Source organism: Streptomyces sp. YJ-C3, assembly GCF_053891275.1.
Map to the genome: position 1 here is coordinate 8222746 of NZ_CM132685.1, position 223804 is coordinate 8446549.

The 223804-nt window shown below is 71.8% G+C and carries 206 protein-coding genes and 3 pseudogenes (1 of these 209 cut by a window edge); 82 read left to right on the forward strand and 127 right to left on the reverse strand.

Features of this window, described 5'->3' with window-relative positions; genetic code table 11:
- Nucleotides 1-86: 86 nt before the first annotated feature.
- The 14 genes from ACVHNB_RS37210 to ACVHNB_RS37275 form a co-directional block, all read right to left on the reverse strand.
- On the reverse strand, nucleotides 87-359 hold the full coding sequence (locus tag ACVHNB_RS37210) for a GlsB/YeaQ/YmgE family stress response membrane protein (protein WP_428954194.1): 273 nt from the start codon (nucleotides 357-359) through the stop codon (nucleotides 87-89).
- A 340-nt stretch (nucleotides 360-699) separates the two neighbouring features.
- Entirely contained in the window at nucleotides 700-1092 is a 393-nt protein-coding gene (locus ACVHNB_RS37215; RefSeq protein ID WP_428954193.1) for a YccF domain-containing protein, read from the reverse strand.
- Nucleotides 1089-1952: a zinc metalloprotease HtpX gene (htpX, locus tag ACVHNB_RS37220; protein ID WP_428954192.1), complete on the reverse strand. Its 864-nt coding sequence runs from the start codon at nucleotides 1950-1952 to the stop codon at nucleotides 1089-1091. The genes ACVHNB_RS37215 and htpX overlap by 4 nt, the downstream gene beginning before the upstream one ends.
- A 195-nt stretch (nucleotides 1953-2147) precedes the next feature.
- On the reverse strand, nucleotides 2148-2606 hold the full coding sequence (gene mscL, locus ACVHNB_RS37225; RefSeq protein ID WP_428954191.1) for a large conductance mechanosensitive channel protein MscL: 459 nt from the start codon (nucleotides 2604-2606) through the stop codon (nucleotides 2148-2150).
- Nucleotides 2607-2698: 92 nt separating this feature from the next.
- Entirely contained in the window at nucleotides 2699-4237 is a 1539-nt protein-coding gene (locus ACVHNB_RS37230) for an NADH-quinone oxidoreductase subunit N (RefSeq protein WP_456226861.1), read from the reverse strand.
- A complete protein-coding gene (locus ACVHNB_RS37235) occupies nucleotides 4234-5808 on the reverse strand; it encodes a complex I subunit 4 family protein (protein WP_428954189.1) in 1575 nt (524 codons plus the stop codon). Before ACVHNB_RS37235 ends, ACVHNB_RS37230 begins: the two co-directional genes overlap by 4 nt.
- A 6-nt stretch (nucleotides 5809-5814) precedes the next feature.
- A complete protein-coding gene (locus ACVHNB_RS37240) occupies nucleotides 5815-7833 on the reverse strand; it encodes an NADH-quinone oxidoreductase subunit 5 family protein (RefSeq protein WP_456226862.1) in 2019 nt (672 codons plus the stop codon).
- Nucleotides 7830-8222 carry an NADH-quinone oxidoreductase subunit NuoK gene (nuoK, locus tag ACVHNB_RS37245; RefSeq protein WP_456226863.1) on the reverse strand — a complete coding sequence of 131 codons (393 nt, stop codon included), beginning with the start codon at nucleotides 8220-8222 and terminating at the stop codon, nucleotides 7830-7832. The genes ACVHNB_RS37240 and nuoK (ACVHNB_RS37245) overlap by 4 nt, the downstream gene beginning before the upstream one ends.
- Nucleotides 8222-8854, reverse strand: a complete 633-nt coding sequence (locus tag ACVHNB_RS37250; protein WP_456226864.1) for an NADH-quinone oxidoreductase subunit J family protein — start codon at nucleotides 8852-8854, stop codon at nucleotides 8222-8224. Before ACVHNB_RS37250 ends, nuoK (ACVHNB_RS37245) begins: the two co-directional genes overlap by 1 nt.
- Complete coding sequence (locus ACVHNB_RS37255) at nucleotides 8851-9510, reverse strand: NuoI/complex I 23 kDa subunit family protein (RefSeq protein ID WP_456226865.1); 660 nt, start codon at nucleotides 9508-9510, stop codon at nucleotides 8851-8853. Before ACVHNB_RS37255 ends, ACVHNB_RS37250 begins: the two co-directional genes overlap by 4 nt.
- Nucleotides 9510-10478 carry a complex I subunit 1/NuoH family protein gene (locus tag ACVHNB_RS37260; RefSeq protein WP_456226866.1) on the reverse strand — a complete coding sequence of 323 codons (969 nt, stop codon included), beginning with the start codon at nucleotides 10476-10478 and terminating at the stop codon, nucleotides 9510-9512. The genes ACVHNB_RS37255 and ACVHNB_RS37260 overlap by 1 nt, the downstream gene beginning before the upstream one ends.
- Nucleotides 10475-11704 carry an NADH-quinone oxidoreductase subunit C gene (locus ACVHNB_RS37265; protein ID WP_456226867.1) on the reverse strand — a complete coding sequence of 410 codons (1230 nt, stop codon included), beginning with the start codon at nucleotides 11702-11704 and terminating at the stop codon, nucleotides 10475-10477. Before ACVHNB_RS37265 ends, ACVHNB_RS37260 begins: the two co-directional genes overlap by 4 nt.
- Nucleotides 11701-12318, reverse strand: coding sequence for an NADH-quinone oxidoreductase subunit B (locus ACVHNB_RS37270; RefSeq protein ID WP_428954182.1), 618 nt, complete (start codon nucleotides 12316-12318; stop codon nucleotides 11701-11703). Before ACVHNB_RS37270 ends, ACVHNB_RS37265 begins: the two co-directional genes overlap by 4 nt.
- Nucleotides 12309-12731: an NADH-quinone oxidoreductase subunit A gene (locus ACVHNB_RS37275; protein WP_428954181.1), complete on the reverse strand. Its 423-nt coding sequence runs from the start codon at nucleotides 12729-12731 to the stop codon at nucleotides 12309-12311. The genes ACVHNB_RS37270 and ACVHNB_RS37275 overlap by 10 nt, the downstream gene beginning before the upstream one ends.
- A gap of 194 nt (nucleotides 12732-12925) precedes the next feature.
- Between ACVHNB_RS37275 and ACVHNB_RS37280 the strand changes: the two genes are divergently transcribed.
- The 6 genes from ACVHNB_RS37280 (at nucleotide 12926) to ACVHNB_RS37305 (ending at nucleotide 20298) form a co-directional block, all read left to right on the forward strand.
- Nucleotides 12926-14113, forward strand: coding sequence for a sensor histidine kinase (locus ACVHNB_RS37280; RefSeq protein ID WP_428954180.1), 1188 nt, complete (start codon nucleotides 12926-12928; stop codon nucleotides 14111-14113).
- A 138-nt stretch (nucleotides 14114-14251) separates the two neighbouring features.
- Nucleotides 14252-15607, forward strand: coding sequence for a sensor histidine kinase (locus tag ACVHNB_RS37285; RefSeq protein ID WP_456226868.1), 1356 nt, complete (start codon nucleotides 14252-14254; stop codon nucleotides 15605-15607).
- A 174-nt stretch (nucleotides 15608-15781) separates the two neighbouring features.
- Nucleotides 15782-16453, forward strand: a complete 672-nt coding sequence (locus ACVHNB_RS37290) for a LuxR C-terminal-related transcriptional regulator (protein ID WP_428954178.1) — start codon at nucleotides 15782-15784, stop codon at nucleotides 16451-16453.
- Nucleotides 16454-16717: 264 nt separating this feature from the next.
- Nucleotides 16718-18664, forward strand: a complete 1947-nt coding sequence (locus tag ACVHNB_RS37295; RefSeq protein ID WP_456226869.1) for a 2-oxoacid:acceptor oxidoreductase subunit alpha — start codon at nucleotides 16718-16720, stop codon at nucleotides 18662-18664.
- Nucleotides 18657-19745, forward strand: coding sequence for a 2-oxoacid:ferredoxin oxidoreductase subunit beta (locus ACVHNB_RS37300; protein WP_428954176.1), 1089 nt, complete (start codon nucleotides 18657-18659; stop codon nucleotides 19743-19745). Before ACVHNB_RS37295 ends, ACVHNB_RS37300 begins: the two co-directional genes overlap by 8 nt.
- Before the next feature lie 316 nt (nucleotides 19746-20061).
- Nucleotides 20062-20298, forward strand: a complete 237-nt coding sequence (locus ACVHNB_RS37305; protein ID WP_428954175.1) for a hypothetical protein — start codon at nucleotides 20062-20064, stop codon at nucleotides 20296-20298.
- Nucleotides 20299-20325: 27 nt separating this feature from the next.
- Here ACVHNB_RS37305 and ACVHNB_RS37310 read toward each other — a convergent pair whose 3' ends face one another.
- Both ACVHNB_RS37310 and ACVHNB_RS37315 read right to left on the reverse strand, forming a co-directional pair.
- Nucleotides 20326-20835: a DUF6082 family protein gene (locus tag ACVHNB_RS37310; RefSeq protein WP_456226870.1), complete on the reverse strand. Its 510-nt coding sequence runs from the start codon at nucleotides 20833-20835 to the stop codon at nucleotides 20326-20328.
- Nucleotides 20836-21055: 220 nt separating this feature from the next.
- Nucleotides 21056-21448 (reverse strand): winged helix-turn-helix transcriptional regulator, encoded by a 393-nt coding sequence (locus ACVHNB_RS37315; protein ID WP_428954173.1) that lies wholly within the window; start codon nucleotides 21446-21448, stop codon nucleotides 21056-21058.
- Between the two features lie 102 nt (nucleotides 21449-21550).
- On the opposite strand from ACVHNB_RS37315, the gene ACVHNB_RS37320 reads away from it, so the two are divergent.
- The 3 genes from ACVHNB_RS37320 to ACVHNB_RS37330 all read left to right on the forward strand — a co-directional run bounded on the left by ACVHNB_RS37320 (nucleotide 21551) and on the right by ACVHNB_RS37330 (nucleotide 24055).
- Nucleotides 21551-22408: an SDR family oxidoreductase gene (locus ACVHNB_RS37320; protein WP_428954172.1), complete on the forward strand. Its 858-nt coding sequence runs from the start codon at nucleotides 21551-21553 to the stop codon at nucleotides 22406-22408.
- A 192-nt stretch (nucleotides 22409-22600) separates the two neighbouring features.
- Nucleotides 22601-23512, forward strand: a complete 912-nt coding sequence (rarD, locus tag ACVHNB_RS37325; RefSeq protein WP_428957641.1) for an EamA family transporter RarD — start codon at nucleotides 22601-22603, stop codon at nucleotides 23510-23512.
- A gap of 93 nt (nucleotides 23513-23605) precedes the next feature.
- Nucleotides 23606-24055: a VOC family protein gene (locus tag ACVHNB_RS37330; protein ID WP_428954171.1), complete on the forward strand. Its 450-nt coding sequence runs from the start codon at nucleotides 23606-23608 to the stop codon at nucleotides 24053-24055.
- Between the two features lie 70 nt (nucleotides 24056-24125).
- On the opposite strand, the gene ACVHNB_RS37335 is transcribed toward ACVHNB_RS37330, so the two are convergent.
- Nucleotides 24126-24971 carry an oxidoreductase gene (locus ACVHNB_RS37335; RefSeq protein ID WP_428954170.1) on the reverse strand — a complete coding sequence of 282 codons (846 nt, stop codon included), beginning with the start codon at nucleotides 24969-24971 and terminating at the stop codon, nucleotides 24126-24128.
- 156 nt (nucleotides 24972-25127) lie between these two features.
- Here ACVHNB_RS37335 and ACVHNB_RS37340 point away from each other — a divergent pair, with 156 nt between their 5' ends.
- The 3 genes from ACVHNB_RS37340 to ACVHNB_RS37350 all read left to right on the forward strand — a co-directional run bounded on the left by ACVHNB_RS37340 (nucleotide 25128) and on the right by ACVHNB_RS37350 (nucleotide 28145).
- A complete protein-coding gene (locus tag ACVHNB_RS37340) occupies nucleotides 25128-26045 on the forward strand; it encodes a LysR family transcriptional regulator (protein ID WP_428954169.1) in 918 nt (305 codons plus the stop codon).
- A 472-nt stretch (nucleotides 26046-26517) separates the two neighbouring features.
- Nucleotides 26518-27459, forward strand: coding sequence for a M28 family metallopeptidase (locus tag ACVHNB_RS37345; RefSeq protein ID WP_428954168.1), 942 nt, complete (start codon nucleotides 26518-26520; stop codon nucleotides 27457-27459).
- 98 nt (nucleotides 27460-27557) lie between these two features.
- The gene (locus ACVHNB_RS37350) at nucleotides 27558-28145 is read left to right on the forward strand and encodes a flavodoxin family protein (protein WP_428954167.1); all 588 of its coding nucleotides are present in this window, start codon (nucleotides 27558-27560) and stop codon (nucleotides 28143-28145) included.
- Here the strand turns inward: ACVHNB_RS37350 and ACVHNB_RS37355 are convergent, their stop codons facing one another.
- The 4 genes from ACVHNB_RS37355 to ACVHNB_RS37370 all read right to left on the reverse strand — a co-directional run bounded on the left by ACVHNB_RS37355 (nucleotide 28146) and on the right by ACVHNB_RS37370 (nucleotide 32611).
- Complete coding sequence (locus ACVHNB_RS37355; RefSeq protein ID WP_428954166.1) at nucleotides 28146-29033, reverse strand: ABC transporter permease; 888 nt, start codon at nucleotides 29031-29033, stop codon at nucleotides 28146-28148.
- Nucleotides 29020-29967: an ABC transporter ATP-binding protein gene (locus ACVHNB_RS37360; protein ID WP_456226871.1), complete on the reverse strand. Its 948-nt coding sequence runs from the start codon at nucleotides 29965-29967 to the stop codon at nucleotides 29020-29022. Before ACVHNB_RS37360 ends, ACVHNB_RS37355 begins: the two co-directional genes overlap by 14 nt.
- Nucleotides 29968-30047: 80 nt before the next feature.
- The gene (locus ACVHNB_RS37365; protein ID WP_456226872.1) at nucleotides 30048-31247 is read right to left on the reverse strand and encodes a LolA family protein; all 1200 of its coding nucleotides are present in this window, start codon (nucleotides 31245-31247) and stop codon (nucleotides 30048-30050) included.
- Between the two features lie 353 nt (nucleotides 31248-31600).
- Nucleotides 31601-32611: a polyprenyl synthetase family protein gene (locus tag ACVHNB_RS37370; RefSeq protein WP_428954163.1), complete on the reverse strand. Its 1011-nt coding sequence runs from the start codon at nucleotides 32609-32611 to the stop codon at nucleotides 31601-31603.
- Between the two features lie 224 nt (nucleotides 32612-32835).
- On the opposite strand from ACVHNB_RS37370, the gene ACVHNB_RS37375 reads away from it, so the two are divergent.
- Both ACVHNB_RS37375 and ACVHNB_RS37380 read left to right on the forward strand, forming a co-directional pair.
- Nucleotides 32836-34338 carry a peptide MFS transporter gene (locus ACVHNB_RS37375; protein WP_428954162.1) on the forward strand — a complete coding sequence of 501 codons (1503 nt, stop codon included), beginning with the start codon at nucleotides 32836-32838 and terminating at the stop codon, nucleotides 34336-34338.
- A gap of 27 nt (nucleotides 34339-34365) precedes the next feature.
- The gene (locus ACVHNB_RS37380; protein ID WP_428954161.1) at nucleotides 34366-36369 is read left to right on the forward strand and encodes a CocE/NonD family hydrolase; all 2004 of its coding nucleotides are present in this window, start codon (nucleotides 34366-34368) and stop codon (nucleotides 36367-36369) included.
- Nucleotides 36370-36406: 37 nt separating this feature from the next.
- Here the strand turns inward: ACVHNB_RS37380 and ACVHNB_RS37385 are convergent, their stop codons facing one another.
- From ACVHNB_RS37385 to ACVHNB_RS37395, 3 genes are all read right to left on the reverse strand, one after another.
- A complete protein-coding gene (locus tag ACVHNB_RS37385) occupies nucleotides 36407-37216 on the reverse strand; it encodes an HAD family hydrolase (protein WP_428954160.1) in 810 nt (269 codons plus the stop codon).
- Nucleotides 37217-37493: 277 nt separating this feature from the next.
- Nucleotides 37494-38696 (reverse strand): FAD-dependent oxidoreductase, encoded by a 1203-nt coding sequence (locus ACVHNB_RS37390; RefSeq protein ID WP_428954159.1) that lies wholly within the window; start codon nucleotides 38694-38696, stop codon nucleotides 37494-37496.
- A 55-nt stretch (nucleotides 38697-38751) separates the two neighbouring features.
- Nucleotides 38752-40002 carry a carboxylate--amine ligase gene (locus ACVHNB_RS37395; RefSeq protein ID WP_428954158.1) on the reverse strand — a complete coding sequence of 417 codons (1251 nt, stop codon included), beginning with the start codon at nucleotides 40000-40002 and terminating at the stop codon, nucleotides 38752-38754.
- A 236-nt stretch (nucleotides 40003-40238) separates the two neighbouring features.
- On the opposite strand from ACVHNB_RS37395, the gene fahA reads away from it, so the two are divergent.
- On the forward strand, nucleotides 40239-41477 hold the full coding sequence (gene fahA, locus ACVHNB_RS37400; protein ID WP_456226873.1) for a fumarylacetoacetase: 1239 nt from the start codon (nucleotides 40239-40241) through the stop codon (nucleotides 41475-41477).
- Nucleotides 41478-41638: 161 nt separating this feature from the next.
- On the opposite strand, the gene recQ is transcribed toward fahA, so the two are convergent.
- Nucleotides 41639-43618, reverse strand: coding sequence for a DNA helicase RecQ (gene recQ / locus ACVHNB_RS37405; protein WP_456226874.1), 1980 nt, complete (start codon nucleotides 43616-43618; stop codon nucleotides 41639-41641).
- A gap of 197 nt (nucleotides 43619-43815) precedes the next feature.
- Between recQ and ACVHNB_RS37410 the strand changes: the two are divergent.
- Nucleotides 43816-44173: pseudogene (locus tag ACVHNB_RS37410) on the forward strand (hypothetical protein).
- 65 nt (nucleotides 44174-44238) lie between these two features.
- On the opposite strand, the gene nuoN reads toward ACVHNB_RS37410, so the two are convergent.
- The 14 genes from nuoN to ACVHNB_RS37480 are packed head-to-tail and all read right to left on the reverse strand — an operon-like array spanning nucleotide 44239 to nucleotide 60227.
- Nucleotides 44239-45888: an NADH-quinone oxidoreductase subunit NuoN gene (gene nuoN, locus ACVHNB_RS37415; RefSeq protein ID WP_456226875.1), complete on the reverse strand. Its 1650-nt coding sequence runs from the start codon at nucleotides 45886-45888 to the stop codon at nucleotides 44239-44241.
- Nucleotides 45889-45908: 20 nt separating this feature from the next.
- Nucleotides 45909-47483: an NADH-quinone oxidoreductase subunit M gene (locus ACVHNB_RS37420; RefSeq protein WP_456226876.1), complete on the reverse strand. Its 1575-nt coding sequence runs from the start codon at nucleotides 47481-47483 to the stop codon at nucleotides 45909-45911.
- A 5-nt stretch (nucleotides 47484-47488) separates the two neighbouring features.
- On the reverse strand, nucleotides 47489-49390 hold the full coding sequence (nuoL, locus tag ACVHNB_RS37425; RefSeq protein WP_428954153.1) for an NADH-quinone oxidoreductase subunit L: 1902 nt from the start codon (nucleotides 49388-49390) through the stop codon (nucleotides 47489-47491).
- A 16-nt stretch (nucleotides 49391-49406) separates the two neighbouring features.
- Nucleotides 49407-49706 (reverse strand): NADH-quinone oxidoreductase subunit NuoK, encoded by a 300-nt coding sequence (gene nuoK, locus ACVHNB_RS37430; RefSeq protein WP_003974374.1) that lies wholly within the window; start codon nucleotides 49704-49706, stop codon nucleotides 49407-49409.
- Nucleotides 49703-50539, reverse strand: coding sequence for an NADH-quinone oxidoreductase subunit J (locus ACVHNB_RS37435; protein ID WP_428954152.1), 837 nt, complete (start codon nucleotides 50537-50539; stop codon nucleotides 49703-49705). The genes nuoK (ACVHNB_RS37430) and ACVHNB_RS37435 overlap by 4 nt, the downstream gene beginning before the upstream one ends.
- Complete coding sequence (nuoI, locus tag ACVHNB_RS37440) at nucleotides 50536-51153, reverse strand: NADH-quinone oxidoreductase subunit NuoI (protein ID WP_428954151.1); 618 nt, start codon at nucleotides 51151-51153, stop codon at nucleotides 50536-50538. The genes ACVHNB_RS37435 and nuoI overlap by 4 nt, the downstream gene beginning before the upstream one ends.
- Nucleotides 51146-52516, reverse strand: a complete 1371-nt coding sequence (gene nuoH / locus ACVHNB_RS37445) for an NADH-quinone oxidoreductase subunit NuoH (protein WP_428957640.1) — start codon at nucleotides 52514-52516, stop codon at nucleotides 51146-51148. Before nuoH ends, nuoI begins: the two co-directional genes overlap by 8 nt.
- 11 nt (nucleotides 52517-52527) lie before the next feature.
- Nucleotides 52528-55026, reverse strand: a complete 2499-nt coding sequence (locus tag ACVHNB_RS37450; RefSeq protein WP_428954150.1) for an NADH-quinone oxidoreductase subunit G — start codon at nucleotides 55024-55026, stop codon at nucleotides 52528-52530.
- Nucleotides 55023-56381, reverse strand: a complete 1359-nt coding sequence (nuoF, locus tag ACVHNB_RS37455) for an NADH-quinone oxidoreductase subunit NuoF (protein ID WP_428954149.1) — start codon at nucleotides 56379-56381, stop codon at nucleotides 55023-55025. The genes ACVHNB_RS37450 and nuoF overlap by 4 nt, the downstream gene beginning before the upstream one ends.
- A complete protein-coding gene (gene nuoE, locus ACVHNB_RS37460; RefSeq protein ID WP_428954148.1) occupies nucleotides 56381-57241 on the reverse strand; it encodes an NADH-quinone oxidoreductase subunit NuoE in 861 nt (286 codons plus the stop codon). Before nuoE ends, nuoF begins: the two co-directional genes overlap by 1 nt.
- Nucleotides 57238-58560: an NADH-quinone oxidoreductase subunit D gene (locus tag ACVHNB_RS37465; protein ID WP_428954147.1), complete on the reverse strand. Its 1323-nt coding sequence runs from the start codon at nucleotides 58558-58560 to the stop codon at nucleotides 57238-57240. The genes nuoE and ACVHNB_RS37465 overlap by 4 nt, the downstream gene beginning before the upstream one ends.
- Nucleotides 58560-59282 carry an NADH-quinone oxidoreductase subunit C gene (locus ACVHNB_RS37470; RefSeq protein ID WP_456226877.1) on the reverse strand — a complete coding sequence of 241 codons (723 nt, stop codon included), beginning with the start codon at nucleotides 59280-59282 and terminating at the stop codon, nucleotides 58560-58562. The genes ACVHNB_RS37465 and ACVHNB_RS37470 overlap by 1 nt, the downstream gene beginning before the upstream one ends.
- Nucleotides 59279-59833: a NuoB/complex I 20 kDa subunit family protein gene (locus ACVHNB_RS37475; protein WP_006133126.1), complete on the reverse strand. Its 555-nt coding sequence runs from the start codon at nucleotides 59831-59833 to the stop codon at nucleotides 59279-59281. Before ACVHNB_RS37475 ends, ACVHNB_RS37470 begins: the two co-directional genes overlap by 4 nt.
- Before the next feature lie 34 nt (nucleotides 59834-59867).
- A complete protein-coding gene (locus ACVHNB_RS37480) occupies nucleotides 59868-60227 on the reverse strand; it encodes an NADH-quinone oxidoreductase subunit A (RefSeq protein WP_007383963.1) in 360 nt (119 codons plus the stop codon).
- A gap of 682 nt (nucleotides 60228-60909) precedes the next feature.
- On the opposite strand from ACVHNB_RS37480, the gene ACVHNB_RS37485 reads away from it, so the two are divergent.
- Entirely contained in the window at nucleotides 60910-61719 is an 810-nt protein-coding gene (locus ACVHNB_RS37485; RefSeq protein ID WP_428954145.1) for a C40 family peptidase, read from the forward strand.
- A gap of 146 nt (nucleotides 61720-61865) precedes the next feature.
- Here ACVHNB_RS37485 and ACVHNB_RS37490 read toward each other — a convergent pair whose 3' ends face one another.
- Nucleotides 61866-62192, reverse strand: a complete 327-nt coding sequence (locus tag ACVHNB_RS37490) for a putative quinol monooxygenase (protein ID WP_428954144.1) — start codon at nucleotides 62190-62192, stop codon at nucleotides 61866-61868.
- 85 nt (nucleotides 62193-62277) lie between these two features.
- On the reverse strand, nucleotides 62278-63570 hold the full coding sequence (locus ACVHNB_RS37495) for a geranylgeranyl reductase family protein (RefSeq protein ID WP_428954143.1): 1293 nt from the start codon (nucleotides 63568-63570) through the stop codon (nucleotides 62278-62280).
- A gap of 97 nt (nucleotides 63571-63667) precedes the next feature.
- On the opposite strand from ACVHNB_RS37495, the gene ACVHNB_RS37500 reads away from it, so the two are divergent.
- Nucleotides 63668-64177 (forward strand): GNAT family N-acetyltransferase, encoded by a 510-nt coding sequence (locus ACVHNB_RS37500; RefSeq protein WP_428954142.1) that lies wholly within the window; start codon nucleotides 63668-63670, stop codon nucleotides 64175-64177.
- A 108-nt stretch (nucleotides 64178-64285) separates the two neighbouring features.
- Nucleotides 64286-64630, forward strand: coding sequence for a PASTA domain-containing protein (locus tag ACVHNB_RS37505; RefSeq protein ID WP_428954141.1), 345 nt, complete (start codon nucleotides 64286-64288; stop codon nucleotides 64628-64630).
- Here ACVHNB_RS37505 and ACVHNB_RS37510 read toward each other — a convergent pair.
- The 9 genes and pseudogenes from ACVHNB_RS37510 to ACVHNB_RS37550 all read right to left on the reverse strand — a co-directional run bounded on the left by ACVHNB_RS37510 (nucleotide 64614) and on the right by ACVHNB_RS37550 (nucleotide 73779).
- A complete protein-coding gene (locus ACVHNB_RS37510) occupies nucleotides 64614-66920 on the reverse strand; it encodes a zinc ribbon domain-containing protein (protein ID WP_456229014.1) in 2307 nt (768 codons plus the stop codon). The genes ACVHNB_RS37505 and ACVHNB_RS37510 overlap by 17 nt on opposite strands.
- Nucleotides 66921-66932: 12 nt before the next feature.
- Nucleotides 66933-66977, reverse strand: a pseudogene (locus tag ACVHNB_RS37515) (hypothetical protein); the annotation flags it as partial.
- 125 nt (nucleotides 66978-67102) lie between these two features.
- Nucleotides 67103-67792 carry a demethylmenaquinone methyltransferase gene (locus ACVHNB_RS37520; RefSeq protein ID WP_428954139.1) on the reverse strand — a complete coding sequence of 230 codons (690 nt, stop codon included), beginning with the start codon at nucleotides 67790-67792 and terminating at the stop codon, nucleotides 67103-67105.
- Between the two features lie 210 nt (nucleotides 67793-68002).
- Nucleotides 68003-68596 (reverse strand): imidazolonepropionase-like domain-containing protein, encoded by a 594-nt coding sequence (locus tag ACVHNB_RS37525; RefSeq protein WP_428954138.1) that lies wholly within the window; start codon nucleotides 68594-68596, stop codon nucleotides 68003-68005.
- 7 nt (nucleotides 68597-68603) lie between these two features.
- Complete coding sequence (gene mqnC, locus ACVHNB_RS37530; RefSeq protein ID WP_428954137.1) at nucleotides 68604-69803, reverse strand: cyclic dehypoxanthinyl futalosine synthase; 1200 nt, start codon at nucleotides 69801-69803, stop codon at nucleotides 68604-68606.
- Between the two features lie 46 nt (nucleotides 69804-69849).
- Nucleotides 69850-70527, reverse strand: coding sequence for a prepilin peptidase (locus ACVHNB_RS37535; RefSeq protein WP_456226878.1), 678 nt, complete (start codon nucleotides 70525-70527; stop codon nucleotides 69850-69852).
- Between the two features lie 11 nt (nucleotides 70528-70538).
- Nucleotides 70539-70967, reverse strand: a complete 429-nt coding sequence (locus tag ACVHNB_RS37540; protein WP_428954135.1) for a hypothetical protein — start codon at nucleotides 70965-70967, stop codon at nucleotides 70539-70541.
- A gap of 106 nt (nucleotides 70968-71073) precedes the next feature.
- Nucleotides 71074-72705 (reverse strand): serine/threonine-protein kinase, encoded by a 1632-nt coding sequence (locus tag ACVHNB_RS37545; protein WP_428954134.1) that lies wholly within the window; start codon nucleotides 72703-72705, stop codon nucleotides 71074-71076.
- A 180-nt stretch (nucleotides 72706-72885) separates the two neighbouring features.
- Nucleotides 72886-73779 (reverse strand): menaquinone biosynthetic enzyme MqnA/MqnD family protein, encoded by an 894-nt coding sequence (locus tag ACVHNB_RS37550; protein WP_428954133.1) that lies wholly within the window; start codon nucleotides 73777-73779, stop codon nucleotides 72886-72888.
- A 271-nt stretch (nucleotides 73780-74050) separates the two neighbouring features.
- Here ACVHNB_RS37550 and ACVHNB_RS37555 point away from each other — a divergent pair, with 271 nt between their 5' ends.
- Nucleotides 74051-74254, forward strand: coding sequence for a cold-shock protein (locus tag ACVHNB_RS37555; protein WP_003998944.1), 204 nt, complete (start codon nucleotides 74051-74053; stop codon nucleotides 74252-74254).
- Nucleotides 74255-74393: 139 nt separating this feature from the next.
- Here ACVHNB_RS37555 and ACVHNB_RS37560 read toward each other — a convergent pair whose 3' ends face one another.
- On the reverse strand, nucleotides 74394-74966 hold the full coding sequence (locus ACVHNB_RS37560; RefSeq protein WP_456226879.1) for a helix-turn-helix domain-containing protein: 573 nt from the start codon (nucleotides 74964-74966) through the stop codon (nucleotides 74394-74396).
- A gap of 83 nt (nucleotides 74967-75049) precedes the next feature.
- Between ACVHNB_RS37560 and ACVHNB_RS37565 the strand changes: the two genes are divergently transcribed.
- The gene (locus ACVHNB_RS37565) at nucleotides 75050-75778 is read left to right on the forward strand and encodes an AzlC family ABC transporter permease (protein WP_456226880.1); all 729 of its coding nucleotides are present in this window, start codon (nucleotides 75050-75052) and stop codon (nucleotides 75776-75778) included.
- A complete protein-coding gene (locus ACVHNB_RS37570; RefSeq protein WP_428954130.1) occupies nucleotides 75775-76089 on the forward strand; it encodes an AzlD domain-containing protein in 315 nt (104 codons plus the stop codon). Before ACVHNB_RS37565 ends, ACVHNB_RS37570 begins: the two co-directional genes overlap by 4 nt.
- A 22-nt stretch (nucleotides 76090-76111) precedes the next feature.
- On the opposite strand, the gene ACVHNB_RS37575 is transcribed toward ACVHNB_RS37570, so the two are convergent.
- Nucleotides 76112-77332, reverse strand: coding sequence for an MFS transporter (locus ACVHNB_RS37575; protein WP_456226881.1), 1221 nt, complete (start codon nucleotides 77330-77332; stop codon nucleotides 76112-76114).
- A gap of 111 nt (nucleotides 77333-77443) precedes the next feature.
- Nucleotides 77444-77887, reverse strand: coding sequence for a DUF2000 family protein (locus ACVHNB_RS37580; protein WP_456226882.1), 444 nt, complete (start codon nucleotides 77885-77887; stop codon nucleotides 77444-77446).
- A gap of 49 nt (nucleotides 77888-77936) precedes the next feature.
- On the opposite strand from ACVHNB_RS37580, the gene ACVHNB_RS37585 reads away from it, so the two are divergent.
- Entirely contained in the window at nucleotides 77937-78776 is an 840-nt protein-coding gene (locus ACVHNB_RS37585) for a helix-turn-helix domain-containing protein (protein WP_428954126.1), read from the forward strand.
- A gap of 7 nt (nucleotides 78777-78783) precedes the next feature.
- Here the strand turns inward: ACVHNB_RS37585 and ACVHNB_RS37590 are convergent, their stop codons facing one another.
- The gene (locus tag ACVHNB_RS37590) at nucleotides 78784-80196 is read right to left on the reverse strand and encodes an MFS transporter (RefSeq protein ID WP_456226883.1); all 1413 of its coding nucleotides are present in this window, start codon (nucleotides 80194-80196) and stop codon (nucleotides 78784-78786) included.
- 222 nt (nucleotides 80197-80418) lie between these two features.
- On the opposite strand from ACVHNB_RS37590, the gene ACVHNB_RS37595 reads away from it, so the two are divergent.
- Complete coding sequence (locus ACVHNB_RS37595; RefSeq protein ID WP_456226884.1) at nucleotides 80419-81288, forward strand: helix-turn-helix transcriptional regulator; 870 nt, start codon at nucleotides 80419-80421, stop codon at nucleotides 81286-81288.
- A gap of 31 nt (nucleotides 81289-81319) precedes the next feature.
- Here ACVHNB_RS37595 and ACVHNB_RS37600 read toward each other — a convergent pair whose 3' ends face one another.
- The gene (locus ACVHNB_RS37600) at nucleotides 81320-82621 is read right to left on the reverse strand and encodes an acetyl-CoA C-acetyltransferase (RefSeq protein WP_428954123.1); all 1302 of its coding nucleotides are present in this window, start codon (nucleotides 82619-82621) and stop codon (nucleotides 81320-81322) included.
- Nucleotides 82622-82690: 69 nt separating this feature from the next.
- Here ACVHNB_RS37600 and ACVHNB_RS37605 point away from each other — a divergent pair, with 69 nt between their 5' ends.
- Both ACVHNB_RS37605 and ACVHNB_RS37610 read left to right on the forward strand, forming a co-directional pair.
- The gene (locus ACVHNB_RS37605) at nucleotides 82691-84034 is read left to right on the forward strand and encodes a 3-oxoacyl-ACP reductase (protein WP_456226885.1); all 1344 of its coding nucleotides are present in this window, start codon (nucleotides 82691-82693) and stop codon (nucleotides 84032-84034) included.
- Nucleotides 84035-84099: 65 nt separating this feature from the next.
- Nucleotides 84100-84984, forward strand: a complete 885-nt coding sequence (locus ACVHNB_RS37610; RefSeq protein ID WP_428954121.1) for a MaoC family dehydratase — start codon at nucleotides 84100-84102, stop codon at nucleotides 84982-84984.
- Here ACVHNB_RS37610 and ACVHNB_RS37615 read toward each other — a convergent pair.
- From ACVHNB_RS37615 to ACVHNB_RS37625, 3 genes are all read right to left on the reverse strand, one after another.
- A complete protein-coding gene (locus ACVHNB_RS37615; RefSeq protein WP_428954120.1) occupies nucleotides 84981-85595 on the reverse strand; it encodes a TetR/AcrR family transcriptional regulator in 615 nt (204 codons plus the stop codon). The genes ACVHNB_RS37610 and ACVHNB_RS37615 overlap by 4 nt on opposite strands.
- A gap of 251 nt (nucleotides 85596-85846) precedes the next feature.
- The gene (locus ACVHNB_RS37620; RefSeq protein ID WP_428954119.1) at nucleotides 85847-87181 is read right to left on the reverse strand and encodes a dicarboxylate/amino acid:cation symporter; all 1335 of its coding nucleotides are present in this window, start codon (nucleotides 87179-87181) and stop codon (nucleotides 85847-85849) included.
- Nucleotides 87182-87559: 378 nt separating this feature from the next.
- Complete coding sequence (locus tag ACVHNB_RS37625) at nucleotides 87560-87853, reverse strand: DUF4229 domain-containing protein (protein ID WP_428954118.1); 294 nt, start codon at nucleotides 87851-87853, stop codon at nucleotides 87560-87562.
- 98 nt (nucleotides 87854-87951) lie between these two features.
- Between ACVHNB_RS37625 and ACVHNB_RS37630 the strand changes: the two genes are divergently transcribed.
- Nucleotides 87952-88473 (forward strand): N-acetyltransferase family protein, encoded by a 522-nt coding sequence (locus ACVHNB_RS37630; RefSeq protein ID WP_456226886.1) that lies wholly within the window; start codon nucleotides 87952-87954, stop codon nucleotides 88471-88473.
- Between the two features lie 104 nt (nucleotides 88474-88577).
- Here ACVHNB_RS37630 and mqnE read toward each other — a convergent pair whose 3' ends face one another.
- Nucleotides 88578-89741, reverse strand: coding sequence for an aminofutalosine synthase MqnE (gene mqnE / locus ACVHNB_RS37635; RefSeq protein ID WP_428954116.1), 1164 nt, complete (start codon nucleotides 89739-89741; stop codon nucleotides 88578-88580).
- Between the two features lie 71 nt (nucleotides 89742-89812).
- On the reverse strand, nucleotides 89813-90268 hold the full coding sequence (locus tag ACVHNB_RS37640) for an Lrp/AsnC family transcriptional regulator (RefSeq protein ID WP_164301061.1): 456 nt from the start codon (nucleotides 90266-90268) through the stop codon (nucleotides 89813-89815).
- Between the two features lie 140 nt (nucleotides 90269-90408).
- Between ACVHNB_RS37640 and ACVHNB_RS37645 the strand changes: the two genes are divergently transcribed.
- Nucleotides 90409-90543, forward strand: coding sequence for a hypothetical protein (locus tag ACVHNB_RS37645; RefSeq protein ID WP_428954115.1), 135 nt, complete (start codon nucleotides 90409-90411; stop codon nucleotides 90541-90543).
- Here the strand turns inward: ACVHNB_RS37645 and ACVHNB_RS37650 are convergent.
- Complete coding sequence (locus tag ACVHNB_RS37650) at nucleotides 90540-91220, reverse strand: UbiX family flavin prenyltransferase (protein WP_428954114.1); 681 nt, start codon at nucleotides 91218-91220, stop codon at nucleotides 90540-90542. The two genes, ACVHNB_RS37645 and ACVHNB_RS37650, sit on opposite strands and share 4 nt — an antisense overlap.
- A 93-nt stretch (nucleotides 91221-91313) precedes the next feature.
- On the opposite strand from ACVHNB_RS37650, the gene ACVHNB_RS37655 reads away from it, so the two are divergent.
- Nucleotides 91314-91931, forward strand: coding sequence for a rhomboid family intramembrane serine protease (locus ACVHNB_RS37655; protein WP_428954113.1), 618 nt, complete (start codon nucleotides 91314-91316; stop codon nucleotides 91929-91931).
- Between the two features lie 60 nt (nucleotides 91932-91991).
- Nucleotides 91992-92747 carry a hypothetical protein gene (locus tag ACVHNB_RS37660; RefSeq protein WP_456226887.1) on the forward strand — a complete coding sequence of 252 codons (756 nt, stop codon included), beginning with the start codon at nucleotides 91992-91994 and terminating at the stop codon, nucleotides 92745-92747.
- A 36-nt stretch (nucleotides 92748-92783) separates the two neighbouring features.
- On the opposite strand, the gene mqnP is transcribed toward ACVHNB_RS37660, so the two are convergent.
- Together mqnP and ACVHNB_RS37670 are read right to left on the reverse strand one after the other, a co-directional pair.
- Nucleotides 92784-93689 carry a menaquinone biosynthesis prenyltransferase MqnP gene (gene mqnP, locus ACVHNB_RS37665; protein WP_428954111.1) on the reverse strand — a complete coding sequence of 302 codons (906 nt, stop codon included), beginning with the start codon at nucleotides 93687-93689 and terminating at the stop codon, nucleotides 92784-92786.
- On the reverse strand, nucleotides 93689-95140 hold the full coding sequence (locus ACVHNB_RS37670) for a menaquinone biosynthesis decarboxylase (RefSeq protein ID WP_428954110.1): 1452 nt from the start codon (nucleotides 95138-95140) through the stop codon (nucleotides 93689-93691). The genes mqnP and ACVHNB_RS37670 overlap by 1 nt, the downstream gene beginning before the upstream one ends.
- A 101-nt stretch (nucleotides 95141-95241) precedes the next feature.
- Here ACVHNB_RS37670 and ACVHNB_RS37675 point away from each other — a divergent pair, with 101 nt between their 5' ends.
- From ACVHNB_RS37675 to ACVHNB_RS37700, 6 genes are all read left to right on the forward strand, one after another.
- Nucleotides 95242-95646, forward strand: coding sequence for a PLD nuclease N-terminal domain-containing protein (locus ACVHNB_RS37675; RefSeq protein ID WP_428954109.1), 405 nt, complete (start codon nucleotides 95242-95244; stop codon nucleotides 95644-95646).
- An 88-nt stretch (nucleotides 95647-95734) separates the two neighbouring features.
- Complete coding sequence (locus ACVHNB_RS37680) at nucleotides 95735-97129, forward strand: purine-cytosine permease family protein (RefSeq protein ID WP_456226888.1); 1395 nt, start codon at nucleotides 95735-95737, stop codon at nucleotides 97127-97129.
- A gap of 15 nt (nucleotides 97130-97144) precedes the next feature.
- Nucleotides 97145-97612, forward strand: a complete 468-nt coding sequence (locus ACVHNB_RS37685; RefSeq protein WP_456226889.1) for a nucleoside deaminase — start codon at nucleotides 97145-97147, stop codon at nucleotides 97610-97612.
- 93 nt (nucleotides 97613-97705) lie between these two features.
- Entirely contained in the window at nucleotides 97706-99112 is a 1407-nt protein-coding gene (locus ACVHNB_RS37690) for a purine-cytosine permease family protein (protein WP_456226890.1), read from the forward strand.
- A 48-nt stretch (nucleotides 99113-99160) separates the two neighbouring features.
- Nucleotides 99161-100129, forward strand: a complete 969-nt coding sequence (locus tag ACVHNB_RS37695) for a quinone oxidoreductase family protein (protein WP_456226891.1) — start codon at nucleotides 99161-99163, stop codon at nucleotides 100127-100129.
- A gap of 289 nt (nucleotides 100130-100418) precedes the next feature.
- The gene (locus tag ACVHNB_RS37700; RefSeq protein WP_428954105.1) at nucleotides 100419-101012 is read left to right on the forward strand and encodes a TetR/AcrR family transcriptional regulator; all 594 of its coding nucleotides are present in this window, start codon (nucleotides 100419-100421) and stop codon (nucleotides 101010-101012) included.
- On the opposite strand, the gene ACVHNB_RS37705 is transcribed toward ACVHNB_RS37700, so the two are convergent.
- On the reverse strand, nucleotides 100961-102241 hold the full coding sequence (locus ACVHNB_RS37705; protein ID WP_428954104.1) for a PucR family transcriptional regulator: 1281 nt from the start codon (nucleotides 102239-102241) through the stop codon (nucleotides 100961-100963). The genes ACVHNB_RS37700 and ACVHNB_RS37705 overlap by 52 nt on opposite strands.
- A gap of 110 nt (nucleotides 102242-102351) precedes the next feature.
- On the opposite strand from ACVHNB_RS37705, the gene ACVHNB_RS37710 reads away from it, so the two are divergent.
- Nucleotides 102352-103329 carry an isopenicillin N synthase family dioxygenase gene (locus ACVHNB_RS37710; RefSeq protein WP_428954103.1) on the forward strand — a complete coding sequence of 326 codons (978 nt, stop codon included), beginning with the start codon at nucleotides 102352-102354 and terminating at the stop codon, nucleotides 103327-103329.
- Here the strand turns inward: ACVHNB_RS37710 and ACVHNB_RS37715 are convergent.
- The 8 genes from ACVHNB_RS37715 to hemL all read right to left on the reverse strand — a co-directional run bounded on the left by ACVHNB_RS37715 (nucleotide 103316) and on the right by hemL (nucleotide 111664).
- The gene (locus ACVHNB_RS37715; protein ID WP_428954102.1) at nucleotides 103316-103822 is read right to left on the reverse strand and encodes an SRPBCC domain-containing protein; all 507 of its coding nucleotides are present in this window, start codon (nucleotides 103820-103822) and stop codon (nucleotides 103316-103318) included. The two genes, ACVHNB_RS37710 and ACVHNB_RS37715, sit on opposite strands and share 14 nt — an antisense overlap.
- Before the next feature lie 126 nt (nucleotides 103823-103948).
- Nucleotides 103949-105040 carry a c-type cytochrome biogenesis protein CcsB gene (ccsB, locus tag ACVHNB_RS37720; protein ID WP_456226892.1) on the reverse strand — a complete coding sequence of 364 codons (1092 nt, stop codon included), beginning with the start codon at nucleotides 105038-105040 and terminating at the stop codon, nucleotides 103949-103951.
- Entirely contained in the window at nucleotides 105037-106758 is a 1722-nt protein-coding gene (resB, locus tag ACVHNB_RS37725; protein ID WP_456226893.1) for a cytochrome c biogenesis protein ResB, read from the reverse strand. The genes ccsB and resB overlap by 4 nt, the downstream gene beginning before the upstream one ends.
- A 3-nt stretch (nucleotides 106759-106761) precedes the next feature.
- Complete coding sequence (locus ACVHNB_RS37730; RefSeq protein WP_456226894.1) at nucleotides 106762-107526, reverse strand: cytochrome c biogenesis CcdA family protein; 765 nt, start codon at nucleotides 107524-107526, stop codon at nucleotides 106762-106764.
- Between the two features lie 6 nt (nucleotides 107527-107532).
- Nucleotides 107533-108153, reverse strand: coding sequence for a TlpA family protein disulfide reductase (locus tag ACVHNB_RS37735; protein WP_456226895.1), 621 nt, complete (start codon nucleotides 108151-108153; stop codon nucleotides 107533-107535).
- Between the two features lie 66 nt (nucleotides 108154-108219).
- Nucleotides 108220-109470, reverse strand: a complete 1251-nt coding sequence (locus ACVHNB_RS37740; RefSeq protein WP_456226896.1) for a hypothetical protein — start codon at nucleotides 109468-109470, stop codon at nucleotides 108220-108222.
- A 164-nt stretch (nucleotides 109471-109634) separates the two neighbouring features.
- A complete protein-coding gene (locus tag ACVHNB_RS37745) occupies nucleotides 109635-110342 on the reverse strand; it encodes a histidine phosphatase family protein (RefSeq protein WP_456226897.1) in 708 nt (235 codons plus the stop codon).
- Nucleotides 110339-111664: a glutamate-1-semialdehyde 2,1-aminomutase gene (hemL, locus tag ACVHNB_RS37750; RefSeq protein ID WP_428954095.1), complete on the reverse strand. Its 1326-nt coding sequence runs from the start codon at nucleotides 111662-111664 to the stop codon at nucleotides 110339-110341. The genes ACVHNB_RS37745 and hemL overlap by 4 nt, the downstream gene beginning before the upstream one ends.
- Nucleotides 111665-111914: 250 nt before the next feature.
- Here hemL and ACVHNB_RS37755 point away from each other — a divergent pair, with 250 nt between their 5' ends.
- Nucleotides 111915-112505 carry a hypothetical protein gene (locus tag ACVHNB_RS37755; protein WP_428954094.1) on the forward strand — a complete coding sequence of 197 codons (591 nt, stop codon included), beginning with the start codon at nucleotides 111915-111917 and terminating at the stop codon, nucleotides 112503-112505.
- A gap of 149 nt (nucleotides 112506-112654) precedes the next feature.
- Nucleotides 112655-116164, forward strand: a complete 3510-nt coding sequence (locus ACVHNB_RS37760) for a glycosyltransferase (protein ID WP_456226898.1) — start codon at nucleotides 112655-112657, stop codon at nucleotides 116162-116164.
- On the opposite strand, the gene ACVHNB_RS37765 is transcribed toward ACVHNB_RS37760, so the two are convergent.
- The 4 genes from ACVHNB_RS37765 to ACVHNB_RS37780 all read right to left on the reverse strand — a co-directional run bounded on the left by ACVHNB_RS37765 (nucleotide 116133) and on the right by ACVHNB_RS37780 (nucleotide 120096).
- Nucleotides 116133-116831, reverse strand: coding sequence for a hypothetical protein (locus tag ACVHNB_RS37765; RefSeq protein WP_428954092.1), 699 nt, complete (start codon nucleotides 116829-116831; stop codon nucleotides 116133-116135). The genes ACVHNB_RS37760 and ACVHNB_RS37765 overlap by 32 nt on opposite strands.
- Nucleotides 116832-116992: 161 nt before the next feature.
- Nucleotides 116993-117859 carry an LLM class flavin-dependent oxidoreductase gene (locus ACVHNB_RS37770; protein ID WP_428954091.1) on the reverse strand — a complete coding sequence of 289 codons (867 nt, stop codon included), beginning with the start codon at nucleotides 117857-117859 and terminating at the stop codon, nucleotides 116993-116995.
- 54 nt (nucleotides 117860-117913) lie between these two features.
- Nucleotides 117914-119371 (reverse strand): HAMP domain-containing sensor histidine kinase, encoded by a 1458-nt coding sequence (locus ACVHNB_RS37775; RefSeq protein ID WP_456226899.1) that lies wholly within the window; start codon nucleotides 119369-119371, stop codon nucleotides 117914-117916.
- Nucleotides 119368-120096, reverse strand: a complete 729-nt coding sequence (locus ACVHNB_RS37780) for a response regulator transcription factor (protein ID WP_428954089.1) — start codon at nucleotides 120094-120096, stop codon at nucleotides 119368-119370. The genes ACVHNB_RS37775 and ACVHNB_RS37780 overlap by 4 nt, the downstream gene beginning before the upstream one ends.
- Nucleotides 120097-120274: 178 nt before the next feature.
- Between ACVHNB_RS37780 and ACVHNB_RS37785 the strand changes: the two genes are divergently transcribed.
- The 3 genes from ACVHNB_RS37785 (at nucleotide 120275) to ACVHNB_RS37795 (ending at nucleotide 123973) form a co-directional block, all read left to right on the forward strand.
- Entirely contained in the window at nucleotides 120275-121582 is a 1308-nt protein-coding gene (locus ACVHNB_RS37785; protein WP_456226900.1) for a glycosyltransferase family 4 protein, read from the forward strand.
- Between the two features lie 10 nt (nucleotides 121583-121592).
- Nucleotides 121593-123086 (forward strand): hypothetical protein, encoded by a 1494-nt coding sequence (locus tag ACVHNB_RS37790; RefSeq protein ID WP_456226901.1) that lies wholly within the window; start codon nucleotides 121593-121595, stop codon nucleotides 123084-123086.
- Between the two features lie 92 nt (nucleotides 123087-123178).
- On the forward strand, nucleotides 123179-123973 hold the full coding sequence (locus ACVHNB_RS37795; RefSeq protein ID WP_456226902.1) for an SDR family oxidoreductase: 795 nt from the start codon (nucleotides 123179-123181) through the stop codon (nucleotides 123971-123973).
- 26 nt (nucleotides 123974-123999) lie between these two features.
- Here ACVHNB_RS37795 and ACVHNB_RS37800 read toward each other — a convergent pair whose 3' ends face one another.
- From ACVHNB_RS37800 to ACVHNB_RS37810, 3 genes are all read right to left on the reverse strand, one after another.
- Nucleotides 124000-124653, reverse strand: a complete 654-nt coding sequence (locus ACVHNB_RS37800; RefSeq protein ID WP_456226903.1) for a CE1759 family FMN reductase — start codon at nucleotides 124651-124653, stop codon at nucleotides 124000-124002.
- Complete coding sequence (locus ACVHNB_RS37805; RefSeq protein WP_428954084.1) at nucleotides 124650-125747, reverse strand: LLM class flavin-dependent oxidoreductase; 1098 nt, start codon at nucleotides 125745-125747, stop codon at nucleotides 124650-124652. The genes ACVHNB_RS37800 and ACVHNB_RS37805 overlap by 4 nt, the downstream gene beginning before the upstream one ends.
- Nucleotides 125748-125928: 181 nt before the next feature.
- On the reverse strand, nucleotides 125929-126525 hold the full coding sequence (locus ACVHNB_RS37810; RefSeq protein ID WP_428954083.1) for a TIGR03086 family metal-binding protein: 597 nt from the start codon (nucleotides 126523-126525) through the stop codon (nucleotides 125929-125931).
- Between the two features lie 79 nt (nucleotides 126526-126604).
- On the opposite strand from ACVHNB_RS37810, the gene ACVHNB_RS37815 reads away from it, so the two are divergent.
- Nucleotides 126605-127432 (forward strand): AraC family transcriptional regulator, encoded by an 828-nt coding sequence (locus tag ACVHNB_RS37815; protein ID WP_428954082.1) that lies wholly within the window; start codon nucleotides 126605-126607, stop codon nucleotides 127430-127432.
- On the opposite strand, the gene ACVHNB_RS37820 is transcribed toward ACVHNB_RS37815, so the two are convergent.
- From ACVHNB_RS37820 to ACVHNB_RS37835, 4 genes are read right to left on the reverse strand one after another with little or no spacing between them, the layout of a single operon-like run.
- Nucleotides 127429-127860, reverse strand: a complete 432-nt coding sequence (locus tag ACVHNB_RS37820) for a GNAT family N-acetyltransferase (RefSeq protein WP_428954081.1) — start codon at nucleotides 127858-127860, stop codon at nucleotides 127429-127431. The two genes, ACVHNB_RS37815 and ACVHNB_RS37820, sit on opposite strands and share 4 nt — an antisense overlap.
- Nucleotides 127861-127880: 20 nt before the next feature.
- Entirely contained in the window at nucleotides 127881-128054 is a 174-nt protein-coding gene (locus ACVHNB_RS37825; RefSeq protein WP_428954080.1) for a hypothetical protein, read from the reverse strand.
- The gene (locus tag ACVHNB_RS37830; RefSeq protein ID WP_428954079.1) at nucleotides 128044-128811 is read right to left on the reverse strand and encodes an SDR family NAD(P)-dependent oxidoreductase; all 768 of its coding nucleotides are present in this window, start codon (nucleotides 128809-128811) and stop codon (nucleotides 128044-128046) included. Before ACVHNB_RS37830 ends, ACVHNB_RS37825 begins: the two co-directional genes overlap by 11 nt.
- A gap of 55 nt (nucleotides 128812-128866) precedes the next feature.
- On the reverse strand, nucleotides 128867-129202 hold the full coding sequence (locus ACVHNB_RS37835) for a YnfA family protein (protein ID WP_428954078.1): 336 nt from the start codon (nucleotides 129200-129202) through the stop codon (nucleotides 128867-128869).
- 82 nt (nucleotides 129203-129284) lie between these two features.
- On the opposite strand from ACVHNB_RS37835, the gene ACVHNB_RS37840 reads away from it, so the two are divergent.
- Entirely contained in the window at nucleotides 129285-129740 is a 456-nt protein-coding gene (locus ACVHNB_RS37840; RefSeq protein ID WP_428954077.1) for a hypothetical protein, read from the forward strand.
- Between the two features lie 31 nt (nucleotides 129741-129771).
- Here ACVHNB_RS37840 and ACVHNB_RS37845 read toward each other — a convergent pair whose 3' ends face one another.
- Nucleotides 129772-130188, reverse strand: a complete 417-nt coding sequence (locus tag ACVHNB_RS37845; protein WP_428954076.1) for a winged helix-turn-helix transcriptional regulator — start codon at nucleotides 130186-130188, stop codon at nucleotides 129772-129774.
- Nucleotides 130189-130336: 148 nt separating this feature from the next.
- Between ACVHNB_RS37845 and ACVHNB_RS37850 the strand changes: the two genes are divergently transcribed.
- On the forward strand, nucleotides 130337-131230 hold the full coding sequence (locus ACVHNB_RS37850; RefSeq protein WP_456226904.1) for an NADP-dependent oxidoreductase: 894 nt from the start codon (nucleotides 130337-130339) through the stop codon (nucleotides 131228-131230).
- 633 nt (nucleotides 131231-131863) lie between these two features.
- Here the strand turns inward: ACVHNB_RS37850 and ACVHNB_RS37855 are convergent.
- Nucleotides 131864-133057: an RtcB family protein gene (locus ACVHNB_RS37855; protein WP_456226905.1), complete on the reverse strand. Its 1194-nt coding sequence runs from the start codon at nucleotides 133055-133057 to the stop codon at nucleotides 131864-131866.
- A 220-nt stretch (nucleotides 133058-133277) separates the two neighbouring features.
- Here ACVHNB_RS37855 and ACVHNB_RS37860 point away from each other — a divergent pair, with 220 nt between their 5' ends.
- From ACVHNB_RS37860 to ACVHNB_RS37870, 3 genes are all read left to right on the forward strand, one after another.
- Nucleotides 133278-134108, forward strand: coding sequence for a DUF3558 domain-containing protein (locus tag ACVHNB_RS37860; RefSeq protein WP_428954072.1), 831 nt, complete (start codon nucleotides 133278-133280; stop codon nucleotides 134106-134108).
- Between the two features lie 158 nt (nucleotides 134109-134266).
- The gene (locus tag ACVHNB_RS37865; protein ID WP_456226906.1) at nucleotides 134267-135112 is read left to right on the forward strand and encodes a DUF3558 domain-containing protein; all 846 of its coding nucleotides are present in this window, start codon (nucleotides 134267-134269) and stop codon (nucleotides 135110-135112) included.
- 132 nt (nucleotides 135113-135244) lie between these two features.
- Nucleotides 135245-136531: a DUF2637 domain-containing protein gene (locus ACVHNB_RS37870; RefSeq protein WP_456226907.1), complete on the forward strand. Its 1287-nt coding sequence runs from the start codon at nucleotides 135245-135247 to the stop codon at nucleotides 136529-136531.
- A 71-nt stretch (nucleotides 136532-136602) separates the two neighbouring features.
- Here the strand turns inward: ACVHNB_RS37870 and lysS are convergent, their stop codons facing one another.
- Entirely contained in the window at nucleotides 136603-138345 is a 1743-nt protein-coding gene (lysS, locus tag ACVHNB_RS37875; protein ID WP_456226908.1) for a lysine--tRNA ligase, read from the reverse strand.
- 152 nt (nucleotides 138346-138497) lie between these two features.
- On the opposite strand from lysS, the gene ACVHNB_RS37880 reads away from it, so the two are divergent.
- Nucleotides 138498-140807, forward strand: coding sequence for a PA14 domain-containing protein (locus ACVHNB_RS37880; protein WP_456226909.1), 2310 nt, complete (start codon nucleotides 138498-138500; stop codon nucleotides 140805-140807).
- A 112-nt stretch (nucleotides 140808-140919) separates the two neighbouring features.
- The gene (argS, locus tag ACVHNB_RS37885; protein ID WP_456226910.1) at nucleotides 140920-142680 is read left to right on the forward strand and encodes an arginine--tRNA ligase; all 1761 of its coding nucleotides are present in this window, start codon (nucleotides 140920-140922) and stop codon (nucleotides 142678-142680) included.
- Between the two features lie 57 nt (nucleotides 142681-142737).
- Here the strand turns inward: argS and ACVHNB_RS37890 are convergent, their stop codons facing one another.
- The 3 genes from ACVHNB_RS37890 to ACVHNB_RS37900 all read right to left on the reverse strand — a co-directional run bounded on the left by ACVHNB_RS37890 (nucleotide 142738) and on the right by ACVHNB_RS37900 (nucleotide 146436).
- Nucleotides 142738-143682, reverse strand: coding sequence for a hypothetical protein (locus ACVHNB_RS37890; RefSeq protein ID WP_428954066.1), 945 nt, complete (start codon nucleotides 143680-143682; stop codon nucleotides 142738-142740).
- Between the two features lie 152 nt (nucleotides 143683-143834).
- Nucleotides 143835-145031, reverse strand: a complete 1197-nt coding sequence (locus ACVHNB_RS37895) for an aminotransferase-like domain-containing protein (protein WP_428954065.1) — start codon at nucleotides 145029-145031, stop codon at nucleotides 143835-143837.
- Between the two features lie 115 nt (nucleotides 145032-145146).
- Entirely contained in the window at nucleotides 145147-146436 is a 1290-nt protein-coding gene (locus tag ACVHNB_RS37900) for a helix-turn-helix domain-containing protein (RefSeq protein WP_456226911.1), read from the reverse strand.
- Nucleotides 146437-146623: 187 nt separating this feature from the next.
- Here ACVHNB_RS37900 and ACVHNB_RS37905 point away from each other — a divergent pair, with 187 nt between their 5' ends.
- Together ACVHNB_RS37905 and ACVHNB_RS37910 are read left to right on the forward strand one after the other, a co-directional pair.
- Nucleotides 146624-147367, forward strand: coding sequence for a DUF4232 domain-containing protein (locus ACVHNB_RS37905; RefSeq protein WP_456226912.1), 744 nt, complete (start codon nucleotides 146624-146626; stop codon nucleotides 147365-147367).
- A gap of 46 nt (nucleotides 147368-147413) precedes the next feature.
- Nucleotides 147414-148082, forward strand: coding sequence for a nucleoside/nucleotide kinase family protein (locus ACVHNB_RS37910; protein ID WP_456226913.1), 669 nt, complete (start codon nucleotides 147414-147416; stop codon nucleotides 148080-148082).
- Here ACVHNB_RS37910 and ACVHNB_RS37915 read toward each other — a convergent pair.
- Nucleotides 148054-148653: a TetR/AcrR family transcriptional regulator gene (locus tag ACVHNB_RS37915; RefSeq protein ID WP_428954060.1), complete on the reverse strand. Its 600-nt coding sequence runs from the start codon at nucleotides 148651-148653 to the stop codon at nucleotides 148054-148056. The genes ACVHNB_RS37910 and ACVHNB_RS37915 overlap by 29 nt on opposite strands.
- A gap of 115 nt (nucleotides 148654-148768) precedes the next feature.
- On the opposite strand from ACVHNB_RS37915, the gene ACVHNB_RS37920 reads away from it, so the two are divergent.
- On the forward strand, nucleotides 148769-150220 hold the full coding sequence (locus ACVHNB_RS37920) for an MFS transporter (RefSeq protein WP_456226914.1): 1452 nt from the start codon (nucleotides 148769-148771) through the stop codon (nucleotides 150218-150220).
- Nucleotides 150221-150269: 49 nt separating this feature from the next.
- On the opposite strand, the gene ACVHNB_RS37925 is transcribed toward ACVHNB_RS37920, so the two are convergent.
- Nucleotides 150270-151844 (reverse strand): FadD3 family acyl-CoA ligase, encoded by a 1575-nt coding sequence (locus tag ACVHNB_RS37925; RefSeq protein ID WP_456226915.1) that lies wholly within the window; start codon nucleotides 151842-151844, stop codon nucleotides 150270-150272.
- A gap of 92 nt (nucleotides 151845-151936) precedes the next feature.
- On the opposite strand from ACVHNB_RS37925, the gene ACVHNB_RS37930 reads away from it, so the two are divergent.
- From ACVHNB_RS37930 to ACVHNB_RS37940, 3 genes are read left to right on the forward strand one after another with little or no spacing between them, the layout of a single operon-like run.
- Nucleotides 151937-153088: a lipid-transfer protein gene (locus tag ACVHNB_RS37930; protein ID WP_428954057.1), complete on the forward strand. Its 1152-nt coding sequence runs from the start codon at nucleotides 151937-151939 to the stop codon at nucleotides 153086-153088.
- Nucleotides 153089-153146: 58 nt separating this feature from the next.
- The gene (locus ACVHNB_RS37935; protein WP_428954056.1) at nucleotides 153147-153605 is read left to right on the forward strand and encodes a Zn-ribbon domain-containing OB-fold protein; all 459 of its coding nucleotides are present in this window, start codon (nucleotides 153147-153149) and stop codon (nucleotides 153603-153605) included.
- Nucleotides 153602-154375 carry an enoyl-CoA hydratase/isomerase family protein gene (locus tag ACVHNB_RS37940; protein ID WP_456226916.1) on the forward strand — a complete coding sequence of 258 codons (774 nt, stop codon included), beginning with the start codon at nucleotides 153602-153604 and terminating at the stop codon, nucleotides 154373-154375. Before ACVHNB_RS37935 ends, ACVHNB_RS37940 begins: the two co-directional genes overlap by 4 nt.
- Nucleotides 154376-154378: 3 nt before the next feature.
- Here the strand turns inward: ACVHNB_RS37940 and ACVHNB_RS37945 are convergent, their stop codons facing one another.
- From ACVHNB_RS37945 to ACVHNB_RS37955, 3 genes are all read right to left on the reverse strand, one after another.
- The gene (locus ACVHNB_RS37945; RefSeq protein WP_456228993.1) at nucleotides 154379-154966 is read right to left on the reverse strand and encodes a hypothetical protein; all 588 of its coding nucleotides are present in this window, start codon (nucleotides 154964-154966) and stop codon (nucleotides 154379-154381) included.
- Between the two features lie 92 nt (nucleotides 154967-155058).
- On the reverse strand, nucleotides 155059-157422 hold the full coding sequence (locus ACVHNB_RS37950) for an outer membrane protein assembly factor BamB family protein (protein ID WP_456226917.1): 2364 nt from the start codon (nucleotides 157420-157422) through the stop codon (nucleotides 155059-155061).
- Between the two features lie 182 nt (nucleotides 157423-157604).
- Complete coding sequence (locus tag ACVHNB_RS37955) at nucleotides 157605-158348, reverse strand: VOC family protein (protein ID WP_428954053.1); 744 nt, start codon at nucleotides 158346-158348, stop codon at nucleotides 157605-157607.
- A gap of 207 nt (nucleotides 158349-158555) precedes the next feature.
- On the opposite strand from ACVHNB_RS37955, the gene ACVHNB_RS37960 reads away from it, so the two are divergent.
- Entirely contained in the window at nucleotides 158556-159203 is a 648-nt protein-coding gene (locus ACVHNB_RS37960; protein ID WP_428954052.1) for a TetR family transcriptional regulator, read from the forward strand.
- An 81-nt stretch (nucleotides 159204-159284) separates the two neighbouring features.
- Here ACVHNB_RS37960 and ACVHNB_RS37965 read toward each other — a convergent pair whose 3' ends face one another.
- A complete protein-coding gene (locus ACVHNB_RS37965; protein ID WP_456226918.1) occupies nucleotides 159285-159764 on the reverse strand; it encodes a nitroreductase family deazaflavin-dependent oxidoreductase in 480 nt (159 codons plus the stop codon).
- On the reverse strand, nucleotides 159764-160957 hold the full coding sequence (locus ACVHNB_RS37970) for an acyl-CoA dehydrogenase family protein (RefSeq protein WP_456226919.1): 1194 nt from the start codon (nucleotides 160955-160957) through the stop codon (nucleotides 159764-159766). Before ACVHNB_RS37970 ends, ACVHNB_RS37965 begins: the two co-directional genes overlap by 1 nt.
- A 105-nt stretch (nucleotides 160958-161062) precedes the next feature.
- Here ACVHNB_RS37970 and ACVHNB_RS37975 point away from each other — a divergent pair, with 105 nt between their 5' ends.
- The 3 genes from ACVHNB_RS37975 (at nucleotide 161063) to ACVHNB_RS37985 (ending at nucleotide 163302) form a co-directional block, all read left to right on the forward strand.
- Nucleotides 161063-162232, forward strand: coding sequence for a thiolase C-terminal domain-containing protein (locus ACVHNB_RS37975; RefSeq protein ID WP_428954049.1), 1170 nt, complete (start codon nucleotides 161063-161065; stop codon nucleotides 162230-162232).
- 258 nt (nucleotides 162233-162490) lie between these two features.
- Nucleotides 162491-163147 (forward strand): pyridoxine/pyridoxamine 5'-phosphate oxidase, encoded by a 657-nt coding sequence (locus ACVHNB_RS37980; protein ID WP_456228994.1) that lies wholly within the window; start codon nucleotides 162491-162493, stop codon nucleotides 163145-163147.
- The gene (locus tag ACVHNB_RS37985) at nucleotides 163138-163302 is read left to right on the forward strand and encodes a hypothetical protein (protein WP_428954048.1); all 165 of its coding nucleotides are present in this window, start codon (nucleotides 163138-163140) and stop codon (nucleotides 163300-163302) included. Before ACVHNB_RS37980 ends, ACVHNB_RS37985 begins: the two co-directional genes overlap by 10 nt.
- A gap of 280 nt (nucleotides 163303-163582) precedes the next feature.
- Here the strand turns inward: ACVHNB_RS37985 and ACVHNB_RS37990 are convergent, their stop codons facing one another.
- Nucleotides 163583-164008: a Zn-ribbon domain-containing OB-fold protein gene (locus tag ACVHNB_RS37990; RefSeq protein ID WP_456226920.1), complete on the reverse strand. Its 426-nt coding sequence runs from the start codon at nucleotides 164006-164008 to the stop codon at nucleotides 163583-163585.
- On the reverse strand, nucleotides 164005-164457 hold the full coding sequence (locus tag ACVHNB_RS37995; protein ID WP_428954045.1) for a DoxX family protein: 453 nt from the start codon (nucleotides 164455-164457) through the stop codon (nucleotides 164005-164007). Before ACVHNB_RS37995 ends, ACVHNB_RS37990 begins: the two co-directional genes overlap by 4 nt.
- 177 nt (nucleotides 164458-164634) lie before the next feature.
- Between ACVHNB_RS37995 and ACVHNB_RS38000 the strand changes: the two genes are divergently transcribed.
- The 5 genes from ACVHNB_RS38000 to ACVHNB_RS38020 all read left to right on the forward strand — a co-directional run bounded on the left by ACVHNB_RS38000 (nucleotide 164635) and on the right by ACVHNB_RS38020 (nucleotide 171661).
- Entirely contained in the window at nucleotides 164635-165804 is a 1170-nt protein-coding gene (locus tag ACVHNB_RS38000; protein WP_456226921.1) for a flavin-containing monooxygenase, read from the forward strand.
- 314 nt (nucleotides 165805-166118) lie between these two features.
- Nucleotides 166119-167660, forward strand: coding sequence for a flavin monoamine oxidase family protein (locus tag ACVHNB_RS38005; RefSeq protein WP_456226922.1), 1542 nt, complete (start codon nucleotides 166119-166121; stop codon nucleotides 167658-167660).
- Nucleotides 167661-167874: 214 nt separating this feature from the next.
- Nucleotides 167875-170097, forward strand: a complete 2223-nt coding sequence (locus ACVHNB_RS38010; RefSeq protein ID WP_456226923.1) for an acetate--CoA ligase family protein — start codon at nucleotides 167875-167877, stop codon at nucleotides 170095-170097.
- A gap of 37 nt (nucleotides 170098-170134) precedes the next feature.
- Complete coding sequence (locus ACVHNB_RS38015; RefSeq protein WP_428954041.1) at nucleotides 170135-170968, forward strand: enoyl-CoA hydratase/isomerase family protein; 834 nt, start codon at nucleotides 170135-170137, stop codon at nucleotides 170966-170968.
- A 72-nt stretch (nucleotides 170969-171040) separates the two neighbouring features.
- Nucleotides 171041-171661, forward strand: coding sequence for a flavin reductase family protein (locus tag ACVHNB_RS38020; RefSeq protein WP_456226924.1), 621 nt, complete (start codon nucleotides 171041-171043; stop codon nucleotides 171659-171661).
- Nucleotides 171662-171668: 7 nt separating this feature from the next.
- Here the strand turns inward: ACVHNB_RS38020 and ACVHNB_RS38025 are convergent, their stop codons facing one another.
- Nucleotides 171669-172256, reverse strand: a complete 588-nt coding sequence (locus ACVHNB_RS38025; protein WP_456226925.1) for a hypothetical protein — start codon at nucleotides 172254-172256, stop codon at nucleotides 171669-171671.
- Nucleotides 172257-172301: 45 nt separating this feature from the next.
- Nucleotides 172302-173618, reverse strand: coding sequence for an MFS transporter (locus ACVHNB_RS38030; RefSeq protein WP_428954038.1), 1317 nt, complete (start codon nucleotides 173616-173618; stop codon nucleotides 172302-172304).
- A gap of 71 nt (nucleotides 173619-173689) precedes the next feature.
- On the opposite strand from ACVHNB_RS38030, the gene ACVHNB_RS38035 reads away from it, so the two are divergent.
- Nucleotides 173690-174667, forward strand: a complete 978-nt coding sequence (locus ACVHNB_RS38035) for a GlxA family transcriptional regulator (protein WP_428954037.1) — start codon at nucleotides 173690-173692, stop codon at nucleotides 174665-174667.
- A 151-nt stretch (nucleotides 174668-174818) separates the two neighbouring features.
- Here the strand turns inward: ACVHNB_RS38035 and ACVHNB_RS38040 are convergent, their stop codons facing one another.
- The 3 genes from ACVHNB_RS38040 to ACVHNB_RS38050 form a co-directional block, all read right to left on the reverse strand.
- A complete protein-coding gene (locus ACVHNB_RS38040) occupies nucleotides 174819-175868 on the reverse strand; it encodes an alcohol dehydrogenase catalytic domain-containing protein (RefSeq protein WP_456226926.1) in 1050 nt (349 codons plus the stop codon).
- Nucleotides 175869-175880: 12 nt separating this feature from the next.
- A complete protein-coding gene (locus tag ACVHNB_RS38045; protein WP_456226927.1) occupies nucleotides 175881-177071 on the reverse strand; it encodes an acyl-CoA dehydrogenase family protein in 1191 nt (396 codons plus the stop codon).
- A gap of 77 nt (nucleotides 177072-177148) precedes the next feature.
- Nucleotides 177149-178060 carry an SDR family oxidoreductase gene (locus ACVHNB_RS38050; protein ID WP_428954034.1) on the reverse strand — a complete coding sequence of 304 codons (912 nt, stop codon included), beginning with the start codon at nucleotides 178058-178060 and terminating at the stop codon, nucleotides 177149-177151.
- Nucleotides 178061-178161: 101 nt separating this feature from the next.
- Between ACVHNB_RS38050 and ACVHNB_RS38055 the strand changes: the two genes are divergently transcribed.
- On the forward strand, nucleotides 178162-179088 hold the full coding sequence (locus tag ACVHNB_RS38055) for a cyclase family protein (protein WP_428954033.1): 927 nt from the start codon (nucleotides 178162-178164) through the stop codon (nucleotides 179086-179088).
- 325 nt (nucleotides 179089-179413) lie between these two features.
- Here ACVHNB_RS38055 and ACVHNB_RS38060 read toward each other — a convergent pair whose 3' ends face one another.
- The 4 genes from ACVHNB_RS38060 to ACVHNB_RS38075 all read right to left on the reverse strand — a co-directional run bounded on the left by ACVHNB_RS38060 (nucleotide 179414) and on the right by ACVHNB_RS38075 (nucleotide 183565).
- Nucleotides 179414-179875, reverse strand: a complete 462-nt coding sequence (locus ACVHNB_RS38060; RefSeq protein ID WP_428954032.1) for an ATP-binding protein — start codon at nucleotides 179873-179875, stop codon at nucleotides 179414-179416.
- 432 nt (nucleotides 179876-180307) lie between these two features.
- Entirely contained in the window at nucleotides 180308-181168 is an 861-nt protein-coding gene (locus ACVHNB_RS38065; RefSeq protein WP_456226928.1) for an acyl-CoA dehydrogenase family protein, read from the reverse strand.
- A gap of 2 nt (nucleotides 181169-181170) precedes the next feature.
- The gene (locus tag ACVHNB_RS38070; protein WP_456226929.1) at nucleotides 181171-182352 is read right to left on the reverse strand and encodes an acyl-CoA dehydrogenase family protein; all 1182 of its coding nucleotides are present in this window, start codon (nucleotides 182350-182352) and stop codon (nucleotides 181171-181173) included.
- A gap of 10 nt (nucleotides 182353-182362) precedes the next feature.
- Nucleotides 182363-183565, reverse strand: coding sequence for an amidohydrolase family protein (locus tag ACVHNB_RS38075; RefSeq protein ID WP_428954029.1), 1203 nt, complete (start codon nucleotides 183563-183565; stop codon nucleotides 182363-182365).
- A 147-nt stretch (nucleotides 183566-183712) separates the two neighbouring features.
- On the opposite strand from ACVHNB_RS38075, the gene ACVHNB_RS38080 reads away from it, so the two are divergent.
- Nucleotides 183713-185260 carry a class I adenylate-forming enzyme family protein gene (locus tag ACVHNB_RS38080; protein WP_456226930.1) on the forward strand — a complete coding sequence of 516 codons (1548 nt, stop codon included), beginning with the start codon at nucleotides 183713-183715 and terminating at the stop codon, nucleotides 185258-185260.
- 21 nt (nucleotides 185261-185281) lie between these two features.
- Here the strand turns inward: ACVHNB_RS38080 and ACVHNB_RS38085 are convergent, their stop codons facing one another.
- Both ACVHNB_RS38085 and ACVHNB_RS38090 read right to left on the reverse strand, forming a co-directional pair.
- Complete coding sequence (locus ACVHNB_RS38085; protein WP_428954027.1) at nucleotides 185282-185779, reverse strand: EF-hand domain-containing protein; 498 nt, start codon at nucleotides 185777-185779, stop codon at nucleotides 185282-185284.
- A 175-nt stretch (nucleotides 185780-185954) separates the two neighbouring features.
- Nucleotides 185955-186329, reverse strand: a complete 375-nt coding sequence (locus tag ACVHNB_RS38090; protein ID WP_428954026.1) for an STAS domain-containing protein — start codon at nucleotides 186327-186329, stop codon at nucleotides 185955-185957.
- Between the two features lie 311 nt (nucleotides 186330-186640).
- Between ACVHNB_RS38090 and ACVHNB_RS38095 the strand changes: the two genes are divergently transcribed.
- Together ACVHNB_RS38095 and ACVHNB_RS38100 are read left to right on the forward strand one after the other, a co-directional pair.
- Nucleotides 186641-187213 carry a sigma-70 family RNA polymerase sigma factor gene (locus tag ACVHNB_RS38095; protein ID WP_428954025.1) on the forward strand — a complete coding sequence of 191 codons (573 nt, stop codon included), beginning with the start codon at nucleotides 186641-186643 and terminating at the stop codon, nucleotides 187211-187213.
- Nucleotides 187210-188493, forward strand: coding sequence for an MDMPI N domain containing protein (locus tag ACVHNB_RS38100; RefSeq protein ID WP_428954024.1), 1284 nt, complete (start codon nucleotides 187210-187212; stop codon nucleotides 188491-188493). Before ACVHNB_RS38095 ends, ACVHNB_RS38100 begins: the two co-directional genes overlap by 4 nt.
- Before the next feature lie 262 nt (nucleotides 188494-188755).
- On the opposite strand, the gene purU is transcribed toward ACVHNB_RS38100, so the two are convergent.
- Nucleotides 188756-189634, reverse strand: a complete 879-nt coding sequence (purU, locus tag ACVHNB_RS38105; protein WP_428954023.1) for a formyltetrahydrofolate deformylase — start codon at nucleotides 189632-189634, stop codon at nucleotides 188756-188758.
- Nucleotides 189635-189690: 56 nt separating this feature from the next.
- On the reverse strand, nucleotides 189691-190191 hold the full coding sequence (locus ACVHNB_RS38110) for an SCO4402 family protein (RefSeq protein WP_456226931.1): 501 nt from the start codon (nucleotides 190189-190191) through the stop codon (nucleotides 189691-189693).
- A 117-nt stretch (nucleotides 190192-190308) separates the two neighbouring features.
- Between ACVHNB_RS38110 and ACVHNB_RS38115 the strand changes: the two genes are divergently transcribed.
- The gene (locus ACVHNB_RS38115; protein ID WP_428954021.1) at nucleotides 190309-191577 is read left to right on the forward strand and encodes an ABC transporter substrate-binding protein; all 1269 of its coding nucleotides are present in this window, start codon (nucleotides 190309-190311) and stop codon (nucleotides 191575-191577) included.
- Between the two features lie 34 nt (nucleotides 191578-191611).
- On the opposite strand, the gene ACVHNB_RS38120 is transcribed toward ACVHNB_RS38115, so the two are convergent.
- Nucleotides 191612-193063, reverse strand: a complete 1452-nt coding sequence (locus ACVHNB_RS38120) for a hypothetical protein (RefSeq protein WP_456226932.1) — start codon at nucleotides 193061-193063, stop codon at nucleotides 191612-191614.
- 166 nt (nucleotides 193064-193229) lie between these two features.
- A complete protein-coding gene (locus ACVHNB_RS38125; protein ID WP_428954019.1) occupies nucleotides 193230-194618 on the reverse strand; it encodes a tetratricopeptide repeat protein in 1389 nt (462 codons plus the stop codon).
- A 279-nt stretch (nucleotides 194619-194897) separates the two neighbouring features.
- Here ACVHNB_RS38125 and ACVHNB_RS38130 point away from each other — a divergent pair, with 279 nt between their 5' ends.
- The 4 genes from ACVHNB_RS38130 (at nucleotide 194898) to ACVHNB_RS38145 (ending at nucleotide 200023) form a co-directional block, all read left to right on the forward strand.
- Nucleotides 194898-195608 (forward strand): bifunctional DNA primase/polymerase, encoded by a 711-nt coding sequence (locus ACVHNB_RS38130; RefSeq protein ID WP_456226933.1) that lies wholly within the window; start codon nucleotides 194898-194900, stop codon nucleotides 195606-195608.
- Nucleotides 195609-195688: 80 nt separating this feature from the next.
- On the forward strand, nucleotides 195689-196471 hold the full coding sequence (locus ACVHNB_RS38135; protein ID WP_428954017.1) for an ABC transporter ATP-binding protein: 783 nt from the start codon (nucleotides 195689-195691) through the stop codon (nucleotides 196469-196471).
- Complete coding sequence (locus tag ACVHNB_RS38140) at nucleotides 196468-198051, forward strand: transporter (protein WP_428954016.1); 1584 nt, start codon at nucleotides 196468-196470, stop codon at nucleotides 198049-198051. The genes ACVHNB_RS38135 and ACVHNB_RS38140 overlap by 4 nt, the downstream gene beginning before the upstream one ends.
- A 580-nt stretch (nucleotides 198052-198631) precedes the next feature.
- Nucleotides 198632-200023, forward strand: coding sequence for a PAS domain-containing protein (locus ACVHNB_RS38145; protein ID WP_428954015.1), 1392 nt, complete (start codon nucleotides 198632-198634; stop codon nucleotides 200021-200023).
- Between the two features lie 11 nt (nucleotides 200024-200034).
- On the opposite strand, the gene ACVHNB_RS38150 is transcribed toward ACVHNB_RS38145, so the two are convergent.
- On the reverse strand, nucleotides 200035-200799 hold the full coding sequence (locus ACVHNB_RS38150; RefSeq protein ID WP_428954014.1) for an SIS domain-containing protein: 765 nt from the start codon (nucleotides 200797-200799) through the stop codon (nucleotides 200035-200037).
- 213 nt (nucleotides 200800-201012) lie between these two features.
- Here ACVHNB_RS38150 and ACVHNB_RS38155 point away from each other — a divergent pair, with 213 nt between their 5' ends.
- The 3 genes from ACVHNB_RS38155 (at nucleotide 201013) to ACVHNB_RS38165 (ending at nucleotide 203311) form a co-directional block, all read left to right on the forward strand.
- A complete protein-coding gene (locus ACVHNB_RS38155; protein ID WP_428954013.1) occupies nucleotides 201013-201705 on the forward strand; it encodes a metal-dependent transcriptional regulator in 693 nt (230 codons plus the stop codon).
- A 490-nt stretch (nucleotides 201706-202195) separates the two neighbouring features.
- Nucleotides 202196-203059, forward strand: coding sequence for an alpha/beta fold hydrolase (locus tag ACVHNB_RS38160; RefSeq protein ID WP_428954012.1), 864 nt, complete (start codon nucleotides 202196-202198; stop codon nucleotides 203057-203059).
- A gap of 123 nt (nucleotides 203060-203182) precedes the next feature.
- Nucleotides 203183-203311, forward strand: a complete 129-nt coding sequence (locus ACVHNB_RS38165; RefSeq protein ID WP_428954011.1) for a hypothetical protein — start codon at nucleotides 203183-203185, stop codon at nucleotides 203309-203311.
- On the opposite strand, the gene pdxH is transcribed toward ACVHNB_RS38165, so the two are convergent.
- Nucleotides 203301-203939: a pyridoxamine 5'-phosphate oxidase gene (pdxH, locus tag ACVHNB_RS38170; protein ID WP_428957637.1), complete on the reverse strand. Its 639-nt coding sequence runs from the start codon at nucleotides 203937-203939 to the stop codon at nucleotides 203301-203303. The two genes, ACVHNB_RS38165 and pdxH, sit on opposite strands and share 11 nt — an antisense overlap.
- Nucleotides 203940-204269: 330 nt before the next feature.
- Between pdxH and ACVHNB_RS38175 the strand changes: the two genes are divergently transcribed.
- The gene (locus tag ACVHNB_RS38175) at nucleotides 204270-205382 is read left to right on the forward strand and encodes a citrate synthase 2 (RefSeq protein WP_428954010.1); all 1113 of its coding nucleotides are present in this window, start codon (nucleotides 204270-204272) and stop codon (nucleotides 205380-205382) included.
- A gap of 131 nt (nucleotides 205383-205513) precedes the next feature.
- Here ACVHNB_RS38175 and ACVHNB_RS38180 read toward each other — a convergent pair whose 3' ends face one another.
- The 10 genes and pseudogenes from ACVHNB_RS38180 to ACVHNB_RS38225 form a co-directional block, all read right to left on the reverse strand.
- A complete protein-coding gene (locus ACVHNB_RS38180) occupies nucleotides 205514-206107 on the reverse strand; it encodes a TetR/AcrR family transcriptional regulator (RefSeq protein WP_428954009.1) in 594 nt (197 codons plus the stop codon).
- Nucleotides 206095-206847 carry an enoyl-CoA hydratase family protein gene (locus tag ACVHNB_RS38185; RefSeq protein ID WP_428954008.1) on the reverse strand — a complete coding sequence of 251 codons (753 nt, stop codon included), beginning with the start codon at nucleotides 206845-206847 and terminating at the stop codon, nucleotides 206095-206097. Before ACVHNB_RS38185 ends, ACVHNB_RS38180 begins: the two co-directional genes overlap by 13 nt.
- Nucleotides 206847-208409: a 4-coumarate--CoA ligase family protein gene (locus tag ACVHNB_RS38190; RefSeq protein WP_428957636.1), complete on the reverse strand. Its 1563-nt coding sequence runs from the start codon at nucleotides 208407-208409 to the stop codon at nucleotides 206847-206849. Before ACVHNB_RS38190 ends, ACVHNB_RS38185 begins: the two co-directional genes overlap by 1 nt.
- A 36-nt stretch (nucleotides 208410-208445) precedes the next feature.
- Nucleotides 208446-209618, reverse strand: a complete 1173-nt coding sequence (locus ACVHNB_RS38195; RefSeq protein WP_428954007.1) for an acyl-CoA dehydrogenase family protein — start codon at nucleotides 209616-209618, stop codon at nucleotides 208446-208448.
- Complete coding sequence (locus ACVHNB_RS38200; protein WP_456226934.1) at nucleotides 209615-211480, reverse strand: acetyl/propionyl/methylcrotonyl-CoA carboxylase subunit alpha; 1866 nt, start codon at nucleotides 211478-211480, stop codon at nucleotides 209615-209617. Before ACVHNB_RS38200 ends, ACVHNB_RS38195 begins: the two co-directional genes overlap by 4 nt.
- 8 nt (nucleotides 211481-211488) lie before the next feature.
- Nucleotides 211489-213087 carry an acyl-CoA carboxylase subunit beta gene (locus ACVHNB_RS38205; protein WP_428954005.1) on the reverse strand — a complete coding sequence of 533 codons (1599 nt, stop codon included), beginning with the start codon at nucleotides 213085-213087 and terminating at the stop codon, nucleotides 211489-211491.
- On the reverse strand, nucleotides 213084-214733 hold the full coding sequence (locus ACVHNB_RS38210) for an acyclic terpene utilization AtuA family protein (RefSeq protein WP_456228995.1): 1650 nt from the start codon (nucleotides 214731-214733) through the stop codon (nucleotides 213084-213086). Before ACVHNB_RS38210 ends, ACVHNB_RS38205 begins: the two co-directional genes overlap by 4 nt.
- A 59-nt stretch (nucleotides 214734-214792) precedes the next feature.
- On the reverse strand, nucleotides 214793-215605 hold the full coding sequence (locus ACVHNB_RS38215) for a TIGR03084 family metal-binding protein (RefSeq protein WP_456226935.1): 813 nt from the start codon (nucleotides 215603-215605) through the stop codon (nucleotides 214793-214795).
- Between the two features lie 66 nt (nucleotides 215606-215671).
- Nucleotides 215672-215986 (reverse strand): annotated as a pseudogene (locus ACVHNB_RS38220) (MerR family DNA-binding protein); the annotation flags it as partial.
- 117 nt (nucleotides 215987-216103) lie between these two features.
- A complete protein-coding gene (locus ACVHNB_RS38225) occupies nucleotides 216104-217024 on the reverse strand; it encodes an EamA family transporter (RefSeq protein ID WP_428957634.1) in 921 nt (306 codons plus the stop codon).
- 176 nt (nucleotides 217025-217200) lie between these two features.
- On the opposite strand from ACVHNB_RS38225, the gene ACVHNB_RS38230 reads away from it, so the two are divergent.
- Nucleotides 217201-218109 carry a LysR family transcriptional regulator gene (locus ACVHNB_RS38230; protein ID WP_428954003.1) on the forward strand — a complete coding sequence of 303 codons (909 nt, stop codon included), beginning with the start codon at nucleotides 217201-217203 and terminating at the stop codon, nucleotides 218107-218109.
- Here the strand turns inward: ACVHNB_RS38230 and ACVHNB_RS38235 are convergent.
- Complete coding sequence (locus tag ACVHNB_RS38235; protein ID WP_428954002.1) at nucleotides 218099-220978, reverse strand: FAD-binding and (Fe-S)-binding domain-containing protein; 2880 nt, start codon at nucleotides 220976-220978, stop codon at nucleotides 218099-218101. The two genes, ACVHNB_RS38230 and ACVHNB_RS38235, sit on opposite strands and share 11 nt — an antisense overlap.
- A gap of 189 nt (nucleotides 220979-221167) precedes the next feature.
- On the opposite strand from ACVHNB_RS38235, the gene ACVHNB_RS38240 reads away from it, so the two are divergent.
- Nucleotides 221168-222448, forward strand: coding sequence for a cytochrome P450 family protein (locus ACVHNB_RS38240; protein WP_456226936.1), 1281 nt, complete (start codon nucleotides 221168-221170; stop codon nucleotides 222446-222448).
- An 87-nt stretch (nucleotides 222449-222535) separates the two neighbouring features.
- Nucleotides 222536-223654: a phosphoserine transaminase gene (gene serC / locus ACVHNB_RS38245; protein ID WP_428954000.1), complete on the forward strand. Its 1119-nt coding sequence runs from the start codon at nucleotides 222536-222538 to the stop codon at nucleotides 223652-223654.
- Nucleotides 223655-223781: 127 nt separating this feature from the next.
- On the opposite strand, the gene ACVHNB_RS38250 is transcribed toward serC, so the two are convergent.
- Nucleotides 223782-223804: the 3' portion of a YncE family protein gene (locus ACVHNB_RS38250; protein ID WP_428953999.1), read on the reverse strand. 982 nt of this gene lie beyond the right edge of the window; the window shows 23 of its 1005 coding nt (coding positions 983-1005); the start codon falls outside the window, past its right edge — the gene reads right to left on this strand; the stop codon is at nucleotides 223782-223784.

Consider the following 223804-nt stretch of genomic DNA (forward strand, 5'->3'; position numbering starts at 1 on the left):
GGTAGTTGCTTGGGTTTTCCCTCGCCTACGTAGACGAAGGGGCGGCACCCGGTCGGGTGCCGCCCCTTCCCGCTGCCGGCTGCGGCTCAGCGGCGACTGCGGGAGTCGCCGAAGAAGATGCGGTAGGCGATCAGGAGGACGAGAGCGCCGCCGATGGCGGAGATCCATGTGGCGCTGTCGTAGAAGTCCTTGGTGATCGGGCGGTCGAGCCAGCGGGACGATATCCATCCGCCGATGAAGGCACCCGCGACGCCGATGAGCGTGGTGCCGATCAAGCCGCCCGGGTCGCGGCCCGGTAGCAGGAACTTGGCGATGGCACCGGCGAGCAGGCCAAGGATGATCCAGCTGATGATGCCCATGCCGTGTTCTACCTCTCCATGTATTTCTCATGTGCGCAGGTGCGCAACGTTGCCTCGTAGCACTGTTGCCCAGAAGGACGACAAGTAGGCCTGGCGTGGTTGCGACGGCTCTGTGAGGTGCGGCGCGTGACACGGACAGAGGCGCCCCTCCGCAGGGTGCGGAGGGGCGCCTGATGGAGCGATGGGGCGGGGGTGCCTGCGGCCGTACCAGCGGCGTGTGCGGGCTCGGGGCGTGTCGAGGTGGGCGGCACACCTCTCGGGTCTCCGGAGGCGTCAGCGCGGCGTTCGGGCCCTCACGCTGTCGGGCTCCCCGGGCTCTGCGATGTCAGGCGGCCGCGCCTCAGCGTGCCGCGAACGGCTGGTCCGTGCTCACGATCTCGCGGCCCAGCGGCATCAACGACACAGGGATCAACTTGAAGTTGGCGATGCCGAACGGGATGCCGATGATCGTGACGCACAGGGCGATGCCGGTGAAGATGTGCGCCAGGGCGAGCCACCAGCCCGCGAGGACCAGCCACAACACGTTGCCGACGCAGGACGGCGCGCCCGCGTCCCTGCGCTCGACCGTCGTGTGCCCGAAGGGCCACAGGGCGTAGACGCCGATCCTGAACGCCGCGATGCCGAACGGGATGCCGATGATCGTGATGCAGAGCAGCACACCCGCGAGCAAGTAACCGAGGAACAGCCAGAAACCGCTCAGGACCAGCCAGATGACGTTCAGGATTGTCTTCACTGTTGGCGACCTGCCATCTGCTCGAGGCGGGCGATGCGCTCCGCCATGGGCGGGTGGGTGGAGAACATCTTCGACATCCCCTGACCGGGACGGAAGGGGTTGGCGATCATCATGTGGCTCGCCGTCTCGATACGCGGCTCGGGCGGCAGCGGGAGCTGCTTCGTACCGGCGTCGAGCTTGCGCAGCGCGCTGGCCAGGGCCAGCGGGTCCCCGGTCAGCTGGGCGCCCGAGGCATCCGCCTCGTACTCCCGGGATCGGCTGATGGCGAGCTGGATGAGGGAGGCGGCGAGCGGGCCCAGGATCATGATCAGGAGCATCCCGAAGATGCCGGGTCCGTCGTCGTCGTTCGAGCGGCCGACCGGGATCAGCCACGCGAAGTTGACCAGGAACATGATCACGGAGGCGAGGGCTCCGGCGACCGACGAGATCAGGATGTCGCGGTTGTAGACATGGCTGAGCTCGTGCCCGATGACGCCGCGCAGCTCGCGCTCGTCCAGGATGCGCAGGATTCCCTCGGTGCAGCACACCGCCGCGTTGCGCGGGTTGCGGCCCGTCGCGAACGCGTTCGGCGCCTCCGTCGGGGAGATGTACAGGCGCGGCATGGGCTGACGGGCCTGCGTGGAGAGCTCGCGCACCATGCGGTAGAGCGCGGGCGCCTCGAACTCGCTGACCGGGCGGGCACGCATCGCGCGCAGGGCCAGCTTGTCGCTGTTCCAGTACGCGTACGCGTTCGTCCCGATCGCGATGACCAGTCCGATGACGAGCCCCGTACGGCCGAAGAAGCTGCCGATGACGAGGATGAGGGCGGACAGTCCCCCAAGGAGTACGGCTGTCTTCAACCCGTTGTGCCGGCGGTGCACGGTACGTCCTCCTGATGGTGCGGCAGGGGAACCCACTGCTTGCTTTCTCGCTGCTTCCACTGGGCCCGCGGGTCGGTGCGGGTGACGGTGGTGTCTCCGTCCAGTGGACCCTCCCGTACTGGTCAACGCCAGACGAGCGGGACTAGTTCCCTTGTGCGCGCTCGGGGAGCGGGGTGCGCCGGTAGGCCGTACGGGTCAGCGCGGCTCGGGCAGCAGGCCGGCGATCTCCAGGGCCTTCTCGTCGGCCTTGACCTCGCTGGTGCAGTTCGGGCAGCGGGTGGCGATGCCGGGGATCTGGCTGAAGCAGCGGGGGCAGTCGCGCACGGCGGCCTTGATGTCGACGGGCTTGTTGCGGTCGGCGCGGGCCTGGAGCTTCACCATCGGCACGATGATCACGAAGTAGAGCACCGCGGCGGTGATCAGGAAGGCGATGCCGGCGTTGATGAGCTTGCCGTAGGGAAATTTGACGCCTTCGAGCGTGAAGTAGGCCTCTGAGTAGTTGCCGATGGAGCCGGTGGCCCAGCCGAGGAGGGGGGTGATGAACGCGGCGGTGAAGGCGGTCACAAGGGCCGTGAAGGCCGACCCTACGGCGAGGCCCACCGCCATGGAGACGATGTTGCCGCGAAGTATGAAGTCCTTGAAACCGGTCAGCACGCTGTTGCTCCTGGGAAGGGTGAGGGTGGGGGGAGTGCCTGTTTGAGGCGACCCAGAAACGTACCAAACCGGGGCTTTGGGAGTCTGCTGGGTCACGAGAACAGTCCACTGTCCACAAAGTGAAGGATCAATTGTGGAGCTCCGGAGAGGGCCGCTCCGATGACGGCCGTGAGGGCGATCGCGGCGGTCAGCGGCCAGGAGGCGCGGTACGCGGCCGGCTCGCCTTCAGGGGCGCGGAAGAGCGTCGCGGTCCACTGGAGGTAGTAGTAGAGCGCGATGACGACGTTCACGGCCATGACGACGGCGAGCCAGCCGAGGCCCGCGTCGACGGCGGCCGAGAAGACCGTGACCTTCGCGAAGAGCCCGATGATGCCCGGCGGCAGGCCCGCCAGGCACAGCAGGAAGAAGCCCAGGACGAGCGCCGCGAGCGGGCGCGAGGCGTACAGGCCGCGGTAGTCGCTGAGGCGGTTCAGCGGCTTCGTACGGGCGACGAGTCCGGCCACCGCGAAGGCGCCGAGGTTCACGGCGGCGTACATGAGGGCGTAGGCGAGGGTCGAGCCGATCGACTTCTGGGGGTCGTCGGAGTACGCGGCCGCGGCGATCGGCACCAGCAGGTAGCCGGCCTGGCCGACGGAGGACCAGGCGAGGAGTCGTACGGCGCTGTACGCGCGCGTGGCCTGCTGGCGCAGGGCCGCGACGTTGCCGATGGTCATCGTCAGCGCGGCGAGGGCGGCGAGCGCCGGGCCCCACACGTCGGCGTACGACGGGAACGCGACGACCGTGACGAGGATCAGGCCGGAGAAGCCGACCGCCTTGCCGATGACGGACAAGTAGGCGGCGATCGGCAGCGGCGCGCCTACATAGGTGTCGGGAACCCAGAAGTGGAACGGAACGGCGGCCGTCTTGAAGGCGAAGCCCACGAGGGTGAGGGCGACGCCCGCCTGGGCGAGGGTGTGGAACTGGCCGTCCACGTGGGTGAGTTCGGACGCGATCCTCGTGAGGTGCAGGCTGCCTGTGGTCGCGTAGACGAAGCTCACGCCGAGGAGTGTCACGGCGGTCGCGGTGACCGAGGACAGGAAGAACTTCAGGGCCGCGTCGGAGGACCGCCTGTCGTCACGCTTGATGCCCACGAGGGCGAAGGCGGGAAGCGAGGCGACCTCCAGGGCGACGACGAGCGTGGCGAGGTCGCGGGAGGCGGGCAGGAGGGCGGCACCGGCGGCGGAGGACAGGAGAAGGAACCAGAACTCGCCTTCGGGGAGCGGCTTGTTCGCGTTCTTCGCGTCCTTCAGGGTGCTGATCGAGAGCAGGGCGGTGAGCAGCGCGCCCGCGAGGACCAGGAACTGGACGACGAGCGTGAAGCGGTCCGCCGTGTAACTACAGGCGTCGTACGACGTGCTCGTGAGGCAGAACGTGGAGCGCTCGTCGCCGATCAGCGGGATCAGGGCGAGCGCGGCCGCGGCCAGGCCGGCGACGGAGATCCAGCCGAGCACCGGCTTGCGGCGCTCGCCCACGAACAGGTCGGCGACCAGGACGACGAGGGCGACGACCGCCGCGATCGTCGGCGGCGCGATCGCGACCCAGTCGACGGACTGGACGAGGGAGGCCACGGAGGGCGCGGCGACGGCGGTCACTGGAGGCCTCCTGCGAGGAGCTTCTGCACGGCCGGGTTCGTGAGGCCGAGCAGGGTGGCGGGCCACAGACCCGCGAGGACGGTGAGGGCGACGAGCGGGGTCCAGGCGGCGAACTCGTACCCCCGCACGTCGGCGACGGCCACGGCCTCCTCCCGGCGCGGGCCCATGCACACGCGGCGGACCACGATGAGCATGTACGCGGCGGTGAGCAGGGTGCCGAACGCGGCGATCGCCATGAACACAAGGAAAGCCGGGCGGCTGAGGGCCTCGGCGGGGCGGAACGCGCCGAACAGGGCGAGCATCTCGCCCCAGAACCCGGCGAGTCCGGGCAGTCCGAGCGAGGCGACGGCGGCGAACGCGAGCAGGCCGCCGAGGCGCGGTGCCTTGCCGTACAGGGCCATGCCGCCCTGCTCTGCGAGGGTGTCGAGGTCGCTGGTGCCGGCCCGGTCCTTGAGCGCGCCGACGAGGAAGAAGAGGAGGCCGGTGATGAGGCCGTGGGCGATGTTGGCGAACAGCGCGCCGTTCACGCCGGTCGGGCTCATCGTCGCGATGCCGAGGAGGACGAAGCCCATGTGGCCGACGGAGGAGTACGCGATGAGGCGCTTGAGGTCGCCCTTCGCACCCTGCTTGGCCAGGTTCAGGCAGGCCAGGGACCCGTAGATGATCCCGACGACGGCGAGGGCGGCGAGGTACGGCGCGAAGACCCGCATGCCGTCGGGGGCGATGGGGAGCAGGATCCGGACGAATCCGTACGTACCCATCTTCAGCAGGACGCCGGCGAGGAGGACCGAGCCGACGGTGGGGGCGGCGGTGTGCGCGTCCGGCAGCCAGCTGTGCAACGGCCACATCGGGGTCTTCACGGCGAGCCCGATCCCGATCGCCAGAACGGCGATGACCTGCACGGATGTACTCAGACCCCGGCCGTTGTCAGTGGCGAGTGCCATCATGTCGAACGTGCCCGACTTAACACCGATAAGGAGGAGTCCGAGCAGCATCACGACCGAGCCGAGCAGCGTGAAGAGGATGAACTTCCAGGCGGCCGCGGCCCGTTCGGCACCGCCCCAGCGGGCGATGAGGAAGTACATCGGGATGAGGACCATCTCGAACGCGAGGAAGAAGAGGAGGAGGTCCAGCACGGCGAAGGTCGCCAGCGTGCCCGATTCCAGGACGAGGATCAGGGCGACGAACGCCTTGGGCGAGGGGCCCGCGGGCATTTTGAAGTAGGAGTACAGCGCGCACAGGAACGTCAGCAGCGCCGTGAGCACCAGAAGGGGGAGGGAGATGCCGTCGATGCCCAGGTGGATACGTACGTCCAGCGCCGGGATCCAGCTGATGTCCGTCGTGGCCTGCATCCTCGACGGGTGGTCGTGGTCGAAGCCGAGCGCGAGGACGATCGCGGCGATGAGGATCGCGCCGGTCACGGTCACGCCGTGGCGGAGCACGGCCTGGTCGGGGGACTTCCCCTTCAGCCCGGGCGGGGCCGGGAGCAGGGCGAGGACGGCGCCGATGAGCGGGCCGACGACGATCAATGCGAGAAGGAACTGCATCACGGATTCGCTGATATCGATCACGGCTGCTCACGCTCCGGCGGTGGCGACGAGGACGACGGCGACCACCAGGACGACGGTGCCTGCGAGCAGTGCGCTGAGGTAGGTCTGCACGTTTCCGGTCTGGGCGCGGCGCACGGCCCAGCCCAGCACCTTGGGGGCTTCGGCCGCCGCGCGTACGTACGTGTCGACGACCGTGCGGTCGAGGAAGCGGACCAGTGCGGCCGCGGCCTGGACGGGACGGACGAAGAGCTTCGCGTAGACGGCGTCCAGGTGGAAGCCGACGGCGGCGTGCCGGTGCAGCGGGCCGAGCAGGAGACGGCCGGGGTCGGCCGGGTCGGGAGCCGCCGCGATGTCCCCGTAGGCGGGGGTGTGGCTGGCGATGGCCTCGGCCTCGACCAGGCCGCCGTCGCCGGACTCGGTGTCGACGGCGACCGCGCCCATCGGGATCCGGCGCGCGGCCATCGCGGTGGTGTGGCGCCAGGCCGCGTACGTGACCAGGCCGCCGACGAGCGCGAAGCCGGTGCCGAGGACGGAGGTGGTCAGCGTCGGGGTGAGGGAGCGGCCGTCGAGCCAGTCGGGCAGCACGCCCGTGGCCAGACCGAAGGCGAGGGAGGGGATCGCGAGGACCCACAGGACGGCGTTCATCACGGCCGGCTGCTTGCCGTGGTCGGGGGCCTCGGCTCCGCGGCCGTTGAAGGTGAGGAGCCACAGACGGGTCGCGTAGGCGGCGGTGAGCAGGGCTGTCACCAGGCCCGCGACGAGGACGATCCAGCCGGACGCGGCCGGGATGCCGTGCTCATGGCCTGTGGCCGTGTGCTCGGCGGAGCCCAGGACGGCCTCCTTGGAGAAGAAGCCGCTGAAGGGCGGGATCGCGGCGAGCGCGAGCAGCGCCACGGTCATCGTCCAGAAGGCGTCGGGCACGCGGTCGCGGAGGTTGCCCATGCGGGACATCGCGGCCAGGGAGTTGGTGCCGGCGGCGTGGATGATCACGCCCGCCGCGAGGAACAGCAACGCCTTGAAGGCGCCGTGCGTGAGGAGGTGGAAGACGGCGGCGTCGCGGTCGCCGACGGCCAGGGCGCCGGTCATGTAGCCGAGCTGGCCGACCGTCGAGTACGCGAGGACGCGCTTGATGTCGTCCTGCGCGAGCGCGGCGAGGGCCGAGCCGGCCATGGTCACGGCGGCCATGACGGCGAGCACGATCATCGCTGCCCGGGAGGCGGCGAAGACCGGGAGGAGACGGGCGACGAAGTAGACACCGGCGGCGACCATCGTCGCGGCGTGGATCAGCGCGGAGACGGGCGTGGGGCCCGCCATCGCGTCGGGCAGCCAGGTGTGCAGCGGGAACTGCGCCGACTTGCCCGCGACGCCGGCGAGGAGCAGCAGGGCGATCAGGGTCGGGTGGTCGAGGCCGCCCTCGCTCGTGACCTTGCCCAGGATCGTCGTGATGCGGAAGGAGCCCGCGTCCGTGGCGAGCGCGAACAGGCCGATGAGGAAGGGGACGTCACCGAGTTTCGTGACCAGGAAGGCCTTGAGGGAGGCGGCCCGCGCCTCGGAGGTCTCCCAGTAGTGGCCGACGAGGAAGTACGAGCAGATGCCCATGACCTCCCAGCCGACGAGCAGCACGATCAGGTCGCCGGTGTAGACGACGAGGAGCATCGCGGAGGTGAACAGCGAGACGAGCGCCGCGTACGAGGGGTAGCGCGGGTCGTCGCGGAGATAGCCCGTCGAGTAGAGCTGGACGCAGGTCGCGACCAGGCCGACCAGGACGGCGACGAGGGCGGCGAAGCCGTCGATGTGCAGGGCGAGTTCGATCGGCACGGAGCCGGTCGGGGTGAGCTCGGTGTGCGCGTCGAGGGCCGCGGTGCCGTTGCCCGAGCCGCCGCCCTGCTGGACGGCGACGGCGACGGCCAGCACGAGGGCGGCCAGGGTCGGCAGGACGGCCAGCGGGCGGACGAAGCCGGGGGCGGTGCGGCCGAGGAGCAGGCCCGCGGCGGCGCCGAGGAACGGCAGGAGGGGGACGAGGACGGCGAGGGTCGTGGTGGTCACGCGGTGGCCTCGGCCTTCTTGTCCGCGACGTCGGCTGCCGCCGGGGTGGCGGAGGGATCGTGCGGGTCGTCGTCCGGGGCGTGGGGCTCGGCGGCGTCACGGAGCTTGTCGATGTCCGAGGTGCCGCGGTTGCGGTAGACGGCCAGGACGATCGCCAGGCCGATGCCGATCTCGGCGGCGGCGATGGCGATGGTGAACAGGGTCAGGGCCTGCCCGGAGTGCAGGGCGTCGCGCAGCCAGACGTCGAAGGCGACGAGGTTCAGGTTGACGGCGTTGAGCATCAGCTCGACCGACATCAGGACGAGGATCGCGTTGCGGCGGGCCAGGACTCCGTAGAGGCCCGTGCAGAAGAGGAGGGAGGAGAGGACGGCGGGATAGGCGAGATGCATCAGCGGTTGCCCTCCCGGCCGGCGGCGGTGACGGCGGCCGCGGCGGTTTCGTCGGCCTCGGCCGCGTTCTCCTTGCGGGACAGGACGATCGCGCCGACCAGGGCCGCCAGCAGGAGGACCGAGAGGGCCTCGAAGGGCAGTACCCAGTGGCGGAACAGGACGGAGCCGGTCACCGCCGTGTTGCCCTGGGCGGCGCCGTCCAGATCGATCCAGGTCGTGTGGAAGGCGTCGGCGACGACCCAGACCAGGGCGGCCGCGGAGGCGACGGCCACGGCGAGGGCGGCCCAGCGGTTGGGGCTGTCCGCGTCCGGTGACCGGCCGATGGGGGCGCGGGTCAGCATCAGCCCGAACAGGAGGAGGACCACGACGGAACCGACGTAGATGAGGACCTGCACCCAGGCGATGAACTCCGCGGTGAGCAGGAGGTACTCGACGGCGAGGCCACCGAGGGCGACGACCAGCCACAGGGCGGCGTGCACCAGCTGCTTCGTGGTGACGGTGACGATCGCGGCGCCGAAGGTGACCAGTCCGACGAGGAGGAAGGCGATCTCGACGCCCGTCGGGGAGAGGAACCCGTGGCTCTCGGCGGCCGTGGTGACGGCTGCCGATGCCGTCGATGCGGCGGGGGTCATGAGGACGTCTCCTTTCCGGGGCCGTCGGATCCGGGACTGGCGGGTCCGGGGCCGTCGGATCCGGGACGGACCGGTCCGGGGCCGTCGGACGCGGCGGGTGCGGAAGCAGTCGGCTCCGCGTCCGCCGCGGCCTGGGCCGCCGCCAGTTTCTCCGCCGCCTTGCGGGCCGCCGCGAGTTCCTTGGGCTCCTCGGCCGCCGGGTCCAGGGCCGGCGGGGAGGGCACCGTCCACATCCACTCGCGGAGCTTGTCGCGCTCGTGGGTGAGGTCGCGGATGTCCGTCTCGGCGTACTCGAACTCCGGGGACCAGAACAGCGCGTCGAAGGGGCACACCTCGATGCAGATACCGCAGTACATGCAGAGGGAGAAGTCGATGGCGAAACGGTCGAGGACGTTGCGGCTGCGCTCACGGCCGCCGGGGGCGGCGGGCGGGACCGTCTCCTTGTGGGAGTCGATGTAGATGCACCAGTCGGGGCACTCGCGGGCGCACAGCATGCAGACCGTGCAGTTCTCCTCGAACAGGCCGATCACGCCGCGGGTACGGGGCGGGAGTTCGGGCTGGGCGTCGGGGTACTGCTCGGTGACGGTCTTCTTCGTCATCGTCCGCAGGGTGACGGCGAGGCCCTTGGCGAGGCCACTGCCAGGGATCGGGGGCACTAGTTGATCGCCACCTTCACGATTCCGGTGAGCGCGATCTGCGCGAGGGCGAGCGGGATGAGCGTGGTCCAGGCGAGTTTCTGGAGCTGGTCCTCGCGCAGGCGGGGGTACGAGACGCGCAGCCAGATCACGACGAAGGCGAGGACCGCGGTCTTGAGGAGGGTCCAGACCCAGCCGAGCCCGTCCGCGCCCCACGGACCGTGCCAGCCGCCCAGGAACAGGACCGTGGTCAGGCCGCACAGGACGACGATGCCCGCGTACTCGGCGAGCAGGAACAGGGCGAAGCGCAGGCCCGTGTACTCGGTGTACGCGCCGAAGATGATCTCGGAGTCGGCGACCGGCATGTCGAAGGGCGGGCGCTGGAGCTCGGCGAGGCCCGCCGCGAAGAAGACCAGGGCACCGACGATCTGCCAGGGCAGCCACCACCACTCGAACGCGTCGAGGATGCCGGGAAGCGAGACCGTGCCCGCGGCCATCGCGACCGAGGCGGCGGCGAGCAGCATCGGGAGTTCGTACGCGAGCAGCTGTGCGGCGGTGCGCAGACCGCCGAGGAGGGAGAACTTGTTGGCGCTCGCCCAGCCCGCCATCAGCGAGCCGAGCACGCCGACGCCCATCACCGCGAGCACGAAGAAGATGCCCGCGTCGACGACCTGGCCGACCGCGCCGTCGCCGGGTCCGACGGGGATCGCCAGCAGCACGAGGAGGTACGGGAGCAGGGCGACGGCGGGGGCGAGCTGGAAGACACGGCGGTCGGCGTCGGCCGGGACCACGTCCTCCTTCTGCGCGAACTTGACGCCGTCGGCGACGAGTTGGGCCCAGCCGTGGAAGCCGCCCGCGTACATGGGGCCGAGCCGGCCCTGCATGTGGGCCATGACCTTGTGCTCGGTCTGGCCGACGACCAGGGGCAGCACCAGGAAGGCGACGAAGACGACGACGAGGCGCAGGGCGACGTCGAGAGCGTCGTTCACTGCGTGCCTCCGTTGTCGGTCGTGTCGTCGGGCCGGGGTTCGGGTTCCTGCTCTGGCTGGGGTGCGGGTTCCGGCCGGGGGTCGGGTCGAGCTTCCGGTCCGGGTGACGCCTTCGGACCGGACTCGGTCTTCGGGCCGGACTCGGCCCCCGAACCAGACTCGGCCCCCGAACCAGACTCGATCGTCGACCCGGACTCGCCCTTCGGGCCGGACTCGGCCTTCGGCTCCTCGTCGAACGCCGGCTTGGCGTGGTGCCAGGGCGCGTCGCTGGACCGCCCCTTCGGCGCCGCCGCACCGGACTCCGCCGGGCCGGACGGCTTGGCCGACTCGGACGACTTGGCCGACTCGGACGGCTTGGCCGACTCGGGCGGCTCGGGCGGCTCGGGCGACCCGGCTGCCGGGCGCTGCGATGCCGACCCCTGGGACGCGCTCCGGGACCGCCGCGCCGGGCGCGCCGGTGCCGCCGGGCTCCCCGGAGCAGCCGGGGTCTCAGGGGCGGCCGGAGCAGATGCCGTCTGGCTCGCGGAGCCGTCGCTCGCCGAGCGGGTCCGTCGGGCCGGACGCTCACCCGGGGCCGCCGGTCCGGCACCCGCCGCACGCCCCGCGGCACCCGCACCGGCAGCGCGCGCACCCCGTGCCGGACGCGCCGGAGCGGGTGGCAACTGGCCCTTCAGCGGACCCCATTCGTTCGGGTCGGGCACACCGGGCGGCAGCATCTGGCGCCGCTTCGGCCCGCCGTGCTCGGACTCCCCCGGCTCCTTGGCGCCGGGCCAGGCCTTCGCGACGCGCGCCGCGAGCACGAAGTCCTTGCGCAGCGGATGCCCCTCGAAGCTGTCGGGCAGCAGCAGAGGAACCAGGTGCGGGTGGCCTTCGAAGCCGATGCCGAACATCTCGTGCGTCTCGCGCTCGTGCCAGGCCGCGCCCGCGTACACGCCGACCGCGGACGCGAGGACCGGCGCGGAGTGCGGCACGGTCGTACGGAGCAGCAGCCGCCGCACCGACCCGGGCCCCACGGCCGCGATGTGCGCGCACACGCGGAAGCCGGTGTCCGGTTCGTCGACGGCGCTCAGCCAGTCGAAGTACGTGCACCCGAGGCGCGTACGGGCCGTCTCCAGGGCGGGGATCCAGGAGGCGGCCGGGACGTCGACCGTCAGCAGGTCGTACGCCTCCTCGACCGTGGCCTCGGCGCCGAACAGGTCCTCGACGGGGTCCGGCAGCCAGCTCATCGGTCACCGCCCACGGCGGGCGGCTGGACGAGACCGCTGCTCAGCGCCGCCGCGGAGGGGCGCCCGGCGGCCGCGTCGGCGGAGGCGTAGCGCTCCCCCAGCGACTCGCGGGCGATCTTCTCCTGGAGCTTGAGGATGCCCTGGAGCAGCGCCTCCGGGCGGGGCGGGCACCCGGGCACGTACACGTCGACGGGGATGATCTGGTCGACGCCCTTGGTCACCGAGTACGAGTCCCAGTAGGGGCCGCCGCAGTTGGAGCAGGCGCCGAAGGAGATGACGTACTTCGGCTCGGGCATCTGCTCGTACAGGCGCTTCACGGCCGGGGCCATCTTGTCCGTGACCGTGCCGGAGACGACCATCAGGTCGGCCTGGCGGGGCCCCGGTGCGAACGGGATGACGCCGAGCCGGATGAAGTCGTGCCGGGCCATGGACGCGGCGATGAACTCGATGGCGCAGCAGGCGAGGCCGAAGTTGAAGACCCACAAGCTGTAGCGGCGGCCCCAGTTCAGGACCACCTTCATCGGCTCGGGGGCCAGGCGCGAGAGCACGCCAAGCCGCTTCGGCTCCGGGAGGAGAACAGGCACGGGCTCGGGGGTCACGCGGCTCACGTCCATGTAAGGACGCCCTTCTTGTATGCGTACAGCAGGCCCACGGCGAGGAAGCCGAGGAAGATGAACATCTCGACGAGCGTCGTCGCGCCATAGCCCGGCGCGGCGAAGACCGTCGCCCAGGGGAAGAGGAAGATCGAGTCGACCGCGAAGATCACGTAGAGGAAGGCGTACACGTAGTAGCGGACCTGGGTGTGTGCCCAGCCCTCGCCGACGGGGTCGACGCCGCATTCGTACGTGAGGAGTTTCTCCGGGGTGGGGACCACCGGGCGGAGCAGCCGTCCCGCGCCGAAGGCCACGGCGACGAACAGCACGCCGACGACGGCGAGCAGCCCGACCACCGAGTACGACTGGAAATAGTCGTCGGCATAGCCGTGGGAGGTGTCCGCCGCGATGACGGTCACGGTCGGTCCCGTCACGTCTGTCGCCCCTCGCGTGTTCGTGTTCGACGATCTGTACGCACGGGAGTCTAGGGCCTGTTAAAGAGACGGTAAGCCTCCCGGTCCGACCTGCGGGACGGGGAATGCGGTGTACGGGGTGGGGTTATCCCCCGTTCGTCCCGGCCGGTCCACCTCATGGCGCCGCGCGCCGCGCGCAGGGCACCCTTTCGCTTATGACCGACCCACTCCACGCTCCCGCGGTCGCCGGCGACGACCGTCCGGCGCTGCCGCCGCCGCGTTTCGCGTACGACAGACACACCTGGAAGGAGATCTCCTTCCTTCTGACCAGCTTTCCGCTCGCCGTTGTCGGGTTCGTGTACGCGCTCACGATGCTGGCGACCGGGGCCGGCCTGACCGTCACCGTGATCGGGCTGCCGCTGATCGCGGCCGGGCTGACCGGCGCGCGGCTGCTCGGCCGGGCGGAGCGGGCGCGGGCCCGGAAGCTGCTCGGGGTGCGCATCGAGGAGCCGAGCCGGCTGCCGCGCCGCGAGGGGGACGGCTTCTTCGGCTGGCTGTGGAACGGGCTGAAGGACCCGGTGGGCTGGCGCGCGGTGCTCTACGAGCTGATCCGGCTGCCGTGGGGCGTGCTGACCTTCGTCGTGACGCTGACCAGCTTGTTCGTGCTGTGGCCGGTGCTGCCGTTCATCGCGCGCGGGCTGACCAACGCGGACCGGGCGATGGTGCGCGCCCTGCTGTCGCCGTCCGACGAGCTGGAGCGGCGCATCGCGGAGCTGGAGTCGGACCGGGGTGTCGTGGTCGACACGGCGGCGGCCGACCTGCGGCGCATCGAGCGTGATCTGCACGACGGCGCGCAGGCCCGTCTGGTCAATCTGGCGATGGGGCTCGGCCTCGCCAAGGAGAAGCTGCTCGAGGATCCGGAGGCGGCGGCCGCCATGGTCGGCGAGGCGCACGGTGAAGTGAAGCTCGCGCTGCAGGAGCTGCGCGACCTGGCCCGCGGCATCCATCCGGCGGTGCTCACCGACCGCGGCCTGGACGCGGCCCTGTCCTCGGTGGCCTCGCGCTGCACGGTCCCGGTGAAGGTGACGGCCGATCTCCCGGCGCGGCCCGCCGAGGCGATCGAGGGCATCGCGTACTTCACGGTCTCCGAGCTGCTGCAGAACATCAGCAAGCACAGCCGGGCCACCCAGGCCACGGTCGACGTGTGGCGCGCGGAGGACCGGCTGCTGATCCAGGTCCGGGACGACGGGCAGGGCGGTGCCAGCCTCGACAAGGGCACCGGCATGTCGGGGCTCGCGGAGCGGCTCGGCGCGGTCGACGGCCTGTTCGTCGTGGACTCGCCGGACGGCGGCGGAACGACGGTCACGGCCGAGCTGCCCTGGCGCGACCGCCACCAGCAGTAGGCGACCGCACCCAGCAGTAGCCCCCAGGGGTAGGGAAAACCCCCGGTCGAAGACGCCGACCCGCCGCATGGCCCCGGGCCGCGCCCCCGAGGAGCCTGGACACGGAGCAGCCACCCCGAGCAGAAACGGACGACACCCATGGCCACGCAGCAGTACGGATACCGCGGCGAGTACTCGTACGACGACGGGCCCCGGCCGCGGCGGCGCGGGCTCGGCCGTCTGCCGGCCGGGCTGCGGGCGCCCGTCGAGGGCCGGGCCTGGCGGGAGTTCGGGTATCAGCTGCTGAGCCTGCCGATCGCCATCGCCGCGTTCACCTGGTCGGTGACGATGATGTCGCTCGGCGCGGGCCTGCTCGTCACGTTCATCGGGGTGCCGGTGCTCGCGGCGGCGCTGGCCGGGGCGCGCGGGTTCGGGGCCCTGGAGCGGGCGCGGGCGCGGGGCCTGCTGGGTGTGGAGGTCGGTTCGCCGGAGCCGGTGCGGCCGCGCGCGGGCGGGCCGCTGGCGTGGATGGGCGCGACGCTCAAGAGCGGTGTCTCGTGGCGTCATCTGCTCTACACGGTGCTGCATTTCCCGTGGGCGACGTTCGCGTTCTCCGTCGCCGTCACGTTCTGGGTGACGGGCTGGACGCTGCTGACGTACCCGCTGTGGCAGTGGGTCTTCCCGATGTACGCGGGCCAGGACGGTCTGCAGCTGTACGGCGACGAGTCGCACTCCGTGTACCTGAACAACCCCTTCGAGATCACACTGACCGCGCTGGTCGGCCTGCTCGTGACGCTGGCGACGCCGTGGGTGATCCGCGCGCTGACGACGGTGGACCGGCTGCTGGTCACCGGGCTGCTCGGCCCGTCGCGGCTCGCGTCGCGCGTGGTGGAGCTGGAGTCGGACCGGGGCGTCGTGGTCGACACGGCGGCGGCCGACCTGCGGCGCATCGAGCGCGACCTGCACGACGGCGCGCAGGCCCGTCTGGTCAACCTGGCCATGGACCTGGGCCTCGCCAAGGAGAAGCTGACCGAGGACCCGCAGGCGGCGGCGCGGATGGTCGGCGAGGCGCACGGCGAGGTGAAGACGGCCCTGCAGGAGCTGCGCGACCTGGCCCGCGGCATCCATCCGGCGGTGCTCACCGACCGCGGCCTGGACGCGGCCCTGTCCTCGGTGGCCTCGCGCTGCACGGTCCCGGTGGCGGTGGAGGTGGACCTGAAGGAACGCCCCGCGCCCGCCATCGAGGGCATCGCCTACTTCACGGTCTCCGAGCTGCTGCAGAACATCAGCAAGCACAGCCGGGCCACCCGGGCCACGGTCGACGTGTGGCGCACGCGCGACCGCCTGATGCTCCAGGTGTCCGACAACGGGGTCGGCGGAGCAGCCGCTTCCGCCGGTTCGGGCCTCGCGGGCCTGACCGAGCGCCTCGACGCGGTCGACGGCATCCTCCTGGTCGACTCCCCGCCGGCCGGCCCGACCCGGGTCACGGCGGAACTGCCGTGGCGGCGGGCGTGACAGCCCCCTGAAGGACCTGAAGGTGCCGCCTTCAACGATTTCCGGCCGCGCCCCGCGGGGATCCACCCCTATTCCCGCCGTGCAGGCGCACCCCGGACCGGATCCTGGAATGCTGGACCCGTCAGAACTGGCCTCCGTGCACAGGTGCGCGGAGGCACTGGGGGGCCGGAAAACATGGAGGACAGGGTGCGGGTGGTCATCGCCGAGGATTCAGTGCTGCTCAGGGAGGGCCTGACCCGGTTGCTGACCGACCGCGGGCACGAGGTGGTCGCCGGTGTCGGCGACGGGGACGCGCTGGTCAAGACGATCACCGATCTGGGGGCGCAGGACGAGCTGCCGGACGTGGTCGTCGCGGACGTCCGGATGCCGCCCACGCACACGGACGAGGGCGTGCGCGCCGCGGTGCAGCTGCGCGGACGGTTCCCCGGACTCGGGGTCCTGGTCCTTTCGCAGTACGTGGAGGAGCAGTACGCCACCGAGCTGCTGGCCGGGTCGAGCCACGGTGTGGGCTATCTGCTCAAGGACCGGGTGGCCGAGGTGCGGGAGTTCGTGGACGCGGTCGTCCGGGTCGCCGAGGGGGGCACGGCGCTCGACCCGGAAGTGGTCGCGCAGCTGCTCGGGCGCAGCCGCAAGCAGGACGTGCTCGCCAACCTCACGCCGCGCGAGCGGGAGGTCCTCGGCCTGATGGCGGAGGGGCGGACGAACTCGGCGATCGCCCGGCAGCTCGTGGTGAGCGACGGCGCGGTCGAGAAGCACGTGAGCAACATCTTCCTGAAACTGGGCCTGTCCCCGAGTGACGGGGATCACCGACGCGTTCTGGCCGTCCTGACCTATCTGAATTCCTGACCACCTGACACCCTGTCAGATACGACGGCGGATCGGACACTGGACCCAGAACCAAAGAACGAGTACAGAGCGTCTTCCAGATCGCTCGAGTACGGCTCCGGGGGGCTGGCGAATCATGGCAGAACGGGACGACATGCCGTCTCATTTTCGGGTCCATCACGCGAACGCTCAAAGGAAGGCACCCCTTACAGACGTAGGGTGGGACCGGGGAAGGCCGGCGGGACGGCCCTGCCCGAACAGCCGCCTCGAGGGAGGTCCAGTTCAGTGACCAGCCAGGTCAGTAGCCCAGCCGAGCAGGCCGACGGGGCCGACAGCGCAGTGGTCGGGGAGCAGCGCACGGCCGCGGGTGGATCGAGCAAGGACGTACGGCGTCTGGACCGGGTGATCATCCGGTTCGCGGGAGACTCCGGTGACGGTATGCAGCTGACGGGTGACCGTTTCACCTCGGAGACGGCGTCGTTCGGCAACGATCTGTCCACCCTGCCGAACTTTCCGGCCGAGATCCGGGCCCCCGCGGGCACGCTGCCGGGTGTCTCCTCGTTCCAGCTGCACTTCGCCGACCACGACATCCTCACGCCCGGCGACGCGCCGAACGTGCTGGTGGCGATGAACCCGGCGGCGCTGAAGGCGAACATCGCGGATGTGCCGCGCGGCGCGGAGATCATCGTCAACACGGACGAGTTCACCAAACGGGCGATGGCCAAGGTGGGTTACACGGTCTCGCCGCTGGAGGACGGCTCGCTGGACGGCTACCACGTGCATCCGGTGCCGCTGACGACGCTGACGGTGGAGGCGCTCAAGGAGTTCGAGCTGTCCCGCAAGGAGGCGGAACGCTCGAAGAACATGTTCGCGCTCGGACTGCTGTCGTGGATGTACCACCGGCCGACCGAGGGCACGGAGCGGTTCCTGAAGGCCAAGTTCGCCAAGAAGCCCGAGATCATGAAGGCCAACCTGGCCGCTTTCCACGCGGGTTGGAACTTCGGCGAGACCACCGAGGACTTCGCGGTCTCCTACGAGGTCGCCCCGGCCGCCACCGCGTTCCCGACCGGCACCTACCGCAACATCTCCGGGAACCTGGCCCTCTCGTACGGGCTGATCGCCGCCTCGCAGCAGGCGGATCTTCCGCTGTACCTGGGGTCGTACCCGATCACTCCGGCCTCGGACATCCTGCACGAGCTGTCCAAGCACAAGAACTTCGGCGTGCGCACCTTCCAGGCCGAGGACGAGATCGCCGGGATCGGCGCGGCGCTGGGCGCGGCGTTCGGCGGCAGCCTGGCGGTGACGACCACGTCCGGGCCGGGTGTGGCGCTGAAGTCGGAGACGATCGGTCTCGCGGTGAGTCTCGAACTGCCGCTGCTGGTGGTCGACATCCAGCGCGGCGGCCCCTCGACGGGGCTGCCGACCAAGACCGAGCAGGCCGACCTGTTGCAGGCGATGTACGGGCGCAACGGTGAGGCGCCGGTGCCGGTCGTCGCCCCGTGCACCCCGGCCGACTGCTTCGACGCCGCGCTGGAGGCGGCCCGGATCGCGGTCACCTACCGCACCCCGGTCCTGCTGCTGTCCGACGGCTACCTGGCCAACGGCTCCGAGCCGTGGCGCATCCCGGAGGTCGACGAACTCCCGGACCTGCGCACGCGGTTCGCGACGGGCCCCAACCACACGCTGGACGACGGCACCGAGGTGTTCTGGCCGTACAAGCGCGACCCGCAGACCCTCGCGCGGCCGTGGGCGATCCCGGGCACCCCGGGCCTCGAACACCGCATCGGCGGCATCGAGAAGCAGGACGGCACGGGCAACATCTCCTACGACCCGGCCAACCACGACTTCATGGTCCGCACCCGCCAGGCCAAGATCGACGGCATCCAGGTCCCCGACGTCGACGTCGACGACCCGAGCGGCAGCGCCACCACCCTGGTCCTGGGCTGGGGTTCCACCTACGGTCCGATCACCGCGGCGGTGCGCCGCCTGCGCGGTGCGGGCGAGCGGATCGCGCAGGCCCATCTGCGCCACCTCAACCCCTTCCCGCGGAATCTGGGCGAGGTCCTGGGGCGTTACGACAAGGTGGTGATCCCCGAGATGAACCTCGGTCAGCTCGCCACGCTCATCCGGGCCAGGTATCTGGTGGACGCCCACAGCTACAACCAGGTCAACGGAATGCCGTTCAAGGCCGAACAGCTCGCCACGGCTCTCAAGGAGGCCATCGATGGCTGAGACGACGACCACGGAGGAGACCGGGGGCGGCGCGGAGACGCTTCTCTCGCTCGTCCCCAAGGCCGAGGCCAAGCAGTCCATGAAGGACTTCAAGTCCGATCAGGAAGTGCGCTGGTGCCCCGGCTGCGGTGACTACGCCATCCTCGCCGCCGTGCAGGGCTTCATGCCCGAACTCGGCCTGGCGAAGGAGAACATCGTCTTCGTCTCCGGCATCGGCTGCTCCTCCCGCTTCCCGTACTACATGAACACCTACGGGATGCACTCCATCCACGGCCGTGCTCCCGCCATCGCCACCGGCCTCGCCTCCTCCCGCCGCGACCTGTCCGTCTGGGTCGTCACGGGCGACGGCGACGCGCTCTCCATCGGCGGCAACCACCTCATCCACGCCCTGCGCCGCAACGTGAACCTGAAGATCCTCCTCTTCAACAACAGGATCTACGGCCTCACCAAGGGCCAGTACTCCCCCACCTCGGAGGTCGGCAAGATCACCAAGTCGACGCCGATGGGGTCGCTGGACGCGCCCTTCAATCCGGTGTCCCTGGCGATCGGCGCCGAGGCCTCCTTCGTGGCCCGCACCGTCGACTCCGACCGCAAGCACCTCACCGAGGTCCTGCGCCAGGCCGCGGACCACCCCGGCACCGCGCTGGTGGAGATCTACCAGAACTGCAACATCTTCAACGACGGCGCCTTCGAGGTCCTCAAGGACAAGCAGCAGGCCGAGGAGGCCGTCATCCGCCTGGAGCACGGGCGGCCGATCACCTTCGGCACCGACGACTCCAAGGGCGTCGTCCGCGACCCGGCCACCGGCGATCTCACGATCGTCCCCGTCACGGACGACAACCGGGCCGACATCCTGGTCCACGACGCGCACGCCGCGTCCCCGACCACGGCCTTCGCCCTCTCCCGCCTCGCCGACCCCGACACGCTCCACCACACCCCGATCGGCGTCCTGCGCAGCGTCGAACGGCCCGTCTACGACACACAGATGGCCGACCAGCTGGACACCGCCATCGAACAGAACGGCAAGGGCGACCTGGGTGCGCTGCTCGCGGGCGGCGACACCTGGACCGTCGTCGGCTGACGCCGGCGGACACGGCGCGGGGCCCGGACACCACTCGGTGTCCGGGCCCCGCGCTGTTGCACTGAACAGTGGGCCCCGCGGACCGTTGCGGCCAATTCACCCGAAAGAGTGAATTAGCAGGGTATCCAAGAAGGCAACGACACGTAGCGCTATGGTCACGTTCTGGCATTTCGCCGCCCGGAAGGCGCCCGCGCGGCACAGGATAAGGGTCCGGTTCGCCGTGCGGCGTTCGGCCCAGCGGCCGTTTTGCCTGTACGCGATCGGTCGGGGCAAGGTCAGCACCCAAGTCGTCGTGCAGTCCGGAGGGTTCCCCGAAGTGAAGATCGTTCGTCGCATCGGCGACGCACCACGCCTCAGGGGCTGCGCTTCGGGCGAGAGCTGCCCGGACGTCTTCGAGCTGAGCGACACGAATTTCGCGGTCATCGGCACCGATGCGACCGAGTCCTTCCGGGGCCGCCTCCCGGGCGGCGTCACGCTCGGTCCCGGGGAGCGCCTCGTCGTGGTCACCCGCGCGACCCTCGTGAGCGCCAAGCGGGACCTGCCGGACGCCTAGGGCCTGTCCGGCAGGCAGCAGCCCGCGTCAGCCCTGGTCCACGGGCGCGTCCGAGCGCACGATCCACCACTCGTCGGGGTCGGTGGCGAGTTCTTCCATGATGTGGTTCAGCGCCTCCCCGACACGCGCGTCCAGCGAGTCGGGGGCCAGGCTGAGCCGGTGTTCCGCGGTGCGCTCCCAGTAGAGCTGGAAGAACCGGTTGCGGCACAGGATGCGCAGATGGCCGATGAACTCGTCCCAGCAGAACGCGTCCACCCGGTACGCCAGCAGCAGCACCGAGTACTCCCGGTTCGCCCACAGCATCAGCCGCCGCTCCCGGTCCGACAGGTCCGGCAGCGTGCTCAGCGCCGCCGCGAGATCGGGATCGTCGATCGCACGGTCCAACTGATCGAGGAACAGGGCGTGCTGGCGGAGCACGTTCGCCCGGCTGATCTCCTCGACGAGCCGCTCCAGGAGCTCGTCCCGGCGGCGACGGCGGCCGAGCCCGGCCCTCAGCCGGGACCCGACCCCTCGCAGAGGCGATGTCAGTGTGGCCATGTCGAAGAGACCCCCCGGTCGGCGCAGCGGGCGGAGCGTGCCACCTCCAGGGTGCCGAGCCGGTGCGGGCAGCGCGGGAGGCGGACAGGGGGCGCACAGATGGATGGCGGGTTTGGTGTAGACCGGCGCCCTATCGGGTGTGTGCCCCTTATGTGCCGTGGGCATGCCGGGCCGAACGGCCCTGGCCCGCTCACATCACTTGACCGCAGGGCCAGTTACGTCAGGTGGACGACCCGGATGCCCGGACCTCGTCGTACCTTTGTCGGGCCTCGGTCACGTCGGCCATGCGCCGGTCCGTCCAGTCGGCGAGCGAGCGCACCTGGGCCGCCGCCTCCCGGCCGAGCCCGGTGAGCGAGTAGTCGACGCGCGGCGGGATCACGGGCCGGGCCTCGCGGTGCACGACGCCGTCACGCTCCAGGGTCTGCAGGGTCTGGGTGAGCATCTTCTCGCTGACGCCGCCGATCGTGCGGCGCAGCTCGCTGAACCGGTAGGAGCGCTCCTCCAGGGCGAGGAGGACCAGGACGCCCCACCGGCTCGTGACGTGTTCGAGGACCAGGCGCTGCGGGCAGAGCCCCTCGCCGGCCGTCCAGTCACTGATCTTACTTACTCCCATGCCAGTACCTTACTTCAAAGTGGGTACTTACGAATCCACAGCGCGTGTCCTACGGTGAGTGAAGAACCCCGGAAGAACCCCCCACTCAAGGAGATTTCCGTCATGAGCCTCGTCATCACCGGAGCCACCGGGCACCTCGGCCGTCTCGTCGTCGAGGGGCTGCTCGCCGCGGGCGTCCCGGCCGGGGAGATCGCCGCCGTCGTCCGCGACAAGGAGAAGGCGGCCGGCCTCGCCGCCCGCGGCGTCGAGCTGCGCGTCGCCGACTACAGCGCGCCCGAGACGCTCGCCGGCGCCTTCCGCTCCGGCGACAAGGTGCTGCTGATCTCCGGCAGCGAGGTCGGGCAGCGGGTCGCCCAGCACCAGGCCGTCATCGACGCCGCGAAGGCCGCGGGCGTGGCCTCGCTCGCGTACACCGGCGTGCTCGGCGGCCCCGACGCCGACTTCGCGCTGGCCGACGAGCACAAGGTCACCGAGCAGGCGATCCTCGACTCCGGCCTGCCGTACACGTTCCTGCGCAACGGCTGGTACCACGAGAACTACACCGAGAACCTGGCCCCGGTCCTGGAGCACGGCGCCGTCCTCGCCTCCGCCGGCGAGGGCCGCGTCGCCTCCGCCTCGCGCGCCGACTACGCCGCGGCCGCCGTCGCCGTCCTGACGAGCGAGGGCCACGAGGGCACGGCGTACGAGCTCAGCGGCGATGTCGCCTGGTCGCTCGCCGAGTACGCCGCCGAGGTCGCCGAGCAGTCCGGCAAGGAGATCGTCTACCGCGCCGTGACGCCCGAGGAGAACCGCGAGGTGCTGCTCGGCGCCGGGCTGCCCGCCCCCTTCGCCGACATCCTCGTGGGCGTCGACACCGCCATCGAGCAGGGCCTGCTCGCCCGCCGCAGCGGGGACCTCGCCCGCCTCATCGGCCGCCCCACGACACCGCTCGCCGACGCCGTCGCCGCGGCGCTGAAGTAGCCGCCCCCGCCGTCAGGACCGTATGGCGATACGGGCATGACACGCACGGCCCCGCGGCGCTACCTTGCTAGGTGGCCGCCGTGGGGCTGCCGGGTGTCATGAGGAGGGTCCGTGCGGGACGGGGCGGCAGGAGAGCCGGGTCGGGGGAACGAGGGGCGCACGGGGCTCCTCAACGGTTTCGCGGCGTACGGGATGTGGGGCCTCGTGCCCCTGTTCTGGCCGCTGCTCAAGCCCGCCGGGTCGGTGGAGATCCTGGCCCACCGGATGGTGTGGTCGCTGGTGTTCGTGGGCGTCGCGCTGCTCTTCGTACGGAAGTGGGGCTGGGCGCGCGAGCTGCTGCGGCAGCCGAAGCGGCTCGGGCTCGTCGCCGTCGCCGCGGCCGTCATCACGGTCAACTGGGGCGTCTACATCTGGTCCGTGAACTCCGGGCACGTCGTCGAGGCCTCACTCGGCTACTTCATCAACCCCCTCGTCTCCATCGCGCTCGGCGTGCTGCTGCTCAAGGAGCGGCTGCGGCCCGCGCAGTGGACGGCCGTCGGGGTCGGACTGCTCGCGGTGCTCGTGCTCGCGATCGGGTACGGGCAGCCGCCCTGGATCTCGCTGGTCCTCGCGTTCAGCTTCGGCACCTACGGGCTGGTGAAGAAGAAGGTGAACCTGAGCGGCCTGGAATCACTGGCCGCCGAGACCGCCGTCCAGTTCCTGCCCGCGCTCGCCTACCTGCTGTGGCTCGCCGCGCAGGGCCGCTCCACCTTCGGCACGGAGGGCCCCGGGCACGCGGCGCTGCTCGCGTCGACCGGCGTGGTCACGGCCATCCCCCTGGTGTGCTTCGGGGCGGCCGCGATCCGGGTGCCCCTGTCGACGCTCGGACTGTTGCAGTACCTCGCGCCCGTCTTCCAGTTCGTGCTCGGGATCGTCTACTTCCACGAGGCCATGCCGGCCGAGCGGTGGGCCGGGTTCGGCCTGGTGTGGCTGGCGCTGGTGGTGCTGACCTGGGACGCGCTGCGCTCGGCGCGGGCCGGGCGGATCGCGCTGGCCCGGGCCGAGATCGCCGCCGCCGGGGTCGCGCCGGAGGCCGGTCCGGTGCAGCGGGAGTCGGCCGTCTGAGCCCGCCCGGATCCGGCTGCCGCGCGCGGCAGCCCCGCGACTCTCCCCCCGAGTAGGACGCCGTACGGCCTACTCGCGCTCTATAACTGGGCCATGACCCTTGACTGGAAGCTCGTCGTCGACGCCGCCGATCCGCATGCGCAGGCCGAGTTCTGGGCCGCCGCGCTCGGATACGAGATCGAGGACAACGCCGCACTGATCGAGCAGCTGCTCGGCCTCGGGGCGGTGACCGAGGCCGAGACCGTCGAGCGGTGGGGGCGGCGGGCCTTCCGGGACCTGGTCGCCGCCCGGCACCCGGACGACCCGGTCGACGGGCGGACCGGGACCGGGCTCGGACGGCGGATCCTGTTCCAGCGGGTGCCGGAGGCGAAGACCGTCAAGAACCGGCTGCACATCGACGTGCACGCCGGGCCGGAGCGCCGCGAGGACGAGTCCGCGCGGCTGACCGGCCTCGGCGCGAAGGTGCTGCGGTCCGTGGACACCCAGGGCGGCCAGTGGCTGGTGATGGCCGACCCGGAGGGGAACGAGTTCTGCCTCCAGTGACCCCACCCCTGATCCGGACCTGAACCGGCCCTGACCCGGCCCTGACCCGCCCCGGGCCGTCCTGCCGCCCCTACGCGTCGAAGTCCGTGCCCCGCGAGACCTTCTCCCACTCGGTGAGCTCGGCCCGCACCGCGTCCAGGTGCCCGACGAGGAAGTCCACCGCGTCGCCGCCGAGGGCGAGGCGCAGCGGGGTCCTCTCCGCGTCCAGGGCGAGGCGGATCGCCGCGGCCGCCTTCGCCGGGTCGCCGGGCTGGGTGCCGGCGCCGCCCCGGACCATCGAGCGGGTGACGCCGACCTTGTCCGCGTACGCCGGGTTCTCCGCGGAGAAGTAGGCGGCGCCCTGGGCGAACAGGTTCGTGCGGAACGCGCCGGGCTCCACGATGAGCACCTTGATGCCGAACGGGGTCACCTCGTCGGCCAGCCCCTCCGACAGCTGCTCCAGGGCCGCCTTCGTCGCGCTGTACGCGGAGAACCCGGCGAAGGACAGCTGCCCGCCGAAGCTGCTGATGTTCACGATCGAGCCGCTGCGCCGCTCGCGCATGTGCGGCAGCAGCGCCCGGGTCAGCCGGGCCGGGCCGAACACGTGCAGCTCGAACAGGTCCCGCAGTTCGGTGTCCGTGGTCTCCTCGAACGCGCCGACCTGGGTGCGGCCCGCGTTGTTCACCAGCACGTCCACCCGGCCGTAGCGGGCCAGGACGTCGGCGGCCACCGCGTCGATCCGCTCGCCGTCGGTGACGTCCAGGGCGATCGCCTCCACCTGGTCGGGGTGCGCCGCCACCAGGTCGGCGAGGCCCTCGGGGCGGCGGGCCGTGCCGATCACCGTGTCCCCGGCGGCGATCGCGGCCTCCGCGAGGGCTCGTCCGAAGCCGCTGGTAGCGCCCGTGATCAGCCAGACCTGTGCGTTGTTCCCCGTCATGTTCCCGTCTCCTTCGGTGCGCTCGGTTTGGTTCGGTTGGTTCGGTTGGTTCGGTTCGGTTCGGTCAAGTGCCTTGTCTTGCTGCCCCGTTGGCGTGTTCCATCCTTCGCCGAGCGGCCGGTCCGCGTCCAAGACCCGCTGTGATAGCCATGAGTTATGGACGTCCATGGGCGCGATCTGCGCTACTTCGCCGCGGTCGCCGAGGAGTTGAACTTCACGCGGGCCGCCGAGCGGCTGTACGTGTCGCAGCCCGCGCTGAGCAAGCAGATACGGATGCTGGAGCGGCAGCTCGGCGCGGAGCTGTTCGTCCGGGACCGGCGGGCGGTGCGGCTGACCGGGGTGGGGGCCGCGCTGCTGCCGCACGCCCGCGGGGTGCTGGCCGCCTGGGAGGCCGCTGAGGAGGCCGTGGCGCGGGCCCGGGACGCCGAGCGCGACACCCTGGTGATCGGCATGTCCACCAGCCCGGGACGCGGACTGCTGCCCGCTCTGCGGGCCCGGCTCGCCGCCCGGCACCCGGCCGCGCGGCCCGTGCTGCGGCAGGTCAACTGGGGTGATCCCACTGCGGGGCTGGCGGACGGCAGCGCGGATGTCGCCTTCGTCTGGCTGCCGCTGCCGGACGGCGAGCGGTACCGGTACGCGGTCGTGGCGAGCGAGCCGCGGCTCGTGGCGCTGCCGCGCGACCATCCGCTCGCGGTGCGGGCCGCGGCCGACCCGGAGGGGGCGGTGGACTTCGCCGATCTGCTCGGTGAGCCGTTCCTCGCGCTGCCGCCGGAAGCGGGTTCCCTGCGGGACTACTGGCTGGCGCTGGACTCGCGGGAGGGGCGTGCGCCGCTGATCGGCGGGGTGGTGGCCAGCGCGGAGGAGACCCATGAGGCGGTGGCGGCGGGGCTCGGCGTGGTCCTCCTCGCCACGGGGAACGCTCCGCTGGTGGTGCGGGACGAGGTGGTCGCCGCGCCGGTTCGGGGGGTTACGCCGTCGCGGCTGGCGGTGGCGGCGCGGGTGGATGATGAACGGCCCTTGGTGCGGGCGTACTTGGCGGCGGCCGGGCGGGTGGCTTCCGGGGCGATGGACTGAGGCAAGGCCGGGCTGGGCGGGGCTGGGTGCGCCGTCCGTTGTGGGGTGGGGTGGGGCCGCGCCGGCGTACCTCCTCGGCCGGATGGGTCTCGTCGCCTCCGTACGCCGTAGGCGCGTCATCCGGCGCTGAGTTCCCGCGGTGTCCTGCGGGGGCACCCCGACACGTCCCCTCCCGCCGGCTTGCGGCCTCCGCCCGGTGGGGCTTCCGACGCCACCGCCTTGGGCAGTCTGCCGCCTGGGGCGGCAGGGTGGGCAAGACGGCAGCCCCGCGCCGGGCCACCGTTCGAGCAGCCCGGTGTTCGTTCCGGACACATGCTCCGGTCGGCGTTCGCCTCATCGTGCGACCTCAGGGAAAAGGTGCCCGGATTACGAACAGGGCTGACCGGATTACGCTCTTGACGGTGCGTCAGCACACCAGGACCATCGGGCCACCTCAATCCCCTTACCCACCGGAGAACCAGGAGCCCCCCACATGGCCCTGCACCCCATACGCGTGCGGCTCGCCACCGCCGCCCTGCTGACCACCGCCGCCCTCGTCACCACGGGCGCCACCGCCGACGCGACCCCCTCGGTCGCCGCCGCGCCCGACATCCCCGTGGCCTCGGTCAAGGCCCACCTCACCCAGCTCCAGTCCATCGCCACGGCCAACGGCGGCAACCGCGCCCACGGCCGCCCCGGCTACAAGGCCTCCCTCGACTACGTGAAGGGCAAGCTGGACGCGGCCGGATTCACCACCTCCGTCAAGCAGTTCACGTCCGGCGGCCGCACCGGCTACAACCTGGTCGCCGACTGGCCCGGCGGCGACACGAACCAGGTCGTCATGGCCGGCGCCCACCTCGACAGCGTCACGGCGGGCCCCGGCATCAACGACAACGGCTCGGGCTCCGCCGCGGTCCTGGAGACCGCGCTCGCCGTCTCGCGCGCCCAGCTCAAGCCGACGAAGCATCTGCGGTTCGGCTGGTGGGGCGCCGAGGAGCTCGGCATGGTCGGCTCCCGGAACTACGTCAGCTCCCTGACGACCGCCGACCGTTCGAAGATCTCGGCCTACCTGAACTTCGACATGATCGGCTCGCCCAACCCCGGCTACTTCGTGTACGACGACAACGCGGCCCTGGAGAAGGTCTTCAAGGACTTCTACGCGGGCCTGGGCGTCCCCACCGAGATCGAGACCGAGGGCGACGGCCGCTCGGACCACGCCCCGTTCAAGAACGCGGGCATCCCGGTCGGCGGCCTGTTCAGCGGCGCCGACTACACGAAGACCGCGGCCCAGGCCCAGAAGTGGGGCGGCACCGCGGGCAAGCGGTTCGACGCCTGCTACCACTCGTCCTGCGACACGACGGCGAACATCAGCGACACCGCGCTCGACCGCAACAGCGACGCCATCGCCTACGCCGTGTGGCAGCTGGCCGGATAGCCCGCGCGGCACCCGCCGCGGCTCCCCCTGGTGCGACTTACTTGCGTGTGCATATACTGCATGCGCAAGTAAGTCGTGCCCGTGTCCCAGGGGGAACCATGACCACCCGCACTTTCCTGTTCGTGCTCGGCAGCAGCCGCCCGGACGGCAACACCGAGATCCTCGCGCGCACGGCAGCCGAGCAGCTGCCCCCGGACGTCGGGCAGACCTGGATCGACCTGGCCGAGCACCCGCTCCCCGACTTCGAGGACCTGCGCCACGACAGCGATCACGTCCGGCCGCAGGGGGACGACGTCGCGCTGCTGCTCGACGCCACCCTCGCCGCCACCGACATCGTCATCGCGTCGCCGCTGTACTGGTACTCGGTCTCCGCCTCCACCAAGCGCTACCTCGACTACTGGTCGGGCTGGCTGCGCACCCCCGGCATCGACTTCAAGGCCACCCTCGCCGGGCGCACCCTGTGGGGCGTCACCGCGCTCGCGCACGAGGAGGAGGTCGTCGCGGACCCGCTGGTCGGCACGCTGCACCACTCGGCCGCGTACATGGGCATGCGCTTCGGCGGCGTCCTGCTCGGCAACGGCAGCAAGCCCGGTGACGTACGGAAGGACGAGAGCGCCCTGGCCCGCGCCAAGACCTTCTTCGCGCAGGAGGCGCCGCTCGCCAGGTTCCCGTACGAGGAGCGGTAGTCACGCCGTGACGTCCTTCGCCGTGAAGCGCGCCCAGGCCGCCGAACCGAAGACCGCCGCGTACAGCGCCTGGAGTTCGAGGTTCTTCGTCAGGTCGTCCCAGTAGATCGGGTCGCGCATCAGGTCGGCGAAGGACAGCCAGTGGTGCGAGAAGAAGTACGGCTGGATCGCGTGCAGTTGGGGGATCTGGTCCAGGATCTGGATCGTGATCAGGAGCCCCACCGTGGTCGCCATCGCCGCGATGCCGCTGTTGGTGAGAGTGGAGACGAAGAGGCCGAGGGCGGCCATGCCGACGAGGGACGCCGCCACGGTGAGGGCGATGAGGAACGCCCGCCACAGGCCCTCGCCGAAGCCGATCCGCGTCCCGGAGATGGTGACGACGTCGCCGAGCGGGAAGAGGACCGCCCCGGTGATCAGCGCCGAGGCGGCGACGACCAGTGTCGCCACGAGGCAGAACGCCATGGTCGTCGCGTACTTGGTGAGCAGCAGGCGGGTGCGGCCCGCGGGGGCCACCAGGAGATAGCGCAGGGTGCCCGCGCTCGCCTCGCCGGCCACCGCGTCGCCCGCGATGACGCCGACCGCCATGGGGAGGAAGAACGGGAGGGTCGCCGCCAGGGCCGTGAAGACGAGGAACAGGCCGTTGTTGGTGATCTGCGCGATGAACGCCGGGCCGCCGCCGCCCTCGGGCCCTCCCCCGCCGAGCGACGAGCCGTCGCCCGTCTCGATCTTCACGGCGACGCCGATCAGCACCGGGACGGCCGCGAGGACCCCGAGCAGCGCGAGCGTGCGCCAGCGGCGGAACGTCGTGGTCAGCTCGCTGCGCAGCAGGCCGAGGGTCCACAGCGGCCGGGCGCGCGGGGCGGTGCGTACCGCTTCAGCCTGCGACATCGAAACCCTCTCCGGTCAGGGCGACGAACGCGTCCTCCAGGGAGGCCCGTTCCACACCGAAGCCGCGGACGCGGACGCCCGCGGTGACCAGCGCCGCGTTCAGGTCCGCCAAGTCCGTTTCGGAAGGCGGAGGTTCGGCCGTCACCCGGTCCTCGGCCGATTCGACGACCGTGATGCCGTGTTCCTTGAGCACGCGGGCCGCGTCGCCCGGGTCGGGGGTGGTGACGGTCAGCTTCCCCCGTGCGCCCGCGGCCAGTTCGGCGACCGGGCCCTGCGTGATCAGGCGGCCCTGCGCCATCACGGCGGCGTGCGTGCAGACCTGCTCGATCTCGTCGAGGAGGTGAGAGGAGAGGAAGACCGTGGTGCCGTCGGAGGCCAGCTCCCGCACCAGCGTTCTGATCTCGCGCATGCCCTGCGGGTCGAGGCCGTTCGTCGGCTCGTCGAGGACCAGCAGGCGGCGCGGCTGGAGCAGGGCCGCGGCCAGGCCGAGACGCTGCTTCATGCCGAGTGAGTACGCCTTCGCCTTCTTGGCCGCCGCGGCCGTCAGGCCCACCCGGTCCAGGGCCTGCGCGACCCGCGCCGTGCGGGTGCGCGGGTCGGCGGTGGGGTCCGCGGAGTCGTAGCGCAGCAGGTTGTCGCGGCCGTTCAGGAAGCCGTACAGCGCCGGGCCCTCGATGAGCGCGCCCACCTGCGGCAGCACGGCGCGGGCGGCGCGGGGCATCGGCCGGCCCAGCACCCGGGCGGCGCCCGCCGTCGGTTCGATCAGGCCCATCAGCATGCGGATGGTGGTGGTCTTGCCCGACCCGTTCGGCCCGAGGAAGCCGAAGACGGCGCCCTGCGGAACGGTGAGGCTGAGCCGGTCGACCGCGAGCTGGCCGCCGCGGTACCGCTTGGTGAGCTCTCGGGTCTCGATCGCCGGGTCCCTCGGCTGCATCGGCTTCCTCGCCCTCCCGCCGTCGCGGAGAGGGGGCGGTGCGCACCGCCCCCTCTCCGGAGATCACTACTGCCGCCCGGTCAGCCCGCGTCGGCCGCCTTCACCAGCGCGTCCTTGGTGACCGCCCCGGCATAGACCTTCCCGTCCTCGGTGATCAGCACGTTCACCAGGCGGGTCGAGTACACGGTGCCGGACCCGAACTTCCCCGTCACCTTGTCGCCCAGGGAGTCGAGGAACTTCTGCGCGTCGGCCGGCATGCCGCCCGGCGCGGAGCCCGACGCCAGGCCCGCGGCGCCCGAGTCGCCCGGCAGCTTCAGCTCGGCGACCGAGGTCCAGCCCTTGCCGATGACGTTCAGTCCGTCCACACCGTCGGCCTGGCCCGCGTCGGGCCTGGCACCGTGGCCCTGGCGGTCCCGCGCGGCCTGCTCGTCGGCCTCGGTGACCTTGGTGCCCTTCGACGGCTTGAAGTCGAAGGTGGAGGCGGCCGGCCGGCCGAAGTCGACCTTGGTGAAGCCCGCGTCGACGACGGCCGCGCCGCCGCTCGCCGGGGTCAGGGTGAACTTCAGCGGCGTACCGGTCTTCGCGTCCACCGCGATCGTGACCGCGCCGACCGTCGAGCCGGACTGCTTGGGCTTGATCTGCAGCCGGTACGCGTCGCGGCCCGCGATCTGCGCCGTGCCGTCGACGGTGAACGACGTGGTGTCGCCGGACGCCTCGATGATCTTGTCGGTGAGTTCCTTGGGCGTGACGGGCACCTCGCGGTCCTGCTTCTTCGCGCGGTCGCCGGCGGGCCGGGTGTCCTTGGCGTGGTACGCCTCGTCCGACGCGCTGTCGTAGGCCCACACGTCCGCGCCGTTGTGGATCAGGCTGTACTCGGACGCGTCGTCCAGGATCGACAGCTTCTGCCGGTCCTGGCCGTCCGCCGCGACGCGCAGCGTGTGCGTACCGGAGGCGAGCTCGGTCAGCTTCGCCTGCGGGTCGGCCGAGGACGAACCCTTGTCCCCGCCGGTGAGGCCCGAAGCCGCGCTGCCCAGCGACGGCAGGCCCAGATCCGTGTGGATCTTCACGGTGCCGGACAGCTGCTCGGTGTCCGACGCGGCGATCTTCTCGATGAGTTCCTGGGCGGTGATCTTCGGGAGATCCGGGTCGCCGGAGTCGGCGAGCGCCGGGACGAGCCCGATCGTCGCCGCGGCCACCCCCACCACGGCGACCGGGACCGCGTAGCGGGTCACCTTGCGGCGCACGGCGCTCTGGCTGTCTTCGGATTCGTACGGTGCCATGTCTGTTGCCCTACCTCCGTGTTCGGCGGCGGCTTACCGTCCTGTGCACTCGTCCACTCTGCGTCCACCCCAAGCCGCCATTCTCACCCGAATTGGTCAGGAGTGGTGTACTCAATCTGACCAAACCGGCCACGGGGAAGCGTCAGACCGCGGGATCAACTCCGCGTACGCCTACGGGATGACATGAGGGAGCGGTCCCGGGCCCGACCCGTAGGGGGTGGGACCGGGCCGGACACGGATCAGCGGGGAACACGCCTGGCCGGGGCGAGGAAGCCCCGGACAGCCGATATGACCTGCATCACATTTTCGGTACGGCGCCGAGAGCCCCGGCCGCGAGCGCCGGTCCGGGCAGGTCACCCGGCGCGGTGCACCACCGCGTCGCAGAGCTCCACCAGCGCCGACTTCGCCTCGCACTCCGGGAGCGGGGCGAGGGCGGCGCGGGCGTCCTCGGCGTAGCGCACGGTGTCGCGGCGGGCCTGCTCCAGGGCCGGGTGGGCGCGCAGCCGGGAGATCGCCTCGGCGAGCCGCTCGTCGTCCGCGAGGTCCGAGTCGAGGAGCTCGACCAGGGCCTGGTCCTCGGGCAGGCCGAGCAGCCGGGCGCGCTCGCGCAGTCGCAGCACCGGCAGCGTGGGGATGCCCTCGCGCAGGTCCGTGCCGGGCGTCTTGCCGGACTCGTGCGAGTCGGAGGCGATGTCGAGCACGTCGTCGGCGAGCTGGAAGGCGACGCCGAGCCGCTCCCCGTACTGGGTGAGCACGTCCACGACCGTCTCGTCGGCGCCGGACATCATGGCGCCGAAGCGGCAGGCCACGGCGATGAGGGAGCCGGTCTTGCCGCTGAGCACGTCCAGGTAGTGGTCGACGGGGTCGCGGCCGTCGGCCGGGCCCGCCGTCTCCAGGATCTGGCCGGTGACCAGGCGCTCGAACGCCTCCGCCTGGATGCGCACGGCGTCCGGGCCGAGGTCGGCCAGGATGTGCGAGGCGCGGGCGAAGAGGAAGTCGCCGGTCAGGACCGCGACGGAGTTGCCCCAGCGCTGATTGGCGCTCTCCACGCCGCGGCGCACGTCGGCCTCGTCCATCACGTCGTCGTGGTAGAGCGTCGCGAGGTGGGTGAGCTCGACGACGACGGCGGAGGGCACGATGCCCGGCGCGTACGGGTCGCCGAACTGGGCGGCGAGCGTCACGAGCAGCGGCCGGAAGCGCTTGCCCCCGGCCCGCACCAGGTGCTGGGCGGCCTCCGTGATGAAGGGGACCTCGCTCTTGGTCGCTTCGAGCAGGCCCTCCTCGACAGCCGTCAAACCAGCCTGGACATCGGCTTCGAGAGCCTGGTCCCGCACGCTAAGACCGAAAGTCCCGACGACGGTCACGAGAGGTTCTCCTGTCTGCTGACGATCACGACGCTCACATGGCGAACTCGGTCGATCATTCGGTCGATGACACGGTTTGTCGATGTGTCGCTGCCATCACTCAAGTCAGCGTATCCGGTCGCGTTTCGATCACAGGGGGCGCCTGCCCGGACAACCCAGCCCGGGCGCCTCCGAGACACCCCCGGTATGTTCTTGATCAGCCAATACGACCGGGAGTACGCACTTTGTCCCGCACAGCCACCGACGCCGACCCCGCGGCCGAGCCGCCGCCGGGCGACGACACCGCCTTCTTCGGGCAGCCCCGCGGCCTGCTGACCCTGTCGGGCCTGGAGGTCTGGGAACGCTTCTCGTTCCTCGGCATGCAGGCCATTCTCGTCCTGTTCTTCGCCGATACCGTCGCACACGGCGGCATGGGCATGGACCCTGGCACGGCGGCATCGGTCTCGGCGGCGTACGGAACCCTCGTCTACCTGGTCTCCGTCGCCGGCGGCTGGCTCGCCGACCGGATCCTCGGCTCGTACCGCGCCGTCCTGTGGGGCGGCATCCTCATCGCCTGCGGCCACTACTCGATGGCGGTGCCCACGGCGACCATGACCTGGGTCGGCCTCGGCCTGATCAGCGCCGGCACCGGCCTGCTCAAGCCGAACGTGGCCTCCATGGTCGGCAAGCTGTACCGCACCGACGACCAGCGCCGCGACGCCGGCTTCGCGCTGTACTACATGGGCATCAACATCGGCGCGTTCGCCGGCCCTCTGATCACCGGCTGGCTCGGTGACCACAAGGGCTGGCACTGGGGCTTCTCGGCGGCCGCGGTCGGCATGACCCTCGGCCTGATCCAGTACGTCGCCGGGCGGCGTCACCTGGCCGGGCGCAAGCACGCCGCCGAGTACGCGCTGCCGCCCGAGGGAATGCGCCGGGCGATCCGCACGATCGTCCTGGGCGCGGTCGTGGTGGCGGCGCTCGCGGCCCTGCTGGCCTCGGTCGGCTGGCTGACGATGGACCGCTTCGTCGACTGCCTCACGGTCATCTCGGTGGTCGCGCCGGTCGTGTACTTCACGGTGATGTTCCGCAGCCCGCGCGTCACGGCCGAGGAGCGCGGCCGGCTGCGCCCCTACCTGGTCCTGTTCGTCGCCTCCGTGGCCTTCAACTTCATCCTCTTCCAGGCCTACTCGACGATGATGCTGCTGGCCTCGACGAACGCCGAGACGACCATCTTCGGCTTCCACTTCCCGGCCAGCTGGTACGCCTCCGCGCTCGGCGCCTTCGAGGTCGCCCTGGCGCCCGTGGTGGCCGGTGTCTGGGCGCGGATGGGCCCGCGCCAGCCGCACGCCTCCAACAAGATCGCGCTCGGCGTGATCCTCGGCGGCCTGTCGTTCCTCCTGATGGTCCTGCCGACCTCGGGCCACGGCGACGACACGTACAAGATGGCCGTCTGGTGGATCGTCGGCTCCTACCTGCTGCTCGGTCTCGGCGACATCCTCGTGGAGACGTCGGGCATGTCGGCGACGACCAAGCTCGCCCCGAAGGCCTTCGCCAGCCAGACCATGTCGCTCTGGTTCCTGTCGCTCGCCCTCGCCAACGGCATCCAGGCACAGACCGTGAAGCTCTACGGCGAGGTCTCCAACCCCGCCTACTTCGGCGTCAACGGCGCGATCGCCGTCGCGGTCGGTGTCGCCGTCATCGCCCTGGCGCCGTGGCTGCGCCGCACCATGCACCCCGTTCACTGAGCCCACCGAGGCCATCGAGGTTTTCCCATGAGCACTCCGAAGATCCGGACGACATTCCCGTACGGGACCACCCGCGAGGACATCCGCGTACCCCTCTCCGACGGGACGACGCTCTTCGCGCGCGTCTGGCGCCCCGTGACCGACGAGCCGGTCCCGGTCCTCCTCGAGTACCTCCCGTACCGCCTCTCCGACTGGACGGCGCCGCGCGACTGGCAGCGCCACCCCTGGTACGCGGGCCACGGCTACGCCTCCGTGCGCGTGGACGTGCGCGGGCACGGCAACAGCGAGGGCATGCCCGGCGACGAGTACGACGCGCAGGAGCTCGCGGACGGCGTCGAGGTCGTCAACTGGCTGGCCGAACAGCCCTGGTCGTCCGGCAAGGTCGGCATGTTCGGCATCTCCTGGGGCGGCTTCAACTCCCTCCAGATCGCGGCCCTCGCGCCCGAGCCGCTCAAGGCGATCATCACGGTCTGCTCCGCCGACGACCGCTATGACAACGACGTGCACTACATGGGTGGTTCCGTCCTCGCCGTGGACATGCACGCGTGGGCGGCGACCATGCTCGCGTTCGTGTCGCGGCCGCCGGACCCGCAGTTCGTCGGCGACCGCTGGCGCGAGATGTGGGTGGACCGCCTGGAGGCCGTCGAGCCGTTCATCCACACCTGGCTGGGCCACCAGACCCGCGACGACTACTGGCGGCACGGCAGCGTCTGCGAGGACTACTCGGCCATCAAGGCGGGCGTCCTCGCGGTGGGCGGCTGGCACGACCCGTACCGCGACACCGTGCTCAGGCTGATGGAGCACCTGCCGGACGACCAGGCGCGCGGGATCATCGGCCCCTGGTCGCACCAGTACCCGGACCGCGGCCTGCCGCCGGGCCCGGCGATCGGCTTCCTCCAGGAGACGCTGCGCTGGTGGGACCACTGGCTCAAGGGCGAGGACACGGGCGTGATGGCCGAGCCCAAGCTCCGCTCCTGGATCAGCGATTCTCACCCGCCGGCGACGGTGTACGAGGAGCTGCCGGGCCGCTGGGTCGGCGACCCGTCCTGGCCCTCCCCGCATGTCTCGCCGGTCTCGTACGCGCTCCAGGGCGCGCCGGTGCTCGTCCGCTCGCCGCAGCAGACGGGGCTGGACGCGGGCCGCTTCTTCCCGTTCGGGAACGACGCGGACCTGCCGCCGGACCAGCGCGACGAGGACGCGAAGTCGGCCTGCTTCGAGTTCGAAGTACCGTCGGACGTGCGGGTGCTGGGGCGTCCGCGTGTGACGGCGCGGATCACCTGCGGCGTGCCCCGGGGCCAGGTCGTGGCCCGGCTGTGCGACATCGCGCCGGACGGCTCCTCGACGCTGGTCACCCGGGGCGTGCTCAACCTGTCGTCGCGGCACGGCCGGGCGGCGTCGGTGCCCTGGCTGCCCGGCACCACCGAGGACGTCACGTTCGAGCTGAACGGCATCGGCCACACCTTCCCCGCCGGGCACCGCATCCGGCTCGCGGTGTCCTCGGCGTACTGGCCCTGGATCTGGCCCCAGCCCGGCTCGGCGTCCGGCTTCACGCTCGACCCGGTGGGCAGCTCCCTCGAACTGCCGGTGCGCTCCGGCGACCTGGGCGGCGCCGTGTCCTTCGGCGAGCCCGAGCAGTCCGAGCCGCTGGGCGTGGTGTACCCCGCGTCACTGGACGAACAGCGCCCGGAGCGGCTGGTCGTACGGGACGTGGCCAAGGGCGAGTGGAAGCTGGAGGTCGACCCCCGGTACGGCGGTACGCGCGTCTATCCCGACGGCCTCGAATTCACCGAGGACGCGCTGGAGACCTACGTCGTCCAGGAGGACGACCCGCTCTCGGCCCGCACCCGCTCCGACTGGTCGATCCGGCTGCACCGGCCGGAACTGGCGTGGGACGCGACGGTGGAGACCCGGTCCGAGATCTCCTGCACGGAGAGCGAGTTCGTCACGTCCAGCGAGGTGGTGTGCCGGGACGGCGGCGAGGTGGTGTTCCACCGGACGTGGGAGAAGCGGATTCCGCGGACGGCGGGGTAGCGGTTCGGGGGGCGGGTACGCCCCGCCCCCCTCTCGCTCAGCCTCCGAACAGCCGCTCAAGAACGACGGCCACCCCGTCCGCCTCGTTCGACCCGGTCACCTCGTCCGCCACCGCCTTCAGCTCGGGATGCGCGTTCTCCATCGCCACCCCGCGCCCCGCCCACCCGAACATCGGCACATCGTTCGGCATGTCACCGAAGGCGACGGTGTCGTCGGGCCCGACGCCGAGCCGCTCGGCGGCGAGTCCGAGTCCGGTCGCCTTCGTCACGCCGCGCGGCTGGAGTTCGACCGTGCCGGGGCCCGACATCGTGACGGTGGCCAGCGGGCCGACCGCGGCCCGCGCCACGGCCGCCAACTCGTCGTCCGTCAGGGCCGGGTGACGCAGCAGCACCTTGCTGATGGGCCGCGCCCACAGATCGGCGCGGCGGTGCACCCGGACGGCCGGCAGCGTGGGGTGCGGCATCAGGTACTGCGGCTCGATGAGGGTCAGCCCGTCCACGCCGTCCTGGTCGACGGCCGCGTGGACCTGGCCGACCTCCGCCTCGATCTTCCCGATCGCCTGCTCGGCCAGTTCCCGGTCGAGCGTCAGCGACCACAGCAGCCGGTCGCCCACGGCGTCGTACAGCTGCGCCCCCTGCGCGCACACGGCGAGACCGGTGGCGCCGCCGAGGTCGTCGAGCAGCGGTTTGACGCGGGGCGCGGGGCGGCCCGTCGCCACGATGTGCCGGGCACCGGCCGCGGCGGCTGTCGCCAGGGCGTCCCGGGTGCGGTCGGAGACCGTGTCGTCGCCGCGCAGCAGCGTTCCGTCCAGGTCCGTGGCGATGAGGGCATATGCGGGTGCGGCCATGATCCGAAGAATACGGACCAGCGGCCCCAACGACCCGTCGAGTACCGGCCGTGTGGGGTGTGTGTGGTAATGCGTCGGCGCCGCCGCGTTCCCCGAGTGCGCGCCACGCCGACCGGGCCGTGAACGCCCCGACGTCACCGGCCGCGAGCAGGAGCGGCAGCGTCCGGGCGCGTCCCGCGACGGGATCCGAGGCCGCGCCGAACCGGCCCCGCACGCCCGAGGCGCGCGGGAACCCGGGTGCGGACCCACCCCCACGGCGGCCCGCACCCGGGACCGGTCACCCGTGGGCCGCCGCCAGATGCCGGGCCAGCCGCGGCGACGCGAACTCGGTGCCGCACACGAACCGCATCACCGGCCCGTACGACGACCCGCCGAGCATGCCCGTGAAGTAGAGCCCGGGGACCGACGACACGTACCCGGCGCCGAGGCGCGGTGTGCCCCGGCTCACGGCGATCCGGGTGCGCAGCCCGTCGCCCAGGAACGGCATCGCGGCCAGGTCCACCCGATAGCCCGTCGCCGCGATCACATGGTCCGCGGACAGCTCCTCGCGGCGGTCGCCGTGCGTGCGGACGGCGAGGACGGGCGCCCCGTCCGACACCGTCGCCCCCTCGACGGAGGCGACCTCCCGCACCGCCACCTTGCCCTCGAACCGCTCGCGCAGCCACCACGCGCCGAGCGGTCCGAGCACCCGCCGGACGAGGAAGTGCCGCGCCTGCGGTGGCAGTTGGCGGTACTGGTGCGGGTAGTACGTGAGCGCGTACAGCGACCAGGCCCGGCCGAACGGCGTCTCCGGGCGGAACCTCGGCTGGCCCCACGGCGGCGCCCCGAACCGCACCCGGCCCGTGCCGCGCGCCACCACCCGCACGCTCGCCCCGGCCTCCGCCGCGAGCACCGCCGTCTCCAGGGCGGACTGGCCCGCCCCGACGACGATCAGCTCCTGGCCGGCGAACCGCGACAGGTCGTGGTGCTGGGCGCTGTGCGAGAGCGGGCCGCTGGGCGCGGGCCCGTCGGGCGCGGCCGCGGCGAGCTCGCGCGGCAGGTGTTCCAGGCCCGACAGACCGGTGGCGACGACCACGGCACGCGCCGTGAACTGCTCCCCCGAGTCGAGCTTCAGCTCGAAGCCCGCGCCGCTGTGCCGGTCGACGGAGACGACGCGGACCCGCTCCAGGTCGGGCACCAGCTTCTCCTGGAACCACTCCCCGTAGGCGACGAACGTCTCCGCGGAGATCAGGTCCACGTCGGTGACGAGGCGCTTGATGCCGGCCGCGTCGCAGTAGTCGACCAGGTCGTGGCCGCGCTGCGGCGCGTCGATGTTCGACGCGGACGGCACGGACTTGAGGATCATGCCTTCGGGCATGTGCGAGCGCCAGCTCACCATGGGATCGCCGAAGACCCTGACGGGGATGCCGCGCGCCCGCAGATGGGCGGCGGTGGACAGGCCGTAGGGGCCCGCCCCGATGACAGCTACCGGATGGATCACGAAGTCCCTCCCCAGGACGACGCAGCGTCACTTACTTCGTGCCGGCCCCCGCGGATCAGGCGGGCGAACCGGACGTGCTGCCACGGCGGTTGGTCCGCCACAGCTGATAGAGATGCCGCGCCCCCGGCCGTACGAAGCGGGCGAGCATCGTGAGGAACGGCAGTGGATCGTCGGCCGCCCACCACGCCAGCTCCGTGCCGCTCGCGCGGGACGGGGCGTGCGGGGTCGTGTAACCACTGCGCCGGTACGCGAGCAGGGCCGGCAGGTCGATGTTCTCCACGACATACCGGTGCCCCGCCCGCTGCTCCCCCTCCGGGACGTCACGGCCGGTGAGATGGAGGTGGAGGGCGCGCACGACGTCGACGCCCGCCTCGTTCTCGAACAGGCGGAACTGGGCGCCCATCCGCGGATTGAAGTCGAGCAGCTTGTACTGTCCGTCGCGCCGGTCGAAGCGCAGGTCGAGGTCGACGATGCCGGTGAAGCCGATCTGCTTGATGAAACGCGCGGCGATGTCCGCGAGTTCCGGATTGTCGACGACGTACGCGTTCGCCGTCATGCCCGCGTGCGGCGGCCACGAGCGGACCTTGACCCCGGTGAACATCGCGCGGGGCGTGGAGTCCTGGTCGAAGTACGCGTGCACGATCCAGTCCTCGGCGTCCTCGCGCGGCAGGTACTCCTGCAGGATCACGCCGGGCCGCTCGCCCCAGTCCCGGGCGAGCGCCCGCAGGCCGTCGGGGGTGGCGATCCTCGTCGTCCCGTTCACCGCCGGGCTGCTGCGGCGGGTGAACGCCTCCCGGTTCTTCGCGACGACCGGGAAGCGCGCCTTCTTCGCGAACTCCTCGATGTCCGCGCGGCTCTTCGGGAACGCGGCCGCCGGCGACGGGATCCCGTGCTCCACGCACAGCTCGTGCAGCCCCTGCTTACTGGCCAGCCGGCGCGGCAACTCCCGCTCCACACGCGGGAAGAGATACCCCGCCCCGGCGAGCGGGTCCTGGTGCTCGGCGATGAGGACGGCCGCTTCCTCGTCCGTCGGGATCAGCACGGTGGGCCGCCCGATGCGGCGCGCGATGCGCAGCAGCCCGTCGACGAGGCGCCCCGGCTCCTCGGCCCCGGTGGTCCGCCAGGGAAAGGCCCGGCGCAGATGGCGCGAGGCGGCCGCGGGCGTGTACCGGTCCTCGGTGATCGCGTACATGGGCACACCGAGGCGGCCCAGGCTGCGGATGGCTCCCACCCCTCCGTGGTGCAGCGGATAGTCGCCGAACTTGACGATGAGGCCCGGCACGTCGCGGTCGACGACGAAAGGCACACCCCCGGCACCGCTTCGAGCACTCCCGGCACTCCTGGCCACGGGTCCCCCCACGTGTCCTGTCCCCCTTAGGACCCGGCCCCACCCCGTCCGCGCCCACCGGACATAGACGCTAAGCCGGAACCGACCACTCCATCAACGGGTCATTCGGACATTGCGAACTCTTTAGGCACTGCCCGAACCGGCTTCTCCCACGTAACGTGAGCCGCACTCGATGGAAAGTGAGGCAGGTAGGCATGGCTGGCACGCCCGAGCACACCCCGCTCGACCTCCCCGAAGGCGACCCCTTCGGCCCGCACAACCTTCCCTACGGGATCTTCTCCGAGGGCGCCGACGGCGAACGCCGGGTCGGAGTCCGTCTCGGCGACCACGTCCTCGACGCGGGCGCGGCGGCAGCGGCCCTCGGCTCCCCCTACGTCTCGCTCCTGGCCCGGCCGACCCTCAACCCCCTGCTGGCGGAGGGCCGTACGGCCTGGTCCGACGTGCGCCGCGCGCTGACCGCCTGGCTGACGGTGCCCGCCCACCGGGAGACCGTCCTGCCCCTCCTGCACCCGCTCTCCTCGGTCACCCTGCACCTCCCCTTCGAGGTCGCCGACTACGTCGACTTCTACGCCTCCGAGAACCACGCCTCGAACCTCGGCCGGCTCTTCCGCCCCGACGAGGAGCCGCTGAAGCCCAACTGGAAGCATCTGCCGGTGGGTTACCACGGCCGGTCCGGCACCGTGGTGGTCTCCGGGACCGATGTGGTGCGCCCGTCCGGCCAGCGCAAGGGCCCGGCCGACCCGGCACCGGTCTTCGGCCCCTCCGTCCGCCTCGACATCGAGACGGAGGTCGGTTACGTCGTCGGGGCTCCCTCCGCGCAGGGCACCGCCGTGCCGCTGTCCTCGTACCGCGACCACGTCTTCGGTCTCTGCCTGCTCAACGACTGGTCGGCGCGCGACATCCAGGCCTGGGAGACGGTTCCGCTCGGCCCGCACCTCGGCAAGTCCTTCGCGACCTCGATCTCGGCGTGGATCACGCCGCTGGAGGCGCTGGACGCGGCCCGCGTCCCGGCCCCGGAGCGCACGTACCCGCTGCTGCCGTACCTGGACGACTCCGACCCCGCGGACGACCCGGCGGGCTACGACCTGCGGATCACGGTCTCCCTCAACGGCCATGTCATCTCGGAGCCCCCCTTCTCCGGCATGTACTGGACCGGCGCCCAGATGCTGGCTCATATGACGGTCAACGGCGCCTCCCTGCGCACCGGCGACCTCTACGGCTCCGGCACGATCAGCGGCACCGAGGACAACGAGCGCGGCTCGCTCATCGAGATCACCTGGAACGGGCAGCACCCCCTCGAACTCCCCGACGGCAAGCGGGGCTTCCTGGAGGACGGCGACGTGGTGACCCTCTCCGCCTGGGCCCCCGGCCCGCACGGCACCAAGGTGGGCCTCGGCGACGTCACGGGCCGGATCACGGCAGCGCCCCACTAAGGGCGCGGGGAACTACGCGAGCGACGACGACGGCGCAGCACCCGCCGACGGATCAGTGACCGGCAACGGCGCCGAGGCGGGCGCCCCCGGCGCGGGCGGCACCTCTCACCGCCGCCCGCGCCACAGCGCCGCCGCTCACCGCCACACCGCCGGAGGCCCCGTCACCAGTCGATGTCGTCCGGCTCGGGCCCGAAGTCCGGCTCCGGCCCGAAGTCTCCCTCCCCCTCCTGCGCCCCCGGACCGGACCCGGCATCGGCACCCGCACCGGCACCGGCACCCGCACCCGCACCGGCACCCGCATCGCCCCCGTCCAGCGCGGCCAGCGCCGCAAGCACCCCCTCGCCCCACGTCGCCAGCTTCTTCTCGCCGACGCCGCCGATCGTGCCCAACTGCCCGAGGGACGTGGGCCGCTGGACCGCGATCTCCTTGAGCGTCGCGTCGTGGAAGATGACGTACGCCGGGACCCCGTTCTCCTTCGCCTGTGCTCCGCGCCAGGCCCGCAGCGCCTCGAAGACGGGCATCAGCTCCTCGGGCAGATCGGCCGCCGGCGACTTGGCCCTGCGCTCACGCGCGGTGGAGCGCGACGCCGCCTTCGGGGCCTCCTTGCGCAGCCGCACCTCCCGCTGCCGCCCGAGCACGGTCCCGCTCTCCTCGGTGAGCACCAGCGTCCCGTACTCGCCCTCGACCGCGATGAGGGACTGGGCGAGCAACTGCCGCACCACGCCCCGCCATTCGTTCTCGGTCAGGTCCTCGCCGATGCCGAAGACGGAGAGCTGGTCGTGGTCGAACTGGATGACCTTCGCGGTGCGCTTGCCCAGCAGGATGTCGATGATCTGGCCCGCGCCGAACTTCTGCCCCCGCTCCCGCTGCAGCCGCACCACCGTGGACAGGATCTTCTGGGCGGCGACGGTGCCGTCCCAGGTCTCGGGCGGGGTCAGGCAGGTGTCGCAGTTGCCGCAGGAGCCGGGCGCCTCCTGACCGAAGTACGTCAGGAGCTGGGCGCGGCGGCACTGCGCCGTCTCGCACAGCGCCAGCATCGAGTCGAGATGGGACGACGCCCGGCGCCGGAACGCCTCGTCGCCCTCCCCCATGTTGATCAGCTTCCGCTGCTGGACGACGTCCTGCAGCCCGTACGCCATCCAGGCCGTGGACGGCATTCCGTCGCGCCCGGCACGGCCGGTCTCCTGGTAGTACCCCTCGACGGACTTCGGCAGGTCCAGGTGGGCGACGAACCGGACGTCGGGCTTGTCGATGCCCATGCCGAACGCGATGGTCGCGCAGACGACGAGGCCCTCCTCGCGCAGGAACCGGGACTGGTGCGCCGCGCGCGTGCCCGCGTCGAGGCCCGCGTGGTACGGCACGGCGTCGATCCCGTTCCGGCAGAGGAACTCTGCGGTCGCCTCCACCGACTTGCGCGACAGGCAGTACACGATGCCCGCGTCGCCCTCGTGCTCCTGCTTGAGGAAGGAGAGCAGCTGCTTCTTCGGGTCGGCCTTGCCGACGATCCGGTACTGGATGTTGGGCCGGTCGAAGCTCGCCACGAAGTGCTTGGCGTCCGGCATGCCCAGGCGCTGGGTGATCTCCTGGTGCGTGGCGTGCGTCGCCGTCGCGGTGAGCGCGATGCGCGGCACGTCGGGCCAGCGCTGGCCGAGCACCGACAGCGCCAGATAGTCGGGGCGGAAGTCGTGGCCCCACTGCGCGACACAGTGCGCCTCGTCGATGGCGAAGACCGAGATCCTGCCGCGGGACAGCAGGTCGAGGGTGTTGTCGAGACGCAGCCGCTCCGGCGCCAGGTAGAGCAGGTCCAGCTCGCCCGCGAGGAACTCGGCCTCGACGGTGCGCCGCTCGTCGAAGTCCTGCGTCGAGTTCATGAACCCGGCGCGCACCCCGAGCGCGCGCAGCGCGTCCACCTGGTCCTGCATCAGCGCGATCAGCGGCGAGACGACCACACCGGTGCCCGGCCTGACCAGGGCCGGGATCTGGTAGCAGAGCGACTTGCCGCCACCGGTCGGCATGAGGACGACGGAGTCCCCGCCCGCGACCACGTGCTCGATGATCGCTTCCTGCTCACCCCGGAAGGCGTCGTACCCGAAGACGCGGTGGAGCGTGGTGAGTGCCTCGCTCCCGGTCACCTCGCTCATACCCAGTCCCGTCCTGCCGATCTCGACTTCCCCCGCAACGATAGGGGTCCGGACCGACAGCCCGAGACTTATCCACAACAGACCCTGTGGATAACTTCCTCACAGTCAGAGAGTCGTTCACACGTCCGTGGGAGACCAGATCATTACCGAGCGTCAGCCTGAGAGCTCCGGCGAGACTCCGTCCCGTGGGAGCACCGCTGGGCATCGAACCGAAGGCGTCCACGCCTACCTGGCCGATGCCGCCCGAGGGCGGCTACACCGCCGACGACCTGGACCGGCTTCCGAATCTCCCGCCGCACACGGAATTGATCGACGGGATCCTGGTCTTCGCGACTCCGCAGACCGTGCTTCACACGCGCACCATCGACTTCTTCGATGGGCGGTTGCAGTCCGTGGCACCGGCGCAGTTCGGCCGTCGTCCACGCCTTCGAGCTGGAGCCCACCACCGGCGCCTACGTCAGCGTCGGGATCTTCCGCGGGCGCATGAGGGTGGACGCGCCCTTCCCCGTGGAGCTGGACCTCATGGCGATCAAGGCCCGGCGCGACAGGGACTGAGACCCCGGACATGCGGAAGCCCGGCTCCCCACGAGGGGCCGGGCTTCCGTGGATCCGTATGCGGCCTACCGGACGAAGACGCTCGCCTGACCCGCCAGATCCAGGAAGTACTGCGGCGCGAGGCCGAGCACGATCGTCACCGCGACGCCCACCGCGATCGTCGTCATGGTCAGCGGCGAGGGCACGGCGACGGTCGGGCCGTCCGCCTTCGGCTCGCTGAAGAACATCAGGACGATCACGCGGATGTAGAAGAACGCGGCGATGGCCGACGACACCACACCGACCACGACGAGCGCACCCGCGCCGCCCTCGGCCGCGGCCTTGAACACCGCGAACTTCCCCGCGAACCCGGAGGTCAGCGGGATACCGGCGAAGGCGAGCAGGAAGATCGCGAAGACCGCCGCGACCAGCGGCGAGCGCCGGCCGAGCCCCGCCCACTTCGACAGGTGCGTCGCCTCGCCGCCCGCGTCGCGCACCAGCGTCACCACGGCGAAGGCGCCGATCGTGACGAAGGAGTACGCGCCCAGGTAGAAGAGGACCGACGAGACGCCGTCCGGGCTGGTGGCGATGACACCGGCCAGGATGAAGCCGGCGTGCGCGATCGACGAGTAGGCGAGGAGCCGCTTGATGTCGGTCTGTGTGATCGCGACGATCGCGCCCGCGAGCATCGTGACGATGGCGACGGCCCACATGACCGGCCGCCAGTCCCAGCGCAGCCCCGGCAGGACCACGTACAGGAGCCGGAGCAGCGCACCGAACGCCGCGACCTTCGTGGCCGCCGCCATGAAGCCGGTGACCGGCGTCGGGGCGCCCTGGTAGACGTCCGGGGTCCACATGTGGAACGGCACGGCGCCGACCTTGAACAGCAGGCCCATCACCACGAGTGCCATGCCGATGAGCAGCAGCGCGTCGTTGCCCATCGTGTCGGCGAGGGCCGGGTCGATGTTCTGCACCGAGCCGTCGGCGACGCTCGCGATGGTGGCGTACGAGACGGAGCCCGCGTAGCCGTACAGCAGCGCGATGCCGAACAGCGTGAAGGCCGAGGCGAACGCGCCGAGCAGGAAGTACTTGACCGCGGCCTCCTGCGACACGAGCCGCTTACGGCGGGCCACGGCGCACAGCAGGTACAGCGGCAGGGAGAAGACCTCCAGGGCGATGAACAGCGTCAGCAGATCGTTCGCCGCGGGGAAGACCAGCATGCCGCCGATGGCGAAGAGCGCCAGCGGGAACACCTCGGTGGTGGTGAACCCGGCCTTCACGGCGGCCTTTTCGCTGTCGCTGCCGGGGACGGACGCGGCCTGCGCGGCGAACGAGTCGACGCGGTTGCCGTGCGCCTCCGGGTCGAGCCGCCGCTCCGCGAACGTGAAGATCGACACCAACCCGGCCAGCAGGATGGCCCCTTGGAGGAAGAGCGCCGGACCGTCGACGGCGATCGCGCCCATGGCCGCGATGTGCGCCTTCGTCGTGCCGTACCCGCCGGCCGCCAGCGCCACGACCGCCGCGAAGGCGGCCGCGAGGGCGACGACGGACAGGAAGACCTGCACGTAGTAGCGGGACCGGCGCGGCACGAAGGCCTCGACCAGGATCCCCAGGACGGCGGCACCGATGACGATCAAGGTCGGGGACAATTGCCCGTACTCGATCTTCGGTGCGTCGATCTTGGAGATCGGATCGGCCGCCGTTGTCCACAGGGTGTGGACAGCTGGCGCGCTCACCAGATCACTCATGTGTGAACTCACTTGTGAGCCGCCTCCACTTCCGGCTTCGGGTCCTTCTTCTGGACGTCGGACATGGTGTGCTTGACCGCCGGGTTCACCAGCTCGGTGAGCGGCTTCGGGTACACACCGAGGAAGATCAGTACGCCGATCAGCGGGACCAGGACCGCGAGTTCACGCACGCGCAGGTCGGCGATGCCCTCGTTCGACGGCTTCACCGGGCCGGTCATGGTGCGCTGGTAGAGGACCAGCGTGTAGAGCGCGGCCAGGACGATGCCGAAGGTCGCGATGATGCCGATCACCGGGTAGCGCGTGAACGTGCCGACCAGGACCAGGAATTCACTCACGAAGGGCGCGAGGCCCGGCAGGGACAGCGTGGCGAGACCACCGATGAGGAACGTGCCGGCGAGCACCGGCGCGACCTTCTGCACACCGCCGTAGTCCGCGATGAGGCGCGAGCCGCGCCGGGAGATCAGGAATCCGGCGACCAGCATCAACGCGGCCGTCGAAATACCGTGGTTGACCATGTAGAGCGTCGCGCCGGACTGGCCCTGGCTGGTCATCGCGAAGATGCCCAGGATGATGAAGCCGAAGTGCGAGATCGACGCGTACGCCACCAGGCGCTTGATGTCGCGCTGGCCGACCGCGAGCAGTGCTCCGTACACGATGCTGATGAGCGCCAGTACGAGAATGACCGGCGTCGCCCACTTGCTCGCCTCCGGGAACAGCTGGAGGCAGAAGCGGAGCATCGCGAAGGTGCCGACCTTGTCGACAACTGCCGTGATCAGTACGGCGACCGGGGCCGTGGCCTCGCCCATCGCGTTCGGCAGCCAGGTGTGCAGCGGCCACAGCGGGGCCTTCACCGCGAAGGCGAAGAAGAACCCGAGGAAGAGCAGCCGCTCGGTGTTGGTCGCCATGTCGAGCGAGCCGTTGGCCCGCGCGGCCGCGATCTCCTGGAGCGAGAAGTTCCCCGCGACCACGTAGAGACCGATCACGGCCGCCAGCATGATGAGACCGCCGACGAGGTTGTAGAGGAGGAACTTGACCGCGGCGTACGAACGCTGGGTCGCGGCCTCCTTCTCGCCGTGCGGGCCCGCACGGTCCCCGAAGCCGCCGATGAGGAAGTACATCGGGATGAGCATGGCTTCGAAGAAGATGTAGAAGAGGAAGACGTCGGTGGCCTCGAAGGAGATGATCACCATCGCCTCGACCAGCAGGATCAGGGCGAAGAAGCCCTGGGTCGGACGCCACCGGCTGTTGCCGGTCTCCTGCGGGTCCGCGTCGTGCCAGCCGGCCAGGATCACGAACGGGATCAGCAGCGCGGTCAGCGCGACGAGCGCGACCCCGATGCCGTCCACACCCAGCTCGTACCGGACCCCGAAGTCCGCGATCCACGCGTGGGATTCCGTGAGTTGGTAGCGGGCGCCGTCCGGATCGAAGCGGACCGCCACCACGGCCGCGACCACCAGCGTCGCGAGCGAGAAGAGCAGCGCGAGCCACTTGGCCGCGGTGCGCTGCTTCGCCGGCACGGCGGCCGTGGCGATCGCGCCCACGGCCGGAAGCACCGCCGTCGCTGTCAGCAGAGGAAAGGACATCGGTATCAGACCGCCCTCATCAGCAGGGTCGCGGCGACGATGACCGCCGCACCGCCGAACATCGAGACGGCGTACGAGCGCACGTAGCCGTTCTGGAGCTTGCGCAGCCGGCCGGAGAGGCCGCCCACGGAAGCGGCCGTCCCGTTGACCACCCCGTCGACCAGGGTGTGGTCGACGTACACCAGCGAGCGCGTGAGGTGCTCGCCGCCGCGTACGAGGACGACGTGGTTGAAGTCGTCCTGGAGCAGGTCGCGCCGGGCGGCGCGGGTGAGCAGCGAGCCGCGCGGGGCGAGCACCGGCACCTCGCGGCGCCCGTACTGGAGCCAGGCGATGGCCACACCGATCACCAGGGCCACCATGGTGGCTCCGGTGACCGCGGCCGCGCTGATCGGCGGGTGACCGTGCTCGTGGCCGGTGACCGGCTCCAGCCAGTTCAGGAAGCGGTCGCCGATCGAGAAGAACCCACCGGCGAAGACCGAGCCGACGGCGAGCACGATCATCGGGATCGTCATGGACGACGGGGACTCGTGCGGGTGCGGCTCGTGGCCTTCGGCGTCGGGCTGCCAGCGCTTCTCACCGAAGAAGGTCATGATCATCACGCGGGTCATGTAGAACGCGGTGATGGCCGCGCCGAGCAGGGCGACGGAGCCGAGGATCCAGCCTTCCGTCCCGCCCTTCGCGAACGCCGCCTCGATGATCTTGTCCTTGGAGAAGAAGCCGGACAGGCCCGGGAAGCCGATGATGGCGAGGTACCCGAGGCCGAACGTCACGAAGGTGACCGGCATGTACTTCCGCAGAGCGCCGTACTTCCTCATGTCGACCTCGTCGTTCATGCCGTGCATGACCGAACCGGCGCCGAGGAAGAGCCCGGCCTTGAAGAAGCCGTGCGTCACCAGATGCATGATCGCGAAGACGTAGCCGATGGGGCCGAGGCCCGCGGCGAGCACCATGTAGCCGATCTGCGACATCGTCGAGCCCGCGAGGGCCTTCTTGATGTCGTCCTTCGCGCAACCGACGATCGCACCGAACATCAGCGTGACCGCGCCGACGATCGTGACGACGAGCTGCGCGTCGGGCGCCGCGTTGAAGATCGCGCCGGAGCGGACGATCAGGTAGACACCCGCGGTCACCATGGTCGCGGCGTGGATGAGGGCCGAGACCGGGGTCGGGCCCTCCATCGCGTCGCCGAGCCAGGACTGCAGCGGCACCTGCGCCGACTTGCCGCACGCGGCGAGCAGCAGCATCAGGCCGATCGCGGTGAGCTTGCCCTCGGAGGTGTCACCGACGCTGTCGAGCACCGGCTTGAAGGCGAACGTGCCGAACGTCGTGAACATCAGCATGATCGCGATCGACAGACCCATGTCGCCGACGCGGTTGACCAGGAACGCCTTCTTCGCGGCGGTGGCCGCGCTCGGCTTGTGCTGCCAGAAGCCGATGAGGAGGTACGAGGCGAGGCCCACGCCTTCCCAGCCGACGTACAGCAGCAGGTAGTTGTCGGCGATGACCAGCAGGAGCATCGCCGCGACGAACAGGTTCAGGTAGCCGAAGAAGCGGCGGCGCCGCTCGTCGTGCTCCATGTACCCGATCGAGTAGATGTGGATCAGCGTGCCGACACCGGAGATCAGCAGCACGAACGTCATCGACAGCTGGTCCAGCTGGAAGGCGACGTCCGCCTGGAAGCCCTCGACGGGGATCCAGCTGAACAGGTACTGGCTGAACGTGCGGTCCTCCGGGCTCTTGCCGAGCATGTCGGAGAAGAGCACGAGGGCGATCACGAAGGAGACGGCCGCGAGCAGCGTGCCGAGCAGATGCCCCACCCGGTCCAACGCCCGCCCGCCGCACAGCAGTACGGCCGCTCCGAGCAGGGGCGCCGCTACCAGCAGCGCAATCAAGTTCTCTGCATTCATGGTGGTTCGCGACCCCTTACAGCTTCATCAGGCTGGCGTCGTCGACCGAGGCCGAGTGGCGGGAACGGAACAGCGACACGATGATCGCGAGCCCGACCACGACCTCCGCGGCGGCGACGACCATCGTGAAGAACGCGATGATCTGGCCGTCGAGATTGCCGTGCATCCGGGAGAACGCGACGAACGCGAGGTTGCACGCGTTCAGCATCAGCTCGATGCACATGAACACCACGATCGCGTTCCGCCTGATGAGCACGCCGGTGGCACCGATCGTGAACAACAGGGCGGCGAGATACAGGTAGTTGACCGGGTTCACTTCGACGCCTCCTCTGCCTGCGCAGCGTGGTCGAGGTCCGTGCGCTCCAGGCGCTCGGCGGAACGCTGCTCCAGGGCCTTGAGGTCGTTCAGCGCCTCACCGGAGACGTCCCGGATCTGGCCGCGCTCGCGCAGCGTCTGCATCACCGTGAGCTCCGAGGGGGTGCCGTCGGGCAGCAGGCCGGCGATGTCCACCGCGTTGTGCCGGGCGTAGACGCCGGGGGCGGGCAGCGGCGGCAGGTGCTTGCCCTCGCGCACCCGCTGCTCGGCGAGCTCCCGCTGGGTCTTGGCCCGCTCGGTGCGCTCGCGGTGCGTGAGCACCATGGCGCCGATGGCGGCCGTGATCAGCAGGGCGCCGGTGATCTCGAAGGCGAAGACGTACTTGGTGAAGATCAGGGTCGCCAGGCCCTCGACGTTCCCGTTCGCGTTCGCCTTGCCGAGGCCGTTGAACTGCTTCAGCGACGCGTTCCCGATCCCCGCGATCAGCAGGACCCCGAAGCCGAGCCCGCACAGGGCGGCCAGCCAGCGCTGTCCCTTGATGGTCTCCTTCAGGGAGTCCGCCGCGGTGACGCCGACGAGCATGACCACGAACAGGAAGAGCATCATGATCGCGCCCGTGTAGACGACGATCTGCACGATGCCCAGGAAGTACGCCCCGTTGGCCAGGTAGAACACCGCGAGGATGATCATGGTCCCGGCCAGGCACAGGGCACTGTGCACGGCCTTCTTCATCAGGATCGTGCACAGCGCGCCGATGACGGCGACCGTGCCGAGGACCCAGAACTGGAACGCCTCACCGGTGGAGGTGGAGTAGGCGGCGAGCTGCGCGCTCATGCCTCCACCTCCTCGGCCTCGACGGCCTCCGAGGGCTTCTCGCCCTTGGAGACGGCCACTTGGCGCTCGGTGCCCGGCGCGGCCTCCGTGACAAGACCCCGGTAGTAGTCCTGCTCGTCCATGCCCGGGAAGATCGAGTGCGGGCTGTCGACCATGCCCTCGTCGAGGCCGGCGAGCAGCTGCTCCTTGGTGTAGATCAGGTTGGCGCGGCTGCTGTCGGCCAGCTCGAACTCGTTCGTCATCGTGAGCGCGCGCGTGGGGCACGCCTCGATGCACAATCCGCACAGGATGCAGCGGGCGTAGTTGATCTGGTAGACGCGGCCGTACCGCTCACCCGGGGAGTAGCGCTCCTCCTCGGTGTTGTCCGCGCCCTCCACGTAGATGGCGTCCGCCGGGCAGGCCCAGGCGCACAGCTCGCAGCCGACGCACTTCTCCAGGCCGTCCGGATGGCGGTTGAGCTGGTGCCTGCCGTGGAAGCGGGGAGCGGTGGTCTTCTGCTCCTCCGGGTACTGCTCGGTCAGCCGCTTCTTGAACATGGCCTTGAAGGTCACGCCGAAGCCGGCGACGGGGTTCATGAACCCGGGCTTGGTGTCCTTCTCGTTCTCGTCAGCCATCGGACGCCTCCTTTCCGTCACGAGATCCGCCAAGTGATTCGTCACTCGCAGTATCGGGGCCACCACTGACAATCAACTCCCGCTCATGGCGCGGGCGTCGGCGCGGCACGGGCTGCAGCGTCTGTCCGGGCAGCGGCGGCACGGGGAATCCGCCCGCCATCGGGTCGAAGGCGGCCGGTTCGTCCGCCGCGCCCTGCTTGGCCCCCCGGTCGCGGAAGATGTCCACGACGAACGACAGCAGCAGGAGCACGAGGATGGCGCCGCCGACGTACAGGGCGATGGTGGCGAAGTCGTAGTTCTCGTTGCGCAGGGTCCGCACCGTCGCCACGAGCATCAGCCACACCACGGAGACCGGGATGAGGACCTTCCAGCCGAGCTTCATCAGCTGGTCGTAGCGCACCCGCGGCAGCGTGCCGCGCAGCCAGATGAAGAAGAACAGCAGCAGCTGGACCTTGACGACGAACCAGAGCAGCGGCCACCAGCCGTGGTTCGCGCCCTCCCAGAACGTGGAGATCGGCCACGGTGCGCGCCAGCCGCCCAGGAAGAGCGTCACGGACACCGCCGAGACCGTCACCATGTTCACGTACTCGGCGAGCATGAACATCGCGAACTTGATCGACGAGTACTCGGTGTTGAAGCCGCCGACGAGGTCGCCCTCGGACTCCGGCATGTCGAACGGAGCGCGGTTCGTCTCCCCGACCATCGTCACGATGTAGATCAGGAACGAGACCGGCAGCAGCACGATGTACCAGCGGTCGTGCTGCTGGGCGACGATCTCCGACGTCGACATCGAGCCCGAGTACAGGAACACCGAGGCGAACGCGGCGCCCATCGCGATCTCGTACGAGATCATCTGCGCGCAGGACCGCAGACCGCCGAGCAGCGGGTACGTGGAGCCGGACGACCAGCCGGCCAGCACGATGCCGTAGATGCCGACGGAGGCGACCGCGAGGATGTAGAGCATCGCGATCGGCAGGTCCGTCAGCTGCATCGCCGTACGGTGGCCGAAGATCGAGATCTCGTTGCCGGACGGGCCGAACGGGATCACGGCGATCGCCATGAAGGCGGGGATCGCGGCGACGATCGGCGCAAGGATGTAGACCACCTTGTCCGCGCGCTTGACGATCACGTCTTCCTTGAGCATCAGCTTGATGCCGTCGGCGAGCGACTGGAGCATGCCCCAGGGGCCGTGCCGGTTCGGGCCGATGCGCAGCTGCATCCAGGCGACGACCTTGCGCTCCCACACGATGGAGAACAGCACGGTCACCATCAGGAAGGCGAAGCAGAACACCGCCTTGATGAGGACCAGCCACCACGGGTCGGTACCGAACATCGACAGGTCTTCGAGTGCCACTGGGCTCAGTGCCGTGGGGCTCATGACTGCACCTCCGGGGCCTCGGCGGCGGCCGGGCCGATCTTCACCAGGTCGCCGGGGACGGCACCGGTGTCCGAAGCGACGCCCCCGCCCGCGGAGTTGAGCGGCAGCCACACCACGCGGTCCGGCATCTGCGTCACCTGGAGCGGCAGCGCGATCGCGCCCGCGGGCCCGGTGACGGCCAGCACGTCGCCGTGCTTGACCCCCACCTCGGCGGCCGTGGCCGCGGACACGCGCGCGTGGGCGGTGTGCCGCGTCCCGGCGAGCGCGTCGTCGCCGTCCTGGAGACGGCCCTGGTCGAGCAGCAACCGGTGCCCGGCGAGCACGGCCTCACCGGAGGCCGGGCGCGGCAACTGCGCGCCCGTCTCCAGCGGTTCGGTCGCGTGCGGCCCGTCCCAGTTGCCCAGGCGGTCCAGCTCCCCGCGCGCGGCGCGCAGATCGGGCAGCCCCAGGTGGACGTCCATGGCGTCGGCCAGCATCTGCAGCACCCGCCCGTCGGTCGGGGCGACGCGGCGCGTCATCTGGTCGGGCTTGAGCGCGGCCTCGAACATCCGGGCCCGGCCCTCCCAGTTGAGGAACGTGCCCGCCTTCTCGGCGACCGCGGCCACCGGAAGCACGACGTCCGCGTGCTCGGTGACCTCGCTGGGCCGCTGCTCCAGGGAGACCAGGAACCCGACCTCGTGAAGCGCTTCACGCGCGCGTGCCGGGTTCGGCAGGTCGGCGACCTCGACGCCCGCGACGACGAGGGCCTGCAGCTCGCCGGTGACGGCGGACTCCACGATCTGGCCGGTGTCCCGCCCGTGACGGTGCGGCAGCGCGGCCACACCCCAGGCGGCGGCGACCTCGTCCCGCGCGCGCGGGTCGGTGGCCGGACGTCCGCCCGGCAGCAGCGACGGCAGCGCGCCGGCCTCGATCGCGCCGCGCTCACCGGCGCGGCGCGGGATCCACACCAGTTCGGCGCCGGTCGCGGACGCGGCCCGTACGGCGGCGGTGAGTCCGCCCGCGACGGCCGCGAGCCGTTCGCCGACGACGAGCACGGCGCCCTCGGTGCGCAGCGCCTCCGCCGCGACCGCTCCGCCGTCCTCCAGGCCGACGCCGGAGGCGAGCGCGTCCAGCCACTCGGGCTCGGTGCCGGGCGCGGCGGGCAGCAGCGTGCCGCCCGCCTTCTCCAGGCCGCGCGTCGCGTGCGTGGCGAGCGAGAAGACCCGCTGGCCGTGTCCCCGCCAGGCCTTGCGGAGCTTGAGGAAGACGCCGGGCGCCTCCTCCTCCGACTCGAAGCCGACCAGAAGGACCGCGGGGGCCTTCTCCAGCTTCTTGTACGTGACTCCGCTGCCGTCCAGGTCACGGCCGCGGCCCGCGACGCGCGCGGCGAGGAAGTCGGCCTCCTCACCGCTGTGCACGCGCGCGCGGAAGTCGATGTCGTTCGTGTCGAGGGCGACGCGCGTGAACTTGCTGTACGCGTAGGCGTCCTCGACGGTCAGCCGGCCTCCGGTGAGGACACCGGCCCGGCCGCGCGCCGCGCCGAGCCCGCGCGCGGCGGTCTCCAGGGCCTCGGGCCAGGACGCGGGCCGCAGTTCGCCGGAGTCGGCGTCACGGACCAGGGGCGTCGTCAGCCGGTCCGGCTTCTGCGCGTACCGGAAGCCGAACCTGCCCTTGTCGCAGATCCACTCCTCGTTGACCTCGGGGTCGTTGGCCGCGAGGCGGCGCATGACCTTGCCGCGCCGGTGGTCGGTGCGCGTCGCGCAGCCGCCGGAGCAGTGCTCGCACACCGACGGCGACGAGACGAGGTCGAAGGGGCGGGAGCGGAACCGGTACGCCGCCGAGGTGAGCGCGCCCACCGGGCAGATCTGGATGGTGTTCCCGGAGAAGTACGACTCGAAGGGGTCGCCCTCGCCCGTACCGACCTGCTGGAGCGCGCCGCGCTCGATCAGCTCGATCATCGGGTCGCCCGCGATCTGGTTCGAGAACCGGGTGCAGCGCGCGCACAGCACGCACCGCTCACGGTCGAGCAGCACCTGCGTGGAGATCGGCACCGGCTTCTCGTAGGTGCGCTTCTTGCCCTCGAAGCGCGAGTCGGCCTGTCCGTGCGACATGGCCTGGTTCTGCAGCGGACACTCGCCGCCCTTGTCGCAGACCGGGCAGTCCAGCGGGTGGTTGATGAGCAGCAGCTCCATCACGCCGCGCTGCGCCTTCTCGGCGACGGGCGAGGAGAGCTGGCTCTTGACCACCATGCCGTCGGTGCAGGTGATGGTGCAGGACGCCATCGGCTTGCGCTGGCCCTCCACCTCCACGATGCACTGGCGGCAGGCGCCGGCCGGGTCGAGGAGCGGGTGGTCGCAGAAGCGGGGGATCTCGATCCCCAGCAACTCGGCGGCCCGGATGACGAGCGTCCCCTTGGGGACGCTGATCTCGATGCCGTCGATGGTGAGGGTGACCAGGTCCTCCGGCGGAACCGCCGCCTCGCCGCCCCCGGAGGGAGCGCTGGTGGTCACAGTCATGCGTTCACCTCCGTGCGGTGCTGATCGGCCCACACCGTGGCGCGGGCCGGATCGAAGGGGCAGCCCTTGCCCGTGATGTGCTGCTCGTACTCCTCGCGGAAGTACTTGAGCGAGGAGAAGATCGGCGAGGCGGCGCCGTCGCCGAGGGCGCAGAACGACTTGCCGTTGATGTTGTCGGCGATGTCGTTCAGCTTGTCGAGGTCCTCCATGGCGCCCTTGCCGGCCTCGATGTCGCGCAGCAACTGCACGAGCCAGTACGTCCCTTCGCGGCACGGCGTGCACTTGCCGCAGGACTCATGGGCGTAGAACTCGGTCCACCGCGTGACCGCCCGCACCACGCAGGTCGTCTCGTCGAAGCACTGCAGCGCCTTGGTGCCGAGCATCGATCCGGCGGCGCCGACACCCTCGTAGTCGAGGGGCACGTCGAGGTGCTCGTCGGTGAACATCGGCGTCGAACTGCCGCCGGGCGTCCAGAACTTGAGCCGGTGGCCGGGGCGGATGCCGCCGCTCATGTCGAGCAGCTGGCGCAGCGTGATGCCGAGCGGGGCCTCGTACTGTCCGGGCGAGGCGACGTGGCCGCTGAGCGAGTACAGCGTGAAGCCCGGGGACTTCTCGCTGCCCATCGACTTGAACCAGTCCTTGCCGCGATTCAGGATCGCGGGAACCGACGCGATGGACTCGACGTTGTTCACGACAGTGGGGCACGCGTAGAGGCCCGCGACCGCCGGGAAGGGAGGACGCAGTCGCGGCTGGCCACGACGGCCCTCGAGCGAGTCCAGGAGTGCGGTCTCCTCACCACAGATGTACGCGCCTGCGCCGGCGTGCACGGTGAGTTCAAGGTTGAGACCGGACCCGAGGACGTTCTGCCCGAGGTACCCCGCGGCGTAGGCCTCGCGCACGGCCTCGTGCAAGCGCCGCAGTACGGGGACCACTTCACCGCGCAAGTAGATGAACGCGTGCTCCGAACGGATCGCGTAACACGCGATCACGATGCCCTCGATGAGGCTGTGCGGGTTCGCGAAGAGGAGCGGGATGTCCTTGCAGGTCCCCGGCTCCGATTCGTCGGCGTTGACAACAAGATAGTGAGGCTTGCCGTCTCCCTGCGGGATGAACTGCCACTTCATCCCGGTCGGGAACCCGGCACCACCACGCCCGCGGAGCCCCGCGTCCTTCACATACGCGATCAGGTCGTCCGGCGACATCGCGAGGGCCTTGCGCAGCCCCTCGTACCCCTCATGCCGGCGATACACATCCAAAGACCAGGACTTGTCCTCGTCCCAGAAGGCCGACAGGACCGGTGAGAGCAGCTTCTCCGGGCTGGTGTCGTTGTTGTCGATCTCGGCTGCCAAGGTCATCACTCCCCCTCCTCGGCGGCGGGACCGGCTGGGTGGTCCGGGTCCGAGGCCGATGTGTCCTGCGGCGCGTCGTGCGAACTGAGGTGCTCGGCGGGCGACGGGTCGTGGGGCTGTGCGCCCTCGGCCCCCGCCGCGCGCGGGTGGACCACGCGCGCGGGCGAGGTCTCGCCCTTGGCCAGGCGCAGCCCGATCAGGGAGGCCGGGCCCGCGCTGCCGCTCGCCTCGACGGCGCCCTCGCGCTCGTCGGGGAAGCCGGCCAGGATCCGCGCGGTCTCCTTGAAGGTGCACAGCGGGGCGCCGCGGGTGGGTGACACCTGCGCTCCCGCGCGCAGGTCGTCGACGAGCCGCGTGGCGGACTCGGGCGTCTGGTTGTCGAAGAACTCCCAGTTGACCATCACGACGGGGGCGAAGTCGCAGGCCGCGTTGCACTCGATGTGCTCCAGCGTGACCTTGCCGTCGTCCGTGGTGCCGTTGTTGCCGACGCCGAGGTGCTCCTGGAGCGTCTCGAAGATGGCGTCGCCGCCCATGACGGCGCACAGCGTGTTGGTGCAGACGCCGACCTGGTAGTCGCCGCTCGGCTTCCTTCGGTACATCGTGTAGAAGGTCGCGACGGCGGTGACCTCGGCCGTGGTCAGGTCGAGCATGTCCGCGCAGAACTGCATGCCGGTGCGCGTGACATGCCCCTCCTCCGCCTGCACGAGGTGCAGCATCGGCAGGAGCGCCGAGCGGGAGTCGGGGTAGCGGGCGATGATCTCGCGCGCGTCCGCCGCCAGACGGGCCCGGACATCGTCCGGGTAACCGGGCGCGGGCAGTTGGGGCATGCCCAGGCTGACGCCCTGCTCCGAAGAACTGGTGGTCACCGGTCGACGCCTCCCATCACGGGGTCGATGGACGCGACAGCGACGATGACGTCGGCGACCTGGCCGCCCTCGCACATCGCGGCCATCGCCTGCAGGTTGGTGAAGGACGGGTCACGGAAGTGGACCCGGAAGGGGCGGGTGCCGCCGTCGGACACGGCGTGCACACCGAGCTCCCCCTTGGGCGACTCCACGGCGGCGTACGCCTGTCCCGGCGGGACGCGGAAGCCCTCGGTCACCAGCTTGAAGTGGTGGATGAGGGCCTCCATGGAGGTGCCCATGATGTTCTTGATGTGGTCGAGCGAGTTGCCGAGACCGTCCGGCCCGAGGGCCAGCTGCGCGGGCCAGGCGATCTTCTTGTCGCCGACCATGACCGGGCCCGGCTCCAGCCGGTCCAGGCACTGCTCGACGATCCGCACCGACTGGCGCATCTCCTCCAGGCGGATCAGGAAGCGCCCGTAGGAGTCGCAGGTGTCGGCGGTCGGGATCTCGAAGTCGTAGTTCTCGTATCCGCAGTACGGCTGCGCCTTGCGCAGGTCGTGCGGCAGACCGGCGGAGCGCAGGATCGGCCCGGTGGCGCCGAGGGCCATGCAGCCCGCGAGGTCGAGGTAGCCGACGTCCTGCATACGGGCCTTGAAGATGGGGTTCCCGGTGGCGAGCTTGTCGTACTCGGGAAGGTTCTTCTTCATCTTCTTCACGAACTCGCGCAGCTGGTCCACCGCGCCGGGCGGCAGGTCCTGGGCGAGTCCGCCGGGCCGGATGTACGCGTGGTTCATCCGCAGGCCGGTGATCAACTCGTAGATATCGAGAATGAGTTCACGATCACGAAAGCCGTAGATCATGATCGTGGTCGCGCCGAGTTCCATGCCGCCGGTGGCGATCGCCACCAGGTGCGAGGACATCCGGTTCAGCTCCATCAGGAGGACCCGGATGATGCTGGCGCGGTCGGGGATGTCGTTCTCGATGCCGAGAAGCTTCTCGACGGCGAGGCAGTACGCCGCCTCGTTGTAGAACGGCGTCAGGTAGTCCATGCGCGTCACGAACGTGGTGCCCTGCGTCCACGTGCGGTACTCGAGGTTCTTCTCGATACCGGTGTGCAGATAACCGATTCCGCAGCGCGCCTCGGTGACCGTCTCGCCGTCGATCTCCAGGATCAGGCGCAGCACGCCGTGCGTGGACGGGTGCTGGGGCCCCATGTTGACGATGATGCGCTCGTCGTCGGACTTCACCGCGGACTGGACGACCTCGTCCCAGTCGCCACCGGTGACCGTGTACACGGTGCCTTCGGTGGTCGCGCGCGGAGTTGCGTGGGGAGTAGTCATCAGCTGTACGACCTCCGCTGGTCCGGAGCCGGGATCTGGGCGCCCTTGTACTCGACGGCGATGCCGCCGAGGGGATAGTCCTTGCGCTGCGGGAAGCCCTGCCAGTCGTCCGGCATCATGATCCGCGTCAGCGCGGGGTGGCCGTCGAAGACGATGCCGAAGAAGTCGTACGCCTCGCGCTCGTGCCAGTCGTTCGTCGGGTACACGGCGACCAGGGACGGGACGTGCGGGTCCGCGTCCGGCATCGAGACCTCCAGGCGGATCAGCCGGTTGTGGGTGATCGACCGCAGGTGGTAGACGGCGTGCAGCTCGCGGCCCTTGTCGCCGGGGTAGTTCACACCGGAGACGCCGGTGCACAGCTCGAACCGCAGGGCCGGGTCGTCGCGCAGCGTCCGGGCCACCCGGACCAGGTACTCGCGCTCGATGTGGAAGGTGATCTCGTCGCGGTCGACGACCGTCCTGTCGATGGCGTTGCCGGGGACCAGGCCCTGTTCCTCCAGGGCGCCCTCCAGCTCGTCGGTGACCTCGTCGAACCAGCCGCCGTAGGGGCGGGCGGTCTCGCCGGGCAGCCGGACCGAGCGGACGAGTCCGCCGTAGCCGGAGGTGTCGCCGCCGTTGTCGGCGCCGAACATGCCGCGCTGGACGCGGATCTCCTCGCCCGCCCCGCCCCGTTGTTCCGGCAGTCCCGCACCGCCGGACCCGTTCAACTGCTCGTCACTCACCGAAGCAGCCCCTTCATCTCGATCGTCGGGAGCGCCTTGAGCGCCGCTTCCTCCGCCTCACGGGCCGCCTCCTCGGCGTTCACGCCGAGCTTGGAGGACTGGATCTTCTGATGGAGCTTGAGAATCGCGTCCATCAGCATCTCGGGCCGGGGCGGACAGCCGGGCAGATAGATGTCGACCGGGACGACGTGGTCGACGCCCTGCACGATCGCGTAGTTGTTGAACATCCCGCCGGACGAGGCGCAGACACCCATGGAGATGACCCACTTGGGGTTGGGCATCTGGTCGTAGACCTGCCGCAGGACGGGCGCCATCTTCTGGCTCACCCGGCCCGCGACGATCATCAGGTCCGCCTGGCGGGGCGACCCGCGGAACACCTCCATGCCGAACCGCGCCAGGTCGTAGCGCCCCGCGCCCGTCGTCATCATCTCGATGGCGCAGCACGCGAGTCCGAACGTGGCCGGAAAGACGGATGACTTGCGCACCCAGCCGGCGGCCTGCTCGACGGTGGTCAGAAGGAATCCGCTCGGCAGCTTTTCTTCGAGTCCCATTGGTCTGTGGCTCCCGGTCTCCCCTATACGGGGCTCAGTCCCATTCCAGGCCGCCGCGCCGCCATACGTACGCGTACGCGACGAAGACGGTGAGCACGAAGAGCAGCATCTCCACGAGCCCGAACACCCCCAGGGCGTCGAACGTGACGGCCCAGGGGTAGAGGAAGACGATCTCGATGTCGAAGACGATGAAGAGCATCGCCGTCAGGTAGTACTTGATGGGGAAGCGCCCGCCGCCGGCCGGCGTGGGGGTCGGCTCGATGCCGCACTCGTACGCTTCGAGCTTGGCCCGGTTGTACCGCTTTGGACCGATAAGCGTGGCCATGACCACGGAGAAGATCGCAAAGCCTGCCCCGAGGGCTCCCAGTACGAGGATGGGCGCATACGCGTTCACCGCTCCTCGCTCCTCTCAGTCGGCGCTGACTGCTGGCGGTTGCACGGGCTCGCGGCCCACTCCCCCTGCAAACGGTCGAAGATCGCTTACATGTGAAGCAGGTCACAAGCCCAACTTGCCCCGCATCCTATGCCCGGTGCTCTGTGATCTGCGACACGGGGTACGCCAACTACTTTGTGATCTCCACCACCTGACGAAGGATCATGAAGTCGGATGAGCGGTGATCTTCACACGCGAAGCACCTGAGTGATCACCAGAGGTGACAACTTGCCTCGTCATCGCTGGTAGAGGGCTCGTCGCACTATCAAGAGGTGCACTTCGCAAGCAAATTGGCGCTGGACACGGGTGGCTGATAGTGGACCCTGTTCACACATCAGGGGGAGCGGTGTGGACGGATGTGGACGCGACGGCTCCCCCTAGGGGGTTGATGTGACCTGCGTCACGGGTCAAGTAACGTCCCGGAAACCGGGCTTGGCCAACGGTGTCAACGAGTGGTAGGCGTCGGGCAATTCGGGCGTATTGCGGAAACACCGTGATCACAGCCTCGATCAAGGTTGTCCGGATTGCCCCTTACGGCGTCAATAAGGGCCGCCGCGCCCGGGATTCACGCCACGACTACACAACTGTGGCGCACCACACGTTTCTTGATGGGAACCGTGAAGCCCTGATACCGGTTGTTCTCATGTCCCACACCGCTCACATACCCAGCCACCGGAAGCCCCGCCGCAGCGCCTCGAAGATGGCCCTGCGCGCCGGAGTTACCGGTGGCGTCCTCAGCACCCTCGCCGTGGCTGGTGCGTCCGGTGCGGCGAGCGCTGCCGAGCCGGTCACCCAGACCATCGAGCTCCCCACGCTCACCACCGACCTGTCCTCGCAGGTCGCCCAGTCCGCGGACGCCACCCAGCAGGCCGCGGCCAACTACCAGCTCCAGGCCGAGCGTGACGAGGCCTTCGCCAAGGCCGCCGACCAGGCCAAGAAGGACCAGGTCAAGGCGGAGAAGAAGGCGGAGGCCAAGAAGAAGGCCGAGGCCGCCGCCAAGGCGAAGGCCGAGCGCGAGGCCGCCGCGCAGGCCGCCTCCCGCTCCAGCGAGCGCACGACGCTGTCCACCGCCTCCACGACCGCGGCCGCCCCGGCCAGCGGCTCCGTCGGCGCCGTGGTCAGCTTCCTGAAGGCCCAGCTCGGCGACGCGTACGTGATGGGCGGCACGGGCCCCAGCTCCTGGGACTGCTCCGGCCTCGTCCAGGCCGCGTTCAAGCAGGCCGGCGTGGACCTGCCGCGCACCTCGCAGGCCCAGTCGACCGCCGGTACCGCGGTCTCCCTGTCCAGCGTCCAGGTCGGCGACATCCTCTACTGGGGCGGCGCGGGCTCGGCGTACCACGTCGGCGTCTACATCGGTAACGGCCAGTACCTGGACGCCGCCAACCCCTCCAAGGGCGTTGTCATCCAGGACCTGTCCGGCTACCCGGCGAGCGGCGCGGTCCGCGTCCTGTGACGTCCCCGCACGCCTGAGGGTCTCCCTCTTCTGACACACGAAGGCCGCCGCACCCCGAGGGGTGCGGCGGCCTTCGTGTGTCGTCCGCGCGGCGTCAGGCGGCCCTGCCGACGTTGCCCGCAGGCGCGTCACAGGGGCATCACAGCTCAGCCCTGCGGGGCGAGCTCCCCCATCGGGCCCCAGCCCTCGTTCGGGATGTCGGCGTTGATGATCTCGGGGGTGGTGGCGATCAGCGGCGCCATGGCGGCGAGCCCGGCCTTGAAGTGGTCGGACCCGACGTGCGCGGCGCCGGCGTCGCCGTCCCGGAACCCTTCGAGCAGCACGAACTGGTTCGGGTCCTCGACACTGCGCGACCAGTCGAAGAAGAGGTTGCCCTCCTCGGCGCGGGTCGCGGCGGTGAACGCGGCGGTCTTCTCCAGCCAGGAGTCGGCGTGCTCGGGGCGGGCGGTGAACTTCACGGCGATGAAAATCATGGCTCCACCCTGCCCGCGGCCGGGCGCCCCGGCCAAATCGGACCTGGCGGGCGGCGATACGCGCCGCCGCCCGCGCCCGCCGGGCTCACGCCTTCGGCGCGACCTTGGTCAGCCCGTTGATGATGCGGTCCATCGCGTCGCCGCCGGTCGGGTCCGTCAGGTTCGCGAGCATCTTCAGCGTGAACTTCATCAGGACCGGATGGGTCAGACCCCGCTGCGTCGCGATCTTCATGACCTTCGGGTTGCCGATCACCTTCACGAAGGCGCGGCCCAGCGTGTAGTAGCCGCCGTACGTGTCCTTCAGCACCTTCGGGTAGCGCTGCAGGGCCAGTTCGCGCTGGGCGTCGGTGGCGCGGGCGTGGGCCTGCACGATGACGTCGGCGGCGATCTGCCCGGACTCCATGGCGTACGCGATGCCCTCGCCGTTGAACGGGTTGACCAGGCCGCCCGCGTCACCGACCAGGAGCAGGCCCTTGGTGTAGTGCGGCTGGCGGTTGAAGGCCATGGGGAGGGCGGCGCCGCGGATCGGCGTCGTCATGTTCTCCGGGGTGTAGCCCCAGTCCTCCGGCATCGACGCGCACCAGGCCTTGAGTACCTCGCGCCAGTCCAGCTCGCGGAACGCCTTGGAGGAGTTGAGGATGCCGAGGCCGACGTTGGACGTGCCGTCGCCCATGCCGAAGATCCAGCCGTAACCGGGCAGCAGGCGGTCCTCGCCGGGGCCGCGCCGGTCCCACAGCTCCAGCCAGGACTCCAGGTAGTCGTCGTCGTGGCGGGGCGACTCGAAGTACGTGCGCACCGCGACGCCCATCGGCCGGTCCTCGCGCCGGTGCAGGCCCATCGCCAGCGACAGCCGCGTGGAGTTGCCGTCGGCCGCGACGACGAGCGGGGCGTGGAAGGTGACGGCGGTCTTCTCGTCGCCGAGCTTGGCGTGCACGCCGGTGATGCGGCCGGTGCGGTCGTCGACGATCGGGGCGCCCACGTTGCACTGCTCGTACAGCCGCGCGCCCGCCTTCTGGGCCTGGCGGGCGAGCTGCTCGTCGAAGTCGTCGCGCTTGCGGACCAGCCCGTAGTCCGGGTACGAGGCGAGGTCGGGCCAGTCCAGCTGGAGGCGGACGCCGCCGCCGATGATGCGCAGGCCCTTGTTGCGCAGCCAGCCCGCCTCCTCGGAGATGTCGATGCCCATGGAGACGAGCTGCTTGGTGGCGCGCGGGGTGAGGCCGTCGCCGCAGACCTTCTCACGGGGGAACGCGGTCTTCTCCAGGAGCAGGACGTCGAGCCCCGCCTTGGCGAGGTAGTAGGCGGTCGTCGAACCGGCCGGCCCGGCCCCGACGACGATCACGTCTGCGCTGTACTCGGAGAGGGTCTTGGGTTCGGTCACGGCGGGTTCTCCCCAAGGCTCGAAAAGGGTGTGCCGTGCGGCACGGACATGGGCAGTCTATTCAGCGGTACCGATCACCCAGCCGAAGGGCCAGCCCATGAGTCGAGTCCTGCCCGCCGTGGATCTGCGCGTCCCCACTCACGAGGACGCCTTCGCCTGGCACCGGGTGTTCGACGACCCGGACGTCATGGAGTTCCTCGGCGGCCGGGCCGCGGCGTCCGAGCTGTCGGTCCATCACGAGGCGACGGCCCGCCAGCGCATGCACGACGCGGAGCTCGGCTTCTGCCTGTGGTCGCTGCTCGACGAGGAGGGCGACGTCATCGGGTTCACCGGCGCGCAGCCCTGGCGGCACGCCTGGGGGCCCGTCGGCGAGATCGAGATCGGCTGGCGGCTGGGCCGCGCGTACTGGGGCAGGGGCTATGCGACGGCCGCCGCGCTCGCCACCCTGGACCGGCTGCGGGCCGCGGGGATCGGCAGCGTCGTCGCGATGGTCGACGCGCTCAACGAGCGTTCGATCGCGGTGACCCGCCGTCTGGACATGACCCGGGCGGAGACGTTCGTGACGCCCACCGGCCGTCAGGGCCACTGCTTCCGGCTGGAGTTGTAGCGGTCACCCGCAGCTGCGCCGGCCGGCCGGAGCGGTGTCGGTGTCGGTGTCGGTACGAGCCGTTTCGCGCGGCGCCCCGCGGAGCTACCCTTCCGGTACCTCCTGGGGGTGACCTCTGTGCACATACCACCCAAGAAGCCGCCGGAAGTCCGGGTGCCGAAGCTGGTCGGTCTGATGGCGGTCGACGCGCGCAGCGCGGCCGAGCAGCACGGTGTGCGGCTCGCGACTCCCGACCGGCCCGACTTCCCGCTCCCGACCGTCGACTACGTGGTGCGCCAGTATCCGCTGCCCGGCGCGGAGGTCCCCCGGGACGCCGCGGTCACCATCTGGTTCGACCTGGGTGAGGGCGAGGGCGGCGGGGGCGTGCGCGTGCCCCGCGAGCCGGGCCCGCGGGGCGGTGGCATGCGCCGTGAACTGGACGAACCGGCCGAGCCGTTCAGTCCGTGTCCGTGAGACGCCAGGAGTCGAGGCCGACCCGGTAGGTGTCCGCCAGGTCGGGCCAGACGTCCTCCTTGCCGGTCAGGAAGATCGTGTACTCGGTGCCGTCGGCGGCGATGTACGACTGGTCGATGCCGTGGATCGTCTGCCCGGCCTCGTTCTCGTACGTGTACTCCCACAGGGCGCCCTCCGCGCCCTGGAAGGTGTTCGTCTCCAGACGGATGCGCCGGTAGTCCGTCTTCTTCCCGTCCTCCTTGAGGTGCTTCTCCATGGCGAGCAGGTTGCCGTGCGAGGTGTAGCCCGCGTCCGGGATGACGCCGACGATGTACTTCTCCATGCCGGTGCTGCCCGCGTACGTGATCTGGCTGCCGTTCGCGACGCCGACGCGGTCCCACACGTCCGGGATGACGAAGGAGAAGCCCTTCTCGTCGAAGACCTGGTGGTAGCCGCTCGGCACGTCGGGCAGGTCGGTGGGCGCGGCGGTGTCCGGGCTCGCGCTCACCGCGTCGGAGGTCGCGGACGACGGCGAGGGTGCCGGTGAGGCGGCCGGCCCCTGGGACTCCTCGGTCCGGGCCGCGACCGGCTTGTCGTCCTTGCCGCCCTTCGAGCCGTCGCCGTCGTCCTGGAGCAGCAGGACACCGGCCGCGGCGCCGCCCCCGATGACGAACGCGCCGACGATGGTGCCGACCCAGACGCCGACGCGCCGCTTCGGCTCCGGTGCGCCCGGCGGCAGCGGGCCGAGGTGGACGGCGCCCGGCCCGTACGCCGCCGGGGCCTGGCCCGGCATCGTGGGCAGCGGCGCCGCGTCGAACACGGGGGCCTGACCGTACGCCGCCGGGGCCTGGCCGAACACCGGTGCCTGGCCGGGCAGGGCCGGGACCGGCGCGGGCACGATCCCCGTCCCGACCCCGAACAGCTGCATCAGGTACGGCACGAGGAACGCGGCGCCGCCGATCCACAGCAGCCCGAACAGCAGCGCGTCCGGCACGCTCAGGCCGAGTTCGATCCGGCCCGTTCCGCTGCCGAAAAAGTCGAGGTCCCCGGCGAACTCCGCGCCGGCGCCGCCGACTGCGGCGAGCAGCAGGAAGAGGCCGAAGAAGAGCCCCGCGGACAGGAGTTGCTCGCGCCGGTCGAGCGAGCGGCGGGCGGTGAGGACGCCGACGACCAGGGCGCAGACCAGCCCGAGGGCGAGGGCGTAGACGAGCGCCCCGGAGCCGAGTTCGTCGCCGAGCCGGGACAGGCCGAAGGACTCCTTCTCGTATCCGCCGCTGCCGAACGACGACGAACCGCGGCCCTCGATCTGCAGCGGCGCGCCCCAGCACAGGCCGAGCACGGCGAGGGCGAGGTTGGGCAGCAGCATCAGGATCGCGCCGAGCGCCGCCGCGGCCGAGCCGTCGAAGTCGGAGGAGTCGGCGACGTCGGACGGGCTGGTGCCGCCGTCCTCGCCGAAGACCGCGAGCCCGATCCAGCCGAGGACCGCGGCGATCAGCAGCACCCACCCCATGGCGCGCACGGCCGTGCCGAAGGCCCGCACCGTCATGCGCACGCCGGGCCGCGCGGCGGCGACCCGGTGCTTCAGATCGTCGCCGTACAGCACGCCCCCGGCGACGGCGAGCGCGAGCAGCAGCGTCCACAGCGCGGTGAGGAACGGCGCCGTGGACAGCGAGACGTCCTGGATGTCCGGCTGCCCGATCAGCCCGAGCACCAGCGTCGCGCCGGTCACCAACAGGGCGACGCGTACGGCCGCCTCCAGCCCTGCGGTGCCGGCGGCCGCGCCGTCCGCGCCGTTCTGTGCACCGGGCACGGTCCGCGCGTTCAGGCGGGTGCGCAGGATCCGTACGCCGATGACGAGCGCCACGATCCACACCACGGTCACCAGGAGCGGGATCACCGAGAGCGACGCGGTGCTGGAGGAGCCGGAGTCGTAGCCGCCGTACATCGATCCGCCGGAGCTGCCGCCGGAGATCTCCAGGCTGCCGCCGAGGCCCTGGAGCAGGGAGGCCAGCGCGATGCGCATCCGGTCCGCGAAGCCGACGACGACGCGGTCGGAGTCCTGCCCGTAGGACGGAACGGCGAAGGCGAACGCGGCGATCAGCAGCAGCCCGACCGGCCACAGCGCGGCCTGCGCCGCCCCGGCCCAGTCGCCGCGCAGAGCGCGTCCGAAGAACTGCCCGGCGGCCGAGGGCTGAGCGGGGCCCGGGGCGTAGGCGGGCGGCGGCGGTGAGGCGGGGGCGGTGGCCGGCGGGGGTGGCGCGGCGGGGACGGGCGGGGCTGCGGCCGCGGTCCGTTCACGCCCGCATCTCATGCAGAAGCGGGCCTCTTCGGGAGCCTCGGCTCCACAGTGCGGGCAGAACGACGGCATCGGGAAGCTCCGTGATGATCCGGGGACGACCGGGTGACGCACCGTCACCGGGTGTCACCACGTACTCAACGGACTCATCTTTCCCGTGGCGTGGTTCCCGTCAACTTCAATACGGGGAACGGGACTTACTTGATACCGCGGTGCAGCGCGACGATGCCGCCGGTGAGGTCGCGCCAGGCCACCTTCTGCCAGCCCGCGCCCTGGAGGCGGGTGGCCAGCTCCGGCTGGGTGGGCCAGCTGCGGATCGACTCGGCGAGGTAGACGTAGGCGTCCGGGTTCGAGGAGACGGCCCGCGCCACCGGCGGCAGCGCGCGCATCAGGTACTCGGTGTAGACCGTGCGGAACGGGGCCCACGTCGGGTGGCTGAACTCGCAGATGACGACGCGGCCGCCCGGCTTGGTGACCCGGTACAGCTCGCGCAGCGCCTGGTCGGTGTCCTGGATGTTGCGCAGCCCGAAGGAGATCGTCACGGCGTCGAACGTGTCGTCCTTGAACGGCAGCTTCGTGCCGTCGCCCGCCGTGAACGGCATCCACGGGTGGCGCTGCTTGCCGACCCGGAGCATGCCGAGGGAGAAGTCGCAGGGCACGACGTAGGCGCCGGCCTGCGCGAACGGCTGCGAGGACGTGGCCGTGCCGGCGGCGAGGTCGAGGATCTTCTGCGCCGGGCGCGCGTCGACCGCCTTGGCGACCTCCTTGCGCCACAGCCGGGCCTGTCCCAGGGACAGCACGTCGTTGGTGAGGTCGTACTTCTCCGCCACGTCGTCGAACATGGAGGCGACTTCGTGGGGCTGCTTGTCCAAGGATGCGCGGGTCACGCCTCCCATTGTGGCAGGGCGGGGCCCGGGTCCGGGTGACCGGGATACGTCTGCCGGCGGCGCTCTCGTCGCCGGGGGCGGGTTCGGTGGGGCCGGTCGTGCGGTACCCCGCGCCCGTTGAAGACCGGCTGCGTCTGCCCGGTCGCTGAATCGTCGCGAACTGACAGCCGGTGGGCCCGCTTCGCGCAGTTCCCCGCGCCCCTGGGGCGCTCAGCGTCCCCGGTACACCAGGCGTCCGCCGATCACCGTTGCCACGCAGGTGGACGCGCCGCGCCGGACCAGGTCCGCGCGGTCCTCCACGTCGAACACGGCGAACCGGGCCGGGCCGCCCTCGGCGAGAGCGGGCAGGAGCACCAGCGGCTTCGGGGACAGGGAGACGGGGCCGGGGAGACCGTCCGGGCGGGCGGCGAAGACCAGGCCCGAGCGCTGCGCCACCTCCAGGACCGGCTTGGCCCGCAGCTCCCCGGCGAGGGCCACCGTGCCGTGCGCGAACAGCCGCTGCACACCGCGCCGCGCGCTGGGCCCGAGCAGCGCGGGGTCCGCCCGGAAGATCTCCCGGGCGCGCTCCCCGCCGATCGGGGCGGAGCCGTACGTGTCGGCCTCGCGCGGATCGGGGTGGTACGTGTGCTCCAGGATCTCCGGACCGTACGGGTTGAGCAGCCCCGGCGTGAGGATGCCGGGCCAGCGCCGCACCCGCGCCTGCGGATGTGCGGCGGCCAGCTCCTCGTACGGGCCGAGCGCCTTGACCAGTTCGCCCTCGACGAGGACGGACGAGCCGTCGGCGACGGTGTGAAGTGTCAGCAACGCAGGCTCAGTTGGTGGCCACGAGCTTGAGCTCGGGGTGGGCCGTGCCGCCGTCGATCGCGGTGGACGAGATGTGCGACATGACGCGCTCGTCGACCGGGTCGTTCGCCGGGTCGTCGTGCACGACGAGGTGCTCGTACGTCGTGGCGCGCTGGGCGGGGACGCGGCCGGCCTTGCGGATCAGCTCGATGATCTCCATGCGGTTCGAGCGGTGCTTGGCACCGGCCGAGGAGACGACGTTCTCCTCCAGCATGATCGAGCCGAGGTCGTCGGCGCCGTAGTGGAGCGACAGCTGGCCGACCTCCTTGCCGGTCGTCAGCCACGAACCCTGGATGTGCTGGACGTTGTCCAGGAAGATCCGGGCGATCGCGATCATCCGCAGGTACTCGAAGAGCGTGGCCTGCGTGCGGCCCTTGAGGTGGTTGTTCTCCGGCTGGTACGTGTACGGGATGAAGGCCCGGAAGCCGCCCGTCCGGTCCTGTACGTCGCGGATCATGCGCAGGTGCTCGATGCGCTCGGCGTTCGTCTCGCCGGTGCCCATGAGCATGGTGGAGGTCGACTCGACGCCCAGGTTGTGGGCGGCCTCCATGATCTCCAGCCAGCGCTCGCCGGACTCCTTCAGCGGGGCGATGGCCTTGCGCGGACGCTCCGGGAGCAGCTCGGCACCGGCACCGGCGAAGGAGTCGAGCCCGGCGGTGTGGATCCGCTGGATCGCCTCCTCGACCGACACCTTCGAGATACGGGCCATGTGCTCGACCTCGGAGGCGCCCAGGCTGTGGATGACCAGCTCGGGGTACGCCTTCTTGATCGCGGAGAAGTGCTCCTCGTAGTACTCCACGCCGTAGTCCGGGTGGTGTCCGCCCTGGAACATGATCTGGGTGCCGCCCAGCTCGATCGTCTCCGCGCAGCGGCGCAGGATGTCGTCGAGGTCGCGGGACCAGCCCTTCTTGGTGTCCTTCGGGGCCGCGTAGAAGGCGCAGAACTTGCACGCCGTGACGCACACGTTCGTGTAGTTGATGTTCCGCTCGATGATGTACGTCGCGATGTGCTCGATCCCGGCGTACTTGCGGCGGCGGATCGCGTCGGCGGCGGCGCCGAGCGCGTGCAGCGGGGCGTCCCGGTACAGCTCGACGGCCTCTTCCGGGGTGATGCGCCCACCGGCGGCGGCACGGTCGAGGACGGACTGCAGTGCGGCCTTCTCGGTCACCGGGCGTGCCCCTTTCAGAGGTGTAGAGCTGAATTCTCAGCGTACGTCAGGCCGCCGTGGCCCCCAGCAGAACCCCCGCGAACGCCCCCACGATCATGAACGGCCCGAACGGGATCTCGGTCCTGCGCCCCGCACGCCGGGTCAGGACCAGGACGGTGGCGTACAGCCCGTTCAGCAGCACACCCGCGAACGCCCCGAGGAACAGCGCGCCCCACCCGTACCAGCCGAGCGCCGCCCCGAGCCCGAGCGCCAGCTTCACGTCCCCGAACCCCATGCCCTTCGGATGGATCAGCAGGAGCAGCAGGTATCCGCCGCCCAGGCCGGCGGCTCCGAGCAGTGAGCCACGCCACGACCCGCCCGGGTCCGGCAGCAGCGCGGCGCCGCCGAGCGCGGCCACGGCGAGCCCGGCCAGCGGGAAGGTGAGCACGTCCGGCAGCCGGTGCACGGCGAAGTCGACGGTGCCGAGCAGCACGCACAGCGGCGCGAGCAGCAGCCAGGCGCCGAGCTCGGGCCGGGTCCCGGTGGCCGCGGCGAGCAGGGCGCAGGCCCCGGCGGTGACGGCGCCGAGCACCGGGGCGGAGGGACCCGGCCGAGCCCCCAGCCAGCCCCGGGCCGCGCGCCACGGCTGCTCCGGCTCGACGGAGAGACGGTATGCGGGGCGCGGCAGCAGGGCCCCGGCGGCGGCGCCCCACAGGGCGGCGATCGCGGCCAGTGACCCGTCCATGGCGGCTGTCACTAGTAGTACGGGTTGTAGAACTTGCCGCTGTAACAGGTGGCCTGCACGCTCGATCCCAGGACGTTGTCCACCTGAACCCTGGCACTCACGATGCCGTTGGTGTGCGAGGCCGACGGCGTCCAGGTCTTCGACGAGTTGTACCCGTCGTGGTTCTCGTGCCAGGAGTAGTTGTAGCTGGCTCCCGTGCCGGTGGTGATGTTGATGCGCACACGGACCCAGGCGCCGTCCTTGTCGGCGTCCTTGACTCCGAACGTCGTGTTCATCGACGTCTTGCCGGTGAAGGAGGGGGCTGCCAATACCCCCACCGCCCCGCCGTCGGACGTCGTACACGACTTGACCGCGGTTGCGGCCCCAGCCGGTGCGACCCCCAGTCCGACCGCGCTCACCACGGCCGCCGCCCCCACGATCGCGACACGAACCGCTCTCATGACATCCCCCTCACGTCAGGTCACCTCAGACCTCTCCAGAGGCCCGACGAGGGGTGATCCTAGAGACGTTCAATCACTAGCGTGTTCGGTTGAGGGAACTTGCCGCTCAGTCCGTCCGGCTCAGCCGGGCCTTCGGGCTGCCGGCCTTGGGGTCGTCCGAAGTGAACCGGAGCGCCTTGCCGTCCGGGCGCAGATGTACGGGGTGAGGGGACTGAATGCACTGCCCCTCGTTCCCCTTCTTGCCGCGGCCGACAGCCGTGAGTTCCTTGTCGGTCACCGATTTCAGAGTGAGCACGTCGACGCAGACGCCACCGAGAGCGTCCGTCTGTGTCACCGTCCCGACGGCCTCCCCCGGCGAGGCCTGATGGATGACGATGTCGAAGGTACCTCCCGGCAGAGGCTGACCAAGGCTCTCCACCGTGCCCTGCCCCTGCCAGGAACCCACGTAGAACGTCGGCACGGCGCCGGCACCCGAGTCCGAAGCCGAAGCCGATACGGTCGGCCGCGCCCCGGCCGCATGGCCGCTCCGATCGTCGCTCCCGGAGTCCGGCAGCATGTTCACCACGATCGCCCCGCCCAGCGCGACCACCGCGAACGCTCCGGCCACGGCCAGTGCGACCGAGCAACTCACCTTGCGGCCGCGGCCGTTCTCGGTCGCCGGGGTCGACGCCGCCATCACCGACAGCGACAGCCGGCCCGGCCTGGCGTCCTCCGTGGTGGGCTCGGTGCGCGGCTGCGGTACGGCGGAGGCGTATGACGGGTCGGGCGGTCCGAAGACGCCCGGGGCGCCGCCGCCCGTGACCGCCGGGCTGCTGAAGCCGACCGGGCCGGTGGCGGGAGTGGCGCCCTCCAGGTCCAGGAGTTGCACAGCGCTGCGCGAGACCTGCTCGACCAGTGCCCCCGGCAGCCAGCCCGCCGCGACCAGGCGGGACGCGCCCTCGGGGGCCAAACGCCGGGCAACTTCCTCGGGGGCGGGTCGAGCGGACGCCTCCTTCGCCAGGCAGGCGGCGACAATGTCCCGCAACTCACCCGACAGTCCGTCCAGTTCGGGCTCCTCGTGGACGACCTTGTAGAGGAGCGCGGCCGACGAGTCGCCGGGGAAGGGGGACTCCCCCGTCGCCGCGTACGCGAGCACCGCGCCGAGCGAGAAGACGTCCGCGGCGCCCGTGACGCCCTTGCCGAGGATCTGCTCCGGCGCCATGTAGCCGGGCGAGCCGATGGAGACGCCGGTCGACGTGAGCGAGGCCGTGCCGTCGGTGGCGCGGGCGATGCCGAAATCGATGAGCCGCGGTCCGTCCACGGTCAGCAGCACGTTGGAGGGCTTCACGTCCCGGTGCACGAGCCCCAGGCCGTGCACCGCCGCCAGCGCTTCCGCGAGGCCCGCGCCCAGCACCCGTACGGAGTGCTCGGGCAGCGCCGTACCGGCACCGGCGGCCTGCGCGAGCGAGGGCCCCGCGACATACCCCGTCGCCACCCACGGCACCCGCGCCGTCGGGTCTGCGTCGAGCACCGGCGCGGTCCACGCCCCGCCGACCCGGCGGGCCGCCTCCACCTCGCGCCGGAACCGCGCCCGGAACTCCTCGTCGAGCGCGAAGTGGGGATGCACCACCTTGACGGCGACGGTCCGCCCGCCGGCGCTGCGGCCCAGGTACACCCGGCCCATGCCCCCGTGCCCGAGCCGGCCGAGCAGCCGGTAGGGACCCACCGTCGTCGGTTCGTCGGCCTCAAGCGGCTGCATCCCGTGGACCTCCCCCGAGCTCTCCCCACACCACGCACGTGCCCCAGCAGGGTAGTCCCGCGGCATGAATGTCGCGTGTTCACCTTGATTTCATGCCGGACCCACGGAATTCGGCAAGCGCGTTCATGGGAATTCCCTCGCGCACGCACAGCCGAATTCCGTGCGATTCCGGCAAAGGGATCAGCGTGCGAGGAGTTCCACGGCCACGTCGGCGGGAAATCCGGTGGTCGGACCGACCCGTCGCGCGAACTCCGTGACGCCTTCCAGCTGCGCCGAACCGAACCGGAAGTCGAGCGTCGTGAAGTACTCCTCCAGAACGTTCTCGTCGAAGACCTCCCAGCGGGCCGCCTGCTCGGCGACCTTGGTGACCTCTTCCAGCGACACGTCCCGCGACGCCAGGAACGCCTCGTGGACCTGGCGGGTGATGGCCGGCTCCCGCGCGGCGTAGTCCTTGCGCGCGGCCCACACGGCGAAGACGAACGGCAGCCCCGTCCACTCCTTCCACATGGCGCCCAGGTCGTGCACCTGCAGCCCGAGCCGCGGGGCGTCGTGCAGGTTGGCCCGCAGCGCCGCGTCGCCGATGAGCACGGCGGCCTCCGCGTCCTGCATCATCAGACCGAGGTCGGGCGGGCAGGTGTAGTAGTCCGGCTGTACGCCCACGCGCTCGGCCAGCAGCAGCTGGGCGAGCCTGACCGACGTACGCGACGTGGAACCGAGCGCCACCCGCCGCCCGTCGAGCCGGTCGAGGGGCACCTGCGACACGATCACGCAGGACATCACGGGGCCGTCGCAGCCGACGGCCAGATCGGGGAAGGCGACCAGCTGGTCGGCGGCCTTCAGGAACTCGACCAGGGTGATCGGACCGATGTCCAGGTCGCCCTGCACCAGCTGCTCACTGAGCTTCTCCGGGGTGTCCTTCGTGAGCTCGAAGTCGAGGAGCGATCCCGTCCTGGCGAGGCCCCAGTAGAGGGGCATGCAGTTCAGGAACTGGATGTGGCCTACGCGCGGCCGGGTGCGCCGCGCGGCCTGAGAGATCTCGGGAGAATTGTCCACATCGGCGAGGCTAGACCCCATGAGGTACGGTGCATGCTCCGGGTCGGCGCGGGGCGCCGGTCAACCCGTCTCAGGCCTCCGTCAAACCTCCGGGTGACGTGATCTTGCCCTCTATTGCATTCGGCTGCCTACGTGCTAGGCTCGCCGCAAGTTGCAGTTTGGTTTCCCTTGCAGTACAGAGCCTGCGGAGCATGTGACCGCGGGCTCTCGTCGTTTTCAGACTTTTGCAGTTGTTCGCAAGCGCATTTGCAGGTTCTGGAGCAGGGCGACCCTTTGGCCCATAGGAGGGCTTATGGCTACCGGAACCGTGAAGTGGTTCAACGCTGAAAAGGGCTTTGGCTTCATCGCCCAGGAAGGCGGCGGCCCGGACGTCTTCGTCCACTACTCCGCGATCAACGCTAGCGGCTTCCGCTCCCTCGAGGAGAACCAGGCCGTCAGCTTCGACGTCACGCAGGGCCCGAAGGGTCCGCAGGCGGAGAACGTCACCCCCGTCTGATCGTTCGCGATCGCACGGCACGTGCCGTGATCTGATCCGGAACCTAGAGCAGTACCCAAGGAGCCCCGCTCCCCGCCGACTTCGTCGACCGGGTGAGACGGGGCTCCTGCCTTTGCGTACGGACCCTCGAAGGCCGGGCTCAGGAGTGCTGCATCACCAGGACGCAGGTGGTGCCCGGCTCCAGGGCTTCACAGACGTGCGGCAGGTCGCCGCGGTAGGCGAGGTAGTCACCGGGGGCGAGTTCGACCGGTGTGTCGCGGGGGCCCGCGCGCAGGCGTCCGGTGCCGACGACGATGTGCTCGACGGTGCCGGGCATGTGCGGCTCGGACTCGCGTACGGAGCCCGGCTCGACGGCCACGTGGTAGATGTCGCGGCGAGCCCCGGGCGGGCTCGCGGAGAGCAGGGTGGCGGCGTAGTCGGCCCGCTCGGAGGGAACCGCCGGGCCCTGGCCGGCCCGGATCACCTGGACCGCCGGCGCGGCCGGGTCTACGAGCGCGCTGAAGGGGACGTCCAGGGCGACCCCGAGCGCCCAGAGCGTCTCCACGCTGGGCTTGCCGTTCGCCGCTTCCAGTTGGGACAGCGTGGACTTGGCGATGCCCGCCCGTTTGGCCAGCTCGGAGAGGGAGAGGCCGGCGCGGGTGCGTTCACGGCGCAGCGCGGCGGCGATCCGGTCGAGCGGCAGGCCGCCCCCTGACGCGTCCGGTTTCGGCATGACCTCTCCAGTCCTTTCGTTCGCTGTGGCGACCCTATCGTTCGACTTGACGAACGCCCAGCCGTCCGCGCATGCTCACTCTCATGCGTTCGCTACACCGAACAGTAAGCCTGACAGGCCGAACGAGCCGTGCGGGCCGGCCGGCCTGGTCGGGTGCGCTGGACCGTGGCCTGCTCCGGGACATCGCCCTCGTCTGCCTCGCCGACGCCGTCGTCGGTGTCTCGTTCGGGGCCGTCGCCGTCGCGAGCGGGCTGCCCGTGTGGCTTCCGGTGGTGATGTCGCTGCTCGTCTTCGCGGGATCGGCGCAGTTCAGTGCCGTGGGGGTGTTCGCCGCGGGGGGCGGACCCGTCGCCGCGGCCGCGACCGGCCTGCTCCTCAACACCCGTACCGCCGCCTTCAGTCTCGCCGTCGCCGACGCGCTCGGCCGCTCCTGGCCCGCGCGGCTGCTGGGCGCGCATCTCGTGACCGACGAGACGGCGGCGTTCGTCCTCGCCCAGAGCGATCCGGCGCGGCGCCGGACCGCCTTCTGGATATCGGGCGTCGGCCTGTTCGCGGCCTGGAACGCGAGCGTGCTCGTAGGGGCCCTCGCCGGTTCCGCGCTCGGGGACACCGACCGGTTCGGGCTCGACGCCGCCTTCCCCGCGGTGCTGCTCGCCCTGGTGCTGCCCGCGCTGCGGGAGGAGCGCGGGGTGCGACGGTCCGCCGCGGCCGGGGCCGTCGTCGCGGTCGCCGCCACTCCTTTCCTGCCCGCCGGTGTGCCCGTGCTGCTCGCGCTCGGCGGGCTGCTGGTCCGGCTCCGGAGGCCCGCGTGAACCCTCAGCTCATCGCCGTCCTCGCCCTCGCCGCCGGAACCTACGTCTTCCGGCTGGCCGGCCCCGCACTCCAGGGGCGGATCGAACTTCCCCCGTCCGTACGCGAGTTGCTGACCACCGGCGCCACGGTCCTGCTGGTCGCGCTGCTCGCCACCGGGGCCCTGACGGCGGGTCACGGGTTCGCCGGGTGGGCCCGTCCCGCCGGTGTGCTGGTCGGCGGGGTGCTCGCGTGGCGGCGGGCACCCTTCGCCGTGGTGGTCGTGGCCGCGGCCGCGGTGACGGGACTGCTGCGGCTGGCGGGACTGCCCTAGGACCTGCCGCGGAGCGTGTACGTCACAGGACCGGCACCGCCGCGTCCGTCCGGCCGCGCTCGGCCCACCGCGCCGCCGGGCCCATCGCCGCGCCCGCCGCCAGGAACACCGCCCCGAGCACCAGCCATCCGGGCACGCCCCACGTCACCAGGAGCGCCGTCAGGACGAGGGGGCCGACGGTGCGGGCGAGCGGGACACCCGTGCCGAAGAAGCCCTGGTACTGGCCGACCCGGCCGGCCGGGGCCAGCGCGAACGCCAGGTGCCAGGAACCGGCCGACTGCTGCATCTCGCCCACGAGTTGGAGGACCGAGGCGAGGACCAAGGCGGCCGCCGCGCCCCACGGACCCAGGCCGCCCGCGGCCGAGGCGGCGAACACCGCGCACGACGCCAGCATCACCGCTCCGGAGCGGCGCACGGCCCGGGTCGCGGAACGCACCCCGTCGGCGCCGACGCCCCGCGCCATCCGGACCTGGAACGCCGTCACACCAAGGGTGTTGAGCACGAACAGCGCCGACACCAGCCAGCCCGGGGCGGCCGTGTGCGCCACGATCCACAGCGGCACGGCGAGCGAGAGCAGCGGCATGCGCAGCAGGAGAACGGCGTTGAGCAGCGTCACGGCGGCATAGGGCCGGTCGCGCAGCACCGCGAGGCGCGGCTCGCTCGCGGCGGGCGCCGGGACCGGTGGGACGGCGGGCAGCCGGCCGAGGACCAGCGCGCAGACGGCGAACCCTGCGCCGTCGAGCGCGAACACCGCGAGATAGCCGACGGGGGTGTCGTGCTGCAGGGCCAGGCCGCCGACGCCCGCCCCGACCGCCAGGCCCGCGTTGAGCGTCGACTGCAGCCGTGCCAGGACGCCGGTGCGCTCGTCCGGCTCGACGAGGCCCGCGAGCAGCGCCTGCCGGGCCGCGGCGAGCCCGCACTGCGCGACGGCGTACGCGACGACCGCGAGCAGGAACGCCGGGTACGAGCGGATCACCAGGAAGGACAGCACCGCCGCGGCCGTGGCCAGGGCCAGCAGGACGGAGGCGCCGCGCGGGCCGCGCCGGTCCGCGAGCGCGCCGAGCGGCACTCCGGCGACGGCGCCGACCGCCCATGCCAGGGTGAGGGCGAGGCCGATCTGGGTGGCGGAGAGGCCGACGACGCGGGTGAAGTAGAGCGCGGACGTCACGTAATAGGCGCCGTCCCCGACGGAGTTGGCGAGCTGGGCGGCAGCGAGGGCTCGGACGTGCGATCTGCTGGGCATGGGTCGAAGGTAGGCCTGAATGGCCCAGTGGAAGTAGGCCATTTACCGGCTCTCCCACTGGGCCAATTCAAGGGCTGAGTCGCTGGGCCACGCCCCGGGTTCACAGCACGGTCAGCCGTGCATGCGCGCGCCCTTCAGGGCCTTGTCCACGGCGTTGCGCGGCCCGTACACGGCGATGCCGACCAGGTCCAGATCGGCGGTGGGGACGGCGCGTACGGCCGCCCGGTTGTCGGTGTCGTTGCCGGTGGCGAACAGGTCGGCGGTGAACACGGCGCGCGGCAGGCCACGCTGGAGCGCGCGGCCGTGCGCGGCGGTCAGCACCTCCTTGCCGCCCTCGAAGACCAGGACCGGCTGGCGGAACATCGGCAGGTACAGGGTGTCGTCGGCGTCGATGTACGGCTCCCCGACCACCTCGGGGAGCCGGGTGCCGAGGCCGCTCACGAGGAACGCCGTCACATTGAGCCGCTGCCAGGTCTCCAGGTCGTCCCGGAGCAGCACGGCGATCTTGGTGTCGAAACGGACGGGGCGCTGGTCGGCAGAGGTCTGTGTGCTCATGCCTTGAGACTGCCGACCGGCATGCGGTCCGGTCTTGTACGTTTTTTGCATGGCGGCCGGCGGCGCACGGACCGGGGAGTCCGAGCAGATCACCGCGTGGCGCCCCGGGGTGAAGGGCGTCACGGAGGTCTTCCATGCCCACTTCACGCGGCACGCCTATCCGATGCACGTGCACGACACCTGGACGCTGCTGATCGTCGACGAGGGCGCCGTCCGCTACGACCTGGAACGGCACGAGCACGGCACCCCGCTCGGCACCGTCTCGCTGCTGCCCCCGCAGGTCCCGCACAACGGCTCGGCGGCCACCCCGCTCGGTTTCCGCAAGCGGGTGCTGTACCTGGAGGCGGGCGGCGGACCGCTGGACGAGTCGTTCATCGGGCCCGCCGTGGACACCCCCGACCTCGCGGACCCGCTGCTGCGGCACCGCATCAGCCAGCTCCACACCGCCCTCGCGCACCCCGGTGACGAGCTGGAGGCGGCGGCCCGGCTGACGTTCGTCGGGGAGCGGCTCCGCGCACGGCTGCGGCCCCGGCTCGCCGAGGAGACGCGCCCGGGCCCCGACCGCCGGGTGGCGACCGCACTGCGCGAACTGCTCGACGCCCGCCTCGTCGAGGGCGTCGACCTGGCCGAGGCCGCGGGCCTGGTGCACGCCCACCCGGCGCATCTGGTGCGCTCGTTCGGGGCGGCGTACGGGATCGCGCCGCACCAGTACCTGATGGCCCGCCGGGTGGACCGGGCCCGCCGCCTGCTCCTCGACGGACGGTCCCCCGGCGAGGTGGCCGCGGACTGCGGCTTCTACGACCAGTCGCATCTGACCCGGCACTTCAAGCGGGTGGTGGGGGTGCCGCCGGGGCGGTACGCGCGGGGCAGGATCCCGCCGGCTCCGTAGGCGCGGGTCACACCGGTTCGGCGCCCTTGCGCGGGAGCATGACCCCGCTCAGCAGCGCGGTGGCGGCCAGCAGCGCTCCCGCCACCACCAGGCTGGCCCGCATCCCGCCCAGGGAGAAGCCGGTCTCGCCGGAGCCCGCGATCAGGGCTCCGAACAGGGCCACGGCGAGGGCGCCGCCGGTCTGGCGCAGGGCGTTGAGGAGGCCGGACGCGGTGCCGACGCGGGGGCCGGGGACCGCGTCCATCAGCATCGCGGTGACCGCGGGGATCGCGAACGCGCCGCCGAGGCCGGTCGGGACCAGGAGCACGAGGAGCAGCGGGACCGGAGTGTGCGCGGTCAGCGGCAGCAGGGCGAACATGGCGACGGCCAGGACGAGTTGGCCGAGGACGATGACCGGGCGGCGGCCGAAGCGTTCGGCCATGCGCGGCGAGACGAGGTTCGTGGCGGTGATGATCGCCGCCAGCGGCACGAACACCAGGCCCGCCGCCGTCGCGGACATCCCGCGCAACTGCTGCAGGTACAGGCCGAGCAGGAAGACGACACCGTAGAAGCCGACGTTGACGGCGAACCCGACCGCCAGGGACACCGACACCGTGCGCGTCCGCAGCATGCTCAGCGGGACCATGGGGGCGCGGTGGCGCTTCTCCGTCACGTAGAAGGCGACGGCGCTGAGGACGGCCACCGCGAGCGCGGCGAGCACCGGGGCCGACGTCCAGCCGGTGTGACCGCCCTCGATGACCGCGAAGGTGAGGCCCGCGAGCGCGAGGACGGCGGTGACCTGGCCGGGAATGTCGAGGGGTGCCGGACGGCGCGGCGACGGGGCGACCTTCGTCAGCAGGGCCAGCACGGCCGCGCCGACGGGCAGGTTGAGGAAGAAGACCGCGCGCCAGCCGACGTGTTCGGTCAGGACGCCGCCGAGCACCGGGCCCGCCGCCATCGACACCGAGCCGCCGACCGTCCACAGGGCCACGGCCCGCGCCCGGCGCCGCGCGTCGTCGTACGCCTGCCGGATCAGCGCGAGCGAGGCCGGCATCAGCAGCGCCGCCGCCCCGCCCTGCGCGACACGGGCCGCGATCAGCGCGCCGAGGCTCGGGGCCAGGGCGCAGGCCAGCGAGGCGGCCGTGAACAGGGCGGTGCCGAGGGCATAGGCGCGGCGCGCGCCCGTCCGGTCGCAGAGCGCGCCGGCCGACAGCATCAGACCGGCGAACATCAGCGTGTACGCGTCGGCCACCCACTGCAGACCGGTCATGCCGCTGTGCAGCGTGGACCGGATGGCGGGCAGGGCGATGTTCACCGCCGAGACGTCGATGGTGATGACGGCGAAGCCGAGCAGCGCGGCCAGGAGGGCGGCGGTGCCGCCGCCCCGGCGGGGCACTTCGGCGGCCGGTGCCGTGACGGGGTTACGGACGGGAGTGGTCACGCTGTCCTCCTGGAGCGGGGCGTCGAGGTGCGGGTGGGCGGAGGAGGCGGGCCGCGGCCCTGTGACATGCACTCCCTGGGCCCGGTCCCCCCGGCCACCCGCAACGGGCTCCACTGTGCGGCCGCCGCCCGGACGGTGGCAGGCCGCGTTCCACCGGGGTGCCGCGTTCCTGGCCCTGACACGGCCCCCCACCCCGCTGACCGGCCGTGGACAATGGAACGCATGGCTGAGACCACGGAACTGGGCAGGTATCTGCGGGCCCGACGAGCGCAGGTCACCCCCACCGACGTGGGCCTGCCCGCGGGCACCGGGCTGCGCCGCACCCCTGGTCTGCGCCGCGAGGAACTGGCGACGCTCGCCGGGGTGAGCGTCGACTACTACACGCGCCTGGAGCGGGGCCGCGAGACCAACCCGTCGACCGCGGTGATCGACGCCATCGGCCGCGCCCTGCGGCTGCGCGGCGACGCCCACGAGCGTCTTCACGACCTGGCCGAGCTGGCCTCGGGCCGGCTCACCGTGCCGCACCCCACGACCGACGACGCGGTCCGCGACTCGGTGCTGCAGATGCTGGAGGCGCTGCGCCCGATGCCCGCGTACGTGGTGAGCCGGTACAGCTACATGCTGGCCGCGAACCCGGCGGGCCGCCGCCTGCTGCCGGGCATGTGGGACCTGCCGCCCGAGCAGCGCAACGTGACCCGCTACCTCTTCCTGCACCCCGTGGGCCGCACGCTCTACGTGCCGTGGGAGCGGACCGTCGCCCAGTCGGTGGCGCATCTGCGCGCGGTGGGCGGCGCCGATCCGGACGACCCGAGGATGGCCGCGCTGGTCGGTGAACTCCTGCTCAAATCACCGGAGTTCGCGAGCATGTGGGACCGGTACGAGGTGCAGGAGCGGGGCGGGGGCACCAAGACGTTCGACCATCCCAAGGTCGGCGGGATGACTCTCACGTTCGAGGTGATGCAGCTGGCGCGCACGGGCGGCCAGCGCCTGGTGGCCTACCAGGCGCCGACCGGCTCCCCGGACGAAACGGCGATGCTCAAGCTGGACCCGGCCCACTCAAGCGCCGCCGGTTCAAGCCCCTCCGGCGCTTGAGGAGCGGGGTCCGGGCGGAGCCCCGTGCCCTTCAGGCCCGCTCCAGAACGGCCGTGACCCCCTGCCCACCCGCGGCACAGATCGAGATCAGCCCCCGCCCCGAACCCCCACGCTCCGCAAGCAGCTTGGCCAGCGTCGCAACGATCCGAGCCCCCGTCGCGGCGAAGGGATGCCCGGTGGCCAGCGACGACCCGGCCACATTCAGCCGCTCCCGGTCGACCGGCGCAAGCCCCTGCTTCTCCCACGCGGCCAGCGTCGCGAGAACCTGGGACGCGAACGCCTCGTGCACCTCGACGAGGTCGAAGTCCTCGATCCCGAGCCCGGCCCGCTCCAGCATCCGCGGCACGGCGTGGGCGGGCGCCATGAGCAGCCCGTCCCCGCCGCCCCCGGTGACGTCCCCGCCCACGAAGTCCACGGCAGCGGTCTCGTACGCGGTCAGGTACGCCAGCGGTTCCAGTCCGCGCGCCGCCGCCCACTCCTCGCTCGCGAGCAGCACCACGGCCGCGCCGTCGGTCAGCGGCGTCGAGTTCCCGGCCGTCATCGTCGGGTTCGGGTCCTTCACCCCGAACACCGGCTTCAGCGTGGCGAGTTTCTCGACGGTCGACCCGGGCCGCAGGTTCTGGTCCCGCTCAAGTCCCCGGTAGGGAACGACGAGTTCACCGAACAGTCCGCGGTCGTACGCCGCCGCGAGCCGCTGGTGACTGGTGGCGGCCAGCACGTCCTGCGCCTCGCGCCCGATGCCCCACTCGCGGGCCGTGACGGCGGCGTGCTCGCCCATCGACAGGCCGGTGCGCGGCTCGGCGTTGCGCGGGATGTCGGGCACGAGGTGCCCCGGCCTGATCCGGGCGAGCGCCTTCATCCGGGCCCCCGCCGACTTCGCGCGGCGCGCCGCCAGAAGGATCTTGCGCAGCTCGTCGTTCACGCCGAGCGGCGCGTCGCTCGCGGTGTCGGAGCCACCCGCGATCGCGCTCTCCGTCTGGCCGAGCGCGATCTTGTTGGCGGCGGCGATCACGGCCTGCAGCCCGGTGCCGCAGGCCTGCTGGATGTCGTACGCGGGCGTGCGCGCGTCCAGCATCGAACCGAGCACGGTCTCCCGGGCCAGGTTGAAGTCCCGGCTGTGCTTGAGCACGGCGCCGGCCACGAACTCGCCGACGGCGCCGGGCTCGTGGAGCTTGAAGCGGCCGACGACGCCGTCGAGCGCCGCGGTCAGCATCTCCTGGTTGGAGGCCGTCGCGTACGGGCCGTCGGAGCGCGCGAACGGGATGCGGCTGCCGCCGATGACGGCGACTCGGCGGGGCGGTGCCGGGGTTTTGGCGGTTTTCGCGGAGACCATCTCGACAACTCCTGACTACTGAGTAACCTTACTCTGAAGTAAATTTACGACCGAGCAGGGAGTTGGACAATGGCCGACCGCTATCTGAACTTCACCGGCACGGCCCCCGGCCGCTTCCTCACCCGGCGCCTCGGCCTGCCGCAGCCCGCGCCGCTGCGCCGCTGGAGCGCTGAACACCCCCACTTCACCGGGCAGTTGCTGCACTTCACGGCGGGCACGTCCGCGTACCGCAAGGAGCTGTCGGAGATCCTGAGCCGCACCGGGCTCGACGTCCGCGGCTCCCTCTCGGGCACGGACACGGACCGCCCCGTCGGCGTCGTCGTGGACGCGACCGCCGTCACCGGCCTGGACGCGCTCGCCGAGGTGCACGCCGCGCTGCACCCGGTCGTCCGCTCCGTCGCGGCGAACGGACGCGTGATCGTGCTCGGGGCGCCGCCGTCCGCCGACGACCACCACCAGGCCGCCGTCCAGCAGGGCCTGGAAGGATTCGTGCGCTCGCTCGGCAAGGAGATCGGCCGCGGCCGCACCGTGAACCTGGTCCGCGTCGCGGGACCGGTGACGGCCGCCGAGTCGACCCTGCGCTTCCTGCTCTCGCCCCGGTCCGCGTACATCAGCGGCCAGGTCCTCGCGGTCGGCGCCGAGGCGGCGGAGTCCACGGCGCCGGACGACTGGGAGCAGCCGCTCGCCGGGCGCACCGCCCTGATCACCGGCGCCGCACGCGGGATCGGCGAGGCCGTCGCCACGACCCTCGCCCGCGACGGGGCCCAGGTCGTCCTGCTCGACGTGCCGTCCGCCGAGGCCGACCTCGCGAAGGTCGCGGAGCGGCTCGGCGGGCGGGCGCTGCCGCTGGACATCACGGCCGACGACGCGGGTGAGCGCATCGCCGCGTTCACCGCCGACTCCGGCGGGCTCGACGTCCTCGTCCACAACGCGGGCATCACGCGTGACCGCCGCCTGGCCAACATGCCCGCCGAGCGCTGGAGTTCGGTCCTCGACGTCAACCTCGCGAGCGTCCTGGGCACGACGGACACCCTCCTGAAGGCGGGGGCCGTGCGGCGCGGCGGCAGCATCGTCGCCACCGCGTCCATCGCGGGTATCGCCGGCAACACCGGGCAGACCAACTACGCCGCGAGCAAGGCCGGCATCGTCGGCCTCGTCCGCTCGCTCGCGCCGCGGGCCCTCGCCGAGCACGGCGTCACGGTGAACGCGGTGGCCCCCGGCTTCATCGAGACGAAGATGACGGCGGCCGTCCCGCTGTTCATCCGGGAGGCCGGACGCCGGATGAACTCCCTCGGCCAGGGCGGGCTCCCGGTGGACGTCGCGGAGACCACGGCATGGTTCGCCTCGCCCGGCTCCGGGGCGGTGAACGGCCAGGTGGTCAGGGTGTGCGGGCAGAGCCTGCTGGGCGCCTGACGGCGACGGCCGGTCCCCGCCGGTCCCGCACCCCGTCACCCCCGCCCTCTCCCCCAGGACCTGACATGACCGACCCCCGCACCGTCACCCTCGCCGCCACCCCGTCCCTCCTGCCCCACATGGCCCGAGGCGCTCTCCTGTCGCCCCTGAAGCGGCCCCGCCCGGACGCCCCGCTGCCCGCCACCCGGCTCGTGCAGCCCGCGCTCCAGGTCTCACAGACCCACCTCGCCGCCTACGAACGCGTCTGCGCCTTCGCCACCGGCCGGGCCGAGCTGCCCGTCACCTATCCGCACATCCTCGGATTCCCGCTCGCCATGCGGCTGATGTCCGAGCGCGCCTTCCCGCTGCCGCTGCTCGGCCTCGTCCACACCTCGATCGACATCACCCAGCGCCGCGACCTGCGCCCCACGGACACCTACCATCTGTCCGTCCAGGTAAGGGAGTTGGCCCCGCACCGGCGCGGTACGGAGGCCACCGTCGTCACCGAGCTGCGCACGGCCGCCGACGCCGAGGCCGACCCGGTGTGGCAGTCGGCGAGCACGTACCTGGCCCGGCACAAGACGCCCGCGGACCCGAACCCGCCCGCCCCGGAACCGTCCGCCTCGCAACCGTCCGCACCGCTGCCCCCGCTCAGCGAATGGCGCCTGAGCGCCGACCTCGGCCGCCGCTACGCCGCCGCGTCCGGCGACCGCAACCCCATCCACCTGCACCCGCTCACGGCCCGCCTCTTCGGCTTCCCCCGCGCCATCGCCCACGGCATGTGGACGGTCTCCCGCTGCCTGGCCGAATTCGGCGCGAGCGGGCCCGTACAGGTCCACGCGCGGTTCAAGGCGCCGGTGCTGCTGCCGGGCACGGTGACGTACGCGGCGAAGGGCACCGCCTTCGAGCTGCGGGCCGCGCGCGGCGACCGGGTGCACGTCACCGGCGAGGTCCGGGAGGCCGCCCGCTAACGGACGGACCAGCGCCGCCCCTCCATCAGGTTCCCCAGGCCCGACCACGCGAAGTTCATCATCGTCGCGGCGGCCTCCTTCGCGGAGACGGACGGGTCGGTGTTGGCCCACCCGGCGAGCGCCTCCGCCGCCCCGACCAGGGCCTGGGCGAGCCCGGCGACCTCCCGCTCGCCCGGCGCGGGGTCCCCGTGCGCCTCCCGCGCCGCCGCCGCGATCAGGGACGTCACGAAGGCGACGATCTCCTCCCGCATCGCCCCGACCTCCGCGACGAACGGCTCCCCGCCCGACCGCGCCTGGCTGTGCAGCACCGCCCACCCGTCGGGGCGCTCGGCGGTGTGCGTGTAGAAGGCGGTGAGCCCGTCCCACAGCTGCCGGTCGGCGGCCACATCGGTGCGCACCCCGGCGCGGACGGCGGCGATCAGCGCGCCCGCCTCCCGCCGGATGCAGGCGGTGAACAGGTCCTCCTTCGAGTTCAGGTACAGGTACACCAACGGCTTCGACACACCGGCGAGTTCGGCGATCTCGTCCATCGACGCGGCCCGGTACCCGCGCTCCCCGAACACCCGCACCGCGGCGTCCAGCATCTGCCGCTCCCGCTCGGCCCGTGGCATACGTCCACGGGCCTTCGGCCTCGCCGGACCGGGCGCGGGCCCGTCCTGCCGCGCCACCCCGGACTTCACGTCGCCGCCCACCCCAGCCGCCTTTCCTCCACACGTTCTGCACCGCTCACCCTACGCAGCGCGGTGCGCCCCGCCCCAGTTCGGGAGGGTGCCCGAGTACCCGGTCCGGGCCCGGACACGGCAGTGCCCCGCCCCCGGGGTCCGGGAGCGGGGCAGCGTGCCGGCGTACGAGCCGGGGGACGTCAGGCGGCGGCGGGCACGGCCACCGACTGCGGCTCGTCCACCGGGGAGGAGGACGCGTTGTCGTAGGCCTCGTGGTCGAGGATCTTCTCGCGGGCGGAGACGATCACCGGGACGAGGGCCTGGCCCGCGACGTTCGTGGCCGTCCGCATCATGTCCAGGATCGGGTCGATCGCCAGGAGCAGGCCGACGCCCTCCATCGGGAGGCCGAGCGTGGACAGGGTCAGGGTCAGCATGACCGTGGCGCCCGTCAGACCGGCCGTGGCGGCGGAGCCGACCACCGACACGAACGCGATGAGCAGGTAGTCGCCGATGCTCAGGTCGATGTCGAAGATCTGCGCGACGAAGATCGCGGCGATCGCCGGGTAGATCGCGGCGCAGCCGTCCATCTTGGTCGTGGCGCCGAACGGCACGGAGAAGGAGGCGTACTCCTTCGGGACGCCGAGGCGCTCGGTGACCTTCTGGGTCAGCGGCATGGTGCCGACCGAGGAGCGGGAGACGAAGGCGAGCTGGATCGCGGGCCAGGCGCCCTTGAAGAACTGCAGCGGGTTCAGCTTGGCGACGGTCGCGAGGAGCAGCGGGTAGACGCCGAACATCACCAGGGCGCAGCCGATGTAGATGTCGGCGGTGAAGGTCGCGTACTTGCTGATGAGGTCCCAGCCGTACGTGGCGATCGCGTAGCCGATGAGGCCGATGGTGCCGATCGGGGCGAGCTTGATGACCCACCACAGGGCCTTCTGGAGGAGCTCGAGGATCGACTCGGAGAGCGTCAGGATCGGCTTGGCCTTCTCGCCGATCTGGAGGATGGCGATGCCGGCGACGGCGGCCATGAAGACGATCTGCAGGACGTTCAGCTCGGTGAAGGGCGTGATGACGTCGGTCGGGACGATGCCCGTGAGGAAGTCGATCCAGGAGCCCGCGTGGTCCGGCTTGGCGCCGTCCTTCGGGGTCAGGCCGGTGCCCGAGCCCGGGTTGGTGAGCAGGCCGATGGCGAGGCCGATGGCGACCGCGATCAGCGACGTGATCATGAACCAGAGGAGGGTGCGGGAGGCGAGCCGCGCCGCGTTGTTGACCTTCCGGAGGTTCGTGATCGACACGAGGATCGCGAAGAAGACGAGCGGGGCCACGGCCAGCTTCAGGAGCTGGATGAAGATGCCGCCGACCTTCTCGAGCGTGGTGACGAGCCAGGAGACGTCCTGGCTGCGGGCGAGCCAGCCGAGCAGCACACCGAGGACGAGGCCGCCCAGGATCTGCGCCCAGAACGGGATCTTCGGTATGCGGAAGCCGGACTTCGGATCAGCCGGCGTCGCGTCGGCGGGGGTGGTGTTCGCGGACACGGAGACACTCCAGTGAGGGCGCGCGGGGACAAGGCGGGGAGTACGGGACGTACTGGAGCGGCGACCGTGAGATGAGGTCAGCGGCGCCGCTGCATCGGGCCGGAGGAGAACCGGCTGTCGCGTCAGGCGCGACAGGCCGCGGACATGCAGCGGCAGAGATCGACATGCAGGCGCGCCACGAGCGGGACGCTCATGGCAGTACGGTGCGCGGCTGATGTCTTCATGTCAGGAACGTTAACACCGGTGCTTTGAGAACATCAAAGGGGTTCTTTGGGGAATCTGCGAAGCACGTATGCCCCTTAAGCCGTATTTACCTTGAAAACGCAGGCGCCCCCGGCACCTGAGCGGTGCCGGGGGCGGAGACGTCTGTGACGTAACTTACGCGCCGTGGGCGCGGGCGGCGTCGTCCGCCTCGTCCTCCATGGAGCGGTTCGCGTCCATGGTGGCCTTCGCGCGGTCCACGCGGGCGACGATCTTCTCGGAGGCCCGGTCGCGCTCGCCGCGCAGCAGCACGAAGCTGAGGGGCGCGGAGATGACCAGGGCGAGCAGTGCGATCCACAGGTAGTTGGATCCGCCCAGACCGCGCGGAACGAGGCCGGTGGCGACGAGACCCCAGACGACGAGGAAGCAGCCCACGAAGATCCCGAGGCGCATCAGCGTGTAGCGGAGCATCTCAATCCACTCTTCCGTTGCGAAATGGTCCCCCCAGTGAAGCACGGGCCCGGGGGCCCCTGTTGAGCGGTCCCGTCTGTAATGGGTACGGTCGGCTTATGCCGCTTACCTTCACCCTCGACCCGTCGATCGATCCGGCCCTGCGCGACGGCGTCCTCGCCCTGTGGGCGGACGTCTCGAACGCCGGCGGGGCCGTCGGATTCGTCCCGCCCGTCACTGCCGACGACATCCGCCCCGAGCTGGTGAAGCACCTGGCCGGGATGGCCGAGGGCCGCACCCGGCTGCTGGTCGGCCACGACGAGGACGGCGCGGTCGCGGCGACGGCGTTCCTGGTCCACAACCCGCACCGCCTCATGCGGCATCACCTGTGGCTCTACACCGTGATGGTGCATCCCAGACACCAGGGCAAGGGATACGGCCGGGCCCTCATGTCGGCCGCGGAGCGGACCGCGCGCGGTTTCGACGGCATCGAGGCGCTGCGGCTGACGTGCCGCGGCGGCACCGGGGCGGACGCCTTCTATGCGGCGTGCGGCTACAAGGAGGTCGGCCGGGTACCGGGGGCGATCCGGGTCGCCCCGGGGGACGACCGGGACGACATCCACATGATGCTGGCCATCTGAAGCCCCCCGGCGATTGAGCAGAGGGATCCGGGGGCGGAGCCCCGTGGCCTGTGCGCAAGCCCCGGTCCGCAGGAGAACCGGGGCGCGGACGCACGCGGCCGGCCTCAGACCCGCATCGGCTGCGGAGCGTCCCGGCGGGCCGGGTCCGGGCCGTCGTACTCGCGGATGATCTCGTACCGCGTGTTGCGCTCGACGGGCTTGAACCCGGCGTCGCGGATGAGGTCGAGCAGGTCCTCGCGGGTCAGCTTGTTCGGCGTGCCGTAGTTGTCCGCGTCGTGCGTGATCTTGTACTCGACGACCGAGCCGTCCATGTCGTCGGCGCCGTGCTGGAGCGCGAGCTGCGTGGTCTGCAGGCCGTGCATGACCCAGAAGCACTTCACGTGCGGCACGTTGTCGAAGAGGAGACGGGAGACCGCGAAGGTCTTCAGCGACTCGGCGCCGGTCGCCATGGTGGTGCGCGCCTGGAGGCGGTTCCTGACCTTGCCGTCCTTCATGTCGACGAAGTCGTGCTGGTAGCGCAGCGGGATGAAGACCTGGAACCCGCCGGTCTCGTCCTGCAGTTCACGCAGGCGCAGCACGTGGTCGACGCGGTGGCGCGGCTCCTCGATGTGCCCGTAGAGCATGGTGCTCGGGGTCTTGAGGCCCTTCTCGTGCGCCAGGCGGTGGATGCGCGACCAGTCCTCCCAGTGGGTCTCGTGGTCGACGATGTGCTGGCGGATCTCCCAGTCGAAGATCTCGGCGCCGCCGCCGGTCAGCGACTCCAGACCGGCCTCGATCAGCTCGTCGAGGATGTCGGACGCCGACAGGCCCGAGATCTTCTCGAAGTGGTGGATCTCGGTCGCCGTGAACGCCTTGAGCCCGACGTCCGGCAGCGCCTCCTTGAGGGCCTTCAGGGAGCGCGGGTAGTAGCGCCACGGAAGGTTCGGGTGCAGGCCGTTCACGATGTGCAGCTCGGTGAGGTGCTCCGACTCCATCGCCTTGGCGAGCTTGACGGCCTCCTCGATACGCATCGTGTACGCGTCCTTCTCGCCCGGCTTGCGCTGGAACGAGCAGTAGGCGCACGAAGCGGTGCAGACGTTGGTCATGTTGAGGTGCCTGTTCACGTTGAAGTGAACGACATCCCCGTTCTTCCTTGTCCGCACCTCATGGGCGAGGCCGCCGAGCCAGGCCAGGTCGTCCGACTCGTAGAGCGCGATGCCGTCCTCGCGGGACAGCCGCTCACCGTCCCTGACCTTCTGCTCCAGCTCGCGCTTGAGCCCTGCGTCCATGCCCGTACCTCTCCTCACCAACAAGACCCGTAAGTCCGCTCCACCGTACGCCCCCGTACCGACACCGCCGCTCACACCTCTTCGGGCAGCTCCCCGACCCGGTTCTCCCACTTGGTGGAGAGCACGATCGTGGTGCGCGTACGGGAGACGCCCTTGGTGCCGCTGAGGCGGCGGATCGTCTTCTCCAGGCCGTCGACGTCGCCGATCCGCACCTTGAGCATGTAGGAGTCGTCGCCCGCGATGAACCAGCAGTCCTCGATCTCGTGCAGGTCCTTCAGGCGGCGCGCGACGTCCTCGTGGTCGGCGGCGTCGGAGAGCGAGATGCCGATGAGGGCGGTGACGCCGAGGCCCAGCGAGGCGGAGTCGACGGTGGCGCGGTAGCCGGTGATGACACCGGCCGCTTCGAGCCGGTTGATGCGGTCCGTCACGCTCGGCCCGGACAGGCCGACGAGACGGCCCAACTCCGCATACGAGGCGCGGCCGTTCTCGCGCAGGGCCTGGATGAGCTGCCTGTCCACGGCGTCCATAGGTCCAAAGCCTTTCATTATTCAGCGTTGACGCGAGTTTACGTGTAGAATCTAAGGCATGCGGGGGCGACACCCCGCAAGATCTAAAGCTCAGTCACCGGATCAGCGAAGATCCATCGATTTTCAGGAGTGTTGTCACCGTGTTCACGATCGAGATGGCGTACGCCCGCATGCGCGAGATGCAGGCGGCGGCCGATCGTTCCCGTGTCCACCAGTCCGCCACCACCGAGCGCCGCGCGGCCAAGAAGCACGCCGCCCGCACCAAGAAGCGCTAGCGCTCACGAGAGCCTCCCCCCAGCTCTCCCTCCCATCGGCGGTACAGCGTGTGCGGCACTCCGGCCGCGTCCAGCGCCCGCCCCGCGACGAAGTCCACCAGATCCTGGATGTGCGTCGCCCCCGCGTAGAACGCCGGCGAGGCGGGCAGCACGACCGCGCCCGCCTCGTCCAGCGTGACCAGGTGCTTGAGCGTCTGCCCGTTGAGCGGCGTCTCCCGTACCGCGACCACCAGCCTGCGCCCCTCCTTGAGCGTCACGCTCGCCGCGCGCTGGAGCAGGTCCTTCGACAGGCCGAGGGCCACCCCCGCCACGCACGCCGTCGAGGCGGGCACGATGATCATCCCCTTGACCGGGTACGAGCCCGAGGACGGCCCCGCCGCGAGATCACCGGCGGGCCAGTGCCGTACGCCGCTCAGATCGACGCCGCCGAACGTGCCCGGCTTGCCGTCGGCCCCGCGCGCCAGCCACTCCCCGAGATCCTCGCGCCAGTGCGCGTCCCGGAACGCGATGCCCGTCTCGTCGAGCAGAGTGAGCCGCGAGGCCCGCGAGACGACCAGGTCCACGGCCTCGCCCGCGGCGAGCAGCGCCCGCACGACGGAGGCGGCGTACGGGGTTCCTGACGCGCCGGACACCCCGACGACCCAGGGGGTGCGGCTGCTTGAGTTGACGTGCTCCACACCACGAGCCTATCCGGCGGCCCACAATGGGAACTTGAGCAGGGGCAGTGGTCGTTGGGTCCGTGACAGGCGGGCCCAGGGGTGGGGGCTGAGATGACGGACAACGCGACACAGAGATGGTCGACGCGCGATCGGGCGCTGACCGCCGGAAAGCTGATGGCCGGCTGGGTGGCCCTGCTGTGGCTGCTGGAGGCGGTCGACACGGCCTCGGGCCATGCCCTCGACCGCTTCGGCATACAGCCGCGCGACCCGTCGGAGCTCGTCGACGTGGTCCCGGCCTCCTTCATCCACTTCGGCTTCGACCACGTCGCGGCGAACTCGATCCCGCTGCTGGTCCTCGGCTTCGTCGCGGCGCTCTCCGGCATCCGCCGCTTCCTGCTGGCCTGCGCCCTGATCGTCGTCGCCGACGGGCTCGGGGTCTGGCTGGTCGCGCCCGCCCACTCGAACACGGCGGGCGCGTCGGGCCTGATCTTCGGCCTGTTCGGCTTCGTGGTGCTCAGCGGCTTCGTGGAGCGCAGACCGCTCGGCATCGCCGTCGGCCTGCTGATCGCCGCGTACTGGGGCACGACGATCCTCGCGGGCCTGTCCCCGGCGAACCAGGGCGTCAGCTGGCAGGGCCATCTGATCGGCCTCGTCGCGGGCGTGGCGGCGGCGTTCCTGCTGCGCAGACCCCAGCCGACCCGGGAGCCCCGGCAGCCCTGGCAGGCCTGAGTACGCGTCTGAGTACACGGACTCATGCGGCGGGCACCCCCGCCGCAGCACAGTCGGCACATGAAGGCCCGATACCTGCTGATGTGCGGGGCGGCCGTCGTCGTCGCCCTCGTCCTGGTCTACGCGCTCGATGTCCCCGCCGACATCGTGCTCCTCGTCGGCATCGGAGCGCTGTGTCTGCTGTGGCTGGTGCTGCTGCTCACCGTGCCCTGGAATCTCTACTTCCGGGCCCGTGCCGTGGTGCACGAGGCCGCCGTCAGCCGTGAGAAGGGGATGACCGTCCCCGCGGACCGGGACGCGGAAGCCGCCCGGATCGCCACCGTGATGCTGCGCACGGCGATCGGCGCGCACCTGGTCACGGCGGCCGTCGCGGTGCTCGGCGCCTGGACCACCGGCCGCACGGCGGGCTACTGGTTCGCGGGCGGCTGTCTGCTCAGCACGCTGTTCCGTCCCGCCGGCGCCTACTTCGGCGCGCTGCTGCACCGCCTGCGCACGCTCTCCACGGAGGTGCGCCACCCGCGCGACGACGTGGTCGAGCTGCGGAGCACGCTCGACGCGCTGCTGCGGAGCGCGGCCGTGCAGGAACGCAAGACCGAGGAGATGTACGTCGACGTCGGACGGCTGCGCACCGCCCTCGACTCCGTCGGGCTGTCCGCGCACGAGCGCGCGGAGCGGACGGACCGCCGCGTCGAGCTGATGAGCCGGGAGTTCGAGTCGGTGGTCGACCGGATGACGGACAACCGGGAGATCATCAGCGGGCTCAAGGCGTTCCTGCGCCTGATCCGGGCCGACGGCACCACAGAACAGATCGTCTGACGGTGCCGCAGGCCCGGCGCGAATGGCGTGTCCGGCCTAGACGGTCAGGCCCCGCACCAGCAGGTCCAGCAGCGCGCACACGAACAGCGCGATCCCGATGAACCCGTTGACCTGGAAGAACGCCCGGTTGAGGCGGGACAGGTCGTGGGGCTTGACGATCGTGTGCTCGTAGAGGAAGGCGCCCGCGACGATGACCAGGCCGACCCAGAAGAACGTTCCGGCGCCGGTGGCCAGCGCGTACCAGACGAACAGGGCCGTCGTCAGGGTGTGGCAGACGCGGGCGCCCCGGATGGCGGCCGGGATGCCGAAGCGGGCCGGGACCGACATGACGCCGACCTCGCGGTCGGTCTCCACGTCCTGGCACGCGTAGATCAGGTCGAAGCCGCCGATCCAGATGCCGACGGCGAGGCCGAGGATCACCGCGTCCCACGACCAGGAGCCGGTGATCGCGATCCACGCGCCGATCGGGCCCATCGCCTGGGCGAGACCGAGGATGGCCTGCGGGAAGTTCGTGAACCGCTTGCCGTACGGGTAGACGACCATCGGGATCACCGCGATGGGGGCCAGCGCCAGACAGAGCGGGTTCAGCAGCGCGGCCGACGCCAGGAAGACGACCAGCGCGATCAGCGCGCCCGTCCAGGCCGACTTCACCGAGACCGCGCCCGTGACGAGCTCGCGGTGGGCGGTGCGCGGGTTACGGGCGTCGATCTCGCGGTCGATGATCCGGTTCGCCGCCATCGCGAAGGTGCGCAGGCCCACCATGCAGATGGTGACCAGGAGCAGCCGGCCCCAGTGGATGTTCTTGTCCGTCTCGAACATCGCGGTCAGCGCCGCGATGTAGGCGAAGGGCAGCGCGAACACCGAGTGCTCGATCATGACCAGGCGCAGGAAGGCCTTGGTCCGGCCCGGCTGCTGCGGGATCGCGGCGGATGCTGAGCTCACTAGAGTCCGTACTCCTTCCAGCGGCGGTCCACGAGGGCCGCCGTTCGGGGATCGGAGACGACCATCTCGGGCCAGCCGCCGTCCCGCGTATAGCCCTCCTCGGGCAACTTCCTCGTCGCGTCGATACCCGCCTTGCCGCCCCAGAACTGCTGGTAGGAGGCGTGGTCGAGGTGGTCGACGGGGCCCTCGGCGACGACGAGGTCGCGGGCGTAGTCCGTGTTGCCGAGGGCCCGCCACGAGACTTCATGAAGGTCGTGGACGTCGCAATCGGAGTCGACGACGACGATCAGCTTGGTCAGCGACATCATGTGCGCGCCCCAGATCGCGTGCATGACCTTCTGGGCGTGCTTCGGGTACTTCTTGTCGATCGAGACGATCGCACAGTTGTGGAAGCCGCCCGACTCCGGCAGGTGGTAGTCGACGATGTCCGGGACGATCACCTTGAGCAGCGGCAGGAAGAAGCGCTCCGTGGCGCGGCCGAGCGGGCCGTCCTCCGTCGGCGGGCGGCCGACGACGATCGACTGGAGCAGCGGGCGCTTGCGCATCGTGACGCAGTCGATCTTCAGCGCCGGGAAGGGCTCCTGCGGCGTGTAGAAGCCGGTGTGGTCGCCGAAGGGTCCCTCCGGCAGCATCTCGCCGGGCTCCAGCCAGCCCTCGATGACGACCTCGGCGTTGGCCGGGACCTGGAGCGGGACCGTCTTGCAGTCGACCATCTCGACGCGCTTGCCCTGGATGAACCCGGCCAGCATGTACTCGTCCATGTCGCCGGGCAGCGGCGCCGTCGACGCGTACGTGACGGCCGGCGGGCAGCCGAAGGCGATGGCGACGGGCAGCTTCTCGCCCTTGCGGGCGGCCACCTGGTAGTGGTTCCGGCTGTCCTTGTGGATCTGCCAGTGCATGCCGATGGTGCGCTTGTCGTGGCGCTGCAGGCGGTACAGGCCCAGGTTGCGCACGCCGGACTCGGGGTCCTTGGTGTGGGTCAGGCCCAGGTTGAAGAAGGAGCCGCCGTCCTCGGGCCAGGTGAACAGCGCGGGGAGCCGGTCGAGGTCGACGTCGTCGCCGGTGAGGACGACCTCCTGCACGGGCGCGTCCTTGACCTTGCGCGGCGGCACATGGGTCATCGCGCCGAGCTTGCCGAACGCCTCGCGGATGCCGACGAAGCCCTGCGGCAGTTCCGGCTTGAGCAGGCCGCCGATCTTCTCGCTGATGTCGTTGTACGACTTCAGGCCGAGCGCCTTGAGCAGCCGCCGGTCGGTGCCGTACACGTTCATCGCGAGGGGCATCGACGAGCCCTTCACGTTCTCGAAGAGCAGGGCCGGGCCGCCTGCCTTGTTCACCCGGTCGACGATCTCACCGACCTCCAGGTACGGGTCGACCTCGGCCTTGATGCGCTTGAGGTCGCCCTCGCGCTCCAGCGCCCGGAGCAGGGAGCGCAGATCGTCGTAAGCCATGCGATCCAGTATCCGGCACCGGCTAACCTGGCCCGGTCACCGGGGGCCTTCACCCCGCCGCTACGTCACTGTGCGCACCGCTCTTGGGGGATCGCGACACCATGCTCCGCTACCTGCCGTTCCTGCTGGTCCTGGCGCTGTGGATCTACGCGTTCATCGACTGTCTGAACACCCCCGAGGAGGAGGTGCGCGGCCTGCCGAAGGTGGTGTGGGTCATCATCATCCTGCTCTTCGGCGAGGTCCTCGTCGGCCCCGTCGCCTGGCTGGTGGCGGGCAAGAAGCGGCCCGCCCCCGCCGGCGGCGCCACCCCCGCAGAGTGGAACCGCGACCGCAGGACGCAGTTCGTCGCGCCGGACGACAACCCGGAGTTCCTCCAGTCCCTCAAGGAGGACGCCGCGCCCTCCAAGGACGGGAAGGACGAGGCGCTCCTCAAGGACTGGGAGGCGGACCTGCGCCGCCGCGAGGAGGAGCTGCGCCGCCGCGAGGGCGAGCAGGACAAGGACTGAGGACCCCGGGCCCCTCGGGGCGCGGGACGCGCGTGCCGCACACTGGATGCGGAACACCCCCCTCCGCCACCCGCACCCCGTGAAGGCCATGTCCAGACCCACGCATGCCCCGGCGCCCGACGTCGCCACCGGTCCCGAGAAGCTCATCGCCGTCGAGGAGCACGGGGCCGACCCCGTACCCGCCGACCGGCGGCACGGCAGTCCCCGTCAGCTGCTGTGGACGTGGGCCTCACCCCAGGTCGGTTTCGCGACCGTCTTCATCGGGGTGCTGTCGGTCTCCGCGTTCGGCCTGGGCTTCTGGCAGGCGGTCGCCGCCCTCGTGCTCGGCGCCGGGCTCGGCTCGCTGGCGCACGGGCTGCTCTCCACGGACGGGCCGCGGTTCGGCGTCCCGCAGATGGTGATCGGCCGGCTCTCCTTCGGCTACCGGGGCAACGCCCTGCCGTCCGGGGTCAACGCGCTGGTGTCGGGCGTCGGCTGGTTCGCCGTGAACAGCGTCGGCGGCGCCTTCGCCCTCAACTCCCTCACCGGGCTGCCGCCGCTGCCCAGCCTGCTGATCCTGGTCGTCCTGGAGATCGTCATCGGGTACGTGGGGCACGACCTGGTGCACCGCTTCGAGCGGTACGCGTTCCCGGTGCTCGCCGTGATCTTCCTGCTCGCCGGGGTGTGGATCTTCAAGGGTGCCGACGTCGCGGGCCCTGGTGCGGGCGGCGGGTTCGGCGGTTTCATGCTCGCCTTCAGCGCCGTCTTCGGCTTCACGGCGGGCTGGAACCCGTGCGCCGCCGACTACGCCCGCTATCTGCCCGCCGGCACCCCGCGCCGGGCCACCGCCTGGTACTCGGGCCTCGGCCTGTTCGTGTCGGTCGCCGTCGTCTCCGTGATCGGCGCGGCCTCGGGCACGCTCGCGGCGCCCGCCGGGGCCAGCCCCACCGACGCGTTCACCGGCCAGCTCCCGGGCTGGCTCGGCGACCTCACCCTCGTCGCGATCATCCTCGGCGCGATGGCCGCCTCCACCCTGAACGTCTACTCGGCGGCCGTCTCCATCTCCTCGCTGTCGCTGCCGCTGCCGAGCTGGCTGGGCCGCGCCTCGCTCGTCGCGCTGGTCGGCGCGATCGGCACCGCCGCCGGCTGGGCCTCGCTCGCCGACGCCGGGCACGCCTTCGAGAACTTCCTGCTGGTCATCGCGTACTGGATCGCGCCCTGGCTCGGCGTCGTCCTGATGGAGCACTGGCTGCGCGCCCTGCCGGACGAGGCGCTCGCCGCGCGCCTCCAGGACCGCTCGTTCGGCAACCCGGCGGGCCTGATCGCGCTGCTCGTCGGCGTGGCCGTGTCGGTGCCGCTGTTCTCCAACCAGACCGTGTTCGTCGGCCTGGTGCCGCACGTCTGGCCCGGCGTCGGCGATCTGACCTGCCCGGTCGGCTTCGCGCTCGGCGCGCTCCTCTTCGCGCTGCTGCGGCGGCGCGACTCCCTCACCCCGTCCGCGTAGAAAGGCTCGTACGTCATGGAACTCGATCTCGCCCGCACCTGGCTCGCCACCGCAGTCGAGGAGGCGAAGGCCTCTCTCGCCGAGGGCGGCATCCCGATCGGCGGCGCCCTGTACTCGGCCGACGGCAAGGTCCTCGGCCGCGGTCACAACCGGCGTGTGCAGGACGCGGACCCGTCGGTGCACGGCGAGACCGACGCGTTCCGCAACGCCGGACGGCAGCGCTCGTACAAGGGCACCACGATGGTGACCACGCTCAGCCCCTGCTGGTACTGCTCGGGCCTGGTGCGGCAGTTCGGCATCTCCCGCGTGATCATCGGCGAGGCCCGCACTTTCCACGGCGGGCACGACTGGCTGGCCGAGCACGGCGTCGAGATCGTGCTCCTTGACGATCCCGAGTGCGTCGGCATGATGGAGGACTTCATCGCCGCGAAGCCGGAACTGTGGCACGAAGACATCGGGGACATCGGGGACATCGGCGAGTAGCCGGCCGGCGTACAGGCTGTACGTCGTCACGCCCCCTGAAACGGACACCGCGCCCCTGGGCGGCGCCCGCCGCCGCCCGGACACTCAGGGGGCATGACGACCGCCTCCCCCAGCAGCACCAGCGCCGCTCCGCCCGCCCCCGCGTACGGCGACAAGGTCATCGCCGTCGAGGCGGCGGGGTCCGAGCCGATCCCCGAGGCCGAACGGCACGGCAGTCCACGGCAGTTGCTGTGGACCTGGGCCTCGCCCAACATCGAGTTCGCGACCGTCTACATCGGCGTGATCTCGGTCCTCTTCTTCGGTCTGAGTTTCTGGCAGGCCGCCGCGGCGCTGCTGCTCGGCACCGCGCTCGGCGCGCTGACGCAGGGGATCCTCTCGCTGGACGGGCCGCGGTTCGGCGTCCCGCAGATGGCGATCGGGCGGCTCGCCTTCGGGTACCGGGGCAACGCGCTGCCCTCGACGGTCAACGCGCTGGTGGCGGGCGTCGGCTGGTTCGCCGTGAACAGCGTCAGCGCCGCCTTCGCGCTCAACACCCTCACGGGGCTGCGCCCCCTGCCCTCCCTCCTCCTGGTCGTCGCGGCCGAGATCGCGATCGGCTTCATCGGCCACAACTTCGTGCACGCCTTCGAGAAGTACGCGTTCCCGGCCCTCGCGGTGGTGTTCCTGCTGGCGGGCGTGTGGACCTTCGGGAAGGCCGATCTCTCGGCGCCGGGCGGCGGGGGCGGCATCGGCGGTTTCCTCCTCGCGTTCAGCTCGGCGTGGGGCTACGCGGCGGGCTGGAACCCGAACGCCTCGGACTACTCGCGCTATCTGCCGCGCACGGCGAACCAGCTGCGCACGGTCGCCTACCCGGCGCTCGGCCTGTTCCTCTCGGTGTCGGCGGTGTCCTTGACCGGGGCGGCCTCCGCGACGATCGCGGCGCCCGCGAGCGCGACCCCGACGGCCGCGTTCACCGGCCATCTCCCGTCCTGGCTGGCCCACTTGGTACTGCTCGCCATCATCCTGGGCGCGGTCTCGGCGAACGCCCTCAACATCTACTCGTCCGCCATGTCGGTCACCTCGCTCGGCCTGCGGCTGCCGTCCTGGCTGGGACGCAGCACGCTCGTAGTGGTCTCGGGCACGGCGGGGACGGCGGCGGCCTGGTCGTCGCTGGCGGACGCGGGCCACGCGTACGAGGCGTTCCTGCTGGTGATCGCCTACTGGATCGGGCCGTGGCTGGGCGTCGTCCTCATGGAGCGGTGGCGCTCGGCGAGGACCCCCGACACCGAACTGGCGGGACGCCTGACGAACCCCGGTTTCGCCAACTGGCCCGGATTCACCGCCCTGTTGGTGGGCGTCGCGGTGTCCGTACCGCTCTTCTCGAACCAGGAGAAGTACGTCGGATGGGCGCCCGGGCGCTGGCCCGCGCTCGGCGACGTGACGTGCGTGGCCGGGTTCGTGGTGAGCGCCGCCGTGTACGCGATCACTTGCCGGGTGTTCGCTTCCCGTCGTACAGTCTGAGCACGGCTGTTCGTCGCCCGACGAACACTCTGACGGGAGGCGTGCGCCATGCGTGCGGTGCGGTTCGGCGAGTACGGCGGCCCCGAGGTCCTGACGACGGCGGAGGTGGACGTCCCCGAGCCGGGGCCCGGGCAGGTGACCGTCGACGTGGCGTACGCCGGGGTGAACTTCGCCGACCTCAAGGCACGTTCCGAGGGCTACCGGGTGGCGGCGCTGCCGTTCGTCCCCGGCCTGGAGATGTCGGGCCGGATCCGCGCCCTGGGCCCCGGGGTCGAGGGGCTCACCGTCGGCCAGGAGGTGGCCGCGCTCACCGAGGGCGGGACGTACGCGGAGGTGGCCGTCGCCGACGCCGTCACCGTCTTCCCGCTGCCGGCCGGGCTCTCCCTGCGCACGGCCGCGACGCTGCCGACCGTGCTGCCGACGGCGTACGCCCTGCTGCACGCGGTGGGGCGGCTGCGGGCCGGCGAGAGCGTCCTCGTGCAGGGCGCGGCGGGCGGGGTCGGCACGGTGGCCGGGCAGCTGGCGCGGGCCGCGGGCGCCGGGGCCGTGTACGGGGTGGTGTCGAGTGCGGCCAAGGCCGAGTACGCCCGTAAGCACGGGTACGACGAGGTGGTCCTGGCCGACGGGTTCGGCTCCTCCCTCAGGGAGTTGACCGGTGGCCGGGGTGTCGATCTGGCGCTCGACCCGGTCGGCGGCGACACGTTCCGCGAGACGCTCGGGGCGCTGGCGGTGTTCGGCCGGGCCGTCTCCTTCGGCAACGCCTCGTCCGCCCCGGCCTGGCAGGCGGGCCAGGCCGAGCTGTACCCGACGGCGCTGTCGGTGGGCGGCTTCTCGATCCTCACCCTGGCGAAGACGGCGCCCGCCGAGCTGCGGGCCCTCGCGGAGCGGGCCTTCGCGGTCCCCGGCGTGGAGCTCCCCGTCACCGGCGAGTTCGCCCTGTCGCAGGCCGCGGAGGCCCATCGGGTGATGGGGTCGCGGACCAGCACGGGGAAGCTGTTGCTGCGGGTGGCGGCCTGAGGACCTGGAGACGGGCGGCGCGGGTGTCCCCTCCGGCACCCGCGCCGCGCCGGAGTGACGAACTCCCCTGTTCCTTCGCCCAGTTCGGCCGCCGTCGAGCGGTCCCCTGTGCCGCTCGACGGCCTCGGCCGACATGGACCCGGAGCCCGCCCCTGTGCGGCGCGGAAGGTATCGGGTGTTCGGACACGGTGATCAGTGTGACCCGTACAGGCCAAGAACTGGAGTGATTTTCTAGAATCTGAATACAGAAACCACGAACGGAACTCGGTGTTCTACGCTGGCTGTCACCATGAGCCCCAAGCAGCAGCGCGGCGCGGAGACAGCCGACCGCCTCCTCGACTCCGCCTTGCTCCTGTACGCCGACGCGGGCGAGCAGGGCATCACGGTGAGCGCCCTGACGACGGCGAGCGGAGTCAGTCCCGGCAGCCTGTACCACCACTTCGGCAGCGTCGACGGGCTGATGAACGCGCTGCTGATGCGCTGGCTGGGCCGTCTCGTGGGCGAGTTGGGCGGCGCCGTCACCCGCGCACGCAGCGCCCGCACCGGTGTCCGCGCCCTGGCCCGGACCTATCTGGCGTTCATCAAGGAACACCCGGACGCGGCACGGCTGTTGCACTCCTCGCGCGCCGACCAGCTGGCCATGGCCGAGGCCCGGCAGCTGCGGGACGCACAGGAGGCCCGGCTGTCGCCGCTGACCGGCTGGATCCGGCGGCACGTCGCGTCGGGCGAGATCGCCCCGCTGCCCGACGCCCTGGTCGAGTCGCTGATCCTCGGCCCGGTCATCGGGGTCGCGCGCAGCTGGCTCGCCGGGGTCGGCGACATCGACCTCGATCAGGCCGCGCGGGTCCTGCCCGACAGGATCTGGCGCTCACTCACGCCCTGAGCCCCCGCCGCGCCCTGGTCCCGGGCCGTCACCACGCGCAGCGCGCAGGCCGCCGTGAGCAGCTCGCCGAGCGGCTCCGGGTCCCCGACCTCGAGCCCGAGCAGCGACTCGATGCGCTCCAGGCGCTGGTAGAGGGACTGCCGGCCGATGTGCAGCAGCGCGGCCGTGCGCGTGGGACTGCAGCCGTGCCGCAGATGCACCTCCAGGGTGCGCACCAGGTCGCCGCCGTGCGTCGCCTGCCACTTCAGGAGCGGGCGAAGGACCTGGTCGGCGAGCCGGGTCAGCCGCTCCCGGTTGGCCTCGACGCCGCCGCGTGTCAGCTCCCGCTCCAGCGCCAGGGCCCGCGCCGAGGTCACCAACGGGCCCTCGCCGTAGGCCGGTTCGGCCGCGGGCACCGTCAGGGCCAGCTCCAGCGTCGTCCGGGCCGCGCGCAGGGTGTCGCTCCAGCGCAGCCAGCCGTCGTCCGCGCCCACGGCCGGGCCGACCGCGACGGTGAGCCCGGGTCCGGCCACCGCGCGGAAGGCGGCCTGCACCGCCCGGACCGCGTCGCGGCCGGGCGGCGGCACGGCCAGCGCCAGTACGTCGCCGGGGAACGCCGCGCGCAGCGCGCCGCGGCCCGCGGCCCGCTCCACCGCCGCGAGCGCCGCGCCGTGCGGGCCGTGCACCGAGACGCCGACGAGCCGCGCGCCGGGGCCGGGCCGGAATCCGGCGAGCGCCGAACGGGCCGCCACCTCGGGCTGGTTGAGGGCCCCGCGGTCGACGAGGTCGGCGAGCAGCGCGGCCCCGTGGTCGGCGGCCCGGGGCAGCGCCGTCGCACGGGAGGCGAGACCGTGCGTGACGATGGCCCGGTTGGCGGCCTCCGCGATCCGCACGAACGGCACGACGCGCCGCAGCGCCACCAGGGGAAAGCCCAACTCCCGCGCCGAGTCCACCACTTCGCGCGGCATCCGCTCCAGCGACCGGCCCACCTCCACGGCGAGCCCGGCCGCGCCCCGGGCCGTCAGCTCCCGCACGTACCGCCGCAGCGCCCCCGCGTCGGCGCCGAGGAACGCGAACCCGTTCGTGAGGAGCAGCTCCCCGCCGTCCAGGAAGTTCGCGCCCTCGTACACCTCGCTGGAGTGCACCCAGCGCACCGGCCGGTCAAGGCCCGACTCCCCCGCGAGGAGTTCGGGCGAGGCGTCGGCGACGACGTCGAGGTCCAGGATCTCGCGGAGCGTGAGAGCGGGCACGGGGCCTCCCGGGGCGCGCGGAGCGGCGGACATTCCGTCGGGGTGAGGGCTGCCCGGAGAGTACGGTGCGCACGTTGCCCCGGTGTTTCCGCGCCGCGAGAGTGGACGGCATGACCGCTTCCCCGGGTACGCCCCGCATCCCCACCATCGATCTGCGGCCCTGGCTGTCCGGCGACCGCGAGGCCCGCGCCGAGATCGCCGCGACCGTCGACGCCGCCCTGCGCACCGCGGGGTTCCTGCTGGTCACCGGCCACGGCGTGGACCCGGCGCTGCGGACCCGGATCCGGGACGCGGCCCGCGCCTTCTTCCGGCGGCCCGCGTCCGTGAAGGAGCCGTACGCGGTGAAGGTGGGCGGCCGCGGCTGGCTGGGCCCCGGCGCCGAGGCCAACGGGTACGCGGAGGGCACCGAGACACCGCCCGACCTGAAGGAGTCCCTCTCCTTCGCCACCGCCACGGCCTTCGACGACCCGGCGGTGCACGCCGAGTGGTCCGGCGAGAACGTCTTCCCCGCCGAGTCGCCCGAGCTGCGCGACCTCGTCGAGACGTACCTGGCGGCGATGCGGACCCTCTCCGACCAGCTGCTCGAACTCCTCGCCGTCGCCCTGGACGAGCCCGCCGACTTCTTCACCCGCCACACCACGCGCCCCACCTGGGGCTTCAACATCAACTGGTACCCGGGCACGGAGGTCGTCGGCGCACCGGAGCCCGGCCAGTTCCGCATCGGCCCGCACACCGACTTCGGCACGGTCACCGTGCTCGACCGGCAGGCCGGCAAGGGCGGGCTCCAGGTCTTCACCGACGAGGGCGGCTGGGAGGACGCGCCCTACGACCCGGCGGCGTTCACCATCAACATCGGCGATCTGATGGCGCGCTGGACGGGCGACCGCTGGCGCTCCGGGCGCCACCGCGTCCTGCCGCCCCCGGCGGACGCGCCCGCCGAGGAGCTGATGTCGCTCGTCTACTTCTACGAGTGCGACCCGTGCACGACCGTCGAGCCGGTGCCCGCGCCGAAGGGGCGGGTCGCGTACGAGCCCGTCGACAGCCACGTGTACCTGCGCGGCAAGCTGGACGCGATCACGGTCGGCTGACGTACGCGTCCCGGAGCCGCTGCCAGCGGTCGGGCGTCCATGCCGCCCAGCCGTCCGGGGTCATGGGCCGCCCGTCCAGCGCGTCGCGCAGGCACAGGAAGTGGTCGTGCCAGCCGGCCAGGCAGTCCAGGCGCAGCGCGTCGTCGCCGTCGAACTCGTTCGTGAAGCGCAGCGTCGTGTCCGGCTCCAGGTGGAACCGCATCCGGCCGTGCAGCCCGTCGAGGGTGTACTCCGCGACGCGCTCCACGTCCCAGGCGGTGACCCGGCCCCGGTGCGCGCCGCCGCCGTTGAGCCAGCGCAGGGTGACGGCGCCGCCGAGCCGGGGCTCCAGCGCGTCGGCTGCCGCGAGCCATCCGGCCAGGCCGTCCGGGGTGGCGACGGCCCGCCACACCGCTTCGACGGGGTGGGGCAGGTCCAGCGTGAAATGCAGGGTGCGGGTGGTGCCTTCGGTGCGGCTGGTGCCGGGCTCGATGGTGGTGTCGTCGTCGGTCATGGCTCCAGCGTTGCGCATGCGGTGCGGCGCGGCGGGCTTTGCCGGGGGTGTCGGAGTACGGCGAAGGCCGGCTCCCCCGGCGTGGATCGGGGGGAACCGGCCTCGTGGGCGGACCGTCGCCTGCGGCTACACCCCGGCGTAGGAGTGCTTGCCGGTGACGAAGATGTTCACGCCGTAGTAGTTGAACAGCCAGCAGCCGAAGGCGATCAGCGCCAGGTAGGCGGCCTTGCGGCCCTTCCAGCCGGCGGTCGCGCGGGCGTGCAGGTAGCAGGCGTAGGCGACCCAGGTGATGAACGACCAGGTCTCCTTGGGGTCCCAGCCCCAGTAGCGGCCCCACGCGTCGCCGGCCCAGATGGCGCCCGCGATGATCGTGAACGTCCACAGCGGGAAGACCGCCGCGTTGACGCGGTAGGAGAACTTGTCGAGGGACTGCGAGGCGGGCAGCCGCTCCATGACGGACGTCGCGAACCGGCCGGGCTTGCCGCCGTTCGCGAGCTTGTTCTCGTAGGAGTCCTTGAAGAGGTACAGGATCGTGCCGACCGCGCCGACGTAGAAGACCGCGCCGCAGAAGATCGCCGTCGAGACGTGGATGTACAGCCAGTACGAGTGAAGAGCGGGAACCAACTGGTCGCTGGCGGTGTACAAGACAGTGACAGCGAGGCCGAGGTCGAGGAGGACCGTGGTGACCAGGGGCAGGCCGAGCCAGCGGACGTTCTTCTTCAGCGCGAGCAGCGCGAGGTACACGCCGACGGCGACGGTGGAGAAGGTGATGTTGAACTCGTACATGTTGCCCCACGGGGCGCGCTCCACGGAGAGCGCGCGGGTGAGGACACCGCCGAATTCGACGAGGAAGCCGAGCGCCGTGAGAGAGATGGCGATACGGCCGTAGAGGTCGCCCTGCTCGTCACCGCCGGAGGCGCCGGGCCCGTCCGGTACGTCGCGGGCGCCCGCGGCGGCCCGGGTGACGACCTGCGGGCGCTCCAGGACGGCGGTGCCCCCGTTCTTCTGCTTGACCTGGATCTTCACCGAGGAGGCGACCCCGGCCTCCTCGCCCTTGCCGGTGAGGGCGGCGGCGGTGCGGCCGACCTTGCTGCGGCTGCCGAAGATCCACTCGGCCATGTTCGCGAAGAACGCCAGCAGGTACACGGCCATGGACGAGTAGATGAGGACGTTACTGGTGTGCGCCAGGTTCTCGTTGGTTGCGGCGGCGAGAGTCACTTCTCAGCCCCTTCGGCGGCAGGAACAGCGGTGGGTGTTTCGGAGGAAGACTCGGAATGCTCAGGAGGTTCGGGGGCGCTGGGCGCCTCGGTGTGCAGCAGGCCCACCAGATCGCCCAGTTCCTCGGGGAGCTTCGCGGACTCGCTGCGGCCGAGACCGGCCATCTCGACGACGGTCACCCCGTCGGGGCCTTCGACGGCACGGACCCAGACGCGGCGGCGCTGGATGAACAGCGAGCCGGCCAGGCCGAAGATCGCGGCGACGGCACCGCCGAGCGCCCAGGTGTCACCGGGCTGGTGGGAGATCTGGAAGGTGACCCATTCCTTGATGTCCTTGTCGAAGGTGATGGAGCCCGCCCCGTTCGGGAGCTTCATCGTCTCGCCCGGCAGCAGACGCGCCTTCAGCGCCTTGCCCTTGGAGTCCTTGAACTGCTTGAGATGGGAGCTGTCCAGTTGGTACACGTTCTGCGGCAGGCCCGCGTCCACGCCGAGGTCGCCGTGCGAGGCGTTGAGCGCGAGGACGGGGAAGTCGAGCGCCGGGAACTGGGAGAACATCGTGCCCTTGCCCGCGCCCGCGAACGTCGGCACGAACCAGGCGTTGAAGCCGAGCTGTTCCTTCTCGCCCTTGGCGTTGCGGTAGCCGTCCATCACCTTGATCGCGCCCTGCGACGAGATGTTGGAGTCGAGGGGCAGCATCGGCACGGACTGCTGCGAGACGACCTTGCCCTTGCCGTCGCGGACGGTGACGCCGACGGCGTAGCCGTGACCGTTGAGGAAGATCTTGGTGCCGTCGATGTCCAGCGGGTGGTTGGACTTGATCGACGTCTTATTGGTCCTGCCGTCGGAGCCCTCGCTGTAGCTGACGTCGGCGCGGAAGGTGCGGGGGGTGCCCTTCTCCGGGCCGGTGCGCGCGTAGGTCGCGGTGAACTTGTCGAGCGTGAAGCTGAACGGCGACAGGTCGCGGTCGCTGTCGAAGAGGTTGCCGGACTTGAAGTCGTCGTACTGCGGGAGCACGTTGGAGAATCCGTCGCCCTCGACGACGAGCTTGCCGCCCTCGAACTTGAAGAGCTGGCCCCAGGCGAAGGCGATCAGCATCACGATCAGCGCCAGGTGGAAGGCCAGGTTGCCGACCTCGCGCAGATAGCCCTTCTCGGCGGCCACCGCGTCGCCCGCGAGGTGGGCGCGGTAGCGGCGCTTCTTGAGGATCGTGAGGGCGGCGGCGCGCACCTGCTCGGGGTCGGCCTCGGAGCGCCACGTCGCGTACGCGGGCAGCCGGGTCAGGCGCTTGGGGGCGCCCGGCGGCCGGCCGCGGAGCTGGCCGACGAACTGCCAGGTGCGCGGGATGATGCAGCCGATGAGCGAGACGAACAGCAGGATGTAGATCGCGGAGAACCACACCGAGCTGTAGACGTGGAAGAGGCCGAGCTTCTCGTAGATCGGCCCGAGCGTGGTGTGCGCCTTCTGGAAGTCGGTGACCTTGAGCGGGTCCGTGCCGGACTGCGGGATCAGCGAGCCGGGGATCGCGCCGAGCGACAGCAGGAACAGCAGGATCAGGGCGACCCGCATCGAGGTGAGCTGCCGCCAGAACCAGCGGACCCAGCCGATGACGCCGAGCTTGGGCAGGTTCGGGGAGCGGTCCTCCAGGGGCGCCGTGCTCAGCTGGGCCGCGGCCTCCTGCTCCGTCGGCTCCGAGCTTTCCGGGGCGTTCGTCTTGCTCATAGGTCAGATTCCCACCTGGAAGCCGGTGGACCAGGTCCGCATCTGCCCCACGAGGGCGTCCCACGCGCCCGTGAGGAGAAGGATCCCGGTCAGGATCATCATGATGCCGCCGATGCGCATCACCCACGTGTAGTGCTGCTTGACCCAGCTGAACGCGCCGAGTGCCTTGCGGAAGGCGATGGCGGCGAGCACGAAGGGCAGGCCGAGGCCCAGGCAGTAGGCGGCCATCAGTATGGCCCCGCGCCCGGCGCTCCCCTGGTTGATGGCCAGAGTGTTCACCGAGGCGAGCGTGGGGCCGATGCACGGGGTCCAGCCGATGCCGAACAGGGCGCCCAGCAGCGGGGCCCCGGCGAGACCGGTCACGGGCCGCTTGTGGAAGCGGAACTCACGCTGGGTCATCCAGGGCATCAGGCCCAGGAAGAAGATCCCCATGAGGACCATGAGGACACCGAGGACCTTGGTCAGGATGTCCTGGTAGTCGAGGAGCGTGGACCCGAAGTAGCCGAACAGGGCGCCGCCGGAGACGAACACGGCGGTGAACCCGAGGACGAACAGGCCGGCGCCGGCCGCCATCCGGCCGCGCTTCTGCTCCATGAGGTCGGTGCCGGTGATCCCGGTCACGTAGGAGAGGTAGCCGGGGACGAGCGGCAGCACGCAGGGCGAGAAGAAGGAGACGAGTCCGCCGATGAGCGCGATCGGGACGGCGAGGAGGAGCGCGCCGTCCGTGACGGTGTCACCGGCGGCGAGAGTGACGAGGGAGGAGCTCACCGTCGCTCACTTCTCCACGACGACCGGGTCGACCAGCTCGCGCAGGCTGGACTCGCTGAGCGGCTTCAGCGAGCGTGCGGCGATCTTCCCGTCCCGGTCGACGACGATCGTGGACGGGATGGCCTGCGGGTTGAGCGTGCCCTTCTCGAACTTCAGGAGCAGCTTGCCGGTCGGGTCGTAGAAGCTCGGGTAGGTGACCTTGAAGCTCTTCTCGAACTCCTTGGCCGGGCTGGTGCTGGTGTCCCGGGTGTTGATGCCGATGAACTGGACGCCCTTGTCCTCGGTGGCCTTGGCGACCTTCACGAAGTTCGGCGCCTCGGCGCGGCAGGGCGGGCACCAGGAGCCCCAGACGTTCAGCACGACGACCTTGCCCTTGTAGTCGGCGAGGTCGATGCGCTTGCCCTCCAGGTCCTCGCCGGTCAGGTCGGGGGCGTTGTGCCGCTCGCCCTTCTTGACCGTGGCGACGCCTGCGGAGCTGGTCACGAAGTTGGTGTTGCCGCCGCCGCCGGAGGTGCCACCGGAGCCGCACGCCGTCAGCGCGAGGGCCAGGATGGCGGCTCCTACGGTCAGCTGGGCGGCGCGGCGCGTGGTCGCGGAGTTGCGCGGGGCGCGGCAGGCGGCACTCATGTGAAAAGTTTCGCATGTCTGTTTAGGGGATCTTCCGCACCCCCCTCAAGGAGGGAAAATCCCATTTCAGGAGGGGTTTGCCGACCTCTTCGCGAGGAAGTTCCGCCAGCCTTCGGCGGGGCGCTGGCCGACGTCGAGCGTCCGGAGCTTCGCGAGCACCTGCGGGTCCTGCGCGTCCATCCAGTCGACGTACTGCCGGAAGGAGACGAGGCGGACGTCGCTGTGCTTCTCGGCGGTCGCGGCGATGTGCTTGAGCGCTTCCTCGACGGCGTCCATGTAGATGCCGCCGTTCCACTGCTCGAAGTGGTTGCCGATGAAGAACGGCGCCCGGTTCGTCTCGTACGCCCGCTTGAAGCCGGAGATGTACGCCTCGGTGGACTGCTTGCGCCAGCCCGGATAGTTGTACGAGGGCGCGTTCGTGGAGTTCAGGGACTGGTTGGCCAGCATGTTGTAGTCCATCGACAGGACCTCGAAGCTGCGCCCCGGGAACGGGATGGCCTGCAGCGGCAGGTCCCACACCCCCTGCTTCTTGTCCGGCCAGCGCTGCCGGCCGCCGGGCGAGGACGCGTCGTAGCGCCAGCCGAGCTCGCGGGCGGTGGGCAGCAGGCTGCTCTGGCCGAGCAGACAGGGCGTGCGGCCGCCGACGAGTTCCTTGTCGTAGTCGAAGGGCAGCGAGGGCAGGTCGTGCCAGCCCGTGTTCGTCCGCCACTGCTTCACGAAGGACTTGGCCTGGTCGATCTCGCTGCGCCACTGCGCGGACGTCCAGTTGGCGACGGTGCCGGTGCCGGCACAGAAGTGCCCGTTGAAGTGCGTGCCGATCTCGTGCCCGTCGAGCCAGGCCCGGCGCGTGTACTTGAGCGTCTCCTTGATGTGGTCATCGGTGAGGTAGCCGATGTCGGAGGCGCCGACCGCGTTGTTCGGCCCGTGGTAGAGCCGCTTCTTCGACTCGGGCAGCAGATACAGGCCCGACAGGAAGAAGGTCATGTGCGCGCCGTGGTCCTCGGCGAGCTTGAGGAAGCGCGGGAAGAGGCCGTTGCCGACTTCGCCCGCGCCGTCCCAGGAGAAGATCACGAACTGCGGCGGCTTCTGCCCCGGTTCGAGCCGCTCGGGCGCGGCGGGCTGGTGCGGCTGCTTGCCGGTGTACGAGGTCGAGCCGTCCCCGATGGGCTGGTCGGCCGGCCGCTTCGGCGCGCCCGGGTGGCCCTGCTTGCCGGGCGAGACAGTCGGAGCGTGGCCCGATCCGCACCCGGCGAGCGCCACAGCGGCCGCTGCCCCGGCTCCCAGGCCGATAAGTCCCCTACGACTGACATCCCGCATTCCGTCCCCATTCCTCGCACCGTGCACCCATTCACGATGGGCACCCGGTTAGAGGGCGCGACGAACACGCGGGTTCCGATGAGTCGTGGGTATTTGCGGTGGTTTGGTGGGGGAGAAGTGAAGGCCGCCGGTTGACGGCGGCCTCCACCCCGGGCCCGTGGGGCTCAGGCGCCGAACGCCTTGCCGCCGCCCTGACCGCTCTTCACCGGCTTGGCCCCCGCGAGGAGATGGGCCGGGACGAGATCGCGCGCGGGCTCGGTGTAGCCGACCGAGACGATCTTGTCGCCCCGGTACGTGAACGTGGTCAGCGAGGCGAGCGTGCACTGCCGCTTGCGCGGGTCGTGCCACAGCCGCCGCTTCTCGACGAAGCTGCGCACGATCCAGATCGGCAGCTGGTGGCTGACGCACACCGCCTCGTGGCCGCGCGCCGCGTCCTTGGCGGCGTCCAGCGCGCCCATCATCCGTACGACCTGCTCAACGTAGGGCTCGCCCCACGACGGCTTGAACGGGTTGACGAGGTGCTTCCAGTTCTCCGGGTTCTTCAGCGCGCCGTCGCCGACGCCGAAGGTCTTGCCCTGGAAGACGTTGCCCGCCTCGATCAGCCGCTCGTCGCTGCCCAGGTCCAGGCCGTGCGCCTTGGCGATCGGCGTCGCCGTCTCCTGCGCCCGCTCCAGCGGGGAGGCGACGACATGCGTGACGTCGCGGGAGGACAGGTGCTCGGCGACCCGGTCGGCCATCTGCCGCCCCAGCTCGGAGAGGTGGTAGTCGGGCAGCCGCCCGTACAGGATCCCCTCCGGGTTGTGCACCTCACCGTGACGCATGAGGTGGACGACGGTGATGTCGCTGTCGGACTTGGGGGACGTGGTGCTCATGCCGTGGCCTCCGCAGCCGCGCGCGCGGCAGCCGGGAGCGCGGCGGCGATGCGCTCGACCGCCCGCTCGTCGTGGGCGGTCGAGACGAACCAGGATTCGAAGGCCGACGGCGGGAGGTACACGCCCTGCGCCAGCATCGAGTGGAAGAAGCCGGTGAAGCGGAAGGACTCCTGCGCCTTGGCGTCGTCGTAGTTCCGTACCTCGTCCTCGGTGAAGAAGACGGAGAACATGTTGGAGGCGTTCTGCACGCGGTGCGCGACGCCCTCCTTGGTGAGCGCCTCGGTGACGAGGGCGCGCAGCTGCTCGCTGACCGCGTCGACGACTCCGTACGCGGCGTCGTCGAGCAGGCGCAGCTGGGCGAGACCGGCCGCGGTGGCGATCGGGTTCCCGGACAGGGTGCCCGCCTGGTAGACCGGGCCGGCCGGGGCGAGGTATGCCATGACGTCGGCACGCCCGCCGAACGCGGCGGCCGGGAAGCCGCCGCCCATGACCTTGCCGAAGGTCATCAGGTCGGGCACCACACCGTCGACACCGAACCAGCCGGCCTTCGACGTACGGAAGCCGGTCATCACCTCGTCGGAGATGTACAGCGCGCCGTTCTCCTGGCACACCGCCTTCAGCCCGGCGTTGAAGCCGTCGCGCGGCGGCACGACGCCCATGTTGCCGGGCGAGGCCTCGGTGATGACACAGGCGATCTCGCCGGGATGCGCGGCGAACGCGGCACGCACGGCCTCGATGTCGTTGTACGGCAGGACGATCGTGTCGCCGGCCTGGGCGCCGGTGACACCCGGGGTGTCCGGCAGGCCGAAGGTGGCGACGCCGGAGCCGGCGGCGGCGAGCAGAGCGTCGACGTGCCCGTGGTAGCAGCCGGCGAACTTGATCACCTTGGCGCGGCCGGTGAAGCCGCGGGCGAGCCGGATCGCGGACATGGTCGCCTCGGTGCCGGAGGACACCAGGCGCACCTGCTCGACCGGGGCGATCCGGTCGACGATCTCCTCGGCGAGCGCGACCTCGCCCTCACCCGGCGTACCGAAGGAGGTGCCGCGGGCGACGGCCTCCTGCACGGCCGCGATGACCTCGGGGTGGGAATGGCCGAGGATCATCGGCCCCCACGAGCACACGAGGTCGACGTACTCGCGTCCGTCGGCGTCCGTCAGATACGGACCGGTACCGGACACCATGAAACGGGGCGTACCGCCCACGGCTCGGAACGCGCGCACCGGAGAGTTCACGCCACCGGGCGTGACCACGGCCGCACGGTCGAAGAGCCCCTGCGAAACGGGTGCCTCATAGGGATAGGGGGTGTAGTTCGCCTCTGCCATGCCTCTCAGCGTACGGCCCGCTTCCCGAGGCCCCCTCGCGCGGACCCCGGGCGCCCTAGACTCGGGCTGTCAGGAAGCTGTACTGCATCTGTACGGCGCCGGGGGCCGACCACTCGCGCAGTTGTTTCACTCGGACGTTTCGGCGGGTGACCGTGGGGGAGGTCACTGACACGATGATCGGGTTGCGCGTCGGCGGTCGCGCGGCCTAGAAAAGGGCCTGGCGCCCTGAGAACAGCAGTCGGGTGGAGATATGCATCGCGGTGGCGGCGGACTGGGTGAGGGGACCGACGACCTGGGCCCCCGGCGTGCCCGGCGGGGGAAGCACCGGCGCGAGAGTCACGACGACACGGCGGCACGGGTCCAGAGAGCGACAGGCGGCGGGGACAGCGGGAATGGTGGCCGGGTGGGGGTGACGTACAAGTACTTCGGCGCGCCCGACGGCGCGACGGCGGCCCGCGTCCCGATCTCCATGCGTCCCGAGGAGCTCGGCGGCGACGAGCTGGGCATGGGCGGCATGTTCACCAAGATCAAGCCGGAGACGATGGCCGCGATGGTCCTCACCGGCATCGAGGGCATACCCCTGCACAAGGTCCCCCCGCTGGAGCTCGTCGTCCTGCACCCCGACTACGCGGTCGTGAAGCTGCCGATGACGGTCGTCGACCCGCTGCGCGGGGTCGGCGAGGAGTCCGTCGGCGCCGCGGCGTTCATCTGGTCCACGGTCCCCGACCGCGGCGGCCCGCGCGACGCGTTCAACGTGTACCAGCTCCTGCACGAGTGGCAGGACTTCTCGCACCGGCTGCACGAGGCGGGGCACCAGCCCTACTGCCTGGTCTGGCCGTGACCGCGAGGGCCACAGCGCGGAACCCGTGATGCCCCCGCGGAAGTCGAGCGCGTCCGGGTCACCCACCCCTCTCCGGCACTGACGGGAACCGAAACACTCCCGTCGGGCACTGTGCAGATCGTACGATCGACACGAGGCGAGGGGGGCCCGTGGACATTTCCCAGGTGCGCAATCCATACAACTACCGGCACCCCGTGCGTGACGCCGCCACCTTCGCCGGGCGCTCCGAAGAAGCGGCCGCCATCGAAGAGGAGCTGAGTCAGGCCCAAGTCGGCATGCCGTCGATCTGTGTCGTCCTGCACGGCCGGCGGGCAGCAGGCAAGACGAGTCTTCTCTATGCCGCCGAGCGGATGGCCACCACACGCGGGCTGACCACAGCGCGGGTGGAACTGATCGAGGGCGATGGCGAGCCGATCGCCTTCTTCCGCAAAATCTACGAGGAACTGGTGCTGGCCGTCCTGGCGGAGGCCGACCGTGCGGGCAATCCCGTCGACTTCGACGTAGCAGCGGTGCGCCGTGTCATGGCAGGCGTGGCGGACGCCTCGACCGTGCCCCCGCTGCAATTCCCGGAGGCGATCGCGCTCGCCGGCGCCGAGGGCCGTGTGCCGGACACAGCGCTCCGCGACGATCTCTCCTTCTTCATCGATCTCCTCGGCCACCCGATCGCGCTGCTCGTGGACGAGGCACAACTGATCGCCGACGACAGCCGATCCCTGTCCGTCCTGCGCTTCCTCACCACGCGGGTCGACGGACTGGTCCTCGTGCTCGCAGGTACGTCCGGGCTGATCGAGCGCATCAAAGAGGTGCACTCGCAGATTCTCCGGCAGTTCAGGGAGATCGAGGTCAAAGGCTTCGTCGAGGAGACGGACGTCGAGGAGTGTGTGGCGCGTCCGCTGCGGAACGCCGGACTCTACGGCGGCCTGCTCTCCGCCAACCTGGTGTCTTCACTGAGACGACTCACCGATGGCAACCCCTACGCGATTCAGTTGTACTGCCACGAGATGTTCGCCCGAATGCAGCGCGGCCTCACGCAGTACATGGAGCTCAGCCCCGAAGTCCTCGCAGGGATCAAATTCCGTATGGAGCGGGGTGATCGCGACGTCCTCGACCGTCCGCTGATCCGCGCGGTACGAGCAATGAGCCGGAACGAGCTCATCGCCTTCAACGTGCTCACATCGGCCCTGGGACACGCGACGCCCGACGAGGCCTGGTTCGCTTACGGCATGGTCGGGCGGCCGGAGATCACATACGAGGAATTCACTCAGTGCAGGCAGTCCCTCGTCGATCAGGGCATCCTCAAGGATGAGGACACCGTCACGCTGGCCGACGACTCGGAGTTGTTCGACGAGGTCTACTGCCGACTCTGGTCGGCCGAAACTCTCGGGACCCCTCGGCACTCGCAGGCCATCAGCCAGGCCAGCGTGCGGGCCATGCTGCTCAACAGGCTCCTCGGCCTGCTCCACGACATCGTGGACATCCATCCTGCGCGCATCTTCCCGACGTGCTGCTACCAGTTCAGCGCCAAGCATCTGGAAGCGAGCCTGAACGCTCTGGAGAAACTGCCCGACGCCGGGCCGGACTCCATCCCGGAGATCGATTTCCTCCACTACTCGATCCTCAACGCGGGTGAGCCTCAGGCTCTCGACATCACCACGGTGACCTGCACCTACCAGAACCACACCGTGGAGCGATGGCTCTGCACCCCGGACACCGACGGCTTCTCACTGTCCGAGACGGACTTTTTCCGGGCAGCAGTCGACCAGGTGGCGGCACTCGGTGGCACGCTCACTGCCGAGCCCGTACGCGTACCGCTGCGGACGTGGCCGGCGGAGAACTGGTTCCTGAAGGCGACAGGGCGGCTTCGGTCCGAGCTGGCGATCAACCACCGCACGGCCGCGATGAACGCCTATCGAGCGGGCGATGTGGCCCGTGCGCGGGCCCGCTTCCAGTCCTCGTTCGACCTGGAGCCGGACTGGGACGCCGCCAACTGCCTGATGTACCTGAGTGTGGCCACGGGGCACGAGGACGCGCTCGCTTGGTCCCGCAGAGCGCTGAGTCTCGCCGACGACGCGTACGCCCGTGCGCTGTGTCACTACAACGCCGCCATGGCCCACCTCACCGGCGGCGACCGGGACGAAGCGGCCGCGGAACTCTCGCGAGCCGCAGCGGAGTTGGCCCCCATATCGCTACGCAACCACCTCCTCGGCTTCCTGCTCCTGCCCTCCGCCGACGGCGGCACGACCTTGCACGAGGAGACGGACGTCGACCTGGTCGAGGCGGTGCAGCGGGCCAGCGCCATCATCGGCGTCACGTCCACGCCATCGCCGGATCCGGATCACAGCCAGAACAGTGAGCACGGATCACGGATGCCACCAGCAGAGGCACCTGCTCAGCGGTCGGCCGAGGAGGAGCGCGCCACGACGACACGTCCGGGCCAGGGCCCTGTGGTGCTCTCCGTCGCCACCGAGTGGGCCTCCGCCAACGGCGGACTGAGCACGTTCAACCGCGATCTGTGTCGGGCACTGTCCGCCGCCGGAGCCCGGGTCTTCTGTGTCGTGCTTCACGCGACCGCTGCGGAGCACGACGCGGCCGAGGAGGCCAACGTCACGCTGCTTCCCAGGCCCGTCAGGCCGGGGGAATCCGAGGACGTACGCCTCAGCAGCCGTCCGAATCTGCCCGACGGGGTGTCGCCCGACCTCATTCTCGGCCACGGCCGGATCACCGGACCCGCCGCGCAGAAGCTGGCCGAGGACTTCTATCCCACCGCCCGCCGTCTGCATTTCCTGCACATGGCCCCGGACACCATCGAGTGGTACAAGCCCGACCGCACCAATGACGCGGCCCTGCGTGCCGAGGACCGCACCCGCATCGAAAGGCGGTTGGGCAGAAGCGCGCACCGCGTCTTCGCTGTCGGTCCCAGACTGCACCAGGAGTTCCTCGCCGAGTTCAGAACCTCGGTCGGCAAGCCTCCCCAGAGAATAGATCCGGGGTTCGACTCACCGGAACCGGATGTCGACAGGGCTCCACCCCCGGGAAGCCCCTCACGTGTACTGCTCCTGGGCCGCGTCGACGACGCACAGCTCAAGGGCCTCGACCTCGCCGCAGCAGCCTGCGCCCAGGCCGACGACTGGCTGCGTGCGGAAGGTGTCCGGCGCGGCATACGACTCCTCGTACGTGGCGCTCCTGTCACAGATGCGGACCGAGCCCGGACACAGATGCGTCGGGTACACCCTCAGCTGGACACTGTGATCCGGGTCTACACCGCGGAGCAGGACCGTATCGACGACGACCTGGACAGCGCCTCCTTGGTCCTCATGCCGTCCCGGCAGGAGGGCTTCGGGCTCGTCGGCCTCGAGGCCATCACACGGGGAATCCCGGTCCTGGTCAGCTCGGAGAGCGGGCTGGCGGATCTCCTGCATGAGACTCTCGGACCTGAGCACGCCGGACAGTTCGTGGTCGAGGTGTCGGGCGACGAAGCCAAGGACACGCAGGCGTGGGCTCGCGCCGTCTGGCGCAGCCTGACGAACCGTGCCGCCGCCTTCGACCAGGCTGCGCACCTGCGCACCCTCCTCGCCGAGCGAATACGGTGGGCCCAGGCAGCTGAAGTGGTCCTCATGGAAGCGCCGCTCAGCCGAACTGAGCTCTCGTCACAGCCCTGAAGGCGGCGTCGGACACCTCCCGCTCCAGTTCTGCCCGGTGGTGCTCGTAGGTTCCGATGCCTGAGACCCGGACAAGGAGACAGAAGCGCTCCACCGATCTCAGCCGCTTCGCCACCTGCGCATACTCACGACGCAGGAAGTGGATCGCGGCGAGGTTCGCCACGGAACTCTGTCCGGACACGAGGAACACGGGCCCGGTGGACTCGGCAGGAGTGAACTTCGCGACGAGCGCGTACTCCTGATTGCCTCGGTCGAACAGGAACTTCTCCCCGCCGACTTCGATGGCCACGGAGTCGGGCCGCGTGTCGTCGTAAGGATGAACGGTCACCCCGGGCAGATGCGTGGCCAGGTGTCCCCCCGTACGGGGATTGGAGTCGCCGGACGGGCCACCGACGCAGAACTCCGTCCGATTGCCGTTGCCTCCGCGGAAGGTACCGGGCTCCAGCTCGACATGGCATCCCAACTCACTGGCGAGAAGGGCCAGTTCCATTGCGGCTCGGACATCCCGGTAATGCGCGCTGCCGGGCGAGTTGTACTTGCTGCCCAGCACCATCAGGCAGGTCTGCCCGGGTCGTACGCCGAAGAAGGCCGCCTGCCGGTTCACGACCCGCAGTCGTTTCGCCCGTGCCCGGAGCCAGACGAACGCAGCGCCGAGCAGACTGGTCACCAGCCCCAAGGCTATGTTCGCGAGTGCCGACTGAATCGTGTCCCCCTTCAGCAGAATCTTCGCGGAGCCATTCTCACAGGCAGCCCAGCTCATCACCAGACCGGCAAGCGCCCGCCCTTGCACGGTGCAGACACCCGGTCCACGACATCGCCGCCATGGGGTCACAGCCGCGGCGGCCCCGCCTCGACGCGTCGCAGCACGGCCTCGTACGAGTCGACGGTGCCGCCGGTCTGCAGTTGCCGCTCGTCCCACCAGGTGGCGCCCGCGTCGGCGAGCGGGCCGATGAGGTCGAGGGCCCCGGCCTTGCCGGACGGGCTGACGCCGCCGACGACGATCTCGAAGGGGGCGTCGGGGGCCTCCCGGTGCTCCGTCACGTACGCGACGGCCTCCGCCAGTTCGTCAGGGCGCGGCGGGACACCGTGCAGGGCGGTGGTGAACAGCGGGACGGCGCCGTCCCAGCGGGCCGCGCGGCGCATGGGGCGGCGGTGCGGCCAGAAGCCGCCGATCCACACCGGCGGGCGCGGCCGCTGGACGGTGGCGGGCAGCAGGGCCGTCTCGTGCACGCGGTAGTGGGCGCCGTCGTGGTCGACGCGCTCGCCGGTCCAGTACCGGGTGAGCAACTCCAGTGATTCGTCGAGCCGTTCGGCGTGCACGACCCGGTCGACGGTGTCGCCGAAGCTGCCGTACTCGTCGTCGGCGGGCCCGCCCAGCCCCGCGCCGAGGATCACCCGGCCGCCGCTGAGCGCGTCCAACGTGGCGACCTGGCGGGCGAGTTGCTCGGGCCGGTAGCGGGGCACGGCTGCCACGAGCGGGCCCACCTTCAGCCGCGACGTGGCGAGCGCGGCCGCGGTGAGCAGCATCCACGGGTCGCCGAACGGCTTGCCGCGCTGCTCCCGCTTGTCGTGCACGACGTGGTCCCACACGAACAGGCCGTCCCAGCCCGCCTGTTCGGCGGCGACGGCCGTGCGGGCGACGGTGCGGGCGTCGGCGAAGTCACCGAAGTTCGGGATGTTGATCGAGAAGCGCATGGACGGCATGCTGCCGGGCCCGGGCGGGGGCGGCCAGTGAATTGACGGCGCGGGTCAGTCACCGCACCCGGCGGGCCGGCCGGCCCCCTTCACCGTGAACCCGATCACCGCTCCCCCGCCCGCCCGTCGCGCCGCGAACGGCACCCCGTCGTGCCCGGCCGCGACCTCCCGCACGATCGACAGGCCGAGGCCCGAGCCGGGCAGGCTGCGGGCCGCGGGGGCCCGGTAGAAGCGGTCGAAGACGCGGTCCATGTCGCCCTCGTCGAGGCCGGGGCCGCGGTCCAGGACCTCCACGCGGACGCCGCCGGAGGTCCGGGTGACGGCGATCTCGATGGGGGCGGTGCCTGCCGCGTCGAACTTGGCGGCGTTCTCCACGAGGTTGGTCAGGGCCCGCTGGAGCTGGGCGGGGCGGCCCGCGATGGCCGTGTCGCCCTCGGCGCGGACGGTGACGGTGCGCCCGGTGCGGCGGCGGGCCAGTGCCGCGACGTCCTCGGCGGTCTCCGCCAGGGCCACCTCCACGACCGGTTCGTCGTCCTCCTTGCCGGCCGCGAGGTCCACCAGCTCATTGACCAGGTCGGTCAGTTCGCGGGACTCCTCGGCCAGGTCGGCGACGAGTTCCTCGCGGGCCGCGGGCGGCAGTTCCTCGATGCGGCGCAGCAGCGAGATGTTCGTCCTCAGCGAGGTCAGCGGCGTACGGAGTTCGTGGCCCGCGTCCTGGACGAGGCGCCGCTGGTCCTCCACGGAGCGGGCCAGGCGGCCCAGCATCCGGTCGAAGGAGCGGCCCAGGCTGCCCACCTCGTCGCCGCCCGCCACCGGCACCGCGACATCGAGCCGGCCGGTGGACGCGACGACCTCGGCGGTCTCCGCGAGACGTACGAGGCGGGAGGTGACGCGACGCGCCAGCCACCAGCCGAACAGGCCCGCGGCGACCACGACCGCCCCGGCGAACAGCACCGTCCGCTTCTGCAGCTCCCGCAGCAGGTCCTCGGTGTCGCTGAACTCCTGCGCGACCTGCACCGCCCCGCGCCCGCCGCCGAGCGCGACGGTGGCCATGCGGTACGCGTCGTCGTGGATCTCCACGTCGTCGTCCTCGACGACCGTGCCGGCGGCCGTCGCGTCCGCGGTGCGGCGGGCCGCTGTGTCGACCGGGAGGGCCGGGTTGCCCCGGTCCAGGACCGCGCCGCGCGGACCGAGGACCTGGACGACGGTCCCGGCCGGGCGGGTCAGGTCGTCGCGCGGGCCGTCGTGGTCCGGGTCGCCCGAGGTGAAGTCGCCGGGGGCGAGCCGCTGCCGGCCCACCTGCTGGCGCAGATCGTGGACGACCTCGCCGAAGACGGCCTGCTGGTCGACGCGGACGAGCCGCGCCGCCGCGTCGTAGGACAGGAATCCGACCAGGGCGGTCACGCCCGCGGCGACCGCCGCGAAGGAGACGGCCAGTTTGGCGCGCAGGCTCTGGGGGGTGCGCCGGTGCCGTGCGGGTGCGGATGCGTGCCCGGCGGCGCTCGGGCTCACCCTTCCCTCAGGACGTAGCCCACGCCCCGCACCGTGTGGATCAGCGGCACCCCGTCCGGTTCGTCGACCTTCCTGCGCAGGTAGCCGACGTAGACGGCCAGGTTCTTCGAGCCGGGCCCGAAGTCGTAGCCCCAGATGCGGTCGTAGATCGTGGCGTGGTCGAGGACGATGCCGCAGTTGCGGGCGAGCAGTTCCAGCAGGTCGAACTCGGTGCGGGTCAGCTCCAGCTCGCGCGGGCCGCGCCAGGCGCGCCGGGCACCCGGGTCGATCCGCAGATCGGCGGCGGTGACCTGGCCGCCGTCGGCGGGTCCGGCCGCGGGTTCGGCCGGGGCCGCGCGGCGCAGCAGGGCCCGCAGCCGCGCGAAGACCTCCTCCACGTCGAACGGCTTCACCACGTAGTCGTCGGCGCCCGCGTCCAGGCCCGCGATCCGGTCCGGCGTCTCCACCAGCGCGGTCAGCATCAGGATCGGCGTGCGGTCGCCCTCGGCGCGCAGCACCCGGCAGACCTGCAGGCCGTCGATGCCCGGCATCATCACGTCGAGCACGAGGACGTCGGGCGTCGCCCGGTGCGCGGCGGCGATCGCCTCGACGCCGTCGGCGACGGCCGTGACGACGTAGCCCTCCAGGGTCAGGGCGCGCGCCAGGGCGTTGCGGATCGCGCGGTCGTCCTCGGCGAGCAGCACGGTGGGAGCGGGCGGCGAAGAGGCGGGGGCAGATTGCGGCACGCTGCCCAGTGTGCCCCCGCCACCTGGGCGCATCGCCCGATCGGGCGTCGGCCAAAGGGCTTCTTACCCGCCTCTCACCCGGCGCGGAACAGCGGCTTACCTGCTCCCAGCACGCTGTGCCGGTACATCCAGGGATGTGCGGGCCCGCACCGGTCGCCCGCCGGGGAAGGCACTACGTATGAAGATCGTGTTCCTGCTGCACAACGTGTACGCCGTCGGCGGCACGGTGCGCACCACGCTCAACCTCGCCGCCGCGCTCGTGGAGCACGGCGGCCACGAGGTGGAGATCGTGTCGATGTCGCGGCACCGCGAGAACCCCCGGTTCGCGGTGGACCCGCGGATCACGCTCGTCCCGCTCGTGGACACGCGGGCGGGCTGCGACGACACCCGGCGGCCCGAGTACGGGGAGCCGTCAAGGGACTTCCCGGCCGCCGAGAAGCGGTACAAGCAGTACACGCTCCTGCACGATCTGCGGGTCCGCGCCTACCTGGAGGAACGCTGCGCCGCGGACGTCGTCGTCGGCACCCGGCCCGGCATCAACGTCTACCTCGCACTGTGGGGGCCGCGGCGGGCGCTGCGCATCGGGCAGGAGCACCTGCGGCACGACGCGCACGGCAAGAAGCTGCGCACGGTCCTCGGCCGGCACTACCGGGCCCTGGACGCGGTCGTGACGGTGACCGAGGCGGACGCGGCGGTGTACCGGGCGCGGATGCCGCTGCCGGGGGTGCGGGTGGAAGCCGTGCCGAACATCGTGCCGCCGGCCCGTGTCCCGCCCTCCGACGGCACCTCGAAGATCATCGCGGCGGCGGGGCGGCTCGTCCCCGGCAAGCGCTACGACCTGCTCCTGGAGGCGTTCGCGGCGGTGGCCGCGCAGGAGCCGGACTGGGAGCTGCGGATCTACGGCGGCGGCGCGCAGGAACCGCATCTGAGGGCCCTGGTCGGCGGCCTCGGGCTGACCGGCCGGGCCCGGCTCATGGGCACGGTGTCGCCGATCGAGCCGGAGTTCGCCAGGGCGTCGCTCGTGGTGAGCGCGTCGGACGCCGAGTCGTTCGGGATGACGCTGGTCGAGGCGATGCGCTGCGGGGTGCCGGTGATCTCCACGGACGCGCCGCTGGGGCCCGCCGAGATCGTCACGGACGGCGTCGACGGACGCCTGGTCCCGGTCGGTGACGCGCGGGCCCTCGCCGAGGCGATGGCCGGGCTGATCGAGGACGAGGCGGGCCGCAAGGAGATGGGCGCGGCAGCGCTCGCCTCGGCCGGACGCTTCGACCCGGCGCCCATTGTGGCGCGATATGACCGCCTTTTCACGGAACTTCGGGCGTCACGCCGTCGTCGTGCATGGCAACGGTTCCGCGCCCGGGCCGCCAACCGGGCCCACAGAATGGTCCGTTCGGTACGCCGTGCGCGGCCGGGCGGTCCAGGGGGGACACCGCATGACCGCCGACGCCGTCGTGCCCATGGCACCGCACAGCCCACAAACCCCTAGGACGCGCGCGATGCCGACCAAGCCGACCGCGCCACCGGGGTCCTCGACGGCCCCCGGGCTCCGGTGGCGGCCCGTCTCCCGCTCCGGCCCCGGCGGCGACGCCTGGCTCGGCATCGTCGCCGCCCTCTACTGCATCACCCAACTCGCCCTTGTCGTGACCCAGTTGGGGCACGGTCTCGGCTGGGACGAGTCGGTGTACGTGTCGCAGTACGACCCCCGCAACCCGGCCGTCTTCTTCAGCGCGCCGCGCTCGCGCGGCACGAGTCTGCTGACGGCGCCGCTCGTCGCGGTGACCGGCTCGACGGTCGTGCTCCGCATCGCCCTGGCCGTGCTGTCGTCGGCCGCGCTGTACGCCGCGTTCCGGGTGTGGCGGCCCCTGGTCGGGGCCCGTACGACGGCGTTCGCCGCGCTGCTGTTCGCCGGGCTGTGGATCTCGGTGCTGTCCGGCGCGATGGCCATGCCCAACCTGTGGGTGGCGTTCGGCGCGGTCGGCGCCGTGGGCTGGTTCCTGCGGGACAAGGACCGCGGCGCGGGCTGGTGGCTGGCCGGCTGCGTCGCGGCGGTGGCGCTGTTCCGGGCGTCGGACGTGGTGTGGCTGGGCGGGCCGCTGGCCGTCGCCGCCCTGCTCACCCGCGAGCGGCGGCGCACCCTGCCGTTCCTCGCGGCGGGCCTGGTGGTGGGGCTCGCCCAGTGGATCGTCGAGGCGTACCTGCGCTGGGGCGGGGTCCGCGAGCGGCTGCGCGTGTCCAGCGCCACCGAGGGCGACATGGGCCTGCACCTGAACCTGGACACCGCCTGGCGCTCCGTGAACGGCCCGCTGCTGTGCCGCCCGTGCACGGCGGGCGTCCCGGACCAGCCCGGACTCGCCCTGTGGTGGCTGGCGCTGCCGCTGCTGGCCGCGGCCGCGGTGTACGTCTCCCTCCGCGAGCGCCGCCCCGCCCCGACCGTCCTGCCGGTGATCTGCGCCGCCGCGATGGCGGTCCCGTACCTGCTGCTCATCGGCTACTCGGCGCCGCGCTTCCTGCTGCCCTCGTACGCGCTGCTGTCCCTGCCGGTGGCGGTGCTGGTGCGCCGGCTGCGCCGTCGGCGGCCCCTCACGATCGCGGCGGCCGTGCTCGTCGCGCTCCAGCTCACCTCGCAGTACCTCGTGCTGGAGCGCGAGGTCGCCTCGACGGGGCGGACCGACGCCCGCTACGTCGCGGCGGCGCGGGGCCTGCACGCGATGGGCGTGACACCGCCCTGCCTGGTCACGGGCCCGCGCGCGCTGCCCATCGGCTACGCGGCGGGCTGCGCGTCGGCGCAGACGAAGGGCAACAACCGCTCGACGACCCGCGCCGGCCTGCTGGACCGCGCCGCCCGGGTGCCCACGGCGATCCTCACCGAGACCGGCGCACGGCCGCCGCGGTACGCCCGCGACTGGACCCCGTACGAACTGCCGCACACCGGCGGCTGGACGGCGTGGAAAGCGCCGGTGCCGTACCGGCCGCAACTGCTGGGGCCGTAGGGCCCGTCCGGCGGATCTCGCCGCGGGCACGGGGTCCGGCACGCACGCACAAATCCGTTGCCCGGGCCGCGGCCGACGGGAAGGATCGCCCGATGACCTTCACCCCGGCGCCCGGCGCCCGTCCCGGCACCCCGTCCCGCCCCGTCGCCCTGGTCACCGGTGTCGGCCGCACCGTCGGCATCGGTGCGGGCGTCGCGCGGCAGCTCGCCGCGTCCGGGTGGGACATCGCCTTCACCCACTGGACGCCCTACGACGCACGCATGGCCTGGGGCGCCGAGCCGGACGCGACCGCGACGATCACCGAGTCCCTCGCGAAGAGCGGCGCGGCGGTCGCCGCCGTCGAGGCCGACCTCGCCGATCCCGCGGCCCCCGCCCGGGTCTTCGACGAGGCGCAGACCCGTCTCGGCGGGCCGGTCACGGCGCTGGTGATGTGCCACTGCGAGTCGGTGGACTCCGGCCTGCTCGACACCACGGTCGACAGCTTCGACAGGCATGTCGCGGTGAACGCGCGCGCCTCCTGGCTGCTGATCCGCGAGTACGGCCGCCGCTTCACCGGCACCCCGGGGACGGGCCGCATCGTCGCTCTCACCAGCGACCACACGGCGGGCAACCTCCCCTACGGCGCGAGCAAGGGCGCCCTGGACCGCATCACCCAGGCTGCCGCCCGCGAGCTCGCCCACCTCGGGGTGACCGCCAATGTCGTCAACCCGGGCCCGGTGGACACCGGCTGGATGACCGGCGAACTGCGGGACCGCATCCGCGACGCGACGCCGCTCGGCCGCCTGGGCACCCCGCAGGACACCGCCCACCTGGTCGACTTCCTGTGCTCCCCGCAGGGGCAGTGGGTCAACGGCCAGCTGCTGCAGAGCAACGGCGGTCTCGCGTAGCCCCTGCTCCTCGGCGCTACCCGGCGCTACTCGGCCCGCAGCGCGGCGAGCCGCTGCTCGAACGGCACCACCTCGAAACCGTCCGCCGGGTCCACCGACGTGATCGCCCCCGTCAGCGAGCGGGGCGCGATCGCGGCGGCCGTGTCGACGTCCGGCGCGGCGTCCGCGGCGGCCGGCGCCATGAAGCGGGCCAGCTCGCCGCCCGCGCGGGCGATCCGCCGGTCGAGACCCTCGTCGCCCCAGTCCTCCGACGCCGCGTACACGGCGGTCGGCAGGACGAGCGCGCGCAGGTAGGTGAAGAGCGGGCGCAGGGCGTGCTCGGTGACCAGGGAGTGCCGGGCGGTGCCGCCGGTGGCGCCGACGAGCACCGGCTTCCCGGTCAGCGCGTCCTTGTCGATGACGTCGAAGAACGACTTGAACAGTCCGCTGTACGACGCCGCGAACACCGGCGTCACGGCGATCAGGCCGTCCGCGGCGGCCACCGCGTCGAGCGCGGCGGCCAGCCGGGCGGGCGGGAACCCGGTGACGAAGTGCTGGGCGATCTCCGTCGCCAGGTCCCGCAGTTCGATCACCTCGACCTCGGCGTCGACGTGCCCCGCCGTCGCGGCGGCGAGCCGGTCAGCGAGCAGCCGCGTGGACGAGGGCGAGCTCAGCCCTGCCGATACGACGACGAGCTTCACTTCGCACTCCCTTCAGGGACATCGGACTGGGCGGCGACGCGGGCCGCGTGGGTCGGCGCGTCCGGGACGTTCGCCGGGCGCTGGTTCGCGAACTCCTTGCGCAGCACCGGCACGACCTCCTCGCCGAGCAGGTCGAGCTGCTCCAGGACCGTCTTGAGCGGCAGGCCCGCGTGGTCCATCAGGAACAACTGGCGCTGGTAGTCGCCCACGTAGTCACGGAAGGACAGGGTCCGCTCGATGACCTCCTGCGGCGAGCCGACGGTCAGCGGCGTCTGGGAGGTGAACTCCTCCAGCGACGGGCCGTGGCCGTAGACCGGCGCGTTGTCGAAGTACGGACGGAACTCGCGCACCGCGTCCTGCGAGTTCTTCCGCATGAAGACCTGGCCGCCGAGACCGACGATGGCCTGCTCGGGGGTGCCGTGCCCGTAGTGGGCGTAGCGCTGGCGGTACAGGTTCACCATCTGCTTGGTGTGGCTGGCGGGCCAGAAGATGTTGTTGTGGAAGAAGCCGTCGCCGTAGTACGCGGCCTGCTCGGCGATCTCCGGGGAGCGGATGGAGCCGTGCCAGACGAACGGCGCGACGCCGTCCAGCGGGCGCGGGGTCGAGGTGAAGGACTGCAGCGGCGTGCGGAACTTGCCCTTCCAGGTGACGACGTCCTCGTCCCACAGGCGGCGCAGCAGCGCGTAGTTCTCGATCGCGAGGTCGATGCCGTCGCGGATGTCCTTGCCGAACCAGGGGTAGACCGGGCCGGTGTTGCCGCGGCCCATCATCACGTCGACGCGGCCCTCGGCGACGTGCTGGAGCATCGCGAAGTCCTCGGCGATCTTCACCGGGTCGTTCGTCGTGATCAGCGTCGTGGAGGTGGACAGGATCAGGTTCTCGGTGCGCGCGGCGATGTAGCCGAGCATCGTCGTGGGCGAGGAGGGGACGAACGGCGGGTTGTGGTGCTCACCGGTGGCGAAGACGTCGAGGCCGACCTCCTCGGCCTTCTGCGCGATGGCGAGCATCGCCTTGATGCGCTCGTGCTCGCTGGGCGTCCGGCCCGTCGTCGGGTCGGTCGTGACATCGCCGACGGTGAAGATCCCGAACTGCATGCTGCTCACCCTCCCGGGTTGTTGATTGTTCAACTATACCCCGGAACGGTGAGCGCGGGCCGGCTATTCCCGGTGGTCGGGAAGCGCCCGCGGCCTGACCATCGCGTCGCGGGCCGCGGGCCGGTGGGCCGCAGACGCCCCACGACAAGATCAGGCAGACGACGAGGCGAGACCCGCGCCCCTACGGGACGGCCACGTACGGGTCACGGCCCGTCGCCGCCAGGAGCCGGAAGAAGGGCGGAGCCTGCTCGCCGACCTCCACCGGGGCCCCGAACACGCCCATCTCCTTGGCCGTCGGCCCCAGCTCCGCCACCGCGTCCGCGAGCGGACCCACGACCTGCGGCGCCACCTCGTACGCCTGGCCCGTGGCCCGCGCCAGATCCCACGCGTGCACGGTCAGATCCAGCAGCGCCATCGCACCGACCAGCCGCGCCGGCATCTTCATCGCGCCGCTCACCCCGTCCTCCGCGCCCGGCGCCGACCACGCCGCCACCAGCGCCTGCGCCTCCCCCGCGAACCGCTCCCGCCAGTCCGCACCCCGCCCCACCCGGTCCGGCGTCGACGTGAAGTCGGAGTCCTCCTTCACAGCCAGCTTCTGGAACTCCACGACCACCTGGAACAGATGGTTCACCAGGCCCTTCACGTCGTACTCCGCGCACGGGGTGGGCCCGGCCAGCGCCCCGTCACCGATACCGGCCACGACCGGCACGGCCCGCGCCGCCGACAGCCCCATCAGCTCACCGATCCCGTACGCCTTCTCCTGCTCCTGTGCGTCCATGACCCGACCGTACGAGCCCGCCGCCCCGCACCTCTTGAACAAACGCGACGCTGTCGGTGCCCCGCCGTACGATCCCGGCATGGACCGGGACCCGTCCGCACCCCACCAGGACACCCGCGGGATCGTCGACCCGTCCGCACTGCTCAGCGCCGTGCGGTTCCGGCGGCACGAGCCCGCACAGGCGCTGCGCCCGTACGTGGAGAACTACTGGTTCATCGACTGGGACCTGCCCGCGCCCTACGCCTCGCACGTCGTCCCGCACCCGTCCGTGAACCTCACGTTCCAGTGGGACCAGGACGACACGGGGACAGCGCAGCCGTACGGCGAGCTCACCGGCGTCTTCGCGCCGGGGCTGTACACCCGCAAGATCGGCGGCCGCGGCCGGGTGTGCGGGGCCAAGTTCTGGCCGGGATCGTTCCGGCCGTTCGTGCCGGACGTGCCGGTCGCCGACTGGACCGGACGCGTCCTGCCGTACGAGGACGTGTTCCCGCCCACCGACGTGACCGCCGTCGTCTCCCCCGCCGAGGACCGGGACCGGGTCGCCGCCCTCGACACCTACCTGCTGTCCTTCGCCCCCGCACGCCCCGACCCGCAGGCCGAGCTCGCGCGCGGCCTCGTCGCCCGGATCCGCGCCGAGCGCGACGTGCGCCGCGTCGCCGACCTCGCACGGACCGAACGGATGTCGGTGCGCTCACTGCAACGGCTGTTCACCGCATACGTCGGCGTCAGCCCCAAATGGTGCATCCTGCGCTACCGCATCCACGAGGCCGTCGAGGCGGCCGGCACCCGCACCGGCGTCGACTGGGCCGGCCTGGCCGCCGACCTCGGCTACGCGGACCAGGCCCACCTCGTCCGCGACTTCACCGCGACGGTCGGCGTCCCGCCCACCGCGTACCCGACCGGCTAACCCAGCTTCTTGCGGAAGTGGAACGACGTGATCGCCATGCGCTCCCGCAGATAGAACCGGTGCGCGTCCGTGCGCTGCGTCCCCGAGTCCAGATCCAGCTGCGTGCAGCCCAGCCGCACGGCCCGCTCCTCCAGGTGCGCAAGGAGCGCCCGGCCCACCCCGCCCGACCGCGCCGCCCCCGACGTCACCAGGTCGTCGACGTACAGCTTGCGCAGCGCACTGGTGTTGACGAGCACGCGCCACCCGGCGACACCGACGCACGCCCCGTCATCCGCATAAGCGGCACTGAACCGCAGCCCCTGCCCGTGCCCCTCGGCGTACACCTCGCCGAACAGCTCCTCGGTCAGATGCGGGCGCAGCTCGCGCAGCACCGGCAGCACTTCGGACGCCAGGCGCGCGTCCCCGGGCTCAAGGTCGACGATCTTCATGCCGGAACTCTACGGCCGCCCTACTGGGCGTGCTTGATCGCGTAGATCATCACGAACGCCACGAGGTGGATACCGAAGAGGAAGTAGCCCAGGTACCACCACATGTACCGCTCGCCCTTCTTCTCCTGGGCGAGCCGCCGCTCGTCGTACTCCCGCTGCAACGCGTCCAGGGGATCCGGCGCGTCACCGCTCACGGTGGACCTTGGTGTTGGAGGCCTGGGCACGCGGCCGGACCACCAGCAGATCGATGTTCACATGACTGGGCCGGGTCACCGCCCAGGTGATCGTCTCCGCGACATCGTCCGCCGTCAGCGGCTCGGCGACACCCGCGTACACCTTCGCCGCCTTCTCCGCGTCCCCGCCGAACCGGGTCAGCGCGAACTCGTCCGTCTTCACCATGCCGGGCGCCACCTCGATCACCCGCACCGGCGTGCCCACGATCTCCAGACGCAGCGTCTCCGCGAGCACGTGCTCGGCGTGCTTCGCGGCCACGTACCCGCCGCCCCCCTCGTACGTACCGTGCCCCGCGGTCGAGGACAGAACGACGACCGTACCGTCGCCCGACGCGGTCAGCGCCGGCAGCAGGGCCTGGGTGACGTTCAGCGTGCCGATGACGTTCGTCTCGTACATCTGCCGCCACTGCTCCGGGTCACCGGACGCCACCGGGTCCGCACCGAGCGCCCCGCCCGCGTTGTTCACCAGCACCCCGACCGTCTTGAACGCCGTCGCGAACTCGTCCACGGCCGCCCGGTCGGTGATGTCCAGGGCGTACGCCGCGGCCTGGTGCCCGGCCGCGTTGATCTCCTCCGCCAGCGCCTCGATGCGGTCCTTGCGGCGGGCCGTCAGCACCACCCGGTACCCGGCCGCGGCCAGCTGCCGCGCGGTCGCGGCACCGATACCGCTGCTGGCACCCGTGACGACGGCGATGCGGGATGCGGCTGCGGGGGCCATGGGCTACTCCTCGTACGTACGTGTGGTCGCTTCCGGCCCAGGATAGGCCGCCGCCTCAGTCACCCCGGGGCGCGTACATGATCACAGCCATCCCGGCCAGACAGATCAGCGCGCCGACCACGTCCCAGCGGGTCGGCCGGTACCCGTCCGCGACCACGCCCCACGCGATCGAACCCGCCACGAACACCCCGCCGTACGCCGCCAGGATCCGCCCGAACTCGGCATCCGGCTGCAGCGTCGCCACGAACCCGTACAGACCGAGCGCGATCACCCCCGCCCCGATCCACACCCACCCGCGGTGCTCCCGCACCCCCTGCCACACCAGCCACGCACCGCCGATCTCGAACAGGGCAGCGAGCACGAACAACGACACGGAACGGGCGACGAGCATGGGCCACAGGGTGTCACGTACGTGTCGCGGGACCCCTCACGTGGGATAGATCGGCCGCTCGCCCCTTCGTCCGGAGGTCCCCATGCAGCTCGCGCTCGCCCCCACGGCCCTGGCCCTGGCCGCCGCCCTCGCGGCACCCGCAGACGACCCGGCCCCCGAGGCCGACCTCGCCTACCACGGCCGCGTCACCATGACCGGCGGCCACGTCACCATCGCCCTCACCCCGCAGAACCACGGCCCCTTCGACGTGCCCGACGCCACCGTGCGCCTCGCCTGGTCCAGCCCGCTGGCCGACACCCAGACCCTGCCCGACGGCTGCCTGCGCAGCGCCCCGCGCACCGTCTCCTGCCGCACCGGAGCCCTGCCCGCCGCCGCGCACGGCACCCCGCTCACCGTCCGGATCCGGCTCGCCGACACGCCCAGCGAGGTCACCGTCCGGATCGACACCACCTGGAGCGGCGGACCCGCCGACCACAACCCGGACAACGACCGGCACCAGGTCCTGGTCCTCGACACCGGCGACACCTACTACTTCTGACGCTGCTCCTGCCTCTGACGCTTCCGAACGCTCACCCGACGGCCGCCGCATCCTCGTCGTACCGCTCGCGCGCTACCGCCACCTCGTCCATGTGCGACTCCGCCCAGTCCTTCACCGCGAGCAGCAGACCGCTCAGACTCCGGCCCAGCTCCGTCAGTTCGTAATCGACCCGCACCGGCACCGACGGCGTCACACTCCGCGCCACGATGCCGTCGCGCTCCAGCGCCCGCAGCGTCTGCGTCAGCATCTTCTGGCTCACGCCCGCGATCTTCCGGCCGAGATCCGAGTACCGCATCGGCCCGTCGTGCCCGGCGAGCGCGCTGACGACCAGGCTCACCCACTTGTCGCTCAGCCGCGCCAGCAGCTGATTGGTCGGGCACTCCCGCAAGAACGCGTCGTACGCGAACCGCGCCCGCTCGCGGCGCTGCGCCGCCGTCATCGTCGCCATGACACTCCGCCCCTGCGCACTTCCCGGTGACGTACGCACCTCCAGGTACGTACTTACCAAAAGAGAGTAACACTCCCTAGGGTCATGACAACGAAATCGAAAGCACCTCACTCCCACCCCAACTCACCTGAAAAACAATGGAGTTGTCATGCGAGCAGCAGTAGTGACGTCGTTCGGCGGCCCGGAAGCGGTCGAGATCGCGGACGTCGAGCGACCCGAACCGGCCGCCGGCCAGATCCGGATCAAGGTCGCCGCCGCCGCCCTCAACCCGGTCGACGCGGGCGTGCGCGCCGGAGCCTTCGGCGGCGCCGGCCAGCAGCTCGGTCTCGGCTGGGACGTCGCCGGCACCGTCGACGCGGCGGACGCGGCCACCGGCCGGCACCCCGGCGACCAAGTCGTCGCCCTCCTCCACGGCATCGCCAAGCCCCTTGGCACACACGCCGATTACGTGGTCGTCGACGCCTCGGCGACGGCCCCGGCCCCGACCTCCGTGGACCTGCCGCACGCCGCCACGCTCCCCCTCAACACCCTCACCGCGGCCCAGGCGCTCGACCGACTCGCCCTCAAGGAAGGCCAGTCCCTCCTCGTCACCGGCGCGGCGGGCGCGCTCGGCGGCTACGCGATCCAGCTCGCCGCCCACCAGGGCATCCAGGTCACGGCCTACGCGGGCGAGGCCGACGAGGCACTGACCCGCACCCTGGGCGCGACCGGCTTCGTACCGCGCGGCCAGACACCGCCCACCCCCTTCGACGCCGTCCTCGACGCGGCCGTACTCGGCACCGAGGCCCTGGCCTGGGTCCGCGACGGCGGCGCCTACATCGGCGTCATCCCCGGAACCGCACCGGCCCCGGAACGCGGGGTGCGCACCGCCGCCGTCGAGGTGGCCGCGGACGGCAAGCGCCTCGCGGAACTCGTCCGCCTGACCGACGAGGGCGTCCTGACCCCGCGCATCGCGGAGACGTACCCCCTCACCGACGCACCAAAGGCCCACGCCAGGCTGGCCGAGGGTGGAGTGCGGGGCCGCCTGGTGCTGATCCCCTGATCGCTCGCCCCTCCTGGGCTGCTCCTTGGAAGCGCGTACCAAGCTCAACGAGCTCGGGCTGCCGTACGGACGGAAATCCAAACGGATCACGCCGCCGCGAGACGTCCCCTTCTCACGCCGCGACTATCTGCGGGGCGTGATCGACGCGGACGGCTCGGTCGGCTACACCAAACAGGGGCTGCCGTTCATCTCGCTCACGACAGCGAGCACTGCCATCGCCGCCTACTTCTGCTTCTACGCCAAGAAGATCACGGGCGCCTCACGGCATCCAAGCCGCAATCAGCGGGACGGGATCTACAACGTCATGTACTGGAAAGAGGCGTCCCAAGAACTGGCGGCGCACTTCTACTATCCAGGCTGCCTTGCTCTGGGGCGGAAGGAGGCAGCAGCGACATCCCTGCGCGACTGGGTGCGCCCGGCCGGCATGAAGTCCTCGCCGAACCGGCGTCGCTGGAAGGAGTGGGAGGACCGAGCGCTGCTCAGGCACAACAACCCCACCAGCGCCGCCGAAGAACTGGGCCGTTCCCTCCAGAGCTGCAGCTTGCGTCTCTGGCGACTGCGCACGGGGCAGGTACCGATGCCGCAACAGCCAGAAGGGCCCGAGCCGCCAACGGCTCGGGCCCTTCCATCCGTTCAGCCCTTCACACAGACGACCTGCTTCAGCTTCGCCACGACCTCCACCAGGTCCCGCTGCTGGTCGATGACCTGCTCGATCGGCTTGTACGCGCCCGGGATCTCGTCCACGACGCCGGAGTCCTTACGGCACTCCACGCCCCGCGTCTGCTCCTCCAGGTCGCGCGTCGAGAACCGCTTCTTCGCCGCGTTCCGGCTCATCTTCCGGCCCGCGCCGTGCGACGCGGAGTTGAAGGACGCCGCGTTGCCGAGACCCTTCACGATGTACGAACCCGTGCCCATGGAGCCCGGGATGATCCCGTACTCGCCCGAACCCGCGCGGATCGCTCCCTTACGGGTGACCAGCAGGTCCATGCCGTCGTAGCGCTCTTCGCTGACGTAGTTGTGGTGAGCACTTATCTCGGGCTCGAAGGTGACCTTCGCCTTCTTGAACTCTCGCCGGACAACGTCCTTCGAGAGCGCCATCATGATCGACCGGTTGTACTTGGCGTACTCCTGTGCCCAGTACAGGTCGTTGCGGTAGGCCGCCATCTGCGGCGTGTCCGCCACGAAGACCGCCAGGTCCCGGTCGACCAGACCCTGATTGTGGGGCAGGCCCTGCGCGACCCCGATGTGGTGGTCCGCAAGTTCCTTGCCGATGTTCCGGGAGCCCGAGTGCAACATGATCCATACAGAATCTGACGCATCTACACAGAGTTCCCAAAAGTGATTTCCCGACCCAAGTGTCCCCATCTGCCGCACAGCCCGCCCCTCCCGGAACTTCACGGACTCGGCAACCCCGTCGAACCGCCCCCAGAAGTCGTCCCAGCCGCCCGTGGCGAACCCGTGCAGCCGGCCCGGGTCGACGGGGTCGTCATGCATTCCCCGGCCCACCGGAATCGCCTGCTCGATCTTCGACCGCAGCCGCGACAGGTCCCCCGGCAGGTCGTTCGCCGTGAGCGACGTCTTCACCGCGCTCATCCCGCAGCCGATGTCGACCCCGACCGCCGCCGGGCACACCGCTCCCTGCATCGCGATCACCGAGCCGACCGTCGCGCCCTTGCCGTAGTGGACGTCCGGCATGACGGCGAGGCCCTTGATCCAGGGGAGGGTCGCCACGTTGCGGAGCTGCTGCATCGCGGCGTCCTCGACGGAGGCGGGGTCCGCCCACATCCGGATGGGCACCTTGGCGCCGGATACCTCTACATACGACATGAAATCCCCCGAAAATCGGCCTGGCTCAAGCAACTGGACTAGATGGATCAACTGGATTTATTGGACGTGAAGTTGGATAGCGCAAATACCGGAGCCAAGGTCGACGAAAGGGATGCCGGACCAGCGTCCACGGCGGTGCGTGCGATAGACATTGTCGTCACTGGTGGCCCTGTCGCGGCAACCGATTAACCAGGCGTAACCCGCCGAGAGGAGCCTTACGGTGCAGCGGAAGTCGTACGCGTACGTACCCGGCGTCGCCGTGCTCCTGACGGCGTTGCTCACCGGGTGCAGCGGGAGCTCCGGTTCCGACAGCGGCGTGGACGACTCCAAGCCGGGCGAGGTGAGCTCCTCGGCGTCGTCCGCGCAGCCCGGCAGGTACCGGACGCTGCCGGAGCCGTGCAGCCAGCCCGATCAGGCGATCCTGGACAAGATGCTCCCCGGTATCGCGAAGCTGCCGGACGAGCGGCAGCGGGAGAAGGCGTACGAGGGCACGGCGACGTCCACCTATGACACGGACCGGCGCGCGGGGTGCGGGTGGAAGGACGATTCGGCGCTGGGCGGCACGCACCGGCTGACGCTGGATTTCGAGCGGGTGGTGTCGTACGACGCGGCGGTCAGTGACGACTCGAGCGCTGAGGGTGTGTTCGCCGCGAAGCAGGAGCGTGCCGATCTGCCGGCTCCGTCGTCGACGGGGTCCGCGGCGGAGCCGGAGGGTTCGGACGCGGCGCAGGATTCGGGTGCTCCGAAGGACGGGCCGAGCGGGGCGGCGGTCTCGTCGTCCGCCTCGCCGTCGTCGTCGGTGTCGCCGTCGGAGCTGCAGCCGCGGACGCTGGACGGGCTCGGCGACGAGGCGTTCGTCGATGATGCGCTGTCGGGTCCTTCGGCGTCCCGGAGCCGGACGGTGACTGTGGTGTTCCGCACGTCGAACGCGTTGGTGACTGTCCAGTACATGGCGCAGCCGGGGGCGCCCGGTGAGGTGCCGGACAGCAAGGAAATGCAGGACACGGCGCTGGAACTGGCGCAGAAGCTGGTCGGGAAGTTCGGCGAGTAGGGCGGGTCGGGGGGCCGTCGCGGCTGTGGGGAAGTCGAGGCGTGCGGGTCGGCCACGGCGTACGGTGGCCCATCGGGCCCGGGTTCGTGGTGGCTGTGTGAAGAAGAGCCGCTGTGTTTCCGGGACCGTGCTTCTGTCAGCGTCCTAGTGAAGGAACCATGCACCGTCCGACCAAGCGACTCACCCGCACTCTTGTCTGCGCAGCCGCCGTGCCGGCGGTCCTCGTCGTAGCCGGCTGTTCGTCCGGCTCGGGTTCCGACTCCGGTGACGGGGCGAAGAAGGGGTCGGAGGCGAAGGCGTCCGCCTCGACCGCGAAGGACGCGGCGAAGAAGGTGGCGCCGGCGACGTACAAGGCGTTGCCGCAGGCGTGCTCGGCGATCTCGAAGAAGACGCTGGGCGATCTGGTGCCGAAGGGTGACAGCAAGGCGGGTGCGTCGGACGACGAGTCGACACGGGCGAGCTGTTCGTGGTCGAGCCTGGAGAACAATGGGGTCAAGGGGTCCCAGTTCCGTTGGCTGAATGTCTCGATGGTCCGGTTCGACTCGGATGTGAACCGGGGCAGCGGTGACAAGCTGGCGTCGGCGTACTACGCGAAGCAGGTCAAGGACGCGCAGGCGACGGAGGGCGCGAAGAGCGTGAAGACGTCGCCGGTGTCGGGTACGGGTGACGAGGCGACGCTGGTGCGCTTCGACAGCACGTACAAGGAGAAGAAGAAGGACGTCACGTCCAAGCAGCAGACGGTCGTCTCGCGCGTGGACAACGTGGTGGTGACGGTCAACTACAACGGTTCGGGGCTCGCGGGCGAGAAGACGCCGGACGCGGACGGGCTGTCGAAGGACGCGGAGAAGGCGGCGAAGGAGGCCGTGGCTTCGCTCGCGGATTCGGCGAAGGATGCGGCGCGGAGCGGTTCGCCGTCGGCGTCGCAGTCGTCCTCGGGGAAGCCGAAGGCTTCCGCGTCGGCTTCCGGGAAGGCGTCTTCGAAGGACGACGCGAAGGACAAGTAGTCGCTGTTTCCCCGTGGTTTGAGGAGCCCGGCCCCTTTTGGGTGCCGGGCTCCTGGCGTACCGGCACGCGGCCCTCCGCATGCATGTGCCAGTCTGTTGGGCGCAACATGCCGAACTGGGAGGGGAACTGGAGTGGCCGCGCCACTGAAGTTGACACGGACGCACCGGATACTCGTGGGCCTGGTCGTCGCCGGGGCAGTGATCATCGCTGGGATCGGTTTCGCCGGTTCGTACGCGGCTGTGCGTGAGCTGGCTCTCAAGAAGGGCTTCGGGAACTTCAGTTATGTCTTCCCGATCGGTATCGACGCCGGTATCTGTGTGCTGCTCGCGCTGGACCTGCTGCTGACGTGGATCCGGATCCCGTTCCCGCTGCTGCGTCAGACGGCGTGGCTGCTGACGGCGGCGACGATCGCGTTCAACGGTGCGGCGGCGTGGCCGGACCCGTTGGGCACGGGGATGCACGCCGTGATCCCGATTCTGTTCGTGGTCGCGGTGGAGGCGGCGCGGCATGCGATCGGGCGGATCGCGGATATCACGGCGGACAAGCACATGGAGGGCGTGCGCATCACGCGCTGGCTGCTGTCTCCGGTGCCGACGTTCCTGTTGTGGCGGCGGATGAAGCTGTGGGAGCTGCGGTCGTACGACGCGGTGATCAAGCTGGAGCAGGAGCGGTTGGTGTATCAGGCGCGGCTGCGGTCGCGGTTCGGGCGGGCGTGGCGGCGTAAGGCTCCGGTGGAGTCGCTGATGCCGTTGCGGCTGGCGCGGTACGGGGTGCCGTTGGCGGAGACGGCTCCGTCGGGTCTGGCGGCGGCCGGGATCGAGCCGCAGTTGCTGCCGCCGAGGCCGGTGGCCCCGGAGCTGGAGCGGTCGGCGCCGGTGGCGCCTGTTGCGCCGGTCGCGCCGACCGCTCCGGTGGAGGCGCCGGTGGAGGCGTCGGCGGAGGCTGTCGAGGAGGCTCCGAGCCAGTGGTTCGCGACGCCGCCGCAGGCGCAGCAGTATCAGGGCGGCTACGACCCGACGTACGTCCCGGAGCAGGAGCATCAGGGCTGGTACGAGGATCAGCCGCAGCAGATCCCGGTGCCGCGGCCGCGGGCTGCGGAGCCCGAGCCGGTGCCGGAGCAGGGTTTCGTGGAGCCGGAGTTCGTGGAGCCGGAGTTCCCGGTGCCGAACGGGGCCGGTGGGACGCGTCCGCTGGGTGAGGGCATCCAGGAGGTGGAGGCTGCGGCGCCGACCGAGGAGGATCTGTACCGGGTCTACCGGCAGGCCATACAGGGCGAGGGTGTGCCGTCGCCGGGGAGGTTCGCCGCGGACGTGGAGGATTCGTTCGGCCTCCGGCTCCAGCCGCGGGACGTGAACCGCTACGCCGAGCAGTTCGAGGCCCGCTACAACGCGGAGCTGATGGAGGACCACATCGCCTGAGAACCTGAGGACAGGCCCGAAGGGGCGGCACCGGGATTCCGGTGCCGCCCCTTCGGTTCTGCGTGTGCCGCTCAGGCGCCGAGCAGCTTGCGGACGCGGTCCGCGCCGACGGCGAGCAGCAGCGTGGGCAGGCGCGGGCCGGTGTCGCGGCCGACCAGCAGGTGGTAGAGCAGCGCGAAGAACGAGCGCTGGGCGGTCTTGATCTCCGGCGGCAGTTCCTTGGCGGTGGCGTCGGCGGGGAAGCCGGCCTGCACCTTGGGGACGCCGTAGACGTGGTGGGTCAGACCGTCGAGCGACCAGTGCTCGTCGAGGCCTTCGAGGAGGAGGCGGATCGATTCGCGGGACGGCTCGTCGAGGGCGGCCAGCGCTTCCGTGTCCGGTTCGGTCCGCACGATGGTGCGCGATTCGGCGGGCACGTACTTGGTGATCCAGGCCTCGGCCTTGTCGAGGCGGGGGCGGACCGTGGCGAGGTCGGTGACCGGGTTCTCCGGGTCGAGCTCGGCGAGGATGCGCAGGGTCTGCTCGGCGTCCCCGGCGGTGACGTCGGCGACGGAGGCGAGCGTGCGGTACGGCAGCGGGCGTTCGGTGCGCGGCAGTTCGCCGGCAGCGGTGCCGACGGCGCGGTGGTAGGCGGCCGCGTCCGCGGGCAGGACGCTGTCGTCGGCGACCTTGGCGGCGAGCTTGTCCCACTCGTCGTAGAGCCGCTGGATCTCCTGGTCGAAGGCGATCTTGAACGACTGGTTGGGGCGGCGGCGGGCGTAGAGCCAGCGCAGGATCTGCGGCTCCATGATCTCCAGCGCGTCGCCCGGGGTCGGGACCCCGCCCTTGGACGAGGACATCTTGGCCATGCCGCTGATGCCGACGAAGGCGTACATCGGGCCGATGGGCTGCTCGCCGCCGAAGATGCCGACGATCTGGCCGCCGACCTGGAAGGACGAGCCGGGGGACGAGTGGTCGACGCCGGACGGCTCGAAGATGACGCCTTCGTAGGCCCAGCGCATCGGCCAGTCGACCTTCCAGACCAGCTTGCCGCGGTTGAACTCGGTCAGCCGGACGGCCTCGGTGAAGCCGTCGAGGGTGCAGGTGTAGGACAGCTCGGTCGTCTCGTCGTCGTACGAGGTGACGGTGGTGAGGTCCTTGCCGCATTCGCCGCAGAACGGCTTGTACGGGTAGTAGCCGCCGGTGCCGCCGCTGCCGTCGTCCTCGGACGCGGCGCCGGAGCCCTCGGCGGCCTCCAGTTCGGCCTCGTCCTGCGGCTTCTGCTGCTTCTTGGCGGGGGCCTTCTTGGTGCGGTACTGGTCGAGGATCGCGTCGATGTCGCCGCGGTGCTTCATGGCGTGCAGGATCTGCTCGCGGTAGGTGCCCGCCGTGTACTGCGCGGTCTGGCTGATGCCGTCGAACTCGACGCCCATCGCGCCGAGCGCCTCGACCATGGCGGCCTTGAAGTGCTCGGCCCAGTTCGGGTAGGCGGAGCCGGCCGGGGCGGGGACGGAGGTGAGCGGCTTGCCGATGTGCTCGGCCCAGGACGCGTCGGTGCCGGGCACGCCGTTCGGGACCTTGCGGTAGCGGTCGAAGTCGTCCCAGGAGATCAGGTGCCTGACCTCGTGGCCGCGGCGGCGGATCTCGTCGGCGACCAGGTGCGGGGTCATGACCTCGCGCAGGTTGCCCAGGTGGATCGGGCCGGAGGGGGACAGGCCGGAGGCGACGACGACCGGTTTGCCCGGGGCGCGGCGCTCCGACTCGGCGATGACCTCGTCCGCGTATCGCGACACCCAGTCGGCGTGCTGGGCGCTCTGAGCGCTGCTGTCAGCCACGGTCGGCACGTCCTTCTTTCCTCGTTCTTCTCAGACCTGGTTCCGTCGGTGCGCCGACGGGCCCGCCGCCCATTGTCACCCGCGACGGTTCCTGCCGGAAAACGGATAGGTCCGCCGTACAACCTCAGGGGCCCCACGCGTGTCCTCACACCGTGATCACAGACAGATTCCGTGCAGGGCTGCGCCTGGGGGCCGCCGGCCTTGCGATGGCCCTGCCGTCGGCCTGCGTCCTCCTCGCGGCGCCCTCCGCCGCGGCCGCCGTGACCTGCGGCGACACCACTTTCAAGCGGACGTTCTACACGAATACCTCGTTCTCCGGCACGCCGAAGAAGACGGACTGCGACACCACCGTCGACCAGAAGTGGACCGGCGCGCCGCTCTCCGGGATGGCCACGAACAACTTCTCCGTCCGCTGGTCGCTCACCCGCGACTTCGGTTCGGGCGGCTGCTTCACCTACCGCCTCGCCGGTACGGACGGCCTGCGGCTGTACGTGGACGGCGTGCGCAAGGTGAACAAGTGGACGAACACCGGTGACGCCGGCAACAGCGTGCCGGGCACGTTCTGCATCGGCTCGGGCAGCCACACCGTCCGCGTCGACCACGTGAACTGGACGGGCCTGTCCCGGGTGAAGTTCACCTGGCCGGCCTCGTCCGACAGCAAGGCGCCGCTCGCGCCGACCGGCATCAAGGCCACGTACGACACGGCGACCGGTAAGGCGAACGCGAGCTGGACCAAGAACCGCGAGCTGGACATCGCCCACTACCGGGTCCTGGTGGAGACCGCCACGACCGGGGTGTCGCGCTGGACGACGACCGGCACCAGCACGTCGTACACGCTGCCGAAGGACGGCCAGAAGTACCGGTTCTGCGTCCAGGCCGTCGACAAGTGGACGAACTACGGCGCCACCGCCTGCGGCCCGTGGGTCACCCCGCCGGACACGACGGCCCCGGCGGTCCCGTACGTGGGTGCCTCGGACGTCTCGGTCTCCACGGTCCAGGGCGCGCCGCGCGTCAACGTCTGGCTGGGCCAGGTGCAGGCGTCCGACGGCCCCGTCTTCACGCTGTGGCGCGCCACGGCCGCGGCGGGCCCGTTCGCCAAGGTCGCCACCATGGATCTGCGCAAGACGCCGGGTGAGCAGTACCTGTACGACGAGACGCCCGCCGAGAAGCAGACGTACTACTACGCGGCGACGGCCACCGACGCGGCCGGCAACACCTCGGCGCGCACCACGCCCGTCGCGGTGACCACGCCGGACACGACGGCGCCGGGCGCGGTGACGGGCCTCGCGGCCAAGGCGGACACCGACAAGGTCGAGCTGACGTGGAGCGCGCCGTCCGACGACGCCGTGCGCTGGCAGGTGTACGGCGCCGACGGCAGCGCGAGCCCGGCCCTGCTGGGCACCGCCACGGCCGCCGAGTACCGCGACACCACGGCGAAGCCGGGCGTCACCCGTACGTACACCGTGTACGCCGTCGACGCGGCCGGGCACCGCTCCGCCGGGGTGAGGACCACCTCCCGCCGGCAGGTGGCGCCGGCCCTGCCCGTGTACCTGCGCCCGGACGCGGACGGCCGGCCGGAGCTGCGCTTCAGGGTGGCGGCGGACAACGATCACAGCGGCGGCTTCCGGGTCTACTCCGGCACCGCCGTCTCCACGGTCCGCACCACGCTGCGCGCCTGCGAGCCGAAGGAGATCCTCAGCACCTCCGCGTTCGTCGAGTACGGCTGCCTCCTCACCGACTTCGGCGGCTCGTCGGACCGGTATGTCACCGTGCTCGCGGTGGCCGCGAACGGCGTGACCTCGACCGATTTCAAGGCCGTGCGGTACGAGGACACCACCGCGCCGCCCGTGCCGGCGGGCTTCACCGCCACCTCCGAGCCGTGGGGCACGGCCCTGCGCTGGGACGCCTCCACGGCCGCCGACATCCGCTCGTACTGGCTGCGCGCGGGCCGTCCGGAGACGGTCGACGGGGTGCGGACCTGCGGGTCCGGCAACACCGAGGTCCTGAAGGGCGGTGTCACGTCCTTCCAGGACACGTCGGGCCTGCCGGACGGCGAGGAGCGCTGCTGGGAACTGCGCGCGGTCGACGGTGCGAACAACTACACCGAGGCCGTCACCGTCTACGCGACCGAGCAGGACAGCCGGCCCGCCGAGGCGACCGCGCCGGGCTCCCCGGTGGCCGGTTTCGACGCCACGGCGAACGCCGGTGACGTGGCCCTGAACTGGGACACGCTCGACGGCGCCACGGGCTACCGGGTCTACCGCTGGGACCGGGCCGCGGGCGCGTACGAGCGCATCGCCGAGGGCGCGCTGGAGAACCCGAACGCGGAGCAGTTCCGGCACTACCGTGACGAGCACGCCCCGGCCGGTACCACCGCCTACTACCGCGTGAGCGCGGTGTACGCGGACGGCACCGAGTCGGCTCCGGCGCTCGCGGCCGTGGCGCTGGCGCCCGCGCCCTGACGCAGCGGCCACCGGGGGCGGGCGGGAATCCATGCGACCGCCCGTCCGCCCCCGTGGGAGACTGGAGGAGTTTTCTCCTCCTGACTCCTACGAGCGGAACGGCATCTACTCCATGGCCTCGGTCACGTCCCTCACGTCCTCCGTCAACCAGCGTCTCGCCGACGCCCTCAGCGCCGCCCTCCCCGAGGCCGGTGCGGGCGCGGACCCGCTGCTGCGACGTAGCGACCGGGCCGACTACCAGGCCAACGGGATCCTGGCCCTCGCCAAGAAGGCGAAGGCGAACCCGCGGGAGCTGGCCACCCAGGTCGTCGAGAAGATCGTCAGCGGCGATCTGCTCGCCGACGTCGAGGTCTCCGGCCCCGGCTTCCTGAACGTCACGGTCACCGACCGGGCGATCACCGAGACGCTCGCGGCCCGCGCCGCCGACGGCGACCGGCTCGGTGTGCCGCTGAAGGAGCAGCCGGGCGTCACGGTCATCGACTACGCCCAGCCGAACGTGGCGAAGGAGATGCACGTCGGCCACCTGCGCTCGGCGGTCATCGGTGACGCGCTGCGCGGCATGCTCGACTTCACCGGCGAGCAGACGATCGGCCGGCACCACATCGGGGACTGGGGCACCCAGTTCGGCATGCTCATCCAGTACCTGATCGAGAACCCGGACGAGCTGGCCCCGGCCGACGAGGTCGACGGCGAGCAGGCCATGTCGAACCTGAACCGGATCTACAAGGCCTCCCGTGCGGTCTTCGACGCGGACGAGGAGTTCAAGGAGCGGGCCCGCAAGCGGGTCGTCGCACTGCAGTCCGGGGACAAGGAGACCCTCGACCTGTGGCAGCGGTTCGTGGACGAGTCGAAGGTCTACTTCTACTCGGTCTTCGAGAAGCTCGACATGGAGATCCGCGACGACGAGATCGTCGGCGAGTCCGCGTACAACGACATGATGGCGGAGACCGCGCGCCTCCTTGAGGAGTCGGGCGTCGCCGTCCGCTCCGAGGGCGCGCTCGTCGTCTTCTTCGACGACATCAAGGGCAAGGACGACCAGCCGGTGCCGCTGATCGTGCAGAAGAAGGACGGCGGCTTCGGCTACGCGGCGTCCGACCTCTCCGCGATCCGCAACCGCGTCGTCGACCTGCACGCCACGTCGCTGATCTACGTCGTGGACGTGCGCCAGTCGCTGCACTTCAAGATGGTCTTCGAGACGGCCCGCCGGGCGGGCTGGCTGAGCGACGACGTCACGGCCCACAACATGGGCTACGGCACGGTGCTCGGCGCGGACGGCAAGCCGTTCAAGACGCGTGAGGGCGAGACGGTGCGCCTGGAGGACCTGCTGGACGAGGCCGTGCAGCGGGCCGCCGAGGTCGTCCGGGAGAAGGCGATGGACCTCACCGAGGACGAGATCCAGGAGCGGGCCGCGCAGGTCGGCATCGGCGCGGTGAAGTACGCGGACCTGTCGACGTCGGCGAACCGGGACTACAAGTTCGATCTGGACCAGATGGTGTCGCTGAACGGCGACACGAGCGTGTACCTGCAGTACGCGTACGCCCGTATCCAGTCGATCCTGCGCAAGGCGGGCGAGACGCGTCCCGCCGCGCACCCAGAGGTCGCGCTCGCCCCGGCGGAGCGGTCCCTGGGCCTGCACCTGGACGCGTTCGGCGACCTGGTCTACGAGGCGGCGGCCGAGTACGCGCCGCACAAGCTGGCCGCGTACCTGTACCAGCTGGCCTCGCTGTACACGTCGTTCTACGACAAGTGCCCGGTGCTGAAGGCCGACACGGCGGAGCAGGTGGAGAACCGTCTGTTCCTGTGCGACCTGACGGCCCGGACGCTCCACCAGGGCATGGCCCTGCTGGGCATCCGGACCCCCGAGAAGCTCTGACGCGCGGTCCGAGGGCCCCGGCACGAGACCGTGCCGGGGCCTTCGGCGTGCTCGGGCTCAGGCGTAGTAGTGGATGGTCCCGCGCAGGGCGGAGGTACCGCCCTCACAGTGCTGGACGTAGGTCGCGGCGAACGCCCGCACGGTGCCGTCGTCGCCGCGCGTCAGCTTGGTGACGGTCAGTTCGCCGGTGCTCTGGTTGCAGCCGCGGCCGTTGCCGAAGACGTCGAGTCCGGCGACGCCGGGGCCGTGGGAGCGCTCGGTGCGGTAGGTGGTGCCTGCGGTGAGCTGTTCGCCGTCGGGCGGGGTGATGAGCGCCGTCCAGTCCTCGCGCTTGCCCGAGACGGAGTACTGCACGCCGTCGCCGTAGCCGGACAGGCCGAAGGTGCTGGTCGCGCCGGTGTGCGTCTGGGCCGCGCCCTGGCCGATGTAGTCGTCGGCGTCGCTGGTGTACGCGTACGACAGCGGGTAGGCCCGGTACTTGACCGTGCCCTTCAGCGCGGGCGCGTCGGCGCGCTCGCAGTGCTGGGTGTACGTGGCGTCCAGGAGGGTGATCGCGCCGGAGTCGTCCGTCGCGATCTGGTTGACCGAGAACTGGCCGTAGACCTCGTTGCAGCCGCGCCCGTCGCCGGAGACGTCCAGGCCCGGCGAGCGGCCGGTGCGGAACGGGGCGCGCTCGGCGTTGCGGTAGACGCCGGGGTGGAGCTTCTCGCCGGTGGGAGCGGCGAGTTCGACGTCCCACCAGGTGGTGTCGGTCGAGACGCGGAAGCGGACGTACTCGGCAGATCCCCCCGCCGTGACGGTGGCGTTCTGCGGCGTGAACGACGCCGAGGCGCCGCCGCCGATGTAGTCACCGGCCTGGCTGGTGTAGCTGTACTTCGTGATCGCGACCGGTGCCGCGGCGGCGCTCGCGGGTGCGGCGAGGGCCGTGGTGAGGCCGATCGTCGTGGCGAGTCCGGCGAGCAGACCGGCCAGTGTGCGGCGCCATCCTGTGCGTCTGGGCACGGATGCCTCCCCCTTCACATGCGTACGGGTACCCGCGGTGGGCACCCACGCCTCACGTAATCACGAACACACGATCGATTTCATGAACTCTCTTGGAATTTGGCGGGACTTGACCCAGTCACGCCTCGCCCAGGACGTCTGCCGGGGCCCCTTCATGAGCGCAGGGCGCGCCCCAGTCGGCGCAGCCCCTCCGCGATCTCCTCCGGCGTCTGTGTCACGTAGCAGAGCCGGAGGGTGCGGGGGTCGGGTGCGCCGGCGTAGAACGGTGCGCCGGGGACGTAGGCGACTTCTTGCTCAACCGCCTTGCTCAGCAGGGCGGTTGTGTCGTTTCCGGGGCTGTCGGGCAGCCGGGCCCACAGGAACATGCCGCCTTCGGGGCGGGTCCAGGTGGAGCCGTCGGGGAGGGCGTCGGGCAGGCCCGCGAGCATCGCGTCGCGGCGGGTGCCGTACTGCTCGGCGACCTTCGTGACGTGCGCGTCGAGGTCCCGGGTTGCCAAGTACCGTGCGGCGGCGAGCTGGTTGACGGTCGGGGTGTGCAGGTCGGCGGCCTGCTTGGCGACGGCGCAGGCGCGGCGGAGTTCCTTCGGCGCCCGCAGCCAGCCCAGGCGCAGGCCGGGCGCCATGACCTTGGAGAACGAGCCGAGGAGCACGGTGCGGTCGCGGGCGCCTTCGTACGTGGCGATCCAGGGCACGCGCTCGCCCTCGAAGCGGAGTTCGCCGTACGGGTCGTCCTCGACGATCCACAGTCCGCGGCGGGCCGCGACCTCGGCGACGGCGGCGCGGCGGGCGGCCGGCAGGGTGCGGCCGGTGGGGTTCTGGAAGGTGGGGACGGTGTAGAGGAGCTTGGGGCGGTGTTCGGCGGCGAGGGCGTCGAGGGCCTCGGGGTCGAGCCCGTCGTCGTCGCAGGGGACGCCGACGACGCGGGCGCCGGCGAAGCCGAAGGACTGAAGTGCCGCCAGATAGCAGGGGCTTTCGACGAGGACGGTGTCGCCCGGGTCGAGCAGGGCCGTCGCCAGGAGCGAGAGGGCCTGCTGCGAGCCGGTGGTGACGAGGAGGTCGTCGGCGGCGGTCGGCAGGCCGCGGGCCGTCGTGCGGTCGGCGAGCGCCTCGCGCAGGGCGGGTTCGCCCTCGGTGGTGGAGTACTGCAGGGCGCGGCCCGGATCGTGGGTGAGGACGTCGTCGAAGGCGGCCGCGATGCCGTCGGTGTCGAAGAGTTCGGGTGCGGGGAGGCCGCCCGCGAAGTTGATGAACGCGGGCCGGGCCGTCACCGCCAGGATGTCCCGGATCGGGGAGCCCCCGGTGGCGGTGACGCGGGCGGCGAGCGGGGCGGGTGGCACGGTGGCGGTCATGGTGCGGCGGATTCCTTCCCGGCGGACGGCTTTCCGCGACCTTAAAGAGGTCCGTGCCCTGTGCACATACCGTTTTCGCGATCCGGACAGGGCGGACAGGCCGGTCCGGGTCCGGCTACTGCTGTTCCACGCGCTCGGTCCATTCGCCGCCGCCCAGCGGATAGTCGTAGCCGGGGCGGCCGGTGTCGGCGCTGGTGCGGAACGAGGTGCCGTCGTTGTCGATGCGCACGGTGCCGCGGCGGTCGCCGCTGGACCACTCCAGGCTCAGGTTCCAGCGGACGTCGTGGGCCTTGGTGTGCGCGGTGACGTAGAAGACCTCGGGGTCGGACTCGCTGACCTTGTACGGGAAGTCGCGCTGCCCGTTCTTGACACCGGCGGCCGGATTCGCGGCGTCCAGGTTCACGTCGAACGACTTCGTCTCGACGCCGCCGCCGCAGCCGACGCCCATCGAGTAGTCGTTCCAGGCGAGCGGGGCGCCGGTGCTGACGACGTTGACGTGCAGGGCCTCCAGGACGACCGTGTCGGCGCCGGTGCCCTGCACGGTGAGGGCGAGGCGCTGCTCGCCGGAGGAGACCGCGCCGTACGCGGCGGCCCAGCGCGCGGCGCCCTGCTCGTCCGCGGGCGGGCCGACCTGGGCCGGTTCGCTGTCGACGAGGAAGTGCTGGCTGCACGGGCTGTCGTAGACGTAGGGGCGGGTGGCGACGGTGAGCGGGGTGCCGGTGGCGCCGCCGGTGGAGCGGGAGGGTGTGCCCGGGGCGGACGGGGCGGTGCTGTCCTCGGCCGGGGCGGACCTCGACGCGCTCGCGGAGCCGGACGGTGACGGGGTACGGGACGCGTGCCGTTCTCCGCCGGCGCCCGGGTCGGCCGGGGAGGTCGCGCCGACGGCCTGTTCGTCGCTGCCCCCGCCGCCGGAGGGCAGCTTCACGGCGAGGGCGACGGCGCCGAGGACGGCGGCCGCGGCGACGGCGGCGATGAGGGCGGTGCGTTTGCGGCGGGCCCGGGGTTCGGGGGCGCCGGGCAGATCGCGGGGCGCGTCGGCGTCGCCCTCCGGAGCGCCGGGAGCGGGTGCCGGTGTGACGGCGGCCGTCCCGGCTCCCTCGTCGGCGGCGTCACCGCCGCCGTCCGGGGCCGCTCCCGCCCGGCGCCCTCGCGCCGCGTCCGCCAGGATCCAGCGGCGGTGCAGTTCGACGAGTTCCTGCGGCCTCGCCCGGCACAGCCGCGCGAGGCGTTCCACCGGGGCGTAGTCGGCCGGTACCGCCGTGCCGTTGCAGTAGCGGTGCAGCGTCGACGTGCTCAGGTGCAGGCGCTTGGCGAGTGTCCCGTAGCTGAGCCCCGAGCGGTCCTTCAGCTCGCGCAGCAGCGTCGCGAAACCGTCCCCGGCGCCTTCCGCAGAGTCCCCTGACACCCGTTCCTCCACTCCCCCGTGTCCCACCCGAGCGTTCCAGGCGGCCTGCGTTCTCCCTGGTCAGAGCCCGTTTCGGCGTTCCAGCGTCCCGAACTGCCCGTGGATCGTGGCGGTTGGGACGGATCACCGCACAAGCTCTTGCCATCCAAGCACCACACCCACCGCAGCACCGAAGGGGATCTCCCGCATGTCCAGCATCCGTACCCGCCGTGTCCGCCGTGCCCGTCTCGCCACCGCCGCCGCGGGCGTCGCACTCGCCGCGTTCTCGCTGACCGCGTGCGACGACGGTTCGGGCGTCAAGGACGAGGGCCCGTCGGCGTCGGCCGGGGCCGGCAGGTCCGCCGACCCGGCCGGTTCCGCCTCCGCCTCCGCCGCGTCGGACGCGAAGCCCGGCCCGGCCGATGCGCGGCCCGCCGCCTCGAAGCCCGCGGTCTCCAAGCCCGGCGACGCGAAGCCGGACGCGTCGAAGCCCGCCGCGTCGAAGCCCGCGGCCTCCGGCAAGCGGGCCGTGTGCGACGGCTCCCGCACCAGGACGACGGCCGCGCCGGTCAACCGCCCGGTGAACCACATGCTCCTCACGGTCACCAACACCGGGTCCACGCTCTGCGACCTGTACTACTACCCGGCGGTGAAGTTCGGCGAGGCGCAGTCCGTGCCGCCGGTGATCGAGGACTCCCGGCCGCAGGCCGTGGTCACCCTCGCGCCCGGCGAGTCCGGCTACGCGGGCGTCGCCCTGTCCGCGACGGACGGCAGTGGCTCCAACGGCTACACGGCGAAGTCCCTCTCGGTGTACTTCGCGGGCCGCGGCGGCCTGTCCGGCCACGACGGCCCGGCCGCGCACCCGGCCCTCCCGGCCAAGGGCGTCTACCTCGACGACTCGGTCGAGGTCACGTACTGGCAGTCGTCGATGGACGACGCCCTGTCCTGGTGACGGGACCGCTTGGAGCGGGCCCGGCGGACCTGAGAGGCTCGGGCCCATGCCCTCTCCGTACGTCGATGAACTGGCCGCCCGCGCACGGACCCTGGCCTCGTCGGGCCCCCGCCGTGTCCTCGGCGTCGCGGGGCCGCCCGGCGCCGGGAAGTCCACGCTCGCCGAGGCGCTCGTGCGGGCCCTGGACGGTGTGGCCGCGCTCGTACCGATGGACGGCTTCCATCTCGCCGACGCCGAACTGGCCCGGCTGGGACGGGCGGACCGCAAGGGCGCACCCGACACGTTCGACGCGTACGGGTACGCGGCGCTGCTCGCGCGGCTGCGGGCGCCGGAGCACGGCGAGACGGTGTACGCGCCGTCCTTCGAGCGGGAGTGGGAGCAGCCGGTGGCGGGGGCGCTGCCGGTGCCGCTGGACGTCCCGCTGATCGTGACCGAGGGCAATTACCTGCTGCTGGACGAGGAGCCGTGGTCCACGGCGGTGCGGCCGCTGCTCGACGAGGTGTGGTGGGTGGCCGTGGACGACGGGGTGCGGGTGGAGCGGCTCGTCGCGCGCCATGTCGCCTTCGGCAAGTCCCCGTCGTTCGCCCGCGACTGGGTGCTGCGCTCGGACGAGGCGAACGCCCGCCGCGTCGCTCCCGGCCGGGACCGGGCCGATCTGGTCGTGGACCTGGACGCCGGGCGCCTGGTCACGCCAGGGCGGGCCAGCCGCGCCTGAAGTGCTCGAACGCGGCGGCCAGCGAGTCCCGCGGCGCCGGGTCGGTGGCGACGAGATCCGGCAGTTCCAGGACGTAGCGCGCCAGGATGCGCAGCGAGACGTCACCGGCGTCCTGGTCCGTCTCCTCGGCGACGACCCGGGCCAGCGCGCCCTCGCAGTTCACCCACAGGGTGCGGGCGTAGCGGCGCAGCGCGGGCGTGTTGACCACGAGGTCCAGCCTGCGCCGGAACTCGTTGTCGAGGTCGTCGGAGAACATGCCGCGCCCGGCCATGAACGAGTGCAGCGCGTCGAGGACGGACACCCCCTCCCCGCGCTCGCGCACCGCCCGCTCCAGTGACGCCTGCCGCTCCTCGCTGTCGCCGAGGATGAGCGCTTCCTTTCCGCCGGGGAAGTGCGCGAACAGCGTGGTCAGCGCGGTGTCGGCGGCGGCCGCGATCTCGGCCACCTTCACGTCGTCGTAGCCACGCTCCAGGAACAGGCTCAGGGCCGCGTCGGACAGCGCCTTGCGGGTGGCCGCCTTCTTCCGCTCCCGACGGCCCGGGGCCGCCGCCTTCGCTTGCGTCTGCGTCATGGCCCCAGCATACCCAGAGCTCCCCTAGCCACTTCAAAGTCGTAGCGATTGCGTTTTCGTAGTCACTATGTTTTTCTGAGATGGAGGCCGTCACACCACCCGGAAGGAGCCCGCCATGACGTCCACGACCAACCCCGCGGAGACGGCGGGGGCGGGATCTCCCACGACCCCCGCCGCCACGCTCTCCAAGGCCGCCTTCTGGGTGGTCCTCGCGCTCGTCCTGCTGGCCGACGCGCTCGACATGATCGATTCCACGGTCACCAACATCGCGGCGCCCACGATCGTCGGCGACATCGGCGGCGGCGAGGCCCTGATCAAGTGGCTCGGCTCGTCCTACGCGCTCGCCATGGGCGTGCTCCTGGTGATCGGCGGCCGGCTCGGCGACAAGTTCGGTCAGCGCCGCCTCTTCCTCGTCGGCATGACGGGCTTCACGCTCGCCTCCGCCGTCTGCGGACTCTCCCCCGACCCGGCGCTGCTGATCGTGGCGCGCGTGCTCCAGGGCGCCTTCGGCGCGCTGCTCATCCCGCAGGGCATGGCGATCATGGCCCGGAACTTCTCGCGGGAGCAGATGGGCAAGGCGTTCAACCTGTTCGGCCCGCTGCTCGGCCTGTCCACGGTGGGCGGCCCGATCCTCGCCGGGTTCCTCATCGACGCCGATGTCGCCGGGCTGTCCTGGCGCCCGGTCTTCCTGATCAACCTGGTCCTCGGCACCCTCGGCGTCCTCGCGGCGGCGAAGCTGCTGCCGCACGACGAGGGCGACCGCTCGGTGACGGTCGACGGGCGCGGCTCCGCGCTGCTGGCCGTGACCATGTTCGGCCTGATGCTGGGCCTCATCGAAGGCTCCACGAACGGCTGGGGCGTCCTGTCGATCGGCTCGCTCCTCGTCGGCGCCGTGTTCCTCGCGCTGTTCGCCCGCCGCCAGCACACCGCCCCCGAACCCCTGATCAAGCCGTCCCTGTTCCACAACAAGGGCTTCACCTCGGGCCTGTTCGTCGGGCTGCTCTACTTCGCCGTGACGTCCGGCCTGCTCTACGTGATCTCCCTCTTCATGCAGCAGGGCCTCGGCGCGAGCCCCGCCGACGCCTCGCTCGGCCTGCTCCCCCTCACCCTCGGCATCATCGTCGCGGCGTTCGCGAGCATGGGCGGCCTGACCAAGAAGCTCGGCCGGAACCTGATCGCGGCCGGCATGCTGCTGTCCCTCGCGGGCGGCGGCTGGCTGCTCGCCCTGGTCCTCGCGCAGGGCACCTCGCTGTCCCTGTGGACGATGGCCCCGGCCGTCTTCGTGACCGGCCTCGGCATGGGCTGCTGCTTCGGCACGATCTTCGACATCGCGATCGGTGACGTGTCCGGCGACGAGGCGGGCAGCGCGAGCGGCTCCCTGACCGCGGTCCAGCAGCTGGCCAACGGCCTCGGCTCGGCCGTCGTCACCACGGTCTACTTCCACACCGGCGCCCCCGCCCACGCCATGACCGTCTCGCTGATCGTGGTCCTGGCCGTCACCGCGGCCTGCCTCCCGGCCCTGCGACTGCTGCCCCGCCGCGCCCCCGAGGAGCCGCACGGCCACTGAGGCCGGGCGCGACCGACGACCGCGGGGCCGGGCCCGGGCCCGGCCCCGCTCAAGCCCCCCGCCGCAGCTCCCGCTTCACCACCTTCCCGCTCGCGTTCCGCGGCAGCTCCGTGACGAACTCGACGGAGCGCGGCACCTTGAAGTTCGCCATCTCGCGCCGGGCCCACGCGATCAGGTCGTCGCCGGTGAGCACCGTGTCCCGGCGCCGCACCACGTACGCCCTGCCCACCTCACCGAGCCGCCCGTCCGGCACACCCACCACCGCGACGTCGGCGACGCCCGGGTGCAGGCCCAGCAGCTGCTCTATCTCCGCCGGGTACGCGTTGAAGCCGCCGACGATGAACATGTCCTTGATGCGGTCGGTGATCCGGAGATAGCCGTCGGCGTCCATCACCCCGACGTCGCCCGTGCGCAGCCAGCCGTCCGCCGTGACCGCCTCCGCCGTCGCGGCCGGGTCCTCGAAGTACTCCCGCATGACGTTGAACCCGCGGACCAGGACCTCCCCGGGTTCGCCCGGCCCGGCCGACTCCACGCGGACCTCGGTGCCGGGGATGGCCCGCCCCGAGGTCTCCGCGATCAGCTCGGCCGGGTCGCCGCGCCGGCACATCGTGACGATGCCGCTGGCCTCCGACAGCCCGTACGCGGTGAGCACCGTGTCGATGTGCAGTTCGCCGCGCAACCGCTCGACCAGCCGCAACGGCACCACGGCCGCCCCCGTCACGACGAGCCGCAGCGCCGACAGGTCGTGGGCGTCGCGGCCCGGATGGTCGAGCAGGGACTGGTGCAGGGTGGGCGGGCCGGGGAGGACGGAGATGCGTTCGGCCGCGATGTTGGCCAGGGCCGTGTCCACGTTGAAGACGGGCTGCGGGACCATCGTCGCGCCGCGCATCAGGCAGGCGATGATCCCCGCTTTGTAGCCGAAGGTGTGGAAGAAGGGGTTCACGATCAGATAGCGGTCGCCCTCGCGCAGCCCGGCCAGCTCCGACCAGATCTCGTAGCCGCGCAGCGTCTGCAGGTGGGTGATGACCGCGCCCTTGGGCCGCCCGGTCGTGCCGGACGTGAAGATGATGTCCGACGGCCAGGAGGGGGCGATCGTGGCGGAGCGCTCCCGCACCTCCTGCCCCGTCACCTCGTCCCCGGCCGCCAGGAACTCCTTCCACGTGCGGTATCCGGGCACGTCGGGCGCGCTGTCGCCGAGCACCACCACCTGTTCCAGGCAGGGCAGTTCGGCCCCGGCCTGGTGCGCGCGGCGCAGTGAGGCCACGTACGACGTGCCGAGGAAGGTGCCGGTGACGAAGAGGAGCCGGGCCCGGGAGCGGGCCAGGATGTCGGCGGCCTCGGTGCCCTTGAAGCGGGTGTTGAGGGGGACGAGGACGGCGCCCGCGGTCACCGCGCCGAGCGCCGAGACGATCCAGTCGAGGGTGTTCGGGGCCCAGATCGCGACGCGGTCGGCGGGCTCGACACCGGTGGCCAGACAGGCCGCGGCGGCCCGCTCCACCCGCTCGCCGAGCTCCGCGTACGTGATCCGGGTGCGCCCGTCGACGACCGCCTCCCGGCCGCCGTGCCGCTCGGCCGCGTCCCGCACCAGCTCCGGGATCGTTCCCCACTCGCCATCCGTACGCATCGAGCGACCTCCCACAACGGCATAGCTGACTATCCGTCAGATTAGCTGTAGCCTGACGCGCTGTCAGTACAGGGATCCAGGTGGGGGTGCCCATGTCGGGACTCAAGGACGCGACAGCGATCGTCGGCATAGGTCAGACGGCGTTCGCCAGACAACTCCCGGAATCCGAGAAGACGTTGGCGTGCCGGGCGATCCTCGCCGCACTCGACGACGCGGGCATCGCGCCGTCCGAGGTCGACGCCTTCGCCTCGTACACGATGGAGGAGACGGACGAGGTCGAGATCGCCAAGGCGATCGGCGCCGGCGATGTCACCCACTTCAGCAAGGTCGGCTACGGCGGCGGCGGTTCCTGCGCGACCGTCGCCCATCTCGCCTCCGCGATCGCCACCGGACAGGCGAGCGTCGGCATCGCCTGGCGCTCGCGCAAACGGGGCAGCGGGCCACGCCCGTGGAAGAACACCACCGTCCAACTGCCCACGCCCGCCCAGTGGACCCGGCCGTTCGGGCTGCTGCGCCCCGCCGACGAGATCGGCATGCTGGCCCGCCGCTACATGCACGAGTACGGCGCGACCCGCGACCACCTCTTCAACGTCGCGCTGGCCTGCCGCAACCGGGCCAACCAGAACCCGGCCGCGATGATGTACGAGCGCCCCCTCACCCGGGACATGTATATGACGGCCCGCTGGATCAGCGAGCCGCTCTGCCTGTTCGACAACTGCCTGGAGACGGACGGCGCGCTGGCCTGCGTCGTCGTCTCCGCCGAGCGGGCCCGTGACTGCCGCCAGAAGCCGGTCTACGTCCACTCCGCCGCCCAGGGCCTGCCCGCCCAGCACCACGGCATGGTCAACTACTGGAACGACGACCCGCTCACCGGCCCCGCCTGGACGGCGGCCCGCCACCTGTGGAAGAACTCCGACCTCGCCCCCGAGGACGTCGACGTCGCCCAGATCTACGACGCGTTCACCCCGCTCATCCCGCTCTCCCTGGAGGGCTACGGCTTCTGCGGGCGCGGCGAGGGCGGCGCGTTCACCGAGGGCGGCGCCCTGGAGATCGGCGGACGGCTGCCGATCAACACCGGCGGCGGCGGCCTCTCGGAGGCGTACGTCCACGGATTCAACCTGATCAACGAGGGCGTGAAGCAGCTGCGGGGCGTCAGCACGGCTCAAGTCCCGGACGCGGCCACGTGCCTGGTGACGGCCGGCGAGGGAGTACCCACGTCGGCACTGCTGCTCCGAGCCGCCTAGGGGCGCGGGGAACTGCGTGAGCAACCACCCGCGATCCGCACCCCGAAAGGAACAGACCATGGCAGACGCACCCGAGAGCGCAGCCCTCCTGACCCCCACCCCCGACGACGACGGCGCCCCCTTCTGGGACTACGCCGCCCAGCACGAACTCCGCGTCCAGGCCTGCGCCGACCCCGAGTGCGCACAACTCCGGTTCCCGCCACGGCCGTGCTGCCCCCACTGCCAGTCCTTCGACAGCGAATGGCGCAGGATGAGCGGCCACGGAAAGATCTGGTCGTACGTCGTCCCGCACCCCCCGCTGCTCCCGGCCTACGCCGCCCAGGCCCCCTACAACGCGATCATCGTCGAACTCGCGGACGCGCCGCAGATCCGCCTCGTCGGCAACCTGGTCGCCTCCGCCGACGCCCGCCTCGACTCGGTCGACCCCGAGCGCCTCCGGATCGGGGCCCGCGTCCAGGTCGTCTTCGCGCAGGTCGACGGCGTCACCCTGCCCCGCTGGGTGCTGGAGCGGCCATGACCCTGCGCACGGAGACCGACAAGGAGACCGGGGTGGCCGTGGTCACCCTGGACCGCCCGCACCGCCACAACGCCATCGACGCGGCGACGGCCGTCGAACTGGCCGAGGTCTGGCGGCAGTTCCGCTTCGACGACGGCGTACGGGCGATCGTCCTGACCGGCGCCGGCGAGCGCGCGTTCTGCACCGGCATCGACCGCGACACGGACGTCCCCCAGCCGAACTCCCCGTTCTCGATGGACGATCCGCTCCTCACCATCGGCCCGAAGGCCAACGACCTGTGGAAGCCGGTGATCGCCGCGGTGCGGGGCATGGCCTGCGGCGGAGCGTTCTACCTGCTGGGCGAGGCCGAGTTCGTGATCGCGGACGAGACGGCCACGTTCTTCGACCCGCACACCACGTACGGCATGGTCTGCGCGTACGAGTCCGTGCACCTGGCGCAACGCATGCCGCCCGGCGAAGTGGCGCGGCTCGCACTGATGGGGTCGGCGGAGCGGATGTCCGCGCACCGGGCGCACCAGACGGGCCTGGTCAGCGAAGTCACCCCGCCGGGCGGCGCGTTGGAGGCGGCCGTGCGGTGCGCGGGCACGATCGCCTCGTACCCGACGGAGGCGGTGCAGGGCACGGTGCGGGCGGCGTGGGCGGCCACGGAGCCGTCCCGGGCCCACGCCTTCGCGCAGGCCCCGCATCTGATCGCCCTCGGGAACCTGCCGCCGCAGCGGCAGGCGGGGCTCTTCAACTCCCGTACGGCCGGGGACTTCCGGGTGCGGTAGCCGTCAGGTCTGCGGGAGCGCCTCGGGGTCGACGTCGCAGTGGTCCACCCGGGCGGCCAGGGCGTCGCCGCCGACCGGCACCTTCGTGGTCACCTTGCCCTTCGCGACCACCTTGACCTCGTGGAACAGCGCGTTCACCGTGCCGCCGCTCGCGTCCAGGAAGGAGACGTGGACGTCGAACCGTACGGACCTGCTGTTGGGGTTGCGGATCTCGACGGTGGCGTACGGCGTCTTCGCGTCGGCGCACGCGATCAGGCGCGCGGTGCCGTCCTGCAGGGTCCTGCCGCTGCCGGTCGCGGACGACGTCGGCGTGGAACGGTAGTGGGGCCGCCGCGTGTAGCTGCTGCCGCCCGACGAGGACCCCGACGAGCCGCTGCCGTACACGTCGTCATCGTCGTCGTACGACGAGCCGGACGTGCCCCCGGACGTCGACGAGTGCGACGAACTGTCGTGGCTCTGCGAGGAGCTGCTGCACCCGCCCCCGCCGCTGCTGTGTCCCCGTGAGTGCCCGTGCCCGCGGCCGGTGGAGAAGCCCGTCAGGGCCAGGACCACTATGCCGGCGAGTGCCGTCAGTTTGATTCCCCGTTTCATCACGCCGGGGACCCTACCCACCGCACCGCGGCGGGCACGCACGCGGTGCGGCGTCTGTTGCGAGAGCCGGACACTTGTGACCGCGGGACCGCCTAACGGCTGGTCCCCGTCCCCTTCTCCGCGTCCAGGGCGTACACGCAGCGGTCCTTGCTGCACGCGTACACGACACCGTCCCGCACGACCGGCGTCCCGGTGATCTCGCCGCCCGTGGCGAGCTTCCACCGCAGCCGCCCGTCGTCCGCCTTCAGCGTGTACAGCAGGTGGTCCGTCGAACCGAAGTGCACCCGCCCGTCGGCGACCACCGGCGAGCCGACGATCTCCCCGCCGGCCTGGAAGCGCCACTTCGGCGTGCCCGTGACGGCGTCCAGGGTGTACAGGCCCTGGCCGCTGCCGACGTGCACGTGGCCGTGCGAGACCAGCACCGGGTCGATCGTCGCGGGCCGCGGCTCCGTCGCGATGCGCCAGCGGTCGCGGCCGTCCGTGGCGTCGAGCGCGTACACGGTGCCGAGGTGGTCGGCGAGGTACACGCCGCCGCCGGCCACCGCGGGGCCGGGCGCGTACGCGGGCGGGCAGAGGAACACCGCGGGCGCCTCGAAGTGCCAGCGGACGTGCCCGGAGCCGGCCTCGACGGCCAGCACGCGGGTGCCCGCGGAGATGTACACGTAGCCGTCGGGCGCCGGGGTCAGCCGGACCGGGACGCCGCCGCAGGACGCCGCGTCGCCGATCGGGTACGACCAGCGCTCCTCACCCGTACGGGCCTCCAGGGCGCGCAGCCGCGCGTCCTGCCACACGTACACCGTGCCGTCGTGGACGACGGGTCCCGCCTCGGGCGCCTCGAAGTCGGTCTGGCAGCCGGTGATCTCCCAGAGCAGGTCGCCGTTGGCGGCCTCGCGGGCCTGGACGCCGCCGCCGCGGGTGGCGGTGACGACGGTGCCGCGGTCGGCCTGCAGGGCGTACACCCACGCGTCGGTGCCGAGGCGCCACAGGTCGCCGCCGTCGCGGGCGTCGAGCGCCCACAGGGTCGGGCCGTCGGAGGCATGGACGCGGCCGTCGGCCACCGCCATGGACCAGGCGACGTCGCGGGTCTTGAAGCGGCGCCGCCCGGTGGCCACGTCGAGCGCGTGGACCTCGAAGGACGTGACGTAGACCAGGTCACCGGCGACGGTCGGCGTGCCCCACACGTCGTTCGACATCCGGAACCGCCAGGGCCGCCAGGCCGTGGCCTCGGCCTGCGCGGGCACGGGCACGACGGGGTCCGTCGACCCGTTCACGGCGGGCGCGGCGGCCTTGGACCGGGACCAGGACGCGACCAGGCCCGACTCGGCGGGCGGCGCCTTCACTGCGGCGGCCCGCGCGTCGGCGACCCGCGGTCCCGGCCCGATCGGCACCTGCGCCCCGGCCAGGTGGACCGGGCCGTCGGCGGCGCCGAGGCCCGTCCCGGCCACGACCGGCGAAGGGCGCCAGCCGTCGGTCGACACGGGGGCCGGCGGCTGCGGCGGCATCGCGGGCACCGGGGTGCCGTGCCCCGGGGTCCGGGCGGTCGGCGGCTTCACGGTGGGGCGGCCGCCGCGGCGCGACTCGATCAGCGCGACGGACCGCTCGGGCAGCCACGCCGACGCCGTACCGCTGTCGTCGCTGCCGGAGCCGAACAGGTGCGGCGCGAGCTGGGACTGCAGGTCGGCGGGCGAGGGCCGCAGCGCCGCCTCCATCTGCATGCACGACTCGATGAGCGACCGCAGCTCCTGCGGCAGTCCCTCCAGGTCGGGGCCCTCGCGCAGCAGCATGAAGACCGTCTCGACGGGGTTCGCGCCGTGGAACGGGGCGTGCCCGGTGGCGGCGAACACGAGCGTCGAGCCGAGCGAGAAGACGTCCGAGGCGCCGGTGACGCTGCGGGAGTCCTTCGCCTGCTCGGGCGACATGTACGCGGGGGTGCCCACGGCCACGTTCGTCATGGTCAGGCGGGTGTTGGAGACGCCGGACGCGATACCGAAGTCGATGACGCGCGGGCCGTCCTCGACGACCAGCACGTTCGACGGCTTGAGGTCGCGGTGGACCAGGCCCGCGCCGTGGATGGACTGCAGGGCCTCGGCGACGCCCGCCGCGAGCCAGCGCACCGCCTGGGCCGGCAGCGGCCCGCACTCATTCACTATTTCCTCGAGGGAGGGCGCCGGGACGTACGCGGTGGCCAGCCAGGGCACGGCCGCGCGCGGATCGGCGTCGACGACCGCGGCCGTGTAGAAGCCGGACACCGCCCGGGCCGCCTCGACCTCGCGCGTGAAGCGCACCCGGAACAGCTGGTCCTCGGCCAGTTCCGTACGCACCGTCTTGATGGCCACGCGCCGGCCGGACGCCGAGCGTGCCAGATAGACCAGACCCATGCCGCCCGCGCCGAGCCGTCCCAGGACCTCGAACGGACCGATCCGCCTCGGATCGTGCTGCGTCAGCTGATCCACCACTTGCCTGCCACCTCCCCGTGCGATGCCGGAACCCCCGGGTTCCAGGTCCACCGCACATACGGCCCCCGTCAGCGTCTCACCACCGCAGCGCTACGGCGGCACGCACCCTGATTCTTCCTGCCGGAGGCGCTGGTGGCGAACCCGGGGGCATATCGGGGTGTCATGGGGTGTCCCGGACTCCCTCAGGCGGAGCACACCGCGAAATCCGCACCCTGGTCGTCGGTGAGGACCGCGATCCGGCCGTACGGGGTGTCGTGCGGCCCCACCCGGACGCGGCCGCCGAGCCGGACCGCCTCCGCGCAGGTGCCGGGCAGGTCGGCCGTGCCGAAGTGCAGGAGGAAGCGGGCGGGGCTGCCGGTGGCCCGGCGCAGTCCCGCCGCGGGCCCGGTCCTGGCGGCGGCCGTCCGGCTCCCGGACCGCCAGATCCGCAGGTCGGGGTCGCCCCGGCCGTCAGCCGGGTAGCCGAACACCGCCGTATAGAAGGAGTCGCTGCGGGCCGCTTGCGGAGTCTCCAGTTCCGCGCGGCAGAGCGTCCCCGGCTCCCCCGTACGCTCGAACCCCTGGTGGCTGCCCGCCTGCCACAGCCCGAACGGCGCGCCCTCGGGCCCCGCGGCGAGCGCGACGGTGGCCACGGCGCCGTCGGAGACCGGCCCCGAGACGAGGCGCCCGCCGGCCGCGGTGACCTTCTCGGCGGCCGCGTAGGCGTCCCGCACCGCGAAGTGCACGGTCCAGCCCGGGCCGCCCGGGGCCAGCGCGGCGACCGCCCGGTCCTCGCTGTAGGCCGCCGTGTAGAAGCCGCTCCGGGCGCCCGCCCCCTCGTCGAAGGTCCACCCGAAGAGATAGCCGTAGAACCGCTTGCCCGCCTCGACGTCGGGCAGGCGGGCGTCGGCCCAGCACGGGGCGCCCTCGGGGTAGTCCGGGTACATGGAGCAACGCTAGCCAGGGCGGCCGCGGCCCCGTGGTTGAGATTCGAACGTCTGGCCAATTCCAGCCCCTGGGCCACCGCCTTTGTCCGGCGGCCGGTCCGGTCCGCGGCCCGGTCCGCGGCCTTGCCCACGGCCCTGTTCCGGGGCCCCAACCCCATTTGCAGTCGGTCAGATCGCGCTCCGATCACCCCTCGGTAAGCTGACGGCATGACAGGACAAGTACGTACCGTCGACGGCCGTGTGGCCGGACGGCGTGGTCAGGCAACACGTCAGAAGCTGCTCGAATGCCTCGGCGAGATGCTCAGCTCCTCGCCCTACCGGGACGTCAAAGTCATTGATGTGGCCCGAAAGGCGGGCACTTCGCCCGCGACGTTCTACCAGTACTTCCCGGACGTCGAGGGCGCCGTCCTGGAGATCGCCGAGCAAATGGCGGCCGAGGGTGCCGGGTTGACCGAGCTCGTCGCCGACCGCTCGTGGGTCGGCAAGGCCGGCTGGGCCACCTCCCAGGAACTCGTGGACGGGTTCCTGGAGTTCTGGCGGCGCAATGACGCGATCCTGCGGGTCGTCGACCTCGGTGCGGCCGAGGGCGACAAGCGGTTCTACAAGCTGCGCATGAAGATTCTGAACTCGGTGAACAACTCCCTTGCGGACGCGGTCAAGGAGCTCCAGGACAAGGGCAAGGTCGACAAGGACGTGAGCCCGGCGGCGGTGGCCGGTTCGCTGGTCGCGATGCTCGCGGCGGTCGCCTCGCACCAGAAGGGCTTCCAGAGCTGGGGCGTCAAGCAGGCCGAACTCAAGCCGAATCTCGCGCTGTTGGTCCATCTGGGCGTGACCGGAAAGAAGCCGACGAAGTAGCACTCATTCGCTCCTGGTCCTGTCGTACGGCGGCGGTTCGCGTGTTCAGCGTGAGCCGCCGCCGTTGCAGTTGGACCCCTCTCAGCCCCGCCTCTCCAGCCGGAACAGCCGGATCTCCCGGTCCACCCGCTCCTGATACGCGGCGTACGGCGGCCAGAACTTCAGCGCCGCGGCCCACGCCTCCTCCCGCTCGGGGGACTTGAGCAGCCGGGCCGTCACCGGGATGTCCGCGCCGCGCCAGCTGATGTCGGCGTCGGGGTGCGCCAGCAGGTTCGCCGTCCAGGCCGGATGCCCCGGACGCCCGAAGTTCGACCCGATCAGCAGCCAGGTCCCCGCCTTCTCCTCCGGCATGCAGGCGAGCGGGGTACGCCGTACGATCCCGCTCCTCGCCCCGCGCACACTCAGCACCACACCCGGCAGCATCTGGGCGCTGAGCAGGACTTTTCCCCGGGTGAGGCGGTGGACGGCGCGGTCGAGGGCGGGGATGACGTGCGGGGCGACGCGGGCGAAGGCCCTGGTCGAGGAGACCTTCTGGACGAGCCGGACACCGGGCGGGGCCATCAGGCGCTCACCTCCGCCGGCCGCGCGAACACCCCGGCCGACTGCGCCGCGCGCGCCCGCAGCAGATGCACGGGCCCGAAGAGCAGCTCGTCGCCGGTCGCCCGCTTCAGGTAGAGATGCGCGTCGTGCTCCCAGGTGAAGCCGATGCCGCCGTGCAGCTGGACAGCCTCGGCCGCGGCGGTGCGCAGCGCCTCCAGGGCCTGGGCGAGCGCGAGCCCGCCGATGCGCTCGCCGCCCTGGACGCCCGCGGCCCAGGCGGCGTAGTACGCGGCCGACCGCGCCGCCTGCACCTGTACGTACACGTCCGAGAGCCGGTGCTTGACCGCCTGGAAGGACCCGACGGGCCGCCCGAACTGCTCGCGTTCCTTGACGTACTCGACCGTCCGCTCCAGGGCCCGGTCCGCGGCGCCGACGGCCTCGGCGGCGAGCAGGGTGGCCGCGGTGTCGCCGGTGGCGGCGAGTGCGGCCGACACGTCGGCGTCCGCGCCGCCCAGCAACTCGCCCGGCACGTCGCGCAGTTCGACGCGTGCCTGCGGCCGTGTCTCGTCGAGGGCCGTCTGGCGGGTGCGTACGAGCCCGGGGGCGTCGGCGCGCACCAGGAACAGCAGGGTCCGGGAGCGCGCGAAGCCGCCGGTGTGCGCGGCGACGAGGAGGAGCCCGGCGCCGTGCCCGTCGAGCACCTGCTCGGCCTGCCCGTAGAGCCGCCAGCCGGTGTCCTGCCGGGTGGCCTGCACCCCGCCCGCGCGGCCGCCGCCCGCCCAGTCGCCCGCGTTGTCGGCGACGAGGCCGAGGGCGGTGGCGAGCCCGGTGCCCGGTACGGCGAGGGCCGCGGTCAGCTGCCCGGCGGCGATCTTCGGCAGCAGCGCCGCCCGCTGCTCCGCGGTGCCCAGGGCCGCGACCAGCGGGGCGGCGAGGCCGCAGGTGGCGAACAGCGGCGTCGGCGCGAGCACCCGCCCCAACTCCTCGACGGCGAGCGCCAGTTCGGTGACGGACGCACCGACGCCGCCCTCGCTCTCGGGCAGGGCGAGCCCCGGCAGCCCGAGGTCCGCGCCGAGACTGCCCCACAGGGCCGGGTCATGACCGGCCGGGGTGCGGGTGGCGGCCTTGACGTCGTCCGGGGTGCAGCGTTTGGTGGTGAGTTCCCGCAGGGTACGACGCATCTCCTGCTGTTCCTCGGTGAACCTGGCGTCCATGCGAGCCCCTTTCTGACGGGTCGTCATATTAGGGCGGGGGGCCTCGTATGCCCAGAGGCGGGCGCACCCATTACGCAGGCCACGATCTGATGTACCGTCAGATCCATGACTGGCCCCCACCGTAAGGCCGCCATCACGGGCATCGCCCTCTCCGACTGCGGCCGCGTCGACGAAGCCACCCCCTACGCCCTGCACGCCCAGGCCGCGCGCCGCGCGCTCGCCGACGCCGGGCTGACCCCGGACGTCGTCGACGGGTTCGCGAGCGCGGGCCTCGGCACGCTCGCTCCCGTCGAGGTCGCCGAGTACCTGGGGCTCAAGCCCCGCTGGGTCGACTCCACCTCGGTCGGCGGCTCGACCTGGGAGGTGATGGCCGCGCACGCGGCGGACGCCATCGCCGCCGGGCACGCCCGCGCCGTCCTGCTGGTCTACGGCTCGACGGCCCGCGCCGACATCAAGGCCAGGCGCCGCACGTCGAACCTGTCGTTCGGCGCGCGCGGCCCGCTCCAGTTCGAGGTCCCCTACGGGCACACGCTCATCGCCAAGTACGCGATGGCGGCCCGCCGTCACATGCACGAGTACGGCACGACGCTGGAGCAGCTGGCCCAGGTCGCCGTCCAGGCCCGCCGGAACGCCTCCCGCAACCCGGGCGCGATGTTCCGCGACCCGATCACCGTCGACGACGTGCTCGACGGGCCGATGATCGCCGACCCGTTCACCAAACTGCACTGCTGCATACGCTCCGACGGCGGCGCCGCCGTGCTCATGGTGGCCGAGGACCTGGTGCCCGACTGCGCCAAGTCGCCCGTCTGGGTGCTGGGTTCGGGCGAGTACGTGTCCCACACGACCATGTCGGAGTGGGACGACTTCACGGTCTCCCCTGCGGCGGTGAGCGGACGGCTCGCCTTCGAGCGGGCCGGGGTGCGGCCGGACGAGATCGACATCGCCGAGATCTACGACGCGTTCACGTACATGACGCTCGTGACGCTGGAGGACCTCGGGTTCTGCGGCAAGGGGGAAGGCGGCGCCTTCGTCGAGAAGGGCCGGCTGCGGCACGACGGCGAGCTGCCGACGAACACCGACGGCGGCGGTCTCTCCGCCCAGCACCCGGGCATGCGCGGCCTGTTCCTGCTCGTCGAGGCCGTGCGCCAGCTGCGCGGCGAGGCGGGCGGCCACCAGGTGCACCGCGCGGACGGCTCCCCGCCCGCGCTCGCGGTGGCGTCCGGGACCGGCGGCTGGTTCTGCTCGGCGGGCACGGTGGTGCTGGGGCGGGAGTGAGCCCGCGCGCCGAGGCGGAACCGTTGTCCCCGGATCCTGGGGCGCTCCTGCCGAGTGCGGAGTCACCCGCAGGGCGACTACGCCCTCGGCTCCCTCGGCGGCGCGGCGGCCCGCCCCGTCCGGGGCGGGCGCAGCACGGACGGCGCCCGGACGACGCCCGGCAGCGTGGTCGCCCTGACCCGCACCTGCGCGCCCGGGAACGGCCCCCGCCCGCGGTGCGCCGTCCGGGACGCCCCGCCCACCGGCGACAATCGGCGCATGGAAGCCGACCTGGAAACCCTGCTGAGGTCCCTGCGCGTCTGGGACACCGAGCTGCCCGCCTTCGACCCCGGGGCCGCGCCCGAGGCTCCGCTGCCGCTGTTCGTCGAGTGGTTCGCGGCGGCCGTGGCGGCCGGGCAGCCCGAGCCGCACACCCCGTCCCTGGCCACCACGGACGCCGAGGGCCGCGCCGACGTCCGTACGGTGATGCTGCACGGCGCCGACGCGGACGGCTGGCACTTCGCCTCGCACGCGGGCAGCGCCAAGGGCCGCCAGCTGGCCGCCCGCCCGTACGCGGCGCTCGGGTTCTACTGGCCGGCGCAGGGCCGCCAGGTCCGGCTGCGCGGCCCCGTCCGCACGGCTCCCGCGGAGGTCGCGCAGGCCGATCTGCACGCCCGCTCGACCGGCGCGCTCGCCTCGGCGCTGGTCGGTCACCAGAGTGAACTGCTGCCGTCCCAGGACGCGCTGGTCCGCGCGTCCGAGGAGGCCTGGAAGCGGGCGACGCGCGAGCCGGACGCGACGGTCGCGTCGTGGACGGCGTACGAACTGGATCCGGAGGAGGTCGAGTTCTTCCAGGGCGACGAGCGGCGACGGCACGTGCGGCTCAAGTACCGCCGCCAGGAGGACGGTTGGGTCAAGGAGCTGTTGTGGCCGTGAAGGTCCACGTCCCGAAGTCGCGCACCGGGCAGCAGCCCGGGCGCTGGTGGAGCGCGTTGCTCGTCGGGTTGGCGAGGTCCGTGCAGAGCAGCACCTCCCGCGCCCCCGCGTCGAGCGCGGCGCGGCTCACCGCGGCCGTGACGGCGGCCGCGTAGCCGTGGCCGCGCAGTTCCTCGGGCGCGTGGACGGGCGGCGCGCACCGGGCCGGCCGCCCTGCGGTTGACGCCCGCCAGGAAGACGGGCGTCCCGTCGGTGGTCTCCCAGAGCGTGAAGCCCCCGTAGGGGCGCCGGCCGTCGGCCAGGGCGCGGGCGAACTCCGCGCCGGGCGCCTCGCCGATGGCCCGCCGGAACCCCTGCCGGCCTCCCGTGTCCCGGGACGTCGATGCCGTGGTCATCCGGCCATGATCGCGAGGGACCTTGCGGCCCGCAGCCGGTTCACCCGGTGTCCGCGGGCCGGAACACGGGCACGGCGAACCCGTCCTCGCGGAACGCGACCTCCAGTGCCATCCCCACCCGCAGCCGGTCCTCCGCGCAGTCCACGACCTCCGTCATCATCCGCGGCCCCTCGGCGAGATCGACGACGGCGGCGACGTACGGAGTGCGGGCGCCGAACGGCGGCAGGTCGTTGCGGTGCACGACGGACCACGTGTAGAGCACGGCCCGCCCGCTCGCGTCCCGCCAGCGCACGTCCTCGCTCCAGCAGGACGGGCAGAACTCGCGCGGGTAGTGATGGTCCCGCCCGCAGCCGTCGCAGTGCCGCAGCAGCAGCCTGCCCTCGGCGGCGGCGTCCCAGTAGGGCCGGGTGAAGGCGTCGGGCTCGGGCACGTCGAAACGGACGCCCGCGGCCTGGGAACCGGTCATCGGAACAGTCCGATCGCGTGGTCGAGGGACCAGGTCTGCCAGGACATGGCGAACAGCGCGACCAGCGAGATCAGCGCCATCATCGCGTTCTGCCCCTGCTCGGCCCAGTCGTGGATCATGAGCGTGAGGTACAGGAGGTTGAGCAGCAGGCCGCCGACCAGCGCGACCGGGGTGAGCAGGCCGACGACCAGGCCGAGCCCGAGGGCGAGTTCGGCGTACACGACGACGTAGGCCATGGCTTTCGGCCGGGGCTTCACGACGACCTCGAACCCGCTGCGCACCGCGTTCCACCGGTGCTTGGCAGCGACGTCCGCGGCCCAGGCGATGCCGGTGCCGCGCTCGAACCAGCCCTTCTTGTCCTTGTGCCGCCAGCTCTCCAGCCACCACAGGCCGAGCCCGATGCGCAGCACGGCGAGCCACTCGGCGCCGCTGAGCCCTATCGCGTCCATGTCTTCTCATCCATGCGCTGCAGCCGCCTCCCACTCGGTTTCTGACGGTACGTCAGTTCAGCGCATCCGGCGCCGACTCCGCAAGGGGCAGGGCGGCCGCCCGCTCCGTGATCGATTCGCAATCGAATTCGACCTTGACCGCGACCCATCAAGAGATGGCCGGATTACGCTCCGCTCATGAGCGACCCCAACCCCACACCGGCCCGCAGCCACGAGCGCCCGCCGGTGTACGTCGTCGGCGGCGGCCCCGGCGGACTCGCCGCGGCCGCGGGCCTGAAGGCGCACGGCGTCCGGGCCGTCGTCCTGGAGAAGTCCGACCGGGTCGGCGCCTCCTGGCGCGGCCACTACGACCGCCTCCACCTGCACACCACGCGCCGCCTCTCGGCCCTGCCCGGCCTGCCGATGCCGCGCCGCTTCGGCCGCTGGGTCTCCCGCGACAACGTCGTGCGCTACCTGGAGAAGTACGCGGAGTACCACGACCTCGAAGTCGTCACCGGCGTCGAGGTCACCCGCGTCGACCGCGCGCCCGACGGCGCCGGATGGGTGCTGCGGGCCAGCGGCGGACGAGAGCTGACGGCCACTGCGGTCGTCGTCGCCACCGGCTACAACCACACCCCGCGCCTGCCGGACTGGCCCGGCACCGCCTCGTTCACCGGGCAGCTGCTGCACGCGAGCGGGTACCGCTCCCCCGCTCCCTACGCCGGCCGGGACGTCCTCGTCGTCGGCGTCGGCAACACCGGGGCCGAGATCGCCGTCGACCTGACCGAGGGCGGCGCCGCGCGGGTCCGGCTCGCGGTGCGCACCGCCCCGCACATCGTGCGCCGCTCCACGCTGGGCTGGCCGGCCCAGCTCACCGGCATCCTCTGCCGCCGCCTCCCGGTGCGGCTGGTCGACCGGCTGGCCGTCCCCCTCGGCAAGCTGAGCGTGCCGGACCTGACGGCGCAGGGCCTGCCGCGCCCCGAGACGGGCCTGTACTCGCGGGTGCGCGAGGGATCCATCCCGGTGCAGGACGTCGGCCTCATCGACGCGGTGCGCTCGGGCAAGGTCGAACCCGTCGCGGCGGTCGAGTCCTTCGACGGCGCGGACGTCGTCCTGTCCGACGGCACCCGCCTGACCCCCGACACGGTGATCGCGGCGACCGGATACCGCCAGGGCCTGGAACCCCTGGTCGGCCACCTCGACGTCCTCGACCCCGCCACGGGCCGCCCCCGCCCCCACGGCACCCGCACACTGCCCTCGGCCCCGGGCCTGTACTTCACGGGCTACACGAACCCCATCTCCGGCATGTTCCGCGAAATGGCCCTGGACGCGGACCGCATCGGCAAGGCGGTGGCGAAGGGAGCGTGAGAGACGAGGGGGCAGGGACTTCGCCCCGCAGGGGGCAGGGGGGGCGAAGCCCCCAAGGGGCGCGAGGAACTGCGCGCCCAGCCCCCACCAACCGTCACCCGACAACGCCCCCCAGGGGGCAAAGGGGCGCAGCCCCCAAGGGGCGCGGGGAACTGCGCGCCCAGCCACAACACACCCGCACCCGACCGGCAACCGAGCGGGGTCCGGGGGCGCAGCCCCCGTGTCCGAGCGACGCCCCGCACCAGTTCCGACCACGTAAGGACAACCACCACCGCACAGCCCAGCGCGACACCGAGCGAAACGGAGTACGACGCATGGCAAGCGAAAGACACCCGCTCAACCCGCCGAACACCCCCCTCACCCGCCGCCGCGCCCTCATGGGCGGCGCCGCGGCCACCACCCTCCTCGCAACAGGCACCGGCACCGCCCACGCCGCAGAGACCCGCGACACAGCGGCCCGCGCCGCAGAGACCCGCACGGTGGACGTCGCCATCGTGGGCGCGGGCCTCGCGGGCCTCACCACGGCCCGGGACCTCACGGCGGCCGGCACGTCGGTCCTGGTCCTGGAGGCCAGGGACCGGGTGGGCGGCCGCGTCCTCAACATCCCGCTCCCGGGCGGCGGCACCACGGAGGGCGGCGGCGAGTTCATCGGCCCGACCCAGGACCGCATCAAGGCCCTCGCGGACTCCCTCGGCGTCGAGACGTTCCCGACGTACAACACCGGCAAGAACGTCCTGCACAAGGACGGCAGGCGCACCCCGTACGCGACCGACGGCCTCCTCGGCTCCGTCCCGCCCATCGACGCGGCCGGCCTCGCCAACGCCGCCGCCGTCCAGGCCCTGCTCGACGACATGGCCAAGAAGGTCCCGGTGAACGCCCCGTGGACCGCGGAGAAGGCCGAGGAGTGGGACCGCCAGACCTTCGAGACGTGGCTGCGCGCCAACGCGGTGATCCCCTCGGCCCGCTTCCTGTTCGACGTCGCGTGCACCTCGGTCTTCTCCGCCGAACCCCGCGAACTCTCCCTCCTCTTCGTCCTGTTCTACATAGCCGCGGCCGGCAACGAGTCCACCCCCGGCACCTTCGAGCGCCTCACGGAGACCGCGGACGGCGCCCAGGCCACCCGCTTCGTGGGCGGCTCCCAGCAGGTCCCGCTGAAACTGGCGGCGAAGCTCGGCGCCGACCGTGTCCGGCTGAGCGCACCCGTGCGCCGCATCGCCCGCGGCGCCGACGGCCGCTACACCGTCACCGCCGACGGCATCACGGTCACCGCCCGCCGCGTCGTGGTCGCCGTACCGCCGCCGCTCGCGGCCCGCATCGACTTCGACCCGCTGCTCCCGGCCGCCCGCGACCAGCTCTCGCAGCGGCTGCCGATGGGCTCGATCGGCAAGGCGATCGCGGTGTACGCGACGCCGTTCTGGCGGGCCGACGGGCTCAACGGCCAAGTCGTCAGCGACACCGGCGTCGTCCGCTCCACCTTCGACAACTCGCCGCCCGACGCCGCGTACGGCGCCCTGATGGGGTTCATCGAGGCGGACGAGATGCGCGCGTACGACGGCAGGCCGGAGGCGGAGGTGAAGGCGGCGGTCCTGAAGGACTACGTCAGGTACTTCGGCGACAAGGCCGCCGCCCCCACCGGCTTCGTCCTCCAGCGCTGGGACAACGAGGGCTTCACCCGCGGCGGCCCCGTCGCCTACGCCCCGCCCGGCGTTCTCACCCGGTACGGCGCCGCGCTGCGCGAGCCGGTGGGCGGCATCCACTGGGCCGGCACGGAGAGCTCCGCCTACTGGAACGGGTACATGGACGGGGCCGTGCGCTCCGGGGAACGGGTGGCGCGGGAGGTCGTCGCCGCCCTGTGACACTGCCGGGTGCATGCCGGACCCGGCGTGCACCCGCCCCGTTCCGACCGGGCCCGCAGCGGGCAGAAGGAGAGCACCGGCACCGCACCTGCGGCACACCACCACCGCACCCGCCCCAGTCTTTGCGTGCAGCACTGTTCCTGACGGAGCGTCAGTTCAGTAATCTGACTGTGCGTCAGTTATTTCTGGAGGCCTACAGGAGCGGGGCGGACCGATGCTTGGATCGACGTACGGCACCCTGACCACCGACTCCCGCCGGGCCCGCGTGATCGCCTGCGGCGAGCAGCCGGGTCCGGCCGTGCACGGCCGGACCGGCGCCGACGAACGGGACGTCAGCGGACGGCCGCTGCACTCCGACGTACCGGACCTGGACCGGTTCTTCCGGCCCGAGTCCGTGGCCGTCGTCGGGGCTTCGGACGCCGAGGGGCGGCCCAACACCGGCATCACACGGCAGCTGATGAGCTGGGCGGAACGGGTCGGCGCGCGCCTGTATCCCGTACACCCGACGCGGAAGTCGGTGTTCGGGCTCGCGTGCTCCCCGTCCGTCGCCGATCTCCCGGAACAGGTCGATCTGGCCGTCCTGCTGGTCGCCGATCCGCTGCCGGTCATCGAGCAACTGGCGGACACCAAGGTGAAGTTCGCCGTCGCCTTCGCCTCCGGGTTCGCCGAGACCGGCGGCGAGGGCGCGGCCGCGCAGGAACGCCTCGCGGCGGCCGTCGAGCGCTCGGGCCTGCGGCTGCTGGGCCCGAACACCAACCTCAACGCCTTCGAGCGGTTCCGCGACGACCTCGACGGCCCGGCCGTCGCGCTCATCACCCAGTCCGGCCACCAGGGCCGCCCGGTCTTCTCCCTCCAGGAGCTGGGCATCCGGCTCTCGCACTGGGCGCCGACGGGCAACGAGGCCGACCTGGAGACCGCGGACTTCATCTCGTACTTCGCGCAGCGCCCGGAGGTCGGCGCCATCGCCTGCTACGTCGAGGGACTCAAGGACGGGCGGTCCTTCCTGCTCGCCGCCGACCGGGCCGCGCGCGAGGGCGTCCCCGTCGTCGCCGTGAAGGTGGGCCGGACCGAGACCGGCGCGCGCACCGCCGCCTCGCACACCGGGAAGCTGACCGGCGCGGACACCGTGGTGGACGCGGCGATGCGGCAGTTCGGCGTGATCCGCGTCGACGGGCTCGACGAACTCCAGGACACCGCGGCCCTGCTGGCGCGGGCGAAGCCGCCACAGGCGGACGGCGTCGTCGTGTACTCCATATCCGGCGGCACCGGCGCCCACTTCTCGGACCTGGCGACGGCGGCGGGCCTGACCCTGCCCACCCTGCCCGAGGCCAAGCAGGCCGAGCTGCACCAGTGGATCCCCGACTACCTGAACGTCGCCAACCCCGTCGACAACGGCGGGCACCCGGTCGGCGACTGGCGCGGCCGGAAGATCATCGACGCGATCCTCGCCGACCCCTCCGTCGGGGTGCTGATCTGTCCGATCACCGGGCCCTTCCCGCCGATGAGCGACAAGCTGGCGCAGGACCTGGTGGACGCGGCCGAGCGGACGGACAAGCTGGTGTGCGTGGTGTGGGGCTCGCCGGTCGGCACCGAGGCCGCGTACCGCGAGACGCTGCTCGGCTCCTCCCGGGTGGCCACCTTCCGCACCTTCGCCAACTGCATCACCGCCGTCCGCGCCTATCTCGACCACCACCGCTTCACCGCTTCCTACCGCTCGCCCTTCGACGAGGCGCCGCGCACCCCGTCGCCCTCCTTCCGCAAGGCGCAGGCCCTGATGCGCCCCGGCAAGCAGCTGAGCGAGCACGCGGCGAAGCAGCTGCTGCGGGCGTACGGCATCCGCGTACCGCGCGAGCAGCTGGTGACCAGCGCGGCCGCCGCGGTGCGCGCCGCGTCGCAGGTCGGCTACCCGGTCGTCATGAAGGCGTCCGCGCCGCAGCTCGCCCACAAGTCCGAACTCGGCCTGGTGAAGGTCGGCCTGACGTCCGCGAGCCAGGTCAGGGACGCCTATCGCGAGCTCGTCGACATCGCCCGCTACGAGGACATCGACCTCGACGGCGTCCTGGTGTGCCAGATGGTCGAGCGGGGGGTGGAGATGGTCGTCGGGGTCACGCACGACGACCTGTTCGGCGCGACCGTGACCGTCGGCCTCGGCGGCGTGCTCGTCGAGGTCCTGCGGGACACCGCCGTGTGCGTGCCGCCCTTCGGCGAGGACCGGGCCCGCGCCGCCCTCGACGAACTGCGCGGCCGCGCCCTGCTCGACGGGGTCAGGGGGGCGCCCCCGGCCGACATCGACGCACTGGTCGAAGTGGTCCTGCGCGTCCAGCGCATGGCGCTCGAACTGGGCGACGAGCTCTCCGAGCTGGACATCAACCCGCTGATGGTGCTGCCGCGCGGCCAGGGCGCCGTCGCCCTCGACGCGCTGGCCGTCTGCCGCTGACCCGCACCCGCACTCGCCCCCGCATCGGAGCTCCCCCATGACACACCCCTCCCCCGAGGAGTCCGCACCCCCCGCGAACTCCCTGGATTCATTGGTACTCCACGCCACTGACAACGCCGTCTCGTGGATCACCCTGAACCGCCCCGAAGCCATGAACGCCGTCACCTGGGACCAGCGCGAACGCCTCATCGAGCTGCTCGCCGCCGCGTCGGCGGACCCCGGCGTGCGCGCCGTCGTCCTCACCGCGACCGGCAAGGGCTTCTGCGCGGGCGCGGATCTGCGCGGGGCACCCGCCACCGGGGAACGGATCGCGGGCGACGTGGCCCGCACCATCAGGCTGGGCGCCCAGCGCCTGATCTCCGCGGTCCTGGACTGCGAGAAGCCGGTGATCGCGGCGGTCAACGGCACGGCGGCGGGCATCGGCGCCCACCTCGCCCTCGCCTGCGACCTGGTCCTGGCGGCGGAGTCGGCCCGCTTCATCGAAGTGTTCGTCCGCCGGGGCCTGGTCCCCGACGGCGGCGGCGCCTATCTGCTGCCCCGCCTGATCGGCCCGCAGCGCGCGAAGGAGCTGATGTTCTTCGGCGACGCGCTGCCCGCCGCCGACGCGGCACGCCTCGGCCTGGTCAACAGGGTCGTACCGGACGCCGAGTTGGCGAAGACGGCCCGGGACTGGGCCGAACGCCTCGCGGCCGGCCCGACCCGCGCCCTGGCCCTCACCAAGCAGCTGGTGAACGCGTCCCTGGACACGGACCGCGCCACCGCGTTCGCCGCGGAGGCGACGGCCCAGGAGCTGAACATGACCACGCACGACGCGAACGAGGGCGTCGCCGGGTTCGTGGAGCGCCGCCACCCGGAGTTCCGCGGCCGCTGACGGACCGCGGGCGGGCAGCCGAGGGCCCACCGACCCTTCCAATCTGACGGGTAGTCAGCTTCACTGGAGGACATGATGGGACACGCAGGGATGGCGGCCACCGTCGTCCGGTACCTCAGGTCGGTCGGCGCCCCCACCACGGCGGGGCCCGTGGAGGCACTGCCCCGCCCCGAGCTGCGGGCCGTTCGCGACGACGAGCGCGCGCCCGTCGACGCGGCCGAGTTCCGCCGCGTGCTGGGGACCTTCCCGACCGGCGTCACCGTGGTCACGGCCCCGCCGAGCGCGCCGGACGAGGGGCCCGCGGGGTTCGCCTGCCAGTCCTTCTCCTCGCTCTCCCTCGACCCGCCGCTGATCGCGTTCATGGTGGCGCGCACCTCGACGACGTGGCCGCGGATCGCGCGGGCGGGCGTGTTCTGCGTGAACGTACTGGGTGCCGAACAGGGCGAGCTGTGCCGGGCGTTCGCCGTGAGCGGGGCCGACAAGTTCGCGGGCGTGACGCACGAGCCGTCACCGGTGTCCGGCTCGCCCCGCATCGACGGGGCCGCGGCATGGATCGACTGCGCGGTCCACACCGTCCACACCGGCGGCGACCACCTGATCGTCGTCGGCCGGGTCACGGCCCTCGGCACCCACGCCGACGAACCGCGCCCGCTCCTCTTCCACCGGGGCCGCTTCGCTCGGCTCGGCGACTGAGCGCCGCTCACCCCAGGGCGTACGTCACGGCTCCCGTCACCAGGATGCCGACGCAGCCCAGTACGCCGACCCCCAGGGTCTTGCCGAACAGGGCCACGGGACGCCCCGCCTCGGCGCGCCGCAGCGCGAGATGGCCGAGCAGCGCCGGCGGCAGCATGATCACGAAGAGCAGGAGCGCCGACGGCGCCCAGGTGTCCGGAGTGAACCAGTCCTCCGCATCGACGGGCATGTCCGCGGTGTCCTGCGGGCCCGCCAGGATCCTCAGCAGGATCCACGGCCCGAGCGCGGGCACCAGCCACAGGGCCGTCCCCAGCACCGCCCACGGCCAGGACGTACGCCCCGTGAGGCGCCGCCCCGCCCACCGGGCGAGCAGCAGCGACGGCAGGACGTAGACCCCGGCGAACACGGCGGCGGCCACCGCGCCCAGCCCCGCGCAGAGCAGCAGGGTGACGACGAGGTCGCTCATCGCCCACCCCGTGTCACGGACGAACGCCACGGCGACCAGCACCGCGCCCTCCGCCCACAGCCCGGCAGCGGCCACCAGGTACGCCTGGAACCCGCCCCCGTTCGCCCGCCCGACCGTACTCGCACTCATCAATCGGCCCCCCTCGCCGACCATCATGCTCCGCCCCCGGGCCGGTCAGTGCGCGAGGGCCACCGGAGCCACCGCGCCCCGCCGCCGGATCACCAGCACCATCAGCGCGGCCACCGCGCACAGCGCGCCCGACGCGTACCAGATCACGTCGTACGAGCCGAAGACGTCCCGCGCCACACCGCCCAGGAAGGCCACGACCGCGGCCCCCACCTGGTGCGAGGCGAGCACCCAGCCGAAGACGATGGCACTGTCCTCGCCGTAGTGCTCGCGGCACAGGGCGATGGTCGGCGGCACGGTGGCGACCCAGTCGAGCCCGTAGAACACGATGAAGAAGACCATCGGCGGGTGCACGTTCGGCGCGAGCAGGACCGGCAGGAACAGCAGGGACACCCCGCGCAGCGCGTAGTAGACGGCCAGCAGCCGGCGCGCCTCGAACCGGTCGGTGAACCAGCCGGACGCCACCGTCCCGACCACGTCGAAGACGCCGATGACCGCGAGCAGCGAGGCGGCGGCCGGGACCGGCATGCCGTGGTCGTGGGCGGCGGGCACGAAGTGCGTCTTGACGAGCCCGTTCGTGGAGGCGCCGCAGATCGCGAACGATCCGGCCAGCAGCCAGAACGGCCCGGTGCGGGCCGCCTTGGCCAGCACGGTGACCGCCCGCCGGGCGGCCCCGGTCACCGGTGCCGGCTTGGGCACGAACTCCTCGGCCCCGTAGGGCGCCACCCCCACGTCGGCGGGGTGGTCGCGCAGCAGCAGCCACACGAACGGCACGACGGAGAGCGCGGCGAGCGAGACCGTGACCGCGGCGGGCCGCCACTGGTGCTCCTCGACGATCCAGGCGAGCAGCGGCAGGAAGATCAGCTGTCCGGAGGCGCCGGCCGCGGTCAGCAGGCCCGTGACGAGACCGCGGCGGGCGACGAACCACCGGTTGGTGACCGTGGCCGCGAACGCGAGCGCCATCGACCCGCTGCCGAGCCCGACCAGCACCCCCCAGTACAGGACGAGCTGCCAGGCGGCCGTCATCCACACGGTGAGCAGCGATCCCAGCGAGATGACGAGGAGGGCGACGGTGACGACCTTGCGTATCCCGAAGCGGTCCATCAGCGCGGCGGCGAACGGGGCGGTGATCCCGTACAGCGCGAGATTCACGGACACGGCGAACCCGATGGTCCCCCGCGACCAGCCGAAGCCGGTGTCCGGGTCGTGCAGCGGCTCGATGAGCAGTCCGGGCAGCGAGGCGAAGGCCGCGGCGCCGATGATCGTCACGAAGGTGACCGCCGCGACGGCCCAGGCGCGGTGCGGGCGTCTGCGGCCGGTGGCGGGTCCGGTACGGGGAGCGGGGTGCTGCGTCTGCGTCGTCACACCAGAGAGGTTCCGGCAGCCGGCCCGCCCGATCGAGTGGCCCGAATGCCATTGTTCGTTAGGATCGGGCCATGGGTCCTCAGCCGCACCGTGTCGCCGTGCTCGCCCTCGACGGGGTCATCCCGTTCGAACTGGGCATCCCGCAGCGCATCTTCGGCCGGGCACGGGACGCGGCGGGACAACCGCTCTACTCCGTCCTGACCTGCGCGGTCCGCGAGCCGGGGCCGATCCGCACCGACGCGGACTTCGCGATCCTGGTGGAGCACGGCCCCCAGGCACTGGCCAGCGCGGACACCGTGATCGTCCCGGCCTCGTACGAACTGGGCCCGGTCTACGAGGAGGGCCGCCTCTCCCCCGACCTGGCCGAGGCCTTCGCCCACATCCGCCCCGGTACGCGCCTGGTCTCGATCTGCACCGGCAGCTGGGTGCTGGCCGCGGCCGGGCACCTGGACGGACGCCCCGCGACCACGCACTGGGCGGACGCGGCGGCCTTCCAGCGGATGTTCCCGTCCGTCCGGGTGGACGCGGAGGTCCTCTTCATCGACGACGGCGACGTCCTGACCTCCGCCGGGGTCGCCGCCGGCATCGACCTGTGCCTGCACATCGTGCGCCGCGACCACGGCGCGGCCGTCGCCAACGACGTGGCCCGCCGCACGGTCGTCCCGCCGCACCGCGACGGCGGCCAGGCACAGTTCATCCGACGCCCGGTACCCGAGCCGCAGCTGGCGACCACGACGGCGGCCCGCGCCTGGGCCCTGGCCCACCTCCACGAGCCGATCCAGCTCCGCGACATGGCCGAGCAGGAATCCATGTCCGTCCGCACCTTCACGCGCCGCTTCCGTGAAGAGGTCGGCATCAGCCCCGGCCAGTGGCTCACCCAGCAACGCGTGGAGCGTGCCCGCCATCTCCTGGAGACCTCGGCCCTCTCCATCGACAAGGTCGCCCGCGACGCGGGCTTCGGCACGGCCCAGTCCATGCGGCAGCATCTCCAGTCGGCCCTGGGAGTAACCCCCACGACCTACCGCCGAACGTTCCGCTCCGCGAGCTGACCCGTTCCGGGCCGCGCCATCTTCTGAGACCGGTTGTCCTGTTGCCCCGCGCCGCAGCCCAGCCCCGGGGCTCCGCCCCGGCCCCCGCTCCTCAATCGCCGGAGGGGCTTGATTCGCCAGACGGCCACCCTCCCTTCAAGGCGCACCACCCCTAAAACGTCAGCACCCCCCGAGCAACCCGGCCAGCCTCCGCGTCCTCGACCGCCTTCCCGAACTCCTCCACCGGATAGGTCCGCGTCACCAACTCGTCCAGCAACAACCGCCCCTCCCCGTACAGATCCGCGTACAGCCGAATGTCCCGCTGCGGCCGCGACGACCCGTACCGGCACCCGAGCACCGACTTGTCCAGGAACAACTGGGCCGGCACGAACGACGCCTCCGCATCGGCCGCCGGCATCCCGAGCAGCACCGCCTGCCCGTGCCGGTCCAGCAGATCGATCGCGGCCCGCACCAGCTCCACCCGCCCCACGCACTCGAAGACGTGGTCGGCCCCGTCCGGCAGCACCCCCCGCACCGCCCCCACGTCCGTCAGGAACTCCGTGGCCCCGAACTCCCGGGCCACCCCTTCCTTCCCCGGGTTCGCATCGACGGCCACCACCTTCAACGCCCCGGCGAGACGCGCCCCTTGCAGCACGTTCAACCCCACCCCACCCGTCCCGATGACGACGACCGAGTCCCCCCGATCGACCCGGGCCCGGTTCAGCACCGCCCCGACCCCGGTCAACACCCCGCACCCGATCAACGCCGCGGACGTCAGCGGAATCTCCTTCGGGATCTTCACGGCCTGCACGGCCTTCACCACGGTCCGCTCCGCGAAGGCGGAATTCGCGGCGAACTGGAACACCGGCTCCCCGCCCCGCGAGAACGGCCGCCCCGGCATCCCGATCGCCTTGCGGCACATCGTCGGCCGACCCCGGTCGCACTCGGCGCAGGCCCCGCAGTTGGCGAGCGTGGACAGCGCCACATGGTCCCCCGGGACGACATGCGTCACCCCGGCCCCCACGGCCTCCACGACCCCGGCCCCCTCGTGCCCGAGCACCACGGGCCGCGGGAACGGAATGGTCCCGTCGATCACGGAGAGGTCGGAGTGGCACAAGCCGGCCGCGGCGATCCCGACGAGCACCTCGCCGGGCCCCGGGTCCCGTATCTCCAGATCGTCGACGACAACAGCCTGCCGCCCGTCGAACAGAACACCCCTCATGACACCTACGCCTCATTCCCTGGGCAGGCCGAGCACCCGCTCGGCGATGATGGTGCGCTGGATCTCGTCCGAGCCGCCGTAGATGGTGTCGGCCCGGCTGAACAGGAACAGCCGCTGCTGCTCGTCGAGTTGGTACGGGTCCTCGGCGGACCAGTCCCCCGGCCCCACCGCGGCGCCGGCCCCCCGCACGCTCAGCGCGACCTCTCCGAGCCGCTGATGCCACCCGCCCCACAGCAGCTTGGCGACGCTCGGCGCACCGGGCCCGACCGCGTCCGGCGCCCCGCCCAGCGTCCGCAACGCGTTGAACCGCATGGTGCGCAGCTCGGCCCAGAGCCGCACGATCCGCTCGGCGATCACCGGATCGTCCAGGGCGCCGGTGTCCCGGGCGTCCCGCACGACCCTGCGCAGTTCCTCCTCGAAGCCGATCTGCTGGGCCAGCGTCGACACCCCCCGCTCGAACCCGAGCAGACCCATCGCGACGCGCCATCCCCCGCCGGTCTCACCGACGACGTCCCGCGCCACGGCCCCGTCGAAGAAGACCTCGTTGAACTCGCTCGTCCCGGTGAGCTGCCGGATCGGCCGTACGTCGATGCGCCCCGGCTGGTCCATCGGCACCAGCAGGAACGACAGCCCCCGGTGCCGCACGGACCCGGCCTCCGTGCGCGCGAGCACGAAGCACCAGTCCGCCTCATGGGCCAGTGACGTCCACACCTTCTGCCCGGTGACCCGCCACCGCCCGTCCCGGTCCCGCTCGGCGGCGGTCCGCAGCGAGGCGAGGTCCGACCCGGCGCCCGGCTCGCTGTAGCCCTGGCACCACAGCTCCTCACCGCGTGCGATGGGCGGCAGGAACCGCTGCCGCTGCTCCGCGCTTCCGTAGGCGAGCAAGGTGGGGGCGAGCAGGTTCTCCCCGATGTGCCCGTACCGCCCGGGGGCCCGCACGCGCGCGTACTCCTCGGCCCAGACGACCTGCTGGGTGACACCGGCGACGCGATTGCCGTACGAGCCGTCGCCCCACCCGAGCCCGATCCACCCCCCGCTCCCCAGCTCCCGCTCCCAGGCGCGCCGTTCGCTCGCCCCTTCATGCTCACTGCCGGGGCCGCCCCGCCCGACGGCCCCCGCGAACCGCCCGACGAGATGCTCCTCCAGCCATTCCCTGGCCTCACGCCGAAACGCGTCGTCCTCAGCGCCGAACCCGAACTCCACGCGACCACCGCCCACTTGAGAATTGCCCGCTCACCGACCCGGCGCCGGACCCGGCCACCGGCCCGCCCCCGGCCCGGCTACTGATTGGGACGCTCCTTGGCCGCGGCGGCCCGCGCCATCTCCTCCAGCACCGCGAGCATCGGCATGGGATCGGTCCCGACGGTCCCGGGCAGAAAGTCGGCGATCCGCTCCGGCGTCCACGGCCCGTCCGCGTACCCGGCGCGCAGCTCCCGCGGCTGGGCCCAGACGGCGATCTTCGGCCCGGCGACCGTGTACACCTGGCCGGTGATCTTCTCCGCGCGGGCCCGCTCGCTCAGCAGGTAGACGACCAGGGCCGCGACGTCCTCCGGCTCCCCGATCTCCTTGAGCTCCATCGGCACGTTCGCCGACATCCGGGTCCGGGCGACGGGCGCGACGGCGTTGGCGGTCACCCCGTACTTGTGCAGGCCCAGTGCGGCGCTGCGCACCAGCGAGATGATCCCGCCCTTGGCGGCGCTGTAGTTGGCCTGGGCGACGGAGCCCTGATGATTGCCGCTGGTGAATCCGACCAGGGTCCCCGAGCCCTGCTTGCGCATGACGGCGGAGGCCGCCCGGAACACCGTGAACGTGCCCTTCAGATGGGTGGCGACCACCGGGTCCCACTCCTCCTCGGACATGTTGAAGAGCATCCGCTCCCGCAGGATCCCGGCGACGCACACCACCCCGTCGAGCCGGCCGAACTCCTCCACGGCCGCGTCCACGATCCGCTGCCCGCCGGCCATGGTGGACACGTCGTCCGCGACGGCCACGGCGGCTCCGCCCGCGGCCTCGATCTCCTTCACCACGCCCAGCGCCACCTCGGACGTGGGCTCGCCGCCCTCGACGGACACCCCGTAGTCGTTGACGACGACCTTCGCGCCCTCGGCGGCGCACGCGAGCGCCACGGCGCGCCCGATGCCACGCCCCGCCCCCGTCACGGCGACGACCTTGCCTGCCAAGAAGTTCCCCACGCCCGGCCCCTTCCCGCGGTTTCTGACGACCCGTTAGATTCTGCTCAGGTTCGGATTCTACGACCCGTCAGATACCGGAACACAAGACCCGGGAGGACCCGATGCCGCTGCCCGCCGAGTTCCACGACATCGCCAAACGCGTGAACAACTGGGGGCGTTGGGGTCAGGCCGACGAGATCGGCACCCTGAACCTGGTCACGGACGAGGTGGTCCGGGCGGCGGCGGCAGAGGTCCGCACGGGCCGCCGCGTCCCCCTGGCGCTGCCCCTCAAGGAGGACGGCGTGCAGTCGGGCATGATCCCCGGCCGCATCAACCCGCTCCACACCATGGTGCAGATCAACCAGGAGATCTTCGGCCCGGACACCGTCGCGTGCAGCGACGACGCGGTGACGATGGGCCTGCAGGCGGCCACCCACTGGGACGCCCTCACCCACGTCTCGCACTCGGGCCGCCTCTACAACGGCCGCCCGGCGGACACCATCACGGCACACGGCGGCGCCGAGTTCAGCGGCATCGACAAGGCCCCGTACATCGTCTCGCGCGGCGTACTGCTCGACGTGGCGGCGGCCAAGGGCCTGGACCGGCTGCCCGGCGACCACGCCGTGACCCCCCAAGACCTGGACGAGGCGGCCGAGTTCGGCCGCGTCGAGGTGCACCCGGGAGACATCGTCCTGGTCCGCACCGGCCAGATCCAGGTGTACCTGGCCGGCGACAAGCACGCGTACGGCTACCCGTCACCGGGCCTGTCGGTGCGCACCCCGGAGTGGTTCCACGCCCGTGACGTGGCGGCGGTCGCGAACGACACCCTGACCTTCGAGATCTTCCCGCCGGAGATCGAGAACCTGTGGCTCCCGGTGCACGCGCTGGACCTCGTGGAGATGGGCATGCTGCAGGGTCAGAACTGGAATCTGGAATCCCTGTCCACAGCCTGTGGAGAAGAAGGCCGCTACACGTTCCTGCTCTCGGCGATGCCCGAGCCCTTCAGGGGCGCGACCGGCACCCCGGTGGCCCCGGTGGCGGTGCTCTGAACCCCGGCCCGGAGCGAAGCCCCGGGGTGCGGGCCCCCTACCGGTGCGCGGCCGCGTCCCCCGCCCGCAAGGACGGACCGCGGGCCGCACCCGGCACCTCTTTTCCCGCACCCCAAGGGCAACGACCCGTATGCGCCGAGGGCCCCCGTCACAAGGGCCCTCGACGTCCCCTCGCAGCGAATCGCTGACCACAAGCGTGACCAAACGGACACTCAGCGTCAACTCCGGTACGGGTATTTGCCGTTAATGCGCAGAATATTCGAGCGCGCACGGAAGCACTGGACAGGTGCGGACCCGGCGCATCTTCCCAGGGGCCCCACAGGGGTCACACCGCCTCGAAGGCCACTCCGTCATGGACGGCCACTCCGCCCGCACCCGCGGCGGCACAGCGGTCGATCTCGCACCAGATGGCCTTGCCCGCGCCCTCGGGCCGCCAGCCCCAGCGGTCGGCCAGCCCGTCGACGAGCTCCAGACCGCGTCCGTTCGTCTCGTCGCCGTCCGCGTGCCGGGGCGTCGGCGGACGGGTGCTGGAGTCCGCCACCTCCACGCGCACGGTGCCCGGACACCGCTCCTGGACGGCGGGCAGGACCATGCGCAGCACCGCCGGACGGCCGGTGTGCACCACGGCGTTGGTGACCAGTTCGGAGACGAGCAGGATCAGCGTCTCGGCAAGCGGCTCGTCGGCGTCTATCCCCGAACCGGCGAGGCGCGAACGCACCCACCTCCGGGCCCGGCCCACTTCCGCGGGGTCGGCCCCGACCTCCAGCTGAACCTGAAGCACCTGCACCGCTCACACCATCCGAACCGGCGGACACGTCGCCTCGCGCCACTGACCATCCTGGCCACTGCCAAGGATCACGGACCGTGATCCCCTTGCTGCACAGCATGGTTGACGTACAGTCACCCCAACAAGCGCTTCGGGCATATTCCAGCGCGAAGGAGTACGCGTGCGGCATACTGTGCGACGCGTCCTGCGGGGGGTCGAACAGGCGGGCGTGACGCCCCGCCCTGCGCTGCGAGCGGCGCACATCCCCGATCCCGGGGCCGCCTCGGAGGCAGCACCGGCACCATCGCCCGGGCTCAGCACCACTCGCATCTGCCACAAGGTACCGGAGCCGGACGCCGACTCCGCGCCGTGACGAGCCCCGCGAAGGACACAACCCGATATCGACGTACGGTCACTGTCCGTGCACCCTTCCTCATGGCCTGCGCCGCGCGCTCACAGAGCGGCGGCGAGCACCTCCTCGGCGGCCCGCGCCGAGCCGCCCAACTCGGCACTCACCCAGGCCCGCTTCAGATGCAGATGAACGTCCGCCTCCCAGGTGAAACCCATGCCACCGTGCACCTGGAGGCAGTCACGGGCCCCCTGCGCGGCGGCCTCGTCGGCGAGCAGTTCAGCGGCGGCGAGCTCGACCGGGTCCCCGGTGACGGCGGCGGCGTAGACGGCGGCGCGGGCCACCTCGACCCGTACGAGCATCTCGGCACACAGGTGCTTGACGGCCTGGAACGCTCCGACGGGCTGACCGAACTGCTCGCGTTCCCGGGCGTGTTGGACGGCCATCTCAAGGGTGCGGCCGGCCGACCCGAGCTGCTGTGCGGCGAACAGGAGGGTGGCCCCGGGCGGAGGCGGCGGCCCCTCGCCCGGCACCCGGTGCAGGGGCGTGAGCGGGTCGACCGACGTGAGGGGCTCGGCGCCCGTCACCTCCCCGCGCACCACGTCGGCCTCGTCCAGCCAGGGCACGAGCCCGCCGAACGGCTGCGTCACGACCGCCTCGCCCGCCGCGGCGCCCGGCACCTGCCCGGCCGCGAGGAACGTGGCCACAAGAGGCCCCGGCACCAGCGCCCGCCCGCACTCCTCGAAGACCACCACGGCCTCCGGCAGGCCGAGCCCGACGCCGCCCGACGCCTCCGGCAGGCACAGCGCGAACAGGCCCGCCGCGCCGAGCTCCCGCCACAGCGCCCGGTCGACCACGGGCCGCCGCACCGCCTCGCGCAGCGCGTCCCGCCCGAACCGCCCGGCGAGCAGCTCCCGGATGCCGTCCCGCAACGCCCGCTGTTCCGCTGTCAGTTGGAAGTGCACGCTCAGCGCCCTCCTCTACCTTTCGTACCCTTCGAAACTTTCGTGCTCTTCGCACCCTTCGGCAGTCCCAGAATGCGTTCGGCGACGATGTTGCGCTGGATCTGCGACGTACCGGCCGCGATCGTGTACGACAGCGACGACAGCCGGTCCAGGGTCCACTCCTGGCCGGTGTCCAGCGCCCCGGCACCGCCGAGGACCCGGGCCGCGACGTCGTACAGCCGCTGCCGCGCGTGCGAGTACCGCAGCTTGAACACGGACCCGCCCACCCCGGGCACCCCGCCGCTCGCCTGCGCCTCGCTGACGTTCCACTGCGTGAGCCGCCACAGCGCGCTGAACTCGGCGGAGAGCAGCGCGAGTTCGCGGCGCAGCACGGCGTCGTCCCAGCGGCCGCTCTTGCGCGCGTGGGCCGCCAGCTCGCCGAGGACGCGGCGGCAGGCGACGACCTCGCCGACGAAGGCGGTACCGCGCTCGAAGGACAGCGTCACCATCGTGACGCGCCAGCCGTCGTTCTCGTCCCCGACGCGATTGCCGACCGGCACCCGTACGTCGTCGAGGAACATCTCCGCGAACTCCGTCGACCCGGCGAGCGTGCGCAGCGGGCGCACCGTGATCCCCGGAGTGTCCATCGGCATGGCGAGCCAGGTGATGCCGCGGTGCTTGGGGGCGTCCGGGTCGGTCCTGACGAGGAGTTCGCACCAGTCGGCGACCTCGGCGTGCGAGGTCCAGATCTTCGAGCCGTTGATCACGTACGAGTCGCCGTCGCGCACCGCGCGGGTGCGCAGCGCCGCCAGGTCGGACCCGGCGTCCGGCTCGCTGAACCCCTGGCACCACACCTCGTCGCCGCGCAGGACCGGCGTCAGCCAGCGGTCCCGCTGCGCGGCGCTGCCCTCGGCGGCGATGGTGGGCCCCGCGTGCAGCAGGCCGACGAAGTTGGCGCCCACGTACGGCGCGCCGGCCCGCTCCGTCTCCTCCAGGAAGATGAGCCGGGTGGTCGGCGAGGCGTCCCAGTGGACGTCCCCGTACCCGGCGTCGTGGAGCCTGCGCTGCCAGCCCGTGTCGTAGGCCCGGCGCCCCGGCCAGTCGCCGGGCGACGGCTTCGCCGGAAGCGTGGGCAGCTCGGCCGCGAGCCACTCCCGCAGCCGGGCCCGGAACGCCTCTTCCTCGTCGGTGTACGTGAGGTCCATCCGCCCGCCCCTACTCGGCGCGCTCGTCTAGGTCGAGGCCGAGCATGCGGATGGCGTTGCCGCGCATCAGCTTGTGGATCGTCTCGTCGTCGAGGCCCTTCACGTGGTCGAGGGCGACCTCCTTGGTGTTCGGGAAGGTCGAGTCGACGTGCGGGTAGTCGGTCTCGAAGGTGGCGTTGTCGCGCCCGACCACGTCCAGTGAGGCGACGCCGTGCTTGTCGCGGAAGAAGCAGCAGAAGATCTGCCGGTAGTAGTACGTCGACGGGGGCTCGGGGACGATGTCCTTGACCCCGCCCCAGGCGCGGTGCTCCTCCCACACGTCGTCGGCGCGCTCCAGGGCGTACGGGATCCAGCCCATCTGCCCCTCGCTGTAGGCCAGTTTGAGCGTCGGGAACTTCACCAGGACGCCGCTGAACAGGAAGTCCATCATCGACGCCATCGCGTTGTTGAAGCTGAGCGAGGCCTGCACGGCGGGCGGTGCGTCGGGGGAGGCGGCCGGCATCTGGGAGGAGGACCCGATGTGCATGTTCACGACGGTGCCGGTCTCCTGGCAGACCGCGAAGAACGGGTCCCAGTACCCGGAGTGGATGGACGGCAGGCCGAGGTGGGTGGGGATCTCGGAGAACGTCACGGCGCGTACGCCGCGCGCCGCGTTGCGCCGGATCTCGGCGACGGCGAGGTCGATGTCCCACAGCGGGATGATGCACAGCGGGATGAGGCGGCCGCCGCTGTCGCCGCACCACTCGTCGACCATCCAGTCGTTGTAGGCGCGCACACAGGCGAGGGCGACCTCCTTGTCGTGCGCCTCGGCGAAGGTCTGGCCGCAAAAGCGCGGGAAGGTCGGGAAGCAGAGGCTGGCCTCGACGTGGTTGAGGTCCATGTCCGCCAGGCGGGCCTTGGGGTCCCAGCAGCCGCGCCGCATCTCCGCGCGGGTGATGCCCTCCAGGGTCATGTCGTCCCGGTCGAAGCCGACGGCGGCGATGTTGCGCTTGTACGGGAACTTGAGGTCCTCGTAGATCCACCAGTCGGTGGGCGGCCCGTCGGGGTCCATGGTGATCTGGTACTTGCCCGCCACGTAGGCGAGTTCGCCGATCCCGGCGGTGAGCGGCTTCGGCCCGCGGTCGCGGTACTTCGCCGGCAGCCAGGTCTCGAAGAGATGGGCCGGTTCGATCACATGGTCGTCGACGCTGACGATGCGCGGCAGTTCCGTCATGAGTGCTGAGCCCCTCCGCGATATCTGATGACCCGTCAGATGCAGGCTATCCCCGCACCCCTGGACCGACAAGAAGCACGGACTTACGCTCTCATCGGATTCTGACGATCCGTCAGTTCGGCTGGACACTCGATGGGGGTCACGGCAATGACGCAGAGCACCGCACACGCCCTGGGCGCGTCCCGCACGCTCTGGGAGCTGGTCGAGCGCCGCGCCGCGCTCACCCCCGGCCACCCGGTCCTCCTCCAGGGTGAACGGACGCTGACCTTCGGCCAGTTGCGCGACCGGGCCGAGCGGGTGGCGGCCGGCCTGTACGAGAAGGGGGTCCGCCCGGGGTCGGTGGTCGCCTGGCAGCTGCCCACCCGGATCGAGACGGCCCTGCTCACCTTCGCGCTGGCCCGCCTCGGCGCGGTCCAGACCCCGGTCATCCCGTTCTACCGGGACCGCGAGGTCGGCTTCGCGCTGCGGGAGTCCAAGGCCGACTTCTTCGCGACACCGGGCGTGTGGCGCGGCTTCGACCACACGGAGATGGCCCGCCGGCTCGGCGCCCGCGGCGTCTTCGAGGCGTACGAGGACGCGGACCTGCCGGACGGCGACCCGGCCGTGCTGCCCGCCCCGCCCTCCTCGGGCACGTCCGTGCGCTGGATCTACTGGACGTCGGGCACCACCTCCGACCCCAAGGGCGTGCTGCACACGGACCGTTCACTGATCGCGGGCGGCTCGTGCCTGGCCCACGCGCTGCACCTGTCGGAGTCGGACGTCGGCTCGATGGCGTTCCCGTACGCGCACATCGCCGGGCCCGACTACACGGTGATGCTGCTCCTTTACGGGTTCCCGGCGGTGATGTTCGAGCAGTTCGCGCTGCCGGACGCGCTGGACGAGTACCGGCGGCACGGGGTGACGGTGGCGGGCGGGTCGACGGCGTTCTACTCCATGTTCCTGGCGGAGCAGCGCAAGGACCCCGGGCACAAGGTGATCCCGACCCTGCGACTCCTCGCGGGCGGCGGGGCGCCGAAGCCGCCCGAGGTGTACCACTCCGTGGTGCGCGAGATGGACGTCCAGCTCACCCACGGCTACGGCATGACCGAGGTGCCGATGATCACGATGGGGGCGCCGGACGACACGGCGCAGAACCTGGCGACGACCGAGGGCCGGCCGCCCGAGGGCATGGAGATCCGGATCGTGGACGGGGACGGCAAGCGGGTTCCCGCCGGGGTCGACGGCGAGGTCCGGCTGCGCGGGGAGGCGGTCTGCCAGGGGTACCTGGACCCGCGCCAGAGCGCCGACGCCTTCGACGCGGACGGCTTCCTGATCACCGGCGACCTGGGCCACGTGCTGCCCACCGGCCACCTGGTCCTCACCGGCCGGGCCAAGGACATCATCATCCGCAAGGGCGAGAACATCTCGGCCAAGGAGATCGAGGACCTGCTGCACGAACACCCCGCGGTCCAGGACGCGGCGGTCATCGGCCTGCCGGACGCGGAGCGCGGGGAGCGGGTCTGCGCGGTCCTCGAACTCCGCCCGGGGGCCGGCCGGCCGGCCCTGGACGCGATCACGTCGTACCTGCGCGCACAGGGCCTGTCCACGTTCAAGCTCCCCGAGCAGCTGGAGGTCCTGGACGCCCTCCCCCGCAACGACACCCTCCGCAAGGTCCTCAAGTACAAGCTGCGGGAGCGGTATGCGGAGCGGCGGTGAGGGCCGCGGGCCCGGGCGGGCTCACTCCGGGACGGTGAAGTACCGCGCGAACCCCTGGACGACCTCTTCCTCCGAGATCCGCCCGTCCCCGTCGGTGTCGAGGGCCGCGACCGCCCCCGAGGCGATCCCGGCCTCGACGCCCAGCGCCTTCAACACCCGTTCCGCGGCGGCTGTTCTGAGCCCGTCCCCGTCCCCGTCGGCCACCGCGATCGCGGCGCGCAGGAAGGGCCGCGCGATCTCGGCGAACCGCTCCGGGCTGTCCCGCAGCCGCTTCACGGCCCCGGTCACGAACTCGCCCCGGGTGACCCGCTGGTCGCCGTCCACGTCCGCGATCCCGGCCATGCCCTGCCAGAACGCCTCCGCCCCGGCGAACAGGGCCTGCCCCTTGTCGCAGCGGGCCGTGGTGTCGAACTCGGCGAGCAGCGCCTTCGCCGCGGCGTAGAAGTCCTCGCGGTCGATGTAGCCGTTGCCGTCCTGGTCGAAGCCGGCGAACCGGGTCGCGATCCTCCGCTCGTCCATGCTCATGGGCCGCCTCTCGCATCGGTGAGTCCTACGCCTGGGAGCGTACGTCGGGCCGGGGCACCGGGTGCCAAAAGTGAAGGGGTTGTGTCAGGACCGCAGGAATTCCGGGACAGGGATGTGCCCCTGTCATGTCCCGGGGACCGGGGTCCGTCCGTCCCTCGCCGGCCGCAGGTCAGGCCGACATCGGCGCCGCGTCGTCGTCGACCGCGGCCGCCACGTCCGGGTACACCTCGAAGAGGCGGCGCACGCCGAGGGCGCCGAGCACCCGGTTCACGTGCGAGCCGTCGACCGCGCCCTGCGCCGGCAGGATCAGCCGCAGCCGGCCCTGGCAGGAGCGCATCAGCCGGCGGGACGCGATCAGCACGCCGACACCGCTGGAGTCGCAGAACAGCACGTCGGAGAGGTCGAGCACGAGACTGCGGCGGCCGTCGGCGACCGCCTCGTGGACCTGCTGGCGCAGCGCGGGGGACGTCACGAGGTCCATCTCGCCCGACACGCGTACGACGGCCCAGTCGCCCCGCCCCGACTCGGTCACTCTGAGCGTCACGCTCCCCGCCTCCTCTCCCTGGCCGATCCGGAATCCGGTCTTACGTTTGCACTGCGCGGCTGCCCGGCCGCGACGCGCTGAAACACCCCCGCAGGCCTATCACATATGGCCTGGTTAAAGCCGGGCCGGTCAGATCCGGACCGTTGCGGACAGGGAGTTCGGGCCCGATCACGCACCGGACAGCACCGTTCTTTATCACCAGCTGCCGTATCGGGGCGCACAATGCGTCAAAGGAGCGTCCGTTGTCGGCACCGCGGACTACATTCGAGTATCAGGCAAGAGCAGTACGGGCAGTTCGGTGAGGGGGCCTCATGCCCAAGGACACTCCGTCCCGCTGGGACCGGAGGATGCAGCAGCGCCTCGCGCACGGCGAGGCCGCCGCGCTCGGCGAGCTGTACGACCGCTTCGCGTCTTTGGTGCACGGGCTCGCCCACCGCGTCCTGGACGACGAGGACGCCGCCGACCAGATCACCCGCGAGGTCTTCACCCGCATCTGGGAGAGCCCCGAGGCGTACGACCCCAAGCAGGGACCGCTGCGCTCCTTCATCGCCACGCTCGCGCATCAGCAGGCCGTCCAGCGGCTGCGCCAGACCGAGTCCGCCGCCCTCGTGCGCACCGGCCTCGGCACCACCGAGGACCTGGAGCGCAAGGTGCGCCGCGCCTCCGCCGCGGCCCGCGCCGACTACATCGTGACGTCGATGCCCGCCCCGCTGCGCGCCGCCCTGGAGCTCGCGTACTTCCAGCGCCGCGACTACCGCCAGACCGCCGCCGACCTCGGCGTCACCGAGGACGAGGCACGCCGCCGCCTCCGCCTCGGCCTGCAACTGCTGTCCACGGCCCACGACAGCGGCACACCTCCCGGGCGGTACGGGAGGCCGGCATGAGCGGGACACACGGCCCGGACCGCTTCGATCCGTACGGGGACGGGCCGGAGGACGGACACGGCAGCGGCGGCGCGGCGGACGCCCTGCGGATACCGACACCGCGCGTCTCCGTCGAGGACACCGGGCACCCGCTGCCCGAGTTCACCCTGCCCGAGCCCCTCGTCCTGGAGCACCGCGTCCTCAAGTCGCTGCTCGGCGCCTGGGCCCTCGCGGCCTGCTCGCCCGAGGAGTCCGCGGCCGTCGAGGACCACCTGGGCGACTGCGGCACCTGCGCGGAGGAGGCGCTGCGGCTGCGCGACGCCGTCGGCCTGCTGCACGCCGAGGAGTCCCTCGACCTCGACCCGATGCTGCGCGCCCGCGTCCTGGAGGGCTGCCTCACCCGGCGCCCGGCCCGCATCCCGGTCCCCGCCTGGGCCACGCCGTACGACGCGGAGACCGCGCGCCTGGACGCGCTGCTCCAGGACATCGGCGACGGCGAGTGGCACGCGCCGGTGCGGCTGCGCTGGTACGAGCAGGAGGAGCACGTCAGCCGCAGGACCACGGTCGCCGGGGTGATTGCCCATCTCACCAGCGTCGACGGCCTGATCGCCCGCGCCCTCGGCCTCGACGACCCGCTCGGCGCGCCCGCGCGCGACGGCATCGGGCCGGCCGCGCGCACGGAGGCGTACTGGAAGGCGTCCCACTTCCCGCCGACCGGCGCCGTGCGCGCGCCCTGGCGGGACCAGTCGCACGCCCTGATCCGCACCGTCTCCTTCGCCGGGACCGACACGGCGGACACCGACGGCTCGGGGCAACTCCCCGTCTCGTACGGCGACTTCGAGCTCGCCCTGCGCGACGCCATGATCGACCGGGCCTTCGAGTGCTGGATCCACGCGGGTGACATCGCCGACGCGGTGGACTATCCCTACGAGCCGCCTGCCCCGCGCCATCTCAACCGCATGATCGACCTCGCCGCCCGGATGCTGCCCGTCTCCCTCGCGGCCCGCCGCCGCACCGGCCTGGCGGCCCCGGCGCTCGAACCGGTCGCGTCCGGTGCGCCCGGCCGCAGTCTGCGCCTGGAGGTCGAGGGGGCGGGCGGCGGCGAGTGGCTGATCGCCCTCGACTCCCCCGCGAGCGGCTCCGCCGAGCGGGAGGTGGCCCATGTCGCCCTGGACGGGGTCGAGTTCTGCCGTCTCGCCGCGGGGCATGTGTCGCCGGACGAGGCGGCCGCGGGGCAGGTCGGCGACCGTCAGGCGATCCGCGATGTGCTCTCGGCGACGGCGGCGCTGAGCCGGATGTAGCTGGAGAGGGACGTCCCCTCATCTGCCCGGCTGCGGCCCGCCGCCGAGTGCGCGTTTCGTCGTGGCTTCTCGCGCAGTTCCCCGCGCCCCTGGAGCATGCGGCTTCGCCGCGCCTCCATCGGGAGACTTCGTGCAGCATCTCCGGCCCGAGATGGCGCACGCAGTGCGCATCTCAGGGGCGCGGGGAACTGCGCGAGAAGCCCCACCGGCCCGCAGCCGACTCGAAGCCCCGGGCCCGCAGCCCGCGGCCCGCGACGACCCCCTAGGCGAACACGACCGTCCGCCGCCCGTTCAGCAGAATCCGCCGCTCCGCATGCCACTTGACGGCCCGCGCCAGCGCCTGGCACTCGACGTCCCGGCCGATCGCGACCAGCTGGTCCGGAGTGACGTCGTGGCCGACGCGCTCGACCTCCTGCTCGATGATCGGCCCCTCGTCGAGGTCGGCGGTCACATAGTGCGCGGTCGCCCCGATCAGCTTCACACCCCGGGCATGCGCCTGGTGATACGGCTTCGCGCCCTTGAAGCTCGGCAGGAACGAGTGGTGGATGTTGATGATCCGCCCGCTCAGCTGCTTGCACAGGTCGTCCGACAGCACCTGCATGTACCGGGCGAGAACGACGAGCTCGACGCCCTCCGCGCGGACCAGTTCGAGGACCTGCGCCTCTGCGTCGGCCTTCGTCTCCTTGGTCACCGGGATGTGGTGGAAGGGGATGTCGTACGTGCCGACCAGCTCGGCGAACTCCGTGTGGTTGGAGACCACGGCGGCGATGTCGACGGGCAGCGCGCCGATCCGCGCCCGGAAGAGCAGGTCGTTCAGGCAGTGCCCGAACTTGCTGACCATCAGGATGATCTTCATCCGGTCCGAGGCCCGGTGGATCTGCCAGTCCATCCGGAACGAGTCCCCGATGGCGGCGAAGCTGGCGCGCAGCTTCTCCACGGTGACGGGGGTGTCCGCGCTGAAGTGGACGCGCATGAAGAACAGTCCCGTGTCGTGGTCACCGAACTGCTGGCTGTCCTCGATGTTGCAGCCGGTCATGAAGAGGTAGCTCGACACGGCGTGCACGATGCCCTGCTTGTCGGGGCAGGAGAGGGTGAGGACGTACTGCTCGGGGCCGGTGACAGGTGCGGACTGCGCGTTCATGGGCCAAGGGTCCCACAACCGCCCCGCACCACGAGGAGGCGTCCCGGGGAACGGACTCAGGCCGCCCGCGTCATGATCCGCAGCACTTCGAGGGTCCGGGGCGCGGTCTCGGGATCCTCGCCGTCACTCGTGGCGAGCCTCACATGCGCGTCCCGCGCCGCCCGCACGGCCTCCGGCCACCCCGGATCGTCCAGATAGGCGGAGACGGGCGCGTCCGGCCCGACCTGGTGCATGATCCGCAGCACCCGCAGCACGGCGGTGTCGACGAGAGACGCCTCCTGCGAGTCGCGGAAGATCGTTCCGACGTACTTCTCGGCGGACCAGTTGTCCAGCCAGGTGTCCTCGACGAGGCGGTAGACGGCGTCGGTCACGTCCCCGTACCCGTCCACACCGGCGAGCCAAACGTTTCGCTGGAACGACGGGTCGGAGAGCATGTGCAGCGCGGAGCGCACATTGCTGCGCCAGCGCCACCACGGCATGTCGTTGAGTGGCATGGCGTCCATCTTTGTGGAGCGACGGCCGCGGCGGGAAGAGTTCTCCGAGCTTTGCACGGTCATCGATCGTACGTCCCGCCCTCCGGCACCCCGACCGCCCCCCGTAATTCACCTCCGCGTCACCACACGTCGACCGCGGGTCACTCGGTGGTTCGGGATGCGGCGGAATCGTGCACGTCCATGACCGGCTGGCGCCACACCACCACCAAGACCACCGTCCGCATCGCTGCCGCCGTCACCGGCGCGGCCCTGGTGACCGGCTGCGGACTGGTCCCCGGGGCCACGGGGGACTCCGGGGACCGGACGGTCACCGTGATGACCTGGGCCCCGGAGAAGACGGACGCGACGAACATGCCGGGCATGCCCGCGATGGCCCGGGCGTACGCACGCTGGGTCAACGCGCACGGCGGCATCGGCGGCCGCACTCTGCGGGTGCTCACCTGCAACGACCGCAACGACAGCGTGGGCGCCGCGAAGTGCGCCCACTCCGCCGTCGACCAGGGCGCCGTCGCCGTGGTCGGCTCCTACAGCCAGCACGGCCGGGTGTTCCTGTCGCCGCTGGAGGCCGCCGGCATCCCCTACATCGGGGGCTACGGCGTGACCGACGCCGAGTTCACCAGCCCGCTGTCCTACCCGGTCAACGGCGGCCAGGCCGCCCTGCTCGCGGGCAACGGCCAGCAGCTCGCCGCGAGCTGCGACCGCACCGTCCTGATCCGCCCCGACACCGTCGCGGGCGACGATCTCCCGGCCCTGCTCAACACCGGCCTCGCCCTGCGCGACCGCCCCGCCGCCGTCGACCTGCGCGCCGCGGAGGACTCCACCGACTACGACGGCCAGGCCCGGCAGGCGCTGACCACGGCGAGCGCGGACCCGCTCGGCGAGGGCTGCGTCGCGGCGGTGCTCGGGGACCGCACGGACACGTTCTTCGACTCGTTCCGGCGGCTGCGCACCGCATACCCGGCGGTGCGCACGGCGACCGTCCTCGGCAGCGTCGACCAGTCCGTCATCAACCGCACCGGCGGCGCGCACAGCCCGTACGAGGGGGCGTACGTCACCGGCTGGTACCCGACCGCCGACGACGCGCGCTGGAACCCCATGCGCAAGGCCATCAACGAGCAGGCCTTCGGCGACAACCGGATCGACCCGGCCGACGCGGGCGTGCAGACCACCTGGATCGCGTACACCGTGCTGAAGCAGGTCGTCGAGTCGCTCGGCGACGGCGACGTGACCGCCCGCACCGTCCGCATCGCCCTCGACAACGGCATGAAGGTCACGACGGGCGGCCTCACGCCCCCGCTGCGCTGGGGCTACGACCACATGTCCGCGGCCGGCGAGTTCCCCCGCCTGGTCAACGCCCGGGTCACCTACCAGAAGGTCCAGCAGGGCCGTCTCGTCGCGACCCGCAAGGCCCAGGTGGACGTGACGGACACGCTGGCGAAGGCGCCCTGACCGGGCGCCCCGCCCCGCATCCGCCGGACCGGCCCTAGAGCTGCACGGCCGTCCGCTGGGTCAGCCCGTACTTCGAGGCGATCGCGTTCCACAGCTTGGCGGCCTTCGTCTTCTGGGTGGAGGCCGTCACGCTGGACTGATCGCCCGCGTGGCGCTGCGGCGTCACCTTGGCCCGCCCCTTGTGGCACCCCTTCTTCCCGCCGACCTGGTCGCCCCACGCCGCGTAGTGGGTGTCCGCCGACGCGGACGCCTTCCACGCCTGGGTGAGGGCGTCCTTCAGCGCGGCGTTGTCGGGCAGCTTGTCCACGGCGAGGCCGTTGAGGCGCGTCACGAGGCCGTTGCGCTGGGTCGCGGCGTCCCGCAGGGCCTTGGAGGACGCCGGGAGCTCCTTGCAGGCGCCGATGTTGGCGACGGCCCCGACCACGGCCTCACGGCTGTTGTTGGAGTCGGCGAGGAGCTTGTCGAGGGCGACGGCCTGCGCCTTGACCGGGTCGGCGGCCTGCGACGACTGGTCCGAGGGCGCGGGCGAGGAGTTCGAGACAGGCTTGGTCGTGTCGCCCTTGTCGTCGTCCCCGCCGCCGCTGAGCAGCGCGCCCGCGCCGATCCCCACGACGAGGATGCCGACACCGACGGCCGCGATCAGCGGCACATTCGAACCGGTGCGGGACTTGCGGCGCGGCGGCTGCGGCTCGTACGCCTGCTGCTGGGGCGGGACCTGCGGGCCGCGCCCGCCCGGGGCGTGCGGGGCGTGCGGGGCCTGCTGGGCGTGTTGCTCAAAGCGCGGCATCTGCTGCGTCGACGCGGCCGGACCCTCGGGCTCCGTACGGAAGAGGGCGTCGAACTCGGCAGGCGGCTGCCGCTCGCCCGGCGCACCGGGGCGGATGTCATAGGGAGCGCCCTGCGGCTCCGCCGGTACCGGCGGGATGTACTGGGTCGCCTCGCTGTCCGGGCCCCCCGGCACCGCGTCGGGCAGCGCGCCCGGCATCGGCTGCTGCGGCGCACGGCCGAGGTACTGCGTGGCGTCGGCCGCCGGCGCCTCGGGCGGCAGCGGGGCCGCGTGCTGCTGAGGCGGGGCGACCGGGGCTATGTACTGCGTGGCGTCCCCGTCGAAGGAACCGGCGGCGTACGGGGCGTCGTAGGAGCCGCCGTGCGAGCCGTCGTAGCCGGTGGGCGCGGCGGGCGGCAGCGGCGCGGCGCCGTGCTGGGGCTGCGCCGGTATCTGGGGCGGCAGCGGAGCGGCGCCCGCCTGGGGCTGCGCGCTCTGCCCGCCCCACTCGTACGTCGGCATCGGCCCGGCGGCCTGCGCCTGCTGGGACTCGGGCCCCCACGGCTGGCCCCACGGGGCCGCGCCCGCGGGTCCTGCCTGGTCGCCGAACGTGCCCGGCAACAAGGGCTCACCGCCGTCGGCGGGCAGCACGACGCCTTCGTGCGCCTGCCGTGCCGCCGGAAGATGCGGATCTTCACCCTGTCCGCGCTGCTGGGTCACCGGGACTCCTACGTATGGGGGACCTTCGGAATCGTCGGCTCACGCTACCGGGTCCCCGTACGCCCGTGCTACGCACCTCAAATCCCGGAAGCCTCCCCCGCGACGGGAGTAACAAAACAAGCCGGTCGCACGCTGATAAGACGAACCGGCGGCGAACCGGCCCCGGCTACGCCGCCTGCAGCTCCACCCGCGCCCCGAACTCCCGCACCACGGACTCCTCCCGGAACGGTTCGAGCCGGTCCCTGAAGTCCTCCAGGTACTCCGCGCCCCGGTTCGAGCGCAGCGTGCCCAGCAGCTCCACGGCCCGAAGTCCCGTATGGCAGGCCTGTTCCACCTCGCGCTGCTGCACCTGCGCCGTGGCCAGCAGGACGAGCCCGATGGCGCGACGCCTGGCCCGCGACTCCGGGTGCCCGTCGAGCGACTCCTGCGCGCACCTCGCCGCGTCCCGCGACTGGCCCAGGTCCCGGTGGCAGTGCGCGAGTTCATCGGCCAGATAGGCGTGGTCGAAATGGCCGATCCACACCGGGTCGTCGCCGGAGTCGGCCCGCCCGTCGGCCCGCTCCATCGCGGCAACGGCCTTGCTGGACGCGGCCTGTGCGGCCACGGCGTCCCCGAGGAGCGCGTGGCCGCGCGCCTCGGCGGCGTGGAACATCGCCTCCGCGCGCGGCGTCACCCGACCGCGCGCCCCCTCCTGGGCGGCGCGCGCCAGTTGGGCGATCTCGCGCGGAGTGCCGAGCTGCGCCGCCAAGTGACTCATGGACGCGGCCAGTACGTACCCGCCGTAGCCGCGGTCCCCGGCCGCCTGGGCCAGCCTGAGCGCCTGGATGTAGTAGCGCTGGGCGAGACCCGGCTGCCCGGTGTCGACCGCCATGTACCCGGCGAGCTCCGTCAACCGCGCGACGGCGGCGAACAGTTCACGCCCCACGGACTCCCGGTACGACCCGGCGAGCAGCCCGCTGACCACGCTGTTCAGGTAGTGCACCACCACCGGGCGCACATGGCCGCTGCCGTACTGGTGGTCCAGGTCGGTCAGCGCCTGCGTCATCGCCCGCACGGCCGCCACGTCGGACATCCCGACGCGTGGTCCCGCGGCCCGCGCGACCTGCGAGTCGGGCACCGAGATCAGCCAGTCCCGGCTCGGCTCGACCAGCGCCGACGACGCGACGGACGACCCGGACAGGAAGTCCCTGCGCCCGACGTCGCTCCGCCACAGCTCACAGACCTGCTCGATGGCGCCGAGCACGGTCGGCGAGAACTGCAGCCCGACCCCGGAGGCCAGGTTCTTCCCGTTGGCCATGCCGATCTCGTCGATCGTCACGGTGCGGCCGAGTTTCCGGCCGAGGGCCTCGGCGATGATGCCGGGCGCCCGGCCGCGTGGCTGCTGCCCGCGCAGCCAGCGCGCCACCGACGTCTTGTCGTAGCGCAGATCGAGACCGTGTTCCGCTCCGCACATGTTGACCCGGCGTGCCAGGCCCGCGTTCGAGCAGCCCGCCTCCTGGATGAGCGCCTGTAGACGTTCGTTGGGCTGTCGCGCGACGAGTGGCCGTGCGGCCATGGCGTACCCCCTGCTGTGCCCGTCTCCCGGTGCCCGGCTGCCGATCACAGCCGGGTATTGGATCACTGCCCGGCGGAGAAACGGAAGATGCGCCACAAACGGGTATCAAACCGTGCACATGGCGTGGCGGCGCCTCTTCCCCGGTCTCCCCCTCGTTCCCTCACCGCACTACCCACGCCCCGCTGCCGCCTCGCCCGCGCGCCCCCGCCCGTGCATCCATGCGCCCCACATGCGGGAACGATGCTCCCGCGCCGCCCTTGCGTGCGCCCGTAACCCCAGATGGCGCAGGTAGTTGAGAACGTCGTGGAAGAGACCATCGCAGGCACCTCGGACGTCACCTCACCCGTCGCAGCTGCCGGACAGATCCCCCAGCAGCGCGGCGAATCCCTCCTCGAAACGGCCGTGCGCTACGCGGAAGAGCGGCACTGGGACGTGTTCCCCGGCACCTGGCTGGAGTTCGACGACGGCGTCCAGCGCTGCTCGTGCGGCGACGACCGGTGCACGGCGCCCGGCGCCCACCCCGCGCGCCCCGACTGGGCCACGCAGGCGACCGGCAGCGCGACCGTGGCCCGCCGCCTGTGGTCGAAGCAGCCCAAGGCGTCGATCCTGCTCCCCACGGGCCGTACGTTCGACGCGATCGACGTGCCGGAGACCGCCGGGTTCCTCGCGCTGGCCCGCATGGAACGCATGGAGCTCACCCTCGGCCCCGTCACCTGCACCCCGGACCGGCGCATGCAGTTCTTCGTGCTGCCCGGCGCCACCCTCAAGGTCCCCGACCTGGTCCGGAAGCTGGGCTGGCCGCCGGCCTCCCTCGATCTGGTGGCGCTCGGCGAGGGCGGGTACGTCGCCGCGCCCCCGACCCGCTTCGGCAGCCAGGGCGCGGCCCAGTGGGCGTGCCGCCCCACCGCCGCGAACCGCTGGCTGCCGGACGCCGAGGAGCTGATCTCCCCGCTGGCGTACGCGTGCGGCCGCGAAGGGCGCCGCAAGTAGCGCCTCGCCTCCCCGGCCCCGGCTCCCGGCCGACGTATCGTGCGCAGACGCACGACGACGCCGACGAAGGGCGGACCCAGTTGACCCCGGCCGAGGAACCAGCAGCCGTACGCGTACACGACCTGTGGAAGTCCTTCGGCCGGCAGACCGCGGTCGCCGGCATCGAACTGGCCCTTCCCGCGGGCAGGTTCATCGGACTCGTCGGCCCGAACGGGGCCGGCAAGACCACCACCCTGTCCATGGTCACCGGACTGCTCCGGCCCGACCGTGGCACCGTGCACGTCGCGGGCCACGACGTCTGGGCCGACCCGGCCGAGGTCAAGGCCCGCATCGGCGTGCTGCCGGAGGGCCTGCGCCTCTTCGAGCGCCTCTCGGGGCATGAACTCCTCGCGTACACGGGCAGGTTGCGCGGTCTGCCCGGCGCGGAGGTCGACAAGCGCGCCGCGCAGCTCCTGGACGTGCTCGACCTCTCCTCGGCCCAGCACAAACTGGTCGTCGACTACTCGACCGGCATGCGCAAGAAGATCGGCCTCGCCGCGGCCCTCCTCCACAACCCCGAAGTCCTCTTCCTGGACGAGCCGTTCGAGGGCGTCGACCCGGTCTCCGCCCAGACCATCCGCGGCGTCCTGGAACGCTTCACCCGGGCCGGGGCCACGGTCGTCTTCTCCTCGCACGTGATGGAGCTGGTGGAATCGCTGTGCGACTGGGTCGCCGTGATGGCCGCGGGCCGCATCCGGGCACACGGGACGCTCGCGGAGGTGAAGGGCGACGCGGCGTCGCTGCAGGAGGCGTTCCTGGAGCTCGTCGGGGCGAACGGGCGGGACGGCGGCGGCTCCCTGGACTGGCTGGGCGGCGAGCGATGACACCGACCCGGGTGCTCGTCCAGCTCAAACTGGCCCTGCTGCGCAACGGGTTGCGGCAGTCCGCCGGGCGCCGCGCCGCGTACATCGCCTCGGTCCTCGTCGTCCTGCTGATCGCCGCGCTCCAGCTCCTCGGCCTCGTCCTCCTGCACGGGAACACGCACGCCGCCACCGTCGGCGTCCTCCTCACGGCGCTGCTCGCGCTCGGCTGGGCGGTGCTCCCCCTGTTCTTCCCCAGCGGCGACGAGACCCTCGACCCGACCCGCCTCGTGATGCTGCCGCTGCGCCCCGATCCGCTGGTGCGCGGGCTGCTCGTGGCCTCGCTCGTCGGCATCGGCCCGCTGTTCACGCTCTGCCTCGCGGGCGGTGCGGGGTACGCCGTCGCGCACGGGGCCGCGGCCGCGGTCGTCGCCGTGTTCGCGGTCCCCCTCACCGTCCTCACCTGCGTCGCTCTCGCCCGGGCCGTCGCCGCCGCCAACATCCGGCTGCTCACCAGCCGCAAGGGCCGCGATCTCGCCGTCCTCAGCGGCCTCGTCGTCGCGATCGGCGCCCAGCTCGTCAACTTCGGTGCGCAGCGGCTCGGTTCGGCGGGCGGGGTGGGGGCGCTCGACCCCGTCGCGGACGTGCTGCGCTGGGTGCCGCCCGCGTCGGCGATCGGCGCGGTCGACGCGGCCGGCGACGGCGCGTACGGGACGGCCGCGGTCCGACTGGCGCTCTGCCTGGCGGGGTTGGCCGCGGTGCTCGGCGTCTGGCGGCGGGCCCTGACCCGGCTGATGACGTCCCCGGACGGCTCGACGCTGCAGGCCGCGGAGCCCGGCCGGCGCGGGCCGCGCCGCACGAGCGGCCGCCGCCTGCTGCCCGCCGGGCGTACCGGCACGGTCATGGAACGCAGCCTGCGCTACGTGTGGCGCGACCCGAAGACGAAGGCCGCCTGGATCACGTCCCTCGCCATCGGCCTGATCGTCCCGGTCTTCAACGCCCTCCAGGGCACCGGCTCCGTCTACTTCGCGTGCTTCGCGTCCGGCATGCTCGGTATCCAGATGTACAACCAGTTCGGGCAGGACACCTCCGCCTTCTGGATGGTGGCGATGACGATCGCCTCGCCCCGTGACGCGTACGTCGAACTGCGGGCCCGCGCCCTGGCGCTGCTCCTGATCACCCTCCCGTACGCCACGCTGGTCACCGTGATCACCACGGCGATGCTCGGCGCCTGGGCGGACCTCCCGGAGGTGCTGGGTCTCTCCTTCGCGCTGCTGGGCGCGATGCTCGCGACGGGCGCCTGGTCCTCGGCCCGCTTCCCGTACTCGATCCCGCAGGAGGGCTACAAGAACGTCGCCCCGGGGCAGGCCGGCCTCGCCTGGATCTCCATCTTCGGCGGCATGGTCGCCGCGGCCCTGCTCTGCGCCCCCGTCCTCGCGCTCACGATCACCCTGCACGCGACGGGCGCCGACTCCTGGTCCTGGATCCTGCTACCGGTCGGCGCGGCCTACGGCGCGGCGGCGACGCTTTTCGGCCTGCGCCTGGCGGCCCCGCGCACGGCGGCGCGGCTGCCGGAGATCCTGGCGGCGGTCAGCAAGGGTTAGGCCCCGTCCGGGCCCTGGAACGCAGACGACCCGCGAGCCGTGGTTCCTCCCGTACGAGACGGTCGGAAGCCGGCCGGACGTACCGGCAGCTCGCGGGTCGGGTGACTGCTTGGGAATAGGGCCGGCTGCACGCACAACTCACGTGCGGGTCCGGCGCCGAATTCGAGACGCGACGACGGGCCGCTAGCCCGCAGTCACCTCAGACGTCCGGCGTGCATACATGCTCCGAACCACCTCCTCTCCTCTGTGTCCCCCAGCCTAGGAACCGATGGGACAGCTCTCAACCGCTTTTTCGAGACCTTGGGAGAACCAGCCCTCACGCCCCGGCCACCCCGTCGATCGCCTCCCGCAACAGATCGGCGTGGCCGCGGCCAAGGGTGAGGGCGGAGCTGGGGATCGCGGGGTGCCGGGACAGGGCGGCCGTCGGGGGTGGTGGTCAGAGGGGGCATGCTGGACCGGTGCGCTTATCGGATTCCGTAAAGTTGACCGAACTCCGTGTGGGATGCGTCACGTTCGAGTTGAATGATCTGAAGGAGTACGAAGGCGTCGTCGCGCCGACACAGCCTGCAGGGGGTGCCAGGTGAGTGCTTCCCGGCGTAGTGGGACCACCGATGCGCTCGGGCCCGACGAGCCCGAGCGTGACGGGCCGGACGGGGCCGATCTGTTGGCCGCGCTGCTGGACGGCATGGATGCCGCCCTGTGCGCCTTCGATGCCGACGGGCTCGTGACCCATTGGAACCGGGAGGCCGAGCGGATCCTGGGCTGGTCGGCGGAGGAGGCCGTGGGCCGCAGCGGGTTCGCCGGGTGGGCCGTGCGGTCCGCCGACGCGGACGAGGTGCAGGGACGGCTGCTGGCCGCGATGCACGCCCCGGGGCGGCAGGTGAACGAGTTCGCGCTGGTCACCAAGGAGGGCGGGCGGGTTCTCGTCCGTACGCAGTCGGCCGCCGTGCGGGGTCCCGACGGGAAGCCCGCCGGGGTGTACTGCGCCTTCAGCGAGGTGCACGCGCAGATCGACCTGGAGCGGTCCATCGCGTTGAGCGAGGCCCTGTTCGAGGACGCCGCGTGGGGCGTGGTCCTGGTCGACGCCGACCTGCGGCCCGCCGTGGTGAACGCGCACGCCGCGCGGGCCCTGGGCTCCGGCCGCACCGCCGTACTGGGCCGCCCGCTGGGCGAGTTGATCTCCCAGGGCGTGGAGGAGCTGGAGAGCGCCCTCGCCCACGTGCTGGCGGAAGGCGCGCCGCCGTCGCCCATGGAGGTGTGGGTGACGCTGCGGCTGCCGGAGGGGCGGCAGGAGCGCAGATGCTGGCGGAGCGGCTTCGTACGGCTGGCCTCGCCGCTGACCGAGGAGCCGGTGCCGCTGGGCGTCGGCTGGCTGTTCCAGGACGTGACCGAGGCCAAGCAGACCGAGCAGGAGGCCGCGCAGCTCCGTTTCCGGTCGCACCAGTTGCACCGCGCGGCGCGGGCCGCCGCCGAGTGCGAGGATCCGGCCGAGGCGGCGACCGTGCACCTGGACTTCGCGCTGGCCGGGTTCGCCGACCACGCCGTGATCGACCTGCTGGTGAGCGAGGAGCCGGTGCGGCTGGTGCGGGCGGCCGCCACGCCGTCGGGCGCGCCGGGGCCGAGCCTGCTCGTGACCCGGGGCGCGCTGCCGGTCCGGTACGCGGAGGGGCATCCGGCGCTCCAGTGCGTGGACCGGGCCGGTTCCGTGCGGGCCGGTGTCCCGCAGGCGGGCGGTCCCGGGGCCGCGGAATGGGCGTCGGCCCGGCAGTGGCCGGAGGGGACCGTGTACGCGCTGTGCGCGGTGCTGCGCAGCCGGGGGCGGACGCTGGGCGTGGTGACGTTCCTGCGCGGGACGAGCCGGGCCCGGTTCGAGCGCGGGGACGCCATGTACGCGGAGAGCGTGGCCGTACGGATCGCCGCCGCGGTGGACCTGGCCTCCGCGGGCCCGCCCGGGGGCGCCGGCCCGCGCTGACCGGGGCCGGGTCAGTACTGGTAGAAGATGCGGTCGCCGTACTCCGCGAAGACCTTGGCGTTCCAGTCGTGGCCGCCGTCCACGTTGCCCGAGCGGAGCAGGGGCGGCTGGACGCCGCGGTCGGCGAGGGACGTGGCGCAGGTGGCCAGCGTCGCCTGCATCAGGGCGCTGGTGGTGATCGTGGAGGCCGAGGCGAAGGGGGCGTCGACGCCGTCGTGGGTGAGCTCCGCGTCGCCCACCTCGATCTTCGAGTCGAGGACGATGTCGCAGTGGTCGCGCAGGTACGTGCCGGAGACGTGGCGGGACTTCGGGGCGTCGGGCCCGCCCGCGTACGCGAGGGAGGTCACGCCGATGACCTTCAGGCCGAGCGCCCGGGCGTTCATCGCCATCTCGACGGGCAGGGCGTTGCGCCCGGAGAGGGAGATGATGACGAGGGCGTCGCCCGCCTTGGCGGGGCTGGAGTCCAGGACCGCCGCCGCCAGGCCGTCGACCCGCTCCAGGGCCGAGCCGAGCGTGGCCGGCATGACGTCCACGCCGACGGCGCCGGGGACGGCCAGCAGGTTCATCAGGGCCAGGCTGCCGGCGCGGTAGACGACGTCCTGCGCGGCGAGCGAGGAGTGGCCCGCGCCGAAGGCGAAGAGGCGGCCGCCCGCGACGACGGTGTCGGCCAGCAGGGTGCCGGCCGCGGTGATGTTCTCCAGCTCCTCGTCGCGGACCCGCTGCAGGCGGCCGATCGCGGCGTCGAGGTACTGCGCGGCCAGCTTGCTCTCGCTCATCGGCGTAGCCCCTTGAGTCGTGGTGTCGCGGATCACGGTGCGGTCTGGACCAGGGCCGTGTCAATACGCTTCCGGGCCCTGTCGGGCCATGGTTTCCCCGGCGCGGGACGGTTGTCAGCGCTATGCGTCAGAATTGGGGGCAGGGCCAGCGCACGAGCGACGCGGCGAGCCAGCGGAGCCGCTGCGGAGCAGAGAGCTACACGAGGGGCACGTATGTCCGGACTGATCGACACCACGGAGATGTACCTCCGCACCATCCTCGAGCTGGAAGAGGAAGGTGTGGTCCCCATGCGCGCCCGGATCGCCGAGCGGCTCGACCAGAGCGGCCCGACGGTCAGCCAGACCGTGGCCCGTATGGAGCGGGACGGCCTGGTGGCCGTCGCCGCCGACCGGCACCTGGAGCTGACCGACGAGGGGCGCCGGCTCGCCACCCGCGTGATGCGCAAGCACCGGCTCGCCGAGTGCCTGCTGGTCGACGTGATCGGCCTGGAGTGGGAGCAGGTGCACGCGGAGGCGTGCCGCTGGGAGCACGTGATGAGCGAGGCCGTGGAGCGGCGGGTCCTGGAGCTGCTGCGGCACCCGACGGAGTCGCCGTACGGGAACCCCATCCCGGGCCTGGAGGAGCTGGGCGAGAAGGACGGGGCGGACCCGTTCCTGGACGAGGGCATGGTCTCGCTCGCCGACCTGGACGCGGGGGCGGACGGCAAGACGGTCGTCGTACGGCGCATCGGCGAGCCGATCCAGACGGACGCGCAGCTGATGTACACGCTGCGCCGGGCGGGCGTGCAGCCCGGTTCGGTGGTCAGCGTCACGCAGTCGCCGGGCGGCGTCCTGGTGGGCAGCAGCGGGGAAGCGGCGGAGCTGGAGGCGGACATCGCCTCGCACGTCTTCGTGGCCAAGCGCTGATCCCGGCACCCCGCCGTCAACTGCCGTGATGTGCGGGGCAGTTGGTTTGCTTTCGTGCGCGCGACACGTTCGTACAGAAAGCCAGATTCCCTGTGCGGAATCGCAGCGGCCGGACGCTCCGCGTGCCAGGCTGTCGCGTGAGGCATATGACCGGAGGGGGGCAGGTATGGACCTGCCGTTCGGGACACGGCACGGCCGGGGGGCGCGGGGGCCGATCGCAGCGGAGGGCCCCGGCGCCCTACGGCGCCGGGGCCTGTCCTCCCCTGTTCTGACCCGGAGCCCCGAGCTCCCAGGGTCATCCCCTCCGGACCGATTTCCCCGAGCGGTCCGCCTCCCGAGAAAGAGATCCCCTCGGCGGCGCCGGTCATTCCTTGAGCGTTGTCACTCAAACGAGGGGTGTTACCGAAGAGCGCCACGCTTTCGAATAAAGGTTCGATAGCGTGCGCGGGTACGCGACTGCAGGCGCGACCACGAGGGGGTGCCAGGGCCTATGGCGCGGCGCATCGACGTGACCGGAGCGGGCGGGGTCCGCCTGGCCGCCTGGGAGTTCGCCGACCCGCCCAAGACGGGCGAGGCCGGGCGCACCCCCGGAGTCCTGTTACTGCACGGCCTGATGGGCCGGGCGTCCCATTGGGCCGGCACCACGCGCTGGCTCGCCGAGCGGCACCGGGCGGTCGCCCTGGACCAGCGCGGGCACGGTCAGAGCGACAAGCCCCCGCAGGGGCCGTTCGACCGGGAGGCGTACGTGCTGGACGCGGAGGCGGCGCTGGTGCAGCTGGGCCTGGAGCCCGCCGTCCTCATCGGGCACTCCATGGGGGCGCTCACGGCCTGGCAGCTCGCCGCCCGCAGACCCGATCTCGTCCGCGGACTGGTCATCTGCGACATGCGGGCCTCGGCGCTCGGCGCCGCCTCCCAGCGGGAGTGGGAGGACTGGTTCAAGGCCTGGCCGCTGCCGTTCGCCACGCTCGCGGACGTCCGCAAGTGGTTCGGCGAGGACGACCCCTGGGTGGAGCGGCCCAATCCGTCGCGCGGCGAGTTCTACGCCGAGGTGATGACCGAGACCCCGGACGGCTGGCGGCCGGTGTTCTCCCGGCGCCAGATGCTCCAGGCGCGCTCGACGTGGGTGTACGACGCGCACTGGGAGGAGCTGGCCGCCGTGCAGTGCCCGACGCTCGTGCTGCGCGGGCTCGACGGGCAGCTGGGGCGGGCGGAGGCGCAGGAGATGGTGCGGGTGCTGCCGCGGGGCGAGTACGCGGAGGTGGCCGACGCCGGGCATCTCGTCCACTACGACCAGCCGGACGCGTGGCGCGCGGCGATCGAGCCGTTCCTCGACGGGGTCCTGGCCGAGCTCTAGGCGGGCCGGGGGCGCCCTTTCGCCGTGGAACCTTCGAGTTCGTCGGCGGATGCGGGTTGCGTCGTGGCCGGTCGCGCAGTTCCCCGCGCCCCTGAAGGCATGCGCTGGACGCAGCCTTCTCCGATGGAGACGGCGCACGAAGTGGGCCTCTCCAGGGGCGCGGGGAACTGCGCGACCAGCCCCCACCGGACCCGCACCCGCCGGCACACCCCGCACGCCTACGGCGAAAGCGCAGCGCTCGTCACGGGCTGAGCCGCTCGACGCGCCAGACGCCGGGCCCGGCACAGACGAAGCGGAGCCGGTCGTGCAGACGGTTCTCGCGGCCCTGCCAGAACTCCACCGTCTCGGGGACGACCCGGAAGCCACCCCAGTGCGGCGGCACGGGAACCTCCGCGCCCTCCGGACAGCGCCGGACCAATTCCTCGTACGCCGCGTCCAGTTCGCCCCGCGACGCGATCACGGAGGACTGCGCGCTGGCCCAGGCGCCCAGCTGGGACCCGTGCGGCCGCGAGTGGAAGTACTCCTCCGTCTCCCGCCGGGAGGTACGCGCCGCCGTCCCGGTGACGAGGACCTGACGGCTCATCGGGTGCCAGGGGAACAGCAGCCCGATGTGCGGGTTCGCGGCGAGGTCCCGGGCCTTGCGGGAGCCGTAGTTGGTGTAGAAGACGAAGCCCTCGTCGTCGTACGACTTCAGCAGCACCGTGCGGGAGCTGGGCCGCCCCTCGGCGTCGGCCGTGGAGACGACCATCGCGTTCGGCTCGGCGAGCGGGGAGCCGGGGGCCGCCGCCTGCTTGAACCAGCGCGTGAACTGTTCCATCGGGTGCGCGGCGAGATCGGACTCCAGGAGCCCGCCGTCGCGGGTGCGGTACTGCTCCCGCATGGCGGCGGGATCGGGTTCGGCACCGGGCGCTGATTCGACGTCGTCGTGGGCGGTCACGGCGTCATCCTGCCGTACGGGCGATGGCCGCGAGACGCCGAACGGACACGCACGGAGTGAAACATGGCACTGAGTGCCGCGAACTCTCGCCATCTGTGGCACCGAGGGTTATCTTCCTGGTGCCGAAACGATGCCGAAACGGTCCGCCTGCCGGTTGGGTGACCGCGTGCCGTACGGGGCATCACGGGTGTGACCGACCCGGAGCGCGAGTCCTGTGCGACCGCGCATCCGTCACTCATGCAGCACAGTCCACGCATCAAGAGGAGCCGCCTGATGTCCGACTTCGACCCCGGCTTTGTACCTGGCCTCGAGGGAGTCGTCGCCTTCGAGACGGAGATCGCCGAACCGGACAAGGAGGGCGGCGCCCTGCGGTACCGGGGCGTCGACATCGAGGATCTCGTCGGCCACGTGTCGTTCGGGAACGTCTGGGGGCTGCTGGTCGACGGCGCCTTCAACCCGGGCCTGCCGCCGGCCGAGCCGTTCCCGATCCCCGTCCACTCCGGGGACATCCGCGTCGACGTGCAGTCGGCGCTCGCCATGCTCGCGCCCGTCTGGGGCCTCAAGCCGCTGCTCGACATCGACGAGAAGCAGGCCCGTGACGACCTCGCCCGCGCCGCCGTCATGGCCCTGTCCTACGTCGCGCAGTCCGCGCGCGGGCAGGGCCTGCCGATGGTGCCGCAGAGCGAGATCGACAAGGCGCAGTCCGTCGTCGAACGGTTCATGATCCGCTGGCGCGGGGAGCCGGACCCCAAGCACGTCGCGGCCGTCGACGCGTACTGGACCTCCGCCGCCGAGCACGGCATGAACGCCTCCACGTTCACCGCCCGCGTCATCGCCTCGACCGGCGCGGACGTCGCCGCGGCGCTGTCCGGTGCCGTCGGCGCCATGTCCGGGCCGCTGCACGGCGGCGCGCCCTCCCGCGTCCTCGGCATGATCGAGGAGATCGAGCGGACCGGGGACGCCGACGCGTACGTCCGCAAGGCGCTCGACAAGGGCGAGCGGCTGATGGGCTTCGGGCACCGGGTGTACCGCGCCGAGGACCCGCGTGCGCGGGTGCTGCGCCGGACGGCCCGGGAACTGGGCGCCCCGCGGTTCGAGGTGGCCGAGGCGCTGGAGAAGGCGGCGCTGGCCGAGCTGCACGCGCGGCGGCCCGACCGGGTGCTCGCCACGAACGTGGAGTTCTGGGCGGCGATCGTGCTCGACTTCGCCGAGGTGCCGGCCCATATGTTCACGTCCATGTTCACGTGTGCCCGTACGGCGGGATGGTCGGCGCATGTGCTGGAGCAGAAGCGGACGGGGCGGCTTGTGCGTCCCTCGGCGCGTTATGTGGGACCGGCGTCCCGTCCGCCCCAGGACATCGAGGGCTACGCCGACATCGCCCAATAGCCCGGGAGTCTGCGACCGTTCGCGACTGCGGGTTCGTCGTGGCCGGTCGCGCGGTTCCCCGCACCCCCGCAGATGCGCACTCCGTGCGCCATCTCAGGGGCGCGGGGAACTCACCCGAGCGACGGCCCCGCTCAGCCCAGCACCCGCTCCACGATCCCGCCCCACTCGGAGACGACCCGCTCCCGCCGCGCCCTGTCGTCCGTCAGCAGATTCGCCAGCCCGAGGCCGCGCGCCATGTCCAGCAGCCCCTGCACGGTCTCCCGCACCCCGGGCACGGACTCGTCCGCGTCCAGCAGCTCGACGGCGATGCGGTGCGTCTCGCGGCCGACCCGGGCCTCCAGTTCGGCGACCCGGTCGCTCAGCTGGGGCTCGTGCGACGCGGCGACCCACAGGTGCAGGGCCGCCCGGAACAGCGGCCCGGTGTAGAGGTCGACCAGGGCCGCGACCGCCTCGGAGCGGCCCTGCGGGCGCAGGCCCCGCAGCGCGACCGAGCGTTCCTCGGCGACGTACTCGACGGCGGCCGTGAACAGGTCCTCGCGGGTCGGGAAGTGGTGCTGGGCCGCGCCCCGCGAGACCCCGGCGTGTTCGGCGACGACGGACACCGTGGAGCCGGACCAGCCGCGTTCGGCCAGGCACGCCACCGCCGATTCCAGGAGCTTCTGCCGGGTGGCGCGCGAGCGGTCCTGCTTCGGTGCCGTCACGGCACGTGGGGTCACAACACCCATGCGGGGTCCCGTCGTTCGAGAAAGGCCGTCATCCCTTCGTGAGCCTGCGCGGAGCCGAACAGCCGCGCCGACAGCCCGGTGAGCGCCCGCGCGTCCCGGTCGAAGGCTTCCAGGACCTTAACCGTGAGCAGCTTCTTCGTCTCGGCCAGGCCCTGCGGGGAGGCCCTGCGCAGCCCGTCGAGGACCGGTTCCAGTACGCCGTCCACGTCCTCGTCCGGCGCCGAGGCCACCGTCACGAGTCCGATCCGAGAGGCCTCGGCCGCGTCGAACCTCTCCCCCGTCAGGTAGTAGCGGGCCACCGCGCGCGGGTCCAGACGCGGCAGCAGCGGCAGGGAGATCACTGCGGGGGCGACGCCGATGCGTACCTCCGTGAAGGCGAAGGTCGACGCCGCCGAGGCCGCGGCGATGTCGCAGGCGCCGAGCAGCCCGAGGCCGCCCGCCCTGACGTGTCCGTCGACCCGGGCCACCACCGGCTTGGGCAGCTCGACGAGCCGGCGGAGCAGGCCCACCAGCGCGTCCGGGTCGGGCGGATCACGCAGATCGGCGCCCGCGCTGAACGTGGTGCCGGTGTGGGTGAGGACCACGGCGCGTACGTCGTGGTCCTTCCCGGCCCGGGCGAGCCGCTCGGCGAGTTCGCCGACGAGGGCCGAGGACAGGGCATTGCGGTTGGCGGGCGAGTCCAGGGTGAGCGTGGTGACGCCGCGGGTGTGGGCGTAGTGGACGAGATTGCCGGCCGGCATCAGCTCTCCCTCAGTTGGCGGCGCAGGATCTTCCCGGAGGCCGCGCGCGGCACCCCGTCGATGAACGCGACGCGGCGGATCTTCTTGTACGGGGCGACGCGCTCGGCGACGTACGCCGTCACGTCCGTCTCGCTCAGGGCGGGGTCGGCGCGCACCACGAACGCCTTCGGGATCTCGTTGCCGTCGTCGTCGAGGACGCCGATGACCGCCGCGTCCGCGATGCCGTCGTGGGTGAGGAGCACCGCTTCCAGCTCGGCGGGGGCGACCTGGAAGCCCTTGTACTTGATGAGTTCCTTGACGCGGTCGACGACGAACAGCCAGCCGTCGCCGTCGACCTCGCCGACGTCCCCGGTGTGCACCCAGCCGTCGCGGTCGATCATGTCGACGGTGGCCTGGGGGCGGCCGAGGTAGCCCTTCATGACCTGCGGGCCGCGGATGAGGATCTCGCCGGGTTCGCCGGGGGCGGCGTCCTTCGCCGGGTCGTCCAGGGACAGCAGCCGCATCTCGGTCGACGCGATCAGCTTGCCGACGGTGCCCGGCGGCGGGTTCTCGGCCGCCAGGGGGACGACGTGCGTACCGGGCGAGAGTTCCGTCATGCCGTAGGCCTGGCCGACGGGCGGCAGGCCGAGGCGGCGCGAGCAGGCCTGCGCGAGGTCGGCGTCCAGGGGCGCCGCCGCGCTGATGATGTACCGCAGCGACGACAGGTCGTAGCCCTCGACGGCCGGGTGTTTGGCGAGGGCGAGGACGATCGGCGGGGCCACGTACAGCGCGTCGATGCGGTGCTTCTCGATCGCGGCGAGGAACGTGTCGAGGTCGAAGCGGGGCAGGACGACCACGGTCGCGCCCTGTCGCAGCGGGGCGTTCATGAGGGCGGTCAGGCCGTAGATGTGGAAGAACGGCAGGACCGCGAGGACGCGCTCGCCCTGGTGGGTCGGGATCAGGGGTTCCAGCTGGGCGAGGTTCGTGGCGATGTTGCGGTGGGTGAGCATGACGCCCTTGGGGACGCCGGTGGTGCCCGAGGAGTACGGCAGCGCCGCCACGTCCTCGGCCGGGTCGATCGCGACGGCCGGCTCGGGAGCGTCCGTGGCGAGCATGTCGAGCAGCGAGCGGTGGCCGCTGTCGCCCGGCGGGTCACAGACGAAGATCTCCCGTACGCCGCCCGCGATGCCGGCCGCGGCCCGGGCCGCCTCCAGCAGCGGGGTGACGGTGACGATCCAGCTCGCGGCGGAGTCCCGCAGCTGCTTCGCGAACTCCTCGGGCGTGGCCAGCGGATGGACCGTCGTCACGGAGGCGCCCGCGCGGGTGGCGCCGTAGAACGCCACCGGGTAGGCGACCGTGTTGGGGCTGTGCAGGGCCACGACGTCGCCCTTGCGGACGCCCGCCCCGGCGAGCCCGGCGGCCACTCTGCGATGGAACTGGTCGAGCTGGGCGTACGTGATCGTCGTGCCGGCCACCGCGTCGACGAGGGCGGGGGCGTCGCCGCGGGCGGCGGCACCCCCGAGCACGGCGTCGTGAATGGGCTCGTCGACGACGGCTGCGTCCTCGTACTCACTCCGGAACACCATGCTGAACTCCTCTTCGAAGAAGGGCAGTTGTGCTCAGTACGACTTGGGCAGACCCAGGGTCTGGTGGGACACGTAGTTGAGGATCATCTCCCGGCTCACCGGGGCGATGCGCGCCACGCGTGATCCGGTGATGAGGGAGGCGAGGCCGAACTCGCGGGTGAGGCCGTTGCCGCCGAGTGTGTGCACGGCCTGGTCGACGGCGCGCACGCAGGCCTCGGCGGCCGCGTACTTGGCCATGTTGGCGGCCTCGCCGGCGCCGATGTCGTCGCCCTCGTCGTACAGGCGGGCCGCCTTCTGCATCATCAGGCGGGCCAGTTCCAGTTCGATGTGGACCTGGGCGAGGGGGTGGGCGATGGCCTGGTGGGCGCCGATGGGGTCCTTCCACACGGTGCGCTCGCGGGCGTATCCGACGGCGCGGGCGAGCGCGAAGCGGCCCATGCCGATGGCGAACGCGGCGGTCATCACGCGCTCCGGGTTGAGCCCGGCGAACAGCTGGAGCAGGCCCGCGTCCTCGTCACCCACGAGAGCGTCGGCGGGTAGCCGCACGTCGTCAAGGGTCAGTTCGAACTGCTTCTCCGGAGCCTGGAGTTCCATGTCGATCTGCCGGCGCTCGAAGCCGGGCGTGTCCCGCGGGACGATGAACAGGCAGGGCTTGAGCCGGCCGGTGCGGGCGTCGGAGGTGCGGCCCACGATGAGGGTGGCGTCGGCGATGTCGACGCCGGATATGAACACCTTGCGGCCGGTCAGCACCCACGAGCCGTCGTCGTCCTTGCGGGCGGTGGTGGTGATCCGGTGCGAGTTGGATCCGGCGTCGGGTTCGGTGATGCCGAAGGCCATGGTGCGGCTGCCGTCGGCGAGCCCCGGCAGCCAGGCCCGCTTCTGCTCCTCGGTGCCGAACCGGGAGATCACGGTGCCGCAGATCGCGGGCGACACGACCATCATCAGCAGGGGCGAGCCGGCGGCCCCCAACTCCTCCAACACGATGGAGAGTTCGCTGATTCCGCCGCCTCCTCCCCCGTACTCCTCCGGGAGGTTGACGCCGAGGTAGCCGAGCTTGGCGGCCTCGGCCCACAGTTCCTCGGGGTGGCCCTCGGCGGCGGTGACCCGGGTCATGTAGTCGCGGCCGAACCGCTTGCCGAGCGCCGAGACGGCCGCGCGCAGCGCCTGGTGCTCTTCGGTTTCGAGAACGACTCGGTCAGTGCTCATGCGGGCGTTTCCTCCACGACTACGGCCAACAGGGAACCCACCTCGACCTGGCGGCCGACGGCGGCGTGCAGGGCGGTGAGCGTTCCGGAGGCGGGAGCGGTGATGCGGTGCTCCATCTTCATGGCCTCCAGCCAGATCAGGGGCTGTCCGGCGGTGACGGCGACGCCCTCGGCGAGCCCTTCGGCGACGCGGACGACGGTGCCGGGCATCGGGGCGAGCAGCGAGCCGGGGGCGCGCTGCTCGCTCGGGTCGGTGAACCGGGGCAGGGCGGTGAGGGCGACGCCGTTCACGTACACCCGGTCCCCGTAGGCGGCGACGGCGAACTTCTTCTGTACGCCGCCCACGTCGAGGACCACCCGGTCCGGTGCGGCGTGCACGACGCGTACGCCCGCGTCGTCGTCCGCGCTCAGGCCGTCGCGGGTGTGCCGGTAGCGGACCTCGTGCTCGGTGCCGTCCGGTTCGGTGCGGTAGCGCTTGGTCTGGGGCCGCGCGGGGACGTTGCGGAAGCCGCCGAAGCGCGAGTGCCCGCGGGCCTGGGCGAGAGCGGCGGCCAGCGGCGCGTACGGGTCCGGCTCCGGGGCCGTCAGCTCGGCGAGGTGCCGCTCGTAGAACCCGGTGTCCATGCGCCCGTCGGTGAACTCGGGGTGGCGCAGGGAGCGGACGAGCAGGTCCCGGTTGGTCACCGGGCCGTGCACCTCGGCACGCTCCAGGGCCCCGGCGAGGGCACGGACGGCGGCGGCGCGGGTGGGCGCGTGCGCGACGACCTTGGCGAGCATGGCGTCGTAGTGCACGCCGATGGTGTCGCCGTCGGTGTACCCGGTGTCGAGCCGCACGCTCCCGGGGACGGACAGCCGGTGCAGGGTTCCGGTCTGCGGGGCGAACCCGGCGGCCGGGTCCTCGGCGTACAGGCGGGCCTCGACGGCGTGCCCGCGCGGCGCCGGAGGCTCGGAGTCGAGCGGCTCGCCCTCGGCGACCCGCAGCTGCAGCGCGACGAGGTCGAGCCCGAACACGGCCTCGGTGACGGGGTGTTCGACCTGGAGCCGGGTGTTCATCTCCAGGAAGTGCGCGGTGTCACCGGCCACGAGGAACTCGACGGTCCCGGCACCCACGTACCCGGTGGCCCGCACGGCCCGCTCGGCCAACTCATGGACATCAGAGGTGAGTTCGGGGGTGAGACCCGGCGCGGGCGCCTCCTCGATCACCTTCTGATGGCGGCGCTGCAGCGAGCAGTCGCGGGTGCCGAGCTGCCACACGGTGCCGTGCGCGTCGGCGAGCACCTGCACCTCGACGTGCCGCCCGCCCTCGACGTACGGCTCGACGAACACCTCGCCGTCCCCGAAGGCGGACAGCGCCTCGGCCCCCGCGGCCGCCAGCTCTTCCTTCAGGTCGGCCAGTCGCCGTACGACCCGCATGCCGCGTCCGCCGCCGCCGGCGGCGGCCTTCACGAGGACCGGCAGGTCCGCCTCGGTGACGTCACCGAGCGGCGCGATGCCCATCAGTTCCTTGGCGCGGGTCTTGGACGCCATGGCCTCGATCGCCTCGGGCGGCGGCCCGATCCAGACGAGCCCGGCGTCGGTGACGGCCCGCGCGAAGTCGGCGTTCTCGGACAGGAAGCCGTAGCCGGGGTGGACGGCGTCGGCGCCCGCGTCCAGGGCGGCCTTCACGACGAGGTCGGCGCGCAGGTACGTGTCGGCGGGGGTGGCGCCCGGGAGCCGTACGGCGAGGTCCGCCGCGCGCACATGCAGCGCGTCCGCGTCCGGGTCCGAGTGCACGGCGACCGTACGAATGCCCAGGTCACGGCAGGTGCGGAAGACACGGCAGGCGATCTCGCCGCGGTTGGCGACGAGCACACTGGTGATCATTTGGCCCCTCACATCCGGAAGACGCCGAAGCCGCCGCGGGCGCCCTCGTACGGTGCGGTGTGGATCGCGGACAGGCAGATGCCGAGGACGGTGCGGGTGTCGCGCGGGTCGATGACCCCGTCGTCGTAGAGCCGCCCGGACAGGAACATCGGCAGCGACTCCGACTCGATCTGCTGCTCCACCATGGCGCGCAGCGCGGCGTCCGCGTCGTCGTCGTACGGCTGCCCCTTTGCGGCGGCGGACTGGCGGGCCACGATCGACAGGACGCCCGCGAGCTGCTGCGGGCCCATGACGGCGGACTTGGCGCTGGGCCAGGCGAACAGGAAGCGCGGGTCGTAGGCCCGCCCGCACATGCCGTAGTGCCCGGCGCCGTACGAGGCGCCCATCAGCACGGACAGGTGCGGGACGCGGGAGTTGGAGACCGCGTTGATCATCATCGAGCCGTGCTTGATGATGCCGCCCTGCTCGTACTCCTTGCCGACCATGTAGCCGGTGGTGTTGTGGAGGAAGAGGAGGGGGATGTCGCGCTGGTTGGCGAGCTGGATGAACTGGGCGGCCTTCTGCGACTCCTCGCTGAACAGCACGCCCTGGGCGTTGGCGAGGACGCCGACGGGATAGCCGTGCAGGGCGGCCCATCCGGTGACGAGGCTGGACCCGTACAGCGGCTTGAACTCGTCGAAGTCGGAGCCGTCGACGATCCGGGCGATGACCTCGCGCGGGTCGAACGGCACCTTCAGGTCCTCGGGCACGATCCCGAGCAGCTCCTCGGGGTCGTACTTGGGCGGCTCCACAAGCTGTGGATCGCCGTACGCCTTGCGGTGGTTGAGGCGGGCGACGACGCGGCGGGCCTGCCGGATCGCGTCCTGCTCGTCGTGGGCGAAGTAGTCGGCGAGGCCGGAGGTGCGGGCGTGCATCTCGGCGCCGCCCAGCGACTCGTCGTCGCTCTCCTCGCCGGTGGCCATCTTCACCAGCGGCGGCCCGCCGAGGAACACCTTCGCCTTCTCCTTGACCATGATCACGTGGTCGGACATGCCGGGGATGTAGGCGCCGCCGGCCGTGGAGTTGCCGAAGACGACGGCGACGGTCGGGATGCCGGCGGCGGACAGCCGGGTGATGTCGCGGAAGATCGCGCCGCCCGGGATGAAGATCTCCTTCTGGGACGGCAGATCGGCGCCGCCGGACTCGACGAGGGAGATGCAGGGCAGCCGGTTGGCGTACGCGATCTCGTTGGCGCGCAGGGCCTTCTTCAGGGACCAGGGGTTGCTGGCGCCGCCGCGTACGGTCGGGTCGTTCGCGGTGATCAGGCACTCCACGCCCTCGACGACCCCGATCCCGGTGACGAGGGAGGCGCCCACGGTGTAGTCGCTGCCCCAGGCGGCGAGCGGCGACAGCTCCAGGAAGGGCGTGTCGGGGTCGAGGAGCAGCTCGATGCGTTCGCGGGCGAGCAACTTGCCGCGCCCGCGGTGCCGTTGGACGTACTTCTCGCCGCCACCGGCCAGCGCCTTCGCGTGCTCGGTGTCGAGTGCGGTCAGCTTGTCGAGGAGGGCGGCGCGATGGGCGGCGTAGTCGTCGGACCGGGTGTCCAGGGCGCTGGCCAGGACGGTCACAGCAGAGCCTCCGGTATGTCGAGGTGGCGGGAGCGCAGCCATTCGCCGAGGCCCTTGGCCTGCGGGTCGAAGCGGGCCTGCGCGGCGACGCCCTCGCCGAGGATGGACTCGACGGTGAAGTTCAGGGCGCGGAGGTTCGGGAGCACGTGCCGGGTGACAGGCAAGTCGGCTGTCTCCGGCAGGAGTTGGCGCAGCACGTCGACGGTGAGGGTGTGGGCGAGCCAGCGCCACGCGTCGTCGCTGTCCGCCCAGATGCCGATGTTGGCGTCGCCGCCCTTGTCGCCGCTGCGGGCCCCGGCGACGAGCCCGAGGGGCGCGCGGCGGGTGGGCCCGGCGGGCAGCGGCTCGGGCAGGGCGGGCTCGTCGACGGGGGCCGGGGCCCGGGTGGGACCTTCGTGCGGCGGGACGACGTGCCGCACGCCGTCCGGGAGAACGGCGACGTGCGGGACGTCGCCGCGCTCGACGAACGCGGCCTCGAAGACGCCGTACGGGGAGCCCTTGCCGGGCGGGGCGGTGACGTGGAAGCCGGGGTAGGAGCCGAGGGCCAGCTCCACGGCGGCGCCGCTCAGCGCCCGCCCGACGGCGTTCTGGTCCCGGTCGCGCACGACGAGCCGCAGCAGGGCGCTCGCGGTCTCCTCGGTGCCGGCGTCGGGCCGGTCGGTCCGCGCCAGCTCCCACCGCACCTGCTCGGGACGGGACACGGCGCGCCCGAAGGCGTCGTCCATCTGCTGCCGGACGAGGGCGGCCTTGGCGTCGATGTCGAGCCCGGTGAGCACGAACACGACCTCGTTGCGGAATCCGCCGAGCCGGTTCAGGCCGACCTTCAGGGTGGGCGGCGGCGCCTCGCCGCGTACGCCGTGGACACGGACCCGGTCGGGGCCCTGCTGTTCCAGCCGGACGGAGTCGAGCCGGGCGGTGACGTCGGGCCCCGCGTACCGGGCGCCCCCGGTCTCGTACAGCAGCTGGGCGGTGACGGTGCCGGTGTCGACGAGGCCGCCGGTGCCGGGGTGCTTGGTGACGACGGCGGACCCGTCCTCGTGGATCTCGGCGAGGGGGAACCCGGGACGGGCCAGCCGGTCCGCGTGCCGGGCGAATCGGGAGTAGTTCCCGCCGGTCGCCTGCGTCCCGCACTCCAGGACGTGCCCGGCGACGACGGCCCCGGCCAGCCGGTCGTACGCGGCCCGGCCCTCGTAGCCCCAGCCGAAGTGCCAGGCGGCGGGACCGCTGACGAGCGCGGCGTCGGTGACGCGGCCGGTGACCACGATGTCGGCGCCGGCCTCCAGGCAGGCGGTGATGCCGGCGCCGCCGAGGTAGGCGTTGGCGGTGAGGGCGCCGGGGAAGCGGCCGGTGCCGAGCAGGTCGTCGCCCTCGACGTGGGCGACCCGCACGGGGATGCCCAGCTTGACACTCAACTCCCGCACGGCGGACGCGAGTCCAGCGGGGTTGAGCCCTCCGGCGTTCGCCACGATCCTGGTGCCGCGCTCGACGGCGAGCCCGAGGCACTCCTCCAGCTGCCGCAGGAAGGTACGGGCATAGCCGCGCCCCGGGTCCTTGAGCCGGTCGCGGCCCAGGATCAGCATGGTCAGCTCGGCGAGATAGTCGCCGGTGAGGACGTCGAGCGGCCCGTCGCTCAGCATCTCCCTCATGGCGTCGAAACGGTCGCCGTAGAACCCGGAGGCGTTGCCTATCCGCAGCGGCGCCCGGCTCACTCGGCGCCCCCCTCGGACTCGCGGCCCTTGGCCTCGCGGCCCTTGCCGGGCGGCCCGGCGAAGGCCTGCGCGATGTCGAGCCAGCGGTCGGCGTCGGGGCCCTCGGCGCGTACGGCGAGGTCGGCGCGGTGGGCGCGCTGGGTGACGAGCAGGCAGAAGTCGAGGGCGGGCCCGGTGACGCGCTGCGCGGCGTCCTCGGGTCCGTACGTCCACACCTCACCGTCCGCTGCGACGAGTTCGACGCGGAACTCGGAGTCGGGGGCCCGCATTCCGTGCACGGCGAAGGCGAAGTTCCGGGCGCGGACGCCGATCCGGGCGACGTGCCGCAGCCGACTGGTGGGCGGGCGCTCGACGCCGAGCGCGTCGGCGACGTCCTGCCCGTGGGCCCAGGTCTCCATGAGCCGCCCGGTCGCCATGGACGCGGCCGACATGGGCGGCCCGTACCAGGGGAACTTGGTCCCACCGGCGGCGGCGCTCCGCAGCACCTCCTGCAGCTCCTCGCGCCCCTGCCGCCAGCGCGCGAGCAGCACGCCGGGCTCCTGGGCGGCGCCCTCATCGGCCCCGTCGTCGACGAACGCCTCCGGAGCGGCGATCGCCTTCTCGACCTCACCGGCGAACGCCTCGGCGTCACTCATGGCGAGCAGCGCGGCCCGGTCCGTCCAGGCGAGGTGGGCGATCTGGTGGGCGACGGTCCAGCGGGGCGCGGGCGTGGCCAGCCGCCACCGCCCGGGCTCCAACTCGGCCACGAGCCGGTCGAGTTCCTCACTCTCGTCCCGCAAGTCGTCGTACACGGACAGCGGTTCGGACACGGTGCGCTCCCTGGGGGCACGGCGGTGTGCGGCGTGCTGGGAGCATGGCAGCGCCACCAGAAACAATCAAGCGTGCTTGCATGAAAAATTCGGGGGCCGCGGCCGGTCCCGGCGAGGGGCGGGCAGCGGTCCGGGCGGACTCAGCGGGGCAGCGGCCCGCTGGCCGGAGGCCCGGAGCGGGCATCCGGTGTCGACGCGGCCGACCAGTTCGGCGCGCAGGGAGGCGAGTTCGGCGATCCGCGCGTCGACGACGCGGATCTTCTCCCGGAACAGCTCGGACAGCGCCGCCGCGCTGTCGGCGGCGTCCCGCAGCTCCCGGCCCGTGCGGGCGATCTCGGCGAGCGAGAACCCGAGGGCCTGCGCGGTGCGGACGTACTGCAGCCGGCGACCACCACGCCTGCCCCTCGCCGTGAGGACGGGACGTGCGGGGCGGCCGCGCTCACCGGCCGCCCGGGCGCGGCGCCGACCGCCGTCGTCACGGCCGCGGACCGATCGGCCTCACTTCCGCTTGCGCCGCCCCACCTGCGTCCGCACCGCCCCCATGCTCGCCGCGATGACGAGGGCGATCGCGAGGGCCTGGATCCAGGAGAGGGCCTGGCTCAGGACGAGGAAGCCGGCGAGGGCCGCGATGGCCGGTTCGAGGCTCATCATCACGGCGAACGTGGACGCGGGCAGGCGGCGCAGCGCGATGAGTTCGAGGGTGTAGGGCAGCACCGAGGAGAGGATCGCGACCGCCGCGCCGAGGCCGACCGTCACCGGGTCGAGGAGCCGGCCGCCCGCCTCCGCGACGCCCAGCGGCAGGCAGAGGACCGCGGCGACGGCCATCGCCAGCGCCAGGCCGTCCGCCTGCGGGAAGCGGCGGCCGGTGCGGGCGCTGAAGATGATGTACGCCGCCCACATGCCGCCCGCCGCGAGCGCGCAGACCACGCCGACCGGGTCCAGCCCGCCGAGGCCGTCCCCCGCGCCGCCGAGCAGGAAGACGCCGCACAGGGCCAGGCCCGCCCACAGGATGTTGATCGCGCGGCGCGAGGCGAGCACGGAGAGGGTGAGGGGGCCGAGCACCTCGAAGGTGACGGCGAGACCGAGCGGGATGCGGGCCGCGGCCTGGTAGAAGATCAGGTTCATGCCGCCCATGGCGATGCCGAAGGCCACGACCGTGCCCCAGTCGGCCCGGGAGTGCCCGCGCAGCCGGGGCCGGCAGACCAGCAGGAGCACCAGCGCCGCCACCACCAGGCGCAGCGTCACGACACCGACGGGGCCCGTGCGCGGCATCAGGCTCACCGCGAGCGCACCGCCGAACTGCACCGACACACAGCCGGCGAGCACCAGACCGACCGGGCCGAGCGCGCCCCGGCGCCCCGTGTCCGCCGGCGCGGCGGCGTCGCCGTCGCTCCCGACGAGGACGGCGGCGTCCGGCACGGGCAACTGCTGCTGTTCGGTGCGCGAGCCGCTCACAGTGCCTCGCCCCTTTCCTCGGCCCGGAAGGTCATGGCCCCCACCCTTGAGTTCATTATGTTGGACTTGGATGTCCACCGTACTGCACTGCGCGCCGCGCGTGAACCTCCACGCTAGAACCGCCGGGCACGCCCCGTGAAATGCCTTGTGCGCTCCGGTTATGCTCCGCGGACATGAGCCGGGACCACGCCATCGAACTGCGTCACCTGCACTGCTTCCTCGCGATCGCCGAGGAGGGCGGCGTGACCAGGGCCGCCGCCCGGCTGCACCTGACCCAGCCCGCCGTCTCCCGCACCCTCGCCGCCCTGGAGACCGCGCTCGGCGTCCGCCTCGTCGACCGCTCCACCCACCATCTCGCCCTCACCCCCGAGGGCCACGCGTTCCGCGAGAAGGCGGCCGTCGCCGTCGCCGCGTTCGAGGACGCGCTCGCCTCCGCCCGCACCCCGCACCGGCCGCTGCGCCTCGGCCACGCCTGGTCCGCGGCCGGGGAGTACACGACGCCCCTGCTGCGCCGCTGGCGCCGGGCGCACCCGGACGTACCGCTGGAGCTGCTGCGCATCGACGACCGCACGGCCGGACTCACCCGCGGCGCCGTCGACGTCGCCCTGCTGCGCGGCCCCGTCACGGCACCCGGCCTCGTCGTCGAACTCCTGCACAGGGAGCCCCGGGTGGCCGCGCTGCCCTCCGACAGCCCCCTCGCCCGGCGCCCCTCCCTCGCCCTCGACGACCTCCGCGACCAGGTCATCGCCCTGAACACGGTCTCCGGCACGACCGCCCTCGACCTGTGGCCGCCGGCCTCCCGGCCCACCGCGACGCTGCCGGTCGCCAACACGGACGACTGGCTCGCCGCGATCGCCGCCGACCAGGCGGTCGGCATCACCTCGACCGCCACCGTACGGATGCACCCGCATCCCGGCGTCGTCTACGTGCCGCTGACGGACGCCCCGGCCCTCCCCGTCCACCTCGCCCGGCGCGAGGGCCCGGGCCACCCGTCCGCCCCCGCCCTGATCGCCCTCGCCCACGAGGTGACGCGGGGCGCTACTCCCTGACCGGGCCGGGCCGCGTCAGTCCGTCCGCCAGCACCTCCGCGAGATGGCGGGCCCGCACCCCCGCCAGCTGCTCCACCTGCGTCCGGCACGAGAACCCGTCGGCCAGCACCAGCGCCCCGTCCCCGGCCGCCCGGACCGCAGGCAGCAGCGACTCCTCCGCGCAGGCCACCGACACCTCGTAATGCCCCTCCTCGAAGCCGAAGTTGCCCGCGAGACCGCAGCACCCGCCACTCAGCTCGCCGTCCAGACCGGCCCGTTCCCGCAGCCGCCGCTCCGCCGCGTCGCCGAGCACCGCGTGCTGATGGCAGTGCGTCTGGCCCACGACCGGCCGGTCGATCCGGGGCGGTGTCCAGTCGGGCGCGAACCGTTCCAGCGCCTCGGCGAAGGTGACCACCCGCTCGGCGAGCAGCCGCGCCCGCGGATCGTCCGCCAGCAGCTCCGGCAGGTCGGTGCGGAGCGCGGCCGCGCACGACGGCTCCAGGACGACGACCGGCTGTCCACCCCCGTCACCGAGCAGCGGTTCCAGCAGGTCGAGGGTGCGGCGCTGCACGGCGCGGGCCCGGTCCAGCTGCCCGGTGGACACATACGTCAGCCCGCAGCAGACCCGGCCGCGCACCACCGGCGTCCGCCCGTACGTCCGCGTCGGCGGCAGCACCACGGACAGCCCGGCCGCCTCCAGGACACGGACCGCGGCCTGCGCCACCTGCGGCGCCAGATGGTCGGTGAACGTGTCCGGCCACAGCACCACCTCGGGCCCGCCCCCGCCGGTCCGCGCGGCCGCGAACCGCCGCCCGAGCCCCCGGTGCCAGGCCCCGCTGAACGACCCGTGCCGCATCCGGGGGATACTCCGCTCCCGCGCGATCCCTCCGACCCGCTTCGCCAGCGACGCCACCACCTGCTTCCCGGAGAGGTAGTTGACGATCCCGGCCGTCCGCGTCCGTTCGACCAGGCGGAGCCAGCGCGGCAGCCAGCCCATCGCGTAGTGCGCCATCGGGCGGCGCCTGCCCTCGTAGTGGTGATGCAGGAACTCCGCTTTGTACGTGGCCATGTCGACGCCCACCGGGCAGTCGCTCCTGCACCCCTTGCAGGACAGACAGAGATCGAGCGCGTCGCGCACCTCCTCGGAGCGCCAGCCGTCCGTGACGACCTCGCCGGCCAGCATCTCGTGCAGCAGCCGGGCCCGCCCGCGCGTGGAGTGCGTCTCGTCGCCGGTGGCCCGGAAGGACGGGCACATCACGCCGCTGCCCGAACCAGCCGTCTCCGTGCGGCACTTGGCGACCCCGACACAGCGGCGCACGGCGGCCGAGAAGTCCCCGCCGTCGTGCGGGTAGCCGAACGCGACGTCCACGGGCCCGCGCGGCAGCACGGCGAACCGCAGGTTCTCGTCGAGCCGCGCGGGCCGCACCAGCATCCCGGGGTTCAGCACGTCCGCCGGGTCCCACACGCCCTTGACCCGCTCGAAGAGGCCGACGAGTTCGTCGCCGTACATCGTCGGCAGCAGCTCGGCCCGCGCCTGCCCGTCCCCGTGCTCCCCGGACAGCGAGCCGCCGTGCGCGGCGACGAGCACGGCGAGCTCCTCGGAGAAGCGGCGGAACCGCCCGATGCCCGCCTCCGTGAGCAGGTCGAAATCGATGCGTACGTGGATGCAGCCGTCGCCGAAGTGCCCGTACGGGGTCCCGCGCAGCCCGTGCTCGCGCAGCAGCCCCCTGAACTCCCGCAGATACGCGCCCAGTCGGGCGGGCGGCACGGCACAGTCCTCCCAGCCCGGCCATGCCTCGCTGCCGTCCGGCATCCGCGTCGCCGTCCCGCTGGCGTCCTCCCTGATCCGCCACAGCGCCCGCTGCCCGGCCGGGTCGTCGACCACCAGCGCGTCCACGACGTCCGCGGCCCGCACGATCCGGTCGGCCGCGGCCCGCGCCTCGCCGGGCGTCGCGCCCCCGGTCTCCACGAACAGCCAGGCGCCGCCCTTCGGCAGGCCCGAGTCCGCCGGTACGAGGTCGGCGGCCATCCCCTCGACGGTCAGCGGCCCGTGCGGCAGCAGGCCCGCGGCGGCCTCCGCGGCCGCGCTCTCGTCCGCGTAGGCGAGGACGGCGAGGGCCCTGGCGCGCGGCGCCCGGACGAGCTTGACCGTCGCCTCGGTGACGAGGCCGAGGGTGCCCTCGGTGCCGCAGAAGAAACGGGCCAGGTCGGTGCCGTGCTCGGGCAGCAGCGCGTCGACGGCGTACCCGGAGATCCGGCGGGGCAGCCCGGCGAACGGCGCGAACCCGGTGCGGACGAGCCCCAACTCCCGCTCGACCAGAGCCTGGAGACCGTCCGGCGCGCCACCGCCCCAGCCCTGCCCGAGGCGGTACGTCCCCGTGCCCGCGACGACGTCGAGGGCGGCCACGCTGTCGGCGGTCGTGCCCCAGGCCACCGAGTGCGAGCCGCAGGAGTTGTTGCCGATCATGCCGCCGATCGTGCAGCGGCCGTGCGTGGAGGGGTCGGGGCCGAAGCGCAGGCCGTGCGGGGCGGCGGCGTCCTGGAGCCGGTCGAGGACGACGCCCGGCTGGACGCGGGCCGTGCGGGTCTCGGGGTCGACGTCGAGGATCCGGTTCATGTGGCGGGTGAAGTCGAGGACGACGCCCGTGCCGGTCGCCTGCCCGGCGATGGAGGTGCCGCCGCCTCTGCCCACGACCGGCACCCCGCGGCGCCGGCACACCTCCAGGGCGGCGGCCACGTCGTCCCGGTCCCGGGGCGCCACCACCCCGACCGGCACCCGCCGGTAGTTGGACGCGTCCATCGTGTGGAGGGCCCGCGCCGTGACGGAGAGATCGACGCCGCCGCGCACGGATGCCCGCAGTTCCCGTTCCAGGCCGTCCAGATCATCCATACCGTCCAGGATGCAGTCACCGGGTGTCCCCCGCGCCACCACGCATCCCACAGCACTGCCCGCCTTGCACCGATCCGGTCAAAAAACTCCCCCGAACGATCACCAACTCTCCTATAGTGACGGCGACTTGATCACAGACTGTCCCGGCCGCGCCCGGGCCACCGCCCCCGACCGCTCCTGGAGAGCCTCGTGACGACACCCCCGGCACCCCCGGCGACCTGCCCCCACCACGGCTCCGGCCGCATCGCCCTCGACCCGTTCGTCTCCGACCTGGACGGCGAGAGCGCCCGGCTGCGCGCGGCGGGTCCGCTGGCCGAGGTGGAGCTGCCGGGCGGCGTCCCGGTGTGGGCGGTCACCCACCACGCGGAGGCCCGCGCGCTCCTCACCGACAAGCGGCTGGTGAAGGACATCGAGGTGTGGGGCGCCTGGCGGCGCGGCGAGATACCCGCCGACTGGCCGCTGATCGGCCTGGCCAACCCGGGCCGGTCCATGCTCACCGTGGACGGCGAGGACCACCGCAGGATGCGCGCCCTGGTCGCCCAGGCGCTCACCGTGCGGCGCGTGGAGCGGATGCGCGAGCGCATCACCGAGCTGACCACGGGCCTCCTGGACGAGCTGCCCGCGGACGGCGGGGTCGTCGACCTGAAGGCCGCGTTCGCCTACCCGCTGCCCATGTACGTGATCAGCGACCTGATGGGCATCGACGAGGCGGACCACCCCCGCCTGAAGGTCCTGTTCGACAAGTTCTTCTCCACGCAGACCCCGCCGCACGAGGTCGTCGCCACCCTCGGCGAACTCGCCGCGATGATGGGCGCCGTGGTCGCCGCCCGCCGCGCCGAGCCCGGCGACGACCTGACCAGCGCCCTGATCCAGGCCTCCGAGGACGGCGACCACCTGACCGACGCGGAGATCGTCTCCACGCTCCAGCTGATGGTCGCCGCGGGACACGAGACGACGATCTCGCTCATCGTCAACGCGGTGGTCAACCTCTGTGCCCACCCCGACCAGCTCGCCCTCGTCCTGTCCGGCGGCGCGACCTGGGAGCAGGTGGTCGAGGAGACGCTGCGCCACTCGACCCCCACCTCCCACGTCCTGATCCGCTTCGCCACCGAGGACGTGACCGTCGGCGAGAAGACGATCCGGCAGGGCGACGCCCTGATCGTGTCCTACGCGGCGATCGGCCGGGACGAGCAGGCGCACGGCCCCACGGCCGATGCCTTCGACATCACCCGCACCTCGGCCAACCGGCACATCGCCTTCGGCCACGGCCCGCACGTCTGTCCCGGCGCCGCGCTCTCCCGCCTCGAGGCCGGGGTGGCGCTGCCCGCCCTGTACGCCCGCTTCCCGGACCTGCGCCTCGCGGTGGAGCCCGGAGAGCTGCGCCACAAGCCGGTGGTGACCCAGAACGACCTGTACGAGCTGCCGGTACGGCTGACCGCTCCCGAGGTGGCGCCGCGGCCCGTCCCGTAGATCACCACAAGTCCACGGGCCGGAGAAGTCGTCTCATCGAACGGACACGTTTCCGTCCGGTTTCTCCGAGGGGATACCCTCCGGCTCGTGGCTGAGATCCAGATTCCCGCTGACATCAAGCCCGCCGACGGACGTTTCGGCGCTGGCCCCTCCAAGGTGCGCACGGAGGCGTTGGACGCCCTGGCCGCCACCGGTACCTCCCTGCTCGGCACCTCCCACCGCCAGGCCCCGGTCAAGAACCTGGTCGGCCGCGTCCGCGAGGGCGTGAAGGACCTGTTCCAGCTCCCCGAGGGCTACGAGGTCATCCTCGGCAACGGCGGCTCCACCGCCTTCTGGGACGTGGCGACGCACGGCCTGATCGAGAACAAGTCGCAGCACCTGAACTTCGGCGAGTTCTCCTCCAAGTTCGCCAAGGCCTCCAAGCTGGCCCCGTGGCTGGCCGAGCCGACCGTCATCTCCTCCGACCCGGGCACGCACCCCGAGGCGAAGGCCGAGGCCGGCGTCGACGTGTACGGCCTGACCCACAACGAGACCTCGACCGGTGTCGCCGCCCCCATCAAGCGCGTCGCCGGCGCCGACGAGGGCGCGCTCGTCCTGGTCGACGCCACGTCCGGCGCGGGCGGCCTGCCGGTCGACATCGCCGAGACGGACGTCTACTACTTCGCGCCGCAGAAGTCCTTCGCCTCCGACGGCGGCCTGTGGATCGGCGTGTTCTCCCCGGCCGCGATCGAGCGCGCCGAGCGGATCCACGCGTCGGGCCGGCACGTCCCGGAGTTCTTCTCGCTGCCCACGGCGATCGACAACTCCCGCAAGAACCAGACGTACAACACCCCCGCGCTCGCCACGCTCTTCCTGCTCGCCGAGCAGCTGGACTGGATCAACGGGCAGGGCGGTCTCGCCTGGTCGACGGCGCGCACGAAGGACTCCTCGACGCGGCTGTACAGCTGGGCCGAGGAGTCGAAGCACGCGACGCCGTTCGTGACGGACGCGGCCAAGCGGTCGCAGGTCATCGGCACGATCGACTTCTCCGACGACATCGACGCCGCCGCCGTCGCGAAGGTGCTGCGCGCCAACGGGATCGTCGACACCGAGCCGTACCGGAAGCTGGGCCGCAACCAGCTCCGCGTCGCCATGTTCCCGGCGATCGACCCGGCGGACGTGCAGGCCCTGACCGCCTGCATCGACTACGTCATCGGGCAGCTCTGACGCCCCCGTCCGCATAGCGGCTGATACCTCGCGGGGGTCTGCGCACCGGCTGTGGCCGGTCCGCAGACCCCCGCGCCGCTGAGGCGGGCTCCGCGCAAGAAGCCCCACCGGCCCGCGATCAGCTACCTCACCGCTGCTTGGGCCGCCGCA

Excerpts from the sequence above, each read along its gene's own strand:
- ACVHNB_RS37210 (WP_428954194.1), bottom strand. The coding sequence starts at position 359 with ATGGGCATCATCAGCTGGATCATCCTTGGCCTGCTCGCCGGTGCCATC.
- nuoK (WP_456226863.1), bottom strand. The coding sequence starts at position 8,222 with ATGCATCTCGCCTATCCCGCCGTCCTCTCCTCCCTCCTCTTCTGCACG.
- ACVHNB_RS37250 (WP_456226864.1), bottom strand. The coding sequence starts at position 8,854 with ATGACCCCCGCCGCATCGACGGCATCGGCAGCCGTCACCACGGCCGCC.
- ACVHNB_RS37265 (WP_456226867.1), bottom strand. The coding sequence starts at position 11,704 with ATGAGCTGGCTGCCGGACCCCGTCGAGGACCTGTTCGGCGCCGAGGCC.
- ACVHNB_RS37270 (WP_428954182.1), bottom strand. The coding sequence starts at position 12,318 with ATGGACGTGAGCCGCGTGACCCCCGAGCCCGTGCCTGTTCTCCTCCCG.
- ACVHNB_RS37280 (WP_428954180.1), top strand. The coding sequence starts at position 12,926 with ATGACCGACCCACTCCACGCTCCCGCGGTCGCCGGCGACGACCGTCCG.
- ACVHNB_RS37285 (WP_456226868.1), top strand. The coding sequence starts at position 14,252 with ATGGCCACGCAGCAGTACGGATACCGCGGCGAGTACTCGTACGACGAC.
- ACVHNB_RS37290 (WP_428954178.1), top strand. The coding sequence starts at position 15,782 with ATGGAGGACAGGGTGCGGGTGGTCATCGCCGAGGATTCAGTGCTGCTC.
- ACVHNB_RS37300 (WP_428954176.1), top strand. The coding sequence starts at position 18,657 with ATGGCTGAGACGACGACCACGGAGGAGACCGGGGGCGGCGCGGAGACG.
- ACVHNB_RS37310 (WP_456226870.1), bottom strand. The coding sequence starts at position 20,835 with ATGGCCACACTGACATCGCCTCTGCGAGGGGTCGGGTCCCGGCTGAGG.
- ACVHNB_RS37315 (WP_428954173.1), bottom strand. The coding sequence starts at position 21,448 with ATGGGAGTAAGTAAGATCAGTGACTGGACGGCCGGCGAGGGGCTCTGC.
- ACVHNB_RS37320 (WP_428954172.1), top strand. The coding sequence starts at position 21,551 with ATGAGCCTCGTCATCACCGGAGCCACCGGGCACCTCGGCCGTCTCGTC.
- rarD (WP_428957641.1), top strand. The coding sequence starts at position 22,601 with ATGTGGGGCCTCGTGCCCCTGTTCTGGCCGCTGCTCAAGCCCGCCGGG.
- ACVHNB_RS37330 (WP_428954171.1), top strand. The coding sequence starts at position 23,606 with ATGACCCTTGACTGGAAGCTCGTCGTCGACGCCGCCGATCCGCATGCG.
- ACVHNB_RS37335 (WP_428954170.1), bottom strand. The coding sequence starts at position 24,971 with ATGACGGGGAACAACGCACAGGTCTGGCTGATCACGGGCGCTACCAGC.
- ACVHNB_RS37340 (WP_428954169.1), top strand. The coding sequence starts at position 25,128 with ATGGACGTCCATGGGCGCGATCTGCGCTACTTCGCCGCGGTCGCCGAG.
- ACVHNB_RS37345 (WP_428954168.1), top strand. The coding sequence starts at position 26,518 with ATGGCCCTGCACCCCATACGCGTGCGGCTCGCCACCGCCGCCCTGCTG.
- ACVHNB_RS37350 (WP_428954167.1), top strand. The coding sequence starts at position 27,558 with ATGACCACCCGCACTTTCCTGTTCGTGCTCGGCAGCAGCCGCCCGGAC.
- ACVHNB_RS37355 (WP_428954166.1), bottom strand. The coding sequence starts at position 29,033 with ATGTCGCAGGCTGAAGCGGTACGCACCGCCCCGCGCGCCCGGCCGCTG.
- ACVHNB_RS37360 (WP_456226871.1), bottom strand. The coding sequence starts at position 29,967 with ATGCAGCCGAGGGACCCGGCGATCGAGACCCGAGAGCTCACCAAGCGG.
- ACVHNB_RS37365 (WP_456226872.1), bottom strand. The coding sequence starts at position 31,247 with ATGGCACCGTACGAATCCGAAGACAGCCAGAGCGCCGTGCGCCGCAAG.
- ACVHNB_RS37380 (WP_428954161.1), top strand. The coding sequence starts at position 34,366 with ATGAGCACTCCGAAGATCCGGACGACATTCCCGTACGGGACCACCCGC.
- ACVHNB_RS37385 (WP_428954160.1), bottom strand. The coding sequence starts at position 37,216 with ATGGCCGCACCCGCATATGCCCTCATCGCCACGGACCTGGACGGAACG.
- fahA (WP_456226873.1), top strand. The coding sequence starts at position 40,239 with ATGGCTGGCACGCCCGAGCACACCCCGCTCGACCTCCCCGAAGGCGAC.
- recQ (WP_456226874.1), bottom strand. The coding sequence starts at position 43,618 with ATGAGCGAGGTGACCGGGAGCGAGGCACTCACCACGCTCCACCGCGTC.
- ACVHNB_RS37420 (WP_456226876.1), bottom strand. The coding sequence starts at position 47,483 with ATGTCCTTTCCTCTGCTGACAGCGACGGCGGTGCTTCCGGCCGTGGGC.
- nuoL (WP_428954153.1), bottom strand. The coding sequence starts at position 49,390 with ATGAATGCAGAGAACTTGATTGCGCTGCTGGTAGCGGCGCCCCTGCTC.
- ACVHNB_RS37435 (WP_428954152.1), bottom strand. The coding sequence starts at position 50,539 with ATGAGCGCGCAGCTCGCCGCCTACTCCACCTCCACCGGTGAGGCGTTC.
- nuoI (WP_428954151.1), bottom strand. The coding sequence starts at position 51,153 with ATGGCTGACGAGAACGAGAAGGACACCAAGCCCGGGTTCATGAACCCC.
- ACVHNB_RS37450 (WP_428954150.1), bottom strand. The coding sequence starts at position 55,026 with ATGACTGTGACCACCAGCGCTCCCTCCGGGGGCGGCGAGGCGGCGGTT.
- nuoF (WP_428954149.1), bottom strand. The coding sequence starts at position 56,381 with ATGACCTTGGCAGCCGAGATCGACAACAACGACACCAGCCCGGAGAAG.
- ACVHNB_RS37465 (WP_428954147.1), bottom strand. The coding sequence starts at position 58,560 with ATGACTACTCCCCACGCAACTCCGCGCGCGACCACCGAAGGCACCGTG.
- ACVHNB_RS37475 (WP_006133126.1), bottom strand. The coding sequence starts at position 59,833 with ATGGGACTCGAAGAAAAGCTGCCGAGCGGATTCCTTCTGACCACCGTC.
- ACVHNB_RS37485 (WP_428954145.1), top strand. The coding sequence starts at position 60,910 with ATGTCCCACACCGCTCACATACCCAGCCACCGGAAGCCCCGCCGCAGC.
- ACVHNB_RS37490 (WP_428954144.1), bottom strand. The coding sequence starts at position 62,192 with ATGATTTTCATCGCCGTGAAGTTCACCGCCCGCCCCGAGCACGCCGAC.
- ACVHNB_RS37500 (WP_428954142.1), top strand. The coding sequence starts at position 63,668 with ATGAGTCGAGTCCTGCCCGCCGTGGATCTGCGCGTCCCCACTCACGAG.
- ACVHNB_RS37510 (WP_456229014.1), bottom strand. The coding sequence starts at position 66,920 with ATGAGATGCGGGCGTGAACGGACCGCGGCCGCAGCCCCGCCCGTCCCC.
- ACVHNB_RS37535 (WP_456226878.1), bottom strand. The coding sequence starts at position 70,527 with ATGGACGGGTCACTGGCCGCGATCGCCGCCCTGTGGGGCGCCGCCGCC.
- ACVHNB_RS37540 (WP_428954135.1), bottom strand. The coding sequence starts at position 70,967 with ATGAGAGCGGTTCGTGTCGCGATCGTGGGGGCGGCGGCCGTGGTGAGC.
- ACVHNB_RS37545 (WP_428954134.1), bottom strand. The coding sequence starts at position 72,705 with ATGCAGCCGCTTGAGGCCGACGAACCGACGACGGTGGGTCCCTACCGG.
- ACVHNB_RS37550 (WP_428954133.1), bottom strand. The coding sequence starts at position 73,779 with ATGGGGTCTAGCCTCGCCGATGTGGACAATTCTCCCGAGATCTCTCAG.
- ACVHNB_RS37555 (WP_003998944.1), top strand. The coding sequence starts at position 74,051 with ATGGCTACCGGAACCGTGAAGTGGTTCAACGCTGAAAAGGGCTTTGGC.
- ACVHNB_RS37560 (WP_456226879.1), bottom strand. The coding sequence starts at position 74,966 with ATGCCGAAACCGGACGCGTCAGGGGGCGGCCTGCCGCTCGACCGGATC.
- ACVHNB_RS37565 (WP_456226880.1), top strand. The coding sequence starts at position 75,050 with ATGCGTTCGCTACACCGAACAGTAAGCCTGACAGGCCGAACGAGCCGT.
- ACVHNB_RS37575 (WP_456226881.1), bottom strand. The coding sequence starts at position 77,332 with ATGCCCAGCAGATCGCACGTCCGAGCCCTCGCTGCCGCCCAGCTCGCC.
- ACVHNB_RS37580 (WP_456226882.1), bottom strand. The coding sequence starts at position 77,887 with ATGAGCACACAGACCTCTGCCGACCAGCGCCCCGTCCGTTTCGACACC.
- ACVHNB_RS37585 (WP_428954126.1), top strand. The coding sequence starts at position 77,937 with ATGGCGGCCGGCGGCGCACGGACCGGGGAGTCCGAGCAGATCACCGCG.
- ACVHNB_RS37595 (WP_456226884.1), top strand. The coding sequence starts at position 80,419 with ATGGCTGAGACCACGGAACTGGGCAGGTATCTGCGGGCCCGACGAGCG.
- ACVHNB_RS37600 (WP_428954123.1), bottom strand. The coding sequence starts at position 82,621 with ATGGTCTCCGCGAAAACCGCCAAAACCCCGGCACCGCCCCGCCGAGTC.
- ACVHNB_RS37605 (WP_456226885.1), top strand. The coding sequence starts at position 82,691 with ATGGCCGACCGCTATCTGAACTTCACCGGCACGGCCCCCGGCCGCTTC.
- ACVHNB_RS37610 (WP_428954121.1), top strand. The coding sequence starts at position 84,100 with ATGACCGACCCCCGCACCGTCACCCTCGCCGCCACCCCGTCCCTCCTG.
- ACVHNB_RS37615 (WP_428954120.1), bottom strand. The coding sequence starts at position 85,595 with ATGCCACGGGCCGAGCGGGAGCGGCAGATGCTGGACGCCGCGGTGCGG.
- ACVHNB_RS37625 (WP_428954118.1), bottom strand. The coding sequence starts at position 87,853 with ATGCTCCGCTACACGCTGATGCGCCTCGGGATCTTCGTGGGCTGCTTC.
- ACVHNB_RS37630 (WP_456226886.1), top strand. The coding sequence starts at position 87,952 with ATGCCGCTTACCTTCACCCTCGACCCGTCGATCGATCCGGCCCTGCGC.
- mqnE (WP_428954116.1), bottom strand. The coding sequence starts at position 89,741 with ATGGACGCAGGGCTCAAGCGCGAGCTGGAGCAGAAGGTCAGGGACGGT.
- ACVHNB_RS37640 (WP_164301061.1), bottom strand. The coding sequence starts at position 90,268 with ATGGACGCCGTGGACAGGCAGCTCATCCAGGCCCTGCGCGAGAACGGC.
- ACVHNB_RS37655 (WP_428954113.1), top strand. The coding sequence starts at position 91,314 with ATGACGGACAACGCGACACAGAGATGGTCGACGCGCGATCGGGCGCTG.
- ACVHNB_RS37660 (WP_456226887.1), top strand. The coding sequence starts at position 91,992 with ATGAAGGCCCGATACCTGCTGATGTGCGGGGCGGCCGTCGTCGTCGCC.
- ACVHNB_RS37670 (WP_428954110.1), bottom strand. The coding sequence starts at position 95,140 with ATGGCTTACGACGATCTGCGCTCCCTGCTCCGGGCGCTGGAGCGCGAG.
- ACVHNB_RS37675 (WP_428954109.1), top strand. The coding sequence starts at position 95,242 with ATGCTCCGCTACCTGCCGTTCCTGCTGGTCCTGGCGCTGTGGATCTAC.
- ACVHNB_RS37680 (WP_456226888.1), top strand. The coding sequence starts at position 95,735 with ATGTCCAGACCCACGCATGCCCCGGCGCCCGACGTCGCCACCGGTCCC.
- ACVHNB_RS37685 (WP_456226889.1), top strand. The coding sequence starts at position 97,145 with ATGGAACTCGATCTCGCCCGCACCTGGCTCGCCACCGCAGTCGAGGAG.
- ACVHNB_RS37690 (WP_456226890.1), top strand. The coding sequence starts at position 97,706 with ATGACGACCGCCTCCCCCAGCAGCACCAGCGCCGCTCCGCCCGCCCCC.
- ACVHNB_RS37695 (WP_456226891.1), top strand. The coding sequence starts at position 99,161 with ATGCGTGCGGTGCGGTTCGGCGAGTACGGCGGCCCCGAGGTCCTGACG.
- ACVHNB_RS37700 (WP_428954105.1), top strand. The coding sequence starts at position 100,419 with ATGAGCCCCAAGCAGCAGCGCGGCGCGGAGACAGCCGACCGCCTCCTC.
- ACVHNB_RS37710 (WP_428954103.1), top strand. The coding sequence starts at position 102,352 with ATGACCGCTTCCCCGGGTACGCCCCGCATCCCCACCATCGATCTGCGG.
- ACVHNB_RS37715 (WP_428954102.1), bottom strand. The coding sequence starts at position 103,822 with ATGACCGACGACGACACCACCATCGAGCCCGGCACCAGCCGCACCGAA.
- resB (WP_456226893.1), bottom strand. The coding sequence starts at position 106,758 with ATGAGCAAGACGAACGCCCCGGAAAGCTCGGAGCCGACGGAGCAGGAG.
- ACVHNB_RS37735 (WP_456226895.1), bottom strand. The coding sequence starts at position 108,153 with ATGAGTGCCGCCTGCCGCGCCCCGCGCAACTCCGCGACCACGCGCCGC.
- ACVHNB_RS37740 (WP_456226896.1), bottom strand. The coding sequence starts at position 109,470 with ATGCGGGATGTCAGTCGTAGGGGACTTATCGGCCTGGGAGCCGGGGCA.
- ACVHNB_RS37745 (WP_456226897.1), bottom strand. The coding sequence starts at position 110,342 with ATGAGCACCACGTCCCCCAAGTCCGACAGCGACATCACCGTCGTCCAC.
- hemL (WP_428954095.1), bottom strand. The coding sequence starts at position 111,664 with ATGGCAGAGGCGAACTACACCCCCTATCCCTATGAGGCACCCGTTTCG.
- ACVHNB_RS37755 (WP_428954094.1), top strand. The coding sequence starts at position 111,915 with ATGCATCGCGGTGGCGGCGGACTGGGTGAGGGGACCGACGACCTGGGC.
- ACVHNB_RS37770 (WP_428954091.1), bottom strand. The coding sequence starts at position 117,859 with ATGCGCTTCTCGATCAACATCCCGAACTTCGGTGACTTCGCCGACGCC.
- ACVHNB_RS37785 (WP_456226900.1), top strand. The coding sequence starts at position 120,275 with ATGAAGATCGTGTTCCTGCTGCACAACGTGTACGCCGTCGGCGGCACG.
- ACVHNB_RS37790 (WP_456226901.1), top strand. The coding sequence starts at position 121,593 with ATGCCGACCAAGCCGACCGCGCCACCGGGGTCCTCGACGGCCCCCGGG.
- ACVHNB_RS37795 (WP_456226902.1), top strand. The coding sequence starts at position 123,179 with ATGACCTTCACCCCGGCGCCCGGCGCCCGTCCCGGCACCCCGTCCCGC.
- ACVHNB_RS37805 (WP_428954084.1), bottom strand. The coding sequence starts at position 125,747 with ATGCAGTTCGGGATCTTCACCGTCGGCGATGTCACGACCGACCCGACG.
- ACVHNB_RS37810 (WP_428954083.1), bottom strand. The coding sequence starts at position 126,525 with ATGGACGCACAGGAGCAGGAGAAGGCGTACGGGATCGGTGAGCTGATG.
- ACVHNB_RS37815 (WP_428954082.1), top strand. The coding sequence starts at position 126,605 with ATGGACCGGGACCCGTCCGCACCCCACCAGGACACCCGCGGGATCGTC.
- ACVHNB_RS37820 (WP_428954081.1), bottom strand. The coding sequence starts at position 127,860 with ATGAAGATCGTCGACCTTGAGCCCGGGGACGCGCGCCTGGCGTCCGAA.
- ACVHNB_RS37830 (WP_428954079.1), bottom strand. The coding sequence starts at position 128,811 with ATGGCCCCCGCAGCCGCATCCCGCATCGCCGTCGTCACGGGTGCCAGC.
- ACVHNB_RS37835 (WP_428954078.1), bottom strand. The coding sequence starts at position 129,202 with ATGCTCGTCGCCCGTTCCGTGTCGTTGTTCGTGCTCGCTGCCCTGTTC.
- ACVHNB_RS37840 (WP_428954077.1), top strand. The coding sequence starts at position 129,285 with ATGCAGCTCGCGCTCGCCCCCACGGCCCTGGCCCTGGCCGCCGCCCTC.
- ACVHNB_RS37845 (WP_428954076.1), bottom strand. The coding sequence starts at position 130,188 with ATGGCGACGATGACGGCGGCGCAGCGCCGCGAGCGGGCGCGGTTCGCG.
- ACVHNB_RS37850 (WP_456226904.1), top strand. The coding sequence starts at position 130,337 with ATGCGAGCAGCAGTAGTGACGTCGTTCGGCGGCCCGGAAGCGGTCGAG.
- ACVHNB_RS37855 (WP_456226905.1), bottom strand. The coding sequence starts at position 133,057 with ATGTCGTATGTAGAGGTATCCGGCGCCAAGGTGCCCATCCGGATGTGG.
- ACVHNB_RS37865 (WP_456226906.1), top strand. The coding sequence starts at position 134,267 with ATGCACCGTCCGACCAAGCGACTCACCCGCACTCTTGTCTGCGCAGCC.
- argS (WP_456226910.1), top strand. The coding sequence starts at position 140,920 with ATGGCCTCGGTCACGTCCCTCACGTCCTCCGTCAACCAGCGTCTCGCC.
- ACVHNB_RS37895 (WP_428954065.1), bottom strand. The coding sequence starts at position 145,031 with ATGACCGCCACCGTGCCACCCGCCCCGCTCGCCGCCCGCGTCACCGCC.
- ACVHNB_RS37905 (WP_456226912.1), top strand. The coding sequence starts at position 146,624 with ATGTCCAGCATCCGTACCCGCCGTGTCCGCCGTGCCCGTCTCGCCACC.
- ACVHNB_RS37910 (WP_456226913.1), top strand. The coding sequence starts at position 147,414 with ATGCCCTCTCCGTACGTCGATGAACTGGCCGCCCGCGCACGGACCCTG.
- ACVHNB_RS37915 (WP_428954060.1), bottom strand. The coding sequence starts at position 148,653 with ATGACGCAGACGCAAGCGAAGGCGGCGGCCCCGGGCCGTCGGGAGCGG.
- ACVHNB_RS37920 (WP_456226914.1), top strand. The coding sequence starts at position 148,769 with ATGACGTCCACGACCAACCCCGCGGAGACGGCGGGGGCGGGATCTCCC.
- ACVHNB_RS37925 (WP_456226915.1), bottom strand. The coding sequence starts at position 151,844 with ATGCGTACGGATGGCGAGTGGGGAACGATCCCGGAGCTGGTGCGGGAC.
- ACVHNB_RS37930 (WP_428954057.1), top strand. The coding sequence starts at position 151,937 with ATGTCGGGACTCAAGGACGCGACAGCGATCGTCGGCATAGGTCAGACG.
- ACVHNB_RS37935 (WP_428954056.1), top strand. The coding sequence starts at position 153,147 with ATGGCAGACGCACCCGAGAGCGCAGCCCTCCTGACCCCCACCCCCGAC.
- ACVHNB_RS37940 (WP_456226916.1), top strand. The coding sequence starts at position 153,602 with ATGACCCTGCGCACGGAGACCGACAAGGAGACCGGGGTGGCCGTGGTC.
- ACVHNB_RS37945 (WP_456228993.1), bottom strand. The coding sequence starts at position 154,966 with ATGAAACGGGGAATCAAACTGACGGCACTCGCCGGCATAGTGGTCCTG.
- ACVHNB_RS37955 (WP_428954053.1), bottom strand. The coding sequence starts at position 158,348 with ATGTACCCGGACTACCCCGAGGGCGCCCCGTGCTGGGCCGACGCCCGC.
- ACVHNB_RS37960 (WP_428954052.1), top strand. The coding sequence starts at position 158,556 with ATGACAGGACAAGTACGTACCGTCGACGGCCGTGTGGCCGGACGGCGT.
- ACVHNB_RS37965 (WP_456226918.1), bottom strand. The coding sequence starts at position 159,764 with ATGGCCCCGCCCGGTGTCCGGCTCGTCCAGAAGGTCTCCTCGACCAGG.
- ACVHNB_RS37970 (WP_456226919.1), bottom strand. The coding sequence starts at position 160,957 with ATGGACGCCAGGTTCACCGAGGAACAGCAGGAGATGCGTCGTACCCTG.
- ACVHNB_RS37975 (WP_428954049.1), top strand. The coding sequence starts at position 161,063 with ATGACTGGCCCCCACCGTAAGGCCGCCATCACGGGCATCGCCCTCTCC.
- ACVHNB_RS37980 (WP_456228994.1), top strand. The coding sequence starts at position 162,491 with ATGGAAGCCGACCTGGAAACCCTGCTGAGGTCCCTGCGCGTCTGGGAC.
- ACVHNB_RS37990 (WP_456226920.1), bottom strand. The coding sequence starts at position 164,008 with ATGACCGGTTCCCAGGCCGCGGGCGTCCGTTTCGACGTGCCCGAGCCC.
- ACVHNB_RS37995 (WP_428954045.1), bottom strand. The coding sequence starts at position 164,457 with ATGGACGCGATAGGGCTCAGCGGCGCCGAGTGGCTCGCCGTGCTGCGC.
- ACVHNB_RS38000 (WP_456226921.1), top strand. The coding sequence starts at position 164,635 with ATGAGCGACCCCAACCCCACACCGGCCCGCAGCCACGAGCGCCCGCCG.
- ACVHNB_RS38005 (WP_456226922.1), top strand. The coding sequence starts at position 166,119 with ATGGCAAGCGAAAGACACCCGCTCAACCCGCCGAACACCCCCCTCACC.
- ACVHNB_RS38010 (WP_456226923.1), top strand. The coding sequence starts at position 167,875 with ATGCTTGGATCGACGTACGGCACCCTGACCACCGACTCCCGCCGGGCC.
- ACVHNB_RS38015 (WP_428954041.1), top strand. The coding sequence starts at position 170,135 with ATGACACACCCCTCCCCCGAGGAGTCCGCACCCCCCGCGAACTCCCTG.
- ACVHNB_RS38020 (WP_456226924.1), top strand. The coding sequence starts at position 171,041 with ATGATGGGACACGCAGGGATGGCGGCCACCGTCGTCCGGTACCTCAGG.
- ACVHNB_RS38025 (WP_456226925.1), bottom strand. The coding sequence starts at position 172,256 with ATGAGTGCGAGTACGGTCGGGCGGGCGAACGGGGGCGGGTTCCAGGCG.
- ACVHNB_RS38035 (WP_428954037.1), top strand. The coding sequence starts at position 173,690 with ATGGGTCCTCAGCCGCACCGTGTCGCCGTGCTCGCCCTCGACGGGGTC.
- ACVHNB_RS38040 (WP_456226926.1), bottom strand. The coding sequence starts at position 175,868 with ATGAGGGGTGTTCTGTTCGACGGGCGGCAGGCTGTTGTCGTCGACGAT.
- ACVHNB_RS38055 (WP_428954033.1), top strand. The coding sequence starts at position 178,162 with ATGCCGCTGCCCGCCGAGTTCCACGACATCGCCAAACGCGTGAACAAC.
- ACVHNB_RS38070 (WP_456226929.1), bottom strand. The coding sequence starts at position 182,352 with ATGGACCTCACGTACACCGACGAGGAAGAGGCGTTCCGGGCCCGGCTG.
- ACVHNB_RS38075 (WP_428954029.1), bottom strand. The coding sequence starts at position 183,565 with ATGACGGAACTGCCGCGCATCGTCAGCGTCGACGACCATGTGATCGAA.
- ACVHNB_RS38080 (WP_456226930.1), top strand. The coding sequence starts at position 183,713 with ATGACGCAGAGCACCGCACACGCCCTGGGCGCGTCCCGCACGCTCTGG.
- ACVHNB_RS38085 (WP_428954027.1), bottom strand. The coding sequence starts at position 185,779 with ATGGACGAGCGGAGGATCGCGACCCGGTTCGCCGGCTTCGACCAGGAC.
- ACVHNB_RS38095 (WP_428954025.1), top strand. The coding sequence starts at position 186,641 with ATGCCCAAGGACACTCCGTCCCGCTGGGACCGGAGGATGCAGCAGCGC.
- ACVHNB_RS38100 (WP_428954024.1), top strand. The coding sequence starts at position 187,210 with ATGAGCGGGACACACGGCCCGGACCGCTTCGATCCGTACGGGGACGGG.
- purU (WP_428954023.1), bottom strand. The coding sequence starts at position 189,634 with ATGAACGCGCAGTCCGCACCTGTCACCGGCCCCGAGCAGTACGTCCTC.
- ACVHNB_RS38110 (WP_456226931.1), bottom strand. The coding sequence starts at position 190,191 with ATGACCGTGCAAAGCTCGGAGAACTCTTCCCGCCGCGGCCGTCGCTCC.
- ACVHNB_RS38115 (WP_428954021.1), top strand. The coding sequence starts at position 190,309 with ATGACCGGCTGGCGCCACACCACCACCAAGACCACCGTCCGCATCGCT.
- ACVHNB_RS38125 (WP_428954019.1), bottom strand. The coding sequence starts at position 194,618 with ATGGCCGCACGGCCACTCGTCGCGCGACAGCCCAACGAACGTCTACAG.
- ACVHNB_RS38130 (WP_456226933.1), top strand. The coding sequence starts at position 194,898 with ATGGCGCAGGTAGTTGAGAACGTCGTGGAAGAGACCATCGCAGGCACC.
- ACVHNB_RS38140 (WP_428954016.1), top strand. The coding sequence starts at position 196,468 with ATGACACCGACCCGGGTGCTCGTCCAGCTCAAACTGGCCCTGCTGCGC.
- ACVHNB_RS38150 (WP_428954014.1), bottom strand. The coding sequence starts at position 200,799 with ATGAGCGAGAGCAAGCTGGCCGCGCAGTACCTCGACGCCGCGATCGGC.
- ACVHNB_RS38155 (WP_428954013.1), top strand. The coding sequence starts at position 201,013 with ATGTCCGGACTGATCGACACCACGGAGATGTACCTCCGCACCATCCTC.
- ACVHNB_RS38160 (WP_428954012.1), top strand. The coding sequence starts at position 202,196 with ATGGCGCGGCGCATCGACGTGACCGGAGCGGGCGGGGTCCGCCTGGCC.
- ACVHNB_RS38165 (WP_428954011.1), top strand. The coding sequence starts at position 203,183 with ATGGAGACGGCGCACGAAGTGGGCCTCTCCAGGGGCGCGGGGAACTGC.
- pdxH (WP_428957637.1), bottom strand. The coding sequence starts at position 203,939 with ATGCGGGAGCAGTACCGCACCCGCGACGGCGGGCTCCTGGAGTCCGAT.
- ACVHNB_RS38175 (WP_428954010.1), top strand. The coding sequence starts at position 204,270 with ATGTCCGACTTCGACCCCGGCTTTGTACCTGGCCTCGAGGGAGTCGTC.
- ACVHNB_RS38180 (WP_428954009.1), bottom strand. The coding sequence starts at position 206,107 with ATGGGTGTTGTGACCCCACGTGCCGTGACGGCACCGAAGCAGGACCGC.
- ACVHNB_RS38185 (WP_428954008.1), bottom strand. The coding sequence starts at position 206,847 with ATGCCGGCCGGCAATCTCGTCCACTACGCCCACACCCGCGGCGTCACC.
- ACVHNB_RS38195 (WP_428954007.1), bottom strand. The coding sequence starts at position 209,618 with ATGAGCACTGACCGAGTCGTTCTCGAAACCGAAGAGCACCAGGCGCTG.
- ACVHNB_RS38200 (WP_456226934.1), bottom strand. The coding sequence starts at position 211,480 with ATGATCACCAGTGTGCTCGTCGCCAACCGCGGCGAGATCGCCTGCCGT.
- ACVHNB_RS38210 (WP_456228995.1), bottom strand. The coding sequence starts at position 214,733 with ATGAGGGAGATGCTGAGCGACGGGCCGCTCGACGTCCTCACCGGCGAC.
- ACVHNB_RS38230 (WP_428954003.1), top strand. The coding sequence starts at position 217,201 with ATGCCTTGTGCGCTCCGGTTATGCTCCGCGGACATGAGCCGGGACCAC.
- ACVHNB_RS38235 (WP_428954002.1), bottom strand. The coding sequence starts at position 220,978 with ATGGATGATCTGGACGGCCTGGAACGGGAACTGCGGGCATCCGTGCGC.